The organism is Exiguobacterium sp. MMG028, assembly GCF_027947425.1.
GTDB lineage: Bacteria > Bacillota > Bacilli > Exiguobacteriales > Exiguobacteriaceae > Exiguobacterium > Exiguobacterium aestuarii_A.
This window is the reverse complement of sequence record NZ_JAQJIN010000001.1, coordinates 922,747-1,153,432: the sequence shown is the minus strand read 5'-3', so window position 1 is coordinate 1,153,432 and position 230,686 is coordinate 922,747. Positions and strand designations below refer to the sequence as shown.

At 48.4% G+C, this 230,686-nt stretch carries 235 protein-coding genes, 1 other RNA gene, 1 pseudogene, 1 riboswitch and 4 other annotated features (2 of these 242 running past the window's edge); of the genes and pseudogenes, 197 read left to right on the top strand and 40 right to left on the bottom strand.

Features of this window, described 5'->3' with window-relative positions; translation table 11 throughout:
• The 11 genes from PJK55_RS06070 to radC form a co-directional block, all read left to right on the top strand.
• On the top strand, window positions 1-867 hold the 3' portion of the coding sequence (locus tag PJK55_RS06070) for a G5 domain-containing protein (RefSeq protein ID WP_271305103.1). Its footprint begins 345 nt before the window's first position; the window shows 867 of its 1,212 coding nt (coding positions 346-1,212); its start codon lies beyond the left edge, outside the window; it ends in the stop codon at window positions 865-867.
• Window positions 864-1,148, top strand: a complete 285-nt coding sequence (locus PJK55_RS06065) for a hypothetical protein (protein WP_074032840.1) — start codon at window positions 864-866, stop codon at window positions 1,146-1,148. Before PJK55_RS06070 ends, PJK55_RS06065 begins: the two co-directional genes overlap by 4 nt.
• Before the next feature lie 31 nt (window positions 1,149-1,179).
• Window positions 1,180-2,820 carry a GspE/PulE family protein gene (locus PJK55_RS06060; RefSeq protein ID WP_442899494.1) on the top strand — a complete coding sequence of 547 codons (1,641 nt, stop codon included), beginning with the start codon at window positions 1,180-1,182 and terminating at the stop codon, window positions 2,818-2,820.
• Window positions 2,813-3,850, top strand: coding sequence for a type IV pilus twitching motility protein PilT (locus PJK55_RS06055; protein ID WP_271305101.1), 1,038 nt, complete (start codon window positions 2,813-2,815; stop codon window positions 3,848-3,850). Before PJK55_RS06060 ends, PJK55_RS06055 begins: the two co-directional genes overlap by 8 nt.
• A gap of 6 nt (window positions 3,851-3,856) precedes the next feature.
• Complete coding sequence (locus PJK55_RS06050; RefSeq protein ID WP_271305100.1) at window positions 3,857-5,074, top strand: type II secretion system F family protein; 1,218 nt, start codon at window positions 3,857-3,859, stop codon at window positions 5,072-5,074.
• 142 nt (window positions 5,075-5,216) lie between these two features.
• Window positions 5,217-5,723: a prepilin-type N-terminal cleavage/methylation domain-containing protein gene (locus tag PJK55_RS06045; RefSeq protein WP_271305099.1), complete on the top strand. Its 507-nt coding sequence runs from the start codon at window positions 5,217-5,219 to the stop codon at window positions 5,721-5,723.
• Between the two features lie 86 nt (window positions 5,724-5,809).
• On the top strand, window positions 5,810-6,562 hold the full coding sequence (locus PJK55_RS06040; protein ID WP_271305098.1) for a prepilin peptidase: 753 nt from the start codon (window positions 5,810-5,812) through the stop codon (window positions 6,560-6,562).
• A gap of 13 nt (window positions 6,563-6,575) precedes the next feature.
• Complete coding sequence (pilM, locus tag PJK55_RS06035) at window positions 6,576-8,141, top strand: pilus assembly protein PilM (RefSeq protein ID WP_271305097.1); 1,566 nt, start codon at window positions 6,576-6,578, stop codon at window positions 8,139-8,141.
• Window positions 8,138-8,845, top strand: a complete 708-nt coding sequence (locus PJK55_RS06030) for a hypothetical protein (protein WP_224860438.1) — start codon at window positions 8,138-8,140, stop codon at window positions 8,843-8,845. Before pilM ends, PJK55_RS06030 begins: the two co-directional genes overlap by 4 nt.
• 141 nt (window positions 8,846-8,986) lie before the next feature.
• Complete coding sequence (locus PJK55_RS06025) at window positions 8,987-9,571, top strand: Maf family protein (protein ID WP_271305096.1); 585 nt, start codon at window positions 8,987-8,989, stop codon at window positions 9,569-9,571.
• Window positions 9,572-9,594: 23 nt separating this feature from the next.
• The gene (radC, locus tag PJK55_RS06020) at window positions 9,595-10,224 is read left to right on the top strand and encodes a RadC family protein (protein ID WP_214695326.1); all 630 of its coding nucleotides are present in this window, start codon (window positions 9,595-9,597) and stop codon (window positions 10,222-10,224) included.
• A 173-nt stretch (window positions 10,225-10,397) separates the two neighbouring features.
• Here the strand turns inward: radC and PJK55_RS06015 are convergent, their stop codons facing one another.
• Window positions 10,398-10,931: a recombinase family protein gene (locus PJK55_RS06015; RefSeq protein WP_271305095.1), complete on the bottom strand. Its 534-nt coding sequence runs from the start codon at window positions 10,929-10,931 to the stop codon at window positions 10,398-10,400.
• A 175-nt stretch (window positions 10,932-11,106) separates the two neighbouring features.
• Here PJK55_RS06015 and PJK55_RS06010 point away from each other — a divergent pair, with 175 nt between their 5' ends.
• From PJK55_RS06010 to PJK55_RS05940, 15 genes are all read left to right on the top strand, one after another.
• Window positions 11,107-11,478: a hypothetical protein gene (locus tag PJK55_RS06010; RefSeq protein WP_271305094.1), complete on the top strand. Its 372-nt coding sequence runs from the start codon at window positions 11,107-11,109 to the stop codon at window positions 11,476-11,478.
• Complete coding sequence (locus tag PJK55_RS06005) at window positions 11,475-12,695, top strand: hypothetical protein (protein WP_271305093.1); 1,221 nt, start codon at window positions 11,475-11,477, stop codon at window positions 12,693-12,695. Before PJK55_RS06010 ends, PJK55_RS06005 begins: the two co-directional genes overlap by 4 nt.
• Before the next feature lie 164 nt (window positions 12,696-12,859).
• Entirely contained in the window at window positions 12,860-13,300 is a 441-nt protein-coding gene (locus tag PJK55_RS06000) for a hypothetical protein (protein ID WP_271305092.1), read from the top strand.
• Between the two features lie 198 nt (window positions 13,301-13,498).
• Entirely contained in the window at window positions 13,499-14,536 is a 1,038-nt protein-coding gene (locus PJK55_RS05995; RefSeq protein WP_214695333.1) for a rod shape-determining protein, read from the top strand.
• A gap of 13 nt (window positions 14,537-14,549) precedes the next feature.
• Window positions 14,550-15,440 (top strand): rod shape-determining protein MreC, encoded by an 891-nt coding sequence (mreC, locus tag PJK55_RS05990; RefSeq protein WP_214794306.1) that lies wholly within the window; start codon window positions 14,550-14,552, stop codon window positions 15,438-15,440.
• Window position 15,441: 1 nt separating this feature from the next.
• Window positions 15,442-15,936 (top strand): rod shape-determining protein MreD, encoded by a 495-nt coding sequence (mreD, locus tag PJK55_RS05985; protein ID WP_083600174.1) that lies wholly within the window; start codon window positions 15,442-15,444, stop codon window positions 15,934-15,936.
• Between the two features lie 5 nt (window positions 15,937-15,941).
• On the top strand, window positions 15,942-16,610 hold the full coding sequence (locus PJK55_RS05980) for a septum site-determining protein MinC (RefSeq protein ID WP_251126502.1): 669 nt from the start codon (window positions 15,942-15,944) through the stop codon (window positions 16,608-16,610).
• A 5-nt stretch (window positions 16,611-16,615) separates the two neighbouring features.
• Window positions 16,616-17,473: a septum site-determining protein MinD gene (gene minD, locus PJK55_RS05975; RefSeq protein WP_214789320.1), complete on the top strand. Its 858-nt coding sequence runs from the start codon at window positions 16,616-16,618 to the stop codon at window positions 17,471-17,473.
• A gap of 43 nt (window positions 17,474-17,516) precedes the next feature.
• The gene (locus tag PJK55_RS05970) at window positions 17,517-18,842 is read left to right on the top strand and encodes a ribonuclease E/G (RefSeq protein ID WP_271305091.1); all 1,326 of its coding nucleotides are present in this window, start codon (window positions 17,517-17,519) and stop codon (window positions 18,840-18,842) included.
• A 55-nt stretch (window positions 18,843-18,897) separates the two neighbouring features.
• Window positions 18,898-18,970, top strand: a sequence feature (ribosomal protein L21 leader region).
• 15 nt (window positions 18,971-18,985) lie between these two features.
• Entirely contained in the window at window positions 18,986-19,294 is a 309-nt protein-coding gene (rplU, locus tag PJK55_RS05965; RefSeq protein ID WP_015881153.1) for a 50S ribosomal protein L21, read from the top strand.
• A gap of 3 nt (window positions 19,295-19,297) precedes the next feature.
• The gene (locus tag PJK55_RS05960; RefSeq protein ID WP_015881154.1) at window positions 19,298-19,633 is read left to right on the top strand and encodes a ribosomal-processing cysteine protease Prp; all 336 of its coding nucleotides are present in this window, start codon (window positions 19,298-19,300) and stop codon (window positions 19,631-19,633) included.
• A gap of 12 nt (window positions 19,634-19,645) precedes the next feature.
• The gene (gene rpmA, locus PJK55_RS05955; protein WP_015881155.1) at window positions 19,646-19,927 is read left to right on the top strand and encodes a 50S ribosomal protein L27; all 282 of its coding nucleotides are present in this window, start codon (window positions 19,646-19,648) and stop codon (window positions 19,925-19,927) included.
• Between the two features lie 66 nt (window positions 19,928-19,993).
• Complete coding sequence (locus PJK55_RS05950; protein ID WP_214789314.1) at window positions 19,994-20,434, top strand: Spo0B domain-containing protein; 441 nt, start codon at window positions 19,994-19,996, stop codon at window positions 20,432-20,434.
• Window positions 20,435-21,724 carry a GTPase ObgE gene (gene obgE / locus PJK55_RS05945; protein WP_074035227.1) on the top strand — a complete coding sequence of 430 codons (1,290 nt, stop codon included), beginning with the start codon at window positions 20,435-20,437 and terminating at the stop codon, window positions 21,722-21,724.
• Window positions 21,725-21,767: 43 nt separating this feature from the next.
• Window positions 21,768-23,045 carry a hemolysin family protein gene (locus tag PJK55_RS05940; protein WP_214789311.1) on the top strand — a complete coding sequence of 426 codons (1,278 nt, stop codon included), beginning with the start codon at window positions 21,768-21,770 and terminating at the stop codon, window positions 23,043-23,045.
• 43 nt (window positions 23,046-23,088) lie between these two features.
• Here PJK55_RS05940 and PJK55_RS05935 read toward each other — a convergent pair whose 3' ends face one another.
• The 4 genes from PJK55_RS05935 to PJK55_RS05920 all read right to left on the bottom strand — a co-directional run bounded on the left by PJK55_RS05935 (window position 23,089) and on the right by PJK55_RS05920 (window position 26,315).
• Window positions 23,089-23,862 carry an NUDIX domain-containing protein gene (locus tag PJK55_RS05935; protein WP_214789309.1) on the bottom strand — a complete coding sequence of 258 codons (774 nt, stop codon included), beginning with the start codon at window positions 23,860-23,862 and terminating at the stop codon, window positions 23,089-23,091.
• A 119-nt stretch (window positions 23,863-23,981) separates the two neighbouring features.
• Complete coding sequence (locus tag PJK55_RS05930) at window positions 23,982-24,560, bottom strand: DedA family protein (protein WP_214789306.1); 579 nt, start codon at window positions 24,558-24,560, stop codon at window positions 23,982-23,984.
• 107 nt (window positions 24,561-24,667) lie between these two features.
• Window positions 24,668-25,207 (bottom strand): transcription repressor NadR, encoded by a 540-nt coding sequence (locus PJK55_RS05925; RefSeq protein ID WP_214789303.1) that lies wholly within the window; start codon window positions 25,205-25,207, stop codon window positions 24,668-24,670.
• Window positions 25,185-26,315, bottom strand: a complete 1,131-nt coding sequence (locus PJK55_RS05920; RefSeq protein WP_214789300.1) for a cysteine desulfurase family protein — start codon at window positions 26,313-26,315, stop codon at window positions 25,185-25,187. The genes PJK55_RS05925 and PJK55_RS05920 overlap by 23 nt, the downstream gene beginning before the upstream one ends.
• 95 nt (window positions 26,316-26,410) lie before the next feature.
• Here PJK55_RS05920 and PJK55_RS05915 point away from each other — a divergent pair, with 95 nt between their 5' ends.
• The 8 genes from PJK55_RS05915 to yajC all read left to right on the top strand — a co-directional run bounded on the left by PJK55_RS05915 (window position 26,411) and on the right by yajC (window position 33,969).
• Window positions 26,411-27,844, top strand: a complete 1,434-nt coding sequence (locus PJK55_RS05915; protein ID WP_271305090.1) for an L-aspartate oxidase — start codon at window positions 26,411-26,413, stop codon at window positions 27,842-27,844.
• A complete protein-coding gene (gene nadC, locus PJK55_RS05910; protein ID WP_271305089.1) occupies window positions 27,798-28,667 on the top strand; it encodes a carboxylating nicotinate-nucleotide diphosphorylase in 870 nt (289 codons plus the stop codon). Before PJK55_RS05915 ends, nadC begins: the two co-directional genes overlap by 47 nt.
• On the top strand, window positions 28,630-29,709 hold the full coding sequence (nadA, locus tag PJK55_RS05905; RefSeq protein ID WP_271305088.1) for a quinolinate synthase NadA: 1,080 nt from the start codon (window positions 28,630-28,632) through the stop codon (window positions 29,707-29,709). The genes nadC and nadA overlap by 38 nt, the downstream gene beginning before the upstream one ends.
• 93 nt (window positions 29,710-29,802) lie before the next feature.
• Window positions 29,803-30,390: a Holliday junction branch migration protein RuvA gene (ruvA, locus tag PJK55_RS05900; protein WP_015881166.1), complete on the top strand. Its 588-nt coding sequence runs from the start codon at window positions 29,803-29,805 to the stop codon at window positions 30,388-30,390.
• Between the two features lie 10 nt (window positions 30,391-30,400).
• Window positions 30,401-31,402, top strand: coding sequence for a Holliday junction branch migration DNA helicase RuvB (gene ruvB, locus PJK55_RS05895; protein WP_015881167.1), 1,002 nt, complete (start codon window positions 30,401-30,403; stop codon window positions 31,400-31,402).
• 3 nt (window positions 31,403-31,405) lie between these two features.
• Window positions 31,406-32,464, top strand: coding sequence for a tRNA preQ1(34) S-adenosylmethionine ribosyltransferase-isomerase QueA (queA, locus tag PJK55_RS05890; RefSeq protein ID WP_271305087.1), 1,059 nt, complete (start codon window positions 31,406-31,408; stop codon window positions 32,462-32,464).
• On the top strand, window positions 32,461-33,606 hold the full coding sequence (tgt, locus tag PJK55_RS05885) for a tRNA guanosine(34) transglycosylase Tgt (RefSeq protein ID WP_015881169.1): 1,146 nt from the start codon (window positions 32,461-32,463) through the stop codon (window positions 33,604-33,606). The genes queA and tgt overlap by 4 nt, the downstream gene beginning before the upstream one ends.
• 84 nt (window positions 33,607-33,690) lie before the next feature.
• Window positions 33,691-33,969, top strand: a complete 279-nt coding sequence (yajC, locus tag PJK55_RS05880; protein ID WP_031421435.1) for a preprotein translocase subunit YajC — start codon at window positions 33,691-33,693, stop codon at window positions 33,967-33,969.
• Between the two features lie 19 nt (window positions 33,970-33,988).
• On the opposite strand, the gene PJK55_RS05875 is transcribed toward yajC, so the two are convergent.
• Window positions 33,989-35,146, bottom strand: coding sequence for an NAD(P)-binding domain-containing protein (locus PJK55_RS05875; RefSeq protein WP_271305086.1), 1,158 nt, complete (start codon window positions 35,144-35,146; stop codon window positions 33,989-33,991).
• A 180-nt stretch (window positions 35,147-35,326) separates the two neighbouring features.
• On the opposite strand from PJK55_RS05875, the gene PJK55_RS05870 reads away from it, so the two are divergent.
• Window positions 35,327-37,099, top strand: coding sequence for a methyl-accepting chemotaxis protein (locus tag PJK55_RS05870; protein ID WP_271305085.1), 1,773 nt, complete (start codon window positions 35,327-35,329; stop codon window positions 37,097-37,099).
• 36 nt (window positions 37,100-37,135) lie between these two features.
• Here the strand turns inward: PJK55_RS05870 and zupT are convergent, their stop codons facing one another.
• A complete protein-coding gene (gene zupT, locus PJK55_RS05865; protein ID WP_271305084.1) occupies window positions 37,136-37,996 on the bottom strand; it encodes a zinc transporter ZupT in 861 nt (286 codons plus the stop codon).
• 211 nt (window positions 37,997-38,207) lie between these two features.
• On the opposite strand from zupT, the pseudogene secD reads away from it, so the two are divergent.
• The 8 genes and pseudogenes from secD (at window position 38,208) to PJK55_RS05825 (ending at window position 50,847) form a co-directional block, all read left to right on the top strand.
• Window positions 38,208-40,428: pseudogene (gene secD / locus PJK55_RS05860) on the top strand (protein translocase subunit SecD).
• A gap of 36 nt (window positions 40,429-40,464) precedes the next feature.
• Complete coding sequence (recJ, locus tag PJK55_RS05855) at window positions 40,465-42,822, top strand: single-stranded-DNA-specific exonuclease RecJ (RefSeq protein WP_251126504.1); 2,358 nt, start codon at window positions 40,465-40,467, stop codon at window positions 42,820-42,822.
• Between the two features lies 1 nt (window position 42,823).
• Window positions 42,824-43,342 (top strand): adenine phosphoribosyltransferase, encoded by a 519-nt coding sequence (locus tag PJK55_RS05850; protein ID WP_214702380.1) that lies wholly within the window; start codon window positions 42,824-42,826, stop codon window positions 43,340-43,342.
• Window positions 43,343-43,531: 189 nt separating this feature from the next.
• The gene (locus PJK55_RS05845) at window positions 43,532-45,721 is read left to right on the top strand and encodes a RelA/SpoT family protein (protein WP_271305083.1); all 2,190 of its coding nucleotides are present in this window, start codon (window positions 43,532-43,534) and stop codon (window positions 45,719-45,721) included.
• A 16-nt stretch (window positions 45,722-45,737) separates the two neighbouring features.
• Window positions 45,738-46,181, top strand: a complete 444-nt coding sequence (gene dtd / locus PJK55_RS05840; protein WP_031421442.1) for a D-aminoacyl-tRNA deacylase — start codon at window positions 45,738-45,740, stop codon at window positions 46,179-46,181.
• 38 nt (window positions 46,182-46,219) lie between these two features.
• Window positions 46,220-46,454: a binding site (T-box leader), on the top strand.
• 45 nt (window positions 46,455-46,499) lie between these two features.
• Entirely contained in the window at window positions 46,500-47,780 is a 1,281-nt protein-coding gene (gene hisS, locus PJK55_RS05835; protein WP_214794588.1) for a histidine--tRNA ligase, read from the top strand.
• The gene (gene aspS / locus PJK55_RS05830; RefSeq protein WP_271305082.1) at window positions 47,777-49,549 is read left to right on the top strand and encodes an aspartate--tRNA ligase; all 1,773 of its coding nucleotides are present in this window, start codon (window positions 47,777-47,779) and stop codon (window positions 49,547-49,549) included. Before hisS ends, aspS begins: the two co-directional genes overlap by 4 nt.
• A gap of 170 nt (window positions 49,550-49,719) precedes the next feature.
• Window positions 49,720-50,847: a hypothetical protein gene (locus tag PJK55_RS05825; protein WP_271305081.1), complete on the top strand. Its 1,128-nt coding sequence runs from the start codon at window positions 49,720-49,722 to the stop codon at window positions 50,845-50,847.
• A 114-nt stretch (window positions 50,848-50,961) separates the two neighbouring features.
• On the opposite strand, the gene PJK55_RS05820 is transcribed toward PJK55_RS05825, so the two are convergent.
• Both PJK55_RS05820 and PJK55_RS05815 read right to left on the bottom strand, forming a co-directional pair.
• Window positions 50,962-51,183, bottom strand: a complete 222-nt coding sequence (locus tag PJK55_RS05820) for a hypothetical protein (RefSeq protein ID WP_214794286.1) — start codon at window positions 51,181-51,183, stop codon at window positions 50,962-50,964.
• On the bottom strand, window positions 51,156-51,506 hold the full coding sequence (locus PJK55_RS05815) for an iron-sulfur cluster biosynthesis family protein (protein ID WP_214794284.1): 351 nt from the start codon (window positions 51,504-51,506) through the stop codon (window positions 51,156-51,158). The genes PJK55_RS05820 and PJK55_RS05815 overlap by 28 nt, the downstream gene beginning before the upstream one ends.
• Before the next feature lie 120 nt (window positions 51,507-51,626).
• Between PJK55_RS05815 and PJK55_RS05810 the strand changes: the two genes are divergently transcribed.
• Window positions 51,627-53,339: an ABC transporter ATP-binding protein gene (locus tag PJK55_RS05810; RefSeq protein WP_271305080.1), complete on the top strand. Its 1,713-nt coding sequence runs from the start codon at window positions 51,627-51,629 to the stop codon at window positions 53,337-53,339.
• Window positions 53,340-53,438: 99 nt separating this feature from the next.
• The gene (locus PJK55_RS05805; RefSeq protein ID WP_214789267.1) at window positions 53,439-54,479 is read left to right on the top strand and encodes an alcohol dehydrogenase family protein; all 1,041 of its coding nucleotides are present in this window, start codon (window positions 53,439-53,441) and stop codon (window positions 54,477-54,479) included.
• 25 nt (window positions 54,480-54,504) lie between these two features.
• Here the strand turns inward: PJK55_RS05805 and PJK55_RS05800 are convergent, their stop codons facing one another.
• Window positions 54,505-55,158: a YczE/YyaS/YitT family protein gene (locus tag PJK55_RS05800; protein ID WP_271305079.1), complete on the bottom strand. Its 654-nt coding sequence runs from the start codon at window positions 55,156-55,158 to the stop codon at window positions 54,505-54,507.
• 336 nt (window positions 55,159-55,494) lie between these two features.
• Here PJK55_RS05800 and PJK55_RS05795 point away from each other — a divergent pair, with 336 nt between their 5' ends.
• The 3 genes from PJK55_RS05795 (at window position 55,495) to PJK55_RS05785 (ending at window position 57,833) form a co-directional block, all read left to right on the top strand.
• The gene (locus PJK55_RS05795; RefSeq protein WP_271305078.1) at window positions 55,495-56,709 is read left to right on the top strand and encodes a DASH family cryptochrome; all 1,215 of its coding nucleotides are present in this window, start codon (window positions 55,495-55,497) and stop codon (window positions 56,707-56,709) included.
• Window positions 56,710-56,783: 74 nt separating this feature from the next.
• Window positions 56,784-56,970, top strand: a non-coding RNA gene (gene ssrS, locus PJK55_RS05790) — 6S RNA.
• A gap of 95 nt (window positions 56,971-57,065) precedes the next feature.
• On the top strand, window positions 57,066-57,833 hold the full coding sequence (locus PJK55_RS05785; RefSeq protein ID WP_214687847.1) for a tRNA threonylcarbamoyladenosine dehydratase: 768 nt from the start codon (window positions 57,066-57,068) through the stop codon (window positions 57,831-57,833).
• A 12-nt stretch (window positions 57,834-57,845) separates the two neighbouring features.
• Here PJK55_RS05785 and PJK55_RS05780 read toward each other — a convergent pair whose 3' ends face one another.
• The gene (locus tag PJK55_RS05780; RefSeq protein ID WP_271305077.1) at window positions 57,846-59,162 is read right to left on the bottom strand and encodes a replication-associated recombination protein A; all 1,317 of its coding nucleotides are present in this window, start codon (window positions 59,160-59,162) and stop codon (window positions 57,846-57,848) included.
• Between the two features lie 60 nt (window positions 59,163-59,222).
• Between PJK55_RS05780 and cymR the strand changes: the two genes are divergently transcribed.
• Genes cymR through PJK55_RS05760 form a run of 4 tightly spaced genes read left to right on the top strand, consistent with a single transcriptional unit; the run spans window position 59,223 to window position 62,577 of the window.
• Window positions 59,223-59,630, top strand: coding sequence for a cysteine metabolism transcriptional regulator CymR (gene cymR / locus PJK55_RS05775; protein ID WP_026826435.1), 408 nt, complete (start codon window positions 59,223-59,225; stop codon window positions 59,628-59,630).
• Between the two features lie 18 nt (window positions 59,631-59,648).
• Window positions 59,649-60,785 carry a cysteine desulfurase family protein gene (locus PJK55_RS05770; RefSeq protein ID WP_271305076.1) on the top strand — a complete coding sequence of 379 codons (1,137 nt, stop codon included), beginning with the start codon at window positions 59,649-59,651 and terminating at the stop codon, window positions 60,783-60,785.
• Window positions 60,786-61,907, top strand: coding sequence for a tRNA 2-thiouridine(34) synthase MnmA (mnmA, locus tag PJK55_RS05765; RefSeq protein WP_271305075.1), 1,122 nt, complete (start codon window positions 60,786-60,788; stop codon window positions 61,905-61,907).
• Entirely contained in the window at window positions 61,828-62,577 is a 750-nt protein-coding gene (locus PJK55_RS05760) for a tetratricopeptide repeat protein (protein ID WP_271305074.1), read from the top strand. Before mnmA ends, PJK55_RS05760 begins: the two co-directional genes overlap by 80 nt.
• A 58-nt stretch (window positions 62,578-62,635) precedes the next feature.
• Here the strand turns inward: PJK55_RS05760 and PJK55_RS05755 are convergent, their stop codons facing one another.
• Complete coding sequence (locus PJK55_RS05755) at window positions 62,636-63,184, bottom strand: VOC family protein (protein ID WP_271305073.1); 549 nt, start codon at window positions 63,182-63,184, stop codon at window positions 62,636-62,638.
• A gap of 115 nt (window positions 63,185-63,299) precedes the next feature.
• Here PJK55_RS05755 and PJK55_RS05750 point away from each other — a divergent pair, with 115 nt between their 5' ends.
• The 15 genes from PJK55_RS05750 to PJK55_RS05680 all read left to right on the top strand — a co-directional run bounded on the left by PJK55_RS05750 (window position 63,300) and on the right by PJK55_RS05680 (window position 79,850).
• Window positions 63,300-63,986, top strand: a complete 687-nt coding sequence (locus tag PJK55_RS05750; protein WP_271305072.1) for a hypothetical protein — start codon at window positions 63,300-63,302, stop codon at window positions 63,984-63,986.
• Window positions 63,987-64,056: 70 nt separating this feature from the next.
• On the top strand, window positions 64,057-66,264 hold the full coding sequence (gene recD2 / locus PJK55_RS05745) for an SF1B family DNA helicase RecD2 (RefSeq protein WP_271305071.1): 2,208 nt from the start codon (window positions 64,057-64,059) through the stop codon (window positions 66,262-66,264).
• 309 nt (window positions 66,265-66,573) lie between these two features.
• Window positions 66,574-69,216, top strand: coding sequence for an alanine--tRNA ligase (gene alaS, locus PJK55_RS05740; protein WP_271305070.1), 2,643 nt, complete (start codon window positions 66,574-66,576; stop codon window positions 69,214-69,216).
• 37 nt (window positions 69,217-69,253) lie between these two features.
• On the top strand, window positions 69,254-69,520 hold the full coding sequence (locus PJK55_RS05735) for an IreB family regulatory phosphoprotein (protein ID WP_015881196.1): 267 nt from the start codon (window positions 69,254-69,256) through the stop codon (window positions 69,518-69,520).
• Between the two features lies 1 nt (window position 69,521).
• Window positions 69,522-69,944 carry a Holliday junction resolvase RuvX gene (gene ruvX, locus PJK55_RS05730; protein ID WP_015881197.1) on the top strand — a complete coding sequence of 141 codons (423 nt, stop codon included), beginning with the start codon at window positions 69,522-69,524 and terminating at the stop codon, window positions 69,942-69,944.
• Between the two features lie 13 nt (window positions 69,945-69,957).
• Window positions 69,958-70,254: a DUF1292 domain-containing protein gene (locus tag PJK55_RS05725; RefSeq protein WP_078146594.1), complete on the top strand. Its 297-nt coding sequence runs from the start codon at window positions 69,958-69,960 to the stop codon at window positions 70,252-70,254.
• A 67-nt stretch (window positions 70,255-70,321) separates the two neighbouring features.
• Window positions 70,322-71,464, top strand: a complete 1,143-nt coding sequence (gene mltG, locus PJK55_RS05720; RefSeq protein WP_214695437.1) for an endolytic transglycosylase MltG — start codon at window positions 70,322-70,324, stop codon at window positions 71,462-71,464.
• 62 nt (window positions 71,465-71,526) lie between these two features.
• Window positions 71,527-72,168, top strand: coding sequence for an O-methyltransferase (locus PJK55_RS05715; RefSeq protein WP_214748553.1), 642 nt, complete (start codon window positions 71,527-71,529; stop codon window positions 72,166-72,168).
• 16 nt (window positions 72,169-72,184) lie between these two features.
• Window positions 72,185-72,820 (top strand): uridine kinase, encoded by a 636-nt coding sequence (udk, locus tag PJK55_RS05710; protein WP_074035132.1) that lies wholly within the window; start codon window positions 72,185-72,187, stop codon window positions 72,818-72,820.
• Window positions 72,821-72,886: 66 nt separating this feature from the next.
• A complete protein-coding gene (gene greA / locus PJK55_RS05705; RefSeq protein ID WP_074035127.1) occupies window positions 72,887-73,360 on the top strand; it encodes a transcription elongation factor GreA in 474 nt (157 codons plus the stop codon).
• Window positions 73,361-73,414: 54 nt separating this feature from the next.
• On the top strand, window positions 73,415-74,116 hold the full coding sequence (gene mtnN, locus PJK55_RS05700; RefSeq protein WP_214760592.1) for a 5'-methylthioadenosine/S-adenosylhomocysteine nucleosidase: 702 nt from the start codon (window positions 73,415-73,417) through the stop codon (window positions 74,114-74,116).
• A gap of 85 nt (window positions 74,117-74,201) precedes the next feature.
• The gene (locus tag PJK55_RS05695) at window positions 74,202-75,161 is read left to right on the top strand and encodes a beta-ketoacyl-ACP synthase III (protein ID WP_271305069.1); all 960 of its coding nucleotides are present in this window, start codon (window positions 74,202-74,204) and stop codon (window positions 75,159-75,161) included.
• Window positions 75,158-76,390, top strand: coding sequence for a beta-ketoacyl-ACP synthase II (fabF, locus tag PJK55_RS05690; protein WP_271305068.1), 1,233 nt, complete (start codon window positions 75,158-75,160; stop codon window positions 76,388-76,390). The genes PJK55_RS05695 and fabF overlap by 4 nt, the downstream gene beginning before the upstream one ends.
• A gap of 66 nt (window positions 76,391-76,456) precedes the next feature.
• Window positions 76,457-77,989, top strand: coding sequence for a peptide ABC transporter substrate-binding protein (locus tag PJK55_RS05685; RefSeq protein ID WP_271305067.1), 1,533 nt, complete (start codon window positions 76,457-76,459; stop codon window positions 77,987-77,989).
• 202 nt (window positions 77,990-78,191) lie between these two features.
• On the top strand, window positions 78,192-79,850 hold the full coding sequence (locus tag PJK55_RS05680) for a peptide ABC transporter substrate-binding protein (protein WP_271305066.1): 1,659 nt from the start codon (window positions 78,192-78,194) through the stop codon (window positions 79,848-79,850).
• A gap of 106 nt (window positions 79,851-79,956) precedes the next feature.
• Here the strand turns inward: PJK55_RS05680 and trpS are convergent, their stop codons facing one another.
• Window positions 79,957-80,958, bottom strand: a complete 1,002-nt coding sequence (trpS, locus tag PJK55_RS05675) for a tryptophan--tRNA ligase (RefSeq protein ID WP_214815784.1) — start codon at window positions 80,956-80,958, stop codon at window positions 79,957-79,959.
• Window positions 80,959-81,008: 50 nt separating this feature from the next.
• Window positions 81,009-81,215: a binding site (T-box leader), on the bottom strand.
• 42 nt (window positions 81,216-81,257) lie between these two features.
• Window positions 81,258-81,626 carry a DUF3899 domain-containing protein gene (locus PJK55_RS05670; RefSeq protein ID WP_271305065.1) on the bottom strand — a complete coding sequence of 123 codons (369 nt, stop codon included), beginning with the start codon at window positions 81,624-81,626 and terminating at the stop codon, window positions 81,258-81,260.
• A gap of 269 nt (window positions 81,627-81,895) precedes the next feature.
• Here PJK55_RS05670 and PJK55_RS05665 point away from each other — a divergent pair, with 269 nt between their 5' ends.
• The 5 genes from PJK55_RS05665 to PJK55_RS05645 all read left to right on the top strand — a co-directional run bounded on the left by PJK55_RS05665 (window position 81,896) and on the right by PJK55_RS05645 (window position 87,820).
• A complete protein-coding gene (locus PJK55_RS05665) occupies window positions 81,896-83,515 on the top strand; it encodes a peptide ABC transporter substrate-binding protein (RefSeq protein WP_271305064.1) in 1,620 nt (539 codons plus the stop codon).
• Window positions 83,516-83,821: 306 nt separating this feature from the next.
• The gene (opp3b, locus tag PJK55_RS05660) at window positions 83,822-84,748 is read left to right on the top strand and encodes an oligopeptide ABC transporter permease (protein ID WP_271305063.1); all 927 of its coding nucleotides are present in this window, start codon (window positions 83,822-83,824) and stop codon (window positions 84,746-84,748) included.
• Complete coding sequence (gene opp3C / locus PJK55_RS05655; protein WP_442899491.1) at window positions 84,748-85,773, top strand: oligopeptide ABC transporter permease; 1,026 nt, start codon at window positions 84,748-84,750, stop codon at window positions 85,771-85,773. The genes opp3b and opp3C overlap by 1 nt, the downstream gene beginning before the upstream one ends.
• 23 nt (window positions 85,774-85,796) lie before the next feature.
• The gene (locus PJK55_RS05650; RefSeq protein ID WP_015881213.1) at window positions 85,797-86,870 is read left to right on the top strand and encodes an ABC transporter ATP-binding protein; all 1,074 of its coding nucleotides are present in this window, start codon (window positions 85,797-85,799) and stop codon (window positions 86,868-86,870) included.
• The gene (locus PJK55_RS05645) at window positions 86,870-87,820 is read left to right on the top strand and encodes an ABC transporter ATP-binding protein (RefSeq protein ID WP_074035095.1); all 951 of its coding nucleotides are present in this window, start codon (window positions 86,870-86,872) and stop codon (window positions 87,818-87,820) included. Before PJK55_RS05650 ends, PJK55_RS05645 begins: the two co-directional genes overlap by 1 nt.
• Before the next feature lie 79 nt (window positions 87,821-87,899).
• On the opposite strand, the gene PJK55_RS05640 is transcribed toward PJK55_RS05645, so the two are convergent.
• Window positions 87,900-88,433, bottom strand: coding sequence for an HD domain-containing protein (locus tag PJK55_RS05640; RefSeq protein WP_271305062.1), 534 nt, complete (start codon window positions 88,431-88,433; stop codon window positions 87,900-87,902).
• Between the two features lie 221 nt (window positions 88,434-88,654).
• Here PJK55_RS05640 and PJK55_RS05635 point away from each other — a divergent pair, with 221 nt between their 5' ends.
• The 4 genes from PJK55_RS05635 (at window position 88,655) to PJK55_RS05620 (ending at window position 91,493) form a co-directional block, all read left to right on the top strand.
• Window positions 88,655-88,792 (top strand): hypothetical protein, encoded by a 138-nt coding sequence (locus tag PJK55_RS05635; protein ID WP_015881216.1) that lies wholly within the window; start codon window positions 88,655-88,657, stop codon window positions 88,790-88,792.
• Between the two features lie 177 nt (window positions 88,793-88,969).
• Window positions 88,970-89,368, top strand: coding sequence for a transcriptional regulator SpxA (spxA, locus tag PJK55_RS05630; protein WP_015881217.1), 399 nt, complete (start codon window positions 88,970-88,972; stop codon window positions 89,366-89,368).
• Window positions 89,369-89,539: 171 nt separating this feature from the next.
• Window positions 89,540-90,196 (top strand): adaptor protein MecA, encoded by a 657-nt coding sequence (gene mecA / locus PJK55_RS05625; RefSeq protein ID WP_214695474.1) that lies wholly within the window; start codon window positions 89,540-89,542, stop codon window positions 90,194-90,196.
• A gap of 64 nt (window positions 90,197-90,260) precedes the next feature.
• Window positions 90,261-91,493 carry a DUF2254 domain-containing protein gene (locus tag PJK55_RS05620; RefSeq protein ID WP_271305061.1) on the top strand — a complete coding sequence of 411 codons (1,233 nt, stop codon included), beginning with the start codon at window positions 90,261-90,263 and terminating at the stop codon, window positions 91,491-91,493.
• A gap of 38 nt (window positions 91,494-91,531) precedes the next feature.
• On the opposite strand, the gene PJK55_RS05615 is transcribed toward PJK55_RS05620, so the two are convergent.
• Entirely contained in the window at window positions 91,532-92,257 is a 726-nt protein-coding gene (locus PJK55_RS05615; protein WP_271305060.1) for an SDR family NAD(P)-dependent oxidoreductase, read from the bottom strand.
• A gap of 83 nt (window positions 92,258-92,340) precedes the next feature.
• On the opposite strand from PJK55_RS05615, the gene cls reads away from it, so the two are divergent.
• From cls to pepF, 3 genes are read left to right on the top strand one after another with little or no spacing between them, the layout of a single operon-like run.
• The gene (gene cls, locus PJK55_RS05610) at window positions 92,341-93,852 is read left to right on the top strand and encodes a cardiolipin synthase (RefSeq protein WP_271305059.1); all 1,512 of its coding nucleotides are present in this window, start codon (window positions 92,341-92,343) and stop codon (window positions 93,850-93,852) included.
• Window positions 93,853-93,864: 12 nt separating this feature from the next.
• A complete protein-coding gene (locus PJK55_RS05605) occupies window positions 93,865-94,959 on the top strand; it encodes a competence protein CoiA (RefSeq protein ID WP_271305058.1) in 1,095 nt (364 codons plus the stop codon).
• Window positions 94,944-96,746 (top strand): oligoendopeptidase F, encoded by a 1,803-nt coding sequence (gene pepF / locus PJK55_RS05600; RefSeq protein ID WP_214748422.1) that lies wholly within the window; start codon window positions 94,944-94,946, stop codon window positions 96,744-96,746. The genes PJK55_RS05605 and pepF overlap by 16 nt, the downstream gene beginning before the upstream one ends.
• Window positions 96,747-96,950: 204 nt before the next feature.
• On the opposite strand, the gene PJK55_RS05595 is transcribed toward pepF, so the two are convergent.
• Both PJK55_RS05595 and PJK55_RS05590 read right to left on the bottom strand, forming a co-directional pair.
• Window positions 96,951-97,724, bottom strand: coding sequence for a DsbA family protein (locus PJK55_RS05595; protein WP_224860527.1), 774 nt, complete (start codon window positions 97,722-97,724; stop codon window positions 96,951-96,953).
• 86 nt (window positions 97,725-97,810) lie between these two features.
• Entirely contained in the window at window positions 97,811-98,392 is a 582-nt protein-coding gene (locus PJK55_RS05590; RefSeq protein WP_271305057.1) for a CYTH domain-containing protein, read from the bottom strand.
• 109 nt (window positions 98,393-98,501) lie between these two features.
• Here PJK55_RS05590 and PJK55_RS05585 point away from each other — a divergent pair, with 109 nt between their 5' ends.
• The 3 genes from PJK55_RS05585 to PJK55_RS05575 are packed head-to-tail and all read left to right on the top strand — an operon-like array spanning window position 98,502 to window position 100,823.
• Window positions 98,502-99,146: a GTP pyrophosphokinase gene (locus tag PJK55_RS05585; RefSeq protein ID WP_271305056.1), complete on the top strand. Its 645-nt coding sequence runs from the start codon at window positions 98,502-98,504 to the stop codon at window positions 99,144-99,146.
• Window positions 99,147-99,158: 12 nt separating this feature from the next.
• On the top strand, window positions 99,159-99,956 hold the full coding sequence (locus PJK55_RS05580) for an NAD kinase (protein WP_214695497.1): 798 nt from the start codon (window positions 99,159-99,161) through the stop codon (window positions 99,954-99,956).
• A gap of 3 nt (window positions 99,957-99,959) precedes the next feature.
• A complete protein-coding gene (locus PJK55_RS05575) occupies window positions 99,960-100,823 on the top strand; it encodes an RluA family pseudouridine synthase (protein WP_271305055.1) in 864 nt (287 codons plus the stop codon).
• Window positions 100,824-100,864: 41 nt separating this feature from the next.
• On the opposite strand, the gene PJK55_RS05570 is transcribed toward PJK55_RS05575, so the two are convergent.
• Window positions 100,865-102,031 carry an FtsW/RodA/SpoVE family cell cycle protein gene (locus PJK55_RS05570; protein WP_271305054.1) on the bottom strand — a complete coding sequence of 389 codons (1,167 nt, stop codon included), beginning with the start codon at window positions 102,029-102,031 and terminating at the stop codon, window positions 100,865-100,867.
• 149 nt (window positions 102,032-102,180) lie between these two features.
• On the opposite strand from PJK55_RS05570, the gene fabI reads away from it, so the two are divergent.
• Together fabI and PJK55_RS05560 are read left to right on the top strand one after the other, a co-directional pair.
• On the top strand, window positions 102,181-102,954 hold the full coding sequence (gene fabI, locus PJK55_RS05565) for an enoyl-ACP reductase FabI (protein WP_214695521.1): 774 nt from the start codon (window positions 102,181-102,183) through the stop codon (window positions 102,952-102,954).
• An 83-nt stretch (window positions 102,955-103,037) separates the two neighbouring features.
• Window positions 103,038-103,226 carry a hypothetical protein gene (locus tag PJK55_RS05560; RefSeq protein WP_074035057.1) on the top strand — a complete coding sequence of 63 codons (189 nt, stop codon included), beginning with the start codon at window positions 103,038-103,040 and terminating at the stop codon, window positions 103,224-103,226.
• Window positions 103,227-103,228: 2 nt separating this feature from the next.
• On the opposite strand, the gene PJK55_RS05555 is transcribed toward PJK55_RS05560, so the two are convergent.
• The gene (locus PJK55_RS05555; protein ID WP_214695523.1) at window positions 103,229-103,738 is read right to left on the bottom strand and encodes a YjcG family protein; all 510 of its coding nucleotides are present in this window, start codon (window positions 103,736-103,738) and stop codon (window positions 103,229-103,231) included.
• 175 nt (window positions 103,739-103,913) lie between these two features.
• Between PJK55_RS05555 and PJK55_RS05550 the strand changes: the two genes are divergently transcribed.
• The 7 genes from PJK55_RS05550 (at window position 103,914) to PJK55_RS05520 (ending at window position 109,505) form a co-directional block, all read left to right on the top strand.
• On the top strand, window positions 103,914-104,459 hold the full coding sequence (locus PJK55_RS05550) for a phosphatidylglycerophosphatase A family protein (RefSeq protein ID WP_074035049.1): 546 nt from the start codon (window positions 103,914-103,916) through the stop codon (window positions 104,457-104,459).
• Entirely contained in the window at window positions 104,459-105,046 is a 588-nt protein-coding gene (locus tag PJK55_RS05545; protein ID WP_271305053.1) for a phosphatase PAP2 family protein, read from the top strand. Before PJK55_RS05550 ends, PJK55_RS05545 begins: the two co-directional genes overlap by 1 nt.
• Window positions 105,043-105,579 carry a hypothetical protein gene (locus PJK55_RS05540; protein ID WP_271305052.1) on the top strand — a complete coding sequence of 179 codons (537 nt, stop codon included), beginning with the start codon at window positions 105,043-105,045 and terminating at the stop codon, window positions 105,577-105,579. Before PJK55_RS05545 ends, PJK55_RS05540 begins: the two co-directional genes overlap by 4 nt.
• Window positions 105,572-105,763: a hypothetical protein gene (locus tag PJK55_RS05535; RefSeq protein ID WP_271305051.1), complete on the top strand. Its 192-nt coding sequence runs from the start codon at window positions 105,572-105,574 to the stop codon at window positions 105,761-105,763. The genes PJK55_RS05540 and PJK55_RS05535 overlap by 8 nt, the downstream gene beginning before the upstream one ends.
• Before the next feature lie 160 nt (window positions 105,764-105,923).
• Entirely contained in the window at window positions 105,924-107,948 is a 2,025-nt protein-coding gene (locus PJK55_RS05530; protein WP_271305050.1) for a BglG family transcription antiterminator, read from the top strand.
• Window positions 107,945-108,211, top strand: coding sequence for a PTS sugar transporter subunit IIB (locus PJK55_RS05525; protein WP_214739852.1), 267 nt, complete (start codon window positions 107,945-107,947; stop codon window positions 108,209-108,211). Before PJK55_RS05530 ends, PJK55_RS05525 begins: the two co-directional genes overlap by 4 nt.
• Window positions 108,212-108,242: 31 nt before the next feature.
• On the top strand, window positions 108,243-109,505 hold the full coding sequence (locus tag PJK55_RS05520) for a PTS ascorbate transporter subunit IIC (protein WP_214748392.1): 1,263 nt from the start codon (window positions 108,243-108,245) through the stop codon (window positions 109,503-109,505).
• 48 nt (window positions 109,506-109,553) lie between these two features.
• Here PJK55_RS05520 and PJK55_RS05515 read toward each other — a convergent pair whose 3' ends face one another.
• Both PJK55_RS05515 and PJK55_RS05510 read right to left on the bottom strand, forming a co-directional pair.
• Window positions 109,554-109,841 (bottom strand): hypothetical protein, encoded by a 288-nt coding sequence (locus tag PJK55_RS05515; protein ID WP_015881237.1) that lies wholly within the window; start codon window positions 109,839-109,841, stop codon window positions 109,554-109,556.
• 273 nt (window positions 109,842-110,114) lie between these two features.
• Window positions 110,115-110,846 carry a hypothetical protein gene (locus PJK55_RS05510; RefSeq protein ID WP_271305049.1) on the bottom strand — a complete coding sequence of 244 codons (732 nt, stop codon included), beginning with the start codon at window positions 110,844-110,846 and terminating at the stop codon, window positions 110,115-110,117.
• Window positions 110,847-110,995: 149 nt separating this feature from the next.
• On the opposite strand from PJK55_RS05510, the gene PJK55_RS05505 reads away from it, so the two are divergent.
• The 8 genes from PJK55_RS05505 (at window position 110,996) to nadE (ending at window position 116,580) form a co-directional block, all read left to right on the top strand.
• Window positions 110,996-111,571 (top strand): GNAT family N-acetyltransferase, encoded by a 576-nt coding sequence (locus PJK55_RS05505; RefSeq protein WP_214695532.1) that lies wholly within the window; start codon window positions 110,996-110,998, stop codon window positions 111,569-111,571.
• Window positions 111,568-112,287 carry an alpha/beta fold hydrolase gene (locus PJK55_RS05500; protein WP_271305048.1) on the top strand — a complete coding sequence of 240 codons (720 nt, stop codon included), beginning with the start codon at window positions 111,568-111,570 and terminating at the stop codon, window positions 112,285-112,287. Before PJK55_RS05505 ends, PJK55_RS05500 begins: the two co-directional genes overlap by 4 nt.
• A complete protein-coding gene (locus PJK55_RS05495; protein ID WP_271305047.1) occupies window positions 112,274-112,834 on the top strand; it encodes an NADPH-dependent FMN reductase in 561 nt (186 codons plus the stop codon). Before PJK55_RS05500 ends, PJK55_RS05495 begins: the two co-directional genes overlap by 14 nt.
• Before the next feature lie 68 nt (window positions 112,835-112,902).
• The gene (locus PJK55_RS05490) at window positions 112,903-113,142 is read left to right on the top strand and encodes a hypothetical protein (RefSeq protein WP_074035023.1); all 240 of its coding nucleotides are present in this window, start codon (window positions 112,903-112,905) and stop codon (window positions 113,140-113,142) included.
• Window positions 113,143-113,227: 85 nt separating this feature from the next.
• Window positions 113,228-114,319 carry a virulence factor gene (locus PJK55_RS05485; protein ID WP_271305046.1) on the top strand — a complete coding sequence of 364 codons (1,092 nt, stop codon included), beginning with the start codon at window positions 113,228-113,230 and terminating at the stop codon, window positions 114,317-114,319.
• A gap of 245 nt (window positions 114,320-114,564) precedes the next feature.
• The gene (locus PJK55_RS05480) at window positions 114,565-114,759 is read left to right on the top strand and encodes a hypothetical protein (protein WP_214695545.1); all 195 of its coding nucleotides are present in this window, start codon (window positions 114,565-114,567) and stop codon (window positions 114,757-114,759) included.
• A 99-nt stretch (window positions 114,760-114,858) separates the two neighbouring features.
• Window positions 114,859-115,653, top strand: coding sequence for a BsuPI-related putative proteinase inhibitor (locus PJK55_RS05475; RefSeq protein WP_271305045.1), 795 nt, complete (start codon window positions 114,859-114,861; stop codon window positions 115,651-115,653).
• Window positions 115,654-115,764: 111 nt separating this feature from the next.
• On the top strand, window positions 115,765-116,580 hold the full coding sequence (nadE, locus tag PJK55_RS05470) for an ammonia-dependent NAD(+) synthetase (protein ID WP_271305044.1): 816 nt from the start codon (window positions 115,765-115,767) through the stop codon (window positions 116,578-116,580).
• A 44-nt stretch (window positions 116,581-116,624) separates the two neighbouring features.
• On the opposite strand, the gene PJK55_RS05465 is transcribed toward nadE, so the two are convergent.
• On the bottom strand, window positions 116,625-117,011 hold the full coding sequence (locus PJK55_RS05465) for a disulfide bond formation protein B (RefSeq protein ID WP_271305043.1): 387 nt from the start codon (window positions 117,009-117,011) through the stop codon (window positions 116,625-116,627).
• A 108-nt stretch (window positions 117,012-117,119) separates the two neighbouring features.
• Here PJK55_RS05465 and PJK55_RS05460 point away from each other — a divergent pair, with 108 nt between their 5' ends.
• The 5 genes from PJK55_RS05460 (at window position 117,120) to PJK55_RS05440 (ending at window position 122,604) form a co-directional block, all read left to right on the top strand.
• The gene (locus tag PJK55_RS05460) at window positions 117,120-117,998 is read left to right on the top strand and encodes a LysR family transcriptional regulator (protein ID WP_214785219.1); all 879 of its coding nucleotides are present in this window, start codon (window positions 117,120-117,122) and stop codon (window positions 117,996-117,998) included.
• A complete protein-coding gene (locus PJK55_RS05455; RefSeq protein ID WP_074035009.1) occupies window positions 117,995-119,116 on the top strand; it encodes an N-acetyldiaminopimelate deacetylase in 1,122 nt (373 codons plus the stop codon). The genes PJK55_RS05460 and PJK55_RS05455 overlap by 4 nt, the downstream gene beginning before the upstream one ends.
• A 259-nt stretch (window positions 119,117-119,375) precedes the next feature.
• Complete coding sequence (locus PJK55_RS05450; RefSeq protein ID WP_271305042.1) at window positions 119,376-120,764, top strand: cytochrome ubiquinol oxidase subunit I; 1,389 nt, start codon at window positions 119,376-119,378, stop codon at window positions 120,762-120,764.
• A 14-nt stretch (window positions 120,765-120,778) separates the two neighbouring features.
• On the top strand, window positions 120,779-121,810 hold the full coding sequence (locus PJK55_RS05445) for a cytochrome d ubiquinol oxidase subunit II (protein WP_271305041.1): 1,032 nt from the start codon (window positions 120,779-120,781) through the stop codon (window positions 121,808-121,810).
• Window positions 121,811-121,941: 131 nt separating this feature from the next.
• The gene (locus tag PJK55_RS05440; RefSeq protein ID WP_074035000.1) at window positions 121,942-122,604 is read left to right on the top strand and encodes a potassium channel family protein; all 663 of its coding nucleotides are present in this window, start codon (window positions 121,942-121,944) and stop codon (window positions 122,602-122,604) included.
• 79 nt (window positions 122,605-122,683) lie between these two features.
• On the opposite strand, the gene PJK55_RS05435 is transcribed toward PJK55_RS05440, so the two are convergent.
• A complete protein-coding gene (locus PJK55_RS05435) occupies window positions 122,684-123,472 on the bottom strand; it encodes a Cof-type HAD-IIB family hydrolase (RefSeq protein ID WP_271305040.1) in 789 nt (262 codons plus the stop codon).
• 200 nt (window positions 123,473-123,672) lie between these two features.
• Between PJK55_RS05435 and rnjA the strand changes: the two genes are divergently transcribed.
• On the top strand, window positions 123,673-125,340 hold the full coding sequence (gene rnjA / locus PJK55_RS05430) for a ribonuclease J1 (RefSeq protein ID WP_015881254.1): 1,668 nt from the start codon (window positions 123,673-123,675) through the stop codon (window positions 125,338-125,340).
• A 60-nt stretch (window positions 125,341-125,400) separates the two neighbouring features.
• Entirely contained in the window at window positions 125,401-126,858 is a 1,458-nt protein-coding gene (locus PJK55_RS05425; protein WP_271305039.1) for a phospholipase D family protein, read from the top strand.
• A gap of 39 nt (window positions 126,859-126,897) precedes the next feature.
• On the opposite strand, the gene PJK55_RS05420 is transcribed toward PJK55_RS05425, so the two are convergent.
• Entirely contained in the window at window positions 126,898-128,523 is a 1,626-nt protein-coding gene (locus PJK55_RS05420; RefSeq protein ID WP_442899490.1) for an alpha/beta hydrolase, read from the bottom strand.
• Window position 128,524: 1 nt separating this feature from the next.
• Window positions 128,525-129,064: a peptide deformylase gene (def, locus tag PJK55_RS05415; RefSeq protein WP_214875346.1), complete on the bottom strand. Its 540-nt coding sequence runs from the start codon at window positions 129,062-129,064 to the stop codon at window positions 128,525-128,527.
• A gap of 331 nt (window positions 129,065-129,395) precedes the next feature.
• Between def and pdhA the strand changes: the two genes are divergently transcribed.
• From pdhA to lpdA, 4 genes are all read left to right on the top strand, one after another.
• Window positions 129,396-130,481 carry a pyruvate dehydrogenase (acetyl-transferring) E1 component subunit alpha gene (gene pdhA, locus PJK55_RS05410; RefSeq protein WP_015881258.1) on the top strand — a complete coding sequence of 362 codons (1,086 nt, stop codon included), beginning with the start codon at window positions 129,396-129,398 and terminating at the stop codon, window positions 130,479-130,481.
• 3 nt (window positions 130,482-130,484) lie between these two features.
• On the top strand, window positions 130,485-131,462 hold the full coding sequence (locus tag PJK55_RS05405) for an alpha-ketoacid dehydrogenase subunit beta (protein WP_074034993.1): 978 nt from the start codon (window positions 130,485-130,487) through the stop codon (window positions 131,460-131,462).
• A gap of 78 nt (window positions 131,463-131,540) precedes the next feature.
• Window positions 131,541-132,833: a dihydrolipoamide acetyltransferase family protein gene (locus PJK55_RS05400; protein ID WP_214819549.1), complete on the top strand. Its 1,293-nt coding sequence runs from the start codon at window positions 131,541-131,543 to the stop codon at window positions 132,831-132,833.
• Window positions 132,834-132,837: 4 nt separating this feature from the next.
• Window positions 132,838-134,250 (top strand): dihydrolipoyl dehydrogenase, encoded by a 1,413-nt coding sequence (lpdA, locus tag PJK55_RS05395; protein ID WP_074034989.1) that lies wholly within the window; start codon window positions 132,838-132,840, stop codon window positions 134,248-134,250.
• 20 nt (window positions 134,251-134,270) lie between these two features.
• Here lpdA and aac(6') read toward each other — a convergent pair whose 3' ends face one another.
• On the bottom strand, window positions 134,271-134,720 hold the full coding sequence (gene aac(6'), locus PJK55_RS05390; protein ID WP_271305037.1) for an aminoglycoside 6'-N-acetyltransferase: 450 nt from the start codon (window positions 134,718-134,720) through the stop codon (window positions 134,271-134,273).
• Window positions 134,721-134,795: 75 nt separating this feature from the next.
• On the opposite strand from aac(6'), the gene PJK55_RS05385 reads away from it, so the two are divergent.
• The gene (locus PJK55_RS05385) at window positions 134,796-135,101 is read left to right on the top strand and encodes a DUF3055 domain-containing protein (RefSeq protein ID WP_074034985.1); all 306 of its coding nucleotides are present in this window, start codon (window positions 134,796-134,798) and stop codon (window positions 135,099-135,101) included.
• 118 nt (window positions 135,102-135,219) lie between these two features.
• On the opposite strand, the gene PJK55_RS05380 is transcribed toward PJK55_RS05385, so the two are convergent.
• Window positions 135,220-136,701, bottom strand: a complete 1,482-nt coding sequence (locus tag PJK55_RS05380) for an aminotransferase class I/II-fold pyridoxal phosphate-dependent enzyme (RefSeq protein ID WP_214760628.1) — start codon at window positions 136,699-136,701, stop codon at window positions 135,220-135,222.
• 157 nt (window positions 136,702-136,858) lie between these two features.
• Between PJK55_RS05380 and PJK55_RS05375 the strand changes: the two genes are divergently transcribed.
• The 3 genes from PJK55_RS05375 (at window position 136,859) to PJK55_RS05365 (ending at window position 138,883) form a co-directional block, all read left to right on the top strand.
• Window positions 136,859-137,125: a UPF0223 family protein gene (locus PJK55_RS05375; protein ID WP_214748331.1), complete on the top strand. Its 267-nt coding sequence runs from the start codon at window positions 136,859-136,861 to the stop codon at window positions 137,123-137,125.
• Window positions 137,126-137,362: 237 nt separating this feature from the next.
• Entirely contained in the window at window positions 137,363-137,551 is a 189-nt protein-coding gene (locus PJK55_RS05370; protein ID WP_015881266.1) for a hypothetical protein, read from the top strand.
• Between the two features lie 78 nt (window positions 137,552-137,629).
• Window positions 137,630-138,883: an inositol monophosphatase family protein gene (locus PJK55_RS05365; protein ID WP_271305036.1), complete on the top strand. Its 1,254-nt coding sequence runs from the start codon at window positions 137,630-137,632 to the stop codon at window positions 138,881-138,883.
• A 61-nt stretch (window positions 138,884-138,944) separates the two neighbouring features.
• On the opposite strand, the gene PJK55_RS05360 is transcribed toward PJK55_RS05365, so the two are convergent.
• Window positions 138,945-139,121: a DUF5325 family protein gene (locus tag PJK55_RS05360; RefSeq protein ID WP_214748310.1), complete on the bottom strand. Its 177-nt coding sequence runs from the start codon at window positions 139,119-139,121 to the stop codon at window positions 138,945-138,947.
• Between the two features lie 163 nt (window positions 139,122-139,284).
• On the opposite strand from PJK55_RS05360, the gene typA reads away from it, so the two are divergent.
• Entirely contained in the window at window positions 139,285-141,129 is a 1,845-nt protein-coding gene (gene typA / locus PJK55_RS05355) for a translational GTPase TypA (RefSeq protein WP_074034963.1), read from the top strand.
• Between the two features lie 88 nt (window positions 141,130-141,217).
• Window positions 141,218-141,562 (top strand): YlaH-like family protein, encoded by a 345-nt coding sequence (locus PJK55_RS05350; protein WP_074034961.1) that lies wholly within the window; start codon window positions 141,218-141,220, stop codon window positions 141,560-141,562.
• Between the two features lie 36 nt (window positions 141,563-141,598).
• Here PJK55_RS05350 and PJK55_RS05345 read toward each other — a convergent pair whose 3' ends face one another.
• Window positions 141,599-141,799 (bottom strand): YlaI family protein, encoded by a 201-nt coding sequence (locus PJK55_RS05345; RefSeq protein WP_074034957.1) that lies wholly within the window; start codon window positions 141,797-141,799, stop codon window positions 141,599-141,601.
• Window positions 141,800-141,914: 115 nt separating this feature from the next.
• On the opposite strand from PJK55_RS05345, the gene PJK55_RS05340 reads away from it, so the two are divergent.
• A complete protein-coding gene (locus tag PJK55_RS05340; protein ID WP_271305035.1) occupies window positions 141,915-142,364 on the top strand; it encodes a hypothetical protein in 450 nt (149 codons plus the stop codon).
• 33 nt (window positions 142,365-142,397) lie between these two features.
• A complete protein-coding gene (locus tag PJK55_RS05335) occupies window positions 142,398-143,714 on the top strand; it encodes a PhoH family protein (RefSeq protein ID WP_214695586.1) in 1,317 nt (438 codons plus the stop codon).
• A 38-nt stretch (window positions 143,715-143,752) separates the two neighbouring features.
• Here PJK55_RS05335 and PJK55_RS05330 read toward each other — a convergent pair whose 3' ends face one another.
• Together PJK55_RS05330 and PJK55_RS05325 are read right to left on the bottom strand one after the other, a co-directional pair.
• Window positions 143,753-144,949 carry a multidrug efflux MFS transporter gene (locus tag PJK55_RS05330; RefSeq protein WP_214819565.1) on the bottom strand — a complete coding sequence of 399 codons (1,197 nt, stop codon included), beginning with the start codon at window positions 144,947-144,949 and terminating at the stop codon, window positions 143,753-143,755.
• A gap of 100 nt (window positions 144,950-145,049) precedes the next feature.
• Window positions 145,050-145,517, bottom strand: coding sequence for a hypothetical protein (locus PJK55_RS05325; RefSeq protein ID WP_224860578.1), 468 nt, complete (start codon window positions 145,515-145,517; stop codon window positions 145,050-145,052).
• Between the two features lie 172 nt (window positions 145,518-145,689).
• Between PJK55_RS05325 and PJK55_RS05320 the strand changes: the two genes are divergently transcribed.
• The 4 genes from PJK55_RS05320 to PJK55_RS05305 all read left to right on the top strand — a co-directional run bounded on the left by PJK55_RS05320 (window position 145,690) and on the right by PJK55_RS05305 (window position 152,166).
• The gene (locus tag PJK55_RS05320) at window positions 145,690-145,968 is read left to right on the top strand and encodes a YlaN family protein (RefSeq protein WP_015881276.1); all 279 of its coding nucleotides are present in this window, start codon (window positions 145,690-145,692) and stop codon (window positions 145,966-145,968) included.
• 86 nt (window positions 145,969-146,054) lie between these two features.
• Window positions 146,055-147,290, top strand: coding sequence for an FtsW/RodA/SpoVE family cell cycle protein (locus tag PJK55_RS05315; RefSeq protein ID WP_271305034.1), 1,236 nt, complete (start codon window positions 146,055-146,057; stop codon window positions 147,288-147,290).
• Between the two features lie 35 nt (window positions 147,291-147,325).
• A complete protein-coding gene (locus PJK55_RS05310) occupies window positions 147,326-150,760 on the top strand; it encodes a pyruvate carboxylase (RefSeq protein ID WP_271305033.1) in 3,435 nt (1,144 codons plus the stop codon).
• A gap of 53 nt (window positions 150,761-150,813) precedes the next feature.
• Entirely contained in the window at window positions 150,814-152,166 is a 1,353-nt protein-coding gene (locus tag PJK55_RS05305; protein ID WP_271305032.1) for a cryptochrome/photolyase family protein, read from the top strand.
• 32 nt (window positions 152,167-152,198) lie between these two features.
• Here PJK55_RS05305 and PJK55_RS05300 read toward each other — a convergent pair whose 3' ends face one another.
• A complete protein-coding gene (locus PJK55_RS05300; protein WP_271305031.1) occupies window positions 152,199-153,104 on the bottom strand; it encodes a COX15/CtaA family protein in 906 nt (301 codons plus the stop codon).
• Window positions 153,105-153,437: 333 nt separating this feature from the next.
• Here PJK55_RS05300 and cyoE point away from each other — a divergent pair, with 333 nt between their 5' ends.
• The 9 genes from cyoE (at window position 153,438) to PJK55_RS05255 (ending at window position 160,764) form a co-directional block, all read left to right on the top strand.
• Window positions 153,438-154,364 (top strand): heme o synthase, encoded by a 927-nt coding sequence (cyoE, locus tag PJK55_RS05295; protein ID WP_214783949.1) that lies wholly within the window; start codon window positions 153,438-153,440, stop codon window positions 154,362-154,364.
• Between the two features lie 58 nt (window positions 154,365-154,422).
• A complete protein-coding gene (coxB, locus tag PJK55_RS05290) occupies window positions 154,423-155,439 on the top strand; it encodes a cytochrome c oxidase subunit II (protein WP_442899489.1) in 1,017 nt (338 codons plus the stop codon).
• A 38-nt stretch (window positions 155,440-155,477) separates the two neighbouring features.
• Entirely contained in the window at window positions 155,478-157,346 is a 1,869-nt protein-coding gene (gene ctaD / locus PJK55_RS05285; RefSeq protein WP_214784093.1) for a cytochrome c oxidase subunit I, read from the top strand.
• A complete protein-coding gene (locus PJK55_RS05280) occupies window positions 157,347-157,973 on the top strand; it encodes a cytochrome (ubi)quinol oxidase subunit III (protein ID WP_015881284.1) in 627 nt (208 codons plus the stop codon).
• A gap of 1 nt (window position 157,974) precedes the next feature.
• Entirely contained in the window at window positions 157,975-158,304 is a 330-nt protein-coding gene (locus PJK55_RS05275; protein ID WP_214698117.1) for a cytochrome C oxidase subunit IV family protein, read from the top strand.
• A 134-nt stretch (window positions 158,305-158,438) separates the two neighbouring features.
• Window positions 158,439-159,362, top strand: a complete 924-nt coding sequence (locus tag PJK55_RS05270; protein WP_214691744.1) for a cytochrome c oxidase assembly protein — start codon at window positions 158,439-158,441, stop codon at window positions 159,360-159,362.
• 23 nt (window positions 159,363-159,385) lie between these two features.
• Window positions 159,386-159,847, top strand: a complete 462-nt coding sequence (locus tag PJK55_RS05265) for a DUF420 domain-containing protein (protein ID WP_214691745.1) — start codon at window positions 159,386-159,388, stop codon at window positions 159,845-159,847.
• Between the two features lie 21 nt (window positions 159,848-159,868).
• Window positions 159,869-160,483, top strand: a complete 615-nt coding sequence (locus PJK55_RS05260; RefSeq protein ID WP_271305030.1) for an SCO family protein — start codon at window positions 159,869-159,871, stop codon at window positions 160,481-160,483.
• 5 nt (window positions 160,484-160,488) lie between these two features.
• Window positions 160,489-160,764 (top strand): hypothetical protein, encoded by a 276-nt coding sequence (locus tag PJK55_RS05255; RefSeq protein WP_214691747.1) that lies wholly within the window; start codon window positions 160,489-160,491, stop codon window positions 160,762-160,764.
• 56 nt (window positions 160,765-160,820) lie between these two features.
• Here PJK55_RS05255 and PJK55_RS05250 read toward each other — a convergent pair whose 3' ends face one another.
• The 3 genes from PJK55_RS05250 to PJK55_RS05240 form a co-directional block, all read right to left on the bottom strand.
• Window positions 160,821-161,174, bottom strand: a complete 354-nt coding sequence (locus PJK55_RS05250) for a hypothetical protein (RefSeq protein WP_271305029.1) — start codon at window positions 161,172-161,174, stop codon at window positions 160,821-160,823.
• A 42-nt stretch (window positions 161,175-161,216) separates the two neighbouring features.
• Window positions 161,217-161,579: a YugN family protein gene (locus PJK55_RS05245; protein ID WP_015881291.1), complete on the bottom strand. Its 363-nt coding sequence runs from the start codon at window positions 161,577-161,579 to the stop codon at window positions 161,217-161,219.
• A 104-nt stretch (window positions 161,580-161,683) separates the two neighbouring features.
• Window positions 161,684-162,418, bottom strand: coding sequence for an ATP-grasp domain-containing protein (locus PJK55_RS05240; RefSeq protein ID WP_271305028.1), 735 nt, complete (start codon window positions 162,416-162,418; stop codon window positions 161,684-161,686).
• Window positions 162,419-162,571: 153 nt separating this feature from the next.
• Here PJK55_RS05240 and PJK55_RS05235 point away from each other — a divergent pair, with 153 nt between their 5' ends.
• Genes PJK55_RS05235 through PJK55_RS05215 form a run of 5 tightly spaced genes read left to right on the top strand, consistent with a single transcriptional unit; the run spans window position 162,572 to window position 165,367 of the window.
• Window positions 162,572-163,021, top strand: a complete 450-nt coding sequence (locus PJK55_RS05235; RefSeq protein WP_015881293.1) for a YlbF family regulator — start codon at window positions 162,572-162,574, stop codon at window positions 163,019-163,021.
• Window positions 162,975-163,259: a YlbG family protein gene (locus PJK55_RS05230; RefSeq protein WP_243834772.1), complete on the top strand. Its 285-nt coding sequence runs from the start codon at window positions 162,975-162,977 to the stop codon at window positions 163,257-163,259. The genes PJK55_RS05235 and PJK55_RS05230 overlap by 47 nt, the downstream gene beginning before the upstream one ends.
• A 52-nt stretch (window positions 163,260-163,311) precedes the next feature.
• Window positions 163,312-163,878, top strand: coding sequence for a 16S rRNA (guanine(966)-N(2))-methyltransferase RsmD (gene rsmD / locus PJK55_RS05225; protein ID WP_074034920.1), 567 nt, complete (start codon window positions 163,312-163,314; stop codon window positions 163,876-163,878).
• Window positions 163,879-163,883: 5 nt separating this feature from the next.
• Complete coding sequence (gene coaD / locus PJK55_RS05220) at window positions 163,884-164,378, top strand: pantetheine-phosphate adenylyltransferase (protein ID WP_214691751.1); 495 nt, start codon at window positions 163,884-163,886, stop codon at window positions 164,376-164,378.
• The gene (locus PJK55_RS05215; protein ID WP_271305027.1) at window positions 164,375-165,367 is read left to right on the top strand and encodes a SepM family pheromone-processing serine protease; all 993 of its coding nucleotides are present in this window, start codon (window positions 164,375-164,377) and stop codon (window positions 165,365-165,367) included. The genes coaD and PJK55_RS05215 overlap by 4 nt, the downstream gene beginning before the upstream one ends.
• Here the strand turns inward: PJK55_RS05215 and PJK55_RS05210 are convergent.
• On the bottom strand, window positions 165,346-166,476 hold the full coding sequence (locus PJK55_RS05210) for a tRNA(Met) cytidine acetate ligase (RefSeq protein WP_271305026.1): 1,131 nt from the start codon (window positions 166,474-166,476) through the stop codon (window positions 165,346-165,348). The two genes, PJK55_RS05215 and PJK55_RS05210, sit on opposite strands and share 22 nt — an antisense overlap.
• Before the next feature lie 156 nt (window positions 166,477-166,632).
• Here PJK55_RS05210 and PJK55_RS05205 point away from each other — a divergent pair, with 156 nt between their 5' ends.
• The 36 genes from PJK55_RS05205 to PJK55_RS05030 all read left to right on the top strand — a co-directional run bounded on the left by PJK55_RS05205 (window position 166,633) and on the right by PJK55_RS05030 (window position 203,609).
• Window positions 166,633-167,160: a YceD family protein gene (locus PJK55_RS05205; RefSeq protein ID WP_074034907.1), complete on the top strand. Its 528-nt coding sequence runs from the start codon at window positions 166,633-166,635 to the stop codon at window positions 167,158-167,160.
• A gap of 22 nt (window positions 167,161-167,182) precedes the next feature.
• Window positions 167,183-167,356 (top strand): 50S ribosomal protein L32, encoded by a 174-nt coding sequence (rpmF, locus tag PJK55_RS05200; RefSeq protein WP_015881300.1) that lies wholly within the window; start codon window positions 167,183-167,185, stop codon window positions 167,354-167,356.
• A 121-nt stretch (window positions 167,357-167,477) separates the two neighbouring features.
• On the top strand, window positions 167,478-168,317 hold the full coding sequence (locus PJK55_RS05195; protein ID WP_271305025.1) for a 2-dehydropantoate 2-reductase: 840 nt from the start codon (window positions 167,478-167,480) through the stop codon (window positions 168,315-168,317).
• Window positions 168,311-168,670: a DUF3397 domain-containing protein gene (locus PJK55_RS05190; RefSeq protein ID WP_214691755.1), complete on the top strand. Its 360-nt coding sequence runs from the start codon at window positions 168,311-168,313 to the stop codon at window positions 168,668-168,670. Before PJK55_RS05195 ends, PJK55_RS05190 begins: the two co-directional genes overlap by 7 nt.
• Window positions 168,671-168,694: 24 nt before the next feature.
• Window positions 168,695-170,251 carry a bacillithiol biosynthesis cysteine-adding enzyme BshC gene (bshC, locus tag PJK55_RS05185; protein WP_271305024.1) on the top strand — a complete coding sequence of 519 codons (1,557 nt, stop codon included), beginning with the start codon at window positions 168,695-168,697 and terminating at the stop codon, window positions 170,249-170,251.
• Between the two features lie 159 nt (window positions 170,252-170,410).
• Entirely contained in the window at window positions 170,411-171,343 is a 933-nt protein-coding gene (rsmH, locus tag PJK55_RS05180; RefSeq protein WP_214783915.1) for a 16S rRNA (cytosine(1402)-N(4))-methyltransferase RsmH, read from the top strand.
• A gap of 23 nt (window positions 171,344-171,366) precedes the next feature.
• On the top strand, window positions 171,367-171,729 hold the full coding sequence (gene ftsL / locus PJK55_RS05175; protein ID WP_214691757.1) for a cell division protein FtsL: 363 nt from the start codon (window positions 171,367-171,369) through the stop codon (window positions 171,727-171,729).
• Entirely contained in the window at window positions 171,729-173,876 is a 2,148-nt protein-coding gene (locus PJK55_RS05170; protein ID WP_271305023.1) for a penicillin-binding protein, read from the top strand. The genes ftsL and PJK55_RS05170 overlap by 1 nt, the downstream gene beginning before the upstream one ends.
• 57 nt (window positions 173,877-173,933) lie before the next feature.
• Window positions 173,934-175,238: a UDP-N-acetylmuramoyl-tripeptide--D-alanyl-D-alanine ligase gene (locus PJK55_RS05165; protein WP_271305022.1), complete on the top strand. Its 1,305-nt coding sequence runs from the start codon at window positions 173,934-173,936 to the stop codon at window positions 175,236-175,238.
• Between the two features lie 21 nt (window positions 175,239-175,259).
• Window positions 175,260-176,219, top strand: a complete 960-nt coding sequence (gene mraY, locus PJK55_RS05160; RefSeq protein WP_214745601.1) for a phospho-N-acetylmuramoyl-pentapeptide-transferase — start codon at window positions 175,260-175,262, stop codon at window positions 176,217-176,219.
• Between the two features lie 13 nt (window positions 176,220-176,232).
• Entirely contained in the window at window positions 176,233-177,570 is a 1,338-nt protein-coding gene (gene murD / locus PJK55_RS05155) for a UDP-N-acetylmuramoyl-L-alanine--D-glutamate ligase (protein ID WP_271305021.1), read from the top strand.
• Window positions 177,567-178,643, top strand: coding sequence for an undecaprenyldiphospho-muramoylpentapeptide beta-N-acetylglucosaminyltransferase (gene murG / locus PJK55_RS05150; protein WP_271305020.1), 1,077 nt, complete (start codon window positions 177,567-177,569; stop codon window positions 178,641-178,643). The genes murD and murG overlap by 4 nt, the downstream gene beginning before the upstream one ends.
• Window positions 178,644-178,657: 14 nt before the next feature.
• Window positions 178,658-179,428 carry a cell division protein FtsQ/DivIB gene (locus PJK55_RS05145; protein WP_271305019.1) on the top strand — a complete coding sequence of 257 codons (771 nt, stop codon included), beginning with the start codon at window positions 178,658-178,660 and terminating at the stop codon, window positions 179,426-179,428.
• A 228-nt stretch (window positions 179,429-179,656) separates the two neighbouring features.
• Entirely contained in the window at window positions 179,657-180,943 is a 1,287-nt protein-coding gene (gene ftsA, locus PJK55_RS05140) for a cell division protein FtsA (protein WP_214691764.1), read from the top strand.
• A 46-nt stretch (window positions 180,944-180,989) separates the two neighbouring features.
• Window positions 180,990-182,132 carry a cell division protein FtsZ gene (ftsZ, locus tag PJK55_RS05135; RefSeq protein ID WP_214691765.1) on the top strand — a complete coding sequence of 381 codons (1,143 nt, stop codon included), beginning with the start codon at window positions 180,990-180,992 and terminating at the stop codon, window positions 182,130-182,132.
• A gap of 53 nt (window positions 182,133-182,185) precedes the next feature.
• Window positions 182,186-182,947 carry a peptidoglycan editing factor PgeF gene (gene pgeF, locus PJK55_RS05130; RefSeq protein ID WP_271305018.1) on the top strand — a complete coding sequence of 254 codons (762 nt, stop codon included), beginning with the start codon at window positions 182,186-182,188 and terminating at the stop codon, window positions 182,945-182,947.
• Window positions 182,944-183,597, top strand: a complete 654-nt coding sequence (locus PJK55_RS05125) for a YggS family pyridoxal phosphate-dependent enzyme (RefSeq protein WP_271305017.1) — start codon at window positions 182,944-182,946, stop codon at window positions 183,595-183,597. Before pgeF ends, PJK55_RS05125 begins: the two co-directional genes overlap by 4 nt.
• Before the next feature lie 23 nt (window positions 183,598-183,620).
• The gene (locus PJK55_RS05120; RefSeq protein WP_214691768.1) at window positions 183,621-184,091 is read left to right on the top strand and encodes a cell division protein SepF; all 471 of its coding nucleotides are present in this window, start codon (window positions 183,621-183,623) and stop codon (window positions 184,089-184,091) included.
• 4 nt (window positions 184,092-184,095) lie between these two features.
• Entirely contained in the window at window positions 184,096-184,365 is a 270-nt protein-coding gene (locus PJK55_RS05115; protein WP_074034873.1) for a YggT family protein, read from the top strand.
• 3 nt (window positions 184,366-184,368) lie between these two features.
• Entirely contained in the window at window positions 184,369-185,139 is a 771-nt protein-coding gene (locus PJK55_RS05110) for a YlmH family RNA-binding protein (protein WP_271305016.1), read from the top strand.
• Between the two features lie 19 nt (window positions 185,140-185,158).
• Window positions 185,159-185,707, top strand: coding sequence for a DivIVA domain-containing protein (locus PJK55_RS05105; RefSeq protein ID WP_074034869.1), 549 nt, complete (start codon window positions 185,159-185,161; stop codon window positions 185,705-185,707).
• 3 nt (window positions 185,708-185,710) lie between these two features.
• Window positions 185,711-185,930: a binding site (T-box leader), on the top strand.
• Window positions 185,931-185,982: 52 nt separating this feature from the next.
• Window positions 185,983-188,709: an isoleucine--tRNA ligase gene (ileS, locus tag PJK55_RS05100; protein WP_271305015.1), complete on the top strand. Its 2,727-nt coding sequence runs from the start codon at window positions 185,983-185,985 to the stop codon at window positions 188,707-188,709.
• Between the two features lie 57 nt (window positions 188,710-188,766).
• The gene (lspA, locus tag PJK55_RS05095; protein WP_214875366.1) at window positions 188,767-189,240 is read left to right on the top strand and encodes a signal peptidase II; all 474 of its coding nucleotides are present in this window, start codon (window positions 188,767-188,769) and stop codon (window positions 189,238-189,240) included.
• Complete coding sequence (locus tag PJK55_RS05090) at window positions 189,240-190,151, top strand: RluA family pseudouridine synthase (RefSeq protein ID WP_271305014.1); 912 nt, start codon at window positions 189,240-189,242, stop codon at window positions 190,149-190,151. Before lspA ends, PJK55_RS05090 begins: the two co-directional genes overlap by 1 nt.
• A 200-nt stretch (window positions 190,152-190,351) precedes the next feature.
• The gene (gene pyrR / locus PJK55_RS05085; RefSeq protein ID WP_214745568.1) at window positions 190,352-190,885 is read left to right on the top strand and encodes a bifunctional pyr operon transcriptional regulator/uracil phosphoribosyltransferase PyrR; all 534 of its coding nucleotides are present in this window, start codon (window positions 190,352-190,354) and stop codon (window positions 190,883-190,885) included.
• Window positions 190,886-190,935: 50 nt separating this feature from the next.
• Window positions 190,936-192,240, top strand: coding sequence for a uracil-xanthine permease family protein (locus tag PJK55_RS05080; protein WP_214745565.1), 1,305 nt, complete (start codon window positions 190,936-190,938; stop codon window positions 192,238-192,240).
• A gap of 129 nt (window positions 192,241-192,369) precedes the next feature.
• Window positions 192,370-193,284 carry an aspartate carbamoyltransferase catalytic subunit gene (locus PJK55_RS05075; protein WP_083600163.1) on the top strand — a complete coding sequence of 305 codons (915 nt, stop codon included), beginning with the start codon at window positions 192,370-192,372 and terminating at the stop codon, window positions 193,282-193,284.
• Complete coding sequence (locus PJK55_RS05070) at window positions 193,281-194,561, top strand: dihydroorotase (RefSeq protein ID WP_271305013.1); 1,281 nt, start codon at window positions 193,281-193,283, stop codon at window positions 194,559-194,561. The genes PJK55_RS05075 and PJK55_RS05070 overlap by 4 nt, the downstream gene beginning before the upstream one ends.
• Window positions 194,539-195,621, top strand: coding sequence for a carbamoyl phosphate synthase small subunit (locus PJK55_RS05065; RefSeq protein WP_214691775.1), 1,083 nt, complete (start codon window positions 194,539-194,541; stop codon window positions 195,619-195,621). Before PJK55_RS05070 ends, PJK55_RS05065 begins: the two co-directional genes overlap by 23 nt.
• A gap of 1 nt (window position 195,622) precedes the next feature.
• The gene (gene carB / locus PJK55_RS05060; protein WP_271305012.1) at window positions 195,623-198,826 is read left to right on the top strand and encodes a carbamoyl-phosphate synthase large subunit; all 3,204 of its coding nucleotides are present in this window, start codon (window positions 195,623-195,625) and stop codon (window positions 198,824-198,826) included.
• Window positions 198,823-199,542: a dihydroorotate dehydrogenase electron transfer subunit gene (locus tag PJK55_RS05055; protein WP_271305011.1), complete on the top strand. Its 720-nt coding sequence runs from the start codon at window positions 198,823-198,825 to the stop codon at window positions 199,540-199,542. The genes carB and PJK55_RS05055 overlap by 4 nt, the downstream gene beginning before the upstream one ends.
• Window positions 199,539-200,465: a dihydroorotate dehydrogenase gene (locus PJK55_RS05050; RefSeq protein ID WP_271305010.1), complete on the top strand. Its 927-nt coding sequence runs from the start codon at window positions 199,539-199,541 to the stop codon at window positions 200,463-200,465. Before PJK55_RS05055 ends, PJK55_RS05050 begins: the two co-directional genes overlap by 4 nt.
• The gene (pyrF, locus tag PJK55_RS05045; RefSeq protein ID WP_271305009.1) at window positions 200,440-201,144 is read left to right on the top strand and encodes an orotidine-5'-phosphate decarboxylase; all 705 of its coding nucleotides are present in this window, start codon (window positions 200,440-200,442) and stop codon (window positions 201,142-201,144) included. Before PJK55_RS05050 ends, pyrF begins: the two co-directional genes overlap by 26 nt.
• A complete protein-coding gene (gene pyrE / locus PJK55_RS05040) occupies window positions 201,128-201,754 on the top strand; it encodes an orotate phosphoribosyltransferase (RefSeq protein WP_271305008.1) in 627 nt (208 codons plus the stop codon). The genes pyrF and pyrE overlap by 17 nt, the downstream gene beginning before the upstream one ends.
• An 89-nt stretch (window positions 201,755-201,843) precedes the next feature.
• The gene (locus PJK55_RS05035; RefSeq protein ID WP_214819628.1) at window positions 201,844-202,674 is read left to right on the top strand and encodes a hypothetical protein; all 831 of its coding nucleotides are present in this window, start codon (window positions 201,844-201,846) and stop codon (window positions 202,672-202,674) included.
• Window positions 202,671-203,609, top strand: a complete 939-nt coding sequence (locus tag PJK55_RS05030) for an FUSC family protein (RefSeq protein ID WP_214783850.1) — start codon at window positions 202,671-202,673, stop codon at window positions 203,607-203,609. The genes PJK55_RS05035 and PJK55_RS05030 overlap by 4 nt, the downstream gene beginning before the upstream one ends.
• Window positions 203,610-203,661: 52 nt before the next feature.
• Here the strand turns inward: PJK55_RS05030 and PJK55_RS05025 are convergent, their stop codons facing one another.
• The gene (locus PJK55_RS05025; RefSeq protein ID WP_271305007.1) at window positions 203,662-205,353 is read right to left on the bottom strand and encodes an Rqc2 family fibronectin-binding protein; all 1,692 of its coding nucleotides are present in this window, start codon (window positions 205,351-205,353) and stop codon (window positions 203,662-203,664) included.
• A gap of 131 nt (window positions 205,354-205,484) precedes the next feature.
• Between PJK55_RS05025 and gmk the strand changes: the two genes are divergently transcribed.
• From gmk to PJK55_RS04960, 13 genes are all read left to right on the top strand, one after another.
• The gene (gene gmk / locus PJK55_RS05020; protein WP_031421596.1) at window positions 205,485-206,132 is read left to right on the top strand and encodes a guanylate kinase; all 648 of its coding nucleotides are present in this window, start codon (window positions 205,485-205,487) and stop codon (window positions 206,130-206,132) included.
• Window positions 206,132-206,341, top strand: coding sequence for a DNA-directed RNA polymerase subunit omega (gene rpoZ / locus PJK55_RS05015; protein WP_015881337.1), 210 nt, complete (start codon window positions 206,132-206,134; stop codon window positions 206,339-206,341). The genes gmk and rpoZ overlap by 1 nt, the downstream gene beginning before the upstream one ends.
• A 58-nt stretch (window positions 206,342-206,399) precedes the next feature.
• Window positions 206,400-207,590 carry a bifunctional phosphopantothenoylcysteine decarboxylase/phosphopantothenate--cysteine ligase CoaBC gene (gene coaBC, locus PJK55_RS05010; RefSeq protein WP_271305006.1) on the top strand — a complete coding sequence of 397 codons (1,191 nt, stop codon included), beginning with the start codon at window positions 206,400-206,402 and terminating at the stop codon, window positions 207,588-207,590.
• Complete coding sequence (priA, locus tag PJK55_RS05005; RefSeq protein ID WP_271305005.1) at window positions 207,587-209,911, top strand: primosomal protein N'; 2,325 nt, start codon at window positions 207,587-207,589, stop codon at window positions 209,909-209,911. The genes coaBC and priA overlap by 4 nt, the downstream gene beginning before the upstream one ends.
• Window positions 209,912-209,922: 11 nt before the next feature.
• The gene (fmt, locus tag PJK55_RS05000; RefSeq protein WP_271305004.1) at window positions 209,923-211,323 is read left to right on the top strand and encodes a methionyl-tRNA formyltransferase; all 1,401 of its coding nucleotides are present in this window, start codon (window positions 209,923-209,925) and stop codon (window positions 211,321-211,323) included.
• Window positions 211,310-212,641, top strand: a complete 1,332-nt coding sequence (rsmB, locus tag PJK55_RS04995) for a 16S rRNA (cytosine(967)-C(5))-methyltransferase RsmB (RefSeq protein WP_271305003.1) — start codon at window positions 211,310-211,312, stop codon at window positions 212,639-212,641. The genes fmt and rsmB overlap by 14 nt, the downstream gene beginning before the upstream one ends.
• A 4-nt stretch (window positions 212,642-212,645) precedes the next feature.
• On the top strand, window positions 212,646-213,731 hold the full coding sequence (gene rlmN / locus PJK55_RS04990; RefSeq protein WP_271305002.1) for a 23S rRNA (adenine(2503)-C(2))-methyltransferase RlmN: 1,086 nt from the start codon (window positions 212,646-212,648) through the stop codon (window positions 213,729-213,731).
• A gap of 8 nt (window positions 213,732-213,739) precedes the next feature.
• The gene (locus PJK55_RS04985) at window positions 213,740-214,474 is read left to right on the top strand and encodes a Stp1/IreP family PP2C-type Ser/Thr phosphatase (RefSeq protein WP_214819640.1); all 735 of its coding nucleotides are present in this window, start codon (window positions 213,740-213,742) and stop codon (window positions 214,472-214,474) included.
• A 5-nt stretch (window positions 214,475-214,479) separates the two neighbouring features.
• Window positions 214,480-216,429: a Stk1 family PASTA domain-containing Ser/Thr kinase gene (pknB, locus tag PJK55_RS04980; protein ID WP_271305001.1), complete on the top strand. Its 1,950-nt coding sequence runs from the start codon at window positions 214,480-214,482 to the stop codon at window positions 216,427-216,429.
• 42 nt (window positions 216,430-216,471) lie between these two features.
• Window positions 216,472-217,359: a ribosome small subunit-dependent GTPase A gene (rsgA, locus tag PJK55_RS04975; RefSeq protein ID WP_271305271.1), complete on the top strand. Its 888-nt coding sequence runs from the start codon at window positions 216,472-216,474 to the stop codon at window positions 217,357-217,359.
• A gap of 3 nt (window positions 217,360-217,362) precedes the next feature.
• Window positions 217,363-218,019, top strand: coding sequence for a ribulose-phosphate 3-epimerase (gene rpe / locus PJK55_RS04970; RefSeq protein ID WP_271305000.1), 657 nt, complete (start codon window positions 217,363-217,365; stop codon window positions 218,017-218,019).
• A 20-nt stretch (window positions 218,020-218,039) separates the two neighbouring features.
• A riboswitch (TPP riboswitch) is annotated at window positions 218,040-218,140 on the top strand.
• A gap of 73 nt (window positions 218,141-218,213) precedes the next feature.
• Window positions 218,214-218,789, top strand: a complete 576-nt coding sequence (thiT, locus tag PJK55_RS04965; protein ID WP_271304999.1) for an energy-coupled thiamine transporter ThiT — start codon at window positions 218,214-218,216, stop codon at window positions 218,787-218,789.
• Window positions 218,786-219,373: a thiamine diphosphokinase gene (locus PJK55_RS04960; RefSeq protein WP_271304998.1), complete on the top strand. Its 588-nt coding sequence runs from the start codon at window positions 218,786-218,788 to the stop codon at window positions 219,371-219,373. Before thiT ends, PJK55_RS04960 begins: the two co-directional genes overlap by 4 nt.
• Before the next feature lie 57 nt (window positions 219,374-219,430).
• Here PJK55_RS04960 and rpmB read toward each other — a convergent pair whose 3' ends face one another.
• Window positions 219,431-219,619, bottom strand: a complete 189-nt coding sequence (rpmB, locus tag PJK55_RS04955) for a 50S ribosomal protein L28 (protein ID WP_015881349.1) — start codon at window positions 219,617-219,619, stop codon at window positions 219,431-219,433.
• A gap of 252 nt (window positions 219,620-219,871) precedes the next feature.
• Between rpmB and PJK55_RS04950 the strand changes: the two genes are divergently transcribed.
• From PJK55_RS04950 to rnc, 11 genes are all read left to right on the top strand, one after another.
• Window positions 219,872-220,234, top strand: coding sequence for an Asp23/Gls24 family envelope stress response protein (locus tag PJK55_RS04950; protein ID WP_015881350.1), 363 nt, complete (start codon window positions 219,872-219,874; stop codon window positions 220,232-220,234).
• Window positions 220,235-220,256: 22 nt separating this feature from the next.
• On the top strand, window positions 220,257-221,936 hold the full coding sequence (locus PJK55_RS04945) for a DAK2 domain-containing protein (RefSeq protein WP_214875409.1): 1,680 nt from the start codon (window positions 220,257-220,259) through the stop codon (window positions 221,934-221,936).
• A gap of 63 nt (window positions 221,937-221,999) precedes the next feature.
• Complete coding sequence (gene sdaAB / locus PJK55_RS04940) at window positions 222,000-222,662, top strand: L-serine ammonia-lyase, iron-sulfur-dependent subunit beta (protein WP_074034808.1); 663 nt, start codon at window positions 222,000-222,002, stop codon at window positions 222,660-222,662.
• A gap of 12 nt (window positions 222,663-222,674) precedes the next feature.
• Complete coding sequence (gene sdaAA / locus PJK55_RS04935; protein WP_271304997.1) at window positions 222,675-223,562, top strand: L-serine ammonia-lyase, iron-sulfur-dependent, subunit alpha; 888 nt, start codon at window positions 222,675-222,677, stop codon at window positions 223,560-223,562.
• Window positions 223,549-225,579, top strand: a complete 2,031-nt coding sequence (gene recG / locus PJK55_RS04930; RefSeq protein ID WP_271304996.1) for an ATP-dependent DNA helicase RecG — start codon at window positions 223,549-223,551, stop codon at window positions 225,577-225,579. The genes sdaAA and recG overlap by 14 nt, the downstream gene beginning before the upstream one ends.
• Window positions 225,580-225,664: 85 nt before the next feature.
• Window positions 225,665-226,234 (top strand): transcription factor FapR, encoded by a 570-nt coding sequence (gene fapR / locus PJK55_RS04925; protein ID WP_074034802.1) that lies wholly within the window; start codon window positions 225,665-225,667, stop codon window positions 226,232-226,234.
• A complete protein-coding gene (gene plsX / locus PJK55_RS04920) occupies window positions 226,231-227,220 on the top strand; it encodes a phosphate acyltransferase PlsX (RefSeq protein WP_271304995.1) in 990 nt (329 codons plus the stop codon). Before fapR ends, plsX begins: the two co-directional genes overlap by 4 nt.
• Window positions 227,221-227,238: 18 nt before the next feature.
• Window positions 227,239-228,159 (top strand): ACP S-malonyltransferase, encoded by a 921-nt coding sequence (fabD, locus tag PJK55_RS04915; RefSeq protein ID WP_271304994.1) that lies wholly within the window; start codon window positions 227,239-227,241, stop codon window positions 228,157-228,159.
• A complete protein-coding gene (gene fabG / locus PJK55_RS04910; RefSeq protein ID WP_271304993.1) occupies window positions 228,152-228,892 on the top strand; it encodes a 3-oxoacyl-[acyl-carrier-protein] reductase in 741 nt (246 codons plus the stop codon). The genes fabD and fabG overlap by 8 nt, the downstream gene beginning before the upstream one ends.
• Before the next feature lie 58 nt (window positions 228,893-228,950).
• On the top strand, window positions 228,951-229,190 hold the full coding sequence (acpP, locus tag PJK55_RS04905; RefSeq protein ID WP_074034794.1) for an acyl carrier protein: 240 nt from the start codon (window positions 228,951-228,953) through the stop codon (window positions 229,188-229,190).
• A gap of 123 nt (window positions 229,191-229,313) precedes the next feature.
• Complete coding sequence (rnc, locus tag PJK55_RS04900) at window positions 229,314-230,030, top strand: ribonuclease III (protein ID WP_214693956.1); 717 nt, start codon at window positions 229,314-229,316, stop codon at window positions 230,028-230,030.
• A gap of 41 nt (window positions 230,031-230,071) precedes the next feature.
• Here the strand turns inward: rnc and PJK55_RS04895 are convergent, their stop codons facing one another.
• A complete protein-coding gene (locus PJK55_RS04895) occupies window positions 230,072-230,266 on the bottom strand; it encodes a DUF1128 family protein (RefSeq protein ID WP_015881361.1) in 195 nt (64 codons plus the stop codon).
• Between the two features lie 114 nt (window positions 230,267-230,380).
• Between PJK55_RS04895 and smc the strand changes: the two genes are divergently transcribed.
• A protein-coding gene (gene smc / locus PJK55_RS04890; RefSeq protein WP_271304992.1) for a chromosome segregation protein SMC crosses the window boundary here: on the top strand, window positions 230,381-230,686 show its start. The gene runs 3,252 nt beyond the window's last position; only the first 306 of its 3,558 coding nucleotides appear in the window; the start codon lies at window positions 230,381-230,383; its stop codon lies beyond the right edge, outside the window.

Here is a 230,686-nt window from a genome sequence, read left to right as displayed (position 1 = left end):
TCAAAAGTCGAACCATATCTCGAAAGTCAACCTGTGACGATGACGATGATTGCCCCGGCATTGATGGAAGCGGCATCGATGCTTGAGTCAACGTTCGCATTGGAACAAGTCGCGGCAGAGAGTGAAGTCGTTGCTTCATTTACCGTGAGCCCGACTCCGGCGATGCAGTCCACGCTTGACCGAATGAACGGATTCGAGATGGCAGCAGGTGATATCTTTAGTCTCAAATCGTTCGGGGAAGACTTTGAGGCGCTCACGACGCTCGGCTCTTCGTTTTATCGCATGTTCGCTGCCACACCGTTCGCCATCCTTGAACGTGTGCCGCATGAGACGCTCCCGTCTGGTGTCGAACTCGGATATGACACGAAAGTGGACGCCCGTTCGAACTTTGCGGTGCAAAACCGTGAGAAGTCATCATACGCCATTCTCGTTATGAATGAAGGGAATGCGGTGACAGTCCAATTACTCGGGCAACCGTTTGAATCGGCTTACGAGGCGCGAGTGGAAGAAGTGACTTCGGTTCCTTATCAAAAAGTCGTCCGTTTCTCTTCGTCACTTCCGTCAGGCAGCTCATCGGTCACACAATCTGGACAATCTGGCCAGTCAGGTAAGTTGTACCGTGTCAAAGTGACGGAAGAAGGAGAAACGATGGAATTGCTCGGATTTGATTTTTATGCCCCGACACCGGAAATCGTTACGAAGAGCTCGGTCCCACCTCCGCCACCTGAACCGGTCGAACCGGTCATTCCAACATTCCCGGATGAAGAGGTGGAAGAAGACCCGACTTTTGACGATGAACTAAATGACGACTTTGAAGAACCGCCCGTATTTGAAGAAGACCCTGCAGATCAGGAGGCAGTCGGATGATTGGTTATATGATTTTACTTGGTTTTTGGGTATTGGCCACATTGACGTTATTCGCCTTGTCTGTCCCATCGATGAAGAAGCGTGAAACGAAATTACTCATCAGTGTCTGGACAGCACTTCTTTCAGCAGGAATTTACTACATGGTGACGGAGTCGTTGACGCAGGCATGGTGGGCGTGGTTCCTACTCGTTGTCATATTGATTGGTGGAGTGACGGCTAGTACTTTCGTCGAAGAGAGGGAAGTCGAGCAAGAGGAGGCTCCTCAAAGGATGGTGAAGTAACGTGAGACGAACGAAACGAAGACTCGGCGAGATGCTCATCGAGGCCGGACTCATTACGACGAGTCAGCTCGATGAAGCGCTCGAACAAAAACGCCCCGGTGAAAAACTGGGGGATACACTTATTCGGTTGAACCACATTACCGAAACGCAATTAATTCAGATGATTCATGAACAACTGCATGTGCCGATTATCGAGCTGTATGCTCAGGATATCAACGTGACGGTCACGAAGCTCGTGCCGAAAGCATTGGCACAAAAACATGACGTCATGCCATATCAATTGATTGGAAACACGCTTCATATTGCGACGGCCGATCCGCTCGATTTGATTGCGATCGATGATGTCCGTCTGCAGACTGGGATGAATATCGAGATTGGTATTTCGACACGTGAACAAATTCGGAAGACAATCAGTCGTTATTATGAGATGGATCATTCGCTCGTCGAGATTTTAAAAGAAGATGCACCGGAGATGAATCAACAAGAAACGATGAATCGGGACGATGCCCCGATCATTCGCCTCGTGAACCAAATCTTCTTGAGTGCAATCGATCAACGAGCATCAGATATTCATTTCGACCCACATGAGAAACAACTTCACGTCCGGTTCCGGATTGATGGAGATTTGCGTACGGAAACAATTTATCCGAAAAAGATACAGAGCGTGATGCTGACGCGCATTAAAGTCATGAGTAACCTCGACATCACGGAAAGTCGTCTTCCACAAGATGGACGGATCAAGTATACGTTACGCAATCGTGCGTATGACTTCCGTGTCTCGACGCTTCCAACGATGTATGGGGAGAAGATTGTTATTCGAGTGCTTGATTCGTCGCAAGGGCTGACAGATTTGACGAAGCTAGGGTTTGGGGAACGAAACGAGCAAGCATATCGTGAAATGCTCAAACGTCCGAACGGCATTATTCTCATCACCGGTCCGACCGGTTCAGGGAAGTCGTCGACTCTATATGCCTCACTAGTAGAGTTGAATGACGAGACGAAAAACATCATCACGGTAGAAGACCCGGTCGAGTATCAGCTCGATGGGATCAACCAAGTCCAGGTCAACTCGAAAGTCGGCTTGACGTTCGCATCTGGACTTCGCTCGATTTTACGACAAGACCCGAACATCGTCATGGTCGGGGAGATTCGAGACACGGAAACAGCGGAGATTGCCATTCGGGCCTCACTTACGGGACACCTCGTCCTATCGACACTACATACAAACTCGGCCATCAGTTCCATCACCCGTCTCGTCGATATGGGTGTCGAACCGTTCCTCGTCGCCGCTTCGACGACCGGACTTGTCGCGCAACGTCTCGTCCGACGCGTCTGCCGCGACTGTGGTCAGGCAGAACCGGTCTCAAAAAGTGAACAGCGTCTCTTCGAGGCAGAAGGCGTTCGTATTGATCAGGTTGTACGCGGGAAAGGGTGTTCATCTTGTAACTCGACAGGCTACCGAGGGCGTCTTGCCATTCATGAAGTGATTCCAATCAACGAAGGGTTACGACGGATGATCATGAACCAGGCGACCGAGTCCGAGATGGTGGAGTACGCGAAGTCACAAGGGGCGACCTTCTTACTGGCTGACGGATTAGAAAAAGTCGCAGCCGGGTTGACGACGACGGAAGAAATATTACGAACGGTCATTACGGAGAGTGCTTATGATTAATCAATCGATTGAAGTCATCTTGACGAATGCGGTCGAGCGACGCGCCTCAGATATTCATTTGACGGCGGGTTCGCCACCAATCATTCGGGTAGACGGGAGTCTCATCACGATGGGCGAGGAGAAAGTGCTACCCCATCATCTCGAAGCATTTTTAAAAGAAATTATGACGGATGATATGCGCGACCGTCTTGAACATGAGCGCGATCTCGACTTCTCGTTTGGGGTGCCACGTGTCTCGCGGTTCCGTGTCAACGCCTATTATCAACGGGGAACGATTGCGATTGCATTCCGTTCGATTTCCGGGGAAATCCCGACGCTGAATGAACTCAATCTGCCAACGGTTTTGAAGCGGTTGATTGAGAAGCCGCATGGTCTCATCCTCGTGACGGGACCGACCGGGTCTGGGAAATCGACGACACTTGCGGCCATGATTCACGAGATCAATCGGACGCAACGGAAGCGGATCATCACATTAGAAGATCCGATCGAGTATTTGCATTCCCACGACCAAAGCATCGTCGATCAGCGGGAAATCGGCTCAGACGTCATGAAGTTCGTGAGCGGTCTACGAGCGGCTTTGCGCCAAGACCCGGATGTCATTTTGCTCGGGGAGATGCGTGATTTAGAAACGATTTCGACGGCGATGACAGCAGCCGAGACGGGGCACCTCGTCATGGCGACGCTCCACACATCGAGTGCGATGTCGACCGTGAGCCGAATCATCGATGCGTTCCCGGCCGAGCAGCAAGATCAAATCCGGACGCAGCTCGCGAACGTTTTGCTCGGGGTCGTCAGTCAACGATTGTTTCCACGAATCGATGTGCCGAAAGGTCGTGTCGCCGCGATGGAAATCATGCTAGGGAACCCAGCGGTCGCCAACTTGATTCGAAACGAAAAAGAGTTCCAGCTTCCGACCGTCATCCAGACGAGTCGCCAGCATGGTATGCAGTCGATGGATGCCGCGATTGAACAGCTCGTACGGCAAGGGATCATCAATCCGAACGCCGTCCCGACAGAAGAGATGAGGTGATGAGTGATGGCGATATTTCAGTACGAAGGAAAGCTCCTGAACGGGAAGCGCAAGAAAGGTCGCATCACGGCCGTCTCGCTTCGGGAGGCAAAAGATAAGTTACGCCAAGAATCGATTCTCGTGACAGACTTGTCCGAACTCGAGTCGACCGGCTTAAACAAAGAGGTCAACATCCTACCGGAACGGGTCAAAATTGAACATCTAATCATGTACGTCAGACAGTTCGCGACGCTCATCAGAGCAGGGGTGCCGATTGTTCGTGCGACGTCCATCTTGCGGGTACAGACCGAATCGAAAGTCTTGAAGAAGACACTCAGTCAAGTCGAGGATGACTTGAAAGAAGGGATTGCCTATTCCGAGGCGATCAAAAAACATCCACGCGTCTTTTCGAACTTCTTCAGTTCGATGGCACTTGCCGGGGAGACGAGTGGGAACTTGGAGGAGGCGCTCGACCAGATCGGGCTCCAACTCCAGAAACAATATGATGTGAAGCGGAAAGTCATCTCCGCCTTGACGTATCCGTTGGTCGTCTCGATTGTCGCCATCGGCGTTGTCGCCTTCTTGATGGTGAACGTCGTTCCGACATTCGCGAGCATCTTCGGTCAACTCGGCGGTGAGCTTCCGCTCATCACGAGAATCGTTGTCGCCGTTTCAGACTTTATCGCGGCGTTCTGGTGGCTTTTACTCGCCATCGCTATACTCGGGGTGCTTGTATTTACGTGGATGTTGAAGCGAGACCGGGAACGATTTGTTATCGATCGATTACTGCTCAAGATGCCGATTTTCGGGACGATTGTGACGAAGTCGCAAATCGCGCTACTCACGCGAAGCTTGGCCGTTCTGTTACAGGCGGCTGTCCCGATTTTGACAGCCATCGAGATCACGGAACGCATCGTGTCGAACCGTGTCATCCGAAAAGGATTGACGGAAGCGCGAGAAATGATGGCGCAAGGGATCCCACTCCACGAACCGCTCATGCGCAACTCAAACTTTCCACCACTCATGACCCAAATGATTGCGGTCGGGGAAGAGAGTGGAGATTTAGATTCGATGTTGAACGAAGTCGCCGAGTTTTATGAGACGGAAGTCGAGACGACGACGGATCGACTCAAGTCGATTATCGAACCGCTTTTGATTGTCGTCTTAGCGAGTGTCGTCGGGGTGATTGTCATCTCGATCGTCGTTCCGATGTTCCAAATCTATGGCGATATTCAAAATCAGTAAACTTAATATGCAGAGTTTTGAAAATATACCTTTTCAATACTATATTTAGAAGGTATAGTAAAATTGTTCTACTTCTAGTTTAGGTATTTTGTAATACATCTAGCTTACATGCAGCACAACACACAAAAGGGGAGAATGAATCATGGTAGAGAAATTAAAAATGATTTGGCAAGATGCCAAACAGTTAAAAGATGAGCGTGGACTTACACTCGTCGAGTTGCTCGTCGTCGTTGTTATTTTAGGAATTATCGCAGCCATCGCGGTTGTTGCGATTGGTGGGATTATTGAGAACTCGAAGAAGGATGCAATGGTTGCAGATGCGAAGCAAATGGTGAGTGCGGCGAAGTTATATACGGCATCGAATCCTGTTAGTGCAGCAAAAACTATGAAATTTACTGATGCATCTACTGGAGATGTAGATGGGACTCAGTACGTAGATAATTTAAAAGATCCTTTTTCTGATGCAAATGCTACTTATACGTCTGCTGTTGTTACAATTTCACCGGCAGCTAATGGAAAGTATACTTACGCAGTTAACGTTGTAGGTACTAAATTTACTTTAAATGCTGCAAGTGAATCAGCAGTGAAAAAAGATAACTTATCAGCTACTTCTAGCACAGGAACGGGTGCCGAAGGCAAAGAAGAATAACATATCACTCCGGCTGGCGCTGGGCACTCGCTCAGCCTAGCCGGTTTTCTGTTTTTGGCATATACTGACAAAAGGAGGATCCTCCCTTGATTGAATTGATTGGATTCTTGTATAGCATCGTCCTCGGGGCGGTCATCACGTCGTTCACCAACGTCGTCGGGCTCCGCGTGCCACGTCAACAATCCATCGTGACGCCGCGGTCACATTGTCCGTCTTGCGGTCACGAATTGTCACCGTGGGAACTCATCCCGATTTTCGGCTATCTCGCTCTCAGCGGGAGATGCCGTGGGTGTGGCGAGCGGATCGCGCCGACGTATCCGATCTTTGAATTGCTCGGAGCCATCGGATATGGCTATAGCTTTACGGTTTACGGATTTAGTATGACGACGCTCCTCGCGTTCGCCTTCTTATCGACGTTGTTGGCCCTCGCAGTATCTGATTTATCGACGATGCTCGTGCCGAACGTTATCTTGCGGATTACCTCACCGATATTACTCGTCCTTACCTATGTGGCAGGGGCCACGTGGTGGTCACCGCTTGCTGGAGCACTTCTCGGATTTTCTCTTTTAGCGACTGTCTTTTTCGTCTCAAAAGGGGGACTCGGGGCAGGGGACGTCAAATTGTTTACTATGATTGGTCTCGTGCTCGGCCCTCGTGATGTCCTCGTCGCGTTGTTCTTGTCGAGCTTGATCGGAGCGGTTGTCGGAGTGGGCTTGATCGCCTCAAAGAAAATTGGACGAAAACAACCGATTCCGTTCGTGCCATCGATCGCGCTCGGGACGATGTTGACGTTTTGGTTTAGTGAAAGCTTTTTTGATTGGTATTTTGAGTTGATGTAGGGGGAAAACGATCATGAGTCGTGGGATAGAGAAAGGGACGGTCACCTATTTTTCGTTTGATGCACTCAGCATCCACGGTGCCGTCATCAAGCAAGGTGTGTTCAAGCGAAGCGCCTCGGTTCAGTTGGCGAAAGATGCATATGGCGAAGGGAAAATTCTCGACGAGACGGCATTCAGTCTCGCCTTCGACGAACTCTGTCGCAAATTAAAAGTCCGTCGCGGTATGATGTGTGCAGTCGCGTTGGATGAGACAGAAGTGTTGTCACGGAAAGTCGAGATTCCTTCTACGATTCCGAAGGATGAGATTCGTGGCTACTTATTCATGGAAATCGGTAGTTCCATCATCTTACCGTTCGACGACGTGTCGTTCGATTATGAAGTGTTAGGTGAAGACGGGGTCAAGACGGACGTCATGCTTCACGCCGTATCGATTGAGCTGACGAAGTCGCTCCGATCTTATATGAAAAAACGTGGGCTCGCTCTGAAGAAGATCACACCACGCTCGGTCGCGGTCGCAAACGGCGTCATGCGCTTGTCAGACATCGATTCGCTCCAGTCGACGCTTATCTGGCATGTCACGCCATTCTCGCATCAATTGTTGGTGTTAGAAGAAGGACAGATTCGCTTCATTCGTTCCATCGAGTCAGACCTTCCGTACCAAGTCGGGACGAAAGACGGCGTCGTGACGTATACATACAACGGAACGGATGAGATGAAAGCGAACCAGATGGATGACTGGTTGAACGAACTCGCCCGTTTCCTTGATTTCTATCGTTACTCGCTACGGACGGATGGTCGAGCGATTGACCACTTATACGTCTCGGGAACGGTTCCTGAAGTGGACGATCTTGTTCACATGATTCAATCCGAGTCCCTCGTCTCCGTCACACGGGTCGAACAACCGCTCGCGATTGCCCATGGGACACCGCTATCACATCAGATGCTTCCTTTACTTGGTATGGCGACCCTTCAACGTGACCAGGATACGAACTTTATCAACTCGACCGATGTGACGCTCCGTTGGCCAATCGTGACGGGACTCGTCGCACTTCTCCTCGGAGGAGGCGCGGCCGGTTATCTGTATTATGAGGTGGGGCAATTGGAAGCGGAACAAGCACGTATTGAAGAGGAACTCCAACTTGTCGAGATTTATCAAACCGAACAGGTGAACTCGAAAGCACAACAAGTGCTCTCGCTCGACCAGACCGTGACGGCGTTGACGGACATGGAGAAAGATGCGGTGCCGGCACTTCGGGCGCTGACCGAACAATTGCCTCCGACGGGTTACGTGTTGACGTATAACTACGCGGACGGATCGATTATGAGCGTGCGGACACAATTTGAGACGCTTGAAGATTTGAACGCCTTCCAACGTTCGCTTATGACCGATGAACGCTTCCTTGACGTGAAGCTTCTCGGCGTGACGACCGAATTGAAGTCGGCAGAAGAGGAAGAGGAAAATTCATTCGAAGAAGACCCGCTTCCACGCTACATCGGAGAGTTCACGTTCATGTTCCAAGACGTGGAGGAAGAATTGACTGAAGAAGAGGGAGCAGATGCGGAGGTGGTGAGTCAATGAAGCGTTCGACAATTTATGCGTTATTTGCGATTTGCCTCCTCGCAGCCATCGTAGCACCGGCTTACTTCGGTTATACGTACTTCATCAAACAAGGAGAAGTCGAGGCGCTTGAACGTGACCTCTCGCTCGAACGGACGAAGCTTGAACTGTTGCGTCAAGAAGGGAAAGCCGTTGACGTGGCAGACTCACAAACACTCCAGACACGCGTTCCGACAGCTCCTGCACTCGACACGGTCGTCGAGGCGCTGTCTCAGGCAAGCCTGCTGGCTGGCGTCGATGTGACAAGCATCGCCTTCGCGGACGGTTTAGTGGCCGAGTCAGAGGTACCAGAGACGGTCGAACCGTTCAATCCGGCCGACGTCAGTGAGACGAATGAACCGGCTGAACCGACGGACGTCGCACCGGTCAACGCCTCGACAATTCGTTCGACCGTGACCCTTCAGGCCGAAACGTATGATGCCCTCGTTTCGTTCTTGGAATCGATTGAGTCGATGAACCGTATCCATGTGTTGCGGACGATTCAATTCACAGGACCAGCCGAGACAGGACCAAATACGGTCGAAGAAGTACAGGCGCTTGATTTTACGGTCGAGCTGGATGCCTTCTATCGCCCGGACCTCGATCAACTCGTTCCAGATCGTTACATCCCGGAACCAGCTTTCGAACAGAAAGATATCCCGGTTTACGACTATACGACACCATGAATCGACACGTCCCTTCAGAAATTGAAGGGGCGTTTTTTTCGACCCGAGTGATTGTGTTTACGACGCGCGTTGCCTACAATCAACAGAGAAGTGTGAAACGGCAAGGAAGCCCGTTTTAGAAGAAGAGAAGGAGTCGATACAATGAATTCAACACAGAAGCGTGTCATTCTCGCCTCGATGTCACCACGACGTACGGAGCTACTGCGTAAAGCGGGAATCGAGCATGAGGTCATCCCATCGAACGTGACGGAAGGGACGGACGGCAAGGAGTCCCCGAGCGATTACGTCGCCCGTCTCGCGCGTGAGAAAGCGATGGATGTGGCACGGGATCATCGAGATGCTATCGTGATCGGCGCGGATACGGTCGTCGTCTTAGACGGCGTCATCTTGGAGAAGCCAGCGGACCGTGAGGATGCGAAACGGATGCTCGAACGCTTATCCGGCTCGACCCATGAAGTGCTCACAGGCGTGAGCATCATCGGTGCGACGCAGGACTTGTTCGTCACGACGACGCATGTGACATTCGATGTGATTCCGGAGAGTTGGATGGAAGATTACCTTGATTCCACAGAACCGTACGACAAGGCGGGAGCATACGGCATCCAAGGGTCGGGTGGTCTTTTCGTTGAGAAAATCGAAGGTGATTTTTATAACGTCGTCGGCTTGCCGATTCATCCGCTTGTCAAGACGCTCGACCGGCATGGGGTGACGCCTCGCTTCCTGTGAATGCCTTGAAAGTAGGTGAAGGAATGACCATGGTGATTGACCGTAGTGTAGAGACCGCCATCGCCAGATTGCTTCAAATCGGAGGGCGGGGACAGGACCCGATGGAGACGGCACGCCGTATCTCGGACGTGTATCCGACGTTACGGGCGCTGTCACAGGCGTCCGTCCATGACTTGTGCAAAATCGAAGGGATGACGAAGAAGAAGGCAGAGCAACTCCTGGCCGCATTCACGATTGGAATTCGATACGTCGAGGAACCGAAAGCGAGTATGCCGACGATTCGGTCGCCGCAAGATGCGTATGAGTTGTTGCGAGATGAGTTGCGGCTACTGAATCAGGAGCATTTCGTCTGTCTGTATCTCAACACGAAAAATCAACTAATCGCTCGAAAGACGCTCTTTGTCGGTGGGCTCAATTCGTCGATTGTGCATCCGCGTGACGTGTTCCGCGAAGCGCTAAAGTTATCGGCGGCGTGCTTTATTGCCGTGCACAATCATCCGAGCGGGGACGCGACGCCGAGTCGGGAAGACATCGAGGTGTCCGAACGATTGGTTGAAGCGGGTAACATCGTCGGCATCGCATGTCTCGATCATGTCATCATTGGGGAAGATCACTACGTTAGTATGAAGCAGCGGGGATATATGAATGGGTGAGAAGTGGAGAGCAGGCATCGTGATGTCTGCTTTTTAATTTTTATGGTCTAACAATTTGTTGTTTCCCGAAGATGATGTTTTGTAGTTGCGCAAAATTTGCTTTGGTCATAATTCTTTCATAAGCGACTTTATAAACTTCATCGTTCAATTTTATAGCCATCATAATTACCGCTTCAATCTCGCCTAGAATTTACTTCAAAGCGCTTTTGGTCGTTCTTTCTGAAACCGTAAGGAGCAGGAGCGGGCCATTCACTTTGTATTGCTTTTTCAATCTGGCCAAGTCGTACACGTTCGTCTGAGTTTGCAGATTCGCATTCCGCAATGGCAGCTACGATTGTGATGAACATACGGCACATAGCAGTCGAAGTGTTATAGACTTCTGTTGCTGAGCGGAATTGGCAATTGTGTTTCTCTAGGAAGTCTAAAATGCCATGTAAATCACGTACACTTCGAGTAAGTCGATTGAGTCGATAAACCAATAGCACACCGATTAACGCATCCTCGATGTCTTTCATCATTTTCTTTATTGCTGGTCGCACAGTAGATTGTCCAGAAATTCCTTCGTTCACATAAAACTTAATCGGTTCCCATCTCTGAGAGACACATAATGCCTTTAGCCTATTGCGTTGTCTAGAAATTGAATAGCCTTCAATTGCTTGTTTTTCCGTCGAAACTCTGATGTAAAGTCCCACACACTTTTGAATCATTTTTTATTTCTTCTCTAACAAATCTTATAAAACTTATATATATAGACAGTAATAATATCCAATATTATGAATTAAATAAAAAGTACAAAAATATACAACAAAATGTTTGGAAAAATGTAGTAATGACCGATAAAAATACTATAATTGGAATAAAACTGTTTTAGGAGGGTGTGCTATGTATAAGAGTTTAGAGGATATGCCTCCACAATGTCCTCCGGCAGATGTCATAGCTGGAGATAAAGAGCCAGTCTTTAGATTCATTGTGGGTGATTCATTAGATGAAATAGATTTTTTGAACCATGTCGAGAGGAATATTCAGTATCCTCCAGCAAAAAAATGTGAATCTTTAGCATTATCATTCATGACTGAAGAATCTGCTGTCAAACTAATGCAACAAAAATTCCCTAAGTTTCGAAAAATGAATGTAGCAAAAGGGAGAATAACTAAAGATTGTGGGGTACATAATATTCAACGACAGCATCTTAATCTATGGTTATTTAAAGACGTCGAAATGATGAACATATTTATCGAGGGGGAGGAAACGTGAAAATCACATATGACGATATTAACTCTTTTGAAATCGCGCATATATTCGAGTACTACGATTTTCCTCTATTCTTCATTTCGTCGTCTTCAAATAAATATTATTTAAATTATTACGTAGATGAACTAGATAGCGGAGAGCATAAGTGGATTTTTAGTGAGATTACCAATATGGAGAGATTAAATTTATTAAACCAGAGAATTTCAGTAATCACTATTTTAAATAAGTTAAAAGATTCTTTGAGGTTAAACTATTTATTTATTGACCCTACTAAAGATTCTACAGATATTCTTAAAATTGATAGAATTACCGAAACCAACTTTGATCAAGAGAGTTTCCCGTTAGAAGATTATTGGGTTGAATACGATCATCATCTACAAAAGGAATTGAAAAAATCTACAGAGATAGAACTAGATGCATCAAAGTTTAAAATTGTGTTGAAAGATGCCGCAAACAGTCATGACATTGCTCTTGATTTCTTTGTCGGTATTTTACAACAATTTAAAACAGCCTTTAATGATATAGCGAGTGACATTTATGAACGAACAACAGGGGTATCTAATGGAGCAAACATCGGATTGAAATTGGATTCTCTCCAACCTTCTTCTTTCGGTGTATATCTAAAATCTGAAGATGATTTATTTGGAACAAACAAGAAGGTATTAGGTCACTTTTTTGAAGTCATAGATATGATCGAGAACCAAAATGCAGAGGACATAATTGAGTTCATTGATCAAGAAGACTATTCACTTAGTACGTTAAAAAGCATTAATGACTTATTAAAAGAAATAAAAAACAATAAATACTCTATCTCATTTAAATCTAAAGCTGAAACTGATCAATCAGCTATAGAAGTTGGATTTGATCGTTCTTCGTATTCGAAAGTTGATGTAATTAATAACAAATTGTTAGATGTTACTTTAGAGAGAGAAGAAATTGATGTTGTAGGGGTGTTGAGAACAATCAATACGTCAACTAACTATTTTACGATTGACAGTCCTGAACAAGACTTCAAGGGGAGAATGTCAAAAGAACTTTTTAATAAAGTCAAAAACGATCTTAACAAATTCACAGTTCCATATGGAATAAATGCAAAACTGATTAAAGAAACTAGAACAGAGCTCGCTAATAAAACTAGCCGAGTGAAGTTCGTTCTCGAGTCTTATAGACAAACCGATGAAAAATTAGTAGAAAAAATAATTGAAGAGGATAAGTCATGAAATCTTTTCTAGATATACGTCCGATTAAACGAAGACAATCTCCACGTTTCCTTACAACAAATAATCTTGCATATATTAAAGAAACTATGATTAAGAAAAAGGGATATACAATTTCCTCCAATTGACTCTTGGACTTTGATAAGATATCAGGTGAGGTGTTCAACATGGAAAAAATCATTTGGTTGTTCATGCTTGGTATATCGCTCATCGTGAGCTACGTCCAACTAGACACGACCATCTTCTCGCTTGTCCTGTTCGTCCTATTTTTATTTGTGAGTACGGCGCTATTCCTTCGGTTCGACGAGGACCACTGGCTCGACCGTGTCTCACCAATCGTCGGTGTCGGGCTAGGTGTTCTATCGCTCATCGCCTATCTTGGTCTTGTTATGGTCTCTTTCAATGAACTTGATCAACTCGGCATCTGGACGGTGCTCGTCCGCTTACTTCTTATGTATGTTGGAATCTACATATTTGTCATGACGACATCGAGCTTTTTAGCCGGAGCGACGCGCGTGAAACCGTCCCGCTTCTTTCGACCGACTCTCATCTTTTCGGTCTTCTTTTACGGAGCGATGCTTCTACTCCCGCTTCAACCAGGTTTGTAACCGTTCTCTCTTAGGCAGACGCCTACTCGCGTCTGCTTTTTTTGATTTGCCTTTTTCCTCAAAAGAAGGCAAACTAGTAGACGGTGAGACAGGACTGAGATGCGGTTATTGTAAATAACCTGTAATCGAATGAACGTTTTCAAACATGATTTTTCCGTTATAATAAAAAATAGTGTAACGAAGAGAGGAGCAACACCTATGTTTCGTAGTTTTAACCGAGAAATCGGAATCGACCTTGGAACGGCTAACACGCTCGTTTACGTAAAGGGTCAAGGAATTGTTGTTCGTGAACCGTCCGTTGTGGCGTTCCGTACAGATACAGGTAGAATTGAGGCCGTTGGTAACCAGGCCAAAGATATGATTGGACGTACGCCAGGGAACGTCTCTGCTCGTCGTCCGATGAAAGACGGCGTTATCGCTGACTTTGAAACGACAGCAACGATGATTAAATACTTCATGGAGCAAGCTCAAAAATCAAAAGGCGGTTTGTTCTCATCGAAGACGAACGTCATGATTTGTGTACCAAGTGGTATCACGTCTGTTGAAAAACGTGCTGTCGAAGACGCTGCGAAACAAGCAGGCGCTCGTGAAGCATACACAATCGAAGAACCGTTCGCGGCAGCAATCGGCGCAGGTCTCCCGGTTTGGGAACCGACTGGCTCTATGGTCGTGGATATCGGTGGCGGTACGACCGAAGTCGCAGTGATCTCACTCGGCGGCATCGTGACAAGCCAATCGATTCGTGTCGGTGGTGACGAAATGGATGACGCCATTATTCGTTACATCAAAAACAAGTACAACCTCATGATTGGGGAACGTACGGCCGAGACGCTCAAAATGGAAGTCGGTTCGGCGCGCATCGACGCATCGAACGAGGCGGAGAAGATGGAAATCCGTGGTCGCGACCTCGTGACGGGACTTCCGAAACAAATCGAAGTGTCGTCTACAGAAGTATGCGAAGCACTCTCGGATACAGTCGAAGCCATCTTGGCAGGTGTCAAGCAGACGCTTGAACAAACACCACCAGAACTCGCTGCTGACGTAATGGACCGTGGAATCGTCTTGACAGGCGGCGGCGCGCTCCTCAAAAACTTGGACGACGTCATCTCAGACGAGACGCACATCCCGACACTCGTTGCGGATGAGCCACTCGACTGTGTAGCAGTCGGTACAGGAAAATCTCTTGAAATGATGGACGTCCTCCGTTCGAAATCAGGCATCTCGTCACGTCGATGAGAGGTGAGACACGATGAGCCGATTTGTACGCAATAAAAAGCTCATCATCACGCTAATTGTACTGATCTTGTTTTTCGTCATTTTAGGGGTTTCGATTCGAGGACGATCGGAATCAGCCTGGTACCAAGACGTCACGCGTGATGTGGTCGGCACGTTCCAGCGAGTGTTCGCGGTACCAATCGGATGGATGGACTCGACGGTCTCATCCATCTCGGACGTCCGCGACATCTACGAAGAGAACCGCCAACTAAAAGAACATTTGGCGAAGTACGCCGAGGTATCGGTTGAGGCAGATGACTTGCGCCGTGAGAATGAGGAGCTTCGAAAAATGGTCGAAGCGAAAGACAAGTCGTTACGCGACTTCGACCTCATTCCTGCGGAGGTCATCGGTCGGACACCGAACGATTGGCAACGCTACGTCACCATCAACGTCGGTTCTGAACGCGGCGTTGAGAAAGGCATGGCCGTGACCGCAGCGAGCGGAATGGTCGGCCGTGTCATTCAAACGAGTGCCTATACGTCACAAGTGCAACTGCTCAGCGACAACAACCGGACGAACAACGTCTCGGCTGTCGTCAAAGATGCGGACGGCAAAGCGACATATGGGACGATTGATGGGTTCGATACGGAGACGAACGAGTTGTTCTTCACGAAAGTATCGAATAGCGTCAAGTTGAAAGAAGGAGAAATCGTATCGACCTCTGGACTCGGGGGACGTTACCCGGCCGGACTCGTCATCGGAACGATCGAGTCGATCGAGACGGATGAATATGGCGTCTCGCAAGTCGCTCGAATCAAACCGGAGGCCGACTTCAATGAGTTCTCACAAATGTACGTGATTGATCGGACACTAGACGAACCGTTTCTAACGGGTCCCGAGGAAGGAGGAGCAGCGGGTGAGTAACATGAAAGTGTTCATCGCCCTGTTCCTCCTTTTTCTTATTGAAGGAACATGGGCATCGATTTTCTCGTGGCACTATGCCACGCCCTATCTCTTATTGACGTTGATTGGGCTGATGTTCGTCAGTCTGTATGGCAGATGGGAGACGGCGCTCGGGTTCGGTCTTGTATTCGGGCTGCTGTATGATATCGTCTATACCGACTTGCTTGGAATTTATGTATTTACTTTTTCACTCATTCCTCTCTTAGCCAGCTTCGTGTTAAAATATATAGGTGAGAACTTCTTCTCCGTCACCATCACCTTTACGTTCATGATTGTCGTATTCACAGTTGCGATATACGGGATCATGGCGGCGATTGGTGGGACGTTGATGACGATTCAAACACTATTGATTGAACAGATTCCAGGGACCGTGCTCGTCAATGCCATCGCCATCGTGATTCTTTATTATCCGATGATGCGGTATGTGACGATCCGACCTGTTGTGAAAAGAGGGTAGCCATGATGGAGCGTAAACGACACATTACGATTAAAGGACATCGCAACGGAATTGCCATCCACTTCAATCCGAAGAGTGGCATCGACGAGGTGCTTACGGACTTTGAAGCGACATTACAAGAAATGGAGCCGCCGTCCGGTAAGATTGCCCTGAAGTTGCACGCGGGTACTCGTTATCTTGACGAGGAGCTGACACGTCAAATTCGTGAGGTCGTCGCTCGTCATGGCGTTTTTTATATTGAAGACTTGTCGAGCGATGTCATGTTGACGGAAGAAGCGAAAGCAACGTACGGCAGAAAGACGTTCCACTACCATAGCGGGACGATTCGCAGTGGGCAGGTCCTCACGTTTGATGGTTCGGTGCTTGTGATCGGGGATATCAACCCTGGCTCAGAGGTCCGGGCGACAGGAAGTATTTATTGTTTAGGCACGATACGAGGAAATGTGCGTGCTGGTGTCGAAGGATGGGAAGAAGCGGTCATCACCGCGAGCCTACTCCATCCGAAGTTTTTGGCAATCGGCGAACACGTTCTCACGTCCGACGATGAAGAAGAACTTCCTGAGATTGAGATGGGTTGTGCGTACCAGACGAATGACGGGATCGAGATGACACGTCTCCGCCACGTCATGACCGGTCTGAAAGACGCATATGCAATGGAATTACAGAGAGGGTGAGTGGAATGGAGCAAGTAGTGGAGCCTGTACATACAGAAAAAGAAGTGAAAAACGGCAGAGCCATCGTCGTGACATCAGGAAAAGGGGGCGTCGGCAAGACGACGACGACCGCCAACATCGGGACGGGGCTCGCCTTGTCTGGACACTCGGTCTGTCTCGTCGATACCGATATCGGGTTGCGTAACCTCGATATCATTCTCGGACTCGACAACCGGAGCATCTATAACCTCGTCGACGTCATTACAGGACAATGTAAATTGAACCAGGCGCTCGTTCGCGACAAACGGTTCGAAGAGATGTACTTGCTTCCGGCCGCACAGTCAAAAGACAAGACGTCGGTCAATCCTGAGCAAGTGAAAGAGATTGTCGACCAATTGAAGACGGAATATGATTTCGTCTTGATTGACTGCCCTGCGGGGATCGAGCAAGGATTCATGAACGCGATCGCTGGGGCGGACGAGGCAATCGTCGTCACAACGCCAGAGAAGGCGGCCGTCCAAGACGCGGACCGCATCATCGGGATGCTCGAACAAGCGAATCACATCGAAGCGCCGAAACTGATTGTCAACCGGGTGAAAAATCATCTCGTCGAATCAGGCGATATGCTCGACATCGATGACATCATGCGCATCTTGTCGATCGACCTCCTTGGCGTCGTCATCGATGATGAGGAAGTCATTGCCGCTGCGAACCGTGGGGTACCGGTCACGATGAACCCGGACAACAATGCCGGACAAGCGTACCGCAACATCACGCGCCGCATCCTCGGTGAATCAGTCCCGCTCATGTCGATTCAGACGGAGACGGCACCGGTCGGCTTCTGGGCACGACTCATGATGAAATTTGGAATGAAAAAAGCGTAAAGGCAACGAAAGTTGCCTTTTTCTGTCGAAAGGAGAGGTGCACATGAAGTTAATCTACGAACGAACACCTTCCATCGAACGGGCGATGCTCGTAGACGGGGAACGTTTGCTCGAAGTCGAGGAACGCTTCGTCGACCAGTTGTCGGTCGGTACGATCGTCGAGGCTGCGATTGAACGGATTCATCCGTCACTCGGGGCGGCTTTTTTGACGGACGGGGAGACGACGTTCTTTTTACCGATTGCGGAGACGCTTCGCGCGCTCGCCTCGTATCCGGACGTGCCAGCGATCGGACAAGCGGCTGTCGTCGGGGAAAAACGACTCGTGCAAGTGACGAAAGAAGGCATCAACGGCAAGCATCATAAGGTGACAGAAAACATTCGGTTCGGTGGACGCTATCTCGTCTACTTCCCATACGGTCGTCGGAAGTTGTTCAGTCGAAAGCTCGACCTCGTCACGCAGGACCGCCTCTCGAAGTCGGTCGCCCTTTCAGAAGAGGAAGGGGTCCTATTTCGGACGGAGGCCGGCCAAGTGGCACCAGACGCCTTACAGGAAGAACTCGACTTGCTTCGTGATCGTGCGAAAACCGTGATTGAACAGCGCTACGGTCAAGACGAGCTACTATGTGAACATTTCGTACGCCGTCATGCGGTCGAATCAGTCCTTTTGAACGACAAGGAAGGACAGGCGCGCATTGAGCGACTCGACGTCCCTGTGAAACGTCATATCGGCAAAGGACGAATCCCGGAGGCGAAACGTCTCGATGGGATGATTGAAAAGCTCGAAAGTCGTGCCGTCTGGTTAGATGGTGGCGCGTTCGTCTTGATCGAACAAGTCGAGACGATGACCGTCATCGACGTCAACAGCGGGAAGAACGTCGCCGTCAAAGATAAAGGACGTGCGGCCGATACGATCAATGAAGCGGCACTCTATACGATTATGGAACAGTTGCGCTTACGTAATATCGGCGGGATGATCGTCATCGACTTCCTCCGTGGTTCGAAAGAAGGGCAGACCCGACTGCTCAAGAAAATGAAAGAACTCGGGGCACGCGACCCACGTCGTGTCGAAGTGTACGGATTCACACGGATGGGATTGTTTGAAATGTCGAGGGAGCGGACCGGACGCTCGATTCAAGACCGGATGACCTATGCGGGCAAGCCGTCGAAGCTAGCCGTTTTCTCGCAGTTTGAACGCGCGCTCCTCGATCTCAGCGGGCAATACGAGGCGGTCGTCCTCTCGCTACCGAAAAAGTGGCACGACGCTTCCTGGCTTGAATTTGACATCGACGTCCATCTCGTCGAAGGGGATCCGGAGTTTGTCTTTTACGGGACGTCTGCAGAATGTCAGAATTTCTTATCTCGCCGTTGACAATGAATAATTGAGAGTGGTATTATCTATAACGTTAGTTCGTTTGGAAGCACCCAAATGGCTACAACCGCACAGAACGGGTTTTAAAGGTATTTGCCCTGCCCAGGATGGCGAGTCTGAGTTTAACAAGGAGGTGCACGTATATGTACGCAATCATCAAAACTGGTGGTAAGCAAATCAAAGTTGAAGCAGGTCAAGAGATCTACATCGAAAAACTCGATGCTGATGTCGAAGGTACTGTAGAATTCGGTGAGGTTCTTTTCGTTGGTGGTGACGATGTTAAAGTCGGCGCTCCACTCGTAGAAGGCGCTAAAGTTGTCGGTACTGTGGTAAAACACGGCCGCGCTAAGAAGATCACTGTCTTCAAAATGAAAGCTAAGAAAAACTACCGTCGTAAGCAAGGTCACCGTCAGCCTTACACGAAAGTTCGCATCGAGAAAATCGAAGCGTAAGCTATGATTCGGGTCAAGGTAAGACGAGACGAGGCGAAGTCGATTCGCTCCGTCGAAGTGACTGGTCATGCCAATTTTGCAGAACCTGGTTCTGACTTGGTGTGCGCCGGTGTTTCAGCCATCATATTTGGTGCCTATAACGCCGTCGAAACGCTTGCGGGTCAATCGCTTCTTGTAGAAATGGCAGATCAAACAGAGGGTGGTTACTTTTATGTCGAGACGTATCCTGACTTATCACCGCAGGATATGGAACGCACCCAACTGTTATTAGAAGGGATGCTCGTGCAGTTAGACACGATCGCCCAAAGCTACGGTGAATATATCCAAATTGAACAATAGGAGGTGGACCTCATGTTACAATTGAACCTTCAGTTCTTCGCTTCGAAAAAGGGAGTTGGTTCGACTAAAAACGGTCGTGACTCAATTTCGAAACGTCTCGGTGCAAAACGCGCTGACGGACAAACAGTTTCAGCTGGATCAATCCTTTACCGCCAACGCGGTACAAAGATTCACCCAGGTGAAAACGTTGGCCGTGGTGGCGACGACACTTTGTTTGCGAAAGTTGACGGCGTAGTACGCTATGAGCGTCTTGGTCGCGACAAGAAACAAGTGAGCGTTTACCCAGTCGCGTAAGTTGAACGACGCAGAAGACTCTAGCCACTTTTTTGGTTAGAGTCTTTTTTTCTAGGAGAGGATCAAATGGATTCAGAACAGACACTCGAGCTCTTATCGACCGTCCGTCACGAATGGATGAATCGGCTTCAATTGATCTCGCTCTATGCGGCACTCGATCCGACTAAGCTAGAGGAACTTTACGAACGCTATCGGAAACAGGCCGACGAGGAGAGTGCGCTCGTTCGCCTGAACGTGCCACAGACGAGCCTTGTCGTGATTCAAGCGAATTGGGAAGGACGGATGACGTATACGATTTCGACCGACCAACTCGCCATCGATGATGCGCGAGTGGCAGAGATGCTTGTCCGATTGTTAGAAAACACGGACGGGCCGATTCATGTGACGTTCACGGACGGACTGATGGTTCGCGTCACGGGAGATGTCCCGGAAGACGTGCTCACGTCAGCCGATGTGTACGAACAGAACGTAGCGATGACTACGTTTCACATAAAGGAGGGGAAATAAATGTTTGTCGATCAGGTTAATATTTTTGTAAAAGCTGGAGACGGTGGGAAAGGAATGGTTGCCTTCCGCCGCGAAAAGTATGTCCCAGATGGTGGACCTGCAGGTGGTGACGGTGGTCACGGTGGAGACGTCGTCTTCGAAGTAGAAGAAGGATTGCGCACACTCGTTGATTTCCGTTATTCGAAGAAGTTTATCGCCCATGATGGCGAAAAAGGAATGTCAAAAGGGATGCACGGACGTAAAGCGAAGCCGCTCATCGTCAAAGTCCCACCTGGCACAATCGTATTCGACGCAGAGACGGATACGGTCATCGCCGACTTGACGGAGCACGGACAACAAGCGACGATCGCCAAAGGCGGACGTGGCGGACGCGGGAACTGTCGTTTCGCGACACCTGCCAACCCGGCTCCAGAAATCGCTGAGAACGGTGAACCAGGTCAAGAGCGTGAGTTGCGTCTTGAGTTGAAACTCCTCGCAGACGTCGGACTCGTCGGATTCCCGTCTGTCGGGAAATCAACGCTTCTGTCGGTCGTCTCTTCGGCACGTCCAAAAATCGGGGCGTACCACTTCACGACGATCACACCGAACCTCGGTGTCGTCAAGACAGCGGACGACCGCAGCTTCGTCATGGCCGACCTTCCAGGACTCATCGAAGGAGCAAGCCAAGGCGTTGGGCTCGGTCACCAATTCCTTCGTCATATCGAACGGACGAAAGTGATCGTTCACATGATCGATATGAGTGGGATGGAAGGACGCGATCCGTTCGAAGATTACACGACGATCAACCGTGAGCTCGAGTCGTATAACCTACGCCTCCTCGAGCGTCCACAAGTCGTCGTGGCGAACAAAATGGATATGCCGGACGCAGAGGAACATCTCGAAGAGTTCAAGAAGAAGGTAGGAGACGATGTCAAAGTCTTCCCGATCTCTGCTCTCGCACAAGATGGTCTTCGCAACTTGTTGATCGAAGTGGCGAACTTTGTCGATACGACACCTGAATTCCCACTCGATGAGCTTGAAGAGAAGACAGCGACGCCTCGTGTCGTGTATCGTTATGAGAAGGAAGAGAAAGGCTATCAGATTCACATCGATGAGTACGATCGCTTCGTGATCACGGGCCCTCGTATCGAGAAGCTCTTCAAGATGACGAACTTTGACCATGATGAGTCAATCAAGCGATTCGCTCGTCAAATGCGTCAGATGGGCGTCGATGATGATCTTCGTAAGCTTGGTGCCGAAGACGGCAGCGTCGTTGCGATTCTCGACTTCGAATTCGAGTTCGTGGAGTAAGAAAAAAATTATTTGTTAAGAAGAAACGGAGTGTGAAGCTAACGTGGACCCTGTGCCCTCGTCAAGTTTAATTCTATATGTAGTTCTCATCATGTTGTCAGCGTTTTTCTCATCAGCAGAAACGGCGCTTTCAAGTGTAAACCGTGTTCGGATGATTCGGATGGCAGAAGACGGCGACAAAGCCGCTAAACGCGTCCTCAGTCTCGTCGACCGCTTTGACGATACGCTCTCGACGATCCTCGTCGGGAACAACATCGTCAATATCGGTTCGGCGACGGTATCGACCGCCATCGCCACATCAATTTTCAGTGGCGGTACGGGTCTTCTCGTGTCGACGTTCGCGACGACGGTCATCATCTTAATCTTCGGTGAGATCTTACCGAAATCGCTCGCCAAAGAATTTGCGGAGAAGTATTCGCTTCTCATCAGCGGGATTCTCGTGTTCCTCGTCAAAGTCCTCAAACCGGTGACGATGATCTTCACTGGCTTGAAGAAGTTGACGCTTCGGATGATCGGGATGAAAGCCAAGGAGCCGTCAGTCACGGAAGAAGAGTTGAAAGTGCTCGTCGATATGGGAGAAGAAGAAGGTGTGCTTGGTGAGACGGAAGCTGAGCTCGTCCATAGCGCCTTCGCCTTCAACGATATTACCGTCGATGACGTCTTGACGCCGCGAATCGATATTTTGGCAGTCGACATCGACGATTCGCTCGATGAAATCAAAGACACGATTTTCAGTGGTGGACATTCACGTTTGCCGGTCTACAAAGACTCGATTGACAACGTCATCGGTGTCTTGTCAGAACGTGACTTCTTGCGTTCGATGATGAAGGATGAAGTGACGGATGTCCGTTCGCTCATTCGACCGCTCACGTATGTGTCACCGCAGACGAAATTGATTGAACTACTTCCGATTCTCCAACAGAAACAATCTCACATGGCTGTCGTCCTCGATGAATTTGGGGGCACGGCGGGTCTGATCACGTTAGAAGACATGCTCGAGGAGCTCGTCGGCGACATCTGGGATGAGCACGACGAATCTGTCGTCTATCTCAGACGTCTCCGTGAAGGCGTATACGAGTGTATGGCTGACATGAACGTCGATGAATTCGCCGAAGAGATGGGGATTGCGGAACCAGACGTCGATTCCAACACGATGGGCGGTTGGTTCGTAGAATTACTCGGCGACATCCCGGAGAAAGGTGCGCAAGTGACGTATCAAGACTTGACGTTCACCGTTCTCCACGTGGAAAAACGCCGTGTCCGGAAACTGTTAGTGGAGACTGGACAATCACAGCAAGAAGACATGCAAGAAGAAGCATAAAGAAAAGGGATGATTCGCCACGAGCGAATCATCCCTTTTTGTGTTAGACCGATTGGCGCTCGATGCGCTCAATCAATTCGTATGGACGTACTTTATAGATGGCGTATGGCATATAGACGGGATCAATCGCATCGAGGAAGCGCATCTGGAAGTGCTCCCGTTTGATATAGTCGCCGACATTATGAGCATCGACTTTGTGGAATCCGACTTCTTGCGTTTCTCCGGCTTGTGGTCGAAGTTCTCCAGACACATATTTCGCGCGGAACGTGACGCAGAGGACACGGGACGATACGTTTTGATAAATCCCGGTGATGCCTTCTACTTCGATTTTCACACCTGTCTCTTCGTCCACTTCACGGTGGATTGCGTCGACGAGCGATTCATGTTCTTCGACCTGTCCGCCCGGCATCTCGAACGAGTCGTTCCGATGCATGTTTTTGACAAGGAGGACCTCACCCGCTTCGTTCGTAATATACGCCGTCACACAAACGATGGCACGCGGCGGCGTATAGTGACCGGTCGGCATCATGAACTCTTCGCTTGACTTGATATACAAGTCTTTTCCGAGGCGGGCCCGTTTTTTCATGGCATCCCGTCTTAACGCGCTGCCGCGATAATCTCGCTCGACTTGCTCATAGTGTTCACGGTCCCGATATTCCCATAATGCCATGACCTCGGATTTGTCTTCGGTCACCCAGCGTCCGACGAGGCGAGCGCCATGGGACGCTTGAATCGGATAGATGTATGTATGGAAGAAGTCGGTGAATTCTTGCAGGCGTTCAGGTCGAATCGTATACGTTTTACGGCGATGGAACATGGTGATTCCTCCTTTTTCGTTGTGCGGTGTCCTGTATGTGTGACCGCGATTCGCTTACATAGTTCTTATTCGACAGATGTGAGCGTTTCCCTTTGCAACAAAAAAAGAATCAGCGCTGGTTACGCTGATCCTTTCACATGTTTTGGTTGCTGGCGAAGATGGCGGACGACGAGAACGATTCCGATGGCCAGTGCCAAGAAGGGCAGGATGTCGTCCATGAAATGACCGATCATGCGCCAGTTGTTGCCGAGCATCATCCCGACATGAATGAAGACGAATGACCAGACGGCGAAAATGAGTGTCGTCACCGACAAGAATTTTCGGAACGACAGGCGCATCACGCCCGCACTCACGGCGAACAGTTGGCGCCAGAAGAGACTGAGGCAGACAATCCATGCCCCGTATTTCTCAAACCAGCGCTCGGCACGAAGCTGCTTGTCTTGGCGAATCCGGAAATATCCATACAGCTTCAAGGCGACGGGACGTCCGCCGTATCGACCAATCCAGTAAAGACCAATCTGACTGAGCGTGAAAGAGAACCACGCCAGTAGGAATGTTAGGAAGAAGGACGCGTCATGTGAATCGACGAGAAAGCCACCATATGCGAGAACGAGTTCGTTCGGGATGAATTGAATGAAGATACCGATGGGAATGCTGAAAACACCGCATACGGCGAGCATGTGCTCGAGGACGTTCATGACGAATCCTCCTTTCGAGTTGATTTCAGGAAAGTTGTTCCATCCATCAGTATAACGGACATGACTGAAAAGAAAAAGAAGAGATGTCACATATTCGTGACGTCTCTTCAATCTAATTCAGATACGAGGATACCGAGCCGGTCGAGCTCTTTCACGGCGGCATCGATTGCTTCTTGATGATCGGCTTCAAGTGTATGGACGTGTAATCCTCCGGTCAGTTGAGAAAGCGGAGAGGCACCGTGCGCTTTGACCCGTTCGAGGAAGGCACGGACGTCACGTCGGCTCTTCACCATGAGTTGTCCGGTGATGGATCCGTAAACAGGGTGATCGATGATGACGTCTTTGATGGTGACCCCTTCATCGACGATAGCATTCATTTCTGCCTCCATCTCCTCTGCCGTATGGCGGCAAGCCACCTTTTTCGAATAAGTAGACGGGGTGAGGTCACCTTGCAAATAGACGTAACCACGAGCGGTCGCGACGATTTGGTGACCTTTTGCTTTTAAGAGCGACAAGTCTTGGACGATGACTTGGCGACTGACAGATACGTGCCTCGCCAGTTCAGATCCTGTGATCGGTTCATTGCTCGATTCGATCAATTGAAGTAAAGTGCGACGGCGTTCTTCACCGGCTAAACGTTTGTTCATGATGTTCGACTCTCCTTGCTAAAGTGACGATGGCATCGGCGAGGGCCGATGTGTCTTCGACGGTCGTTTGCGCGCCGAAGGAAATGCGGACGAGTCCGTGGCATGCGCTCGTCTCATATCCGAGTGCTTCAAGCATGCGGTTCGGTCCATTCTGACCGGCGCGGCATGCGGACCCGGCTGATACTTGGAACCCGAGATCGTCGAGCTCGGTCATCCACCATTGTCCATCGCGTTGATGAGATACGAAGGAGAAGATAGCGGGACTTTGTTCGTCAAACTCGAGCCAATGGACATACGCTGACGTCTTCTCTTTCAAGATAGCACGAAATGCCATGAAATTTCTCTGAAAACGTGTCAATTGCTCCTGACGTTCCCCGAGCGCTTTGACGAAGGCGCTGATTCCGGGAACATCGATCGTACCTGGGCGAATCCCATATTGATGATGACCTGGGTAGTAAGGTGGTGGAATCAAGCGTTCCATATAGAGGGCACCGATTCCTTTTGGCCCCCCAACCTTATGGGCACTGAATGAGTAAGCGTCGATTCCCTCTACGGAAATCGGGATTTTCCCAAGTGCCTGTACGCCGTCCACGTGAAAGAGGATCTTCTTATATTTGAGAAGACATTGGATATGGTGGAGCGGTAACACCCAACCTGTGTCGGAATTGACGTGCTGGAGAGTGACGAGTCCGATGTCACGGTCAAGTAAGTGCGTGAACGTATCCATATCAAACTTTCCGTCCTTCAGTTTCAACCGATGGACGATGACCCCTTCTCGTTCCCATTCTTCAAGTAAGAGGGCAACCGAATCGTGTTCGTGCCAGGACGTGATCACTTCTTTCCCCTTCATTCGTTTCCGCAAGCTCGTCAGTGCGATGTAGTTACTCTCCGAGCCACTCCCGGTGAATAATAATTTCCCTCGTAACATATCAAGCCCGAGCGCCTGTTTGATCAAACGTCGCGCCTCTGTCAAATAGTCTTCAGCCATATATCCATGTGCGTGGAGTGATGATGGGTTCCCATAAACGTTTTTGGCCATAGCCACGTAATGGTCTAATGCTGCATGTGTCATAGGATGTGTAGCGGCGTAGTCGAAGTAGCGGTTCATCATGGACTCCCCTTTTCTCATGTTGTCTTCTACACAAAATTATGCGAAACTAGTTTACAAGTCAACATTACATATGAAAAACAGGTGATATACAAGTGTCTTTACAGATAAAGAAAACCGACATTTTGATTATCGGAACAGGACTTGCTGCCGTCGCGACGGCGCTTCATGTGCCATCCTCGTTGTCTGTTCTCCTCGTCTCAAAGGGTGAGGTGGCGTCGACGAACTCTGATTTGGCACAAGGAGGCATTGCGAGCTCGTATCTAGAGGAGACGAGTGAGGCACATAAAGAAGACACGATGCTTGCTTCGAACAGGACATCGTGCTCAGAACGTGTCGACATTCTCGTAAAAGAAGGTCGTCGAGCGATTGAAGAGATGGAACGGTTCGGTGTCCGCTTCGATCGTGACGAAGACGGATATGCCCTCGGACGAGAAGGGGCACACCAGTTGCATCGCATCTTTCATGCCGGGGGTGACGAGACGGGTCGACATGTGATGCGACAGTTACGTCGGTCATTACCGGACAATGTCAGCATTCTGGAGCATGTTCTCGTCCATGACCTTGTGATGAAGGAAGGGCGTGTTGTCGGTGCGCTAGCCTTTCACCATGAGGAAATGCTTCAGATGGAGGCCGGTGCAGTCATTCTCGCGACAGGAGGAATCGGTGGTCTGATCGATTGGACCTCGAACGCCAAAACGGTGACCGGTGACGGGCTTGTCTTGGCGAACCGATGCGGGGCGAAGCTGACGCACTTACAACGAATCCAATTTCATCCCACATTGCTTGCTGCCGAGGAACCGCATCTCGTCACCGAAGCGCTCCGTGGTGCCGGTGCCAAGCTTGTCGATGCATCCGGAAACCATGTGATGGCGCACGAGCCGCTCGGAAGTCTCGCTCCTCGCGATGTGGTGGCGCGCGTCCTGACCGACCATGTCGGACCCGTCTTTCTCGATACGACAAAGGTGACGCGACTGCGTGACCGCTTCCCAAAACTCGTTGCGACGTGTGACAAGCTAGGAATCGACCTTCGACAAATCCCCGTTCGCCCAGGGCTTCATTTTCATATGGGTGGAATCGAAGTGGATGAATCGGGTCGAACGGACGTCGATGGCCTATACGCCGTCGGGGAAGTGGCGGATGCTGGTGTACATGGAACGAATCGGCTGGCATCGAACTCACTCTTGGAATGTTGGGTGTTCGGAAAACGTGTCGCCGAGGCGCTTCAGGTGAACGATGCATCCTTAGCGACGAGCGATGTGATGGTGTATGACATCTCACCTGAAACGTTTCAGGCGTTTCGTCATCAAATCGGTAAATGGTTGACGATTTCACCGAACTTGGATGAATTGAAATGTTTCTTACAAAATACCCAAACGTTGACCTTGACGAAACACGTGACAAGACAATTAAGTGAACAAACTTTACAACTCGATGCGGCGCGCCTTCTCGCGCAAAGCATCCTCGAAATGGAGAGGTACGATGAACACGATTTATCTACGCGAACAGCTGCGACAGTTTCTGATTGAGGATATCGGATATGGGGATTTGTCGAGTGAACTAATCGATGAACTAGACGAGTCAGTCGCGACCGTCATCGCGAAAGAGCATGGCGTTTTCTGCGGAAAACCGATCGTCCGTGAACTCGCAATCATGCAGCAACTCGACTTGGTGGATTGTCAAGAAGACGGAAGTCGAATTGCACCCGGCGATGTACTCATCGTCTTGAAAGGAAAGACTCGTGTCTTGTTAGAGACAGAACGCGTCCTGTTGAATGTGATTCAGCGGATGAGCGGGATTGCGACGATGACCCGGCAGTGCGTCGATGCGCTCGGTGACGACTCGATTCACGTCACGGATACACGCAAGACGACACCGGGACTTCGGATGCTTGAGAAATATGCGGTACGTGTCGGCGGGGGATATAACCATCGGCTCCGTCTCGACGATGCCGTCATGATCAAAGACAATCATATCGTCGCCCTTGGCGGTGTGGCAGAAGCCGTTCACGCGGCGCGCTCGAAAGTAGGGCATACGACGCCGATCGAGGTCGAGGTCGAATCGTTCGACCAACTCATCGAGGCGATTCAAGTGAATCCGGATATTGTGATGCTCGATAATCGGACACCGGATGAATTGCGAGAATGGGTCCGGCATATCCCGAACCACATCACAATCGAAGTATCCGGCGGCATCACGCTCGACACGATTGCCGACTATCGGGGGATTCGAATCGATGTCATCTCTCTCGGTCAATTGACCCATTCGGTGCGAGCGCTCGACTGTAGTATGAATTTACAAGGAGGAATGAAATATGCAACTACTCGGAACACTCCCATCGACGTACGCTAATCTGTCGGTGGAGGAAATGGAGACACGGATTCAGGCGGTCAAAGACCGACTCGGGACACGTCTCTTCTTACCGGCGCATCATTATCAAAAAGACGAGGTCGTCCAGTTCGCGGACGCGACAGGAGATTCGCTCCAGCTCGCACGGCTCGCGGAACAGATGAGCGAAGCGGAATTCATCGTCTTCTGTGGTGTGCATTTCATGGCAGAGACGGCAGACATGTTGACACGGGATGACCAAATTGTTGTTTTACCCGACATGCGCGCCGGCTGTTCGATGGCAGACATGGCCGATATCGATCAGACAGAGATTGCGTGGGAAGAACTGACGGAACGATTCGGGGATGGGATCATCCCAATCACATATGTCAATTCAACGGCGGCCATCAAAGCGTTCGTCGGGCGTCACGGCGGGGCGACCGTCACATCGTCCAATGCACATGAGATCGTCCGTTGGGCGCTTGAGGCAGGCGAACGCATCTTGTTCCTTCCAGATCAACACCTCGGACGGAATACGGCATACGATCTCGGGATCCCGCTCGAGGCGATGGCCTTATGGGATCCGCTCCGTGAAGAATTGGTCGCCGAGGGGGATGACGAGCAAGTGAAGGTCATCTTGTGGAAAGGACACTGCTCCGTTCACGAGAAGTTCACGGTGTCGCAAATTCAAGCATTCCGTGAGCGCGAACCGGATCGTCGTATCATCGTCCATCCGGAATGTACGTTTGACGTCGTCCAGGCATCGGATGAGGCCGGCTCGACGTCGTATATCATCGACAAGATTGATGCGAGTGCACCGGGAACGAAATGGGCGGTCGGGACCGAGATGAACCTCGTGAACCGGTTAGCGGCAACATACCCGCACCTCGATATCGTCTCGTTAAACCCGTTCATGTGTCCGTGTTTGACGATGAACCGAATCGACTTGCAACATCTGCTTTGGGCGCTCGAGTCGCTCGAGACAGATCCTGTCAACGTGATTCGTGTCGATGCTGATACGACAGAATGGTCAAAACGCGCACTTGAACGCATGCTCGCACGTTAATCGCTTCAGGACAGGCAAACGCCTGTCCTTTTTTCATATGGCTCGTTATGGTACAATAAATGCAGTTTTTCCGACCGAAAAGGAGAGTACACCGTGATTGAATTCGTAAAAGGACCCGTCGCCTATGTGTGTGCGGAATATATAACGTTAGATGTCTCGGGCGTCGGCTACAAAGTACATGTGCCTAACCCGTTTTTTTATCGCGAACAAGACGAACATGTAATCGTGTTTACGCATCATTACGTCCGTGAAGATCAACAGACGCTATACGGTTTCCGGTCACGCCGGGAACGGGAGCTTTTCAATAAACTCCTGAGTGTCAGCGGCATCGGACCAAAAGGGGCACTCGCCATCGTCGCCTCGGGTGATATCGACGCGTTGATCGATGCGATTGAAACCGAGAACGAGAAGTATTTGACCAAGTTCCCGGGAGTCGGGAAGAAGACGGCCAAACAGATGGCACTCGACTTGAAAGGAAAGCTATCCGAGCTTGCACCGGATTATGTGCCGAACGAAGGGTTGTTCGCGCAAGGTGCGTCTGAACTCGACGAGGCGTGTGAGGCGCTCGTCGCCCTCGGATATTCTGAACGAGAGATCGCGAAAGTCCGCAAAGCATTGAGCGGAGAGATCTTGACGACCGACGCGTACATAAAACGCGCGCTACAGCTGTTATTGAAATAAGGAGGAAGCTATGGACGAACGATTGTTGTCACAATCTCATCAGCAATATGAAGACTCTGAAGAGTGGAGCTTACGTCCGCAGCGCTTCGAGCAATATATCGGGCAAGAAAAGGCGAAAGGGAATTTGTCGGTCTTCATTCAGGCCGCCAAACTTCGCAGTGAGACGCTCGACCACGTCCTGTTATACGGACCCCCGGGACTCGGGAAGACGACGCTCGCGCAAATCATCGCCAACGAGATGGGTGTCGGGATCAAGACGACAGCCGGACCGGCGATTGAGCGACCAGGTGATTTGGCGGCAATTCTCTCGACTCTTGAGCCAGGTGACGTCTTGTTTATCGATGAGATCCACCGCTTGAGCCGGACGATTGAGGAGATTCTTTATCCGGCGATGGAAGACTATTGTCTCGACATCGTCTACGGACAAGGAGAGATGGCACGAAGCGTCCGCATCGACTTGCCACCGTTCACGCTCGTCGGGGCGACGACGCGTGCCGGGATGTTATCGGCGCCGCTTCGGGACCGTTTCGGGGTCACGTTGAAGCTCGAATATTATGAGACGCATGAACTCGCGGCAATCGTCAGTCGGACGGCCCAGCTGTTCCGCCTTTCGATTTCACCTGAAGCGAGCGGCGCGATTGCGAAGCGTTCGCGAGGGACGCCACGAATTGCAAACCGTCTCTTGCGTCGAGTCCGTGACTTCGCGCAGGTAGCCGGGACGAAAGAAATCGACCCTGTGCTCGCATCTGATGCGCTCGACCGTCTACACGTCGATGCGCTCGGGCTCGATGAAGTCGACCATCGCTTGCTTCGAGCTATGGTGGAGCGGTTCGGGGGTGGACCGGTCGGACTCGAGACGCTCGCCGCAACGATCGGTGAGGATGCTCAGACAATCGAGGACGTCTATGAGCCATATTTACTACAACAAGGGTTCTTGCAGCGTACGCCGCGAGGACGGATGATCACACAGTTTGCCAAGTCGCATTTTGGTTATGAAGAGGAAGAGGAGTAAGGTATGCAAGACATTCAATTGAACGTAAACGATTATGATTTTGAATTGCCAGAAGAGTTGATCGCGCAAGTTCCGTTGCTCGATCGGACGAGCTCACGTCTGCTCGTGTTGGACCGTGAGACAGGAGACATCGAGCATCGTCATTTCCGTGACGTGCTCGATTACTTGAACGAGGGGGATGCGCTCGTCGTCAACGATTCGCGCGTCTTACCGGCTCGTCTTTTCGGAGCGAAACAAGAAACAGGCGGGAAAGTCGAGTTACTCTTGTTGAAGCAGACGGAGGACGATGTGTGGGAAGCACTCGTCAAACCAGCGAAAAAAGTTCGCGTCGGTTCCATCGTCGAGTTCGGGGACGGACTTCTCCGCGCGGAATGTGTCGAAGAACTCCCGGAAGGGGGCCGTCGTTTCAAGTTTGACTACGACGGAATCTTCTACGAGATTTTAGACGAGCTCGGAACGATGCCGCTCCCACCATACATCCGCGAGCAACTTGACGACCAAGATCGTTATCAGACGGTCTATGCGCGTGAACGAGGTAGTGCAGCCGCTCCAACAGCGGGTCTTCATTTCACCGAAGAACTGCTCGAGGCAGCGAAGGCGAAAGGGGTTCGCTTGATCCCGCTCACGCTTCACGTCGGTCTCGGTACGTTCCGTCCGGTGACGGCTGATTCAATCGAAGAACATACGATGCATAGTGAATATTTCGAGTTGTCCGAGGCATCGGCAGCCGCGCTCCGAGATGTGCGGACGAAGGGCGGTCGCATCTTTGCGGTCGGTACGACGTCAACACGTACACTTGAAACGATTATGCGAGACCATGGAGACTTCGTCGAGTCATCGGGCTGGACGGACATCTTTATTTATCCTGGAGTCGAGTTGAAGGCGATCGATGGATTGATTACAAACTTCCATCTCCCTAAATCGACGCTCGTCATGCTCGTCTCGGCATTCGCGACGCGCGACATCATCTTACACGCTTATCGGACTGCGGTCGCAGAACGATACCGCTTCTTCAGCTTTGGAGACGCGATGCTCATCACGAGGAAGGAAGTAACAAAATGACAAAACATGCAGTCACATACGAACACATTCACACATGTAAACAGACGGGAGCGCGGCACGGAATCGTCCATACGCCGCACGGGTCGTTCGAGACACCGGTCTTTATGCCAGTAGGGACTCAAGCGAGCGTCAAGACGATGGCACCAGAGCAAGTCAAGGCGATGGGTGCGAACATTATCTTGTCGAACACGTACCATTTGTGGGTTCGCCCAGGACATGAGGTCATCAAACAAGCTGGTGGTCTTCATAAGTTCATGAACTGGGATGGCGCGATTCTCACGGACTCGGGCGGATTCCAAGTGTTCTCGCTTGCCGACCTTCGGAATATTCAAGAAGAAGGCGTCCATTTCCGTAACCACTTGAACGGCGACAAGTTGTTCTTGTCACCGGAGAAGGCGATGGAGATTCAAAACGCGCTCGGGTCGGATATCATGATGGCATTCGACGAGTGCCCGCCTTACCCGGCGACACATGAATACATGAAAAAATCGGTCGAGCGTACGAGTCGCTGGGCAGAACGTTGCCTTGAGGCACATGAACGTCCAGAAGACCAAGCCCTCTTCGGCATCATCCAAGGTGGCGAATATGAGGACCTTCGTCGTCAAAGCGCACAAGACCTCGTCTCACTTGATTTCCCAGGATATGCGGTCGGTGGACTCTCGGTCGGTGAACCGAAAGACGTCATGTATCGTGCCCTCGAGTTCACGACGCCGCTCATGCCGGAAAACAAACCGCGCTATTTGATGGGTGTCGGTTCACCGGATGCATTGATTGAAGGATCGATTCGTGGGATCGATATGTTCGACTGTGTCCTCCCGACACGGATTGCACGGAACGGGACGCTCATGACATCAAAAGGTCGCGTCACGATCAAGCAGGCGAAGTATAAGACAGACTTCGGTCCGATCGATGAGAAGTGTGACTGCAACACGTGTAAGAATTACTCGCGTGCGTATGTCCATCACTTGATTCGTGCGGACGAGATGTTTGGCCTTCACTTATGTACGACACATAACCTTCACTTCCTCGTGAAGTTGATGGAGCAGGTTCGTCAAGCGATTCGCGAAGACCGTTTGCTCGATTTCAAAGAAGAGTTCTTCGAAGAATACGGCTACAACAAGCCGAACGCGAAGAATTTCTAAGCAAACGTGTCGGACATTGTGTGACAATGCTTCAGTTTCACGGTATAATGAACCTGATATTGAAGGAAAGGGTGAATGTTACTCATGGAAACAATCGTTGCGTTATTACCAATGATCTTGATTTTCGTCGTATTTTACTTCTTGTTGATTCGTCCACAGACGAAACGCCAAAAAGAAGTACAAGCGATGCAAAACGCCCTCGAGCGTGGCGACAGCGTTGTCACAATCGGCGGTTTACACGGCGTCGTTCATCAAATCGAAGACACACATGTCGTTTTGAAATGCGATCAATCGCTTCTCCGTTTCAACCGAAGCGCAGTTGCGGAAGTCGTGAAAAAAGCGAATGCCTCATTTGAGGAATAAGTAAGTAAGCGTCTGACCATTATGGTCGGACGCTTTTTTGTGTGGATAGAAGTTGGGGGAGAATTCTTCGGGCGGCCTCTTGTCCACCGTAAACAGCTCTTGCGAATGGACCGATAATCAAATCCGCATAGGCACCTGTCAAGTAAAGTCCGGGTGTCCATTCAAGATGCTCGTTCAAGACAGGTGTCCCACATGGCGTGAGAGGAAGAGTGAGCTGATCGATTAGTGGCTGCAAGAAGGTTTCTTTCACAGGATGCGGTCGGATTCCTGTACAACAGACGACTTCTTGTCCGGCAAGTTGTTGACCGTTCACGAATAACGAACCACTGTCCCGCTCGACTTCTCCGATAATATGCGTCACGGCGTTCGTTTGAATAAGGCGTTTCACTTTTAAGACGAGATCGTTCGGAGCGGAACCCGGCTTTCGTTCACGGGCGATGAATGATCGCTTTGTCGTCCAGTCTTGTTTCAGGCGATGGAAGTCAACTAATCCTTTCGGTCCCATGAACTGCCGATCGGCGTCAAATTGACTCACTTCTAGTGGTCGTCTCGTTACGAGTGTCACGTGATGACCTTGATTGACACGTTTCACGACATAATGAAGTGCTGTGATGCCACCGCCGACGACAATCACTTCATCTGATTCGTCCGAAGGATCTTTCATGAAAACGTGTCGGCAACGTTCGTCTGCCCATTCGGGTAACACGACATTAGCGGATTGACCAATCGCGACAATGACCGAATCCGCGACGATGAGACGGCGGTCTGTTCGGACGTGATAGTGCGCTCCATCTTTTCGGAGCGTCATCACCCGTTCATTGCCGAGGAATCGCTCCTCGAGGCGATACGCGTTCCATGACGATTCGGCATGATCGTTGAACAGTTCGAGCGAAGGGCGACCGAACGTATCTTTGAAATGATTGGAACGATACGCATAACGAGATGCGAATTGCTTCAAGGCGTGCGGATTCGAAGAAACGTGGTGCACGCGAGTCGAACGAAGATGTGACATGGAAATGGAGGAGGTTTGCTGTTTCCAATTCGTAAGCGGGTCATTGTGTCGGTCGACAATCAGAACATCTTCTAAACGCCCACCTTGTTCCATATATGAGATGGCGAGTGTCATTCCATGAACACCTGCCCCAATAATTAATAATGATGTCTTCTCAACATTCATGTGAATACCTCTCAAAACGTAATTATTACGATTTAAAGTATACAAACATGACTTCTTTTTGTCAAAACGAAATCGAAGAAACATTCATCCACCTCATTTAGAAAAATCGATTTGCTTAATGAAAACGTTTGCATTAATGTCGAATTGAGAAGAAATTCGAGATGAAGGAGAACGAATGACATGGACGTGAAACGATTGGTACGACCGATGAAGAAGTGGAAAGGGTGGACGTGGAAGCGAAATAGCAACAAACAGAAGGGGCGTTCGTCTCTCAGAAGACGGATGTCGATTGCGCTGATTCCGACGATCATCGCTCTCGTTCTCGTCGGAGCGCTCGGGTCATACCAGTTGAGACAATCGACTGCTGCGTACGACCGAGTCCTGAACGAGGGGACAGAGGAGATGCTGTTAGCAGAAAATCTGTCGCTCGCGGTGACCGATGCAGAACGGTATTTAAATTACTATATGCTCGTCGCCAACCCGAAAACACTTATTAGTCTACAAAGTGTCCAGGAACAGCGTGACGAATTAATGTCAGCACTCAAGGCATCGTCTTCAGATGAAAAGGTCTTGTCTTGGTTAGGGGATTTAGAGAAGTTTAATGAACTGTTGGACCGTGAGATGACTCGTGCCATCGAACTTCGCCAACAACAAGATGAGATTGGCTACAAGACGGTACTGAATACGAGCGTGACCCCGACGACGGACCGTGTTCGGATGACGGTGACGGACCTTGTCGAATACAAAGGAGAACTCCTTGCGTCCGAGACGAAAGCCGTACAGGCCGAGGCGGAGAGTTCAATCCTTTGGATGCTTGTCATTAGCGTCGTTGGTGTCGTAATCGGAATTCTGTCCATGCTTGCCTTGCAACGCCTCTTCTTAAAACCGATCAATCGACTTGGTCGTCAAGCGCGAATCATGGCAGGCGGCGATTTGACAGGAGAGGATATTGAGGTCGCCTCGAACGATGAGCTCGGCGATCTTGTCACGGCATTCAACGAGATGAAACACAACCTCGTCGGATTGATTCGTCGAGTGGGTGAAGCCTCAGATAAAGTAACAGCCTATTCTGAAGAACTTTACGCGAGCACGGACCATGTCGCGACGACGACCCAAGGTGTCTCACGATTGTTCGAAGACATGAACGTGGCGGCCCAAGGATCGTCTAAACGAGCAGAGGAAGGGACGATTGGAGTGAATCAAGCGGTCGATGGATTGAATCAGATCGCGGCAGCCTCACAAGGGGTGAACGAACAGACGATTCATACACTTGAAGCGGCAAACGGTGGACTTGAGACCGTTCAATTAGCGGAGAAACGGATGCAGGAGATTCGTCGTGCCAATGAGCTGACACAACAGATGGTGACCCGTCTTTCAAACCAATCGCTTGAAATTGAAAAGATCACCCGTTCCATCACCGCCATCACGGAACAGACGAACTTGCTTGCCCTCAATGCGGCCATTGAGGCGGCACGCGCCGGTGAACATGGAAAAGGATTTGCAGTCGTCGCGGCTGAGGTACGTAAGCTCGCCGAAGAGTCGAAGCAATCTGCCATTCAAATTCAGACTGTGGTCCGGGATATCCAGCGTGATACGGAACAAGTCGAGACGGCGTTCGAAGAATCGAGCGTCCATGTCGAGAGTGGGGTATCCCAAATGGGGGAAGTCGCGTCAGCGTTCCGTGAGATCGTGTCGGTCATCGAAGAGACGTCACGTCAGATGAGTGAGATTGCAGCGGCGACGGAAGAAGTGAGTGCGAATACGACAGAAGTCGCTGTTTCGGTCGAGGATATGTCTACGAATGCGGTCTCGACGCAACGAAGTGTCGAAGAAGCGGGGGCCAATGTCGAGGAGCAACTCGCGGCCATCCAGGAAATCAACAGTATCGCCGAGACGATGAGTCACATGTCGTCCGAATTAAAAGATGTCGTCCATGTGTTTAAAACGAGATAATAAATGCCCTGACGCGAGGCGTCAGGGCATTGCTCATTACATTAATAGGATAAGACTCGTCGCCATGACGATCATCCCGGCGACCATTCCGTACATCGAATGATGGGCATGCCCATATTCACGGGCCGCAGGGAGCAACTCATCGAGCGAGATGAATACCATGATCCCGCCGACTGCTGCGAACAACAGACCGAAGACGGTGTCGCTCAAGAACGGCATGAGAATTAAAAATCCGATGGCAGCCCCAGCTGGCTCGGCGAGACCCGATAACATGGAGAGCTTGAACGCCTTCTTCCGTGAACCGGTCGCATAATAAATCGGGACGGAGACGGCGATCCCTTCTGGAATGTTATGCAGCGCGATGGCGATGGCGATGGCGACACCGACTGTCGGATCATCGAGCGCTGAGATGAACGTCGCGAGTCCTTCCGGGAAGTTGTGAATCCCGATGGCGAGTGCCATGAAGATTCCCATTTTCTTTAAGCGATTTTGTGTTTCCGGATGTTGAATCGCAGTTGTTTCATTTGTCGCTGTCGTCGCCAACTCTTGCGTGGACGGGTCGTTCTGCATCGATTCGACGAATTTGACCTCGTGTGGATTCTCCATTTTCGGAATGAACTTATCAATCATTCCAATTAAGAACATCCCTCCGAAGAACGCGAGGACGGTGTAAATCGTTCCGGTGTATTCCCCGTGTGCGCCGACGAGCTCCTCGAGCGCTTTCGGGAAAATCTCGATGAATGATACGTAAATCATGACGCCTCCGGAAAATCCGAGAGAGATGGACAAGAAGGCCGTGTTCGTCCGTTTCGCAAAGAATGCGATCATACTCCCGATTCCTGTCGCAAGACCTGCGAACAAGGTGAGGAGGAACGCAAAAATAATTGTGCTGTCCATGTGGTAAGACTCCTTTGATGTTGTGATGTTAGCTACATCATACATGAAGTTTTGCCCTTGTGCAACATTTAGTCTTATGCGCAAATTAAGGCGTCATTTCAGTAAAGAGACGTTACAATTTTAGGAAAATGATTGATAAATGTTTAGAAAATTTGTAATGTTAACGAGAGAAGTTATATCAAGAACAGTGGTTTAGAAAGGAAATAGTCGTATGTACAAAAAAGGCAATATTGCGATTTTTGCAATCATCATGATTGCGACAATCCTGCTCGCTGTGTTCTCGACACCTTGGGTCGTCAAGAACACGAACCTCGGACTCGACTTAAAAGGTGGATTCGAAGTTTTGTATGAAGTACAACCGCTCGAAGACGGCGACGTCATCGACGAGTCGGCGATGAATGCAACCGTTCGCGCCATCAACAACCGAATCAACGTCCTCGGGGTATCCGAACCGGACGTTCGAATCGAAGAGAACAACCGAATCCGTGTCCAGCTCGCTGGCGTGTCGAACCAAAACGAAGCGCGCGAAGTCATCTCGTCTACGGCGCAATTGACGTTCCGTGACGTGAACGACAACGTCTTGCTCGACGGGAAAGATTTGGCGCCACGTGGTGCGGCTCTTGGGTACGATCCTAACAGCGGGGAACCAGTTGTTGAGTTAACCTTACAATCGGCTGAAAAATTTGGTGAAGTAACTGCTGAAATCGCACAGCTTCCCGAACCTGAGAATCGCCTCGTCATTTGGCTCGATTATGAAGAAGGCGACACATACGAGGAAGAGATTCAAAAAGAGAACTCGAAGATTGTGTCAGATGCCCGAGTCACGAGTCAAATCTTGTCGGACAAAGCTATCATTTCAGGTGGAGATATTACAGCTGAGAGCGCAAAGCAACTCGCCGACATCTTGAACGCAGGGGCGCTCCCGGTAAAACTTGATGAAATCTACTCGACGTCGGTATCGGCTCAGTTCGGTCAAGACGCATTAGAAGAGACGGTATTTGCCGCTTCTATCGGGATTATTGCCGTATTCATCTTCATGTTGTTCTTCTATCGTCTACCAGGACTCGTGTCAATCATCACACTTGTTTTGTATATCAACTTGATCATGTTGTTCTTCAATGGGATTAACGCGGTCTTGACGCTCCCAGGGATTGCAGCACTTGTCCTCGGGGTCGGGATGGCGGTCGATGCGAACATCATTACGGCGGAACGAATCAAAGACGAACTGCGCTCCGGGAAGTCAGTCTTATCGGCGTTCCGTGCCGGTAACCGCCGGTCGCTCAGTACAATCATCGATGCCAACTTGACGACGCTCATCTCGGCTGCAGTCTTGTTCTATTTCGGACAAAGCTCGGTCAAAGGATTCGCCGTCATGCTCATGATTTCGATCGGGATGACGTTCATCTCGAACGTATTCATCTCACGTTATTTGATGCACCTCCTTGTCTCAAGTCGTCTGTTCGACAAACGTAAAGGATGGTTTGGTGTGAAGGAGAGTGAAATCCGTGAACTTTAAGCTTACTGAATGGAATTACGTCAAACATATGCGCACGATGTTCTTAGTCTCGACGGCAATCGTCGTTCTCGGAATCGGTCTCTTGTTCTTCCGAGGATTGAACCTTGGGATCGACTTCGCTTCAGGAACACGTGTCGAGGTATTAACAGAAGAGCGTGTCTCACAAGAAGAGTTTACGCAAGCGTTCAATGATGCAGGGATTGACCAAGAAATCTCGAGCGTCCAATATGCCGACGAAGGTCGTTTGGCTTATGTGACGTTCGTCGGACAACTAGGGCAAGAAGAAGTCGCGAGCGTCAAGACGGCGTTCACGGAGCAGTTCGGTAACGACCCGAATATCAGCACCGTGTCGGCTCAAGTCGGTCGTGACTTGGCGAAGAACGCCTTGTACGCGGTAGCCGTTGCTTCAATCGGGATCATCTTGTACATCACGGTCCGCTTCCAATTCTCTTATGCGGTCGCGACCGTGGTGGCGATGCTACACGATGCGTTCTTCATGATCGTCGCGTTCTCGCTCTTTGGGATTGAGGTCAACTTATACTTCATCGCAGCGATCCTGACAATCATCGGTTATTCCGTCAACGATACGATTGTTACGTTCGACCGCGTCAGGGAGAATATCACGTCGTATAAAAAAGAACGGAAGATTCGTTCGATGGACGTATATGAGTCAATCATCAATAAATCGATTCAAGAGACGATTGTCCGTTCGGTTAACACCGTCATCACGGTACTCGTGACGGCCATTGCCTTGTACGCGTTCGGTGCCGAATCGATTCGAAGCTTCTCGCTCGCATTGATCATCGGGCTCTTCATGGGGATGTACTCATCCATCTTCATCGCGTCATACTTGTGGTTGTTAATCAAACGTACGACCATCAACAAGAAAAAAGATACGCCGGTCACAGAGGCGTAACGAGTAGGTCTCCCTTCAAACGGGAGACCTTTTTAAATGTCAAGACGGCACATCTTTCACGCGGTCTGCTATAATCTACAATTGATTGGAGTGAAGGACATGTACCATTCGAAGAAACAGTGGCTCTACCCGGAAACGAACCCGGACGACGTCACACGTTTACAAAACGAATTAAATATATCAGCACAACTGGCGACGTTACTCGTTCAGCGAGGTCATCAGGACGTAGAAGCGGCCAAGGCATTCTTGTATGCCGAGGATGAACTCGTCTTTCATGACCCGTATTTATTCGAGCAGATGGAGAAAGTCGTAGCCCGCATCAAGCAAGCGGCGGACGAGGGTGAGATGGTACTCATCTATGGAGACTACGATGTCGATGGTGTCAGCGCATCTTCGGTCATGTGGCACGCTTTGACCGAGATTGGTGTCATGGCCGAATGCTACATCCCGAACCGCTTCACGGAAGGGTATGGACCGAACAAGGAAGCGTTCCAATGGGCAGCGAACGAAGGCTTCACTTTGGTGATCACAGTGGACTGTGGAATTTCAGGGATTGAAGAAGCGACGCTCTTAAAAGACCTCGGTGTCGATTTGATCATTACCGACCACCATGAGCCGAAAGAGACACTCCCGGACGCGTATGCGATCATCCATCCGCACATCGACCCGAGATATCCATACGATAAGCTCGCCGGTGCGGGGGTTGCGCTGAAGGTGGCACATGCCGTCTTAGGAAGAATGCCAGAGGAATTGCTAGATTTGGCCGTCCTCGGAACGATCGCTGACCTCGTCCCACTCGACGGCGAAAACCGATTGCTTGCAAAAAAAGGAATCGCGGCACTCGAAGCTTCGAAACGACCAGGCATTTTGGCGTTACGTGAAGTATGTGGGCTCGGCGATAGCGTATTAAATGAAGAATCGGTCGGTTTTGCGTTCGGTCCACGGATCAATGCGGCGGGCCGTCTCGATTCGGCGATGCCGGCGCTCCAAATGCTCCTTGCCGAACATGTCGAGGAAGCGCTCGAACTTGCGAAGCAACTCGATAAGCAAAATAAAGAGCGTCAAGATATCGTCAAAACGATTACCGCTGAAGCGAAGGAACTCGTCGAAGCGTCCATGACTGAAGACCGTGTACTCGTCGTCGCGAGCGAGAAGTGGAACCCGGGTGTGGTCGGAATCGTCGCCTCTCGTCTTGTCGAGGCGTACTATCGTCCGGTCATCCTCCTTTGCCACGACCCGGAAACAGGGAAGGCGAAAGGTTCAGGACGGTCGATTGACGGGTTTGACTTGTTTAAAGAACTCTCGAAGAATGAAGACATCTTACCGCACTTCGGGGGACACCCTGCAGCTGCAGGGATGACGCTTCAGTCCGAGAACGTCGCTGAATTGCGTGAACGGTTGAATCGTCAAGCAGAAGGGATTCCAGACGATGTATTCGTGCCACGGGTCAATGTCGATTTGAAACTGACGGTCAATGACGTCTCGCTCGATCTCATCTCCGAGATCGCGAAACTGGCACCGTTCGGCATGGGGAACCCGTCTCCACGGGTCGTCGTTGCGGATGCCAAACTGCGCGATATTCGTCAAATCGGACGTGACGCGACACATTTGAAAGTACAGCTCGCCGGAGACAAGCGTGAACTCGATGGTATCGGCTTCGGGTTCGGACACGTCGTCTCAGAAATCTCGCAGATGGCTCACATCTCGGTGATGGGCAGTCTTCAAGTGAACGAGTGGAACGGGATGCGAAAACCTCAGCTCATGATTCAAGATTTACGTGTCGATGACTTCCAGGTGTTCGATTACCGTGGGAAGAAAAAGTCGGTACAAGAGTTGAAAGATTTGCCGAAAGAACATACGTCGTTCTTGTCGTTCCAAGGAACAGCCGAAGATTATCCACTTCATGAAGGAGATGAACCACTCAATCGTTTCGTCGTCTTACTCGACCTACCTGACGATGAAGAGGTTCTTGCAGAAAAACTTCACGAAGGTGTCGAACGGATCTATTGCGCCTTCGGTCAAGGTGACTCGTTCTTCGAGCGTCTCCCGTCGCGTGAGGATTTCCGAACATATTACGTGCACATGGCGACATGTGAACGGAAAAATCTACGTGAAAACCTGATTCGTCTATCAAAAGAACGAAAATGGTCAAAAAATACGATTCAATTTATGCATCAAGTATTCTCTGAACTCGAATTTCTTGTTACAATGGAAGACGGACTGCCTGGAGTCAATCCAGAAGCACCGAAACGCGATTTGACCGAAGCGCCGTGCTATCAACGCCGGATTGGGCGCCAACAACTCGAAGAACGTTTCGTTTATGCGTCATTGGCAGAGCTCAAAGAGCGGTTACAATCGTTGCGATCGAACAAGATGCAGGAGGCATACACATAAAATGGATTTCAAACAGCATATTAAAGAAGTAGCAGATTATCCGAAAGAAGGAATCAGCTTCAAAGATATCACGTCACTTATGCAAGATGGCGAAGTCTACAAGAAATCAGTAGACGAGCTCGTCGCTTATGCACGTGAGCGTGGGGCAGAGTTGATTGCTGGACCAGAGGCGCGCGGATTTGTCGTCGGTTGCCCGGCAGCGTACGCACTCGAGCTCGGATTTGTACCAGTTCGTAAAGAAGGAAAGTTACCACGTGAGACAGTACGTGTATCATACGGTCTCGAGTACGGAACGGACATCTTAACGATGCACAAAGATTCAATCAAGCCGGGACAACAAGTCGTCATCTTGGATGACTTGCTCGCGACAGGTGGAACGATTGAAGCGACCATCAAAATGATTGAGCAGCTCGGTGGAGTTGTAGCAGGAATCGGGTTCTTGATTGAACTCGACGGACTCGGCGGACGTGAGCGTCTTGAAGGATATGACATCTTCTCACTCATCCGATACGAAGACTAATTTTTAAACGGGAAGCATATGCTTCCCGTTTTTGAATAGTTTTTGAGGAAAATAACCTACAACCTTTGACAGGTCGTCAGATTTTTTCGATAATGGTTATAAAAATTATAGAATCTTGAATATAAACTACTACCATGCTGCGACGAATCTGAGTCGATTGGAGCGGTAAGAAAAAGGGTGTCGAATGTTATGACCAAAAAACAAATCGTAAGTATTGAGGATCTTCTCGACGCGCTCGGGGAGTATATGGGTGACGACGATATTGCCGAAGTGAAACGCGCTTACGAATACGCAAAACTTCATCATACCGGTCAGTTCCGACGTTCGGGCGAGCCCTATATCCTCCATCCGGTCCAAGTGGCCGGCATTCTCGTTGATATCGGTTTAGATGCCACGACGATTATCGGAGCGCTCTTGCATGATGTCGTCGAAGATACGGATATTTCGTTACAGCAATTGACGGACGATTTTGGTCCGGACGTGGCCATGCTCGTCGACGGCGTCACGAAGCTTGGGAAAATCAAATATAAGTCGAAAAAAGAAGAACTCGCAGAGAACCATCGGAAGATGATTATCGCGATGGCGGAAGACGTGCGCGTCATCTTGATCAAGCTCGCGGACCGTCTCCACAACATGCGGACGCTTCAGCATATGCCGAAAGAAAAGCAAGTCCAAAAGGCAGAAGAGACGCTTGAAATCTTTGCGCCGCTCGCCCACCGCATGGGGATCTCGACGATCAAGTGGGAGCTCGAGGATATTTCGTTACGTTATATCAATCCGCAGCAATACTACAAGATCGTCTCGATGATGAAACAAAAACGAACGGAACGAGAAGCACTCGTCACCTCTGTCATCACGGAAGTGAACGGAGTCCTTGAAGAAGTGCATATCGATGCCGACGTAAACGGTCGACCGAAACATATCTATTCCATCTACAATAAGATGGTGAAGCATAAAAAAGAATTTAATGAAATTTACGATTTGATGGCGGTCCGCATTATCGTCGACTCGATTCGTGATTGTTATGCGGTACTTGGGATCATCCATACGCAATACAAGCCGATGCCAGGACGCTTCAAAGATTATATCGCCATGCCGAAACCGAACATGTATCAGTCGCTCCATACGACAGTGATCGGTCCGAAGGGTGAGCCGCTTGAAGTCCAGATTCGGACGAAAGATATGCATTTCATCGCCGAATTCGGGATTGCGGCACACTGGGCATATAAAGAAGGCAAAAACGTCTCGACGAACGGGTTCGACGAGAAGATTGCCCATCTTCGTGAGATTCTTGAGCTTCAAAAAGATACGACAGATGCCGAAGAGTTTATGGAGTCGCTTAAAGTCGACTTCTTTAGCGATATGCTCTACGTCTTTACACCGAAAGGGGACGTATTCGAGTTACCGAAAGGCTCTGTCCCGATCGACTATGCCTACCGGATCCATACGGAAATCGGTCATCGAATGACTGGTGCGAAAGTGAACGGTCGGATGGTGCCGCTCGACTATAAACTCGAGACAGGTGACATCATTGAAATCATCACGTCGAAGCACAGTTATGGACCGAGCAAGGACTGGTTGAAACTCGCTGTTTCGAGTCAGGCGAAGAACAAGATTCGCCAATGGTTCAAACGTCAACAGCGTGAAGAGAACGTCGAGAAAGGGAAAGATCTCGTCGAGGCGGAAATCAAGAAACTTGGTTTTGAACCGAAAGAAGTAATCGATGAGCCTGCACTCAGTATCGTCGTCGAGAAATTCAACTTCGGGAACGAGGAAGAGATGTATGCTGCGGTCGGCTACCAAGGCATCACTGCCGCACAAGTCGCACATAAGTTGACAGAGAAGCAGCGGAAAGAACCGAAACTCGAGCTGTCTGAAGCGATCAGCGAATTGAAAGTCAGTCAGACACCGAAGAAGAAAACGACGGAAGCGGGCGTGACGGTCAAAGGGATCGACAACATGCTCGTTCGAATGAGTCGTTGCTGTAACCCGGTACCGGGAGATGAGATCGTCGGATACATCACGCGTGGACGCGGCGTCTCGATTCACCGGAAAGACTGCTTGAACATCGTCAACGAACAACATCCCGAGCGTCTCCTCGACGTCGAATGGGAAGTCGGACAGGCGAAAGAGAAGAACTATAACGTCGATATCGAAATCACAGGATATGATCGTTCAGGTCTCTTGAACGACGTCCTTCAGGCGGTATCGGCGACGAATACGAATATCGTGGCCGTCAGCGGTCGTGGCGACCAAAACAAACAAGCCCGCATCTCGATGACGATCTCGATTCCGAACGTGAATCATTTGCAGAAAGTCGTCGAGCGCATCAAACAAATCTCAGACGTGTATTCGGTCAGCCGAGTCATGATGACGTGACGAAAGGAAGAGGAACGTGCGTGTATTATTGCAACGAGTGAAAGAAGCATCGGTCACAGTCGAGGAAGAAGTCGTTGGGGCAATCAACGCCGGATACTTGCTTCTCGTCGGCGTGACACATGAAGACACAGAAGAAGAAGTGAACTGGCTCGCCGACAAGGTGACCGGGCTTCGTGTCTTCGAAGACGATCAAGAAAAGATGAACTTATCGATTCAAGATGTATCCGGTCAAATCTTGTCGGTCTCTCAGTTCACATTGTATGGAGATACGATGAAAGGGCGACGACCTGCTTTCACAAAGGCAGCGAAACCGGACATGGCTGAAACGCTCTATGAAAAGTTTAACGAACGACTTCGGTCAAACGGACTCGTCGTCGAGACGGGACGCTTCGGGGCGATGATGGACGTCGCACTCGTCAATGACGGACCGGTCACACTCATGCTCGAAAAAAACGCTTGACAGATGCCGGCTTCATTCGGCATCATGAAGCATATAGTCAAACACCTACGATAAAGAAGAGTACGGTCAACCCACCAGCAAAGAGAGCGATGCCTTGGCTGAAAGCATCGACTGGATGATGACCCGAACGACACTTTGGAGGTGCTCCCTTGAAAACGAGTAGGGGGAGCCGTCTCATCGGGCGTTAACCGATTTCGAGTGGCAGAGTTTCAAGTAATGGCTCTGCAACGAGGGTGGTACCACGGGAAACTTACACAGGCTCTCGTCCCTTTGCGGACGAGGGCCTTTTTTGTATTTTTAAGGAGGGAAATAAGGATGATGAAAGCACCACGCGGTACACAAGACCTGCTTCCGGGCACGGTCGAGACGTGGCAATATGTCGAGGAAAAACTTCGCGACATGAGCGCCCGTTACAACTATAAAGAGATCCGCACACCAATCTTTGAAACAACGAACTTGTTCACACGCAGTGTCGGGGAAACGACGGACATCGTACAAAAAGAGATGTTCACGCTCGTGAAGAAAGGCAAAGACGAGTACACGCTTCGCCCAGAAGGAACAGCATCTGTCGTTCGTGCGTTCGTGACGAACAAACTGTTCGGGAATCCGGACCAACCGACGAAGCTCTATTACATGGGACCGATGTTCCGCTATGAGCGTCCGCAAAAAGGTCGTTTCCGTCAGCTTCACCAATACGGTGTCGAAGCGATCGGCAGTAGCGACCCGGCCGTTGACGCTGAGGTCATCAGTCTCGCCTACTCGATTTATAAGTCGTTTGGCCTTCAAAAAATCAAAGTCGTCGTCAACTCGCTTGGGGATGCGGAAAGCCGCAACGCCCACCGCGATGCGCTCATCCGTCACTTCGAGCCGGTGGCAGGCGAACTTTGCCAAGACTGCCAGTCACGCCTGTATAAGAATCCGCTTCGCATCTTGGATTGTAAAGTCGACCGCGATCACCCGTCGATGAAGACGGCACCGTCGATCCTTGAATATTTGAATGAAGAGTCGAAAGCCTATTTCGATCAAGTGCTCGCTCAACTCGACGCACTCGGTGTCGCCTATGAAGTCGACCCGACGCTCGTCCGTGGGCTCGATTACTACACGCACACGGCGTTTGAAATCATGTCCGAGGCAGAAGGATTCGGCGCCATCACGACACTTTGTGGCGGCGGACGCTACAACGGTCTCGTACAGGATATCGGCGGACCGGACATGCCAGGAATCGGTTTTGGAATCGGATTGGAGCGCCTCATCCTCGCATTAGAGAATGAAGGAGTCTTACCTGAACTTGAGACAGGACTTGATGTCTTCATCGTTGCGCAAGGTGAGAAAGAAGTAGAATTAACGGCGACACGTCTGTTACAACTCCTTCGCATGGAAGGGTTCAAGGCAGACCGTGATTACCAAGGACGCAAGTTCAAAGGACAATTCAAACAGGCGGATCGCCTGAAAGCCAAGTTCACAGTCATCTTAGGGGATGACGAAGTCGAACGCGGTGCAGCCGCCTTGAAAGATATGACGACTGGTGAACAAGTCGACGTGCCACTTTCGGCCGTCGCAGACAAAATTCGTGAACTATCGGAAGGAGCAGGACAATGATCGGACGCACACATATGAACGGCCGCGTGACAGAGTCACTCATCGGCCAAGAAGTACAATTAAAAGGATGGGTACAAAAACGACGTGACCTCGGAGGACTCATCTTCATCGACCTTCGTGACCGCACAGGAATCGTCCAAGTCGTCGTTCGCCCAGAAAACGAAGTAGTCCACAAGCTCGCGGAGACGATTCGTAGCGAGTTCGTTCTCGACGTGAAAGGGACGGTTCTCGAGCGCGAGAACAAGAACCCGAACATGCCGACAGGAAACATCGAAGTCATCGCTTCAGAAATCAACATCTTGAACGCAGCGAAGATGACACCAATCCCAATCGGTGACGAAGCAGAAAACGTCTCAGAAGACCTTCGCCTCAAGTACCGTTACCTCGACCTTCGTCGTCCGGCGCTTCAAGAGACGTTCCGTCTCCGCTCGAAGACATCGAACACGATCCGTAACTTCTTGACGGAGCAAGAGTTCCTCGAAGTCGAGACACCAATTTTGACGAAGTCGACACCAGAAGGCGCACGTGACTATCTCGTCCCGAGCCGTGTCCACGGTGGTGAGTTCTACGCACTTCCGCAATCGCCACAGCTCTTCAAACAGTTGCTCATGGTTGCAGGATTTGACCGTTACTTCCAAATCGCGCGCTGCTTCCGTGACGAAGACCTTCGTGCAGACCGTCAGCCTGAATTCACACAAGTCGACATCGAGACGAGCTTCATGGACATCGAAGACTTGATGGCGATGATGGAATCGATGATGGGCCAAGTGATGGAATCGACACTCGGTCGTACGGACACACCAGCGAAGTTTGAGCGCATGACTCATGAAGAAGCGATGCGTCGTTTCGGTTCAGATAAACCGGACACACGTTTCGGTCTCGAACTCATCGACGTGGCAGACGCTGTGAAAGGTGCCGGCTTCAAAGTATTCGACGCCGCACTCGAATCAAATGGACAAGTCAAAGCAATCAACGTCAAAGGTGAGGCGGACAACTTCTCGCGTAAAGACATCGACAAGCTTCAAGAGTTCACGGCAGTTTACGGTGCGAAAGGTCTCGCATGGCTCAAAGTGACGGCGGAAGGCTTGAACGGCCCGATTGCGAAGTTCTTTGACGAAACGTATGCACAGAAGTTAATCGAAGCAACGAATGCAGAAGCGGGTGACCTTCTCCTCTTCGTCGCATCGAAACCAACTGTCGTCGCAGACAGCCTTGGCGCACTCCGCGTCAAACTTGGTCACGACCTCGGTCTCATCGACGAGTCGAAGTTCAACTTCCTTTGGGTGACGGACTTCCCACTCGTGACGTTTGAAGAAGAAGACGGTCGTTTCTACGCGAACCACCATCCGTTCACGATGCCAAACCGCGAAGACCTTCACCTTCTCGAGACGGATCCGGCAAGTGTACGCGCGATTGCGTATGACCTCGTCTTGAACGGTTACGAGCTCGGTGGCGGTTCACAGCGTATTTATGAGCGTGACATCCAGGAGCGCATGTTCAAATTGCTCGGCTTCACACAAGAAGAAGCAGTTGAACAGTTCGGCTTCTTACTTGAAGCGTTCGAATACGGAACACCACCACACGCGGGGATCGCACTCGGTCTTGACCGTCTCGTCATGATTCTTGCAGGTCGTTCTAACCTTCGTGACACAATCGCCTTCCCGAAAACGGCTTCGGCAAGCGACTTGCTCACGCAAGCACCGAGCCCGGTCGCAGACGCACAACTTGAAGAGTTGTCGATTCGTACCGCAGTAAAAGAGAAAAAGTAATAAGGTTCAGACAGGATTCGTCGTTCTCGGCGAATCCTTTTTTATATTTTTCTGACAATTTTGTATGAGGGTATGATACGATTATGGAATAAAATGTATTTTTGAAAGTAGGGGAAATGTTGAAGCGAATCAATACGTTGACATTAGGGGTATGTCTAGGAGTTGCAACGATGTTATCTGGGTGTACGGATGACACAGAAGCTGTACCAGAAGTTGAAGAGGTTGTTCAAGAGATGGAGACGAATATAGAAACGACACCGGATGCACCAGCAACATCCGAACCGAAGGAAACATCGGAACCAGCCATTCGTTTACAAAGTGCGGGAGAGAGCGAATCGATTGGGGAAGTCGAATCGTATGACTTATCTCTATTCTTTGCAGATCAAGCACCGATGATCGCACCAGAGCACATCACGGACAATCAGATTGTCTATACGGAGTTGATTGAAGAAAGTAGCAGTCAAATTAATGTGTACGATACGGAACATCATACAAATGACAATATCTATACGTCCTCGAAAACGATAGGGAATCTAGTCGGGATTCAAGATGAAGTATTTTGGATTGAGTATGCACCAGCGGAAGGGTATGCATATGAATGGTCGCTTTTTAAGATGTCATTGAGCGAACTAAAGCCTGAGCAATTAGCTGAAGGTGTTAGTCGATTTGAGACACCAGTTCCATATGTAACCGCTTCTGAAGATGCTATCACGTGGGTCAATTATGAAGCGTCAGCATCGGATACGAAGACGACTGTCATGCAGTTCTCACCGATGTCAGATTCGATTCAAACGATTGAGGCATTCACGCTCCAAGAAGAGGGAAAGCGTGACGGGGAATATATTTTTGACTATCGCTCGGGTGAGGAAGCAATCATCCTACATAAAAGTATCTTTAACGAAGGGAACCTGACGAGCAGATTAATTACAACTGACGGGTCATTTGATGAAGAAGTCAGTGCACTGATTGATTTTGAACGAGGGAGCAAGTTTGTCTCACTTGGTATAGAAGGAAGAGTCGAATTTTTATCCACGACTCCGTCGCCTGTAAAATATACGTATAACGGTTCGCAGAAAAACATTACATTCGATGCGTTTCGTTATTTGCGTGACGATTACATTTTGTTCCGTGAAGGGATGAATCGATTGCTCATCGCAGATTTAAAAGAAGAGACCGTTTCGTATTTACCGAATGACGGTGGAACGTTATCCAAGCCAATTTTTAAAGATGGCAAAGTGGCATATGCTGAATTTGAAGGTGAGGGATTAGTTCGTTTCTATGTCATTGATGTAAAGTAATATAAAAAAAGAAATCGTTAGAACGATTTTTATGAAAGGAGGAGGTTCGCAGATGCGAACCTCCTTTTTTTTATATAAAAAAGGAAGATTCGTCTATGAAAGACGATATCTCCCTTAATTCTTTTTTTCATCCCGTTGCATATACTTCGCTGTACGCTGCAACGCAAACCCGAACGCAAAGAGCGAAGCGATAACTGCGGACATCGTGTAAACCGAATCGGTGAACGCCAGATAGATTCCGAACAGTCCGAGTCCGAAGCTTAGGAGGAACCATAGCCACAGAATCGGATGTTCTCGTAACGCCTGTTTCATCGGCTCGGAACGTTCAGCTGGCAACCCGTGCCGTCTGTGACGAGTAGATTCGAATTGAACACTTGTCCGTCACTCTTCAAGACGAGCGTGCGACGGTCTTCGAGGAAGTCGATTTTCATCTGTTCATCTAAAAATACTTTCGTCCAGTTTTTGATTAAGATTGGACCGAGGTTCGAGTCAATCTCGACGTCTTCTGGAGTCTTCTCCGTGACATATCTAATCTCAAAGATTCCGCTGTTTCCACAGCCACAACCTTCCGTTTCATAGAAGAGGTGCATCTGTCCTTCACGTTCGCCTTTCAATGACTCGATGCGTTCGAGCGCACGTTCTGTAATGTGTACATTCATGTGTATCACTCCTTAACTTCATTATACGCCGATTGAAAAAAGAATGAAAAAGGGATGCATCCTGTTTTCCACCTTTCGGAAAAAAGCGTACACTTAGAGTGTTGAGAAGGGGGAGACAGGATGATTTCACGTTTTTTTAGTTATTATCGACCACATAAAAAGTTATTCATGCTCGATTTTTCATTCGCGATTCTCGTCGGACTGCTTGAACTCGGGTTTCCGCTCGCCGTTCAATGGTTCATCGATGACTTATTGCCAGGTGGGGAATGGAACTGGATTATCATCGTCAGCATCGGTCTATTGATCCTATACATATTGGCCATGATGATGCAGTACGTTGTCAACTACTGGGGGCACAAGCTCGGGATTAACATCGAGACAGATATGCGGGAAGAGTTGTTCACGCATATTCATAAACAGTCGTTCCGATTCTTTGATAATCATAAGACCGGACATTTGATGAGTCGGGTCACGAACGACTTGTTCGATATCGGGGAAGTAGCGCACCACGGACCGGAAGACTTCTTTATCGCCATCATGACGTTACTCGGTGCGTTCGGGATCATGTTCTCGATCGACTCGGAACTCGCGCTCGTCACCGTTGTCGCTGTGCCGTTCCTGATTATCATGATCACATATGCGAATAAGAATATGAATAAGGCGTGGCAAAAAATGTACACGTACATCGGGGAAGTGAATGCGCGCGTCGAAGACAGCGTTTCTGGGGCACGTGTCGTCCAGTCATTTACGAATGAGGCGTTTGAAATCGGGCGTTTCCAAAAAGACAACAACTTCTATCGTGGCTCAAAAATTGAGGCGTATCGTGTCATGAGTACATCGCTCGCCGGAATTTACATCACGACGCGTTTGATGACACTACTCGTCCTCGTCTACGGGGCGTACTTAACGTATGAAGGGCAGTTGACATACGGACAGCTCGTCGGATTCATTTTGTATATGAACTTGCTCATCAAGCCGATTGAGAAGATTACGGCACTTTTGGAGATGTATCCGAAAGGGATGGCCGGGTTCAAACGATTCACCCAGTTGCTCGATGAAGAGCCAGACATCGAGAACCGTGCGGATGCCATCGAGGTCGAGACATTGAAAGGCGATATTACTTTTGACGACGTCTCCTTCGGTTATTCAGATTATCGCCAAGTGTTGACGGATATTGACTTGTCGATTGAGGCAGGAACGACCGTTGCCTTGGTCGGAACGAGTGGGGCAGGGAAGACGACCATCTGTTCACTCATCCCTCGCTTTTATGACGTGACAGAAGGTGCGATTTCGATTGACGGCATGGATATCCGTGACATGACGAAAGAGAGCCTACGTCGCCAAATCGGAATCGTTCAACAGGACGTCTTCTTATTTGCCGGTACGCTACGGGAGAATATCGCTTACGGGAAGCTTGACGCGACCGATGCAGAGATCATGCATGCAGTGGAGAAGGCGCATCTCGGCACACTTGTCGAGGAACTTGAACACGGTCTCGACACACAAATCGGTGAACGTGGACTGAAACTCTCTGGTGGACAGAAACAACGGATTGCCATCGCCCGCATGTTCTTGAAAAATCCGCCGATCTTGATTTTAGATGAGGCGACTTCGGCGCTCGACACGGAAACCGAGGCAATCATTCAAGATTCACTCAATGAACTGGCCGCGAATCGGACGACGCTCATCATCGCCCATCGCCTAGCGACGGTAAAAAATGCGGATCGCATTCTCGTCGTGACGGCAGAAGGAATTGTGGAAGATGGGACGCACGAAGAACTTAGCCAAAAAGGCGGAGTCTTCACGAACCTGTTACAACGCCAACAGCTCTAAACGGAAGGTCACCTCTAAAAGGTGGCCTTTCTGGCGTGATATGGGTGGTTCGTGGGTAAATACATATGGATGAACGAAAGAGAAGGAGGAAGATACACCATGAAAGCTGTACAAGTCGTAGGATATGGGGATGTCGATCAACTCCAAGTGGTTGATATCCCAAAACCGACACCGAAAACGGGAGAAGTACTGATTAAGGTGCGCGCCTGTGCCATCAACAATACAGAGATTTGGATGCGAGAAGGGGCGTACGGAACTGGAGAGAAGTCGGGTTGGCGTCCGGAGGGTGTCCAGTTCCCGCGTATTCCTGGTTCAGATATCACGGGAGAAGTTGTGGAGCTAGGGGACGGGGTCGACCAAGGGATGATGGGACGACACGTCGTCCTGTTTCCTTTCACCTCGAGCGGACCTGAACGGAAAGAACATTTATCGGACGATATGTCCTTTATCGGTTCAGAATATGACGGGGGTTATGCAGAATACGTGGCGTGGCCGGCCGAACTCTGTTTTGATATGCCACTCGATGATTTCGTCGAGAGTGCGGTCTTTTCCGTGAGCGGACTCACAGCGTGGCATATGAATGAGCAGTTACACATCCGTTCTGGTGAGACGATCGTCGTCACAGGTGCGAGTGGAGGTGTCGGCTCGCTCAACGTTCAGATTGCAGCGAACGTCTTCGGCGCGAAAGTATTCGCCATCGTCGGTGATTTGAAAAACGAGCAAGAATTGAAAGCGTTCGGGGCGACCGAAGTCTTTTCGTATCGTTCTGAGACGCTCGCCGATGACATCATCGCGGCAAACGGTGGACCGGTCGATGCCGTACTCGATGTCGTGGGGGATGCGCTATTTGATGTGTCTCTAAACATCTTGAAAAAAGGAGGGAAGTTCTGTATCTCTGGTTCGGCAGGAGGACAGACGACCCATCTCGATTTTCGGACACTGTATTTGAAACATATTGCGATGTACGGGTCTGTTCTCGGGACACGGCATGAGTTCGCGGAAATGTTGCGCTCGATTGCCGAAGGGAAGCTGAAACCGGTCATTGACCGGACGTTCCCGCTTGAAGAGGCACGTGAGGCACAGACGTATTTTAAACAATCGGGTAAGTTCGGAAAGATCGTCTTGATTCCGAACACATAAAAAGAGAGGGCAGCCCCTCTCTTTTTCATGCGAATTTTACTTTGAGACGATCGACGTAGGCGATGAACAGGCGGAACCGTTCTAGCCAAAACTGGAAGAACGGACCGATGAGGAAAATCGATAAGACGGTCCCGAAGAAGAGTGGTCCGCCGAGCATCCATCCGATGAGACAAGCGGTCAGTTCCATCCAGGTTCGCATGGCACGGACAGATGTGGCAAAACGGTCTGCTAAAGCAAGCGTCAATCCATCGCGTGGACCGGCACCGTACCCGACGGCGACATAGAGACCAGCGCCCATGCCCATCACAAATATGCCGAATGTGAGCCAAACGATATTTACAATCATCCCTTCGAAAACAGGGAGCCATTGCTCATTCAAGATCAAGTTCATGAACACCCCGACGAACACCGCGTTGACTAGAGTTCCGAACTGAGGACGGATGCGGTCGAGTATGTATTTAAATAGGACGAGTAAAAGACCGACACATAAAATCACAGTTCCGATTGAAATCGGAAGATGATGAGCGATTCCGATATGGAGGACGTCCCACGTGGAGACACCGAGGTTTGCGGTGATCATAATCGATGACCCGAGTGCGAGTAAGAACAACCCGGTCATGAAGAGAACCCATTTGAAGAGAATGCGTAAAAAGTGGATAGACCTTGCGTGCACGAACATCGCCTCGTTTCAATGAAATGATTGGTATATCTTAGCACAATCGATTTAAAAATATAAAAAAAACGTCTCAGCATATTGGCTGAGACGCATGACTTATTTCTTCGGCGATTTCTTTGCTTTGTTCTTTTTATAGTAATCGTAGACGAACGGTGCGACCGCCGTCGCGATTTTAATCAATGTTCCCATTTTGCCTTTCTTAGCCATAATGCTGCACCCCTTTCTCTTCTAGATGAATATATTCCACACAATTTGATTTTAAAAACATGTCTTTAGCACATTCCGTTTTCGTGAACCGAGCGTCAACCCATCATACTAAGGAGTGGAGGAGGTCTAGTTATGAAAACAATCATTTGGTACCAAAACGATTTACGCGTGGATGATCATTTGCCGCTCGAGGAAGCGCTGCGATATGACGACCCGATTGAAGGTCATTTTTTCATCAGCCCAAAACAGCTCGTTGAAAATCGCTTTAGCGTCATTCCGCTCGGGAACGAACGACTCCATTTCCTGAAGGAGTCGCTAGAAGACGTGGCAGGTTCGTTAGACGCACTCGGGATCCCATTCTTTGTTCATGTCGGTCATCCGCTCGAGACGCTCGACCCGAGCGACCGTCTCTTGTTTCAACGAGCCGTCGGGTACAATGAGCGTCGACGTGAAGAAGAAGTGATGAAAAAATGGAAGGGGGAGTACGAGACGTTCGGTGGATTCACGTTATTTGAAGAGGACGATATCCCGTTTGAGAAAATGCCCTTTTTATTCACTGAGTTCCGGAAAGCCGTCGAATATGATGTTCGTCCTCGCGAGCTCGTCTCTCGAAAGGCGACTGCCGCCACGCGCGACGTGACGTTCCCTTTCCCGTTTCAAGAAATCGAGAAAGACCCGAGGACTGCGTTTCCGTTCAAAGGTGGCGAATTGGCTGCGAAGCGCCGATTGAATGACTATCTGTCCGTGCCGATTCGAACGTATAAAGAGACGCGGAACGGTTTTGGCGTCGATGACTCGACGAAGCTATCTGCCTATTTGGCGAACGGATCGCTATCACCACGACGGGTGTTCTTTGAACTCGAGGCACATGAACGAACACATGGGGTGAACGAATCGACGTATTGGCTCTATTTTGAACTGCTGTGGCGGGAATTCTTTCAATGGGTCGCGCTTGAACAAGGGAAACGTTTGTTTCGGACGCAAGGGATCCGGTCGAAGCGAAAAGACTGGCGAGTCGATGCGGATGTCATTGAAAAATGGAGACGGGGAGAGACGGGTGTCGATTTCGTAGATGCATTCATGCGCGAACTGAATGCTACGGGATGGATGTCCAATCGGGGACGACAAATCGTTGCCAATTATTTCGCCAAAGAGTTAGAGCAAGACTGGCGTTACGGGGCTGCCTACTTTGAATCGAAACTGATTGATTACGATGTCGCAAGCAATTACGGCAACTGGGCGTACCAAGCGGGTGTCGGAAACGACTCACGAAATCGACGTTTCAACATCGAGCGTCAACAGTTCACGTACGATCCAGATGGTGCGTTTCGTAACAGGTGGTTGTGACCAAACTGTCACGAGAAGTCGGTGTTTCTCATTGACTTCTTTTTACAGAAGCGCTATAGTTAAATCAACAGATGGGATACCTGAGGTGTACGAGAGCCGCCTTCGTTATTTTGAGCCAACACTTTGAATACGGGAGACCGAACTGCTAACCAGATCAACTGCCTCATCACGTGCAGGAGGACTTGTGAAGGAAACGCTAGGTCACCCACCTGCATACGCAGGTTCAAAAGCAAGGCATCGTCACGGCACTCCGGGCCCCATCGATTTTTTTGTAAATACGTCGCGAGACGTCTTTTTTTTGAATATAATTCCGAGTAAAATAGTATGAGAAAATAGAATTAGTTGGAGGAAGAAATATGTTACACCAGTTTTCACGAAATGAATTGGCCATCGGCTCTGAAGGCCTTGATGCTCTAAAGAATAAAACGGTCGCGATTTTAGGTGTCGGCGGCGTCGGCTCGTTTGCGGCAGAGGCACTTGCGCGCAGTGGCGTCGGACGTATCGTCCTCGTCGACAAAGATGATATCGACATCACGAACGTCAACCGTCAAATCCACGCATTATTGTCGACAGTCGGTCAACCGAAAGTCGAAGCGATGGGGAAACGTCTCCTCGACATCAACCCGGACTTAGACCTCGTCCAATTGAAGATGTTCTATACAGAAGAGACGTATGAAGAGTTCTTCGCTCAAAACATCGACTACGTCATTGATGCGTCAGACACGATCATCTATAAGATTCATTTAATCGTGGAATGTAAACGTCGCGGCATCCCGGTCATCTCGAGCATGGGGATGGCGAATAAGATGGATCCGACACGCATCAAAGTCGTCGACATTAAAGATACGTCATATGACCCGATTGCGAAGATGGTCCGCACACGTCTGCGTAAAGAAAAAATCTATAAAGGCGTCCCAGTCGTCTTCTCAGACGAATCTCCAATCGTGACACGCGAAGATGTGAACGAGGTCGTCGGGAAAAAAGACGCTCCGATTCGGAAAGCGAAGATGCCACCGAGCTCGAACGCATTCGTCCCATCGGTTGCAGGACTTGTGGCTGCCGGTTACGTCATTAACGATTTGCTCGAAAAAGCGGGCGTCGAAATCAACCGCATCCAAAAATAAAACGACGCTGGCTCATTTCGAGTCGCGTCGTTTTTCCCAATAATCGAGCCGTTTTTGAACTTGTTGCTCGAATCCACGTGGCGTCGGTTTATAGTAGGTTGGTCGTTTTCGGGCTAAGTTTTCTGGCCAGTAGTTTTGAGGAACGAACCCATCTTTTTCATCGTGTGGGTATTTGTATCCGACCCCGTTTCCGAGTTCGCGAGCCCCTGGACTATGAGCGTCACGGAGATGTACGGGTACAGGTCCACCCTCGACTGTCCGGACGTGATGGAGTGCTTTGTCGATGGCGGTGATGACCGCATTTGATTTTGGTGCGGTCGCCAAATAGAGAACGGCTTCTGCAATCGGGATACGGGCTTCCGGGAAACCGATGTATTCGCTCGCTCGAGCCGCTGCATCCACGATGAGTAGCGCGTTCGGATCGCTCATTCCGATATCTTCGGCGGCATGGACGTAAAGACGACGCATGATGAAGCGTGGCGATTCGCCAGCCTCGATCATGACGGCTAACCAGTATAGCGCCGCATCGGGGTCCGACCCACGAATCGATTTGATAAACGCCGAGATGACGTCGTAATGTCGGTCACCCGTCTTATCGTATTTGATCGACTTCTGTTGAATCGACTCTTCCGCGACCTCGAGTGTGATGTGAATTTGTCCATCCACTTCTGGTGTTGTCAAGACGGCGAGTTCGAGTGCATTCAATAGGACACGGTAGTCACCATCTGCCATTTTGATATAATGGTCAGCGGCAGCTTCATCCATCTTCACCGGGTAATTTCCAAGCCCGCGTGAGTCGTGTAGTGCACGCTCGAGGACGGCTCGTAACTCTTCGGCACCTGGTGGCTCAAGCCGAAACACGGTCGCCCGTGACAAGAGGGCGGCGTTCACTTCAAAGCTTGGGTTTTCAGTCGTCGCTCCGATGAGGACGAGTTTTCCGGACTCAAGGGCAGGGAGGAGTGCATCCTGCTGAAGCTTGTTGAATCGATGGATCTCATCTAAAAAGAGAATCGTGCGCTCGTCCTCATAATCAAACCGGGACTCCGCTTCACGAATGACGTTCCGCAATTCATCAAGTTTGGCTGTGACGGCGTTCAATTGGACAAATGTCGCTTTCGTGTAATTCGAAATGACACGGGCGAGTGTCGTCTTCCCAGTGCCAGGCGGACCGTATAGGATAATCGTGCCGAGTCGGTCGGCTTCGATGGCACGGCGAAGTAGCTTGCCCTCACCGATGATATGGCGCTGTCCGATGACGTCATCTAACGTTTCGGGGCGCATGCGATTGGCGAGCGGTCCGCCATTCGATTGATGAAACAAATCAGGCATACGTAACCATTCCTTTCGACAAACGTTTGTTCGATTAGTATAACAGAAGGAGACTTGAAGATGAAAATATCTACAAAAGGCCGTTATGGCTTAACCATCATGATTGCGTTGGCGCGAGAAACTGACAACAAACCGCTTAGCTTAAAGAAGATTGCGGCACGCCATGAGTTGCCGGAGCATTATTTAGAGCAATTGATCGGTCCACTCCGCAATGGGGGACTCGTCAAGAGCGTACGCGGCGCGTACGGTGGCTATCAACTCGTCAAACCGGCGGAAGAAGTGACGGCGGGTGAAATCATTCGCTTACTCGAAGGACCGTTAGCCGTGGTCGAGGATTCTGAAGCAGATGATGCGGTGAAACGGAAACTTTGGGATAAAATCAAAGAAGCCATCGATACCGTCCTTGACGAAACGACACTCGCCGATCTTGCCGAGGAAGAGTCAGACGGCTATATGTTTTATATTTGAGAACGAGGTGACCCTTACATGAACTATTTTGATCACGCTGCGACGACACCGATGCGACCAGAAGTCCTCGAGGCGATGACCCCTTACTTTTTAGAGACATACGGCAACGCGTCGAGCATTCACGGGATTGGGCGTAACGCCCGAGCGGCGCTCGACTCGTCACGTCGCGTCCTCGCGAAATGGATCGGTGCGTCACCGAACGAGATCGTCTTTACGTCGGGTGGGACGGAGTCGGATAACTATGCCTTGTTCGGTGCGGCATATGCCCATCAGGAAAAAGGCAAACACATCATCACGACAAAAGTCGAGCATCATGCCGTTCTTCATGCGATGGAACAACTCGAGCGCGAGGGCTTCGACGTCACGTATCTCGATGTTGATGCGTCGGGAGCCGTCACTGTCGACGCCGTGCGCTCAGCCTTACGGGATGACACGATACTCGTATCGGTCATGTACGGCAATAACGAAGTCGGGACGCGCCAACCGATTCAAGAAATCGGTGAGTTGTTACAAGACCATCACGCCATTTTCCATACCGATGCGGTACAAGCCCTCGGGACAGAACTGATTGATGTAAAGGCGATTCATGTCGATTTATTGTCGGCGTCCGCACATAAAGTGAATGGACCAAAAGGTATCGGTTTTCTTTTCATGAAAACAGGTGTAAAATTAGCGTCACGTTCTTTTGGTGGACAACAAGAACGTAAACGTCGAGCCGGCACGGAAAATGTTCCGGGTGCCGTCGGATTCCAAAAAGCAGCTGAACTCGTCATGGTAGAGCGTGAGGACCGAGTGGCTCTCTATGAGTCGCTCGATTTGGCACTACGTCAGCGCCTTGACGAACTAGGCGTATCTTATGAGGTGAACGGATCAAATCGTTTACCTCACATCGTGAACTTATACCTTCCTGGAATTGACCTTGAACCCTTCCTCATCATGATGGATATGCGGGGCATGGCGATTTCAAGCGGAAGTGCCTGCACGGCAGGGTCGGTCGAACCTTCCCACGTATTGTCGGCGATGTACGGGGATTCAGAACGGACGCGTCAGTCTGTTCGAATCAGTTTTGGCCACGGCAACTCGGTCGAGGACGCGAAACGGCTCGCGGAGCGACTACAAGAAGTCGTCTCGACATTTATGAACGGAGTGAGATAGATGAATTTACGCACGAAAGCCCCTGAAGAGACGACGGTCGTCGTCGGGATGTCAGGTGGCGTCGATTCATCGGTGACGGCCCATGTATTGAAAGAACAAGGGTATAACGTCATCGGGATCTTTATGAAAAACTGGGACGACACGGACGAGAACGGTGTGTGTACGGCGACAGAGGATTATGAAGACGTCATCGCCGTCGCGAACCAAATCGGGATCCCATATTATGCGGTCAACTTTGAAAAAGAATATTGGGATCGCGTCTTTGAATATTTCTTAGCAGAATATCGTCTTGGTCGTACCCCGAACCCGGACGTCATGTGTAACAAAGAAATCAAATTCAAGGCGTTCCTGGACCATGCGCTTCGACTCGGTGCGGACTTTGTCGCAACCGGTCATTACGCCCAAGTGGAATACGTCGACGGCGAACACCGCTTGTTGCGCGGGAAAGACGACAACAAAGACCAAACGTATTTCTTGAACCAATTGTCTCAAGACCAGCTCGCACGGACGATGTTCCCGATCGGTCATATGGATAAGAAAGACGTGCGTGTCATTGCTGAAGAAGCAGGACTCGCGACAGCGAAGAAAAAAGATTCGACCGGAATCTGCTTTATCGGTGAGCGGAACTTCAAAGAGTTCTTGTCGGAATACCTTCCGTCACAGCCAGGTGAAATGCGGACGCTCGACGGTGTCGTCAAAGGACGTCATGACGGGTTGATGTATTATACACTCGGACAGCGTCACGGTCTCGGAATCGGTGGCGATGGGGACCCTTGGTTCGTCGTCGGGAAAGATGTCGAGAACAACGTCTTGTTCGTCGGACAAGGCTTCCATCACGACGCGCTCTATTCAGATGCGCTTCTCGCTTCGAAACTTTCGTGGACAGGGGCTGCTCCTACAGGAGAATTCCGGGCAACGGCGAAGTTCCGCTATCGTCAACAAGACGTGCCGGTCATGGTCGCTCCACTTGAGGGCGGTGAAGTACTCGTCAAGTTCGACGAGCCACAACGTGCCATCACTCCTGGACAAGCGGTCGTCTTCTATGACGGCGACATCTGTCTCGGTGGGGCAACGATTGACGAAGCGTACCGAAACGGAAAACGACTCGACTATATCGGATGAGGTGATTGATATGAACGCAAACGAACAAGGCATCCAAGCGATGCAGCAAGGTGAATTCGAACAGGCAGCCAAACATTTCAATGAGGCGATTGAAGCGAACCCGACAGACCCGACTGGTTTCGTCAACATGGGGACGTTGCTTCAGGCGATCAACGATTACGATCGTGCCGTCATCTTTTATGACAAAGCGATTGAACTCGATGGCTCGTTCGGTGCCGCACATTATGCGAAAGGTGCCCTTGCCTATGAACTCGAGCAATTGGAGACGGCAGAAGCGTCGCTTCGCCAAGCGCTCCTCTCGGGGATGGATGATGCCGATCTTCATTTCATGCTCGGCTTGACGTACAAAGCGATGGGTGACTTCGTTCGTGCGATGCCGCGCCTGCGTGAAGCGAAGAAACAATCGCCGGAAGACGTGGAAATCACGTTCCAATACGGACTTGCACTCGCACAAAGTGAACAGCTTGAAGAAGCGGTCGTCGCGTTAGAAGAGACGCTCGACCTCGATGCGAGCCATACGGATGCCCGTTACAACTTGGCAATCGCGTATGCGTTCTTGGGTGACCAGGAACGGACGTATGCCGAACTTCAACGCGTCTTGGAGATGCAACCGGATCATGAACTCGCACGTGATGCCATCGCGAAGATGGACGCACTGCTCGGGAACTGATCTCTTGGATAGGAAAGTGCCATCGCTCCATTGCGATGGCACTTTTTGGTGCTCGTGATTAAAGTTGTTTCGTCGTGATCTTGACGGGTTCCCCGGCGAATTCGCCGTATGCCTCGTCCATATTTTTCGTATACAGTTCGATGATGTTGTGGCTAGGGTCTTTGAAGTACGCCGAGCGTTCTTTCCCATTCTTTGTCTCATCCTCGTCCCACGTCCGTAGTTTTACAGGGACATCGGTCTCATTCAAGATCTCGAGTGCCTTTTCAAACGACTCCATCGGAACGAAGAACGCACAGTGGACATGGACCCCACCTTCATCATAGAGTGTGTCCCACTCGGTCACGTCCTGTTTTCGGTTCGCATCCTCTTCTTCTGTAAAGTTACGTTTCAACCAAAGTCCTAGCCGCGTATTCCCTCCGATGTAGAGCCACGTTGCCCAAGGCTCGTTCGCTTGTTCTTGCGATTCACTTGGCTCGGCATCGTCTCCGACCCATTGTTCGACGATCGGGAGACCTAATTTTTCATGCCAAAAGGATACGGCTTCTTCCATATCTGTCACTTCTAACACAAGTTCACATAATCCGCTGATTGGAATTCGTTTACCCATATATGACTCCTCCTTCACTATGTCATTCGAACAGTTCCCGCTTTCTTCAAATCAAAAACGCGACTAGCTGTCTCGAAGTCAGGGAATGACAATGGATAGAAGGAGGTCGAATGACTTGCGAAAATATAGCATGGTCAGTGTCATTTTATTTTTCATTATTGAGTATGTGTGGTTCACGCAATTATTTGAAACGGTGAATCAGCGACTTGCGGATGGGAAGTGGACGAACACGATTTTATATCAAGTGGTCGTCGAACCGCAGGGGCTTTTAACGCTGCTGCTCATTCTATTCGTGGCGCTCCTCATTGTCGGATGGATTGTTCATTATGTGTATGCGCAACAGAAGTCCTGGCAACTCACGTCTGAACATGTCGGGGTCGGCTGGTTCGTTCCATTGATTCTTGCGATTTTAGGTTTGTTGATTCCGAACGTATACGTTCAGGTCGGGATCTTACTCCTACAATTGACGTTCATCCCGCTCATCCCATTCATCGGGCAGACCGTCCCATTCTGGAAAGTCGTGACGAATTGGTTGATTCAATTGGGGGTCATCGGTCTCGTCTTATTTGGTGCTAGGGGGATGTTGGAGGATTCGATTCGGATCGAGAAGACAGAACTCTTCACGAGACTCGAGGCGTATGAGGCGTCGGGTGATTTAGACCGAATCCAGCGGTTGATTGAAGAAGTGGACCTCGAACAAGTCGAGCGCATCTTGGACAGGGTCGATCTCGAACAACTCATTCGCATTTTGGAAGTCGTCGACCTCGACCGAATCGAGCAAATCTTGAGTCTGTTCGACTAGGTCATTTGTTCAATCGATTCATCTCGGGCTATAATGAATGATGGAAAAATAGCTGGAGGTGTCGGATATGATGGCAGCACCTTACGAGTTGACTGGAAAAGTCATTCGAGTCCTGTTTCAATCAGAAGAAGAAGCGCACACCATTGCGCTCGTACGAATAAAAGAAAAGAATTTTGAGACGGACGAGACCGAGATGGTCATCGCTGGCGTCGGGGTCGGCATCGAAAAAGGGGAGACGTATAAGGCGCACGGTCGTCTCGTCGACCATCCCCGATTCGGAAAACAGATGAAGGCCGATTGGATTCGTCGCGTCGTTCCGATGACGAAACGGGCCGCCGTCCGCTTTTTGACGAACGGTTCCTTCCCCGGAATCGGACAAAAGACCGCCCAAAAGATCGCGGATACGCTCGGGGATGATTGCATCGACCAAATCGTGAAACATCCGAGTATTCTGTCAGAAGTCGATGGATTGAAAGAAAAGCAGGCGCGCGTGATCACGGAACGTCTGAACGTCTTATACGGGGTCGACCAACTGCTCTTGTTTCTCGCTCCGTTTGACGTGACACCGCGTCTCGCCTCAAAAATTCATAAAGAATATGAAGGACGGGCGATGGAAACGATTGAGAAGAATCCGTATGCGCTCATGTACGATGTACAAGGCATCGGATTCAAGACGGCGGATGCCATCGCCGCGCATTTCGGGATTCAAGGCATTCATCCTGAACGCATCGCGGCAGCGGTACTTTACGTCCTAGAACTCGAACAAGGGAACGGTCATCTCTATGTGACAGCGGAGCAACTCGAAGCGGAGATGCCTCGAATCATCGGGGCAGACCCAGGTGACGCGCTCGTCACTGCATTAGAGTCGCTTGCAAAAGAAGAGCGGGTCGTCATCGATGACGGGGTCGTCTATCATCCTCGGGTGTTCCGCGCTGAACGAAAGGCGGCAGAGGAATTGGCGCGTATCATGGCGACATCGACGACGGAAGACGTGGACATGACGACAATCTTTGACGCGGTCGGACGTGTCGAGGAGATGTTTTCGATTGAATATGCGACCCAACAGCGAGAAGCGATCGAGCTTGCGCTCAAATCGCCACTCATGGTGCTCACCGGTGGGCCGGGTACGGGGAAGACGACGGTTGTCCGTGGGATTATTCACGCACTCAGTGACGTCTTCGACTGGAAGTTAGAGCCTGTCCCGAACCAACCGTTCCCGTTCGTCTTGGCCGCACCGACGGGTCGGGCCGCAAAACGGCTCAGTGAATCGACGGGTCTTCCGGCATCAACGATTCACCGTCTGTTAAAGTTTGACGGAAGTTCGTTCCAAGTCGATGAGACGAACCCACTTGCGGGGAAAGTGCTCATCGTCGACGAGGCGTCGATGATTGATATCTTCTTGTTCAGAAGCTTACTCAAAGCGGTACCGAACGGCATGAAGATCTTGTTCGTCGGGGACCGCGACCAGCTCCCGTCAGTCGGACCAGGACAAGTGCTCGCCGATTTGATGGCGACAGACGGGATTCCGGTCGTCCGTCTCGACGTCGTCCACCGTCAAGCGTCGGAGTCGAGTATTTTACGGCTCGCCCATTCCTTGAACGCCAAAAAGATGCCAGAAGATTTATTGGCGGCGCTCCCGGACCGTCGCTTCTACACGGCGAACCAAGAGTCGGCGCTTCAAGCGATTTGTCAGATGGCAGGAGCGGCCCTCCGGAAAGGGTATTCACCATTTGATATCCAAGTGCTCGCTCCGACGTATCGAGGCGTGTGCGGAATCGATGGGCTGAACGAAGCGCTTCAACACGTGTTCAATCCAAAATCGAGTGCCCGTGAAGTGAAACATGGGACGCGTATTTACCGAAATGGCGATAAAGTACTACAACTCGTCAACAACGCCGAGGAGAACGTCTATAACGGGGACATCGGTGAGATCACGAATATCTTCTACGCGAAAGAGAACGTTGATAAAGTCGATAAAATTTATATCCGATTCGATCAGACGGAAGTCGAATATAACCGTAGTGAATGGGATCAGTTCACCCACGCCTACGCCATCACGATTCATAAGTCACAAGGGTCCGAGTTCCCAATCGTACTCATGCCGGTCTTCTTTAACGGCGGCTTCCGCTCATCGCGAAACTTGATTTATACGGCCGTGACACGGGCGAAGAAAAGCTTGCTGTTGTTCGGAGACGTACGGGCACTCGAGGCGGCAACACGTGAAGAAGAACCCGTACGACGGACAAAATTGGTCGAACGCTTAGGCGGGAAGTCTTGACGTCTTCATAAGCGCGTGTGATAATGACGAATAGACAACTGAAACGATACAGACGATGAAGGAAATGAGTACGTCGTCACCGCCTCTACAGAGACATCTTCCTAGGCTGCGAGAAGATGGGGGTCGGCCGACCGAAGCTATTCTGGAGTCCCCACTCAACCTGGGCGCCTCATCCACGTTAACGGATGTTCGAGGCACGGTGTTTACCGTGCGAACGAGGGTGGTACCACGAAGCGATGCTTTCGTCCCTTTCCACAGGGGCAGGCATCGCTTTTTTTCGTTTCGTTCAGAAATAAGGAGGAATTGTTCATGAAACCGCTCAAATCATTGACTGGCGCACAGATTCGCCAAATGTACTTAGATTTCTTCAAATCAAAAGGTCACAGCGTTGAGCCGAGTGCGTCGCTCGTACCGGTCGAAGATCCTACTCTTCTATGGATCAACTCTGGTGTCGCGACATTGAAGAAATACTTTGATGGACGTGTCATCCCTGCGAACCCACGAATCGTCAACGCACAAAAATCGATTCGTACGAACGATATCGAGAACGTCGGGAAGACAGCACGTCACCATACGTTCTTCGAAATGCTCGGGAACTTCTCGGTCGGAGAATACTTCCGTGAAGAAGCGATCACATGGGGTTGGGAACTCTTGACGAGTGACGAATGGTACGGTCTCGACCCAGATCGCCTCTCTGTCACGATTCACCCAGACGATGAAGAATCAAAACAAATCTGGTTGAACCTCGGCATGCCGGCTGATCGCATCATCCCACTTGAAGATAACTTCTGGGAAATCGGCGAAGGCCCATCTGGTCCGAACACCGAAATCTTCTTCGACCGTGGACCAGCGTTCGGAGACGACCCGACAGACCCTGAACTCTATCCAGGTGGAGAAAACGAGCGTTACCTTGAAATCTGGAACATCGTATTCAGCCAATATAACCATGACGGGCACGGGAACTATACAGAGCTTCCACGTAAAAACATTGATACAGGGATGGGACTCGAACGGATGGCGAGCGTCCTTCAAGACGTACCGACAAACTTCGATACCGACCTCTTCATGCCGATCATTCGTGAAACAGAAAAAATCAGTGGCGACGTATATCGTCAAGACAGCAGCAAAGACGTTGCTTTCAAGGTCATCGCTGACCACATCCGTACCGTATCGTTCGCAATCGGGGACGGTGCACTCCCGTCGAACGAAGGACGTGGATATGTCCTCCGTCGTCTTCTCCGTCGTGCGGTCCGCTATGCGAAGATGCTTGGCATCGAGCGTCCGTTCATGTATGAGCTCGTCGACGTTGTCGGTGACATCATGGTCGACTTCTATCCACAAGTGAACGAGAAGAAAGACTTCATCAAGAAAGTCATCAAGAACGAGGAAGAGCGTTTCCATGAAACGTTGAATGACGGACTTGCAATCTTGAATGAAGTCGCGAAAGCACAAAAAGCAGCAGGTTCAAACGTGATCAGCGGTCAAGACGCGTTCCGTCTCTACGACACGTACGGTTTCCCGCTCGAATTGACAATCGAATACGCTGAAGACCATCAGATGACGGTCGATGAGGACGGCTTCAAAGAAGCGATGAATGAACAACGTGAACGTGCACGTCAAGCGCGTGCTGACGTTGAATCGATGCAAATCCAGTCTGGCGTACTCGCGGACATCACGATGCCATCGACATTCCTCGGATACAACAACCTTGAGACGAACGCGAAAATCGTCAGCTTGATTCACGATGGGGAACTCGTTGACGTCGTCGCTGCAGGGGAAGAGGCACAAGTGATCCTCGATCAAACGCCATTCTACGCTGAGAGCGGCGGTCAAATCGGTGACAAAGGTCAAATCGTCGGCGAAGACTTCCTTCTTCGCGTAAAAGATGTGTCGAAAGCACCGAACGGCCAAAACTTGCACACGGTCACAGTCGAGTCAGGCGTCGCGAAAGCGGAAGTGGCAGTGACAGCGACGGTTGACCAAGATTCACGTCAAGCAATCGTGAAAAACCATACGGCGACGCACCTCCTTCATCGTGCCTTGAAAGACACGCTCGGCGAGCATGTCAACCAGGCTGGGTCACTCGTGACACCAGATCGTCTTCGTTTCGACTTCTCTCACTTCGGTCAAGTGACAGCTGAAGAGCTTCAATCGATTGAGCGTCAAGTGAACGAGAAGATTTGGGCATCGATCGGTGTCGACATCGAAGAAATGAATATCGCAGATGCGAAAGCAAAAGGTGCGATGGCACTCTTCGGTGAGAAGTACGGCGATGTCGTTCGCGTCGTATCGGCTGGGGACTACTCGGTTGAGCTTTGCGGTGGGATTCACGTATCCAACACGGCTGAAATCGGACTCTTTAAGATCTTGTCTGAATCAGGGATTGGCGCAGGAACGCGTCGAATCGAAGCGGTCACTGGGGCTGGCGCATACGAAGTGATGAACCAGCAAATCGAGACGCTTGAAGCGGCAGCGAAACTGTTGAAGACGAAACCTCTCGAGGTTCCAGCACGTGTTCAAGCGCTCCAAGCTGAAATCAAAGACGTGGAGCGTGCTTCAGAGTCGCTCAAAGCGAAACTTGCGAACATCGAAGCTTCTTCATTGACGGATGCAATCGAAACAATCGGTGACGTTCAATTGATTGCGAAGCGTGTCGATGGACAAGACATGGATGCTCTCCGTAGCATGGTCGACGACTTAAAAGGGAAACTCGGTTCTGCCGTGATTATCCTCGGGTCGGCGAATGGTGAGAAAGTTAACCTCGTCGCAGGTGTGACGAAAGACTTGAACGACCGTGGCTTCCATGCCGGAAAACTCATTAAAGAAGTCGCAACACGCTGTGGTGGCGGTGGTGGCGGTCGTCCAGACATGGCACAAGCAGGTGGCCGTGATGCAACAAAACTGGACGAAGCATTGAAGTTTGCTTCACATTACGTCCAATCACTGGCATAATAGAGTGTGAAGTGCAAACGGAAAGAGGTGGATTCTTGTGAGCCAAATGGATCGCACGATGCAATTCAATTTTCCAGAAGATGATCAACGTGCTAACACACGTGAGACGCTGATTACGGTATATCAAGCACTCGAGGAAAAAGGTTATCAACCGATCAATCAAATCGTGGGATACTTATTGTCAGGTGACCCCGCCTACATCCCACGTCATAATGATGCGCGAAACTTGATTCGCAAAATTGAGCGGGATGAACTTCTCGAAGAGTTGGTCAAATCGTATTTGAACGATCGTAGAGAGGATTAATATGAAGCGAGTCATGGGACTCGATGTCGGATCGAAGACAATTGGTGTCGCTGTGAGTGACCTGATGGGATGGACGGCACAAGGTGTGGAGACGGTCTATTGGACCGAACCCGACTTTGACGAAGCCGTCCGTCTCCTTCGTCCGTTTATCGAGCAGTACGATGTGAAAGAAGTCGTCGTCGGTCACCCAAAAAACATGAATGGGACAGTCGGTCCGCGCGGTGAGGCGTCAGAGGCGTTTGCCGAGGCGTTCACAGAACAGACAGGCTTACCTTGCGTGTTGGTGGATGAACGATTAACGACGATGCAAGCGGAACGGATGCTCATTTCAGCAGATGTCAGCCGCAAAAAGAGAAAAGCGGTCATCGACAAAATGGCGGCCGTGATGATTTTACAAAACTACCTGGACCGTTCCGGGAAATAAGGAGGAATCTCTCATGGCAGAAATCCGTCGTGAAGAAGAAATGTACCGTATTCCAGATGAAAATGGAGACGAGCATTTATTTGCAGAAATTTTCCGTATGACAAGCGACCGTTCGAAGAAAACATTCGTTGTACTCGAACCAGTCGGCGCTCCGGAAACAGAAGATGAAGACACAATCGAAGTATACGCATTTGAAATTGAAGAACTTGAAGATGGCGAATTCATCTTGAAGCTCGTCGAAGACGATGAAGACTTCGAAGAGGTCATGGAAGCATTCGATATCGTCAATGACGAAGTCGGTCTAGACTAAATAGGGGACGGGCGGCTAGGGATTTCCCTCGTCGCCTCTCTTTATAAAATGAACAGGGGAGAAATGCATGAATCATCCATCTATGTCAGATGAGAAACGTGCCCGCAACCGGATCGTTCGTCGCATCACGGTTGTCATCCTTGCCATCTTCCTTCTCGTCATCGCCACAGGCTCGGCACTCGCTTACGTCTTTGTGAAGCGCTCCGTCGAACCGATTGATCCGACATCGACGGAAACCGTTGAAGTCGAAGTCCCACTCGGTGCCGGTTCGGGATATATTGGTGAATTACTAGAAGAGAATGGGCTTGTAAGGAGTAGCACGATTTTCCGTTTCTATACACGCTTTAAAAACGAGTCATCGTTCCAAGCGGGGACATATACGTTGTCACCATCTCAATCAATCGATGAGTTGATTGAAACGTTGCAAACAGGTAAAGTCATTGTGGTTCCTGATATCAAGCTCGTCATTCCGGAAGGGTTCACAATCGACCAGGTCATCGCTCGACTTGCGAAAGAGGCCGATATTCCGAAAGAAGAGATTTCCGAACAATTGAGTGACCGTGAATATATCAGTTCGCTCGTGAACGAGCATGAGATGTTGACGGAGGAAGTATTGCAGGAAGGCATTTATCATCCGCTTGAAGGATACCTGTTCCCGGCAACATATGAATTCAACAAAGGGGTAACACTCACTGAAATCATCGATGAGATGCTACTCCCGACCGAAAGCATGTATCAAGAGTACAAAGGTCGTTTGGCCGATTCAGGACGTACCTTCCATGAGACGCTCGCGCTCGCATCGGTTGTCGAGAAAGAGGCTGTGTCGACGGAAGACCGGAAAGAGATTGCCGGTGTCTTTGAAAATCGCCTAAACGACGGCATGAAATTACAGTCTGACCCGACTGTCTGGTACGGTACAGGGGAGACGTCGATTTTCACTTCATTCGCAGACTTGGAGAACGATTCCTTATATAACACGTATCGTTATGAAGGGATTCCGATTGGTCCAATCGCGGCTGTCAGTCGTGACGCGTTTGAGGCGGTACTCAACCCGAACGACACAGAGAACATTTACTTCTATGCACGCCCTCCACGTGAAGGGTTCCCGAATGGGGAAGTCTTGTTCGAAGTCAATTATGAGGACCATCAACAAAACGTCAATACGTACCGTTCCGAATGGGAAGCGTTTGAAGAAGCGAACAGTAATTGATGGGACGACCGGAAGCGGATGCTTCCGGTCGTTTGAATGAAGAGAGTTAAGAGGTGGAACGAGTGGACCATGCATCCTATGAGGGATATGTAGAACAATTGATCAACGACCGCTCTCCGCTGTTGACGGAGATGGAGGCATTTGCGCGAGAACATCACGTTCCAATCATGGACCTGACGGGCTCTGAAGTGCTTCTCTCTTTGTTGGCGATGCAGCGACCGACCCGCATCCTTGAGGTGGGGACGGCAATTGGCTACAGTGCAATCCGTATGGCAGAGTTGTTACCAGATGCCGAAATCGTCACGATTGAACGAAATGCTCGTCGATTCGAAGAGGCGACTGGCTTTATCGGACGATCTGATGTTCGCGATCGTATCACATTGATTCACGGTGATGCCGTTGAATTGATTGGTTCGATTGAAGGTGAGTTCGATGCCGTGTTTATTGATGCGGCAAAAGGACAATATCAAAAATTTTTTGATGGGTATGGCGCTTTAGTACCAATTGGTGGTACGATTTACAGCGATAATTTGTTTTTACGAGGGGACGTCTTGCTCGAGGACGTGTCAGTACTTGACCGACGTCGACGCCGGCTTGTCCGTCTCGTGAAGCAGTTTACTGAGCAATTGATGGCACGGACCGATTATCATACTGCAATTTTGCCCCTTGGTGATGGCCTAGCAATCAGTCGTAAATTACGATGAGGAGGACTTAACTTTGATGCAACATAAACCCGTCATTATTGGCGTGGCCGGGGGTACCGGATCTGGAAAAACGACCGTGGCCCGAGCGCTCGTCGATGCGTTTAAAGGTCAATCGGTCGTCATGATTGAACAAGACGCGTATTATAAAGATCAATCTGAAATGACGATGGAGGAGCGGTACAAGACGAACTACGACCACCCCTTCGCCTTTGATAACGATTTGCTAATTGAACATATCCAACAATTGCAACAACATCAGGCTGTCGAGAAGCCGGTATATGACTACGCGGCTCATACGCGCTCTGATGAGACGATCTTGATCGAACCGGTCGATGTCGTCATCGTTGAGGGGATTTTAGCACTTGAAGATGCCCGTTTGCGTGAATTGATGGATATTAAGGTGTTCGTGGATACGGATGCTGACGTACGCATCCTGCGCCGCATGCAGCGGGATATCAATGAACGTGGACGTTCGATCGATTCGGTCGTGGCACAGTACACGAATGTCGTTCGTCCGATGCATTTGCAGTTCTGCGAGCCGACGAAGCGGTATGCGGACATCATCGTTCCTGAAGGCGGAGAAAACTTTGTCGCAATCGATTTACTCGTGACGAAGATCCGTTGGGTGCTCACTGAGCGTAATCGCGCGTGAGGAAATAAATCGTTTTCAATTTACCCTAGCTGTAATATACTAGGAGACAATGAAGGAGTGACAGAAATGGCTGAAAAACAACACTATATGACGTTAGACGGAAAAGCGAAGATCGAGAATGAATTAAACGAACTGAAGACGGTCCGCCGTAAAGAAGTCGTTGAAAATATTAAGATTGCTCGTGATTTCGGTGACTTATCGGAAAACGCGGAATATGACGCGGCGAAAGAAGAACAAGCGATGGTCGAAGGACGAATCGCACAATTAGAAGAAATGCTCCGCAACGCAGTCATCATTCAAGATGATGCAGGCGATAACTCGGTTGTCTCAATCGGGAAAACTGTAACGTTCTTCATCCAAGAAGATAACGAAGACGAGACATACACAATCGTCGGTGGTGCCGAGGCAGACCCGTTCACAGGGAAAATCTCGAACGAATCACCAATCGCGAAAGCGCTTCTTGGCCGTACGATCGGAGATGTGGTCACGGTTCAAACACCAGGTGGCGACATGATCGTCGAAATCAAAGAAATCAAATAAGTTGTTGAGCGACCTCCATCTTGGAAGTCGCTCTCTTTCTGAGGAGGAATCGGTATGAAAGTTGGAATCATCGGTGCGATGGAAGAAGAAGTGAATTTGCTTCGGAACGAACTAACTGAACGTAAAGATACAGAAATCGCAAGCTATCATTTTTATGAAGGGTATCTTGGAAACATGCAAGTCGTCATCTTGAAGTCAGGCATCGGGAAAGTCAATGCCGCCATCGGAACGACACTCTTGATTGATAAATTCAAGCCGGACGTCGTCATCAATACGGGTTCTGCCGGCGGATTTAAAAAAGGGATGAAAGTCGGTGACGTCGTCGTCTCAACGGAAGTACGTCACCACGATGTTGACGTGACAGCATTCGGCTATGAGTACGGACAAGTACCAGGGATGCCACCAGCGTATGAAGCCGATCCAAAGCTCGTCAGCGTCTGTAAAGATGTGATTGAAAACTTACCGGACGTGAACGTGCATCAAGGATTAATCGTAACAGGGGATTCGTTCATCAACGACTCAAAACGTGTAGCGGACATCCTTGGCCATTTCGATGGCGTCGCTGCCGTCGAGATGGAAGCTGCTCCAATCGCGCAAACGTGTTACCAGTTCGGTGTTCCGTTCGTTGTCACACGCTCGATTTCAGACAGCGCGGACGAAGAAGCGAACTTGTCGTTTGATGAATTTTTAGAGACGGCATCCATCAACTCTGCGAAGATGGTCATGGCTGTCACGAAACGCCTCGAACAAGCTTAATCAATTGATCATAAGGAGGATGCATTGACATCCTCTTTTTATTCCCTTATATTAGTACCAGATACTAAGAATAGGGGTCGACGATATGAATATTGGAATCATCGGCATCGGATCGTTCTTACCGGACAATCGGGTGACAAATATCGATTTAGAAAAACGAATGGATACGAGCGATGAGTGGATTCGTACGCGTACAGGCATCGAGGCACGACATTTAGCAGAAAGTGACGTATCAGTCTCGGATATGGCGACACATGCCGCAGAACGGGCGTTACAGAGCGCTGGGGTCAGCATCGATGAGATCGAGGCGATTGTCTGTGCGACGGCGACTGCGCCAGCCTTCCCGGCAACCGCGTGCGTGGTTCAGGCGAATCTTGGCGCGAAAGCTGCTGTGGCATTCGACGTCAGTGCAGCATGTAGCGGATTTATCTTCGCAATGGATACAGCGAAAAGCCTGATGGACTCGAAAGGCTTCAAGAAAACGCTTGTCATCGGAGCAGAGAAGATGGGAAGTTTGATTGACTGGGATGATCGGTCAACAGCTGTCCTATTCGGAGACGGAGCTGGAGCTGTCGTACTCGGGGAAGACGAGATCGCTTCAATCGACTCCATCGTACTTGGAAGTGACGGGACAGGTGGCAAGCACTTGTATGAAAACGATGAAGGAAAGATCGTCATGAACGGTCGCGAAGTGTTCAAGTTCGCCGTACGGAAAATGCCGGAGATCGTGCTCGAATCGTTAAACAAAGCCGACAAGTCGTTGAACGACCTCGACGTTCTTGTGCCGCACCAAGCGAATCGTCGAATCATCGATGCGGCGATGGAACGATTAGATTTAGAAGAAGAGAAAGTCGTCATGACCATTCAAGACCATGCGAACACATCGGCGGCATCCATTCCGCTCGCCTTAGCGGAAGCCGTCAAATCTGGTAAAATCCAAGATGGACAAACGGTCGTCATCGCAGGGTTTGGTGCCGGGCTCACATGGGGTGCAAGCTGTCTGACATGGAATCATGCAACAATTACGGAGGGGAATCATTCATGAAACGAGTAGTAGTGACAGGATTAGGAGTCGTATCACCGTTAGGAAACGACGTGTCGACAATGTGGGATCGTCTTTTAAAAGGGGATAACGCCATTGATACGTTGACAAAAATCGATATCAGTCAATATCCGGCGAAAGTCGGAGCGGAAGTGAAAGAGTGGAGTATCGAACACTTAGTCGAACCAAAAGAAGCACGCAAGATGGATTCGTTCATTCAATACTCACTGTTGGCGGCAGACGCAGCCCATAAAGACAGTGGGCTTGATGTCAAAGCCATCGCCGATGAAGTCGGTACGTGGATCGGGAGCGGAATCGGTGGCGTCGAGACAATCGACAAGCAGTCAGCCATCCTTCATGACCGTGGACCGCGTCGTGTAAGCCCGTTCTTCATTCCAATGATGATTCCGAACATGGCGAGCGGACAAGTGTCGATCTACCTCGGGGCTAAAGGACCGAGTAACTGTTCCGTGACAGCATGTGCATCAGGGACGAACTCAATCGGAGAAGCGTTCCGCGTCATTCAACGGGGAGATGCGATTGCCATGTTCGCCGGTGGAGCGGAAGCGCCGATCACACCACTCTCGTTCGCAGGCTTTTGTTCGAACAAAGCACTTTCAACGAATCCGGACCCGAATACAGCGTGCCGTCCATTTGACGAGAACCGCGACGGGTTTGTCATGGGTGAAGGCGCCGGTGTACTCGTATTAGAAGAGTATGAACATGCGAAGGCACGTGGAGCGAAAATGTATGCAGAAGTCGTCGGATACGGGATGAGTTCAGACGCCTATCACATCACTGCACCGTCACCAGAAGCAGAAGGCGGGTCAAAAGCGATGAGTGAGGCGATTCGCGATGCGGGAATCAAGCCGGAAGACGTTCAATACATCAACGCACACGGCACGAGCACACCGCTCAACGATATGCTTGAGACGAAAGCGATTCGTCGTGTGTTCGGGGAACACGCCGACAAACTCGCGGTCAACTCGTCGAAATCGATGATTGGTCATCTTCTCGGAGGAGCAGGTGGCGTCGAGGCAGTCATCACAGCCCTTTCGATTCATGAAGGGAAGATTCATCCGACGATCAACTGTGAATCACCTGCAGCAGATTGCGACCTTGATTATGTACGTGAAGGAAATCGGGAACTTGACATTCAGTATGCACTCAGTAACTCACTTGGCTTCGGGGGCCACAATGCGACACTCGCATTTGCGAAAGTGACGAACTGACGGTAGAAAAATCATTCAAAAAAGGTTAGGGTATAAGGGTTGGTCTAACAGAAAGGAGTGCAACGAATGAACAAGAAATCATTCATCGTGGCCGCCTTGTTAGGTTCAGTCCTTATCCTTTTTTTATTTATTTGGAACGAACAACGAGAGCAGTCACGTGAACTACTACCACTAGAAGAACAAACGATAACGATTAATGGGGAATCCCTTCCGACTCAACCGGACGTCATGCTCGCGATTGACCCGGCATCCCAAACCGTATTGTCACATCTATATGAAGGACTTTATCGGTTCGGCACAGATGGGGCGATTGAACCGGGACTCGTCGAGAAGTTAGAACGATCTGAAGACGGAACGGTCTATACGTTCACATTGAAAGAAAGTGTTACGACAGAAGGGAATGCAGTTACCTCGCAGACGTTCGTCGACCATTTCCGTAAACTCGTCGATGACGAGACGAACTCACCGTTCAGTTTTTTACTCGCGGATGTCCAATCTGCGAAAGAAATCGGGCTCGGGCAACAAGAACCGGATACGTTAGGCGTTCGAGCGATTGATGAGCGAACGCTCGAGATCACACTCATCCGTCCGATGGAAGGGTTCGAAGAAATTTTTGCAATGCCAGCGTTTTTGCCACAACCATCCGTGACCACATGGGATGAGTTAGAAACGAACGGTCCGTTTAAATTTAATAAAATGGATGATACGACTATCTCGTTACATAAAAACGAAACGTATCGTGAAGCCGACAACGTTACGCTTGAAACAATCACTATCCGAAGTGAAACAAATCTGACTGAGGCCTCTGGTATGCACCCAGTCCCTTATGATTTCGACACTTCTACGATTGATAAAGAAGTCATGGGCATTAAAGACGTTCCGCGAAGTGGCGTGTTTTATTTAAAACCGAACGTTGAAAAAGCACCATTCGATGATGTTGCGTTTCGACAAGCCCTCGCACTGACGCTTGAGCGGACGACACTTGAAGAATCGCTTGCACGAGCGGAACGAACGACGGAACGACTTCTCGTCATGGATGAGGAGGCTTCGGTTGCAGAGTTGGAAGGGGATGCCAACCAATTATTTGAAACCGTGAAAAAACGGTTAAAAACAGAAACAATCGAGATTGAATTGCTCAGCTTTGTCGATGAAGAAGCACGTGAAATTTCGACCAGATTAAAAGAGAATTTGGAACAATTGGACGGGTTGACCGTCAAGGTTGTAGAGCTTCCACTTGGAGATAAAGTTAGGAAAGAAGTCTCAGGAAATTATTCCTTTTCGTTATCAGGATGGCAACCGGACTACCCGATGCTATCTGCCTATTTGACGCAATTTGAGTCTAATGATGTGCTCAATTCAAGTCGATATGCAAATGAGTCGTACGATCAACTGATGGATCAGGCCCGTTCCACTGAGAGTTTGGACGAACGTAATATCATATTACGAAACGCGGAAGCGAAGCTGTTAGAAGAGGCGGTTGTTATGCCAATCTACCAAGCAGGACGTTCTTATCTGGTTGAAAAAGGATACGATCAAATCGGTTATCCGGTCATCGGTCCTTCATATGTCCTAACCTTTTCGAAAAAATATGAAAATTGAGCTAAAGGCCCGCCGCTCTAGGCGGGCTTTTTGACTATAGAGAAAATTTTTTAGAAAAATCAAAATAAACACTTTGCAAAATTATCAGAATATTGTATTATTGCATCAACGGGATTTTGGTAACAAATACTGTCAGAAGAAATGACTGAATTTTCTACCATCATTCACTTCGTTAAAACGAAAAAATCAGGGGGTCATCGCAATGAATAAGAAAAAAGGTTTTGCTTTAGCATCTTCGGTTACACTTCTATCAAGTGCTTTCCTAGCTGCATGTTCGACAGGGGATGAAGACACAGGGTCTTCAAACGGATCAGGTTCGGAAGGTTCTGCAGATGAAGCGCAAGTCCTCAACTTGCTCGATTCTTCAGATATTCCTTCACTTAACCCAACACTCGCAACGGACGCTGTATCGTTCAATGTCTTAAACAACGTTAACGAAGGTCTCTACCGCATGGACGAGAACGATGAGCCAACACCAGGTATCGCTGAAGACCACGACGTTTCAGAAGACGGAATGACGTACACGTTCAAAATCCGTGAAGGCGCGACTTGGTCAAACGGGGAGCCTGTCACAGCGAACGACTTCGAATACGCTTGGAAAGAAGTACTCAACCCAGATAACGCATCACAATATGCATACGTTATGTCAATCATCGAAGGCGCAGACGCGTACAACACAGGTGAAGGCGAGCGCGATGCTGTAGGCGTTAAAGCAATCGACGATCAAACACTTGAAGTTAAATTGACAGCACCAGCTGACTACTTCCTCGGATTGACAAGTTTCGGCGTATTCATGCCAAAACTCGAGTCATTCGATAAAGAGCAAGGCGAAAACTTCGGTACATCTGCAGAGACGACTCTCTACAACGGACCGTTCAAACTCGACAGCTGGGAGCGCGAGCAAGGCTGGAAAATGGTCAAGAACGAAGACTATTGGGATGCTGAAGCAGTTAAACTTGAAGAAATCAACGTTAAAGTCGTTAAAGAAGTTTCAACAGGTGTTAACTTGTATGAAAACGGTGACGTTGACCGTACAGGCTTGACTTCTGAGCTCGTTGCCCAGTACCAAGATAACGAAGACTTCTCAACAGTCGTTGAGCCAACACTCTTCTACCTCCAGTTCAACACTGCTGTGGAAGCGCTTGATAACCAAAAAATCCGTAACGCGATTGATAAAGCATACGATAAAGCTGCAATCTCAGAAACACTTCTCGCAAACGGTTCAATTCCTGCGAACTACCTCGTTCCGAAAGACTTCGTAACGGGTCCAGACGGAAAAGACTTCCGTGAAGCAAACGGCGACATCGGCGGATACAACGTGGAAGAAGCTCAAAAACTTTGGGAAGAAGGACTTTCTGAGCTCGGAACAGATACAGTTGAGCTTGAACTCCTTAACTACGACTCTGAGTCTGCGAAGCAAATCGGTGAGTTCATCAAAGGTGAACTTGAGAAGAACCTTCCAGGTATGACAGTTACAATCAAGCAACAACCGTTCAATAACAAACTTGACCTTGAGAACAAAGGAGAGTTCCAATTCACATTCGCTGGTTGGGGCCCTGACTATCAAGATCCAATGACGTTCGTTGACCTCTTCGTCACAGACGGACCATACAACCGTGGTAAGTGGTCGAACGACGAATTCGATAAGTTGATCGAATCTGCGAAATCGAGCACAGATGCTGAACAGCGTTGGGCTGACCTTCAAGCTGCAGAGAAAATCGTTCTTGAAGAGAACGCAATCTCACCAGTTTACCAACGTGGATCGGCTCGTCTCACGAAGCCATACGTTAAAGATATCGTTGAGCACGCATTCGGTGCAGACTACTCTTACAAGTGGGCTTCAATCGAAGGCAAAGAATAATTTCATTTCACACCTACAAGAGAGACAGGGACGCCTGTCTCTCTTTTTTATGCAATTATTTATACAAAAAAAGAACCCTCGCTTGGAGAGTTCTAACAAGACAAGCTTATTTTTTCACTTTGGCACGTTTACGACTGAGTCCCATCGCTTTTTCAATCTTCGCGAGATTTTTATTCGCGACGGCTTCAGCCTTCGCACGACCGGCATCGAGAATCTCATCGAGTTCTGGAGAATCGATCAGTTCGTGATAACGAGCTTGAATTGGTTCGAGCAAGGCGACGACTGCTTCTGCCACATCTTGTTTAAATGTACCGTAATTTGAATTCTCGTATTGCTTGACGAGGTCATCGATTGAGGTACCTGTCGAAAGTGAATAAATTTCTAACAAGTTTGAAATCCCTGGTTTGTTCTCACGATCAAACGAGATGACGCCACTTGAATCAGTCACGGCGCTCTTGATTTTCTTGCGGATGACATTCGGCTCGTCGAGCATTGAAATGTATCCTTTGGCGTTTGTGTCGGATTTTGACATTTTTTTCACGGGATTTGTGAGAGACATGATGCGTGCGCCTTCTTTTTGAATAAGTGGTTCAGGCATCGTGAACGTCTCGTAGTAACGTTTGTTGAACCGTTCCGCCAAATCACGAGTCAATTCGATATGTTGTTTTTGGTCATCTCCGACAGGAACGAGTTCCGTATTGTATAACAAAATGTCAGATGCCATAAGTGTTGGATAAACGAACAATCCGGCTCCAACATTCTCATTTCCTTGCGATTTATCTTTATACTGTGTCATCCGACCAAGCTCACCCATTCCCGCGATGCATGTTAACATCCATCCGAGTTGAGCGTGCGCCTTCACTTCAGATTGAACGAAGATTGTCGCTTTCTCTGGGTCGAGACCAGAAGCGAGATAAAGTGCCGCTAGTTTTCGTGTGTTGTTCATTAATTCGACACGGTCGAGTTGTACGGTGATGGAATGCAAATCAACGATACAATAATATGCATTGTTGTCATCCTGAAGATCGACGAATTGTTTCATCGCGCCTAAGTAGTTCCCGAGCGTCACGACGCCGGTCGGTTTAATTCCTGAAAAAATCGTTGCCATGTGTATACACCTCCGAAGAATATAAAAAACCGCAGCCACCCGCCCGAATAAATCGGGACGAATAACCGCGGTGCCACCCAAATTTGCATAAACTATGCCACTTGAACGCTGTAACGGGCGTGAATCGTCTCGCCATACTCAGGTTCAGGCGAGCCACTCCGAAGTCCATTCATTCAAGTCTTTTCATCTACTCGCAGCACCGTAGACTCTCTGAGGAAAAGGTGATTTGAATTACTTGTCTTCATCCAAGTGTTCTTATTCTGAATCTAGTTTAGCATAGGACGTCGCTTCCGAAAAGATTAAATCAACGCGACGAGAAACGAAAGAGCGATACTTCCCACACCGACAAACACCCAGTTCCAAGCCGATTGCTTACGAAGTTGTCGATCTTCAGGATCTTCTTCTTCATCCTCTTCATATTCCGCATCAATTTCTTTAAGTTTTGCACGTCGACTTCGCTTGAAACCGTACATGATGCCATCGAACAATCCTGTCGCGCTCATATGTGAAAACATCCCAATCGCAAAAGTGAGAATTCCGGAAACGAATAGACCGCCGCTCAAATGAAACAGGAAAGATTCGCTTCGGAAATATGAAAAAATGGACCAAACCGTATACAGGATTGTGACAATCCCCCAAACAATCAATATATTTCGAAACTTTTTCAACGATGTAATCTCCTTTCACGCCATAAAGGGAACGAGCAACCGTTCCGCGTTTCTTCTATGATACTAGGAAGGTAGGGCATAATGCGAGTATGAAATTCGAATGAGATGATAGCGTTTTATTATGTAGTTGACAGTTTGATTAAAAATTTCTTACAATAGCCCTAACGTTCTTTCGTCGAATACTTTATGAAATATTCAGAAAATTAAAGAAAAAGTAAGATGTTCATTCGACGAATGGCTAGCTTTTTAATACGAAAGGGGAAATCGCAATGAAGAAAAAATCGATTTTGCTCATGATGACGATCATCTTGGCACTCGGTTCAGTACTCGCGGCTTGTTCGACAGGCGGAGACTCTGATGGCGGCGGTTCTTCTTCAAACGGAGAAAAAGTTCTTCGTTTGACGGATACGTCAGACATTACAACAGCCGATCCGGCTCTTGCTACAGACGCGGTCGCATTCAACTTGATCGCCAACACAATGGAAGGTCTTTACCGTCTTGATAAAGATGGAAATGCCGTACCTGCTCTCGCTGAAGGCGAACCAGAAGTAAACGAAGATGAGACTGTTTACACATTCACGCTTCGTGACGCGGAATGGTCAAACGGAGAGCCAGTCACAGCCAACGATTTCGTGTATGCATGGCAACGTGCTGTCGACCCTGCAACAGGTTCACAGTATGCATACATCATGAACACAATTAAAAACGCTGAAGCGATCAACACAGGTGACACACCGAAAGAAGAGCTTGGCGTTAAAGCAATTGATGAGAAAACACTCGAAGTCACACTCGAGCGTCCAGACCCATCATTCCTTTCACTTACTTCATTCGGTACATTCACACCGATCAATGAAGCATTCGCAACAGAAAAAGGCGAAGATTTTGCAACGAACCCTGAAAACCTTCTCTACAACGGACCATTCACATGGTCAGAGTGGGATCGTGAACAAGGTTATGTCTTAACAAAGAACGACACGTACTGGGATAAAGACAACGTCGCGCTTGAAGCTGTTGATGTTCGCGTCGTTAAAGAAACATCTACAGTCGTAAACTTGTATGAAGCTGGTGATGTTGACTATGCAGGTCTTGCATCAGAACAAGTTGCTGCTTTCCAAGAAGATGAAGATTACAACACAGGTCTTCGTTCTGCCATCGGATATTTCAAATTCAACCACGAAGATGAAATCTTCTCTGATGTGAATGCACGTAAAGCTATCGCACGTGCGGTCGATCCAACTGGAATCATCGACCAACTCTTGAACAACGGTTCAATTGCAACAACATCATTCATTCCAAAAGACTTCATCAAATATGAAGACGGAACGGATTACACAGAGGGTGTTGAGTACTTCCAAACAAACGCTGACGAAGCTGCTTCACTTTGGGAAGAAGCAACAGGCGGAGAAGCGACAACAATCGAACTCCTCTCGTTCGACAGCGAAGTTTCAAAACAAATCTCTGAGTACATGAAAGGTCAAATTGAGTCGAACTTGCCGAACGTAACGGTTGAAATCGCTCAACAGCCTTTCAACAACAAACTTGAGCGTGAAGCAAACGGTGACTACCAAATGTCATTCGCACTTTGGGGACCTGACTACCAAGACCCACTTACGAACCTTGGTATCTTCACATCAGACAACGGACAAAACGACATCAACTATGCGTCATCTGAATATGATCAGTTGATTGACGCAGCGTCTGCTGAAACGAACATCGATGCACGTTATGACTTGTTTAAAGAAGCCGAGGCTCTCTTAATCGAACAAGACCAAGCGATCATGCCGATTTATCAAGCTGGTGTGGCGTACTTGATTCGTCCAAACATCGAAAACTTTAACCGTCAACTATTCGGTGCTGATTACCAGTACAAATACGTTGATATCAAGTAATGGGATGAGGGGGCATGCGAACCGCATGTCCCCGATTTTCTAAAAAATTCTACCGAAGTAAGAGAAAATACTGTTCAAATGTTTTGTTGGTAAAGTATAATGTAGTAACAGTGAAAATTCAGAATAATCTCTGAAAAGAATATTCTTTGTTTTCAGCCGCTGTGCTAAGAGCCTTGAGATGACGTATACGCTATTCTTTCAGAATATTCCTTTCATTTTGTGAATTTGAAAAATAGGTCATATGTCATAGTGAAGCTGTTGGTGCAAGTAGTAGAAAGAATTAGAAAAAACAGGGGGTTTTTATTCATGGGACGTTATATCCTACAACGGCTGACTTACGGCCTCATCACGTTCTTCTTGATTGCCACGTTCACGTTCTTCCTGATGGACCTGCTCCCAGGTTCACCGTATCAGAACCAGGAAAAACTGACAGAATCACAAATTCAATTATTGAATGACCGCTACGGACTCAACGATCCGCTTCCGGTCCGTTATGCGACGTACATCGGAAACATGCTCCAAGGTGACCTTGGCGTTTCATTCCGTACGGCGAACCGTCCAGTAACTGAATTGATTATGGAACGAATTGGTCCTTCGGCACAATTAGGGGTCCAGGCATTAGTTCTCGGAACTCTTGTAGGCGTATTGTTAGGTGTTGTTGCGGCGATTCGTCACAATACGGTCATTGACTATGGTTCAATGTTCGTATCGGTAATCGGGATTTCTGTCCCATCGTTCGTTTTTGCAGCCCTTCTTCAGTACTATGTCGGAGTTAAATTGCAGTTGCTCCCAGTCGCATTCTGGGAAACACCAGCTCATACGATTTTACCAACAATTTCGTTGTCACTCGGTGTCACGGCAGCGATTGCCCGTTTCGTCCGAACCGAGATGTTAGAGGTTACCGGACAAGACTACGTCACGCTTGCGAAAGCGAAAGGATTGACGGGTAACGCCATCGTGTGGAAACACATGGTTCGTAACGCAATGATTCCTGCCATCACAATCCTTGGACCAATGACAGCTGGACTCTTAACGGGTACATTCGTTATCGAGAAAATCTTCGCTGTTCCAGGACTTGGAGAATTGTTCGTCACGTCAATCACGTTGAACGACTACTCTGTCATCATGGGAACGACATTGTTCTTCTCAGGATTGTTCATTATTATCATTTTGCTTGTCGACTTGCTCTATGGGGTTGTTGACCCACGTATTCGTCTTGGGGGGAATAACTGATGATTGAAAACAAAAAGAATTACGAACAGTTCGACCAAGACATGTTCACACCTGTTGAGATGAATGAACAGCTTGGTGAACGAATCGCTGGGAAAAGTTTAAACTTCTGGCAAGATGCATGGATGCGCCTAAAGAAAAACAAAGCGGCCATCATCTCGCTATCAATTATTTTAATTCTCGTTGCACTTGCATTGTTCGGACCGATGTTGTCGGGTCGTGATGCCTACGAACAAAACATTTCACAAGCAAAACTTCCGCCAAAAGTCACAGGTCTTGAATGGGCTGGCTTTGATGGAATGGCGACACTCGGTGGTCGCGATATCGACTTCTACGAACAAAAGAACGTAGAAGAGAACTTCTGGTTCGGTACGGACTACCTCGGTCGTGATCTCTGGTCACGTATTTGGGAAGGGACACGTATTTCTCTCTTCATCGGTTTCGTTGCGGCCATCATCGATACAATTATCGGAGTGGCATATGGTGGGGTTTCCGCTTACTTTGGTGGGCGTACGGATAACATCATGCAACGTATTGTTGAGATCTTGACAGGTGTACCTAACTTGATCTTAATCATCTTGTTCATCTTGATCTTTGACCCTGGTGTATTCACCATCATCCTCGCCATGGCCATCACAGGTTGGATCGGGATGAGTCGACTCGTTCGTGGTCAGATTTTAAAACTCAAAAACCAAGAGTTTGTCTTGGCAGCTCGCACACTTGGTGCATCTAGTACGCGATTGATTTTCAAGCACTTGATTCCAAACACATTGGGTGCGATTATCATCACGCTCATGTTCACGATTCCATCTGCCATCTTCTTCGAGGCATTCCTCAGCTTTATCGGGATCGGGCTTCAACCGCCACAGGCATCACTTGGTACGTTGATCAACGATGGATACAAAGAACTACGGACATTCCCGTTCCTTCTTATTATCCCGTCGGTCATCATCGTCTTGCTCATGGTCAGCTTCAACTTGCTTGCCGACGGCTTGCGTGATGCGTTCGATCCGAAAATGCGTAAATAAAAAAGAAAGAGGGGGACTCGTGCATGGAAACGATTTTATCAGTCCGAGATTTAGAGGTCTCGTTCCACACATATGCAGGAACGGTTCAAGCCGTTCGTGGCGTATCGTTTGATTTGAAAAAAGGCGAGACGCTCGCCATCGTAGGAGAATCGGGTTCAGGTAAATCCGTTACTTCGAAGGCAATCATGCGTCTCATTCCGAACCCTCCAGGTGAAATCACGAACGGAGAAATCATGTTCGAAGGGAAAGACTTGGCGAAACTTTCGGAAAAAGAAATGCTTAAAATTCGTGGTCGCGATATCGCAATGATTTTCCAAGACCCGATGACATCACTTAACCCGACAATGACGATTTACAAACAAATCGCAGAAGGGTTGAAACAGCACCAAGGATTGACAGGTGAGGATGCGAAGAAACGTACTCTCGAATTGTTGACACTTGTAGGGATTCCAAACCCAGAAGCGCGTTTGAAACAGTACCCACACCAACTCTCTGGTGGGATGCGTCAGCGTATCGTTATCGCGATCGCACTCGCGTGTAACCCGAAAGTGTTGATTGCCGATGAACCGACAACAGCACTTGATGTTACGATTCAAGCGCAAATTCTTGAACTGTTAAAAGACATTCAGCAAAAAACAGGTACAGCGATTATCTTCATCACGCACGACCTTGGCGTTGTTGCGAACATGGCTGACCGTGTTGCTGTTATGTATGCAGGTCGTCTCGTTGAAAAAGGAACGGTCGATGAAATCTTCTACGAGCCACGTCACCCGTACACATGGGGACTTCTCGGTTCGATGCCGCGTCCGACAGATGACCGTAACGAAGCGTTACCTGCAATCCCGGGTACGCCTCCAAACTTGCTCGATCCTCCAAAAGGGGATGCATTCGCACCGCGTAACCCTTACGCGATGAAGATTGATTTTGAGAAAGAGCCACCGATGTTCCAGGTGAGTGATACACACTTTGCTTCAAGCTGGTTATTACACCCACAAGCACCAGCGGTCAATCCGCCACGTGCGATTCGTGAACTCGCTCTCAAGTATCGTCCGGACAGTGCGTTCGCTAAATCGTTTACGAAAGGTGGTGCTGAATAATGGAACGCGAGAAATTACTCGAAGTAAAAAACCTGAAGCAGCACTTTAAAATTGGCCGTGGCCGTGTCGTCAAAGCGGTCGACGGAATCTCGTTTGATATTTTCAAAGGTGAAGTGCTCGGACTCGTAGGTGAGTCTGGTTGTGGGAAGTCTACGACAGGGCGTACGATCATCGGTCTTTATGACGCGACTGACGGCGACGTTGTGTTCAAAGGCGAAAACGTCCACGGTAAAAAATCAAAAGCAGACAAGTTGAAATTCAACCGCGCCATGCAAATGATTTTCCAAGATCCATACGCATCGCTTAACCCGCGTATGACGGTTGCGGATATCATCGCAGAAGGGATTGATATTCACGGTCTTGCGAAGACGAAAGAAGATCGTATGAACCGTGTGTATGACCTTCTTGAAACGGTTGGTTTGACGAAAGAGCACGCGAGCCGTTACCCACACGAATTCTCGGGTGGACAACGTCAGCGTATCGGGATTGCCCGTGCCCTTGCGGTTGAGCCAGACTTCATCATCGCCGATGAGCCGATTTCTGCACTTGACGTTTCAATTCAAGCGCAGGTCGTCAACTTGATGAAAGAATTGCAACGCGATCGCGATTTGACGTATTTGTTCATCGCCCACGACTTGTCGATGGTTAAATACATCTCTGACCGTATCGGTGTTATGTATCAAGGTCACCTCGTAGAGCTTGCGACAGCAGATCGCCTTTATGAGAACCCGATTCATGCATATACGAAATCGCTTCTTTCAGCGATTCCGCTTCCGGATCCGGAGCATGAACGTACACGTAAACGGATCGTATACGAGTCAACTTCGAAAGGTCCAGTCGGACGTTCGGATGAAGATTCAAGTATCCCACCACTTCGCGAAGTCGAGCCAGGACACTACGTCTCACTCACAGACGAAGAGTACGAAGCATACAAAGCACAACTCGTTTAATACGAAAACCCTGACTTCTAAATGAAGTCAGGGTTTTTTAGCTCCAAAAAAATAGTCACCTAATGGAATAGGTGACGGGTTATCCGTTTGAAATGCGTGGTAAGTTTGAGAGACGTTCGACAATCGCGTCGATTTGACGGACACGAGCTAACGCATCTTCAATCTCCATGGTCTCATAATGGTGAAGACCACCGGGCTGCTCCACAAACGTATCTGCGTCGTGAACGAGCTGTTGAAGTGGTGTTCGTTGAATTCGGCTTGGTGGTAAATAGGAATCGGTATGCAAGAGAATCATAACGGAAACCTCTTTGGCACGGGCAGGGTCTTCCCCAAGACGAATGAGTAGTTTGTGTGCCCGTTCAGCACCTTTAATCGCATGAATATCATTCTGGCGATATAAGTCATAATTCCACTTGCCTTCTGTATACCATTCATAGTGACCGATATCATGAAGTAGCGCAGCTTTCGTTGCTAAATCTGTATCGAGACCACGTTTCGTTGCCATTTCGAGAGCGCGTTCACAAACGTCTACAGCATGCTTTAAACCTGATCGAGTTAAATATTTTTGGGTAACCGGATGTCCCATAATGGTTTCTAATGTGATTCGCATCATCGCTCTCCTCCTTAAATAGAAAAAGGTTATTTCTATAAACTATACAGGTTTTTTCTGATTAATGCAAACGATATCTATGTAAATAAATAATGAACTTGTAAGAATGATTCACATTTCACAAACAAATGTGCTATAATTTACTTGTAGATTAGTGCAAGTTCAAGATTTTCAGATTCGGTAATGCTCGGTCGGTTGCTTACGCTGTACGGGGGTGAGAGGCCATGAAAGAACGTGACAAAGTTCTACGAGAGAAAAAACGACTTTTGAAAGAAGTGTTGAAGAAAAAGTTGAAAGACTTGCAAGTCAAGCCAGGGAAAGAGACGGTATCTCAACCAGTGTCTCGAATCCCAGCATCTTGAGATGGGTCATTCAAGGTCGCATTCAACGAATGCGCCCTCTTTTCATATCTGAATGATAAAGAATATCATTGAAGTTTTAATAATTAAGAATTATTATAATTAAGTGGATGCAAATTTGGGTATACAAATAGAGTCACTTAAAAAGATGGACGCATACTCGATCAGGGAGGAAGAAAAATGGTCACACTTTATACGTCTCCAAGCTGTACATCTTGCCGAAAGGCACGGGCTTGGCTCGAAGAACACGATATCCCGTTTACAGAACGAAACATATTTTCAGAACCGCTCTCACTGAATGAGATTAAACAAATCTTACGTATGACAGAAGATGGAACGGATGAGATTATTTCGACCCGTTCTAAAGTCTTTTCTAAAATCGATGTATCCGTTGATGCGTTATCGCTTCAACAATTGTATGATTTGATTCAAGAATATCCGGGCTTACTACGCCGTCCGATTTTGATTGATGAAAAACGACTACAGGTCGGATACAACGAAGATGAGATTCGCCGATTCTTGCCACGGAAGGTTCGAACGTTCCAATTGCAAGAAGCACAGCGACTTGTGAATGAATGAGAGCATACTGTTTAAGCAGTGTGCTTTTTATTATCGATTATTTCCTATAAAATAAAGTTATAACCCGTCATCAAGATTGAACGATGTCAAAAAGGGTACAAAGATAAAAAGACAATTTCCCCTCTCCTCCTTATGTGAATTGGGAGCGAGGTGAGAAGGGAGTGGACAATCGTGAAAATTGAGCGCATCAATGACAATACCGTCAAATTTTTCATCACATATGTGGACATCGAAAAACGTGGCTTCGCACGTGATGAAATTTGGTACAACCGAGAACGTGGCGAGCAGCTGTTCTGGCAGATGATGGACGAGGCTCACGAACGTGAAGACATCTCGTTTGATGGTCCACTGTGGATTCAAGTCCAAGCTTTTGAAAAAGGTCTAGAAGTGACCGTGACAATTGCGAAAAATGTGATGGATACGGAAGACGATTCTGAACTCGGTTCGCTTCTTCGCTCAGCGATCGATGAAGCACGAGATCAACAATCGGTACTCGATCAATTGAGTGAGTTGGATGAGCTTGAAGCGGAAGCAGATGCTTGGGCGCCACTCGCAATGGAAACAGATGATTTCGAGGCAATCATTTCACTGAGTAAGCGTGCAGGTGACACGTTCAGTGATCTTGATTTGAAACTATATCATTATCAAGACCGTTACTATTTGTGGATTGATTTCCCGGATGAAATGGAGCCTGAAGACGAAGAGAATGCACTTAGTCTTTTAGCGGAATATTTAACATTTAGTACACAGACGCAACCGATGCTTGAGGAGTATGGTAAACTCATTCTCGATGGCGATGTCTTTGCGAAAGTGCGTCACTACTTCTAAATGATCAATCGCCTGTTCAGAAGGACAGGCGATTTTTTCAAATCAATGGTAAAGAGGTGTTGGTATGGTGAGACGAATTCGATTGTTTCTTGAGGATAGCGCGTGGTTCGTCCCGTTTATATATGGGGCAGGCGGAATCGTTTTAACAGTGTTAACTCAAGTATTTGGCGAATTTTTTCGAGATTTACTGCCGGAATTTATTTATTTAGACTTAGACTCAGCAGCGTCTGTCTTGTCTTCCACGTTTACGAGTCTTATGACGATGATGACGTTTAGCTTTTCGACAATCCTTGTCGTGTTAACAACGTATTCTTCACAGTTTTCTCCTCGGACAATTAATAACTTTTTAACGAATACAGCAGCTAAGCATACGCTTGGTCTCTTCATTATGACGACCGTGTATGGGATTTCGAACTTATTCCTCGTCCGAACGGCAGATGATGGTGTCGTATTATCTTCGGGGATTAGTGTGCTCTTAGTCATTATTTCAATCTATGCATTCGTCAAATTCATTCAGACCATCAGTGTCTCGATTCAGGCAGAACGCTTGTTATCCACGCTACATAAAGAAGCACTATCGGTAATCAGTGAGCAAAAAGACGCCATCGAGTCAGATGACGTGAATCTCGTATTACCACGCTCTGTTCATTCCTTTGAGGGTCAAGCGGTACGGGCGCCTCAGACGGGGTATATCCGCTTATTTTTAAGAGAGAAGCAGGGAGATCATGAAACGGACTTTGAATCGGTCGTAGCCGTAGGTGAATTTGTCGCTAAAGGGGATTTACTCGGATTTTGGAAAGACGAGGACACCCCAGACATCGAACTATTTGAGATCGGTGAAGTCCGGTCTTCGATGCAAGACCCGTCATTTGCGATTGAAAAGTTGAGTGAGATTGCGTTACGTGGAATCTCTCCAGGGATCAATGACCCGAATACGGCGATTCATGCGATTCACTACATCGGGGATATATTACGAGAGCTCTGCGAAATGCCGGATGGAGATTTTCTATACTCGAACGGGAAATCTGATTGGCATGTGAAGCGAAAGACGCTTGAAACGATTCTTTTTGAATCGTTATCGCCGATGCAGACTTACGCCAGTAAAGACATCTTTGTGATGGGGTCCGTGTTCGAGGCGATTCGAATGGCGCGTCTCCAGGCGCATGAGACGCTGGATTCGACGTTCGATGAGATGATCGATTACTTTGAAGATGTGATTGATTGGGAAAGTCTTCATTCGAAAGAACAAAACTATTTACGCAATAAAATAGGGCGAGCTAAAAAGATGACGACATGACAGGAGACCACCTTTTCGAAAGAAGAGGTGGTCTCTGTTCAAGAGAGCGTATATCCGCCATCGACCGTAATGGCTTGCCCGTTTATATAGGTTGAGGCATCGGTTAACAAAAACTCGACGACAGGCGCCACTTCTTCCGGTAGGGCGGCATGTCCCCGGAAATGATGGGTCATTGCCTCTTTGAATTTTGCTTCTCCACCGTATAGTTTATGACTGAGCGGTGTATCGATCGGACCGAAACAGACGGCGTTGAATCGAACTTTTCCTTTCATCCGATGTGCGAACGTTTTCGTCAAGGCAATGACGGCGGCCTTCGAGGCGGCATAATGAGCGAGCATAGGTGGGAATTTGACGTGTCCGACAATGGCGGCGTTATTGACGACACTCGCGCCTTGAGTAAGCAAAGGGATGGCGCGTTGTGTGACGGTGTTCAGTGCATAGAGATTGACGTCAAACACTTCGGTGTATGAATCTTGCGTCAAACGCTCAGGTGTACCGGGTCTACCAAACGTTGCGGCATTGTTGAAAAGACCATGTAACGTCACGCCTTGCTCCTTTAAGTGCACAAAGAGATGATCGATGTCTTCGGCTGAATGGAGGTCACATCTTATAAACGTGGCCAATCCGTTCGAGTCTGATTCAAGAGAAGCCCCCCGCATCTCATCACGACCGATTCCGATGACACGATGTCCACTCTCGGTTAACTGTAAGGCGACGGCGCGCCCAATTCCACTTGTTGCGCCTGTTATTAGAAAAGTCCCCATAATTCATTCGCTCCCCTCAAAAAATTGGCGTTACGATGTATAATTAATGATAATACATGACAGAAACGAGGTCAGGTTATAATATGTTGCGACGCATACAAGTACTCTTTTCCCTTATTTTGCTCGCAGGACTCATTGCGATATTATCTTATTACTGGAGCTCACAAGTGATCGGGCTCTTCTCGATTCTCGTCTTTTTGACGACGTTCAGTATTTTGCTTGTGATTTTACTTGAAAATCGCAACCCGCAACGCACGTTGATCTGGGCGATTGTCATGATTGGCTTTCCTGTCATTGGATTATTTGCGTACTTTGTGTTCGGTCAGAACTATCGTCGTAAGCGGATGTTTAAAGAGAAGGCGATGCTCGACGAAGAGACGTACTTGGCTTATCGGCAAAAAGCGATGACGCTGTCTCCGTCACTGATGTTTGCGCATGACGATTATGAAAAGTTGATGCATCTGACTTCTTCGTTGAATCAATTGCCTGTCTCTTCAAATACGTATACGCAGATTTTGACGAACGGTCGTGAAAAATTCTCAAAGTTATTGCCCGCTCTGAAAGGGGCGACACGGCATATTCATCTCGAGTATTACATTTTTCGGGAAGATCGTATTTCTCGGGAAATTCAGCGGATATTAATCGAGAAGGCCAAAAAAGGGGTCGAAGTTCGATTCTTATATGATGCCGTCGGTTCCATCCATACGAGCAGTACGTTTTTCGAGGAGATGAAGCAAGCCGGCGTCCAAGTGCAGGCGTTCTTCCCGGTCGTCCTTCCGCTCGTGTCGAGTAAGACGAACTATCGAAACCATCGGAAAATTGTCGTCATCGACGGGACAGAGGCGTTCACTGGAGGATTGAACGTAGGGGATGAATATTTAGGCGAACATTCTAAATTCGGTTTTTGGCGCGACACCCACTTGTATGTCAGGGGAGAAGGGGTATCCGAGTTACAGTTGATCTTTTTACAAGACTGGTATTACATGACGGGAGAACGACTGTTCACGCCATTCTATTTAGAACCGCTCGAAACGGTACGAAGCGCGAGCGGAGGTGTCCAAATCGTTGCCAGCGGACCTGATGAACCGTACGAGACGATGAAATCGATTTATTTCTCGTTGATCAATGCTGCGAAAAAGTCCGTCTATATTTCCTCCCCGTATCTGATTCCTGATGAGGACATTATGAGTGCTTTGAAGACAGCATCTCTATCGGGCATCGATGTTCGGATCGTCTTACCGAGCTATCCGGACCATAAAATCGTCTTTTATGCGAGTCGTTCTTATTATGAGGAGTTACTGTTGGCTGGGGTAAAGATTTATTTGTACGAAGAAGGATTCATGCATTCAAAAGTCATCGTCGTCGATGACGGACTTGCCACGATTGGGACTGCGAACATGGATTTTCGTAGCTTCCATTTGAACTTCGAAGTGAATGCTCTCCTGTACAACACGAATTCGGTCCATCAGTTGAAACAAGACTTATATCATGATTTCGAGGGGTCTCACGAACTTGTATTAGAAGATTTTGCGAAGCGCTCATTTTTTATAAAACTCGTAGAATCATTGGCCAGAATGTTTTCACCACTACTATAAGGGGGGAGCAAGATGCGGTTTGCGATCGGTCGAGAAGGGGGTATCGTTGATTCCTTTACTCTAAATCGAATGCAGGCGGAGCAGCTTGCTCCTTTTCGATGTCCGACGTGCCAGGAAATGTTGATTTTAAAGCAAGGGGCGAAACGTCGGCTACATTTCGCCCACATCCATACGTGTGGGAGAGCAGAATCCGTTACGCACCATCAGGATAAATGGGCAGTATGCCAATGGCTACAAGAAAGAGGGTATCCTGTCGACCAAGAAGTGACGATTGGAAATCGGCGGGCAGACATTCTCACGAACGTGGATGAGAACCCAACCGTGTTTGAGTTTCAGGCATCTCCATTGGTAGCGGAAGAGTATGTCGCACGAACAAATGATTATAAACGAGCAGGTTTGGATGTAATTTGGCTCGCGAGCGGTCTTGATTTAAAGATGAACCAATCGTTTCAACCGTGGATGCGCCTTGAACTATCTCGGCGACATCGGTTGATGACAGTGAAAAATGAACAGTTGGTTCGTTTCAATGGGTTTCCCATTTCAATCAAGTATGGAATCGGGAATTGGGAAGTCTCGTCCTCAGTGACCACTTCCCCTTATGAAGCTTATTATCGGTTCAATGCATTGGAATGGACGGAGATGATACGACGAAAGCGAATGTCACCGATCTACCCATCCCCAAAGAATCGACGTCTCATTTTAAATCGTCTGTATCCTTTGGGGGTGATCCCCGCCTTGTTACCGACTGCCTGCTATCTTCCCCTCACATCACTTTGGGGAATACACATTCATCCGATTGAGTTTCAAATCGTCCTCTATTTAAATCGCTATGAGTCACCGAATGATTCAGTGGAATGGAGCATTCAAAAGACGTGCCGCCAGTTCGGAGTGACACCGACAAGCGACTTTTCCCAGTCATTTCATGTACAATGGAAACAACTCTTGAATGCATGTCGTCTATCGTGTGATGTCACGACTTGGGTGCTTCCAACCACCTATGAAGATGCGAGACGTCACGATACACGATTGTTTCAAGGACTTCAGCGATTGATGTTACAATCGACGAACCAATCAGAAAAGGGAGTGAACGTATGTCAGAAGTATTGACACGACAACAAGTTCCAGTCGAAGAGACGTGGAACTTAGAGACGATTTACAGTAACGACCAAGCATGGGAAGCAGATTTTCAAGCATTGAAAGAACAGGTGCCGGCTTTGATCGGATTTAAAGGAAAACTCGGTGAATCGGCAGAAACGTTATACGAAGCGTTACAACTCCGTGATGAGCTTTCTCGTAAGTTACATAAGCTGTATACGTACGCGCACATGCGTTACGACGAAGATACGGCGAACAGTCATTATCAGGCATTGAATGACCGTGCAGGCTCACTCGCCTCGCAAATTTCAGCCCAACTCGCGTTCATGACACCAGAGCTTCTTTCAATCGATGAAGCTCAAATTGAAGCCTTTATGGAACAACACGAGTCACTTCGCGTGTATCGTCATGCGTTCGATGAGTTGGCGCAAGAACGTCCACACGTATTGACGGAAGCAGAAGAAGCAATCCTTGCGCAAGCTGGAGACGTGCTCGGACAATCGAGTTCGACGTTCGGTATGCTCAATAATGCGGATTTGAAATTCCCGAAAGTGAAGAACGAAAAAGGGGAAGAGGTCGAATTGACGCACGGACGTTACATCACGTTCCTCGAATCGAGTGATCGAAGTGTCCGCGAGAACGCCTTTAAAGCGATGTACGGGACATACGGGCAGTATTTGAACACGTTTGCCTCGACGCTTTCAGGAAGTGTGAAAAAAGACAACTTCTATGCAAGTGTCCGTAAGTTTGAGAGTGCGCGACAGGCAGCCCTTCACCACAATGCGATTCCAGAGTCTGTGTACGACGGTCTGGTCGAAGCGGTCAACGAGCGTCTGGATTTGCTACATCGATATGTCGCATTGCGGAAACGCGCGCTCGGATTGGATGAGTTGCACATGTATGATTTATACACACCACTCGTCAAAGATGTAGAGATGAAGGTGTCGTACGAGGAAGCGAAACAGTTGATGGTCGATGGTTTGGCACCACTTGGAGAAGAGTACGTTCAAATCGTGAAAGACGGTCTCGATTCACGTTGGGTCGACGTACGCGAGACACGCGGTAAACGGAGCGGGGCATATTCATCAGGAGCATACGATACACAACCGTTCATCCTTATGAACTGGCAGGACAACGTCAACAACTTGTTCACGCTCGCGCATGAGTTCGGTCACTCGGTGCATAGCCATTACACGCGAACGTCACAGCCGTATCCGTATGGTGACTATTCAATCTTTGTAGCAGAAGTCGCGTCGACGACAAACGAGGCGTTATTGAACGACCATTTATTGAAAACGCGGACGGCAAAAGAAGAACGTCTCTACTTGTTGAACAATCAACTCGAAACGTTCCGTGGGACGTTGTTCCGTCAAACGATGTTCGCTGAGTTTGAGCATATGATTCACAAGGCTGCCCAAGAAGGCGTATCGCTCACACCTGAATATTTGAATGAGACGTACTTAGAGTTGAACAAACGCTACTTCGGAGAAGAAATCGTCATCGATGAAGAGATTTCATATGAATGGGCGCGCATCCCGCACTTCTATTACAATTACTATGTCTATCAATATGCGACGGGTATCTCAGCATCGGCAGCGTTGTCGCAACAGATCATGGAAGAGGGAGAGCCGGCCGTACGTCGTTACATCGATAACTTCCTCAAGGCTGGGTCTAGCGACTATTCAATCGAGGTCTTGAAAGCGGCAGGTGTCGATATGACGACGAAAGAACCGGTCCTCAAAGCGCTTGATCAGTTCGAAGCAGTGCTCGATGAAATGGAATCATTATTGTTCTCGTGAACAATATGTGACAATGTGCACAAACTAGTTGTCAGATGAAGCGGGACTAGGTATATTATAAGTGTGAAATCAATCACAAACCCCTTTATTGACCGTAAACTTTCTCCCATCTTGTAGGCCTTCCCCGGGCCTCAAGGTACGACGGCTCTTGTCCCCGCTTGAGACGTCAAAAACCCCACGGCTCCCCGGCCGTGGGGTTCTTTTTTATTTCGTTTGCGCCCATGCTTCACCGCTACATCCCGGTACAGGACGGCAGCGTTGCTGCAAGGAGAGCTTCTTCAGTTCCCGTTCAATCACAGTTTTATCTAAGTCTAGAATATACGATAGTTCAGTAATCGTCGACGCGTCATAACGAGCCAACACTTTGGCTACATCCCAGTCGGTCGAACGGCTCGGAGCGTAACCGAGCAACTCGGTCATGACCGATTGATATACGTCGTACGGATAAACCCCTTCAATCTTCAATGCTTCATCGCGCGTCACGAACGTTAGGGCGGGCAATGACTCAATCTCCCAATCTTTCAGCACTTGATGATCGACTGCTAAAGCATTCAAGAGCTGGTTCGATTGAAGATCGGCTTCAAGTTCATCCAAATCCAGACCATACTCTTTGAAAGACCGTGCGATTTCCCATAAATCAATTGAGCTTAACTGTTTACCAGAGAATAAATCATTCACATGCAAATGACGTAAAAAACGCATCGCATGACGTTTCCCTTGTAATTCTAGCGCTTTGATCATTGTGAGAAGGCGAACTTCTTCCTGACATCCGCCAACACAGCTAGGAACGGTAGAGACCATTCGGAAACGAATCACATGTCCGTATTCAATCTCTAACTTTTTGATCAGTGTCATCACGTGAAAATTTTCAGGACTCGAGATGTCCATGAAATAGAATAACTCCAATGGCTTATACGTTACTTGAATAGGAGTTTCTTCCAGTGAACAGGATGACCCATTACATTGTTCAAGTTCCATTTGTGTCGCCTCCTCTCGGCAAAAAACTCATTTAACTTTGTAAACTCATTGTAGCAACGAAAAAAAAAGGTTGGCAATGTATCTGCTCAACCTTCAGACCGACTCATTTTTAATTCCATGAATCGAACAATTTTATTTTTGGCGGGACGGTACGGGAGACCGTGCTCTGCTAACAGTCGTTCGAATGCACGTTTGCCCGCTTCTTCATTTGTGACTTCAAATTCTATTTCATAGTCGGTCGTCTCCAAATAATGGCTTTCGTCTAAAACGAGAAGACCATCTTCCGTTTGATGTTCGGCTCGATTCGTCTCGAGGCGTCCGAGGTGTTCGAGTGCAGCATTCAGTTGAAATGGGGCGAGGGCTTGCTTCATTTGATCATCATGAATGATTCCATACTTGAATAAGTCTTCCGCTTCTTCTTCAGTGATTGAGGCATGCGTTTCAAGCAATCCGACTTCGTTCGGTTGTTTCAATGTCAATACCTGACCATGTTTCTTCTCACGAATACGAAGGGCAGCGCCTTGTTTCTTTAGCTGAAAGGTAGGCGTGTCGAAATAATCGTTCGCTTGCCAGCGGACTTGATCTTCTAGTTTGTAAGCTTGAATCAGTTTTTCATACTCATCTTTTGTCAACATCGATTTAAATTCAATTTCCACTTCTTGGGTCATAAATCATCGCTCCATTCTATGAACAATTGTTCGTTTATGATACCATACAAACGGATACATACGGAAAGGACGCGTTTTTTCCGGAAAAGAACGAAAGTGGTGACAGCGTATGCAATCAGTGAACTGGGATCAGTTTTTAGTACCGTATCAAATCGCGGTAGACGAATTGAAAGTAAAGTTAAAAGCCGTTCGTAAGCAATTCAAGTCGCAAAATGAGCATTCTCCGATTGAATTTGTCACAGGTCGTGTCAAACCGGTCGGGAGCATCCTTGAGAAAGCGAAGCGAAAGAATATCGCGGATCATGAACTGTCGACCGACATGCAAGATATTGCTGGATTACGAATCATGTGCCAGTTTGTCGATGATATCGTTCACGTCTTGGATTTGCTTCATCGTCGGACGGATTTTAAAATAGTGGAAGAACGCAATTATATTACGCATCAGAAAGATTCTGGCTACCGGTCGTATCATGTCATTATTGAATATCCGGTCCAGACGATTCATGGGGAGATTCCGACGCTTGTCGAAGTACAGATTCGTACTCTTGCGATGAACTTTTGGGCTACAATCGAGCATTCTTTAAATTATAAATATGATGGCGATATGCCTCTTGAAGTACAAGAACGATTGAGACGTGCGGCTGAGGCGGCATTTCTTCTTGATGCAGAGATGAGTCAACTCCGTGTCGAGATTCAAGACGCGCAGCAAGTGTTTCGGGATAAAGAGATGAATGTGAAAACAGACGAGGACTAGGGGGAAATCGATATGCAGTTTGCGATTGTATCGAGGGGAGATGCGCGATCAGCGGAAATCGCCCAGGAACTGACTGAAAAACTTGAAGCCGCTGGACATACGTTATCGGAAGAACCACGCATCGTCGTATCAGTCGGTGGGGACGGGACGATGTTACAAGCGTTCCATAAGTATATTGACCGCCTCGATGAAACGCTTCTCGTCGGCATCCATACCGGACACCTCGGATTTTATGCGGATTGGCAACCGGATGAATTGGATGAACTGACGGAAATGATTACGAGTGAGTCGTTCGAACCGGTCTCGTACCCGCTCGTCGAAGTGCTGATTGATTACGAGAACGGAAAGACCGATCGTCAATTGGCGATGAACGATTGTACGATTAAAAACTACAAGCGGACACTCGTCTGTGATTTGTCGATTCGCGATGATTATTTTGAAACGTTCCGTGGAGATGGGCTGTGTATCTCGACCCCGTCTGGTTCGACTGCCTATAACAAAGCACTCGGTGGTGCAATTGTCCATCCGTCGATTGAAGCAATCCAAGTGACGGAAATGGCTTCTATCAATAATCTGGTCTATCGGACGATCGGGGCGCCGCTCCTTTTGCCGAAACATCATCAAGTGAAAATCAAGCCGCATACGAAAACGGAATTCGAATTGGCGTTTGACCATCAAGAGGCTTTGTCTTGGTCAGATGTCGTGTCGATTCGTTGCGCGGTCGCAAAAGAAAAAGTGACGTTCGCCCGTTTCCGCCCATTTCCATTTTGGCGACGTGTACGCGAATCGTTCATTGAGGAAGGAAAGTAACGAATGCAAGGATTTATGATTCGTCGCGTTGTGGAGAAGGCTATTCCACTGCGCGACTTTTTAATGCAAGACCTCGGAATCTCTCGAAAGATGCTCACGCTCGTAAAGCATGAAGGGCAAATCGAGGTGAACGGGATCCATCGTACGGTTCGGCACGTTCTCGAACCAGGAGATGAAGTAGTGGTACGATTCCCACCTGAGTCTCCTTCGACAGATATGGTCATCTCGGATAGGCCGATTCACATTTTGTATGAGGATGAGACGGTACTGGCGGTCGATAAACCGGCAGGAATCGCGACGATTCCATCACGACTGCATCCGACCGACACACTCGCGAACGCCGTACTCGGTTACTATCGACAAATCGGTTTGACATCTGCGATTCATGTGATCAATCGACTCGATCGCGATACGAGCGGTGTCGTCTTGTTTGCGAAGTATGGATTCATTCACCATCGGTTTAGTGAACTCCAGAAAGCCAATGCGCTCACACGTTCTTATGTGGCACTTGTGGAAGGGGAAGTCTCTATCCAAACGATCGATGCACCGATTGGGCGTGCTGAGAATTCAATCATGGAACGAATCGTGACAGAAGACGGACAGCGAGCCGTCACACACATACTCGATTGTCGGCAGTTTGGTGGCGACTCATTGTTGACGATTCGACTCGAGACGGGACGTACCCATCAAATTCGCGTTCATTTGCGTCATATCGGTCATCCGCTGATTGGGGACTCGATGTATGGGGGAGCGGCTCGAATGTCACGTCACGCCCTTCACAGCGCCTCTGCACACTTTATTCATCCGATGACAGGGGAAGAAGTGATGATTGAAGCACCAATCCCGGAAGATTTTCGATATTTATGACAAAATCCCTTCAAGGCCTCAATAGCCTTGAAGGGATTTTTTCAATCGTCATCAAACATATAGGTTTTTGATTTAGAAGCGACGTTCATGACAAGACCGATGGCAATCATGTTCATGATAATCCCCGTTCCTCCATAACTGACGAATGGAAGGGTGAGTCCAGTGATTGGCAATACACCAATCGTCATCCCGATGTTTTGGAACACTTGGAACGTGAACATGGCAATAACGCCAGTGACGATGTAACTTCCAAACGCACTACTTGATTCAAGCGCAATATGAATCATGCGATAGAGGAATAAGAAGAAGACGATAATCACGAGCGCCGCGCCGATGAACCCGTAATGCTCGGCGATGACAGCGAAGATGAAGTCCGTCTGTGATTCCGGTAGATAGACGAGTCCTTGTCCATATCCGGCTCCGAACATTTGACCGGATCCAATCGCCTGCAATGATTTGATCAGCTGGAACGCCAAGTCGTCCGAATACTCATAAGGATAGATCCACGCCTGGAATCGGTTCAGGGCGTGACCTGGTACGAACGCCTGTAGCACTTCGAAATGAGAGAAGAACAAATACATGAAGGTTCCAATGGTCAGAGCAGCTGCGCTGAACAGACCGAGTAACCATTTCCAGCCGATACCGGAGACGATGATGATTGCGCCGAGCATCGTCATCAAGACGAGTCCAGTTCCTAAGTCCGGTTGCGTTACAATCAGACCGAGCGGTGGAATAGCGACTAACACCAATTTGACTAACAGCCACGTGTCGAGTTGAGACGAGCCGTATCGCTTGTTGTGGTCATATACAATCGTCGACATTGAAATGAGAAGGAACAACTTCATGAACTCTGCCGGTTGGAAACTGAATCCCGGTACGTTATACCATCCATACGCCCCGTTGATGTTCGGGACGAGTGTCGTGTCGCGGAGCGGAATGAGTCCGACGAGTAAAAGGAGACCGAATGCATATAAGTACCAATGGATTTTTCGGAGCTGCTCGTACTCGATTGTCATGATGGCAAACATCGCGAAAAAGCCGATGACGTATCGAATTCCCTGTTCGAGAGCGAAGTTGATATGTTGAAGTCGGGTCGGCAACATCGGTTGTGCCGTATAAATTGCACCGAGGCTGATGATCATTAATAGGAAGACGATGGTCAATAGCGTCGTGTCTATACTTTTAAAATATGATTGAATACGGTTCATAATGGAGTCGAGTCACCCTTTCTATACGTATTTTATCTTACCGCAACTTAAAAAAATCGCAATACGAAACGAGCCGGTTGACAAAACAGAAACCTTTCTGTAATCTGAGAACAGATATTATCACCAGGTACTAAAAAGGGGAGTTTATGATGTCAATTTTTCCAACGTTAACGAATAAAACTTATGTCGTCATGGGGATTGCCAACAAGCGTTCCATCGCATGGGCGATTGCCAAAACACTTGATGAAGCGGGAGCGAAGCTCGTATTAACGTATGCGGCAGAACGTTTCAAATCAAGTCTTGAATCACTTGCGAGCGAGTTGAAACAAGAAGCGATTTTGCTCGAGTGTGACGTAACAAATGACGAAGCGATTGAAACGACATTCCGTTCAATCCATGAACAAGCAGGGGAGATTCAAGGGATTGCCCACTCGATCGCGTTTGCGGATAAAGAAGCGCTTCGCGGCGAATTCTCGGAAATGACACGTGGACAATTCGCGCAGGCGTTAGACATCTCGGCGTACAGTTTGACGGCTGTCGTGAAAGCGGCGAAACCATATTTCGCATCAGATGCCTCAGTGATCACGTTGACATACCTCGGTGGGGAGCGCGTCGTTCCAAACTATAACTTGATGGGTGTCGCGAAAGCGGCGCTTGACTCAAGTGTCAAGTACTTGGCAAACGAGTACGGTCCGCACGGCGTTCGTGTCAATGCAATCTCGGCTGGTCCGATTCGTACCTTGTCGGCTAAAGGGGTAGGCGACTTCAACAGTATCCTCTCGGAGCTTGAACAAAAAGCGCCGTTACGTCGAAACGTCTCTGCAGAAGAAGTTGCGTCGACAGGACTCTTCCTTCTCTCGGGAATGGGAAGCGGCGTCACGGGTGAAGTGATTCACGTCGATAGCGGATACCATATTTTATAAGTTTGGGAAATGGCGCAGTGATGCGCCATTTTTGTATTATCTAGCGGTTGAATGGGGTAAGGACCTATGAAGGAGGTCAGATCATGGGTCCTTATCAGATTGATTTTACTGTCGTTCAGTACGTCAACCGCCAAGTCCAGCCTTCAGGTCGAGCCAGCATCGAACCAGTGACGCGCATCAAACGCGTCCAACGCATCCGACCTCGGCGAGAAGAATGGTTAGAAGAAGAGCAAGAAAAAAACCCCGGTCGTTTTGTCGACCGGAGCATATAAGATTAGCCTCGGAAACGGAACGTCTCATAGACGTTCCATGTTTCATTTTCGAGTTCGTACATGACAGCCATCCGAGTGATCGTTTCTTCGAAATGGACTTGCTCCATCCGCATCCGTTCGAGGACATCGAACAGTTCGGCATCGGTCAGATCTTGACCGATTGTGATATGTGGCAAGAATTCATATTTTGGTGCCTGACCGAGCACGTCTTCGTGAAGTCGCTGCTGCAGAGCAGAAAGTTCACGTGTCGGCAACACTTTCAAATACAGCACGTTGTTCGTCGGCGCAAAAGAGCGGACACCATCGACTTTTAATTGAATCGGTTTAGTCGAATCCGCGACTTGTTGCAAGTACTCCAGTACTTTTGGCAAGTCTTCTTCGGACACCTCCGTCCGTTCCTTGATGGTCACGTGAGGTGAAATCAACGCATATTTTGTGTCATACCGTTTTCGATAAGAGTTCGCAAAATCTTGCACTTGTTTAGACGGAAATAAGACTACCCCAATCTTCATTCCTCTTCCCCCTTTAATCGTTTAACCTACATGTTTATGATGACCGATTTAATGAGGGAAGTCAAAGCAGGGTTCGTCTTTTTTCGATTTTTCAGTATAATGGTTATATTAACTAGAGAGATGATGACTCTCTGAACGAAGGGATGTGAAGCGGGATTTTAATCCTGCGCCTATTATGAAACACGTACCACACTCACGAGATGTCCGTGAAGCAGCTCGTGCTCGCCTGCTCGAGCGCGGCGTCACGATTGAATCGATTGCCGAAATCGTTTATCAGATGCAGGCGCCTTACTCGCCGCATCTTTCGCTAAAAGATTGTAAGGATTCCGTCGAGGCGGTTCTCGAAAAACGTGAATTGCAACATGCCATTCTCGTCGGATCGGAGCTCGATATGTTGGCGGAGAAGGGACAACTGTCTGAACCGCTTTTGTCTATCATCGCATCTGACGAAGGCTTATTTGGAGTTGATGAAACGATCGCAATTGGTGCCGTGAACACATATGGTTCGATTGCCGTAACGACGTTCGGGTACTTAGACAAGGCAAAAATCGGCATTATCAAACAGCTCGATACGAAAATGGATGACGGACAAGTGCATACGTTCATGGACGACCTCGTCGGCGCGATTGCAGCGAACGCGTCTGGGCGATTGGCACACCGTCTTCGCGACATGGTCGACTTCGGTGAAGAAGAGATGCGTGAACGAAAAGGGTTGTATTGATGAAGTTGACACCGATGCAGGTGGTCATCACCGGGACGATTGCTTATGTGATCGTGTCGGTGTTTGTCGTTTTGGGAGCTGTCGGTCCCATGAATACGTTCGTATATGAGTTGTTACAACCGCTACCGGATCGTGTGTTTGCATACGTCACGGAGTTAGGGAGCGCGCAGGTCATTGTCGGGCTATCGATTTTAGGTTTATTGTTTTGGTTCTGGCGCGGTGATCGCGTCGAGGCATGGCGACTTGCGCTCGTAGGGATTGGGACGCTCCTTTTCACACAAGTGCTAAAGCTCGTCTATGGGATTGATCGCCCGCTTATTGATGCGTCCCTCGATGCGACAACGTATAGCTTTCCGAGCGGTCATGCATCTGGATCGCTTGCGTTATATGGATTGACGGCTTATGTGCTGTATCGAAAGGGGCAGTCAAAATTCGCCATCTTCGTACTGATCTGTCTCGTCCTTGCAGTATCGCTCAGTCGAGTCGTCTTGAACGTCCATTATTTTAGTGACGTGATTGGTGGCTGGCTCGTCGCGCTGACCATGATTGCCTTGTCTGAATGGTTTATAAGGAGGAAAACAGTTTGATCGTCGTTGTAGATGTAGAGAAGTGGTTATTTGTTCAAAAGAAAGAAGCGGATGAAGCGTCGGTGCCTACGATTTTGGTGGAAAAGAATATAGAAGGGGCCACATGGTTCACTTCGATGAAAATTTTGTTCCAACTGAAGAAATGGACGGGTCAACGCCAATTCGTTCCGTTGTTAGCTTATGATGAGGAAACGTATCGCTCGTATGAAGTTTTCCACGTTGATGCCGTCCCTCCGATGGCGTTACTTGACGGGGGACGAACGTTACTCGTGAATAATCAACGAGACGAGTCATACGATTTTGCCTTGCAGGGAAGTGGGCACGTCTCGGAGACGTCAATCTTATCGTTTGCGCTCGACTATCTTGAAAAGATGACGAATGAACGTGTCGTCTTTGCAGGAGAAGAGACAATTGATGGCGTTCCCGGCGTCCCGAACGAGTTATGGGATGCGACCGATCGATTGGATTCAGGACGCCGACTGTTCGAATGGATTCGAGAAGAAGACGCACGTAAGGAGAATGGACATGACTGATTGGGAAATGAAGTTCCAACAATTGCTTGATCAAGAAGTGGACGAAGTCCAGGTGCCCCGAGAAGATTTTTTGAACGCTCGTACGATTTTGATTCAGAAAGGCTGGCTCTTCCAAGTTGTGGGCGAAGCCAAGCATGGCGGAATCACAATTTATCGCCGTAATCCGGTTGCACCGACTTCTTAACAGAAAAAGAGATGAACGAATGGAAACGATTCGTTCATCTCTTTTCTTTGTGTTCATGTACAGACAGAAGTTTGTGGAAGTGTCTCCGAAAAGTCTGTCGTAACCGCTTACATTTTTAGGGTCGATTCGTTTTATACTACAGGTGTAGGAGGCCTCTACCATGCAATTGAATGAGAAAAGTAAACGAATATTAAATGTCATCCTGCATGAAAAGCAGATGACCATCGAAACGTTAACGATGATGCTCCCGTATTCTCGTCGGACAATCGAATATGAACTAGAGCGTATTCAGGAATGGCTTGATGGTTCTGGTCTATCCAATCTGAAGGTGGATGGGGCAAAAATTGAATTGACAGTGACAGAAGCATTGATTGAGCAAGTGGAACGTGCGGAATTAGTTTGGTCAGAAGAAGAACGTGAGCTTGTCATCACGCTCTATGCCATGACACAAGAAGAGTTTCTCTCAAGTTTTCACTTTCAACATTTGTTAGATGTGTCCAAATATACCGTTCAAGAAAGTTTAAATACGATCAAGAAAAAGGCTGCACAATTCGGTCTCGATTTCTCTTATACGAGAAAAGAAGGCTATCGGTTTAACGGTCATTTCCAAACGATCACGTTGTATGTGTATCGGACGATTGAACAATTACTCGATAAATCGACGTTCTCACAATTGCTCGACCTATGCTTTGACGATTGGCAAGAGGAGTTCAAAGAGCGAGTCCGTCAGATTGAGCAGTTTGAAACCCTCAAACAGTTTCAATTTGTGGAAAGTCATCGCGAAAAAATGGCCTATTTCCTTCTGATTGGTTCGAGATTATCGCCGGATACATTCGTTCGTGATGAGGACTCTTGGTTGGTAGAAAAAGTTGAACAGTCTGTAAGGACGCACTTTCAAGATGTGCCACAACTGTGGAATATGTTGATGATGCTCATCCAAAGTGGTCCGAAAGTGTCGGAAGAGATGGATGAAACGGTTCAGCAAAATCTTGCCGCTACGATGATTCAGGTGATCGAGCGATTCGAGGGATTGAGTTGTACACGTGTCATTGAACGGGAGGCATTATGTGAGAAGTTAGTGCTTCACGCCAAAGCGACACTTAAACGTGTTCATACGGAAGTCATGCCGCCAGAAGAGTTAGAAAGATATGTGTTGAAAGAACACCGGGTATTGAATGTGATTGTCGATCGTTCACTCGACCCAATCCGAAAGCAAATTCAGGCAGAACTTCCGAAAACGGAAGTCATGTATTTCACGTTGCATTTTGCAGCGCATCTTCATCAACAAGGGCAACATCTTGATGAGAAAATGAAGGCGATTGTCGTATGCCCGAGCGGGATTAGCGTGTCGCATATGCTCGACCATATTTTGAAGAATCAATTTCCGGACTTTGTATTTTTACCACCGATCTCACAACGTGACGTGTCAGAATTTGCTCCACTTGTCGATTTGATTTTCACAACGGTCCCCTTGCCGTTGGCCGTTCAACAACAGGCACATGTGACACTCGTTCCGACACTTCCGACAAGGCTCGAACAACTAGCTTTGAAGCGACAAATTCATCAGCGCTTTCTTTCGAATGGGGGACTCGCTCGATTAGATGTGTCCGACATTCTCGAAGTGGTGAAAAAATATGCGACGATCCATCAAGAATCGCAATTGAGAAAAGAATTAAATCATCTCATCCAAGATGAAACGACGACAGATGAATGGAAAGGGGGACAACCCGTGCTAAATCAACTCGTAACAAAAGATGAAATTCAAATTCGCGATCATGTGTCGAATTGGCAGGAGTCCATTCGTCTCGCGGCCGAACCACTTGTCCAAAACGGATCGATCGACACACGTTACGTTGAAACGATGATTGAGAACGTAGTAGAACATGGGCCATACATCGTTCTCATGCCTCAGATTGCCATCCCGCATGCGCGACCAGAAGATGGTGTGAATCAACTGGGGATGAGCGTCCTCAAACTAACAGAACCTGTCCTTTTTCCAGGGGATAAACCAGTCCGTGCATTCTTTGTGCTCGCGGCCATCGATCAGACCACTCATTTAAAAGCACTTGCACAGTTGACGGAGTTGCTAGGAAATGAACAAGACGTGTCTCTCGTATTAGAAGCAGACACGGTAGAGAAAATTGTAGAGATACTCAATCGATATTCAGAGGAGGAAGAAAAATGAAAAAGATTTTAGTAGTATGTGGGAACGGATTAGGGTCAAGTTTCATTATGGAGTTGAACGTGAAGAAAGCGCTCGAACAAATGGGGAAAGAGGCGGATGTTTCACATACGGACATTGCGACAGCGCGAACTGAGCCTGCCGACATTTACCTTGGGGCACAAGATATCATCGGCACGCTCGATGATGGGGCGAAAGAGATTGTTGCACTTGAGAATGTCATGAATATCGAGGAAATTAAATCAAAACTTGAAGGAAAAGTGTAACTAAAGAAGACATCGTAAAGGGGGAACGCTTATGCTTGACTTGATTATGCGAGATATACTGGGGACACCTGCCATACTGGTCGGTTTGTTCGCGCTCATCGGGCTCGTTCTACAGAAGAAAGACATAGCGTCCATCGTTTCTGGTACGCTGAAGACGATTATGGGGTTCGTCATTATTGGAGCGGGGGCCGGCGTCATCATTGCGGCTCTCGACATTTTCGGACAGATGTTCGACGAGGCGTTTAGTATCCGGGGAGTCATCCCGAACAACGAAGCGATTGTCGCAGTTGCACAAGACGCATTCGGTGTTGAAACAGCTATGATCATGGTCTTCGGGATGGTCATGAATATCGTGCTGGCTCGCATCACACCATTTAAATACATTTTCTTGACGGGTCATCATACGTTATTCATGGCGAGCTTACTTGCAGCCATTCTTTCCGTATCTGGCCTTGATGGTACGCTTTTGATTATCATTGGATCAGTATTGCTTGGACTTTGTATGGTCTTATTCCCAGCCCTTCTTCAACCGTTCGTTCGACAAATTACGGGATCGGATGATTTTGCGGTCGGACACTTCGGCTCACTCGGTTACTTTATATCTGGAACAATCGGAAAATATGCCGGAAATAAAGAGCATTCAACAGAGCAAATTCAAGTACCAAAGCAACTTGGCTTTCTACGAGACACATCCGTCGCTGTCTCGTTGACGATGACCTTATTATTTGTTGTCGTCGCCATCTTTGCGGGACCAGCATTTGTGGAAACGGAATTATCAGGTGGGTCGAACTATATCGTCTTCTCCATCATCCAAGCGATTACATTCGCTGCAGGGGTATATATCGTTCTTGCCGGTGTACGGATGTTGATTGCAGAAATCGTTCCGGCCTTCAAAGGGATTGCCGATAAAATGGTACCGAACGCAAAACCTGCGCTAGATTGCCCGACCGTCTTCCCATTTGCACCGAACGCGGTCATCATCGGATTTTTAGCGAGCTTTGCAGCTGGACTGTTCTCGATGTTCCTTTTACCTTTATTCGGTTTGGCTGTCATTGTACCGGGTCTGGTTCCACACTTCTTCACAGGAGCGACAGCAGGAGTATTCGGGAACGCTACCGGTGGACGTCGCGGAGCGATTCTTGGATCGATCGCCAACGGGGTATTAATCAGTTTCTTACCGGCTCTCCTCTTACCGCTTTTGGGGAATCTCGGGTTTGAAAGTACGACATTTGGAGATTCAGACTTTGCCCTTGTCGGTATTTTGGTTAGTTGGCTCGTTTCATTGTTCTCATAATATGAAAAATGAGGTCTTTCTCCCATCTGGAGACAAGACCTCATTTTTTTACGCGTTCGATGCGAGTTTAATTTTTTGTCGTTTCATCTTGTGGAGTAACCATGCATAGAGGACTTCACAAGAATTATGAGGAAGGGTCAGTTCCACGAGTGGGTGGGCATGACCAAATATAGTGAAGCGCGAATGGTCCTCGTCGAGCAGAGAGACTTGAATGTCAGTTGCATCCTGAAGTGAAATGCGTTGTTCCCCTGCGTGAGCATCTTTAAGTTTCAGCATTTTTCCATTCGTCGCAAACTTGGTGAACGAAGAGACTCCTTGTACTTTCAGTTGTTCCATTTCGTGTATCTATCCATCCGCGTGATGAATAGATTTTCACCTCGCTTTCTCTATATTGCCTTCCATTCCTCCAGAAGGTTATTCCTAGTATAACGCCTCGTCCGAAAAAGAAAAGTGTTAATTTAACAAAAAATTAAGACAATTTGTTATCAATTTTTAAGAATAGCGTTCATACCCGTTCACGAAGGGAATTGACTTGAAACAATCGGTCTGAAAATAACAAAAAAGAACCTCGTTTTCAGAGGTTCGATTGCATTTCTTACATCCATGACCTTATAACCGTTCAATGTGCCACGTGCGACGACGATACAATAGCTGACCTTTCAGCGCAATTGATTCCTTTTTAGCATCAAAGTCTTCTTCGAGGACGGACATGTCTTCATAGCGACCGGCCACATAAAAGGAAATCACGATTTGACGATTGAATAGACTTCGTTTCGTGTGATCAAAATCGATGATGAGCCCTTGAGGTGCCAAATCGAGCAATTCATCGATGACAGGGAGCGGAATCGGCACGAAGCTAATGTTTCGGATGTCTCGGTCCAATTTGCTTTGCAATATGTTTTGAACGAAACGATTGATCGTCGACCAATCACGGATGTAGAGACTGCTGTGACGGTCATTCGCTTCATTGAAGAACGCAATCTCATTATCAAGTGAATCCAGAAACGGTTTCTTAATCCCGCGCTCCATATGACTTAAAAATAGGATCTCTGCGATTTCGTGATCCGACAGCGTCTCAAGCGTATTGTAGTCTGGGAAATCAATTGCAGTGAATGTCGTTTGGTTATTTAAATACTTAGACGAGAATGAAGAGAGCTCATGCGCTTCGATATAGCGGAAACGCGACCTAGAAGATTGCCTCATTCCTTTAATATCGGTTCGACAAATGATCATCGGTCTCGTGACGGAAAGGGCCTCTGTAATGTCGGCCAATGTCACGCCATGTAGCGTAAAGCGCTGGACATCTCGGTCTTGTTTTAAATAAAAAAGTTGTTTTGACATATGGTATCCCCTCGGTTTAACATACTACATTCATAGTAGCAAAAACACATGATTTCCGCTATCTTGAGACGGTTCGAGAGGGTTGAGTTCGATACATTTGGGAAAATAGAAGTATACTTGAGGAAACGAATAGGAAAGGCGGGTTCCACATGTGGGGATTGAAACGTAGTTTTCCTGAGCTCGCTACGCCCCGGTTTATCCTGCGAGAGCTAGAACCGCGTGATGCTAGAGCACTTTATACCATCTTATCCACTGAAGAAGTGATGCGTTATTATGGGTCGGACCCGTTGCTTGCTGTTTATGAGGCGAAAAATGTCATCGCCTATTTTAAAGACCAGTTTCAACAAGGCAAAGCGATTCGCTGGGCCATCTGTGATCGATTGACAAACGAGTTGATCGGGACAATCGGTTTTCATAATTGGACACCCCAGTATTACCGGGCTGAAATCGGATTCGAAGTTTCTCCTCATTACTGGAGACAAGGGGTGGCTTTTGAAGCGGCGACTGCCGTCATCCAACATGGATTCGAAGAGTTCAAGTTTCACCGAATCTCCGCCTTGGTGGCACCAGGAAATGAAGGGTCGAATCGCCTCGTTCAAAAACTCGGATTTATAGAAGAAGGTCTCTTACATGATTATGCATACAGCCATGGTCGGTTCATGGATTTGACGATGTATCGGCTACTCAAAACAGAATGGGAAGAAAAGGAGCACTCAATGATATGAAAGCACTCGTATTGTTACATGGATTGTGCGGTTCGCCAACATATTTTGAACAGCTAGAACCGTTATTGAATGCCGAAGTTCATGCACTCACGCTTCCGGGTCATGCGGGAATGGAAGTCGGACCGGAAACGATGGACCAGTTCGCAGATTGGGTCATAGAAGAGATTCGACTTCGAAATCTTGAACAACCACTCGTTATCGGACATTCATTCGGAGGATATGTGACGACCAACCTTGTTCGTCGCTATGCTGGAGAATTATCCGGCTTTGGATTGATGCATTCGACCGCTGCCTCTGATTCAGAAGAAGCAAAGGAAAAACGGAACGGTGCAATCAACAAGGTCATTGAAGAAGGGGTAAAGCCGTTTATAGACGGGATGATCCCGAATGTCTTTTCGGAGGAGTCAAGTCCTGCACTCATCGAACAAGCAATCGAGATTGGATACGAGATGTCGGTTGAAGGGGTTGTAAACGCACAACGAGCAATTCGTGACCGTGAAGACGAAGTCGATACCGTTCAGGCGACTGAACTCCCTGGTTTATTCATATATGGGGAGAAAGATCCGAATATGGACGAGGCACGGGCATTTTTAGGTGCTGATAGTCATACGAAAGTGATTGTCCCATACAGTCACATGGGGATGATGGAAGGCCCTGAGGAAGAAGCGGAAATCGTGAATCAGTGGATTCAGGAGGTAGAGCATGGGAAAATATAAATTAATTGCGATGTCGGGGAGTCTTCGAAAGAAATCTTTTAATACCGCTCTTTTGCATTCGATTATTAAACTGGCTAAAGATGATTTTGATATTGAAGTCGTCTCCATCGAGCTCCCACTGTTCAACGACGATTTGATTGATCCGGATGAACCGGAAGTTGTTGCCTCTTTGAAACAGGCCGTCCGTGAAGCCGACGGATTGTTGGTTGTCACACCGGAATATAATCATAGCATCCCTGGTGTCTTAAAGAATGCAATCGACTGGTTATCTCTCGAACCGGGTACTCCGCTTCGAGATAAACCGGTCATGATTGGGGGTGCCTCACCAGGCATACTCGGAACGGCCAGATGTCAAATTCATCTCCGACAAGTATTTGCCACAAATCGTGCAAATGTTTTACCGGGAAATGAAATTTTCATTACGCATTGTAAGGAGAAGATTGACGATACGGGATTACACGATGAGAAATCGATTCATCAAATCAATAAAACATTATCGGAGTATCGTAAATGGATTGAATTTTGGAAGCGTAACGCAAAAAATTAACTTGAAGTCGCTCTTTTTGTTTGATAGAAAGGAATTGTGAAAACAAACACAAGAGGAGCGACACCAAAATGGAAACTTACATCGAACTGTACAATGGCGGCGAATTAGGTGATCGGGCGGTAATGAACGATGGAATGACGTTTGGACGGATGACGATTGTTGAATTGTTCTATCAATCCAATCATATTTTTGGTTACGTAAAAGAGAATGGTGAAAAACGTTTCTTCCTTGAACCGATTTCAGAGGACGACACGTTTACTGTGGATGGTACGACGTATTCACTCCAACAGTTTATCGCGTTGTTTTAAATAAAATAGATGGTTGACTCGAACGCAAGCGACTCGCTTGCGTTTTTTTGTCATTTTCGTCACGATTGAGAGTGAGGTGATGAGGATGAAACTAGTAGCAATTGAACCGACACCAAGTCCGAATAACTTGAAAATCATTGTGGATCCGCCGTTTGAAGGGAGAGGTACCACGTATGACAAAGCGAGTACCGATGCCCCAGCCATTATTCAAGAAATCGTTGGGCTGCGAGGCGTGAAATCCGTATATGCGGTATCTGATTTTCTCGCTGTCGAGCGTCATCCGAAACATGACTGGCATGACGTGATGAATGAAATCCGACGGGCATTCGGGGAACAAGTCGAGGAAGTCGAATCTGCACAGATGGATACAGACTATGAACCGGTCCATGTATCCGTTCAGTTCGTGCTCGATGTCCCGATGCAGTTGAAACTCGTCAAAGGTGACGAGGAAAAACGGATCGGGCTGTCGAAACGATTCGTCGACGCGGCTATGGAAGTTCAAGCACAAGTGAAGAATGTCATTCAAGACCGCCGTTGGGTGGAGCAAGCCCCACGCTACGGGGAATTGGATGAGGTCAGTGTCGTCGCTCAAGAAGAATTAGAAGCTGCGTATCCACAAGAACGTGTGGAACGCATCGTGGCTCGAGCGTTTGGGCGCGAAGCTGACTTTGAAGCAAATGCGAACCACTTGCAATCTGACAATTGGAAAGACCGGATGGCTTTCTTGGATGAATTGGACATCCAAGACGAGAATATGGTGTATTTCCGCCGTGCACTCGAAGATTCCGTGATGGCGATTCGCCGACAAGCAGTCGTCATGATCGGGATGTTTGAAGAACGTCGTGAGGAATATGTCACATATATCGAACAAGCTCTTGTGGACGCTTCTCCGATTGTGCGACGAACGGCTGGGGATACAGTATCAGATTGGGCGTTACCTCAATCTCAACCTTCGATGATTGAGGCGCTGAAAGACAAGAATAAACTCGTCCGTTGGCGTGCGGCTCGTTTCTTGTTTGATTGTGGAGACGAACGCGCAGTCTCGGCTTTGACGGTTGCTGAACAAGACCGCGAATTTGAAGTTTCGTTGCAGGCACGACTCGCAAAAGAACGCATCACAAGCGGAGAAACGGCTCTCGGAACAGTGTGGCAACAAATTTCAAACCGTACGAAGTGATGTTTCGTTCGACATGTGATGAATCAATTTCATTTACATTTTTAGGAAAGGAGAGGGGTCTGCAGGGCGGATTTCCTCTCTTTTTTGATATCTTACATGCACAATTCCCCATTTGACTAACATTTGATGTAAGCGTTTCGACAATAGGTAAAATGTCACTGTTCCCCTGTCGAACGATAGGACCTACATCTTGGTTTCATATTGGTACACTAGGTTTATCACAGATGAACAAAGGAGCCATACTTATGATGTTGTTTGCAGAAACGCCTGAACTTGTAGCTTATAAAGAAGTGGTAGGAGAGACGATGGTCGTCACGTTTGAATCGATGCATAGTGAGACGTTCTCCATTTCGGCTCAAGTCCGGTCTGATCTCGATATCGCTGATTCGTTGTTCATGACCGGTTGGCAACAGTACATGGAACAAGCTAAAGTTTCGTAAAAAAGGTAAATAATATAAGGAAAATCATTACAAACGTCTGCACTTTGTATACACTAGTGCTATAGACGTTTTTTTATTTTGTTGAGGAGAGTGGGATCCATGAAAAAAACTTGGTTACTCGCCGTCGTGACGGCAATCATACTAGTCGTAGCAGGATGTGGAAAAGAAGAGGCGAAACCGAGTCAAGTGAATAGCGATTCGTCTGAACCACCAGCTCCATTAACACTTGACACGGAAATGGCATATGACGCGTCAGCCAATACATTATCAGCAACTGTCAAGATGACAAACCCAAATGAAGAGGCGGCGAAGGTGACGTTCAATTCATCACAACGCTTCCAATTGATCATCAAACAAGGGGACGAAACCGTGTTTGACTATGGTAGCGAATATATGTTTACGGAATCGATTATCGAAGAGACGTGGGAAGCGGATGAACAAAAGATCTTCGATGAGGTATTCCCATTAGAATTGGCAGCTGGTGAATACTCGGTCGAAGTGATCGCACTCGGTCAAGTCGATGGAGCACCAGAAATCGCTGTGACTGATGAGACGTTCTTCACTGTTGAACGAGTAGCAGAAGAGCCAGAAGAGGACACAACTGAAACGCCAGAAGAAACACCTGCATCTGAACCGCAAACAGACGGTGCGTTCCGTGACGTGAAAATTGATTTGAATGATACGATGATTCAAGTCAGTGGCTTCACGGAAGAAGTAGAGTTTGAATGGTCTGTGTCAGACGGGCATAACTTGTATGCCCAAGGTGCGGCAGAAGTGACAGGTGGAAGCTTCACATTTGGCGTATTGCTCGATGAAGCACCAGCGGAAGGTCAAAAATTATTCCTTGAATTGACACCGATCGGTGGAGACGTCACGTCATTCCAAATTCAATAATCATGAGACGGAAACGAATGTTTCCGTCTTTCTTTTGTACGTCGCTAGTTGACGGGGTTTGTGAATTATCAGACAATAAAACGAAATGAGAGAATTATGGGAGGGTCATTCATGCAACAACATATTATCGAATCAACACATGTCAAACCGACCATCGATCCGCAGGCGGAAATTCGTCAACGAATCGATTTCTTGAAAGCGTATGTGAAACGTGCCGGTGCGAAAGGACTTGTCCTTGGAATTTCAGGTGGACAAGACTCTAGTTTGGCAGGGAAACTGTGTCAGCTCGCCATGGAAGAACTACGAGCGGAAGATGCGGGGGACTACACGTTTTATGCGGTAAGATTACCGTATGGCGAACAACATGATGAAGATGATGCCCAACTCGCGCTCGAGTTCATCCGTCCGGACAAGTCGCTCACCGTCAATATTAAACCTGCCGTCGACTCATCGGTAGAAGCGTTCCGACAAGCGACAGGTCTTGAGTTGAGTGACTTCCATAAAGGGAACACGAAAGCGCGTGAACGGATGAAGGCGCAATATGACATCGCGGCAACGTTTGGTGCACTTGTCGTCGGTACGGACCATGCAGCGGAATATGTGACGGGATTCTACACGAAACATGGAGACGGGGCGTGTGACCTCACACCGTTGACTGGTTTGAACAAACGTCAAGGGAAAGCGTTGCTTCATGAACTAGAGGCGCATGAACGAGTCATTTATAAAGTGCCGACAGCCGATCTTGAAGACGGTCGTCCTGGCCTGCCTGACGAAGTGGCGCTCGGCATGACATATGACCAATTAGATGATTATTTAGAAGGTAAATCCATCGACCCAGTGATTGCGGAGCGGATTGAGACGATTTTCAAACGTTCACGTCATAAGCATCATATGCCTGCTTCACTGTACGACGAGTGGTGGCAATGAGAAAAGGAGAAGCTGTCATGATGACGGCTTCTCCTTTGTACGTCTTACGCTTTTTTGAACGGAACGAATTGAATGATAATAATACATGTAAAGGCGATAAAACTGAGAAGTGGGATGGTAACAAAACCAAAGTAATTCACCCAGCGAATGAGACAGTCGTTCGTGCAGAAGGCTTCTCCGTTCGGAATACGTTCTAGGATGACGTGATAAAGACTGATACACCAGCCGGCGCCGGCCATAATTCCGACAAACAATCGATTCACATCGCGGGCGGTCAACATGATCGTCAAGTAGTAGATGGCAAGTGGATACATAAAGATGCGTTGGAACCAACACAATTTGCACGGTAAAAAGAGCATGACTTCAGAGAAGTAAAGGCTGCCAAGCGTCGCGACGGTCGCAACGATAAAGGCGAAATGATGGCGTTGCATCAGATTTCCTCCTAACAATCAAATTGATGAATAAACATGATATGATACATTGAAACAAATACTTATTCAGTATACAATCTTTCAAATGATAGAGAAACAGGTGACGTCATGCAAGTATCGGAAGTAGAAGTGTTGATTATCCTTGCAGAAGAATTGAATATGCGCAAAGCGGCGGAGCGATTATTCGTCTCTCAACCGGCGCTCAGTCAACGGCTCGTGACAATCGAACATCAATGGGGAAAAAAGATCTTCGTTCGTTCGACACGTGGTCTTGCCTTGACGCCAGACGGGGAGAAGATCATCGAGTTCGCCAAGAAAATGTACAGTGAAGAACAAGAGCTTCGCAGCGAGCTGACAGCAAATCCGGGAGAAGTATATGGCACGTTAAAGATTGCTGTCGCTTCCATCATGGGTCAGTATTGGCTCCCGAAAGTATTAAAGACGTTCGTGGAGCGATATCCGTCTGTCCGTGTCAAGTTAGTCACCGGATGGTCGAGTGAAATGATGCGTTACATGCTTGAAGAGAATTTTCATATCGGCATCATTCGAGGAAATCCGGATTGGCGCGGGGAACGCATGAAGCTGTTCTCTGACTCCTTACACTTGGTCGATTTAAAAATGACTGACCTGTCCCAACTAAAAAATAACGAACGGTCATTTATTCAATTTAAGAGCGACTCGACATATTACCAGGAAATATTAGAATGGTGGCAGGAACGATTTTCGAGCCCGCCGCTCACCACACTTGTCGTCGACCAGATTGAAACGTGTAAACAGATGGCGTTACATGGAATAGGCTTCGCCATTTTACCGGAGTCGACCATTAAAGATGTCAATGAAATGAATAAGATTCCGTTGACGTCCTCGAGTGGTGTCCCGCTTGTTCGGGACACGTGGATGCTGTCGACAGAATCGATGTTGGAATTGGCACAAGTACAAGCATTTTGGAACATTGTTGAAGAAGTTACGAAGGAGACTGAATCATGAATTGGGCAATCGAAGCAAGAAGACAACTGCATTTAATCCCGGAAGCTGGATATGAAGAATTCAAAACACAGGCGACTCTCGAACAACTGATCCGTTCGCTCGATTCTCCACGTGTTCATATCACGCACTGGCGGACGGGTCTTTTCGTACGTGTGGATGGTCTCGTCGGGGAGAAGACGATTGGGTATCGGGCCGACATGGATGGGTTGCCGATTACCGAGGAGACTGGGTTGGAGTTTGCATCGATTCATGAAGGTATGATGCATGCGTGCGGTCATGATGTTCATATGTCCATCGCACTCGGATTGATTAAACGGGCGGTCGAAGTCCCGTTCAACCACCATCTTGTCGTCTTCTTCCAACCAGCTGAAGAAGGGCCAGGCGGGGCGGAGCCGATGGCGAAATCCGAATTATTCTATCACTTCCGTCCGGACGCGCTATTTGGATTACATGTCGCGCCTGAATATCCGGTCGGGATGGTAGCTTCTAGACCAGGTGTATTATTCGCAAGCGCACGTGAACTCCATATTACGATTCATGGAAAGGGAGGGCACGGCGCATTCCCTCACGCAGGAATTGATGCCGTTATCGTCCAAGCCGCCCTCATCATGCAACTGCAAACCATCGTGTCACGGAACATTGATCCGATGGGAAGTGCGGTCGTCAGCATCGGGAAAGTCGCAGCGGGAACAAAAGAGAACATCATCGCCGATACAGCCAAGTTAGATGGAACGGTACGTGCGTTATCTGACAAGGAGATGGTTGTGCTCGAGAGCCGGATTCGTCAGATCATCGCCGGTGTCGAAATGACGTATAACGTTCAGATCGACCTTGAATTCGGCAATCGCTATCACGAGGTCGTCAACGATGAGCGCTATCTTTATCAGTTCGAAGAAGCGGTTGAAGAGGTTGGGTATTCGTATAAGACGTGTGTTCCTGCCATGACAGGGGAAGACTTTGGATATATGCTGAAACAAGTACCTGGATTCATGGTTTGGCTAGGTGTGAACGATATGGGGTCGGGTCTCCATCAATCGACACTCAACCCGGACGAACGAGCGATTGAAGTAGCCATCGAATTGTTTGACCACTATTTCCGCACAGTCATGATTCAATAACACGAAGCGGTCTCCGTTGAGACCGCTTTTAGTGTGCCCAAAAAAGAGTGAAGTGTGAGCAAAAAGGGAATCAAATATGAATGTAAAGCGACAATTCTGTGGCGATTGCTCAAATGTGAACATTTTGCAAACTCGAGCATTGAGACATTACAGCGCAATATAAAATCATTATGATGGAAGTATCGAAGGGTATTCATCTGTGATTGTCGTTTCATACATGGGTTCGAAGCGATAGAGAGAGATAGGAGGTAATCAATAGATGTTTCAAGATCCTGTCCTGATGAGCCGAGCATTGACGGCACTCACATTAGGTTTTCATGTGATTTTTGCCACACTCGGCGTCGGGGTTCCACTTTTAATCTTATTGGCAGAATTTTTAGGGATTCGTAAAAAAGACCCGAAATATACCCTTATGGCTCGTCGGTGGTCACGCGGTTATGTCGTGACCGTAGCGGTCGGGGTTGTAACGGGTACAGCAATCGGTCTACAGCTTTCGCTATTATGGCCAAACATGATGCGCGTTGCGGGTCAAACGATTGCACTTCCACTATTCATGGAGACGTTCGCTTTCTTCTTTGAAGCGATTTTCCTCGGAATTTACTTGTATACGTGGGATCGTTTTAAAAACCCGTGGCATCACATGCTTCTCGGGATTCCAGTCGCAGTCGGTGCATTGTTCTCAGGGTTCTTTATCACAACGGTAAACAGCTTTATGAACCAACCGGTAGGATTTGATATCGTTGACGGTCGTTTGGCGAACGTCAGTCCGCTTGAAGCGATGTTTAGTCCAGCTATGCCAACGAAGATGGCACACGTATTGACGTCTGCGATTCTAACGTCTGCGTTCATCTTAGCGGCGATTGCAGCTGTACAATTGTTACGTCAACGTCGTAATCAACTCGACAAGATGTCAATCGAATATCATAAAAAAGGTCTTCGCTTGACGATGACAGTCGCCTTGATTTTTGCGATTGCGACTGCACTCGTCGGAGACTTCTCAGGTAAGTATTTGGCACAATATCAGCCGGATAAATTAGCAGCAGCGGAATGGCATTTTGAAACCTCCTCCGAGGCGGAATTGATTCTCGGTGGTTGGTTAGAAGATGACGGTGAAGGCGGATATGAAGTCCGAGGCGCCTTGAAGATTCCTTATGCGCTTTCTATTCTTGCCGGTGGTGTTCCAAACTATGAGGTGACAGGTCTCAATGAATTTGCGAAAGAGGACCAGCCACCGCTCTTTGTTCACTACTTGTTTGATGCGATGGTCGGAATCGGGATGCTTCTAGCGCTCATCTCCTTCCTATTTGTATTAGGGCGCTATATTAAACGTTTGAACCAGTTCAGTAAACCGATGCTCTTTGCGATTGCAGCCGGTGGACCGCTTGCGATGGCAGCGATTGAATTCGGTTGGTTCTTCGCTGAATTTGGTCGTCAACCGTGGGCACTTTATGAGTTGATGCGTACGAGTGAAGCAGCTACGACGTCGGCGAATGTCGGCTGGATGCTTGTCGCTTTCGCGATCCTCTATGCGGTACTCGGAACAGTCACAGTGGTCGTTCTATCACGTCTGTTCAAAGAGAACCCAGTAGGGAAAGAACTAAAACAATCCGAACATCGTGGTGAAGCGATGTTTGCGGATGAAGTGTGATCGGAGGGTATGACATGCAAATTCAAGAGTTAGGGATTGCCGTCCTATGGACATTCTTGTACGGCTATCTCATCGTCGCATCGATTGACTTCGGTGCTGGCTTCTTCGCATTCTATAGCCGTTATACAAAACGGGATCACTTAGTGAACCGTCTCGTTAAACGGTATTTGTCACCGACGTGGGAAGTGACGAACGTGTTTTTCGTCTTCTTCTTCGTCGGGATTGTCGGATTCTTTCCGGATACAGCTTATTACTATGGGACGGCATTGCTCGTTCCGGCATCCGTCGTGTTGATTTTACTTGCGATTCGCGGTAGCTTTTACGCATTCGCGAACTACGGGTCAAAAGAAAGCACGTTGTATATGTTCCTTTACGGAGCCACAGGATTACTCATCCCGGCTTCGATGTCGACGGTGTTGACGGTCAGTCAAGGTGGGTTCATCACTGAGACGGAAAACGGCGTCATCTTTGACGGAGCGAAGTTGTTCACCAATTTCTATTCTTGGACTGTCGTCATCTTGGCGATTGTTTCGGTCCTCTATATTAGCGCGATGTTCCTCTTGTTCTATGCGGACAAGGCACGTGATCAAAATGCCGTCGAACTCGTCAGAAAATGGGCGCTCTTCTGGAGCGTTCCGACGATTATCGCTTCTGGGCTCGTCTTCTTCGGTTTGAAGTCTCAAGCTGCTTGGCACTATGAGAGCATTCTCGGAGGAAATTGGTGGTGGTTCGCAATGAGCTTCCTCTTCTTCGTGATTGCCGTCTCATTCGTCTATATGAAGCGAAACTACGGGATTGCTTTCTTGATGGTCATGGGACAATTCTTCATGGCATGGTTCGGCTACGGATATTCACACTTACCATATATCTTGTATCCGTACATCGATATTAATGGAAGTGTCGTCAACGAGTCGATGGCGGTGGCACTCGTCATTGTGTTCATCTTAGGGTTGCTCCTGCTCGTTCCGGCGCTCTACTTGTTGCTCCGTTTGTTCCTGTTTGACAACGATTATGTACGCGGGAAACGTTCGAGCGGAAAAGCGTGATTGAAAAGATGGGATTTCCTTCACACGGAGGAAATCCCATCTTGTTTTTTTATATAGAGTTTTCAAGTGGAATCAGTTACACTGAACGAAGAATCAAGAAGAGAACATGTGTAGGAAAGGGATGTAATATCATGACAGGTGAATTTGCAGTCATTGGATTAGGGCGGTTTGGTGGGTCAATCGTCCGTGAGTTGTCTTCAAACGGATATGACGTCCTCGCCATCGATTCAGATGAAGAACGCGTCAATGAGTTCATGGGTTTGGCCACTCATGCCGTGATCGCGGATACGACAGATGAAAACGTGTTGAAGAGTTTGGGGATTCGTAACTTTGAACACGTCATCGTTGCCATCGGTGAAAACATTCAAGCTTCGATTTTAACGACGTTGATCTTAAAAGAACTTGGCGTCCAAATCATCACTGTCAAAGCGACAAACGATTACCATGAAAAAGTTCTCCGTCGCATCGGCGCAGATAATATCGTTCACCCAGAACGCGACATGGGCGTTCGAATCGCAAACGGGTTGATGAGCCAGAGCATTTTGGATTATCTTGAATTATCAAATGAACATTCAATTGTTGAAATCAAAGCGTCAGATAAGTTGTCGAATAAATCACTTATCGATTTGGACTTCCGTGCGAAGTATGGGGTCAACATTGTCGCCATTCGTCGTGATGACGATGTCATCATTTCGCCGCAGGCAGATGAGATGATCTTATCGGAAGATATTTTGATTATCATCGGAAAAGATACTGATTTAGACAGACTTGAACGGACATTACGTTCGAAATAAAAAAAGACCTCTTGAGCGATACCGTGGTCGTTGAATCGATTGATCCAACTCGGCGGTTTGACGCAAGAGGTCTCTTTTTTTAGATTAATTTCATCGCTTTCAATCCATATTCGATGCCATCTTCAAGAATCGATTTCGTCACAAAGTCCGCAACGTCTTTCGCTTCAGAACGAGCATTTCCCATGGCAATCCCTGTCCCTACATATTGGAGCATGGCCAAGTCGTTCAAAGCGTCTCCAAACGCGTACGTATTCTCGAGTCGATAACCGTTCGCTTCGATAAAGTGACGAATGCCGTCGGCTTTACTTGCACCTTTATTGATGACGTCCATCGCATGTGGATGCCAGCGGATGAAGTCGAACTCATGATAGGCGTCGAGATAGTGATGCTCATCTTCAGGTGTACAGTAAAGGAGCGTCTGATAGACGTCTTCTTCTGCGTGGAAGTTTGGTTCGTAGCGCGGAATCGGCATGTCGAGTTCTCCGAGAGATTGCTTGACGATAGCGTCATCCGGTTTTGAAGCGCCGCCGCGATCTTGTCCCAGATAGACGAGGGTATGGTTGTTCGAAGTGGCATGAGTCGTCAAACGACCGAGTGCATCTTTAGATAGCGTGTTACGATATACGATTTCACCTTTATGCACGACGATTTGACCGTTGTAACAAACAAGGCTATCGATTCCGACTCGTTCCGGGATATCCGATAACATCGCTGGTCCTCGTCCCGTCGCGATAAACGTCTCAACTCCGTTTTCACGAAGCGCTTGAATCGCTGAAATCGTTGAAGGTGGAATATAGCTACCTTCATGCAAGAGTGTGCCGTCAATGTCGAAAAAAACAACTTTTTGATCTTCCATTTGATTCACCATTCTTTCTCTTTGTCTAAAAAATATGTTTTCCGATCCCACTAAAAGGATAACACGAAATAGGGAAACTACCACGAATATCACATCGTTAGTGAAATATTGCCATGATATGAGCTATAATGAAAAAAGAATCTTACGGACATATTCGAGAATCACTTATGTTTCACATAGATGTATTAATAATTGAAGTAAGGAGAGATTAAATGAAGTTTGTTAAGAACCACCAAACAGCCGTGTTCGCATTAGGCGGATTAGGAGAAATCGGGAAGAACACATACGTTGTTCAATTCCAAGATGAAATCATCGTCATCGATGCGGGAATCATGTTCCCAGAGGATGACTTGCTTGGGATTGACTATGTGATTCCGGATTACTCGTATTTGATTAAAAACAAGGACAAGGTAAAAGGGGTATTCATCACGCACGGTCACGAAGACCATATCGGAGGAATTCCATTCTTACTTAAGCAAGTTCAGTTACCGATTTACGCGACAAAACTTGCGCTTGGTTTGATTAAAGTAAAACTCGAGGAGCATGGATTGTTGCGTGAGGCGGAACTCCACGAAATCGATGAGGATTCACTCATCAAATTCCGTAAAACGAGCATTTCGTTCTTCCGTACGACGCACTCGATTCCGAACTCGCTCGGTGTTGTCGTCAAAACACCACAAGGGAACATCGTCCATACAGGTGACTTCAAGTTCGACTTCACACCAGTCGGTGAACCTGCCGATCTCGCCAAGATGGCGGAGATTGGAAAAGAAGGCGTGCTCTGTCTCTTGTCTGACTCGACAAATGCGGAAGTCGAAGGCTTCACAATGAGTGAGAGCGTCGTCGGGGGAACGATTAGCGAGACGTTCCGTAAAGCGGACGGCCGAATCATCTTCGCCACATTCGCATCGAACATTTATCGATTGCAACAAGTCGTCGATGCGTGTGCTGAGACAGGACGTCATCTCATGATTTTCGGTCGTTCGATGGAGAAAGTTATGACAATCGGGCAAGAACTCGGATTCATCAACGTTCCGAAAGGGATGATCATTGAAGCGAATCAAATGCGTCACTATGACCCGAACGAGATTGCCATTCTTTGTACCGGTTCACAAGGTGAACCGATGGCCGCGCTTAGTCGTATCGCGAACGGAACACACCGTCAAGTGTCGATCATCCCGGGAGATACGGTCATCTTCTCATCTTCTCCGATTCCGGGGAACGCCATCTCGGTCGGGAAGACGATTGACCAGCTGTATAAAGCAGGGGCTGACGTCGTGTACGGGAAGTTGACGAACATTCACACGTCTGGACACGGTTCGCAACAAGAACAGTTGTTGATGATTCGTCTCCTCAATCCGAAATTCTTTATGCCGATTCACGGGGAGTATCGCATGTTGAAGAAACATGCGGAGCTCGCTGAATCAGTCGGGATTCCAAAAGAGAATAGCTTCGTCATGGATAACGGAGAAGTGCTCGCTGTCGATTCTGAGTCGGCTGCGGTAACTGGTAAAATTTCTGCGAACGCCGTTTACATTGATGGGAATGGAATCGGCGATATCGGGAATATTGTATTAAGGGATCGTCGTATCCTTTCTGAAGATGGACTCGTCGTCGTTGTTATCAGTATCGATGGCAAGACACGTAAACTCGTTTCAGGACCGGATATCATCTCACGTGGGTTCGTCTATATGCGTGAATCAGGTAGCTTGATTCGTGACGGCGAACGTTTGTTGAAGAAAACCGTCGAGCAAGGATTGTCAAATAAACAGATGAAGTGGTCGGAGATGAAGCAACTCGTATCCGATACGCTCACACCATATTTGGCACAAAAGACGCGGAGACACCCGATGGTCCTGCCGATTATTATGGAAGTATGATTGAACGGGCTGTAGGTGACTACAGCCTGTTTTTTGAACCGCAAAGGAGGAGGGGAAATCATGGCTAAAGAAAAAGGGAAAAAAGGATGGTTCAAGTGGGGATTGGTCATCATCGCTGTCATTTTTCTCATCACACTTGTATATCATCAAGTGAAACCGTTACCGGAAGGAGTGTCACGACAATCTGAACCTTATCTCATTTCAGATGATCAAATCGATTTTCTTCATGATTTGACATATCAAGGGGAAGATACAGAGATTGTCGAGCAAGAAATTTTTAATGAAGTCGAACGAGCAATTCGGGAAGCTGAGGAATATATCGTCATGGACTTTTTCTTATTCAATCCATATTCCAATGAAGACCGACAATATCCGGATATCACATCGCGATTGTCATCAGCTCTTCTAGAGCAAATGGAGCGATACCCGGATTTGAAAGTCGTCTTTATTACAGACGATATCAATACGACGTATAACGGGCACGATTCCGACCACTTCGATGTGCTTGAAGAGGCGGGAGTCGAAGTCGTATACACGAATCTCGACGCACTTCGTGACCCGAACATTTTGTACTCCACGTTTTATCGGATGGCGATTCAATGGTTTGGGGATAGTCAGGACGGCTGGTTGCCGAATCCGATGGCCTCGTCGGCACCGGATATTACCGTCCGGGCGTATTTAAGATTACTGAATATTAAAGCGAACCACCGAAAAGTGATGGTGACAGAAAATGAAGGGTTTGTTCTATCGGCGAACCCGCATGATGCAAGTGGATATCACTCTAACGTCGGTGTCCATTTAAAAGGCCCTATTTTAAAAGAAATTGTGGAAGGGGAGCAAGCGGTCGCGACGTTCTCCAAAGGCGATGCGCGACGTTTCCCGGATGATGAGGCGTTGTCAACGATTGAGAGCGAACCGACCGAGGCGCCGATGGAGATTCGTTACGTCACGGAAGGGAAGATCCAGGAGTCAGTGCTCGATGCGATGAACGGGGCGACGGAAGGGGATACGATATGGATTGGTATGTTCTATTTGGCTGATCGAAATATCATTCAAGCGATTGAAGATGCCGCCGGTCGAGGCGTGACCGTGAATCTGATTCTCGACCCGAATACGAACGCGTTCGGTCGTTCAAAATCGGGATTGCCGAACTTACCTGTGACGGCAGAACTGAATACCGTCAATCCTGAACAAATCGAAATTCGTTGGTATGAGGTCGGCAAAGAACAATATCATCCAAAAATCCTCTATGTGGACGGGGAAGAGAAGACAGTCGTCCTAGGTTCTGGGAATTATACGACACGGAATATGAACGACTACAACCTCGAGGCGGATGTCGAAGTAAAAGGAGAAGAGGATACAGCTTTCTTTGACGAGGTAGACGATTATTTCAATCGCTTATGGAATAACGAGAATGGAACGTACACAGTGGCATATGACGAGATTCAAACCGACATCCCACTCGGGAAGTACGTGATGTATTGGCTTCAAAAAGTAACATGGACGATGACGTACTAAAAAACAGCTATCCTCAAATTGGGGATAGCTGTTTTGACGTTAGTTCGTCTCGATTGGATTAAACTCGTTCGTGTATTCGTATAAGAATTTCCCAGACTCTTTCAAGACGTCACTCTTACGGTGAAGCGAGAAGTGATCGTACGGTACGGTCTCTGTCTGAATGTTATTCGTATACTTTTCGAGTAACAGAGAACTTGACGGCTCAATCAGATTGAACTCGCCGCCTCGTCCAGAGAAGGATAGCACTTGTACGGATCGTGGCCATGTCTCAAGTTTTGACTGGAAAGCTTGTAGCCCGTCCGAGTTAGGTGATAAGTCACGGATGGCAGGGCTACCTGTGTTGATTCCAAAGTTACTAGCCGATAGGCCAAAGTTTGCGAGTCGAGTGCCGCCGAATGGACTATCAAACGTGACGAACTTATCGACGATGTATGTTTCCTGGTTCAAAATGTAGTTGGCAGCCGCAACGCCACCCATACTATGACCGAGGATATACATGCGATCGAATGAGCGGTTCCTCGTTTTCTTATACGTTTCAATGGCTGAATTTAACCATTTTGTTTGATTGTTCAAAGAAGCTTCTGCATCCTCGAACTCGATTCGAACGATTGGACGATTCGAGCTGTAGTCATAAATTTCGCAGTCGGTTTTTCCTTTGACGGTAACCGTACAAAGGGCACCGTCGGTTGCTTGGCCACTCTCTTCCATCGCTTGCGAGAAGCGGAGGAACGTTCGGTCAGTCCCGAGTAGACCATGCACCGCGAACGTAGGGATAAACTCGTTCGTCTGCGACGCTTGGCGAATCGCCTCGGTTTGTCGCTCATTCGCCAATTCTTGTCGGAATGTCCCGACAATCAATACGAGTGAAAGGGAGACAATCAATAACCCTAACAGGCGCGAACGAATCGATGTTTCCCTAGGGTTGCCGATGTTTTTTCGATATTTACGCCAAATGAAATACCCTAAAAGAATCGCTGCGACAAATACGATGATGGTGATCACCCATGCTTTAACGTTTGGCACATGGGCGACGAGTGTTAAATTATTCTGGCGTCCTCCGTACACTTGCCACTCGACATGCTTCATGGAGCGAAGGTCAAGGCCAGTCCCGTCTTCCACGAACACGCCGGTCGGAACGGTTAAATTAAAGCGGATATCGGCTTGCCGGATATATCGTTCAGCTAATTTCTTAGGTGAACCCGACAGTTCGACACCAGGTAAGTCAACCTGATCTAGTCGAAGATCGAGGTTCGTCTGCATCGTGTAAGAGTCGAACCAGATGCCTTCTCGTTGCTCGATATCGAATTGAATGTCAGGTGGGACGAGAATTCCGGCTGGACCGGTTTTCCATTCTTTTTTAATCTGTTGTAACTCATCCACATTGCGGAAGGTCTTCTTCAAGACCATTCCTTCATAATCATCGGCGCTCGAATAATCTTCAGTCTCGTACCCATTATCCTCGGCCTGCTCCTTCCACGTATCCCAGTCGAGCCTGAGATTGAGCAACTTCATCACTGGGTGGTCGCGGAAAGCATAAGTGGTTTCGAGTGAAACGGATTGATCGTAATGCACGGTCGCATCGTAATTAATGCGCACACATCCGCCGATTAAAAGAAATAAAAATGGGAATAGTAACAACAGTGCCCTTTTTCTCGAGCTAAACATGTTAGATCGGTTCGCCGTATGTGTCTAGCGGATTCGACGTATTGATTCGGTCATAGAATAAAATACCGTCCAAATGGTCGAGCTCGTGCTGACACACGATCGCGCGCATTCCCCGAAGACGAAGCTTAATTGGTTGTCCGTCTCGGTCAAACCCTTCTAATGTGATTCGACGAAAACGAGGTACATTTCCTTTGACCACGCGGTCGACCGACAAACATCCTTCCCCACCATTTAAAAATGTCTGTTCGACGGAGTGGCTTGTGATTTTAGGATTGAAAATCGAGAGTTTGAACGTTTCTTCCTCTTCTTGTAGCAAGACTGTGAAGAAACGACGGGTTACACCGAGTTGTGGCGCGGCGATTCCGACACCACCTCGTAACTCGTATTTTTCGCTCATCTCTGGGTCTTGACTATTGACGAGGAACGTCTCCATCTCGTCAAGTAGCGCCAAGTCCTCTTCGGTTGGCGGAATCGGTACTTCAATTGAACGTGTGCGGAGTCGTTCGTCTCCTTCGCGAATGACGTCTTTCATCGTTAACATGTGCAACTTCCTTTCTATAAAACATATATGATTGATTATATCATATTTAAAAGGAGAAGAATGTGGATGGTACAGAAGGTGAAACGAAAATGATACAGAGGCAAAATGAATGTCATATCCCTTGAATGTAAGCGTTTTATTTCAGTAAGCATATTTTTTGCGTTATTATAACAACCCGTTTTATACTAACTAGGAAACGGCAGGAGAGCATAACTTTCCTGAATTACGTTAATACAGATTGCTTTTTTGGACAGATACACGTAAGATTTGAGATAGTGTTTGATCACAAAAAAGACAATTGTCTCATAGTTGAAAGGATGAGGTGAAACGAATGAACAACGTTCAGGTACTTCAAAACGTGGAAGAAAACTTCCAAACGTTCCGTATTCTCGACGAGAAGGGTGAGGTCGTCAACCAAGACGCAATGCCTGACCTAACGGACGAGCAACTTCAGGAACTCATGCGCCGCATGGTCTATACTCGAATCTGGGACCAACGCGCCATCTCACTTAACCGTCAAGGACGCCTAGGATTCTACGCGCCAGTGGCAGGTCAAGAAGCGACGATGATCGGGACGCAATACGCGCTCGACAAAGAGGACTGGATCCTTCCAGGATACCGTGATATTCCACAACTCGTATTCCACGGACTTCCGCTTTATCAAGCGTTCTTGTTCTCACGTGGACACGTGGCAGGAAACCGCATCCCTGAAGGTGTCAACGTATTGATGCCGCAAATCATCATCGGTGCACAAATCATTCAAACTGCGGGTGTGGCTATGGGCCTCAAACGCAACGGCAACAAAAATGTCGCTATTACTTACACAGGTGACGGTGGCTCATCACAAGGTGACTTCTACGAAGGATTGAACTTTGCAGGTGCATTCAAATCACCAGCAATCTTCGTCGTTCAAAACAACCGCTTCGCTATTTCGACACCAGTTGAGAAGCAAACAGCAGCTAAAACGATCGCGCAAAAAGCTGTTGCAGCTGGAATCAACGGAATCCAAGTAGACGGAATGGACGTTCTTGCAGTGCTTGCAGCGACACAACAAGCTCGCGTTGACGCACTCGAAGGAACACCAACGCTCATCGAGTCACTCACTTACCGTTACGGACCACACACGCTCGCTGGGGATGACCCAACACGTTACCGTACAAAAGAACTCGACACAGAGTATCAAGAAAAAGATCCACTCGTACGTTTCCGTCTCTTCCTTGAGAACAAAAAACTCTGGAACGAAGACATGGAGAACGAAGTGATCGAGCAAGCGAAAGCTGATGTGAAAGAAGCAATCAGCCAAGCTGACAAAGAACCAAAACAAAAAGTTTCGGACTTCATCAACAACATGTTCGAAGAACTTCCTTCAAACTTGAAAGAACAGCTTGAAGAATATACTGCAAAGGAGTCGAAGTAAGTTATGGCTCAAATGACAATGATCCAAGCGATTACTGATGCGATGCGCGTTGAAATGAAACGCGACGAGAAAGTACTTCTCTTCGGAGAAGACGTTGGTAAAAACGGTGGGGTATTCCGTGCGACGGAAGGTCTCCAAGACGAGCTCGGCGAAGACCGTGTCTTCGACACGCCACTCGCTGAATCAGGGATTGGTGGTCTTGCAATCGGTCTAGGTCTTACTGGATTCCGTCCAATCATGGAAGTCCAGTTCTTCGGATTTGTATTCGAAGTGTTTGACTCAATCGCAGCTCAAATGGCACGTATGCGTTACCGTTCAGGCGGCGCTTACAGCCAACCAATCACAATCCGTTCACCATTCGGTGGTGGAGTTAAGACACCTGAGCTTCACGCGGATAGCCTTGAAGGTTTGATGGCTCAGACACCTGGTCTTAAAGTCGTTATTCCATCGACTCCTTACGATGCAAAAGGTTTGTTGATCGCGTCAATCCGTGACAACGACCCAGTTGTGTTCCTCGAGCACATGAAATTGTATCGTTCATTCCGTGGCGAAGTACCTGAAGGTGATTACACAATCGAACTCGGTAAAGCAGATGTGAAACGTGAAGGTACAGACGTTTCAATCATCACTTACGGTGCGATGGTGCATACTTCACTTAAAGCAGCGGAAGAACTCGAAAAAGAAAACATCAACGTTGAAGTCATCGACCTCATGACAGTGAGCCCGCTTGATATCGACACAATCGTAGAATCTGTTAAGAAAACAGGTCGTGCGATCGTCGTTCAAGAAGCACAACGTCAAGCAGGTATCGCAGCGAACGTTGTAACTGAAATTCAAGAACGCGCAATTCTTCACCTCGAAGCACCAGTTCTTCGAGTAACTGCACCAGACACAGTCTTTGCATTTGCACAAGGTGAAGACATGTGGTTACCAGACCATAAAGATGTCGTTGCAAAAGTTAAGGAAGTTGTGAACTTCTAAGATCGTGTCGAATAAACGATGAGGGAGAATGTTCTCCCTTGTCGTGTTTACATGATGAATTGATGGGAGGAAAAACCAGTGGCAGTATTTGAATTTAAATTACCAGATATCGGTGAAGGTATTCACGAAGGTGAAATCGTCAAGTGGTTCGTAAAAGCAGGGGATACGGTCAAAGAGGACGATGTTCTTTTAGAAGTACAAAACGACAAAGCAGTCGTTGAAATCCCAGCTCCAGTCGACGGTACAGTCAAAGAAGTTAAAGTTTCTGAAGGTACAGTTGCCGTAGTCGGCGACGTCCTCATTTCGTTTGACATCGAAGGCGACGCACCAGCAGGTGAAGAAGAAGAAGCACCTGAACAACCGAAAGCAGAAGAGAAGACAGAAGACGTGAAAGAAGATGTGAAAGAAGACGCGCCACGCGACGTTCAACTTCACAAATCTGAGCGTGTCATCGCAATGCCATCTGTCCGTAAATATGCACGTGAAAAAGGTGTCGACATCCGTGAAGTAAACGGTTCTGGCGACAACGGTCGCGTCTTGAAAGAAGACATTGATGCATTCGCGAACGGTGAAGCACCGTCTGCAGAAGCTACAACAGAGAAAACAGATTCTGTAGCACCAGCAGCAGCTGCGAAAACGGAAATCAAGCCTTACGAGTCAGCGACTCCAGAACTTGAAACACGTGAGAAAATCCGTGGAATCCGTAAAGCCATCTCGAAAGCTATGGTTAACTCGAAACACACTGCACCACACGTTACGCTCATGGACGAAGTCGACGTTACAAAACTCGTCGCACTCCGCAAAGACTTCAAACAAGTCGCGGCTGACCAAGGCGTGAAACTCACGTACTTGCCATTCGTCGTGAAAGCATTGACTGCTGCAGCGAAAGCATTCCCAACAATCAACGCTTCAATCGATGATGTGAACGAAGAAATCGTTTACAAAAACTATTACAACATCGGTATCGCAGCTGACACGGACAACGGACTCGTTGTACCAGTCGTAAAAGATGCAGACCGTAAATCAATCTATGCACTTGCTACAAACATTAACGAACTTGCAGGTAAAGCTCGTGAAGGTAAGCTCGCTGGGGAAGACATGAAAGGCGGATCGATTACAATCACAAACATCGGTTCTGCTGGTGGACAATGGTTCACACCTGTCATCAACCACCCAGAAGTTGCAATTCTCGGTATCGGCCGTATCGCTGAGAAAGCTGTCGTCAAGAACGGTGAAATCGTTGCTGCGCCAGTACTTGCACTTTCATTCAGCTTTGACCACCGCCTCATCGACGGTGCGACTGCACAGAACGCTCTTAACATGGTGAAACGCTTGCTCGAAGACCCAGCACTTCTAATGATGGAGGGATAAGAACATGGTAGTAGGAGAATTCGCACAAGAAACTGATTTGCTTGTCATCGGTGCCGGTCCTGGTGGATACGTTGCCGCAATCCGTGGCGCACAGCTCGGAATGAAAGTAACAATCGTTGAGAAAGGCAACTTCGGTGGTGTCTGCCTAAACGTCGGATGTATCCCATCGAAAGCGTTGATCACAGCTGGACACAACTTCCAACACGCTAAAGGACATGATTCAATGGGAATCTCGTCTGACAACGTGTCAGTGGACTTCACAAAAGTTCAAGACTGGAAACAGTCAGTTGTTAACAAATTGACTGGCGGTGTCAAAGGTCTCCTCAAAGGAAACAAGATTGAAATCGTTCAAGGTGAAGCTTTCTTCGCTTCTGAAGACACAGTTCGTGTCATCACAGAAGACAGCTCAACTCCTTACAAATTCAAAAAAGCGATCGTTGCGACTGGTTCTACACCAATCGAGATTCCATCGTTCAAATGGTCAAAACGCGTCCTTTCTTCAACTGGCGCATTGGCACTTCCTGAAGTACCGAAGAAACTCGTCGTCATCGGCGGTGGATATATCGGTATGGAGCTCGGTACTGCATACGCTAACTTCGATACAGAAGTAGTGGTTGTAGAAGGCGCTAGCGACATCTTGTCTGGTTTCGAACCACAAATGACGCAAATCGTTAAGAAGAAACTCAAACAAAAAGGGAACGTCACAATCCACACAAACGCACTTGCTAAAGGTGTCGAAGAAACGGAAGACGGCGTAACTGTTAAGTTTGAAGTAAATGGTGAAGAGCAATCTGTTGAAGCGGACTATGTCCTCGTCACAGTTGGTCGTCGTCCAAACACAGGCGACATCGGCCTTGAGAACGCGGACGTTAAAATCAGCGACCGTGGAATCATCGAAATCGATGACCAGTGTAAGACTTCGAACGAAAACATCTATGCAATCGGTGATATCGTTCCTGGACCACCACTTGCACACAAAGCATCTTACGAAGCGAAAATCGCGGCGGAAGCAGCAGCAGGTAAGCCAGCTTACCTCGACTACTCTGCAATCCCTGCAGTCGTCTTCACAGATCCTGAACTCGCAACGGTTGGTTACACAGAGCCACTCGCAAAAGAAGAAGGACTCGAAATCACAGTTTCGAAATTCCCATTCGCAGCGAACGGTCGTGCACTTGCACTTGACGAGCCAGACGGCTTCATGAAGCTTATCACTCGCAAAGAGGACGGTCTCTTGATCGGTGCTCAAATCGCGGGTACTGGCGCATCAGATATGATTGCTGAGCTTGGTCTCGCAATCGAAGCTGGTATGACTGCTGAAGATATCGCACTTACAATCCACGCTCACCCATCACTCGGTGAGATGGCAATGGAAGCTGCTGAAATCGCAATGGGTATGCCAATCCACGTCGTTAAATAAGTATGCTAGTAAAAACTCTCTCACGTTTCGTGAGAGAGTTTTTTGATATAGGTGACGACACGTTCAACTTCTTGGAATCCAATCTTCTCATGGAACTGTTGGCTGCTCTCGTTTTCAAGTTCGGTATCTGATGCCAGTTCGATACAACCATGACGTGCCGCGAACATTGAGGCAGCATCAATCAGACGGGCAGCGACACCTCTCTGACGCTCGGATTCAACGACATAGATTCCCTCCACGTAGGCTGTCGGAGACATGCTTGAACCTGGCACGTAGTCATGCCGGAAGCTGAGCTGGCAAAATCCAATCGTTTTTGTGTCAGAGGATGCGATGAAATAATGCATTTTTTTTGAAGCAAGACCGAGTTTGACTTCCATCCGCAATTCCTCAATCGGGGCGTCGGGCCATAGCTCATGCATCAATTGCGCGAGTGCTTCTTGGTTTGACGATTTGGCATACTCAATTTTCATGATGACTCTCTCCTTAGGTTTCATACTTGTAGTATAAAGGAAAATACTTGTGAAGAGAGAAGGGAGGGAATCCTGATGGCATTCGATGAGGAGTTATTATATACCGTATCCGAGACGAGTCGTGTACGTTTCACCGGGATTGAGACAGAAGCTGCCCGCTATGACTTTGGTTTCGTCTATACACACCAATTCATGGGCAAGGTATTAGTCGTCTGTATGCAAACCGGTCAATCGGCCCTTCTCGATCTACATGCTTTAGAAGAGCCCCGTCAATTGTATCCGATGCTCGGCATTAACTTGAATGATACAGAGCACGTCGCTGAATTTTTACGACTCTGCCTAGTTGAAAAAACAGAAGCATCTGAGGAAATTGACACTTGAAAAAATGTAAGCGTTTTCTTATAATAGGCAATAGGGGAAGCAATTCGATCATCTACAGCCACCTTTTCTGAGATGACATAAAAAATGAGCCGGTCACGATGACCGGCTCATTTTTTATTTAGCGAATCGCTTTTGTTTGTTGGATGACTTTAATCATTTGAAGAGACTCATCTTCAAGACCTTGAACCGGGAGACCGGCTTCGATGTTGGCCATGATGTATTCGAGTGTCGACGTTGTGATCAATTCACCTGGAATGATGATTGGAATCCCTGGTGGGTACACCATAATGAATTCCGCTGAAATGCGTCCGACGGCGTTCTCAAGAGGGATCGTCTCCGTCTCTTCATAAAACGCATCACGCGGGCTAAGAGCCAATGGCGGGATTTCAGGAAGCATGATTGAGAGTGAGTCATTCCCAGACTTCTGATAAACGGACACGACGTCACGCATCGCTTCAATCAATGCTTGAATCGTCGACTCATCGTCTGCTGACGTAACAATGAAGAGCACGTTCAATAGATCTGACATCTCGACTTCGATGCGGTGTTTCTCACGAAGGTACTTCTCGACTTCAAATCCTGTCACACCGAGCTCACGAACCGATACGAGCACTTTTGTCTCATCGAGTGCATAAGTCGATTCCGAATGGAGCTCCGCATGTCCGTAAACCGACAAGTTCGGCATTTGACCGATTGCTGTCCGTGCTGCTCGAGCAAGGTCAAGCGCACGTTCGTTCATCATATGACCTTTCGTCGCAAGTTGTCGACGCGCCGCATCAAGAGAAGCGAGGAGCAAGTATGATGTTGAAGTCGTTGTGATCATCGAAAGCATCGCATGTATCCGCTCTGGTGACACGAGACCTCGGCGTACGTTCAAGATGGAACTTCCTGTCATCGAGCCGCCAAGTTTATGCACGCTCGTTGCCGCCACGTCTGCTCCCGCTTGCATCGCCGAGAGTGGGAGTTCATCGTGAAACGGAAGATGGACACCGTGTGCCTCATCGACAAGTACGGGCACATCTTGTGCATGAGCGACGTCAACGATTCGCTCCAAATCACCCGCGACACCGAAATAAGTCGGGTTGATGACAAGTACGGCTTTTGTATCCGGATGAAGCTCGAGTGCACGTTCTACAGCACTTGCTGTAATCCCGTGCGCGATGCCGTACGTCTCATCGAATTCTGGGTGGATGAAGACCGGGTGTGCACCCGTCAAGACGAGCGCGGACATGACCGATTTGTGCACGTTACGTGGAACGATGATTTTCTCATTCGGTCCGACGACGCCCATGATCATCGCCATGATGGCACTCGACGTTCCTTGAACGGAGAAAAAGGTCTCATCAGCACGGAACGCCTCTGCCGCCAAGCGTTCCGCTTCAGCGATTGCCGCTTTTGGATGATGAAGGTCATCGAGTGGGGCAATGTTAATCAAATCAATTTTTAGGGCGTTTTCGCCAATAAAGTCACGAAACTCTGGGTCCATCCCTTTCCCGCTCTTGTGACCAGGAATATGGAACGCAATCGGATTTGAGTCGACATGTTCAAGCAACGTGTCAAATAGTGGCGTTTCGAGCTGAGTAGCACCTTTTAATTTCAATCGTAAATCCCCCTTGGAATCAGTTTATTTATTAGATGAATGATATCGTTAATTTATATGTTGATTTAAAAAAGAAGCAACAAAAAAACTATAGAGATTTCTGACGTAACTTGCAATAGTTTTTTTTGTTGATACAATGAGTGTCGAGGTGAACAATATGCAAATCAATTATCCGATTAATCCGGATTGGACGACCGATGAATTGATCGAGGTCGTCGAGTTTTATAATGTCGTCGCACAAGCGAACGAAGGTGGAGTCGAGCGTGAGGTTTTCCTAGACGCGTATCGAGCTTTCAAGCAAATCGTAACATCTAAGTCAGAAGAGAAACAACTGAACGCGGTTCACGATGAACAGACTGGATATTCTACGTATCGTACCGTTCAAGCAGCGATGAAGTCATCGAGCAAAATGATTAAACTGTAAGTCGGAGCATGCCCGTGCAAATTCAGGCATGCTTTTTTGTTATTTCTTCTTAAAAGTCGGGTACAGTTACCTAACACTTATTCAGGTTTAAGGGGATTGAAATTGGGAATATATCCATTAAGATAAAAAATTCAAAATAGTCAGACAATTCTCTTTCTTTTTCGAATTTTATCTGATATACTCAATTCAACTCACCAAACCGTAACTTGTAGCCCAACAAAAGGAGTGTGGCATCTTATGAAACAAGTGATTGAGGCATTCAAAAGAAAAGACGCAGAAAAACGGATTCCGGTGCTGCGCTTGGAGATTGATTATGAATTGGCAACCCTTTTCGATGCGATGGCGTCACAGGATGATGCTACAGTTCAGGCTAGCAAGCATCGGTTGGAGAAGTACCGCCAAGAATTATTGCGTCTCGAAGCCTAACCATTACACACACATTCAACCAGTATTCCGAGCGGATACTGGTTTTTGTTTGGTACAATACAGTTGAGGTGATCACAGATGATAGAATGGTTTGCAGTCGATTTAATCAAACAGGCGGGAGAGCTGATTCGTCGCGAGATTGATCAACATTATGAAGTGGAACGAAAGACCGGAAAAGGAGACTTGGTCACTGAAATTGACCGAGCGGTGGAACAGCTGATTGTCCGCCGTATCCAAAACCGATTCCCGGACCATCAAATCATGGGTGAAGAAGGAACGACGGATACGCCAGACACGTTATCAGGAACGGTATGGTTCGTCGATCCAATTGATGGGACGTTAAACTTTATTCATCAGAAGCGTATGTTTGCCATCTCGGTGGCCGTGATGGTCGATGGGGTCGTAGAGTACGGATTTGTCTATGACGTGATGGCGGATGAGATGTTCATGGCAAGAAGAGGGTATGGTGCGACATTGAACGGACGGACATTAACGAATCTACATGAACATCATGTACGAGATGCATTTTTAAGTATGAATGCGACGTGGGTCACTCCGAACCATCAAATTGCCCCGGAAATCCTTGCCCCGATTGTTCGGGATTCGATTGGGACACGGGCGCATGGCGCTGCCTCGCTTGAGCTTGCTTGGCTCGCCGCAGGACGAGTGGACGGATACATTACGATGCGCAATATGCCGTGGGATTATGCTGCAGGGAAATTGCTCGTCGAAGAAGTGGGTGGACGGGTCGTTTCCTTATATGGGGAACCGATTCGATACGATGGGAGAACATCTGTATTGGCAGGAAGCGAGACATTCGTCAATGACGTCATCAAACACTATGTCATCGCAAAATGGTTGACCCCCGAAGCGAAGCCGGATCTTCAAATCGTGGAACATGAATCGTATGAAGAAATTCGTGATTTACTCGTTTTAGCGAATCCGAATGAAGCGATGGTGCGAGAACAGTTTCAAACAGGACGAACGTTTAAAGCGTTACTCGGAGGAGAAATCGTCGGTGCCTATATGCTCGTATCGCACGGGGCAGGACGGGTCGAGCTTGTCAATATCGCGGTGAAGCCGGAGAGACAAAACCAAACGATTGGTCAGCGGATGCTACAAGACGCGGTAAAACGGGCGACGACACTTGGCGGTCAAGAACTCCTCGTTTGTACGGGGAATTCAAGCATCATGCAATTGCGTTTTTATCAACAAGCCGGATTCCGATTTGATTCTGTGGAACGTGATTATTTTATCCAACATGGATACGATCCGATCGAGGAGGATGGTTTGGTCTTACGTGACCGCATCTGTTTGACGCGTCCGATTTGAGTTATCAAATAAAAGCAAAGAGGGTTGCTCTGACGAAAGTCGGGCAACCCCCTTGTGTTTATTAAGATTGACGGTCGGAAAGAATGCGACGACGTAATTGAATACCAAAGAACGTCGCGACACCACTAAGTACGAGACTGCCTAAAATGATGGCGGCGCTTCCTTCGGCCACCCCAATGCCGATGCCGACAAATCCAGCGACGACGGCCATGGCAATCAATAGAAACATAAGCTGCATGGAGACTCCTCCTTATTTTCTCTTCTCCACCCCATTGTATGATAAAAAACGTCCAATGAAAACGTTCACAGTCGATTCCACTCGACAAAGGTACTGTGACGTGTGCTATACTCTTAAAGTTGAAGAAAAGCTGAAACTTTTTAAATAAGAGAGGAATAACTACATGAACGTAAGAACAAACCTTCGTAACGTAGCCATCATCGCTCACGTTGACCACGGTAAAACAACGTTAGTCGATGAATTATTGAAACAGTCTGGTACTTTCCGGACGAACGAGGCAGTCGCAGAACGCGCGATGGACTCAAACGATATCGAACGTGAGCGCGGAATCACAATTCTCGCGAAAAACACGGCAATCGATTACAAAGATACACGTATTAACATCGTAGATACGCCAGGTCACGCAGACTTTGGTGGGGAAGTTGAGCGAATCATGCGTATGGTTGATGGCGTTATCCTCGTCGTCGATGCGCGTGAAGGCTGTATGCCACAGACTCGCTTCGTATTGAAAAAAGCACTCGACCAAGGACTTCGTCCGATCGTCGTTGTTAACAAAATCGATAAGCCGATGGTTCGTCCACTCGACGTTGTCGATGAAGTCGTCGATCTCTTGATCGATCTTGGCGCAGATGAAGATCAACTTGAATTCCCTGTCGTCTACACATCGGCTGTCAGCGGTTCAAGTTCGTTCGATCCTGATCCAGCAAACCAAGAAGACACGATCACACACGTGCTCGATACAATTCTTGAAAACACACCAGCTCCAGTTGATAACTCAGATGAGCCACTTCAATTCCAAGTGACGATGCTCGACTACGATAACTACCTCGGTCGTATCGGTGTAGGTCGCGTCTTCCGTGGGAAAATCAAAGTCGGTGAGCAAGTATCGCTCTGTAAGACAGACGGTACAGTGAAGCAACTCCGTGTCACGAAATTGTTCGGTTACTTCGGCCTCAAGCGCGTTGAAATCGAAGAAGCTAAAGCAGGTGACTTGATTGCTATCGCCGGGATGGAAGACATCAACGTTGGTGAGACAGTTACGCCAGTCGGTAAAGAAGAGCCACTTCCGCTCCTTCGTATCGATGAGCCAACACTTCAAATGCGCTTCATGACGAACAACTCGCCGTTCGCAGGACGTGAAGGGGACTTCGTCACTGCACGTAAGATCGAAGAGCGTTTGATGAAACAACTTGAGACAGACGTATCGCTTCGTGTGGAAAACACGGATTCTCCTGACCAGTGGGTCGTATCAGGACGCGGTGAGCTTCACCTCGGTATCTTGATCGAGAACATGCGTCGTGAAGGCTACGAGCTTCAAGTGTCGAAGCCACAAGTTATCATCCGTGAAGACGAAAACGGTACGAAAGTTGAGCCGTTTGAGCGCGTGATCATCGACGTACCAGAAGAGTACACAGGTTCAGTCATGGAGTCGATCGGTCTCCGTAAAGGTGAGCTTGCTAACATGAACACGAACGATAACGGTCAGACACGTATGGAATTCATCGTTCCATCACGCGGTCTCATCGGATACCGTAACGAATTCTTGTCTGCTACACGCGGATACGGAATCTTGAACCACACGTTCGAAGAGTACCGTCCGTATATCGCAGCTGATATCGGTGGTCGTCGTAGTGGTGTTATGGTTTGTATCGAAAACGGGAAGTCAACGGCTTACTCAATCGGTGCACTCGAAGACCGTGGAACGATCTTCATCGAGCCAGGTACGGATGTATACGAAGGAATGATCATCGGTGAATGTAACCGTGACGTCGATCTTGCGATTAACGCTGTTAAAGGGAAGCAATTGACGAACATGCGTGCTTCAGCAAAAGATTCGACACAAGTCTTGAAACGTCCGCGCGTCTTCTCACTTGAAGAGTCGCTCACGTTCTTGAACGATGACGAGTACTGTGAAATCACACCGGAGTCAATCCGTCTTCGTAAGAAGATCTTGAACAAGAACGAACGCGAGAAAGCTGACAAGCGTCGTAAACTTGGTAAAGAATAAGTAGGTGAAAAAGGGAACGCTTCGGCGTTCCCTTTTGCATGGAATAGTGTAGAATGGATGTGTATGAAATAAAGGGGGACTCTTTGTCTTGAAAGCTTCTCAAACAATCGATATCACACAAATTGATGTTCCGTGGATTGCCTCGATGCTAGGTGTCGGTAGCGACCCGAACGATTTTTCGGTCGGATTCAACGCACTCGTTGTCACGGTCATCTTACTGACGATTCTCGTCTTTAAGCTTGGTTTTGCAAAACAATTGGCATGGTGGAAATCACTGATCGTCTATATTCTACTTGCACTTGGCGCAGGTACGATGGCGCTCGTCTTTTTCACGTGGCCGATTCCAGAAGTACTTGCTGTCATGGCCATCGTGTTGGCCATCTATCGCGGTCGTCTTTGGTGGAACCGTCGTCAGGATGCAGTCGAGTCATAAAAAATACGGGCGTCTCTTCGGAGGCGCCCGTTTTCATTACCAATTTCGCTTTTGTCGAAATGTAGGATATAACTTGAATTGTCCAGATGCGGCGCGTTCAGCCGTACGTTCGCTGATTCGCTCCTGACAGTCTTGACACATATACGTTTTAGCCGGCTTGTTGCGCAATCGTTTTGCTTCAAACGACCATGAGTCGATCGTCTCGACTTTATCGCAAAGAGAACATTTTACACGCATCTTTTCACCTTCCTCTATAGGATGAGTATAGCATGATTTCATTCGTTGAAAGCAGGGAATTGAATCGGTAAGGGAGAATGGTACAACCATACCCGGTTAAAAGGAGGGGAGTTGAATGGCGAGTAAGGCAACGTTTGAATTGACAGCCGCTCAACAGCGATTGTTGAATGACATGCCGTTAACATTTCTCGTCGGTTTTGATGAGGCAAAGCGTTGGCCGATCAGCCACGCCATCAGTTGGGTGCAAGCACTCGACAAGGACACGATGCGGTTCGCCTTAACCAAGAATTCGCATATTGTGACGATACTATCAACCGAAAAGACAGCGGGTCTCATCTTTATCGAAGATGGTCAGTCCTATCATGTTTTACTTTCATCCATCCGAGAATTTGAGCCAGCGTTAAAACCGAGCCTTCATCTTCGATTTTTTGAAGGACATGTCGAAGAAGTGAGAAATATCTCATTTTATGGTGCAGCATATGCTCAGCCCGAAATTACGAAAACGTATGATATCCGAGCGGCGGAAAAGTTAGACCGTGAAGTGAAAGAAAGTCTTCATTCTTGATTACCATCCTATAGTCGAGGGGCGGCAAAGTCTATGAAAAAAACGTATGTACTCGATACGAACGTACTCCTACATGATCCGCTATCCTTATTTCAATTTGAAGAACATGACGTGGTCATCCCGGCCATTGTCTTAGAAGAACTTGATGGTAAAAAACGAAACATGGATGAGGTCGGGCGGAACGCCCGTGAAACGTCGCGTGTTCTAGACCAACTCCGAACTTCGGGGAAACTTCATGACGGCGTCCCACTTGAAAACGGTGGACGTCTCTTTGTCGAGATTGGACACGAACACGAAGTCGATATTCCATTCGACGTGATGACGAACGATAACCGCATCCTACTCGTTGCCTTAAAATTAATGAAACAATACGAGCATGACACGAACCATAAAGTCGTCGTCGTCTCAAAAGATATACTGGTCCGTGTGAAGGCGGACGCAATCGGAATTGATGCAGAAGACTATCTGACCGACCACATCGTCGATACGACGAATTTGTATGCCGGCTATCGTGAAATCGAGGTCGATCAATCACTTATCGATGAATTTTATAAAGTACGCCAACTTCCGACATCCGCATTGACGAAACAAACGTTATATCCGAATTCGTTCGTCGTGTTAAAAAGTAACGTGTCGAAAGCGAGTGCGCTCGCGGTGGTCGACACGCTCCAACCGATTGTTCGTCCGCTAGCGCTCGACGCTGACCACATCTGGGGAATTCATCCACGAAACGTTCAGCAGCGGATGGCGCTCGACTTATTGTTGCGAGATGACATTCCGTTCGTCACGTTACTCGGAAAAGCGGGAACCGGAAAGACGCTCCTTGCCCTAGCGGCAGGACTCTCTCTCGTTGAGGACGAGCAACGATACAACAAGCTCGTCGTCGCCCGACCGGTCGTCCCGATGGGGAACGATATCGGCTACTTGCCAGGTGAGATGGAAGAAAAACTACGTCCATGGATGCAGCCGATCTATGATAATCTAGAATTTCTCTTCAGTGCCAATTCAAAAGATGAGCTAGGAAATATTCTAGCTGGTATGAAATCGATTCAACTCGAAGCGCTCACTTATATTCGAGGAAGAAGCATGCCCGACCAGTTCATCATCATCGACGAAGCTCAAAACTTAACGAAACATGAAATCAAGACGATTCTCACCCGTGTCGGGGAGAACTCGAAAATTGTTCTCGTCGGTGACCCGTACCAAATCGACCATCCGTATTTAGATGAATATTCGAATGGATTGACGTACGCGGTTGAACGATTCAAAGGACAAAATGTCTTCGGTCACGTCCAACTGGTAAAAGGGGAGCGTTCGTCTCTCGCCAGATTGGCGGCCGACTTATTATAAGCGAGATACACAAATAACGCCGAGCTAAGCGCTCGGCGTTATTTTGTATCGAGTTGTAGCGATTGGACGTTCGTCCGTTCTAAAAAGGCGTTTGAAATCATGATCAATCCTGTGACGATGAACAGTGCGGAAAATCCGAAGTGTGCCACGATTTGGGATCCAAATAGCGGTCCGAGTAGATTTCCCATGAACTGAGCTGACTGATTATAGGAAAAGATCCTTCCGGTTGCAGCGGTTGGTGTATGCTGTCGCAGCAACGACTGAACGGATGGCATCAATGCGGCGGTCGCAAATCCAATCCCGAAGCGTAACAGAATGAGTTGGGTCGTCGAGGTGACGAATGCTTGCGGGATTAAGAATAAACTGTAGAGGAGCAGTGCCCAAAATAAGATCCGTTCTGCCCCGTATCGGTCCGATAATCGTCCGAGGCGTTGCGCCGAAAAGAGAGCAGCGAGCCCAGGGGCAGATGCGACAATCCCTGCCATGAAGGCAAGTGCGGTCGTATGCGGATTTAATTCACGTACATATAACGTCAAGAGTGGTCCGATTGATTGTGTTGAGAACTGGATGAGGAACGTTGTCACAAACAATCCGACAATCAATTGCGGATGCCGCAGTGAGGCGAAAATGGACTTCACTGAAGCGAGTTCATCACGTTTCACTGGGACAAAGTCTTCTTTTACGAACCAGAGCGTGATGAGAAATGTAAGGAAGAGTGCACTTCCGGTAAAGAGAAAAACGGATCGAAGCCCAATCCAGTCTGCAAGTAGTCCGCCGATGAGCGGGCCGAGTAGACCACCGGTGATTCCACCGGTCGACAAGGTACCGAGCGCCCAGCCACTTTTCTCTTTTGGGGTTTGGGAAGCGACTAAGGTGATACCGGCTGAGATAAATCCAGAAACGGCACCCATGAGTAAACGCAACCCGACCAGTTGATACACGTCTTGCACAAAACTAATGAGAAACATCACGATGGCCATTCCGAGGCTTGCTCGGATAAGCATCAACTTTCTTCCTTTTTGGTCAGCCAGACGTCCCCACATCGGGGAAACGATGGCGGCCACGAGGAACGTCGCGCCGAACGCGATCGCCGACCAAGTGACGACATGGTCAGGGTCCTTTACCCCGAGTTGTTCAATAAACAACGGCAGGAAGGGGAGGACGAGACTCATTGAAGCGGCGGTCAAGAAGCTACCGATCCAAACAACTATTAAATTTCGTTTCCAAAGAGGCATCGTAAGCGTCACGACCTTTCTTATTCAATTTGTAGTCAATACACTACATATTACACTTTGTGAAGTAAAAAGTCCAAAAAATGAGAAGGAAAGTTCCTTCTCATTGATTACTCAGTACGGTTATGTGATTCACTTGGCGAATGACCTGATCTTCATATAATACATAGACCGGTCCGTCAGCGAGTACTTTCCCGTCTTTTGAAAATTGTAAGTACACGCGTGATGCTTCGCTAAGCGACAGCGTCAACACTGTTTCTCCGTAAAAACGGACGTGTGTGGCCAAATCAATTGGTTCGGCATTGTTCAAAAATGGTGCGAGCGGCATCGCGAACGAATCGCGCAAAGCTGCGTCCTTGTCTTGTCGAGACATCGGCTTATTGTGGTCGATTCTTGTTCCTTGTGATAGACCATCGTCCCATGCTTTCCCCATTTTCGCATAGTAGGCCTCACGGTCATTCTCAGTCACAGAGTCCAATTCTTCAATCTTTCGTTTGCGGTCGTCAAAAATCCATACGGTCGGGTCAATCGTCAAACTGTGACGAACCGCTCCATCTAGTGGAAAAATCATGCTTACATCCCCCTTTATACACATTACACGTTTCATTATAGCGCTCTTTCTCTTAAAATGGAAAAGAGGAAGAATGTCGCAATCATCCATACTGTACATTGAATTATGATGAAAGATAATGTACAGTTGAGTTATGACAAACAGTCTGTCATCGTACGGAGGAGGGGTCGTAGTGGCGACAAATTTGGCTGCAATCCAACGGGAGCAAGCGCTTCAGTTACTCGAGGCGGATGCTGAAAAAATCCGTTGTCTGATTGAAGTACAGTTAGAAAACCTAAAAATGCCGAAGTGCCCGCTTTATGAAGAGGTGCTTGATACACATATGTTTGGACTATCGCGCCAAATTGATTTTGCGGTTCGTCTTGGACTCATTTCAGACATTGAAGGTAAAGGACTGCTCGATTCATTGGAACAAAAGTTGTCTGCCTTGGCAGAAGCTTCAGAATTATGAACCTTATACTCAAACTGTGCAAGTGGCGCTGTTTGAGTATTTTTTTATAAAGGTTGTCGGATTGTTTTACATAAGGAAGTGAATACATGAAAACACGGTTTCGGTATTTTGATTTTGCGTTGTTTTTGTCAGTGCTCTTACTCGTCGGGATCAGCTCGATCATGATTTACAGTGCGAGTGTTTGGAATCGTGGGGACTATGCGAATAGCAGCTTGTTCTATCGCCAGCTCGTCTACGTAGGAATCGGGATCTTTGTCTACTTGATTGCGACGCTGTTCCGCTATGAGATGTTTCGGAAGAAAGGCATTCGTCTCAGTCTCTATGCGGTCTCTGTCATCTTGCTATTTGTTACATGGGCGATGCCACCATTGAACGGGGCACGGGCTTGGCTCATCATCGGCGGATTTACCATTCAACCGGTCGAGATTGCCAAATTCGTTCTCATCATACTGCTTGCGAACTATTACCACGAGCTATGGAATAATGAGTTAAAAGGACTACCGGGGCGTCTCGCTCGGGCTGCCGTCGTGAAAAAAGGATGGCGCGCTCAAATCGGTGCTTTCTTCTTAGTACCGGTTCTTTTTTACTTCTCGTTCTACGCCATCGCCATCAATGGACAGCCAGACATGGGGGGATTATTCGTCCTCGGTTCCATCATGTTGCTCATGTGGTTCGGAGTCGGGGCACCCCTTCGAATTTTAATTCCTGGGATTTTAGCCGGTGTCGGTGCTGTGTTCTTATTGTTCACGACAATCTTCTCAGAGAATCAACGAAGCCGGATTGAGGTCGTGTTCAACCCGTTCATGGACCCAGAAGGATACGGTCATCAGTTGCTCATGTCGATCATCTCAATCGTACATGGTGGATTGACGGGTGTCGGGCTCGGGAACAGTTTTCAAAAGTATGGGTATTTACCAGAACCTGAAACCGACTATATTATGTCGATCATTGCTGAAGAGTTAGGGTTCTTCGGTGTGCTGACGGTTTTGGTACTGCTCTTCTTCATCGCGTTTCGCGCGATTCATATTGCCAATCATGCAGATAGTCATTTTGCGATGTTCGTCTCGTTTGGGATTGCATCACAAATCATCATTCAAACAGCCATCAATATCGGTGCGATGTCTGGTTGGTTCCCAGGGACAGGGGTGACCTTGCCGCTGGTCAGTTATGGGGGAACATCGCTGATCATGATGATGGGTGTTCTCGGGGTACTTAGTAGTATCTCGATGCGTAACCGTCATCGAGAAGCGACACGACGAGAAGAAATTCGGGTGAAGTCCGAAGAGAACGTTCAACGTTCATCGCTTCATGTGGTCAGGTAAGAAACATTTAAATCAATTTAACGGGGGGATTTCATTTGAAACCAATTAAAAAGTTACTTGTTGCAAACCGTGGGGAGATTGCCATTCGCGTATTTCGAGCGGCAACTGAGTTAGGCATTCGGACTGTAGCCGTCTATTCGCAAGAAGATAGCGGTTCATTACATCGCTTTAAAGCCGATGAAGCCTACTTGGTAGGACTCGATAAGAAGCCGATTGATGCGTACCTCGATATCGAAGGTGTCATTCGCATCGCCAAGGAGTCAGGCAGTGACGCGATTCACCCGGGATATGGATTCCTTTCAGAAAACATTGACCTCGCACGACGTTGCCGTGAAGAGGGCATCATCTTTGTCGGACCACACGAGTCACACTTGCATGCGTTCGGGGACAAAGTTCGGGCGCGTCAGAGTGCGATTGCTGCAGGTCTTCCAGTCATCCCAGGCTCGAACGGTCCACTCACATCGTATGAAGATGCAGAGGCGTTTGCGAACGAACACGGCTTCCCACTCATGGTCAAAGCATCGATGGGTGGCGGAGGACGCGGGATGCGTGTTATCCGTACAGAAGCAGAAATGAAAGATTTGATTGAACGTGCAAAATCGGAAGCAAAACAAGCATTTGGTTCTGATGAAGTGTACATAGAGAAATTAGTCGAACGTCCGAAGCACATCGAGGTTCAAATTCTCGGAGATGAGCACGGTCACATCGTTCACTTGTTCGAGCGTGACTGTTCAGTGCAGCGCCGACATCAAAAGGTCGTCGAAGTGGCACCGTGTGTGACATTATCCGAAGAATCACGTCAAGCGATTTGTGATGCGGCGGTTCAACTTATGCGTCACGTCGGATACGTCAACGCCGGTACGGTTGAATTTTTAGTGACGGAAGACGAATCATTCTACTTCATCGAAGTAAACCCACGCGTCCAAGTTGAGCATACGATCACAGAGATGGTCACAGGGTTTGATATTGTCCAAACGCAATTGATGATTGCACAGGGAGAATCGCTTCACGGTGATATGATTCAAATGCCGAAGCAAGAGGACATTAAACTTCTCGGTTATGCGATTCAATCACGTGTTACGTCAGAAGACCCAGGGAACAACTTCATGCCGGATACTGGGAAAATCATGGCATACCGTTCTCCAGGTGGTTTTGGTGTCCGTCTTGACGGCGGAAACGCGTACGTCGGTGCAGAAATTTCACCGTACTACGATTCACTTCTCGTGAAACTGTCGACGCATGGTATGACATTCGAACAAGCCGCTTCGAAAATGGTCCGAAACTTGAACGAGTTCCGAATTCGTGGAATCAAGACGAACATCCCATTCTTGATTAACGTCATGAAGCATCCGAACTTTATCAATGGGGACTACAACACGTCATTCATCGATGAGACGCCAGAACTGTTCGTCTTCCCGAAACGAAAAGACCGTGGTACGAAGTTGTTGAACTATATCGGCGATGTGACAGTGAACGGATTCCCAGGAGTCGGTCTGAAAGACAAACCGATCAGCCGCTCGGTACGTATCCCGCAAGACCTACCGACAGAAGCAAAACCGGGAACGAAACAAATCTTGACGGAACTCGGTCCAGACGGCCTGGCTGACTGGATCAAACGTCAACCGGAACTGTTATTGACGGATACGACGATGCGAGATGCGCACCAGTCATTGCTCGCGACGCGCATGCGGACGCAAGACATTCTCAATATCGCAGAGCCGACAAGCAAACTGATGCCAGAATTGTTCTCAGTCGAAGCATGGGGTGGAGCGACGTTCGATGTCGCATACCGCTTCTTGTCCGAAGACCCATGGGTACGTCTCATGAAGCTTCGTGAGAAGATGCCGAACGTCTTGATTCAAATGTTGCTTCGCGGCGCGAACGCGGTCGGGTATAAAAACTATGCGGACAACGTCATTGAGAAGTTTGTGCATGAAGCGGCGTATGCAGGAGTCGACGTATTCCGAATCTTCGACAGTCTTAACAACCTAGAGTCGATTCAATTAGCAATCGATGCGACGTTACCGACAGGGAAAGTAGCGGAGGCAGCGATTTGTTATACAGGTGACTTGTATGACGGAAACCGTCCGAAATACCATCTTCCGTACTACATTGACCTTGCGAAAAAACTTGAGGCGAGTGGTGCCCATATTCTAGCCATTAAAGATATGGCCGGCTTATTGAAACCAGAATCAGCCTATGCGCTCGTCTCAGCATTGAAAGATGCGGTCGATTTGCCGATTCACTTGCATACACACGATGCTTCAGGGAACGGGATCTTCACTTACGCACGCGCGACGGATGCTGGTGTCGATATCGTCGACGTTGCCGCAAGCTCGATGTCAGGGATGACATCGCAACCTTCAGGTGGAAGTTTAGTCTACGCGCTCAACCACCACGAACGTCAACCGAAGATTGACCCGAAACAATACGAAGTGATCAGTGATTACTGGCAAGACGTGCGCCACAACTACGAACCGTTCGAAAGTGATATGCGCGCACCGCATCCGTCTGTATACGAACACGAGATGCCAGGTGGTCAATATTCGAACCTTCAGCAACAAGCGAAAGCAGTCGGGCTTGGAGACCGTTGGGGAGAAGTGAAGGCGATGTATGCCCGTGTCAACATGTTGTTCGGTGATATCGTCAAGGTCACCCCTTCTTCGAAAGTCGTCGGTGACATGGCGCTCTTTATGGTGCAGCACAACTTGACAGAAGTGGATGTGATGACGCGTGGCCATCAACTCGACTTCCCAGACTCGGTCGTCGAGATGATGCGCGGCGAGTTAGGTACACCTCCTGGCGGTTTCCCGAAAGATGTCCAACAAGTCATCTTAAAAGGGGAGGAGCCACTGAACGTTCGTCCTGGTAAACTGATCAAGCCATATGACTTTGAATCAGCACGCCAAGAGTTGTTCGAGAAGTTTGAGCGACCGGTCACAGACTTTGAGCTTCTTGCCCACGCGCTCTATCCAAAAGTATACGAAGACTATGTCAAACATACGACGACGTACGGTGACGTATCCGTCCTCGACACGTTGACGTTCTTCTACGGATTAAACGTCGGTGAGACGATTCAAGTGGAAATCGAGACAGGGAAGACGTTGATCATCAAGCTCGTACAAGTGAGTGCGGCAAACGAAGATGGCATTCGTCTCGTCTCTTATGAGATGAACGGCGTACCGCGTGAGATCGAGATTAAAGACGTGAACGTCAAATCCGCGACAACAAGCCGTCCGAAAGTGGACCGTTCGAACCCGAAACAAGTCGGTGCCTCGATGCCAGGCTCTGTTTTGAAAGTGTTGGTCGAACCAGGAAGTCGTGTTCATCGTGGAGAGCAGCTACTCGTTACGGAAGCGATGAAGATGGAAACGACGATTCAGGCAGCACAAGATGGCGAGATCAAAGCCATCCATATTAAAGAAGGCGACACAATACAAAGTGACGACTTGTTGATTGAATTTGTATAATCAAAAGAAGCATAGTTCGCTATGCTTCTTTTTTGTAGATGGGAGTGGGAATGATGAAACGAGTATGTTGGTTTCGATCGGATTTTAGATTGACCGATAATCATATGCTTCACCGGGCGCTGAACGATATGGAAGAGGGGGATGACCTCGCTTTCGTCTTTTGGCTAAACCCGAAATATTGTGACCCGTTCGAAGTCCGTCACGATTATTTCTTCTCGACGATGCGAACGTTTATGGATGATTTGGAAACAAAAGGGTTGGGGCTTCGAGTGCTCGTCGCGGAAACGGAGAAGGATTTCGTGGAACAGCTCGGGGAGATAGATGCTCTATATTTCAATGCGGAGTATGTAGAACCGTTCAAACAGCGAGACGACCGTGTCATCGAGGCACTTGGTGAAGACGTGAAAGTCGTACGACTCCTTGACCGGCATCTGTTTCATCCCGATGCGTTCAGTACGAAGAGTGGAGACCCGTATAAAGTGTTCACGCCGTTCAAAAAAGCGGCTTATGCTGAGCAACCGCCGAAACCGTACGATGTCGATATCGATCGGTTAACGGATTTCATCAGCTCGAAAAACGAGCAGCCGAAAGAACTGAAAGACTTGTTCAAACGCTGTGAGCGAGAGTGGAAAGGCTTAGGGGAGACCGAGGCGAAGAAACGGTTGACGCGTTTCGTCAATGATCGGATGGTCGATTATGATGAAAAACGTGACATCCCGAGTATTGCTGGGACGAGTCGATTATCCCCATACTTACGGACCGGTGTATTATCGATTCGCACGATCGCCGAGCAGGTGCTGGCTACAAAAAAATCTAAAGGACGCGACACGTATTACGACGAATTGTTGTGGCGTGAGTTTTATTATATGGTGATGGCGAAGTTCAAAGGGTTGAAAGATCAACCGTTCAATGACAAATACAAATCGCTCGAATGGGAAGATGATGAGGAACAGTTCGAAAAGTGGTGTAACGGGGAGACGGGTTATCCAATCGTCGATGCGGCGATGCGTCAATTGAACGAGACCGGATGGATGCACAACCGCCTACGCATGATTGTCGCATCTTTCTTGACGAAACACCTTCTTCTCGATTGGCGGAAAGGGGAAAGGTATTTTGAACGAAAGTTGATTGATTACGAGGCCTCTTCGAATATCGGGGGTTGGCAATGGGCCGCCTCGGTCGGGACGGACGCGGTTCCGTATTTCCGTATCTTCAATCCGACGACGCAATCTGAACGGTTCGACCCAGATGGGACGTTCATCCGGAAATATGTGCCAGAGCTAAAAGATGTGACAGACAAATCGATTCACTTTCCGGATCCGTCAGAGCGAGACAATTATGCGATGCCACTCGTCGATCATAAAGAAGCGCGAGAGCGTGCCCTCGAACGATTTAAAGAATTGTAAACAAAAAAGCGCCGCGGCGCTTTTTTGTTTACTTATCCGTTCATGTCTTTTAATTGTGAATCAATTTGTCGGTCCGTCGAACGGTACGCGTGGTAAGCGAGATAGGACAGGATGCCGAAGTAGCAAGTGATCAAGAATGCATGGAGGAGTGGCACGTACGTGGCGTGTCCACCGAGTACGATCCATGCGCCAGTCCCGACTTGAAGAAGAATGAAGAAAAGAGACGCCATCATGCCGCGTTCGATTAATCGATTCATCTCTTTTCGAGCAAGATAGAGGACATACAACGTGTACAAGACAAGTAGTCCAGCCATCACACGGTGACCCATTTGAACATAAGACTCAAATGTCCACACTTCTTGTTCACAAATCGGCCAACCGACACAAGCATATGTAGCACCGAGGTGACGGACATAGGCTCCTGTGTACACGACAACCATCGTGTAAATCGAAAGACCGTAAAGATGAGATCTCAACCGTTTGGATACGACTTTATGCTCTCGGTCACCCTCGAATAATAGAATCGTCAAAATGAGTAGCGATGCAAACGAGACGAGAGAAATTCCGAAGTGAAGGGCCAAGATGGCATCTGATTGTTGCCAAATAACCGCCCCTGCTCCGATAATCGATTGGATGAGCATAAAGATAAATGCGAGAAACGCAAAGATTTTCACATCGACACGATGTTTGACCGCGATGAACGTCCAAATGGCGAGTGCGATGATCAAGAGACCTTCGATTCCCGAGACGACGCGGTGACTGTACTCAATCATCGTCTCAACACTTGGATTGGTCGGAATCAACTTACCGTGACAGAGTGGCCAGTCAGTCCCACAACCATCCCCTGAGTCTGTCTTCGTCACGGTTCCACCCATGATGAGGACAAGCATCATTCCGAGGGTGACAAACCCTGAGAAAAACGCGAGTTTTTTATGCATGCAATACCACCTGCTTCTAATCAAAATCCGTTAAAAATGTACCTTGTTTATTTATATTTTTTTCGCCATACTTATTATACGGCTTTCCGTTCAAAAAACGAAATGGAAAAGCTTGCAATCGTTATCAAAAACGTTATTCTAATATTAGTAAGGCACATAAGGTGTGACAAATATCACACTATAGACACAAAAAACTCGCTATTTTACAAGCATAAAGGGCGTATTTTATAAAAAAATATGGTATCTTTGTAGAGAGTTAAGTGTATTTTGTTCATATTGTGTTTTTTCTGTGAAGAGAATGCGAGGATTTCGTGATTATGTGGGGGGGTCAGTATGACAAAAGTCAACCCAGGAATGACCGTAGATGTAGAATATACAGAGTCAACGTCATTCCGAGATTACGTCGCCTTAGCGAAAATGGGAATCGTTCGCGCCAACTTGATGTTGGTGTTTGCAGGTTTCTTCGTGGCAGCGACGTATCAGAGCGATACGCCAGTCCTTTATTTGTTTGAAGTTTGGCCACAGCTCTTATTAACGATGTTAGGAAGCGCACTCGTGATTTCGGGGAGTTGTTACCTAAACAACTTTGTGGACCGAGATATCGATTACTTAATGGATCGTACGGACAATCGACCGAGTGTAAACGGCAAGATTTCAGGGGAGAAGATTTTACTCCTCGGATTGACACAACTTGCGTTAGGAACTCTGTTATTGCTCCTTGTATCGTACGTCGCCGCTGTATTCGGTTTAATCGGGGCATTTTTTTATGTCGTGATTTATACGATGTGGCTGAAGCGTACGAGTACGCTCAATACGGTCGTCGGTAGTATTTCGGGAGCCGTTCCACCGCTCATCGGTTGGGCAGCACTTGATCCGAACTTGTATATTGATGCGTGGCTCATGTTTCTTGTCATGTTCTTATGGCAACCACCTCACTTCCTAGCGCTCGCTATGCGACGCACGGAAGAGTATCGAGCGGCAGGCATTCCGATGCTTCCGGTCGTGAACGGATTTGCCATCACAAAACGGCAGATCATCTGGTGGATTGCGACGCTGATTCCGGCATCGCTCTTATTTATGCACTATGGTCTTGTTTACTTGACAGTCGCAGCCGGTTTAGGGGGCTACTGGTTGTATCTCGGATTGAAAGGATTCAATGCCGAGGACGAAATTAAGTGGGCAAACAAAATGTTCTTCTATTCATTAATTTATTTAGTCGTGTGGATTATCGCGCTGATTTTGACAGCAGCAATGGCATAATCGCACTCACTATATAGAAAACCATTACACATCATTTTGGGAGAAAGTGGGGATTGTTGTGAAATCATTTAAGAAGCTTCTGTTTGGCATCGTCCCGATGATGATGTTCGCAGTCCTGTTGTCAGGTTGCGGTCAAGAGGGATTGTCTGCATTGAAGCCGATGGGAGAAGGGGCTGAGCTTCAGCTCCGCATCATTCTCATCAGTTTGGCGATCATGCTCTTCGTACTCATCATCGTATCGGTCATTTACGTGTACGTGCTCATGAAGTTCCGTCGGAAAGATGAATCGATTCCGAAGCAAGTTGAAGGTAGCAGTACACTTGAGATGATTTGGACAGTCGTTCCGATTATCCTTCTCATCATTCTCGCTGTTCCGACAATCACAACGACTGTCGAACTCGCGAAAGCGAAAGAAGCGAAAAAAGAAGAAGAAATCAACGTTACAGCAAACTTGTACTGGTGGGAATTTGAATATCCAGAAGCAGGTGTTGTGACAGGTCAAGAACTCGTCATCCCAGTTGGAAAACGAGTCGGCATCAACTTGACATCAAAAGATGTCATTCACTCATTCTGGGTACCGGCTTTATCTGGTAAAACAGATACGAACCCAGGACTTGATAACGAAATGTGGTTACATGCAAATGAACCAGGTACTTACTACGGGAAATGTGCAGAGCTTTGCGGTCCGTCACATGCCCTTATGGACTTTAAAGTCATCGCGCTCGAGCAAGAAGAATATGATCAATGGCTTGCTGACATGAAAGCCAAGCAAGACGAGAACGGTGAGAAACTCGTCGCAGACAATACGAACTTGACGACAGGTGAAGCTGTGTATGTCGAAAGCTGTTTGAGCTGTCACGGCGGCGGTAAAGTTGCACCAAGTTTAACGAACTTCGGCGATCGCGAGTGGCTCGCAGGTTACCTCGAAAACAACGAGGACAACTTGAAAGAGTGGATTCGTAACCCGCAAGATAAGAAACAAGGGGCTCTCATGCCAGGTTTCAATGAAGGTCAAATCAGCAACGAAGAATTAGACGCACTCGTTGACTTCTTGTATGAGCAGAAGATTGACTAACGGGAAAAGGGGGATTTCACGTGGCACAGACCACTGCAATGCAGCAATCGCGTAAATACAATGGCATCATGGATTGGATTACGACGGTTGACCACAAAAAAATCGGTATTTTGTATTTGTTCTCAGGAATCTTCTTCCTCCTTCTCGGTGGAATTGAAGCATTACTGATTCGTTGGCAACTTGTTAAACCAATGAACGATTTCGTCAGCGGTGAAACGTTTAACCAATTGATTACGATGCACGGGACGACGATGATCTTCCTAGCGGCGATGCCGATGCTATTCGGTTTCATGAACGCCGTCGTACCACTTCAAATCGGGGCACGCGACGTTGCGTTCCCATTCATTAACTCATTAGGTTTTTGGTTGTTCTTCTTCGGTGGAGTCATGCTTAACTTGAGCTGGTTCTTCGGAGCAGCACCGAACGCAGGGTGGACAGCTTACGCTCCACTTTCGACACAACCGGAAGCGACAGGGGTAGACTTCTACGCCCTCGGTCTTCAGATTTCAGGTTTCGGTTCATTGATGGCCGGGATTAACTTCCTCGTCACCATCTTGAACATGCGTGCGCCAGGTATGAAGCTCATGCGCATGCCGCTCTTCACATGGACGACTTTCGTTGCATCGGCATTGATCGTCTTCGCATTCCCGCCACTTACGGTCGGATTGTTCATGTTGATGTTCGAACGACTCTTCGGAGCCGCGTACTTTGACCCAGCAATGGGCGGGAACGTTGTCATCTGGGAACACCTTTTCTGGATCTTCGGTCACCCGGAAGTATACATTTTGATCTTACCGGCATTCGGTATTTTCTCGGAAATCATTCCAACATTTGCGCGTAAACGCCTCTTCGGTTACACGACGATGGTCTTTGCAACAATGCTCATCGGTTTCCTTGGATTCATGGTTTGGGTTCACCACATGTTCACAGTCGGTCTGGGTCCAGTTGCGAACTCGATCTTCGCTGTTGCGACGATGGCAATCGCTGTACCGACCGGTGTTAAAATCTTTAACTGGCTCTTCACACTGTGGGGCGGTCAAATTAAATTTAACGTGGCGATGCTTTACTCAGTCGCGTTCATTCCTTCATTCCTCGTTGGTGGGATGACAGGGGTTATGCTTTCAGTCGCACCAGCCGACTACCAGTACCACGACAGCTACTTCGTTGTCGCTCACTTCCACTACGTTATCGTAGGTGGGGTTGTATATGGTCTCTTCGCAGGTCTTTACTACTGGTTCCCACTCATGTTCGGAAAAGCCCTTTCTGAAAAGCTTGGATACTGGCAGTTCTGGTTGTTCTTTATCGGTTTCCACTTGACGTTCTTCCCGCAACATTTCCTCGGATTGTTCGGTATGCCACGTCGAGTCTTCACGTACCTCGGTGGTCAAGGTTGGGATACACTTAACACGCTCTCGACAGCCGGAGCATTCTTCATGGGTGTATCAACGATTATCTTGCTCATCGCTGTCGTGAAAGCCTTCTTGTCAAAAGAACGCGTCAAACCAGACCACTGGGGAGACGGGCGTACGCTTGAGTGGACACTTCCTGTTCCAACTCCAGAGTACAACTTTGCACAAACGCCACTCGTCAAAGGACTTGATACGTTCTGGCTCGAGAAAATGGCAGGTAACAAACGCGTGTCAGTCGCTGAGGAAGTTTCGGACATCCACATGCCGAACAACTCGCTCATTCCGTTCTTCATGTCACTCGGCCTCTTTATCGCAGGACTCGGTGCCATCTTCCAGATGGATAACACAGTCGTCGGTTGGTCATTGATTGGATTTGGATTAGCGATGACGTTCGTCTCGATGTTCCTACGTTCTTGGATTGACGATCACGGCTACTACATTCCGAAGTCACAAGTCGAAGCAGACTTGAAAGCGATTCGTGAGAAAGGAGAACAATAAATGGCACATGCAGTAGAAAAACACCCAGTGACCGGTATCCCGGCCAATCCAGAGAAAGCAACACTGGAAGGGAAAAATAAATATGTGGCCTTCTGGTTCTTCCTTGGTGGAGAGACAGTCCTCTTCGCCTCGCTCTTTGGAACGTACGTTGGTCTCTTGAACTCTGGTGCGCCAGAGGAGTTACGCTCGTATAACATTTTCGAAATGGAGCTCGTCTTCATCATGACGATGCTCCTCCTCACAAGTTCACTGACAAGTGTCCTTGCGATGATGAACATGAAAGCAAACAATCCAGGGCGTATGAAGCTTTGGTTGATTGTGACGCTCCTTCTTGGTGCAGGATTCCTTGGTGCTGAGATTTACGAGTTCATTCACTACTACCACATCGGTCACACGTTCACGTCGAGCGCATTCGGTTCAGCCTTCTACACGTTGGTCGGCTTCCACGGCGCGCACGTTACGTTCGGTCTCCTTTGGATCACGACACTCTTGATTCGCAACTGGAACCGTCCAATCGATGTGTACAACGCTCCGAAGTTTTATGTATCAAGTCTTTACTGGCACTTCATCGATGTTGTTTGGGTCTTCATCTTCTCAATCGTCTACCTCTTAGGGATGGTGAACTAATATGGAAAAACGAGCAATGAACGAATCGCACAAACAATTAGAGCTTGAAGTAAAAGCAGAATCGAAGCGCGAGTATCAACTTCAGTTGATCAGCTTCGCCATGATGATTTTACTCACGTTCGTGGCATTCGGTGCCGTCTATGCGGAACTGATGCCAGTCTGGGCAGCAGGTGGTTTCTTAATCATCTTGGCGGTCATTCAAGTCTTCCTACAGTTGTATATTTTCATGCATATGAATAACCGTGGGAACACATGGATCGTCGGCATGATGTGGTTAGGTATCTTCATCGCCATCATCACGGTCGCAGCACTACGCTTACTCATTTGGTAATTGTGACAAAGGATTGAACATCTGTGGAAACACGGATGATTCGGTCCTTTTTCCTTTACTTCAAAAATGAATGAATAGTAATCTTGAAGTGAACGGTTTCAAAGGTTAGGAAGAGAAAGAAAAGGGGTGAACGGATGCTCTGGAATACGTCGGAGCTGCTCAATCAATTTGATTGGCTCACGTTATGGAGTCCGCTGTTCGGATTGCTCATGGTCGGGATTTATGTGTTATACGCCGTCGTGACAGAGAGAATGGCGAAGCGAGGATATGCCTCGACCACGTTATTACAAAAGTTTAGTATGTTGTTTGCGATTGTCTTGTATTATATCGGTTTCGGAAGTCCAATCGATGTGTTGGCACATATCATTTTATCGGTGCATATGTTCCAAATGGTGCTCGTCTATATTTTGGCACCGGCACTCGTCGTTTATGGTCTACCGTACTGGGTGTTTGAAAAAGTACTTAGCTTTAAATTCATTGGGCCAACGTTTAAGTTTTTAACAAAGCCACTCATCGCGCTCATTTTATTCAACGCATTATTCTCGATTTATCACATGCCGGTCGTATTTGACTATGTCTTGACGAACTATGGCGTACACCGCATCTTCCACGGTGCATTAGTCGTCTTTAGTTTGACGATGTGGTACCCGGTCATCGTTCCGCTAGTGACGGACGAAGAGGAAGGCATGTCCGACTTAAAACGAATGGTGTATATTATCGCCAATGGAGTGTTGTTAACACCAGCCTGTGCGCTCATCATCTTCAGTCAAACGACGCTATATAACGCGTATACGGACCCGGAGACGTTCGCTAGGGTACTTGGATATTGTCTACCGAATGGGGACGTGTCGGGGATTAACTTAGAGGCGCTCATGGGAGCGACGAACAGTGCCCTCGAAGATCAACGATTCGGTGGCGTCTTGATGAAACTCGGTCAAGAGATCGTTTACGGCTTCTTCTTCGGCTGGACGTTCTTCGGTTGGGTACGCCGTACGAAATCTCTTGCGCTCGATGAAGGCATGTCTTTCACTCCGCAAGAAACAAACGAGAAAAATTAAACAGAACAAAAGGGGAAACATTGATGAACTATCTTGCCTTAATTAGTGTGTCATTCATTGTCATCAGTGCGATTCTTGTCGCCATCGGATGGGTGATTATCGCAAAAGACCGCAGCAACATCGAAAAACATAAGAAAGTGATGACGGCGGCCGCGATTGCAGCGACGACGTTCTTCATCCTTTACGTCTCACGTACCATCTTTGTCGGGAACACGGCATTCGGGGGACCAGATTCTGTCAAACCGTTCTATCTCGGCTTTATGATTTTCCATATCCTACTCGCGACTACAGGTGGCGTCCTCGGTTTGATCACCTTGTATCTCGGTTATAAAAACAAGATTGAGAAACACCGTAAAATCGGACCGAAAGCATCAGTGATTTGGTTCTTCACAGCGATCACAGGTGTGACGGTTTATATTCTTCTCTATGTGGCATATGACCCGGGTGAAACGACGAACGTATTCCGCGCGATAATCGGAGGATGATCCATAGAGAGGGAGAGTTGTATGAAACGGAATAGCTATATGACGGTCGGTTTGACCGTCCTGACGCTCGTTGTCATCGGAGTAGCCGTGTATTTTGTATTCTTCAACCAAGACGACTTGCCGGTCATCCAAGAGCCAACCCCGTTCACATTAACGAACGCATTGAATGAAGAAACATACAATTCCGATAATGGAAAAGTAAAAATTGTCACATTCTTTTATACGAACTGCCCTGATATTTGTCCGCTCACGCTACGTGATTTTATGAAGCTTGAGAAAGCGTTGAAGGCAGAGAATCTATACGGTTCAGACGTAGAGCTCGTCGCCATCACGGTCGACCCGAAAGTGGACACGGTCCCCGTACTCAAAAACTACGGGGAAGCGTTCCAGGCGGAGCCAAACGGATGGAAGATGTTGACGGGAGATCAGGTCGACATTGACCGAATCACACGACAGCTACAATTTTATTATTCGAAGGCGAACAGCGGGCTTGTGACGCATGCGACGACGATGTACGTCATCGACCGTCATCATGATGTTCGTGCCGTCGCTCAGATGGCGACAGCAGGGGATGAACCCGTTGATATCGAATCTATCATGGAGGACGTTAAAGTACTCGCGAATGAAAAGGAGTGATCACCATGAACGATACGATGGCTGTGATTGGGAATGACTATTCATACGGAGACGTGACGATCGCGGAACGGGCGATAGAGGATTTGATCGCATGTAGCGCCATTGAGTTCGGCTTAAAAGAAGTGAAAGTCGTGTCTCGATCGAAAGACCATTATGATTATCAAATCATTGCCTCTTTACCACTCGTCGAGGCGGAGCGATTGTATCGCTACGTTCGAGACCAATTTGATTTATTGCTCGGTCAGGTCGATGTGACGTTGACCATCATTGCGACCAACTAATATAAGCCCACAGAAGCGAATTTGCTTCTGTGGGCTTTGTTTTATCATCGTATTTTTTAGTGAGCTTGATAAAGGATTAATATCCTATTTTTTTGTGAATCATGAAAAAGTTCTGCGAAGAAGCAATATCCATTTTCAAAGTCATCTAAATCTGCTTCATTGGAAAGTACGATGTGTGTCCTGAATGACTCGTTCCATTGGGATCGGATATTGCTGATTGCTTGAGGCTCTAATAGATCTCTATCTTTCATTTGATAAGTTGAGATATAAAGAGTCTGTATTTGATTAGAAAAAATCATTTGTTCCAATTCACGAATTGAATCAGGAAGATGAATCATTTTTAACTGGATGCGTGATGCTTCGGTGCATAAGAGGTTACTCTCTTTTTCAAGATAGATTGAATTCTTCAAGGTTCTGAACCTCCGATATAGCCCAAAAAGAAACCCCTTTGCTTATGCAAGGGGTTTGACTTCTAGTGTTTCTGCGAGTGCTTTTAGGCGACGTTCGCAGTCGCGGACGATTTCTTCTGGGAAGACTTCATCGTATTCAACACCGTGTGGATAATAATGCTTCCCTAAAATCGGTGTGAGCATTTTAACTACAGCGTGACGATCTTCGATTTGACCTTCAATGGCGTATACAGGTAAGCGAAGATAGAATGTTTCGCCAGTCGATTGTTTCTCATATTTCATATCATACGTGGCACGCTCATAATCCCAAGCACCTTCACGGATGAAATGATGATGATCCATGATCGTCTCGAGCAAACCAAAACGGATTTCTTTTCCCTCGATGTGGAACTGCTCAAATTTCATCATAATCCCCCTTTTCGAATAAACCTCATATGTCATCATACCATATTCAAAAACGTTCTTGGAATAACGTGTGTTCAAATTGTGAAAAAAAGATGAACGATTGATCAGCTTAATGTTGATAAATATTCTTCGATTTTTTGAGGGAGTTTTACCCCGAGTGGGAGCAGTCCTTCCGAACCGAAAAAGACGTTGAATTCCAAAATATAGAATCCTTCTTCCGTCACAATAACGTCAAACGCTGCGTGGTTGATGTGCAACGTATTCGCAATCGATTGAACTTCTTTGACGACGTCTTCCGGAATGTCTTCGTACGAGAAGTTAGCTCCTTGGGCGACGTTATTCAAAAACGCCTCACTGACGCGCCAATACGCACCGACGACTTCTTCACCAATAATGATGACTCGTAAATCACGATCATTTGGGATGAACTCTTGGACATAGAACGTATCATGGTTCTCGACATACTCTAACCAGTCTTGGTCGTTCTTAATCAACCATACCCCTTGTCCCATAGAGGATTTGGCTTTTTTGGCAACGAACGGATAGTGGAACTCTTCCAACACGCGTTCAATCGTGTATGGATTTTTTCCGTAAATGAGCGTCTTCGGAATACGGTGAGGATACGTCGCTTTAAAGGCACGTGTCATTTCGATTTTGTCGTGCCCGAGATGATATGTCGCCGGAGATGGGAAAATGGCTTTGTTCATTCCGTAAATGATGGAGTTGACCATCCAGTACTCGGGGAACAAAACGAGGTCAGCTTCGCGTACTTTATCGAGTTGATCATAATAATATTCAGGCTTCGCATAATCCGTCTTGATTCCGGCTGATCGAATCATATTAAAAGAAACTTTTTTCATATACAGACGCACTGGGTACGTCTATTCACTTCCTTTCTACATTGAACGCCTTGCGGTCAACTTCAATTATAGTGTGGATTGCTTACATAGGGAAACAATTGTGGTAAAATCATGGCAGAAAGGGTGAGGGGTATGATAATCACTGAACAGACGATTGCCCTGCTCGATCAAACTGAAGAATTGACCGATTTGATTGAAGCAAGCGAATCGTTTCAAACATATATTCAAACGAAAGCGGCACGTCTCGCATCACAAGAAGCGAAGGAAATCGAGCGCGAGTTCCTAAAGATGAAAGAGGACTATGAGTACGTCCAGCGGTTCGGGAAGCACCATCCGGACCACGATCGTATCAAAAAAGAGATGCATCTCATCAAACGTCGTCTTGACGTTCAGCCGGAAATTGCTGCGTTCAAAAAAGCAGAACGAAGCTTGGATAAGTTGTTAGGGGAAGTGAGTGAACTATTAGCTCATTCAGTCTCTCCTAAAATCAAGGTCCCGACTGGTAATCCATTCTTTGACGAAGGTGGATGTTCCGGTGGTGGCAGTTGCGGAGGAGGCGGAAGTTGTGGATGCGCCGTCTAAGTTGAATGAACGGATCGGGTTCGTCGTATACGTGAATTCCTTGAAACAAGTGAAAGCGTTAAGACGTTATGCGAATCTGTACTTTGTCTCAAAACGAGAGAAGTATGCGTTTCTTTATACAGACCTCGAAGGTCATGAAGCTGTACTCGAACAAGTAAAGGCATTGCCGTTCGTGGAAGCGGTCGTTCGGAGCGAGCGTCCATTCATTTCCGAAACGTACGAGACAAAATCGAAATAAACAAAAAGATGAAGGTGGCATCACCTTCATCTTTTCTGCTGGAGGGAAAGACATGCGTGTCATATCTGGAGAACGAAAAGGGACCCGTTTAAAGGCGGTCCCAGGAACGGCTACGCGGCCGACAACAGATAAAGTAAAGGAATCGTTATTCAACATCATTGGACCCTATTTTTCTGGTGGGAAAGCGTTAGATCTCTATGCGGGCAGTGGTGGACTTGGCATCGAGGCGTTGTCGAGAGGGTGTGACGAAGCGGTGTTTGTCGACCGTCAACCGAAAGCCGTGCAAACGATTCAAGAAAACTTGCGGGCGACCCATTATGAAAACAAGGCGAACGTGTATCGCCAAGACGCCAAGGCGGTGCTCGAGCAACTTCGCGCACAGAAGGAACAGTTTAAGCTGATCTTTATGGATCCCCCGTATCATGCGGAAGAGCACGAGAATTTCTTACGACTGATTGATGAATCTGACATGTTGATTGATGTTGGCGTCATCGTCTGTGAACACGGGAGCGACGTGACATTGCCGGAACGTATCGGACGACTTGAACGAATTAAAGAACAGCGATACTCAGAGGTGATCACCATCAGCTTTTATGAGTATGCATCGATTGAGGAGTGAAACAAATGAAGCGGATTGCGATTTGCCCGGGGAGCTTTGACCCGATCACTAATGGACATTTAGACATTATCGAACGAGCGGCGGCCATCTTTGACGAAGTCATTGTCGCCGTCCTTGAAAATTCCAGCAAGGCCCCACTATTTGATGTGGAAGAACGATTAGCACTCATCCGAGAGGTGACGACACATCTTCCGAACGTGTCGGCTGACGCGTTCGGTGGACTTCTCGTCGAGTACGCTGCGGAGCGAGAAGCGGCAACGATTGTGCGTGGATTACGGGCCGTATCTGATTTTGAATATGAACTTCAAATCGCATCAATCAACAAGAAATTGAATGAGAACGTAGAAACATTATTCATGATGACGAACAGTCAATATTCATTCCTCAGTTCGTCCATCGTAAAAGAAGTAGCGAAATATGGCGCATCAGTCAGTGAACTCGTCCCAGAGCAAGTCGAAGTCGCGTTACGTAAAAAGTATCAAGTGAGTTCGGGACAATGAAATCACTAAAAATCGGGCTTGGTCTGCTCATCACTGTTCTTCTATTTCTCTTCGTTCCGCTCCCTTATTACATTTCTTCACCAGGTGCCGCAACGTCGATTGAAGAGTTCCTGACCGTCGAAGGTGGCGAAAAGGATGAAGGGGAACTGATGATGGTGACCATTTCACAACGGAGAGCGACACCGTTTTGGTTAGTGGAGAGTTGGGTCACACCGTTCACAGAAGCCAATTTATCTAGTCGTTATTTATACGATGGAGAAAGCGAGGCGGACTACGACAGACGTCAACAACTTTTGATGGACTCCTCTCAACAAGCGGCAATCCAATATGCTTATGAGCTCGCTGACGAAGAAGTGACGGTCGATTTTGAAGGAATTTACGTCTCTGCGCCGATTCCGGGCTCTCTCGCTGCCAACGTCTTAAAGCCGGGTGATGTCATTACGGCAATCAACGGCATGTCATTTGCGACACGTATGGACTTTTTAAATCGGGTGATGGAATCGGATGCCGGTGATGAAGTCGAGCTGACAATCGAGCGAGACGGGGAGGAGCGTGTCGTGCAGACGCTTATTCAACCGATTGACCAGAGTGGTGACCGCGTCGGGATTGGTATTTATGAGCCACTCCCTGTCCAGGAGATCACAGCAGACCCTAAAGTCGATGTCGCTTTGACAAATGTCGGGGGACCGTCCGCAGGATTGATGTTCACGTTAGAAATTTATGACCAGTTGACACCGGGCGATTTGGCGAATGGAAAGCGAATCGCTGGCACAGGAACCGTCGATGAGGAAGGAAATGTCGGACCAATCGGAGGCGCGTGGCAAAAGATTGTTGCAGCGGACGAGGAAGGGGCCGAAGTCTTTTTCGTCCCGGCCGGTTCAAATTATGAGGAAGCGCTTGAATCGCGTGACCGTCTCGACAGTGACATAGAAGTCGTCCCTGTCAAGAAGGTCGAAGATGCAATCCGTTATTTAGAAGAGATGAACTGAGGTCGCTGGCGGTGTTCGATCAATGTGTCGTTATGAAGCGGCAGTCGATACGCCTCAGTGACACGCGCTTCAAAATCGAGCCGTTCATCGTATTTACCGATGAGCGGCAATTCTTGTTTCACATCCCGTAATGCCACACGACCGATGTCATTAAACGCGAGCGGTCTCACGTAGGGAACATCATCAAAGCGAGTCGGTGCTTCTTCTTTTAACCAGTGCAGAAGAATGGACACGAACGCTCGTTGAATCGATGTGCGTGTATAGCGACGTGTCGAAACGGATGTGAGGGCATGTTCAAACGATGTTTCGAATCCGGCTCGTTTAAGGCGAGGTGCGAGGGACGTGTCGATGCCGACGAGCTCGCTCAACGTATGGAGCGGCAACGTGCGGAGTTTGTATTGTAAGACGTGCCAAAACAGTTCCCAATGCGTCATCGATTGCGACTGGAACATCGCTTCTGTCGATGCCGGAACGGCACGAACTTCACCCGTTTCTAGGTAATGGGCCCGGATGCCGGTGGCCGACATGACGTCTGTGAGTGAGGTGTCGTGATAATCTGCCCCGAGACGCTTCACCGTATGTAACTGAATCGTCTTTGCTGCTTTGGCGTAATGATACGCCAAAATATTGTTAGGGCGTGTCAAATCAAACGACGGATAGACGGTGCGGAAAGCCCGACTTGAAGCTTGCGCCGACGAATGACCCTCTTGTAGTGCTTGGTGGAGTGCCTCTTTATATAGAGGTGTCTCTTCGACATTTGACTGCGCTGCATGAAGAATGGCGTCGACATCTCCGCTTTCGCTTCCGAATGATAGCGTTTGGCATCGGAGTTGTTCGGCGATTGAGACGGCAGACATGGCGAAGCGATCCGCCCGTTGTACCCCATACTTGGTCGGTAGTTCGACGACGAGGTCGATTGCCCCGCTCTCGACGGCCGCTCTTGCCCGTTTCCACTTATCGAATGAGGCTGGTTCTCCTCGTTGAGTGAACTGGGCACTCATGATGGCAATCATGGCATCAGCCCCGGTTTCTTGACGTGCGGTTTGCGCTTGATAATAGTGTCCGTTGTGAAACGGATTGTACTCTGCGATAATGGCCGTCTTTTGCATGATTTACTCCTTTGCATTGTCGTATGGATTGGTGTAAGATGAGTAAGTACGCTTTGGCAAAGCGCCGTCGTCAACTGATTTTAGTGTAAAGAAAAAACATTGACAAAACAAGTTGGCCTATCTATAATTCATATTGTTGCAATTGAGGTGATTCGGATGAAATGGTCTATTGCACAGCTACTTAAGCTCCGAAACCAGGGTGACGGTTTTACGATCGATGAGATGGTAGAACTACCAGAGCTGACTCAGCTCCATCCGGATATCCGTTCGATTCGCCCGGTGCATGTGCACGGGGATGCATCGTTCACATCTAATCAAGTTACATTCAATCTGAAGATTCAAGGTGATCTGACGTTGCCAGATGCGCGAACGTTAGAAGACGTCACTTATGAATTTGATATTGAATCGCTCGAGCCTTTCTTTTTGGAGAATGGGCGTTATACGGAGCAATTCGATGACGTGAATTTGCCAGAAGGAAATACAATCAGTCTTGTACCGATTGTAAAAGAGCTCATCATGTTAGACGTCCCGATGCAAGTTTATGGGAACGAAACAGACAAAACTCAGGTTGAAGGGGAAGGCTGGACGCTCACTGACGAACAGCCGGATGCCCAACCAAAAATTGACCCGCGATTCGCGGGACTGGCCGACCTGTTCTCGAAAAAAGAGAACGAGGAAGGTTAACTTTTCAAGGAGGTGGACAACGATGGCAGTACCATTCCGTAGAACGTCGAAAACTCGCAAACGTCTTCGTCGTACTCACTTCAAACTCAACGTACCTGGTATGAACGAGTGCCCGAACTGTGGCGAAATGAAACTTTCACACCGTGTTTGCAAATCTTGCGGACATTACAACGGTAAAGAAGTAACAAGCAAATAATGCGAGAAGAAGTGATCTGATATCAGGTCACTTCTTTTTTTGTTTGTCATTTTTGGGTCATGGCGAGAAGATGTGGTAAACTTTTTGTGCGAAAATAGTTCTATTCAGGAGGAAAGCATGTATGAACTCCATCAAACGGATTGGCATCATCGGGAACGGGGCGGTCGGACTATTGATGGCATCCTTGCTCGCTGATGATTATGAGGTGACGGTATACGGACGAAGCGGATCACCTGAAAAGATTTTAATCTCTCGGACGGGTGTGACGAGTGGTTCAGCACATGTATCGCTACAATCTAGTGCCACATTAGAAGAAACTGACCAAGATCTCTTTTTTGTCACGACGAAAGCCCATCAAGTCGAACAGGCGACGGCACGACTCTCTGGAGCAGTTCCGGTCTTCATTTGCTCGAACGGAATTGCCCATCTAGATTATGCGAAACAACGTGGTTTTCATATAGGTGTCGTCGAACACGGGGTGACGAAACAGGGAAACACCATCGAACATCGTGGACTCGGCCGTATTCGAATCGGGAGCATGACAGGTCTCCTTCCAATCACACTTCAAGATAGTCCCCTTCAGGTCATCTGGGAAGAAGACATCGAACAAGTTGTGATCGAAAAGCTATTTGCGAATGCGATCATCAATCCCATCACAGCACTATGCCGTGTTACGAATGGTGCGCTCGCAAACGCGCCATATCGTGAGATTGCGCATTCCATCTACGAGGAACTAACGCCGCTATTTTCAAAGCGTGTCTCGTATGCTTATATCGAGTCGATCATCGAACGCACTGCCGAGAATCGTTCTTCTATGTTGCGTGATCTTGAAGAGGGACGACCGACAGAAGTGGATGCGATTCTAAAACCAGTGATTGAGAAAGCCGAACAAATGAAGATTTCACTTACAGTCATCCCACTGCTACATAAACTGATTATAGGAGCGAGCGCATCGTGTTAGTGTATATCGTTTCATTTCCACTCATCTTATGGTTTATGGTGTATATGATACTTAGAAAAATTATGCCGAAATCAATCAACTCATTCAAACTCGCCTGTGATGCCGGGGTCGTGCTCTGGTTCTATGCATGTGGCGTTTTACTGGAAGCCATCTTCGGGACGGAAGTGTTTCTTCTGTTGCTTGCGGCGTGTTGCGCCATCTTTCCGATCAATGCAATCTGGCAGCGGATTCGTTATGAGGAAGTGTTGTTCACAAAGATGTTCGTCCACGGCTGGCGTTTGCTCTTTTTACTCCTCGTCCCGACGCACGCGATTTTATTTGCGATTGGCGTGGCCCAAGAAATGATTCGTTGATTGATTGAAAGGAAGTTGTTATACGTGAAGGTAGAAGCATTTGATGCCCTATATGCACCCACATCCCCGATGATACAAATTGAACAAGGGTACGGGCGCTGGCTCGATTACCGAGGCATGGATGAAGTCGAGAAGCGTGCAACGGAGATTGCAGGACGTTCTTACGACCATCTCCCTGAACTCGTCCACATTTTAAAACAGCAGCAACGGCAGTTCGGGGAACTATCGGAACGTCTATCAGCGAATCTCGATTTGCTCGAACAGCGTGAAGCATATGTTATGGTGACCGGTCAACAAGTCGGCGTGTACGGAGGCCCTCTGTTCGCTGTATATAAATTGCTAGCGGTCATCAAACGAGCGAAAGAGGCGGAAGCGAAGCTCGGCAAACCGGTCCTTCCGATTTTCTGGATGGCGACGGAAGATCATGACTTCGCGGAAATCAATCATGTCTTCACGACCCAGACGTTTTCGAGAACGTTAAAAAAAGATGCACTATCCACGCTTCCGCTAGCAGGGAAAGCATCTGTAGGGGAGCTTGAGTTCGACCGAGTGAAACTTGAACTGGTACAAATGGCGCAACGGATGTTGTTGAACGAGACGGAGACACCTCATACATTACGTCTGTATCAGGAGTTGATTGAACTCATTCAAGGAAGTCATTCGTTCGCGCAATTCTTTGGTGGAATGATGCGCCGTTTCGTAGGGAACGACTTTTTGTTGTTTGACCCGCACGCGAGAGACATACGCGCACTTGAACGTCCAATGTTCCGTCGACTGATTGAGCAACATGACGCATTGCAACAAGCGCTCGAACATGCCTTTGAAGACGGCATGCCATCCGTCGAGTTAAATAAAGAGGCGGCGCATCTTTTTTACCATGACGGGACGCGTGAGCTGCTCACAAAAATCGACTCGGTATACACGACAAAACGTGGACATCGATTCACGGAGACCGAATTGCTCAATGAAATTGAGGCACACCCAGAACGCTTTTCAAACAACGTCGTCTCTCGACCGCTTATGCAAGACTATTTGTTTCCGACGCTTGGTTACGTCGCTGGTCCTGGAGAAATCGCCTACTGGCTGCAACTCCGTCCGTTATTCCACGAGATTGGATGGAAAATGCCGCTACTTTTACCACGCCTCGGCGGTTTAATCGTTTCGAGTAACGATGAAAAGAAATTACGACAAGAATGCGTCACACTTGAGGAATATATGAAACACCCACTGCCTGATCATCCGTTTGATGATGAGTCGTTCGAAGCGAAACTGTATGCGTATCGGACACTCACGGAGGCGGTCAGTCAAGAAGCACGTAGCCACGGCAGACGATTTGAGTCGAAGTCGAGGCACGTCCTCGAACGTTTGGCAGATGAGATGCGTGCCGAGGCGAAGCGTGATCAATATCGACTGAACGCGCGACGTATTCAGCTTTCGACTCGACTCTTCCCGATGAATGCACCTCAGGAGCGTATTTTATCGATGGTCCCGATGTTGAATCGTCATGGGTTGGATATTTTTGAGCGGATGAAGCACGCTTATGAGCAATCGGAAGCGGAGCAATGTTTGTTCAAGGTATGACCTTTTTTTGAACAGCTCTTGACATTTGTCAGGAGCTTTTTTTTGTTGTTACCTTTTTGTTTCCTCTTTTCGCTAAAAACCTGTACGGACCTTGACATTTTTATGATAAAGTAAGTGTAATAAAACAGTTGAAATATGTAGGTTGAGAGGGTTTTTTGAATGTTTGAGCATGAAACGGTTTTAAAAATGGAGTCCATTGAGGGATTGAACATCAAACCAGATGGGGTATATGTGGACTGTACGTTAGGTGGAGCGGGTCATAGTGAAGAAATCGCAAAGCGTCTAACGACGGGACAACTATATGCGTTCGACCAAGATGACGTCGCACTCGCGCATGCGAAAGAGCGATTGGCTCCTTATGAAGGCCGTGTGACGTTTATAAAGAGCAACTTCGTTCACTTGAAAGAGGAGCTCGCCGAACATGGCGTGACGAAAGTGGACGGCGTACTATTCGACCTAGGCGTTTCATCGCCACAGCTTGATGAGGCAGAACGTGGATTCAGTTACAACTACGACGCGCCGCTCGATATGAGAATGGATCGCTCGCGAGAGTTTTCAGCTTATCATGTTGTGAATGAATGGTCGTTTGGAGAACTTGCTCGTATTTTCTTTACATACGGGGAGGAAAAGTTTTCAAAACAAATCGCACGAAAGATTGAGCAAGCCCGTGCCGATAAACCGATCGAGACGACGTTTGAGCTTGTCGACTTGATTAAAGAAGCGATTCCTGCACCAGCAAGACGCAAAGGCGGTCATCCAGCGAAACGAACGTTCCAAGCGATTCGAATCGCCGTCAATGACGAGTTGAACGTATTCGACCGTGCCGTTCAAGATGCGATTGATTTACTCGCAGTGAACGGACGCATCTGTGTCATTACGTTCCATTCGTTAGAAGACCGAATTTGTAAACAAGTGTTTAAAGAACGGAGCCAACACCCGCCGTTACCACCAGGATTGCCGGTCATCCCGAAAGAGTTCGAACCAGAACTCAAGTTGATCACACGCAAACCGATCGTGGCGAGTGAAGGAGAACTCGAAGATAACCGACGTTCACGCTCGGCAAAACTGAGAGTGGCCGAAAAACAAAAATAATCACTTTGTAGGAGGGATACCTGATGCCAGAAGCTGCCCGTAAGGCGTTGCAGCCTCAAGTTACACCGAATCGAAATCCGATTCCGCAAGAACGACCAATACCTGCTCCAAAACGACGCACGTTGACCTTGTTTGAATCGATCCTGTATCCAGTGATGATTGGTTCAGTGGTCATGTTCGGTGGCATCACGGTGTCAAAGCACAACGAAGCGTATAACATTATGCGTGATACGGCAGCCGTCAACCAGCAGGTAAATGGGGTTGCAAAAGAAAACGAAGAACTAAAGTATGAAATCGCCCAACTAAGCTCGCCAGAACGAATTTACGCGATTGCCGAGAAACTCGGAATGAAATTCAATGAGAAGAACGTCAAGGTGATTGATTGATGAATTCTCTACAACAGAGTAAAAAAAGAGTGGCGTGGGTAGCGATTGTCTGCTTCACCCCGCTCTTTTTATTTTTTGTCGGATGGTTTCTTTACTTGTCTGTCACGCATACATATAAAGGCGAGAATATGTTGGCGTTCGCTGAAGAGCAGCGGTGGAAGGCAGTCAGTACGTTAGAAGCCGAACGAGGCGAAGTGTACGACCGTTTCGGTCAACCGATTGCCATCAACATTCCATCGTATCGACTTGTCGCCGTGTTAAAACTTGGTGGCGAGCGGGTCGAAGGGAAGACGCTCATGCCAAACGAGTTCGAAGAAGCTGCGAAACAACTCGCGACCGTGCTTCCGATGACAGAGGCCGACATCTTAAAGCGACTTGAGCAAAATGTCGACCGCGGCCAAATCGAGTTCGGGGTTCCGGGACGTGATTTGACCGTTGAACAAAAAGAAGAGATCGAAGCGTTCGAACTTTCGGGTATCACGTTCGTCGAAGAACCGAAGCGTTACTACCCGAATAAAGTATTCGCATCTTCGGTCATCGGCTATGCGCAAAAGATTGACCAAAACGGTCGGATTGAACTCGTCGGTGAACTTGGAATCGAAAAATCGCTCAACGACATTTTAAGTGAGTCGTACGGCTTGTACCGATTTGAGAAAGATTTGGCGGGGCGTGAACTCGTCTCGAGCGATGAACAATTAAAAATCGAGCCAGAAGACGGGGCTGATGTGCAACTGACGATTGATCATCGGATTCAACAGCTGCTCGAGACGAAAATGAATGAGTTGTATGAAGAGTATGAACCGAAAAATGCGACGGCCATCATCATGGATCCGAAAACAGGGGAAATCATCGCCTTATCGGACCGTCCATCTTTCGACCCGAATACGCGTGAGATTTCCTCATACAGTAACTTCTCGGTCTCGTCTCGCTTTGAGCCAGGGTCGACGATGAAAATTTTCACGTTGGCGGCTGCGATCAACGAGGGCGTATATAACCCGAACGAGTTGTACAAGTCAGGATCATACAAATATGGCAAGACGGTATTCAATGATTACAACATTACCGGATGGGGTACCATCCCTATGGTAGAAGGCGTCTGGCACTCGTCGAACGTCGCGTTCTCGATCTTAGCGAACGAACGACTCGGTCTCAGTCGCTATGAAGATTACTTTAAAGCGTTCAAGTTCGATCAACGGACGGGAATCGATTTACCTGGCGAGGTAAACAGTCAATTCGACTTCGAGAGTCCGATGAACGTCTTGATCACAGCTTGGGGACAATCGACCGCGGTGACGCCGATGCAAATCTTGCAGGCGACATCTGCGATTGCAACGGACGGCACCATGAAACAACCGCACGTCATTAAGAAGATTGTCAACAGCGAGACGGGCGAAACGATTCGGACGACGAACCCGAAAGAGGTCGGTCAACCGATCACTGCAGAGACTGCGAAAAAGACGCGTGAAGCACTTGACGGTGTCGTCAATAGCGATGTGGGAACAGGCCAATTGTATGCGTTAGATAACTATCAAGTGGTCGGGAAGACGGGTACTGCCCAAATCGCTGAGAACGGAAAGTATTTGAGCGGACAGTACATTCACTCATTCGTCGGGATGGCACCGGAAGACGATCCGGAACTCGTCATGTATATCGCGGTCGATCGTCCGAACAGTGACTCGTCGACAACGGGACCACGCATCATGGCACCACTCTTCAAAGATGTGATGGATGTCGCGTTACGTTACCGGAGTGTCGAGCCTGAAAAGCAAGAAAAAGCGGTTGAGGCCTCGACAAAGACGGTGATATCGTATATCGGTAAAAATCGTGAAGATGTCGTAAAAGAGGCGACTGACAGCTCATTCAATCCGATCGTCTTAGGTGACGGGGATGAAGTGACGGCTCAAAGTCCTGTAAAGGGACAATCTTATGTCGTCGGTGAGCGACTGTTGCTAAAAACGAGTAATTCGTTTACGATGCCAACATTAAAAGGGTGGTCGTTACGAGATGTAAAACGTTTAGCGACGCTTTATCAATTAAATTTAGAAATCGATGGTACCGGATTTGTCACATCGCAATCGATTGGCAAAGGGAAACCTGTCAAGACGGGTGCCTCCTTGAAAGTGAAATTGGAGACACCATCGAATTAACGCACGAGATGAAGAGGGCTGCGGCTCTCTTTTCCTATGTATGAGGAGGAAGTTTGAATGGAACAATTGACAGTTCAAAAATTAGCGTCTTGGTTTGGGATTGACGTGGAAGACGATCGTCTCGTCGAACGCGTCGCCACAGATTCGAGAGATGAGAATGGGGCAGGACTATTTGTCCCAATCGTCGGTGCACGTGTTGATGGTCATGACTACATCGAAGCAGCGATTGAGAAAGGAGCCATCGTCACGTTTTGGGAAGAAGGTCGCCCTCAACCGGACAATGTGTTCGTCATCCCCGTCAAATCGACGGTCGACGCCTTGCAAACGGCAGCGGCACGCTACTTAGAGGAAATCAATCCACTCGTGGTCGCGATTACCGGTTCAAACGGAAAAACGTCTACGAAAGATATGATTGCCGTCGTACTTGAAGAAAAATTCAAGACGCACAAGACAGCTGGAAACTTCAACTCGGACGTTGGTTTACCGCTCACCGTCCTTCGCATGCCGCGCGACACGGAAGTGGCCGTGTTGGAGATGGGCATGAACGGATTTGGTCAAATCGAGCAATTATCAAAACTAGCTAACCCGGACGTGGCATTTGTCACGAACATTGGGGAGTCACACGGTGAACAAGTCGGCGGACGCACAGGGATCGCGAAAGCGAAGCTTGAAATCAAGGCTGGTCTGAAACCGGACGGACGATTGATCGTCGATGCGGACGAACCACTTCTTGCCGGTCAAGGGTATCGCGTCGGATACGATGAGACGGCGGACGGGAAAATCGAAGTGATCGAGACGACGTTCGATGCATCCATCTTTAAATATAACGGTGACTTGTACGAGCTGAAGGTGCTCGGTGCCCATCAAATCCGAAACGCGGCTTATGCGATCGCGTGCGGTCTCGAGTTCGGACTCGATCATACGATGATTCAACGTGGTCTTGACCGCATCAAACTGACGACGATGCGAATGGAGAAGCAGATGTTCGGTGAAGCACATCTCATCAACGATGCATATAATGCGAGCCCGACATCGATGATTGCGGCGATTGAGACGATCAAATCACTCGAAGGGTTCAAAAAGCGCGTGCTCGTGCTTGGAGATATGTATGAACTTGGAACGGATGAACAAATGCAACATACACAAGTGGGGGCTGTCGTGACGTCTCCGGTGACGGATTGTATTCTCGTCGGCGAAAAAGCAAAATGGATTGCGGATGGGATTCAAGATACGCGCGTGAACGTCACGCTTGTCCCGAATGTTGAGGAAGCGAAGGCACTCCTTCATCGTTATCAACGACCGGATACTGTGGTATTGTTAAAGGCATCTCGAGGACTGGCGCTTGAGCGTCTCGTTCAATAAATAGAGTATTGAGGTAGCAACATGTTAATTAGTTTAATCGTCTTAATCAGTGCATTATTAAGTGTATTAATCGTCATGCCGCGAGCTATTCCGGCATTGCGTCAGTTAAAATTTGGACAAGAGATTCGTGATGAAGGTCCAGGCTGGCACCAGAAGAAATCGGGAACACCGACGATGGGCGGAATTGTGATCTTGCTCGCCATCTTAGTCGGCTTCATCGTATCTGTCATCTTCGGGGAAGCGGTCGCCGGATTCGGGACACTTCTATTCGTGACGATGGCGTTCGGGGTAATCGGCTTTTTGGATGACTATATTAAAGTCGTCAATAAACGAAACCTCGGGTTGACGTCACTTCAGAAGTTGATTGGTCAAATTGTCGTATCCGTTCTGTTCGCCTGGTTCCTATCACTTGGTGGAGAGCTTGATACGTCGATCTCGATTCCATTCACATCGATTTCATTTGAGACGGGTTGGTTCTATATCGCCATCGTCATCTTCTGGCTCGTCGGCTTCTCAAATGCCGTCAACTTGACGGACGGCCTTGACGGTCTCGTCTCGTTCTCGGCGATTCCGACATTCACGTTCTTTGGGATCTATGCGCTCGCACAAGATGAGCTTGGGATTGCATGGTTCGCATTCGCCGTCGTCGGCGCATTAATCGGGTTCCTCGTTTTCAATAAATATCCGGCGAAAATTTTCATGGGCGATACGGGTTCACTCGCATTAGGTGGAGCAGTTGCAGGGCTGGCGCTCATGTTGAAACTTGAGTTGCTCCTCGTCTTCGTCGGGATCATCTTTGTCATCGAGACATTGAGCGTCATCTTGCAAGTTCTTTCATTCAAAACGACAGGGAAGCGCATCTTCAAAATGAGCCCGATTCATCACCACTTCGAAATGGTCGGTTGGTCGGAATGGCGAATCGTTCTTACTTTCGGTGGAATCAGTTTAATTACAGCAGGTTTATCATTACTACTCATGTAAAAGGGTGAGACAGATGGAAAAGCAATGGCACGGTAAAAAAGTTCTCGTCCTCGGCGCCGCAAAGAGCGGAATCGCAGCGGCGACGTATCTGCATCATGCGGGAGCGGATGTGACGATCAATACGGGTAATATCCCTCCCGAAAACGAACAGGAAAAAATTCAGGCACTTGGGATTCAATCGGTATTTAATGAACATCCTCTCACTTTGTTGAATGAGACAGAGTTGATTGTCAAAAATCCAGGGATCCCGTATCACATTCCGTTGCTTCAAGAAGCGATGTCCCGTGAGATTCCAATCTACACGGAAGTCGAGCTCGCCTACATGGCAACCGAGGCAGAATTCGTCGCAATCACAGGCTCGAACGGAAAGACGACGACAACGACACTCGTCTATGAGTTACTCAAAGGCGGAGAGCGCCCGGTTCATCTCGCGGGAAACATCGGATTCCCGGCCATCGAGGTCGCGACAAACGCGAAAGCGGGCGAATTGATTGTCATTGAACTGTCGAGCTTTCAGTTGATGGGGGTTGAGTCCTTCCATCCGCGTTCGGCAGCGTTGCTGAATCTATCAGAAGCCCATCTCGATTATCACGGCGACTTCGACTCCTATGCAGATGCAAAAGGAAACTTGTTCCGTCAGATGACACGTGACGACCAAATCGTCGTCAAAGTGACAGACGCTGAAGTGATGAAACGTGTCCCGGCTCATCTTGAACCGAATACGTTCAGCTTTGAGCGAGGAGATGCTTCCGTTGTGGACGGTTGGGTCACGGTACGCGGAGAGCGAATCATTCGTGTGAATGAATTGGCATTAGGTGGTGCCCATAACGTCGAAAACGTACTAGCGGCTCTTCTGTTGGTCGAACCGTTTGCACTTCCAAAAGCACACGTCGAGCGTGTATTACGAAACTTTGGCGGTGTCGCACATCGAACTGAAAGTTTAGGTGATGTTCTCGGACGTGCCGTATACAATGATTCGAAGGCGACGAACAACGTCGCGGCGGAAGCGGCGCTACGAGGATTTGATGCTCCGATCGTGTGGCTTTGTGGAGGACTCGAACGTGGAGCGGACTTATCTTCGCTTGCGCCAGCTCTCTCAAACGTAAAAGCTGTCGTCGCGTATGGTGAGACGAAAGAGCGTTTTAAAGAGCTTGGAGAGTCCCAACAGATTCCATCTTTCACGGTCGAGACGTTAGCAGACGCCGTTCCCCTCGCGTTTGAACAATCTGAGACGGGAGATGTCATTCTTCTATCTCCAGCGTGTGCGAGTTGGGACCAATTCAAGACGTTTGAAGAACGAGGCGAACAGTTCGTCCATCTCGTTCGCGCATATGAGGAGGCGAACCGATGAAAGTCATGATTTCTGGTGGAGGTACCGGTGGTCATATTTATCCGGCCCTCGCATTGATTGAGACGTTACAAAAACGTCACCCGAATTTACAGGTACAATACGTCGGAACGGAGAATGGGTTAGAAGCCGATCTCGTTCCTCGAGCAGGTGTCCCGTTCAAATCGATTCAAATCGCTGGATTGAAACGGTCCCTCTCCCTCGAGAACTTAAAAACGGCGTACTGGTTCTTGAAAGCTGTTCGCTCTCTGAAAAAAGATATGGCAGCATTCAAACCGGATGTCGTCATCGGAACGGGCGGATTCGTCTCAGGACCGGTCGTCTATACGGCGCAACAACTCGGCATCCCGACCATTTTGCATGAACAAAACAGCATCCCAGGGTTAACGAATAAGTTTTTATCGAAAAAAGCGGATCGGGTCGCCCTTTCCTTTAAAGGGTCCGATGTTCACTTCCCTGGGGCAAACGTTCGCTTGATTGGAAACCCGCGTGGAAGTGAAGTGCTACAAACGAAAGTGGACGATGCAGCTGTACGAGAACAGTACAATCTGGATGAACGTCCAATCGTACTGATTTACGGAGGGAGCCGTGGCGCCGAAGCAATCAACCGTGCCGTCACTGAGGCCATCCCAGCGCTTTCAGACTTACCAATCAACGTGCTCTACGTCACAGGGAAAGTGCATTACGAATCTGTATCGAAAGAAGCCCCAACGTCTGAAAACGTACATGTTCATCCGTACGTCTATGACATGCCGGCCTTGCTCGCTTGTACGTCAATCGTCGTCTCGCGTGCGGGAGCTTCGACGATTTCCGAATTGACCGCCCTCGGCTTACCGAGCATATTGATTCCGAGCCCTTACGTGACAGCAGATCATCAGACGAAGAACGCCTCTGCCCTTGTTGAAAACGGTGCAGCGTTACTCGTGAAAGAGGAGTCGTTGACAGGGGAGACGCTCGTCGAAGCGATTCGCCAAGTGCTCGGCAAACAAGAAGAGATGGCGAACGCATCCCGTGCCCTCGGATTCCCGGATGCGTCGGATGCATTAGCCGACTTAGTAGAAGAAGTCATTCGATAAAGGAGTAGAATCCGATGGAACCAAGCCAACAAACGGTACGCAGTCTAGAAGACCGTATTCCGTACATGAAAAAGCAGCGACGGAAAAAAGCGAACCGTCGGATGTTCTCCGTGCTTTCCTTGTTTGGAATTCTCATCCTACTCGTGGTCTATATGCAAACTTCGATGTCGAACGTGAAAGAAGTGAACGTATCTGGGCTATACTGGCTTGATGAATCCTACGTGTTTCAAGACATGGAGCTCGACACATCGACAAAATTTGTCAGTCTATCACCGAGCAAGATGAGTGACCAAATGGAGAAGTTGCCGGGTGTCAAACGGGTAGACATGGACCGATCTTGGTATAACGTCGTTCACGTCAATGTGACAGAAGAGAAGATGATTGCTTATGCTCGTGCGGAGACGGGAGATGTCGTCGTGTTAGCAGACGGCTCTCTTCATCCGACAGGCACCATCACCGACCCTCAGAAGTTAAAAGATGGTCCACTGCTAAGAGAGTTCAATTCGGAAGAAGAACTCGAAAAGATTGCCAGTGAGTTGGAACAAGTCGATGACGCGACGCGAGCCCGTATGTCGGAAGTCATCTTGTCTAAACAAGAGGGAGAGCCGACACGTTACGAGATTTTTATGAATGATGGGAATACGCTTCTCACCCCGACGCTGAAGTTAAGCGAGACCGTTTCGAAATATGGAGAAATCTATGAAAACATTCCGAAAGGTCAGCAAGGAACAGTCGTCATGGATGGTGGTTTTTACTTTGTTCCATACAAGAAAACGAATGAATAATCAGTTATATTACAGCCCTTAGACACATAAGGGCTGTTTTTTTGTCTTTTGTAAACGAATTGATAACGCGAAACCGCTTAAATTGTAGGATTCTACCTTTTCTCACTATCTTATTTGTTGTAAACTTAGACGTGAGATATCTTGTCGAAACCAACAATTTTTTTGGATATCTGTCATATTTGTCATGTAATTTGTACAGGAAAATTATAGAGCGGAGGTGTTTCCCTTTTGGAAGCGAATGGTTATGTGGCCGCATTAGATATTGGAACGTCAGAGATTAAGCTCGTCGTCGGTGAATTGCTCGGCGGAACGCTTAATATTTTGGCAGAAGGGTGTGCACCGTCTGCAGGGGTGAAACGTGGTGCTGTCGTAGACATCGATAAAACAGTCCAAGCGATCAAACAGGCCGTTGAACACGCGGAGACATCGTTAGGTGATCAAATTCGATCTGTATACGTTGCCATCGAAGGGGAACATATCCAAATTGCCCCATGTCATGGAATCGCATCCGTGAAGCGGGAAGATCAGGAAATTACAGATGCAGACGTGATGGAAGTCATCAATTCAGCACAAGTGATGCGATTACCGGATGAGATGAGTGTCATCGACGTAATCCCATCATCATTCACAGTGGATCAACAAACGGGTGTCGTCGATCCTCGTGGAATGCTTGGTTATCGACTTGAAATGCATGGAAAAATGGTTACTGGATCGAAGACAATTTTACATAGTATTCGTCGTTCGATTGAACGTGCCGGATTACACCTCGAAGGATTTATTTTAGGGAACCTCGCGCTCGGCATGAGTGCAGCTTCTGTAGATGAAATCGACCTCGGCATTGGTCTTGTCGATGTCGGGCACGAAAAGACGACGGTCTCGGTATTTTATCGTGGAGATCTCGTTTACTCGTATATCCTTCCAGTCGGTGGAGACCATATGACAAGAGACTTGGTCTATAAGCTAAATTGCAAATATCAAGACGCCAAAGTGGCGAAAGAAGAATACGGTCTCGCACTCGAAGAAATGGCCGATGGAACAGAAGGTTTCTCCTACACGAACATCAATGGGGAAGTGGCGTTCGAACCACAGTCAGAAATTAGCTATGTTTTAGAGGCGAGAATAGAGGAAATGTTTACCCTTATGTTGAATAAGGTTCAAAAAGTAGGTGTTCCGATGCTGAATGGCGGATATCTACTTTGTGGTGGAGCTGCTGCTCTACCAGGTATTCAAGAGTTAGCGACTCGTGTCATGGGTCAAAAGACGAGATTATATCAACCGTCGTCGATTGGCGTCAGACATCCAAAATACGCGACAGCAGTCGGTGTTTTGAAATATGTCTTAATGAGTGATCATCACGTTTCAAAATCTCAACTCGAAAAACCGGAAGTTCGCTACGAAACGCTTCACAATAAGCAGGAACCGACCGATACTCATGTTGGAGAGAACGAATACGAGACCGATCAAGAGTCGAAAAAAGGTTTTAGTCGTTTGATGGAAAAATTATTTGGCGTTTAAGCTGACGTTGTAATACAACTTGGAAAATAAGTAGGGGGATACCTGAATGATGTACTTTGATGAGGCGATTGACGCCGTAGCAAAAATTAAAGTAATTGGAGTCGGAGGCGGCGGTTCAAACGCCGTTAACCGTATGATTGAACATGGGGTACAAGGAGTTGAGTTCATCGCTGTCAACACGGATGCTCAAGCCTTGAATATGTCGAAAGCCGATGTAAAACTTCAACTTGGTGCCAAATTGACACGTGGTCTCGGTGCTGGTGCGAATCCGGATATCGGTAAAAAAGCGGCAGAAGAAAGCCGCGAACAATTGATTGAAGCGCTTGATGGAGCGGATATGGTTTTCGTCACAGCTGGTATGGGCGGCGGAACAGGAACTGGTGCTGCACCGGTCATCGCTGAGATTTCAAAAGAAATCGGCGCGCTCACAGTCGGTGTCGTCACAAAACCATTCATGTTTGAAGGCCGGAAGCGCATGCAACACGCGCAACATGGGATTCAAGCGTTTAAAGAAAAAGTAGATACACTCATCGTCATTCCAAACGATAAGCTTCTTGAAATCGTGGAACGCAACACACCGATGATCGAAGCCTTCCGTGAAGCGGACAACGTCCTTCGTCAAGGTGTACAAGGGATCACTGACTTGATCGCCATCCCTGGTCTCATCAACCTTGACTTCGCTGACGTGAAGACGATCATGACAGAAAAAGGATCTGCACTCATGGGTGTAGGTGTTGCTACAGGTGAAAACCGTGCCGTTGAAGCAGCGAAGAAAGCAATCTCTTCACCACTTCTCGAATCTTCAATCGAAGGAGCGAAAGGTGTCTTGATGAACATTACAGGTGGGCTCAGCCTTAGCTTGTATGAAGTGACAGAAGCAGCTCAAATCGTTCAAAGTGCCGCAGATGAAGAAGTGAACTTGATCTTCGGTTCAGTCATCAACGAAAACTTGAACGATGAAATCATCGTCACCGTGATCGCAACTGAATTTGCTGAGGAAACACAAGGGGCGAACCCGTTCCTTCAGCAGCCGAAAAAACAGCCAGAGGTTGAGAACAAGGAACCCCAACCAAAAGCAAATGAAGCGGCTCAACAAGACGAAGGGAACTTCCATCGCCCAGTGTATGGAGGAGACGTCCCAGACGAGACGATCAACATCCCTGCGTTCGTGAGACAACGCCGTAACTAAACAGCAAGGGGTGCCGTGACTCGGCATCCCTTTTTCTAAAAAAGGAGAAACCGATGCAACTGTTACATACATGGGAAACCGAAACGAATCGCTATCATGCTTACGTGACGACACGGACGAACGGACACAATTCCGGAAACGTTGGTCTTCATGTCGGCGATGATATTGATGGAGTCATTCAAAATCGTCAATGGTTCTTTCGACAGGCGAATCTTTCGCTAGAAGACTCCGTTTGGGCCGACCAAGTGCACGGGATAACGGTCCAAAGCGTGGATTCAGCGGACAAGGGCAAAGGTGCATTTCGATATGACGAGGCGATTTCGCAAACAGACGGACTCATCACAAAAGAAGAAGCTTTGCCGCTCGCTCTCGTCTTTGCAGATTGCGTACCTCTCTTTTTCTGTGCGAAAGACAATGGAGTCATCGGTGTCGCTCATGCGGGTTGGAAAGGGACCGTCGGCAATATCGTCACGTCCATGATCCAAGCGTTTGAAGATCAAGGCATCGATGCGACAGAAGTGGACATGCTCGTCGGTCCAGCGATTGCTGGGAATGAATATGAGGTTGATCGTCGAGTGCTAGACGCAGTTCAATCCGTTTCGCCGACTGCCTATCAAAAAGCCGTTCGACAGGAGTCGGGCGACCACGCCTTGTTGTCACTCCAAGCCGTCAATGAAGTATTGGCAAACGAACATGACGCGTCCGTCATGCAATCGAATTTATCGACTGGCGCAAGTACCCCGTTTTTCTCGTATCGAGACGGAGAAACGAAACGTCGGTTTGCGGCAGTCATCGTCAAGGAGCGTAAATTGTGAGTATTTCAGATAACGTAAAACAAGTTCAATCTATCATGGAAGCCCACGTTCAAGATGTGGAGCCTACTTTGATTGCCGTCACGAAATCGGTAGGCGTAGACGTGGCCAATGCTCTCTACGCAGAAGGAATTCGTGACTTCGGTGAAAATCGTCCAGATTCCTTACTTGAAAAAGTGAACGGCATGCCAGAAGACGCAAAGTTTCACTTCATCGGCACGTTACAGACACGTAAGGTGAGACAAATCATCGATCACGTGGCAGCTATTCACTCATTGGACCGTTTATCACTCGCTGCAGAGATTGACAAACGAGCGAGCGAGACGATTGATTGTTTCGTTCAAGTGAATACGTCAGGAGAAGATTCAAAACATGGTCTTGAAATAGAGGAAGTTATGCCTTTCATCGAGAACTGTAAACAGTATCCTCATATTCGAATCATCGGGTTGATGACGATGGCACCGTTCACGGAAGAAGAGTCAGTCCTTCGTGAGACGTTCGGTCGTTTACGTCAATTACGTGATGAAGTGAACGCAAAAGGGTTTGAACACGCCCCTTGCACGGAGCTATCGATGGGGATGTCAAACGATTATCCAATCGCGATTGAAGAAGGCGCATCGTTTGTTCGTATTGGTACCGTACTTGTGCAATAATATATCTTAAGGAGGAATCCGTTATGTCAATCAAAAACAAAATGAAAGATTTCTTTGGACTCGAGGAAGATCCGAACAGCACATACGAAGAAGAAGAGTTTGCCGTCGCAAACACATCAGCAACTTCTTCAACTGAAACAGCGGTCGTGAGACAAGAGGATCGCCCAAAATCAGCAAATAATCTCGTGGCATTGAATACGAAGAAGAAAGAACGCTCGAAAGTCGTATTGGCTGAACCACGTGTATTCGCTGAAGCGCAAGATATTAGCGATCAATTGAAAGAAAACCGTGCTGTCATCGTCAATCTTCAACGCATGTCAAAAGAGCAATCACGTCAAGTCGTCAACTTCCTTTCCGGTGTCGTATATGCGCTAGAAGGATCGATGACTTCGATTGGACATAACACGATTCTGTGTACTCCGAACAATGTCGAATTGACTGGTTCAATCTCAAACTTGATTTCGGAGGATGAACTTCACAGTAAAGGGTGGTAACTGAATGGAAAACGTAATCCCTGCCTTAGGCAATACGTTAAGTACTTTGCTTGGTATTTATAGTTGGGTCCTGATCGGCTATATCTTATTATCATGGTTCCCGAACGCGCGTGAATCCATGTTCGGACAAATTTTATCATTTTTATGTGAACCATTTTTAGCGCCGTTCCGACGGATTATCCCACCAATCGGTGGCATGCTCGATATCTCTCCAATCGTCGCATTGTTCGTGCTTCGAATGGCACAAGCCGGTATCGCTGCCATTTTCGGGTGATGTATGAGCGTTTATGACCACTACCGACCAAGTGAACGGGCATTCGTTGAACAAGTGTTGGATTGGGTACAACAAGTCGAGAACAGCTACGTATTAAAGTTGACGGACTTTTTAGACCCTCGTGAACAGCAAATCGTCAAACAGCTTGTCGGTAAACAGCTCGTCATTTACGACGATGGCGGGTTTGAAGGAGCTGAACGACGTCGGCTGATTTTGGCGCCAGAGTATTATGAGCTAAATACCGATGATTTTGAAATCGAGATTCGTCGCATCGAATATCCGACAAAATTTGTTGATCTGACACATCGGCAAGTGACTGGAACTTTACTCAACGCAGGGTTGAAGCGTCAAAAATTTGGCGACGTCGTCCTTGAAGAGGAAATCGTCCAGTTTGCTACGACCCGCGAAGCCGTCGGGTTCATCGAAATGAACTTGGAGCGTGTCGGAAAAGCAAGAGTTCGCATTTCTTCTGTTGCGAAGGATGACATTCTCGTCGTTCCGAAAACAGAGTGGGTCGAAGGGTTCGGCATCGTGTCCTCGTTACGATTTGATACGGTTGTGAGCGAGGTACTCAACATATCTCGTCAGAAAGCTCAGGCGCTCGTGAAACACGGTGACTGCAAAGTGAATCATAAAGTCATTGAAGACCCGAGCTTCATCCTTGAACCCGATGATCTTTTATCCGTCCGTGGATACGGTCGTATTAAGATGATGGAGATCCTTGGTTCGACCAAACGTGAAAAGATTAAAATCCAGTATGGGACCATACGTTAAATTTTAGGAGGAAAGTCGAATGGCGTTGACACCGATTGATATTCATAATAAAGAATTCTCTTCCCGTTTTCGTGGGTACGACATCGATGAGGTCAATGAATTTTTAGATCAAATCATTAAAGAGTTTGAACTATTGATTCGTGAGAATCGACGGTATGAAGAACTTGTCAACGATATGCAAGCTCGCATTGACTACTTCTCCTCGATGGAAGATACATTGAACAAGTCGATCATCGTCGCGCAGGAAGCAGCGGAAGAAGTGAAGAACAACGCGCAAAAAGAAGCGAGTCTCATTCTGAAACAAGCGGAACGTGAAGCGTACGCTCGTGAAGAAGAAGCGGCCCGTAAAGAGCAACTTGCAGAACGCGAAGTCGTTCAAATGCTCAAAAAAGTCGAGTTGTATCGAACACGTTTCCGTGTCCTCGTCGACGCCCAAATGGAGCTCTTAAACAGCACCGAGTGGGAGACGATTGTCGGGGAGCCGCCTGTGCAGACGGTTCTTGACGATAGATCAGAACTTGCGTATAATGACCACGAAGTCACACAGAATGAAGAACAACATGGATAAATGATCAACACGTTGAGTAGGACGCGTCGATCGAGTCATACCTACGAAGCGACTTAGGGACGGTGAGAGCCTAAGAGAAAGACTCGAATCGGTATCCCCTATGAGTCGTCACGCTGAACCATAGTAAGCGTGACCGCCTGACCTCGTTATCGGTTACCGAGAGCGGTCTCACGAACGTGAGACTAGTAGGGTGGTACCGCGAGTCAACCAACTCGTCCCTATCAGGGATGGGTTGGTTTTTTTGTTTTCTAAAAAATGTTGATGGAGGAGTTTCGATGAACTACAAAGACACGCTATTAATGCCAAACACAGAATTCGCAATGCGTGGGAATTTGCCAAAACGCGAACCAGCGATGCAAACAGAATGGGAAGATATGGACCTTTACAACAAGGTACAAGAAAAAAATGCAGGGAAACCACAATACATCTTGCATGATGGTCCTCCATATGCGAACGGCGACATCCACATGGGACATGCGATGAACAAAGTACTAAAAGACATCATCGTCCGTTTCAAAGGGATGAACGGATACCAGTCTCCAATGATTCCAGGTTGGGATACGCACGGTCTTCCAATCGAGAACGCCCTTCAAAAAGCTGGCGTCAACCGTAAAGAGATGACGGTCGCTGAATTCCGCGAAAAGTGTGCAGAATATGCGATGGAACAAGTGAACTCACAACGTGAACAGTTCAAACGTCTCGGTCTTCTCGCAGACTTTGAAAATCCATATATCACGCTCCTTCCGGAATATGAGGCGGCACAAATCCGCTTGTTCGGGACGATGGCTGAAAAAGGATACATCTACAAAGGAAAGAAACCAGTCTACTGGTCGCCGTCTTCGGAGTCTGCACTCGCAGAAGCTGAAATCGAATATTACGATAAAAAATCACCAGCCATCTACGTGGCATTCCGCGTCGTAGACGGAAAAGACACATTGACGTCTGATGATCATTTCGTCATCTGGACGACGACGCCTTGGACAATCCCGGCGAACCTCGGGATCGCAGTCAGTGATGAGTTGACGTACACGAGCATCGAACACGAAGGAAAAGGCTATATCGTCGCAGAGACGCTCGTTGAAGAAGTGACGACTGCGCTCGGCTGGACTGATTACACTGTGAGCGGTTCATGGAACGGTCGCGACTTTGAATATATGACGGCTCAACATCCGTTGTATGACCGCACGTCACTCGTCATGCTCGGCGATCACGTCACAGCGGATGCGACTGGACTCGTCCACACGGCTCCAGGACACGGGGAAGATGATTATCGTGTCGGTCAGGCTTACGGCTTGGATGTCCTTTGCCCGGTCGATGACCGTGGTTACATGACGGCTGAGGCGCCTGGTTTTGAAGGGTTGTTCTATGAAGATGCGAACAAACAAATCGGGATGAAACTTGAAGAGAACGGCTACTTGCTCAACTTGAAGTTCATCAAACACTCGTACCCGCATGACTGGCGTACGAAAAAACCGGTCATCTTCCGTGCGACACCACAATGGTTCGCTTCAATCAAAGATTTCCGTGAAGACATGCTCCGTGAAATCGAAGAAGTGAATTGGGTTCCTGAATGGGGAATGACACGTCTTTACAACATGGTCCGTGACCGTGGGGACTGGGTCATCAGTCGTCAACGTGCATGGGGCGTGCCGATTCCAATCTTCTATGCAGAGGATGGAACGGAAATCATCACGAACGAGACAATCGACCACGTCGCAAACTTGTTCCGTGAGCACGGCTCGAACGTCTGGTACGAGCGCGAAGCGAAAGACCTTCTTCCTGAAGGATTCACGCATCCGAACAGCCCGAATGGCGAATTCCGTAAAGAACTCGACATCATGGACGTCTGGTTCGATTCAGGTTCTTCACACGCTGGTGTATTAGAAGAGCGTGAAAACCTACGTCGCCCGGCTGACCTCTATCTTGAAGGATCTGACCAATACCGCGGTTGGTTCAACTCGTCACTCTCTACAGCTGTTGCGACGACGGGCAAAGCGCCATACCGAAACGTCTTGAGTCACGGTTTCGTCCTTGACGGGGATGGACGTAAGATGTCGAAGTCGCTCGGTAACACGATTGCGCCAAACGACCTCGTGAAGCAATATGGTGCTGAAATCGTTCGTCTTTGGGTCGCGTCGGTCGACTATCAGTCTGACGTTCGCGCTTCACACGACAACTTTAAACAAGTGTCAGAAGTATATCGGAAGATGCGTAACACGATTCGTTTCCTTCTTGGAAACTTGAACGGATTTGATCCATCGATGCGTGTCGCATTCAACGACATGCCAGAGGCAGATCGCTTCATGGCAACGAAACTGAAACAGCTCCAAGCAAAAGTGGTCAAAGCGTATGACACGTTTGACTTCATGGCGGTGTATCATCTCGTTCATAACTTCTGCGTTAACGAGTTGTCATCGTTCTATCTCGACTTCACAAAAGATATCCTTTATATCGAGCGTGAAGACGATCTCCGCCGTCGTGCCGTTCAGACGGTCATGTACGATGCGGTCGTCCTTTTGACGAAGCTCTTGGCTCCAGTCCTTCCACACACTGCTGATGAGGCGTGGAAAGAGGTGCCTGGGAAGTCGGAAGCAAGCATCTTCTTGACAGATCTAGAAGAAGTGGATGCATTGACTGCTGATGAGCAAGCGTTGCTTGAGAAATGGTCGAAATTCCTCGTCTTCCGTGACGATGTCCTCAAAGCAATCGAAATCGCACGTGGCGAGAAATTGATCGGGAAACCGCTCGAGGCGAAATTGATTCTCGCACCGAAAGCAGAGACTGCGGCGTTATTGGAAACAATCGATAACGTCAGTCAGTTGCTTCAAGTATCACAAGTAGAATGGGCTGAGACGGCAGACGTCGATTATGCGACGACGAAAATCACAGTCAAGAAAGCAGATGGTGCCGCTTGTGCACGTTGTTGGACATACTCGACAGAGCTTGGACAAAACGAAGAGCATCCTGAGCTTTGCCCACGCTGTGCATCAGTAATCGGTTAAGACGAACCGGAGTGGCGTCCCCACTCCGGTTTCTTAACGGCTTGAAAGGAGACGCATATGAAACGATATTACGGATTGGCCGTCATCTTGATTCTGCTCGATCAACTCACCAAATGGGTGGTCGTTCAGACGATGACAATCGGTCAATCGATTGAAGTCATCCCGAACTTGTTATACTGGACCTCTTATCGCAATAAAGGAGCGGCTTGGGGGATGTTAGAAGGACAGATGGCGTTCTTCTTCGTCATCACGATTCTCGTCGTTGCTGGTCTTGTTTACTTCCTGCATAAAGAAGTGAACGGGTATCAGCTTCTCGGATACAGTGTTGGACTGCTGTTGGCCGGTGCAATCGGTAACTTTATCGATCGACTGTTCCGCGGTGAAGTCGTCGATTTTGTTGATACGTATCCGTTTGGTTACAACTTCCCGATTTTTAACGTGGCCGATATGGCCCTCACGTTTGGTGTCATCTTGATGGTCATCGGGATTTTATTTGAAGAAAAATTACACAAAGAAAGGGGACAATCGTAATGGAATTCTATACTTTTGTCGCCGATGAAAAGGCAAGGATTGACAAGTGGGTGAGCGACCGTGGAGAATGGTCACGCTCACAAGTACAAGAATGGATTAAAACCGGGGCGCTTCTCGTCAATGGCGGCGCCGTCAAACCAAACTATAAGCTCCAAGTGGGCGATGAAATCGAAGTGAACGTCCCGGAAGCGGTGGAACTCGAAGTGTTACCTGAACACATTCCGCTTGAAATCGTTTATGAAGATGAAGATATGATTGTCGTCAATAAAGCACGTGGGATGGTCGTTCACCCTGCTGCCGGTCACACGTCTGGAACGCTCGTCAATGCGCTTCTCGGACATTGTGATGACCTCTCAGGCATCAATGGCGTCAAGCGCCCTGGAATCGTGCATCGAATCGACAAAGACACGACAGGTCTCCTTATGGTCGCTAAAAATGACTTGGCTCATGAATCACTTGCGAGCCAGTTGAAAGACAAGACGATTAAACGTGAATATATTGCGCTCGTTCACGGCGAACTCGTTCACGAACTCGGGACAATCGAGGCACCGATTGGTCGCGATACGAATGATCGTCAGCGTATGACCGTGACGGACAAGAACGCGAAAGAAGCGGTGACGCATTTCCGCTTGCTCGAGCGCTACAAAGACTTCACGCTCGTAGAGTGTAAACTCGAGACAGGTCGTACACACCAAATCCGTGTGCACATGCGCTATATCGGGCATCCGCTCGCAGGTGACCCGAAATATGGACCACGTCGCACGATTGATTTGGGCGGTCAAGCCCTCCATGCGGCGACGCTCGGTTTCCACCATCCACGTACGAAAGAATGGATGGAATTTGAGGCACCCCTTCCAGAAGACTTTAAGGCAGAACTTGCAAAGTTAGATAAAATCGAGAAAACTCGTTGACTTCTGTCACGTTCCGATTTATAGTCTAGGAAGCATAACACCTTTAAACCCAGTCCAGAGAGGCTGTGAAAGGATTGTGACCGCGGTCACACTAACGTCAATTCAACCCGGCATCAGACTGCCGTTTTTGATGAAGACTCCCTTTCCAGTCGGACGAGGGAGTCTTCTTTTTTTGAATGAAGCATGAAAGGAGGAGTGACGTGAAACAGTCAGTCATTTTAGATGAATCAGCCATCCGTCGAGCGTTGACACGAATCGCTCATGAAATCATCGAGCGGAACAAAGGAATCGATGATGTCGTCCTCGTCGGGATCAAGACGAGAGGTGAGACGCTCGCTGACCGACTCGCGCGCCGAATCGAAGAGATTGAAGGCAAGCCGGTCGCACTCGGGAATCTCGACATCACGCTTTACCGGGATGACTTATCGAAGAAGTCGTTAGACCCAGAAGTGAAGGCAACAGAGTTGCCGCATGATATTAATGGTAAGACCGTCGTCCTCGTCGACGACGTCCTATATACCGGTCGAACAGTCCGTGCCGCAATGGACGCACTCGTCGACCATGGTCGCCCAGACTATATCCAACTCGCGGTCTTGATTGACCGAGGACATCGGGAGCTTCCGATTCGACCTGATTTCATCGGAAAGAACGTTCCGACATCGAAGTCCGAGCAAGTCGTCGTCCGACTCAGTGAAGTCGATACGGCAGATGAAGTGACAATCAATCAGCAATAATCTAAAAACCTTTAAGGTGGTCCAGAGAGGCCAGGAAGGAGAAATTCAATATGAAACAACCCGTTCTACACATCCACGAGCGTCCAGCTCACTTTCCACAATGGCTGTTATTCAGTCTTCAACACGTCTTCGCCATGTTCGGAGCGACGATTTTAGTCCCGATTTTAACAGGATTAAATACATCGGTCGCCCTCGTCGCTTCCGGAGTGGCCACGCTCTCATTCTTAGCGATTACGCGCTTCAAAGTCCCAACATATCTCGGTTCAAGTTTTGCCTACATCGCCCCAATCATCGCGGTCAGTCAGCAATGGGGTGTCGAAGCCGCGCTGTTCGGCGGAATCATTGCCGGTTCGGTATACGGTGTCGTCTCCTTGATCATCTATAAGACGGGCGTCAACTGGTTGCTCCGGTTGCTCCCACCGGTCGTCGTCGGTCCGGTCATCATGGTCATCGGCTTGTCGCTCGCGCCGGTCGCCATTGACATGTCCATGAATCAAGACGGAGCCTACAACGGAACGTTCATGACGATCGCACTCTTGACACTCGGAATCACGATGCTCGCCATGACAAAACTGAAAGGGGTATGGGGAGCGGTTCCAATCCTTTTCGGAATCGTCGGAGGATACGGGATTGCCGCAGCATTCGGAATCATCGACTACTCGCCGATTCAACAAGCGAGCTTGTTCCAACTCCCTGACTTCACGATGGTATTCGTCGACTACATGCCGATGTGGCAAGTCGGTGCACTCCTCGCCATCGTACCGGTCGCACTCGTCACGATGACGGAGCATATCGGCGATCAAATGGTCACATCTAAAATCATCGGACGAGAGACGATGAAAGATCCTGGCCTCCATCGCACGCTACTCGGTGACGGGGTAGGGAAAGCAGTCGCTTCCGCACTCGGTGGTCCACCATGTACGACTTACGGTGAAAACAACGGCGTCATGGCCATCACACGCGTATACAGTGTCTACGTCATCGCTGGAGCGGCGCTCATGGCCATCAGCTTCGGATTCCTCGGTCATATCGAGGCATTCATCTCAACGATTCCGAATCCAGTCAAAGGTGGCATCTCGATTCTCTTATTCGGGGTCATCGCGTCGAACGGACTACGGACGATGGTAGAGAGCAATGTCGATTTGGCAGAAAAACGCAACTTGATCATCTCATCGGTCATCCTCGTCATCGGGCTAGGTGGTGCGATGATTCAACTCGGCAGCTTCCCTGTACAAGGGATGGCGCTCGCGACGGTCGTCGGAATTCTCTTAAACGCCATCTTACCGAAAGAGGAAGTCGAGACGGTCGTGGAAGTCAGCACAACTGAAGAAACGAAACAAGCAAGTAACTTTTAATTCGATCCCGTGAGGTCGGCAAAGTGAAGGCTCGTTTATTTGGGTGTACCTTGCCCAAATGAAGGCGTCCCTTCACATCGGTGAAGAGACGCCTTTTCTCTTTGCCTCTAACAAAAGGAGGAGACGAACATGAATACGATGCAAACGAATGTCAAACCAGTCAAACACTTCGTCAGCTTAGATACACTCTCGCTCGATGAAATCATGGGCATGATTGAAGAGTCATTGCGCTATAAGCAAGGGGACCTACCCCCACTATTTGATGGGAAGACGGTCGCAAACCTGTTCTTTGAAAACTCGACGCGTACGAAAAACTCGTTTCAAATGGCCGAGCGCCACTTGAACATGCAAGAGATTCCGTTCGATGTGACAACGTCATCGGTCACGAAAGGAGAGACACTGTACGACACATGCAAGACGCTCGAAGCGATCGGAGTTGACGCACTCGTCATCCGACATCCAGAAGCGGGATACTACCATGAACTCGTTGAGAAGTTGAATATCCCGGTACTCAATGGGGGCGACGGGAGTGGCGAACACCCTTCCCAATCACTACTCGACCTCGTCACCATCTTTGAAGAGTTCAGAACGTTCCAAGGATTGAACGTTGCCATCTGTGGAGACCTCGTTCATAGTCGCGTCGCTCGATCGAATGCGAGTGTGTTGAAGCGTCTCGGGGCAAACGTCGTCGGATGCAGCCCAGCCTCATGGTGGGATGATTCAATGGGACTTGAACGTAAAGAGCTTGATGATGTGTTAGCAGAAAGTGATGTCATCATGCTGTTACGGGTTCAGCACGAGCGTCATATCATGGGAGACATTTTCTCGAAAGAGGAATATCACACACGATATGGACTGACGGTCGAGCGAGTCGAGCGGATGAAAGAAGGGGCCATCATCATGCATCCGGCACCGGTCAATCGGGATGTCGAGATTGCGGGCAGTCTGATCGAACATGAACGGTCACGCATCTTCCCGCAAATGAAGAACGGCGTCTATGCACGCATGAGCATCTTAAATCGAGCATTAGGAGGACAACAATGATACTTCAACACGCGACATGGTATGACAACGGTACAAAACGCACGACAAACATCCTCGTGAAAGACGGGAAAATCGAATCGCTCGATTATAACGGGTCGACAGCCGGGGAAGAAGTCATCGATGCGACAGACTACCTACTCGCACCAGGACTTGTCGATGTCCACGTCCACTTGCGTGAGCCGGGAGGCGAAGCGAAAGAGACGATCAAAACGGGAACGATGGCGGCAGCGGCGGGTGGATTCACGACAATCTGTTCGATGCCGAACACGCGACCGGTACCAGACGATCGCGTCACGATGGACGCGCTCCTTCAAAAGATTGAGCAAGATGCAATCGTCCGTGTCCTTCCATACGCTGCCATCACGAAGCGGCAGCTCGGTGAAGAACAGGTTGATATGGAATCTCTATCAGATGCATTCGCCTTCACCGATGACGGGGTCGGTGTTCAATCGGCGGCGATGATGCGACAAGCGATGCGTGAAGCGAAGCGATTGAACAAGGCGGTCGTCGCGCACTGTGAAGACAATACGCTAAAAGCGGGAGCGGTCCACGAAGGGAAGTTCAGTGAGGCACACGGGATTCAAGGGATTCCAAGTCTTGCAGAAAGTATCCATATTGCCCGAGATGTGCTGATCGCTGAAGAAACGGGCTGTCATTATCACGTGTGTCACGTCTCATCGCGGCAATCGGTCCGTGTCATCCGAGATGCGAAGCGGGCAGGTATTCAAGTGACGGCAGAAGTGACTCCTCACCACCTCGTCTTGAGCGAAGACGATATCCCAGGGCTCGATGCCAACTTCAAGATGAATCCTCCGCTCCGAAGCGAGGACGATCGACAGGCGCTTCTTGAAGGATTATTCGATGGAACGATTGACATGATTGCGACAGACCATGCCCCACATACGGCAGAGGAAAAAGCGCAAGGGATCGAGCGTGCACCGTTCGGGATTACCGGATTTGAGACGGCGTTCCCGCTTCTGTACACGACGTTCGTGAAGACGGGCATCATGAAAGAACATCAGTTAATCGACTGGATGACGAAGCGTCCGAGCGACGTATTTGGATTATCAAGAGGTGAACTGAAAGTTGGGGCGGATGCCGATTTTGTACTGATCGATACAGAAACGACGCGGATGGTGAATCCATCGACGTTCTATTCAAAAGGAAAGAACACACCGTTTACGGGGAAACAACTTGTCGGATGGCCGGTCATGACGATGGTCGGTGGCGAAATTGTATATAAGGGGCGATTTGATGAAACGAACATTATGGCTTGAGGATGGAATGAAATTTGTCGGTAAAGGATTCGGGGCACCAGCGGATACGATGGGGGAAGTCGTCTTCCAAACAGGTATGACCGGTTATCAAGAAATTTTGTCGGATCCGTCATATTGCGACCAGATGATTGTGCTGACGAACCCGTTGATCGGAAACTACGGTGTCAATCGTGAAGACTTCGAAACGACAGTTCCGATGGCAAAAGCATTGATTGTAAAAGAGGCTTGCGACACACCGTCGAACTTCCGTTCCACGGCGACGCTAGATGCAACGCTTACTCGCTTCGGCATCCCAGGGTTATCCGATATCGATACGCGCATGTTGACACGTCACTTACGGGCACAAGGTGTCATGCGAGGTGTCCTCGTTGATGGTGAGTTGACATGGGACGAAGTACAGTCTCGCTTTAACGAACTGTCTCCAAACGACCAAGTCGCACGCGTCTCGACGAAACGGACGTATGTAAGTACGGGTACGGGGCCACGGATTGCGTTGATCGACTTTGGGGCCAAACTTGGCATCATGCGCGAGTTGATGAAGCGGGACTGTGAAGTCATCGTCTTCCCACATGACACTACGGCAGAAGACGTGTTGCGGTACGAGCCAGATGGCATCATGTTGTCGAACGGACCGGGGGATCCGAAAGACGTCCCGACAGCGATTCCACTCATTCAACAACTCATGCCGACGACACCGATGTTCGGGATTTGTCTCGGTCATCAACTGATCGCGCTCGCGAACGGGGCGAACACATTCAAACTTCCGTTCGGACATCGTGGGGCGAACCATCCTGTCCTTGAGTTGGAGACAGGCGCCGTGACGATTACATCTCAAAACCATGGATACGCAGTAGAGGAGGCATCACTACTCGATACAGCGCTCATCGTGACGCATCGCGCGGTCAACGACGGAACGATTGAAGGAGTGAAACATCTGCATCATCCGACATTCTCGGTACAGTATCACCCGGAAGCAGCACCAGGACCATTTGACGCCAACGATTTATTTGACCGTTTCATGCAACTCGTTCAAGAAAACAAACAGAAAGTGGGAATTTGACATGCCAAAACGACCAGATATTCAGAAAATCCTTGTGATCGGATCAGGACCGATTGTGATCGGACAAGCAGCAGAATTTGATTATGCTGGTACACAGGCATGTCTTGCCTTGAAAGAAGAAGGCTACGAGGTCATTCTCGTCAACTCGAACCCGGCGACAATCATGACGGACCCGACGACAGCGGATCGCGTGTATATCGAACCACTCGAACCCGAATTCGTCGAGCGGATCATCCGCCAAGAACGCCCTGATGCGCTACTCGCGACACTCGGTGGCCAAACAGGATTGAACTTGGCGTTTGAACTCGATAAGCGGGGAGTATTACGCGATTGTGGGGTAGAATTACTCGGAACGAATCTAGCCGCTATCGTACAAGCTGAAGACCGTGAGCAGTTTCGTAACCTTATGTTCGAGCTCGGGCATGGCGTTCCTGAGAGTGAAATTGTCCATACGCTCGATTCTGCTTGGGGATTTGCAGAGCGAATTGGATATCCGATCATCATTCGACCTGCTTACACGCTCGGCGGGACCGGTGGAGGGATTGCCCATGACCGTGAATCGTTCGAGCAAATCGTCGAATCTGGTTTAAAGGCGAGTCCAGTGACACAAGTGTTGCTAGAGAAGTCGATTGCCGGGATGAAAGAAGTCGAATTTGAGGTCATGCGTGACTCGAGCGACCAAGCCATCATCGTCTGTGCGATGGAAAACTTTGACCCGGTCGGTGTCCATACAGGAGACTCAATCGTATTCGCACCGACTCAGACGTTGTCGGACCGCGATTATCAGATGCTTCGTAGCGTCTCGCTCGACATCATCCGGGCACTCGGGATCGAAGGAGGATGTAACATCCAGTTCGCACTCGACCCAGATAGCTTCACATACTACGTCATCGAAGTGAACCCACGCGTCTCGAGAAGCTCGGCGCTCGCATCAAAAGCGACAGGCTATCCGATCGCCAAACTCGCTGCAAAAGTCGCTGTCGGCTATAAGTTGTCAGAATTAAAAAACCCGGTCACCGAGACGAGCTACGCATCATTCGAGCCGGCACTTGATTATGTCGTTGCCAAAATCCCTCGTTTCGCTTTCGATAAGTTTGAGTCCGCGGATCGCCGCTTAGGCACACAAATGAAAGCGACGGGTGAAGTCATGGCCATCGGTCGAAACTTAGAAGAGGCGCTTTTAAAAGCCGTGCGCTCGCTCGAACTGGGGATGGAGGAATTATATCTCCCGCAACTTAAGGACTTGAGCACAGAACAGCTCGAGCACGGTCTCATTCACCCGACAGACGAGCGCTTGTTCATGGTATATGAAGCTCTTCGCCGCGGATACACGGTAGAAGCGCTTCATCAATTGACGAAGATTGATTGTTTCTACTTACACAAACTGAACCATATTTGGCAGACCGAGCAACAGCTCGCATCGGAGCCATTGACGTCAGATCGTTTACTCGACGTGAAGCGACTTGGCTTCAGTGACGTCGCCATCGCCCGAATCCTAGAGACAGACGTTGAGACGATTCGTTCGCAACGTCACGGATGGAACATCCGCCCTGTGTATAAGATGGTCGATACGTGTGCGGCGGAATTCGCATCGGAGACGCCATATTTCTACGGAACATATGAAGTGGAGAACGAAGCGGTGAAGACAGACCGTCCATCGATCCTCGTCCTCGGATCAGGCCCGATTCGAATCGGTCAAGGTGTCGAGTTCGACTATGCGACCGTTCATTCGATTCAGACGATTCGTGACGCCGGATATGAAGCCATCATCATCAACAACAACCCAGAGACGGTCTCGACAGACTTCTCCATCTCCGATCGTCTATACTTCGAGCCATTGACGACGGAAGATGTGTTAGAAGTCATCGATAACGAGAATCCGCTCGGCGTCATCGTTCAATTCGGTGGACAGACCGCCATCAACTTAGCGGCATCGCTCGAAGCGAACGGCGTGAAAATTCTTGGGACGTCATTAGAAGACATCGATCGCGCCGAAGACCGAAAGGCGTTCGAGGCAACCTTGTCAGCTGAACGATTGGCCCAACCACCAGGGAAGACAGCGACGGACGTCGAAGAGGCGGTTGCATGTGCGAATGAACTCGGTTACCCGGTACTCGTACGACCATCTTACGTACTCGGGGGACGGGCGATGGAGATTGTATATGAACAGTCAGAGCTCGAGCGTTACATGCGAAACGCCGTCATCGCCTCGAAAGATCGTCCGGTTCTCATCGACCGCTATTTAACGGGAATTGAGATTGAAGTCGACGCGATTTGTGACGGGACGGACGTCTATATCCCAGGCATCATGGAGCATATCGAACGTGCCGGCGTGCACTCTGGCGACTCAATCGCAGTATATCCGCCACAACGCCTCAGTGATGCGTTGAAGCAAAAAGTCGTCGACTACACGATCAAGTTAGCGAAAGCGTTCCGCATCAAAGGGCTTCTCAACATCCAGTTCGTCTATGCAGATGATTTGTACGTCATCGAAGTAAACCCGCGTGCGAGCCGAACGGTTCCGTTCATCTCAAAAGTGACAGGCTTACCGGTCGCACGAATTGCGACACAAACAATTCTCGGAACGAGCTTGAAAGAACTCGGTCTAGGAACTGGCATCCATCCCGAGTCAGACAGCATCTCTGTCAAAGTGCCGGTCTTCTCTTTCGCCAAATTAAAAGAAGTCGATCCGTCGCTTGGACCTGAGATGAAGTCGACAGGGGAAGTCATGGCAACAGACCGGACCCTTGAAAAGGCACTCTATAAAGGTCTTGTCGCAGCAGGAATGAACATCGCCTTAAAAGGAAACGTCCTCATGACAATCGCGGATCACGACAAGGATGAGGCGATTGCCTTAGCCAAACGATTTAACCGTCTCGGCTTCCGTCTCATGGCGACGAGTGGTACGGCAGATGGACTAGAAGCGGAGCAGATGCGCGTCCGTCGGGTCGGGAAGATTCAAGAATCAGGTGAGACGATGCTCAGCGTGATTGAGCGCGGCGAAGTCGACTTGATCATCAATACGACGAGTCGCGACGCACTCGTGACGAAAGACGGCTTCTTGATTCGCCGTACGGCCGCCGAGCAAGGCACAGTGTGCCTCACGTCGCTCGACACGGTCGAAGCGCTACTACAAGTCATTGAAAGCCTGTCGTTCCAAACGGTCAGCATTCCGGCATTCACGAAGTTCGGGGTGATGGTATGAGACGTGACGTAACCATCATCAGCAATCGCCAAATCGCAAAAGCGACGATGGAGATGAAAGTACGTTGTCCTGGGGTGGAAATCGCCCCTGGGACGTTCTTTCACATCAAGACGTCCGGTTTGTTACGTCGACCGTTGTCGGTGGCGAACGTTGAAGGAGAAGAAGTCACATTTTTATATAAGGTGATCGGAGAAGGGACTTCCGAGTTGGCAAGCAAGCGTGTTGGGGAGACGCTTGACGTCCTCGGACCACTCGGGAACGGGTTTCCGCTTGCACAACATGGGAAACGGATTGTCCTTGTCGGTGGTGGAATCGGGGTACCTCCCCTTTACTACGTCAGACGTCGTCTACATGAGATGGGGATTGAGACGATTGCGATTCTTGGGTTTGATTCAAAAGAGAGCGTCTTTTATGAAGAAGCATTTCAAGCGCTCGGGGAAACAATCATCACGACCGTTGACGGGAGCTACGGGGAACGCGGATTTGTAACAGGACCACTCGCACGCATCGATGCGGACGTGTTATTCAGCTGTGGTCCGGAACCGATGTTGAAGGCGGTCGCCGCTTCACCGATTCCGGAGCGATACGTCTCGATTGAAAATCGAATGGGTTGTGGCATTGGCGCTTGCTTTGCTTGCGTCTGCAAAGCACCGGAAGGCTATGTGAAAGTATGTAGCGATGGACCGGTATTCAATGCGGAAGAGGTGCTGTTATGAGATTACATGTCGAGTTACCAGGACTCCAGTTGAAAAATCCGATCATCCCGGCTTCTGGATGTTTCGGATTCGGGGAAGAGTTTGCCAAACTGTATGACCTCTCCATCTTAGGCGGCATCATGATCAAGGCAGCGACAAAAGAGTCACGATTCGGAAATGCGACGCCACGTGTCGCAGAGACGGCGCAAGGGATGCTCAATGCGATCGGCCTTCAAAATCCAGGGGTCGATGCAATCATCGAGGAGAAATTGCCGTTCCTCTCCACTTTCGATACAGAGATCATCGCCAACGTCGCCGGGTCGACGCCTGATGAATATGTGGAAGTCGCACGTCGCATCAGTGCGGACCCGACCATCAAAGCCATCGAGCTGAACATCTCATGTCCGAACGTGAAGTGTGGGGGCATGCAGTTCGGGACGGACCCTGTGATGGCTGCGGAATTGACGAGACTCGTCAAAGCGGCTTCAAGTAAGCCGGTCTATGTGAAACTGTCCCCGAACGTCACGTCGATCACTGACATGGCGCGTGCAGTCGAAGCGGCTGGGGCGGACGGTTTGACGATGATCAATACGCTCGTCGGGATGCGAATCGATATCCAGACCGGGCAACCGATCTTGGCGAACCGAATTGGCGGATTATCAGGTCCAGCCATTAAACCGGTGGCGGTCCGGATGGTATATGAAGTCGCGCAAGCGGTCGACATCCCAATCATCGCCATGGGCGGCGTTCGGACGGTCGACGATGTTCTCGAATTCATCTATGCGGGAGCGTCCGCCGTTGCGGTCGGTACCGCAAACTTTGAAAATCCATATGTTTGTCAAGAAATCATCGAGGGATTACCGGCACGACTCGATTCACTTGGAATCGATCATATACTGGACGTGAGGGGGAAAGCATATGCACAACTTGTATCTCGCCCTTGACGTGGAGACACGCGATGAGGCGTTTCATTTATTAAAACCGTTCCCGGACCGTCCTGCTGTCAAAGTGGGGATGGAACTGTTTTATCGGGAAGGTGGACGCTTTGTCGAAGAGTTGGTCGACCGCGGATATCCGGTCTTTCTCGATGTAAAAGTACATGACATTCCAGAGACGGCACGTCGCACGATGCGTCAAATCGGAAAGCTTGGAGTCGCGATGACGAACGTGCATACGCTAGGGGGTGAAAAGATGATGCGCTATGCATTGGATGGGCTTCGCCAAGGAAATGACACGACCCGTTTGATTGGTGTCACCCAACTGACATCCACGGACGAACAGATGATGCAGACGGAGCTCGGGATTCCGGGTCGACTTGATCAAGCTGTCATCCGTCAGGCATCGCTCGCTAAGCAGGCGGGACTTGATGGTGTCGTCGCATCCGTTCAGGAAGCGAAGATGATTCATCAGGAACTCGGTGACGCGTTTATGACGGTCACACCTGGGATTCGCCTCGGTCAAACCGATGACGACCAAGTACGTGTCGCGACGCCGCGTGAAGCGAGACTGGCCGGTGTTCATGCAATCGTCGTCGGTCGACCGATCACACGCGCAAATAATCCGTTAGCCATGTATGAACAATTTATGATGGAATGGGGACAATCATATGAAACAAATCGCTAAAGCATTATTACAAATTGAGGCTGTCACATTATCACCGACGGAGCCATATACATGGTCGAGTGGGTTGAGAAGCCCAATCTATTGTGACAACCGATTGACGCTCAGTTATCCGGACATCCGTAACATGATCATCGATGGATTGGTGGACGCAGTCGAATCAGCAGAAGTCGATGTCATTGCAGGAACAGCCACAGCCGGTATTCCTCACGGTGCTTTACTTGCCGACCGTCTCGGTCTTCCATTCATTTACGTCCGCTCGAGTGCGAAAGGACATGGGAAAGGGAATCAAATCGAAGGGAAACTCGATAGCGGGGCACGCGTGCTTGTCATCGAAGATCTGTTGTCGACAGGTATGTCGAGTATCGAGGCAGCCCATGCGATTCGTGAAGCGGGTGGTGAGGTTATTGGCATTCAAGCCATCTTCTCTTACGGATTGCCGATTTTAGAGAAGAATTTAGCGGATGCAAATCTCAGTGCCACTTCATTGACGACATTCCCTGAATTGGTCGAATTTGCGGAATCGACAGGGAACTTAACCAAATCAGAGATTCACTCTCTTCGCGAGTGGCAACAAGACCCTCGCGCCTGGAGTGACCTCGTCACGTCTTAAGAATCCACCTTCGGGCGGATTCTTTTTCAATTCGGCATATGTCATACTTCATGGTAAACTGATGAAAGTGAACTAAAAAGGAGAGGCATATGGCGTATTCAAGAAGCAAAGAAAAAACATGGAGCGCACGATTTCGGGCAATCCCAAAACATCGTAAAATCGCCTTCGGTCTCGTCTTGACGGTCATTCCAACGCTCTTTCTCGTGAATTTATTCGTATTCAGCCATTTGTTGGCGTTAGGGGACCAGTATGAAGATCGATACCAAATGAAGAAGTTACGACTTGAGACGTATCATGGGAATGTCGAGTTCGTGCGTAGTACAAATGAAAAAGTACAAATCGAAGTGGTGCAGACCAATTCGAAAGAACGACGGATCAAAGTCAAATCGGTCGGCGATACCATCTATGTCGTCGAGCGGTATGGGTGGTTCAGCTATTTCGGCAGTCGGGCCAGTGATGAACCGTCCCGCTATAAGCTTCGCGTTGCCTTACCGAGCTCGATGACCTCGGTTCATCTCGGAGCTGAACAAGTGACCGGGCAAGGGTTAAACGTGAAAACGATTGTGATGAATGCGAACGCCGTCAATTTGAAGCAAATTGATAGTGATCGTCTGCGAATTGAGACGAAGAGTGATACGACAATCGAATCCGCACGTCTCGTAACGGGAGATATCCGCTCCTATCGTCATGCGACCATCGCAGACGTCGTCGTGAACCAGGCGATGACGGTTCAAACGGAGGCGGGGACGCTTAGTTATGCGCCAAAACATGCGACAGGGCAAGTGAATGTAACGACGGCTGGGAAAATTTCTAGTAGCGACCGTTACGATGAAGTCGAACCAGGTGTCTATCAGTTGTCGACATCGAATCGACCTGTCGTTGAGTTGATTTCTGAGACAGGGAAGGTCGAACTGAAATGAATGGAAAACGCTACATCCCGAAAATCGGGCTTCGTACGTTAAAGACCGGGATTGCTGTATCGATCACCGTCGCGATCTCGTGGTATGTATTCGGAATTTATTCTGGAATGGGTGCGATTGCAGCCGTTGTGGCGATGCAACCGACCGTCAAGCGCTCGTCTAAAATCGTGTTCAGTCGTATTTTTGGAACGGTCGTTGGTCTCATGTGTGGGCTTTTTATTGTTTATTTGTTTGGCGTCAATCCCATCTCCATTGGTCTAGCGGTCATCGTGTCGCTCACGCTCAATACGACGTTCGATAAGACACACATGTCGACGTACGCGGCGTTCGCCATCGTCATGATGTTAGAAAACCCGACTTCGGATTTCTTCCATTATGCATGGACACGCTCGTTGTTGACGGCAGTCGGTGTATTCGTCTCACTCGGTGTGAACTATGCGTTCTTGCCACCGCGGTATGAAGATCGTTTGTTGAGCGAGGTCAGAAAGACCTCATCTTATTTGTTCCACCATTGGCGTGAACTCGTCGGTTCCCCGGCGGAACTATTAGAGACGCGTGCCCGCATCCTCGGTCATCAGGAGTTGCATATGATGCTTCAAGAGGATATGAAAGTGACGAACGTGAAATTAAAGTATATGACAATCAAGCAGTATCGCTTGCTCATTCATCTCGAAGACAAGCTCGTCTTATTGCTAGAAAGTCTAGCCGAGCATCGGGAAGCCTTCTTACTCATGAGTGAGGAAGAACGTCAGGCGTTCGAATCGGAGTTCTTATATTTGCTCGCGCACCATCATGATATTCTCTATACGTGTGATAAACCGTATTCGCTCTTTAGGTTGCCGCACGAAGATTTATCCGTTTCAGAAATTTTACACGGGCATTTGCTCGATTATCATGAACAGCTCGAAGCGTTTAAGCATGACCCGAAAGCGTGAATCAAGTTGTTTCCTTACTAAAAACCCGCCATCAGAACATGGCGGGTTTCGTTTATGACTGTTTCAGCGACTTCATCAATTGTTCATCTGGCGTCACGTAGACGGTCTGTTGATCCGTATAGATGACAAACCCGGGTTTGGCACCGCTTGGTTTTTTCACGTAGCGGGCGCGTGTATAGTCGACAGGCACGCCGCTCGATGCGCGTGCTTTCGAGAAGTAGGCAGCGACCGATGCGGCTTCAAGAAGCGTCGTCTCATCGGGTTCCGTGGAACGAATGATGACGTGAGAACCCGGAATGTCTTTGACGTGTAGCCAAATCTCGTCACGGCGTGCGAACTTGAACGTCAGATGGTCGTTTTGGGTATTATTCTTCCCGACAAAGAATTCAGTCCCCGTCGAAGACGTATACGCTTCAAGCGAAATCTTTGGATTCGCTTTTTTCTTTTGACGTTTTTGACGGATGTATCCTTCTTCGGCGAGCTCTTCCCGAATCTCGAGTAGGTCGGATGGAGAGGCGACATCGAGCTGGGCGGTGAGCGTCTCCAAATAGTCGATTTCCGCGTCGTTTAATTCGAGTTGTTTTTTCACTTCGACTTTAGCAACTTTTAATTTGTTGTACTTCTTATAATATTGTTGCGCATTCTCGTTCGGCGTTTTGAGCGGGTCGAGCGGAATCGAGATGGTTGCACCCTCTTCATCGTAGTAATCGACGACTTCAGCGACCCGCATCCCTTTTTCAAGTTGGAACAAGTACGTCGTCAACAACTCGCCAAACTTTTGTAACTCGTCCGCTCGTTCTGTCGCCTTTAAGTCCTCTAAGAGACGGCGGCGCTTCAACAAGTTCTTCTCGAGTTCGGATTTCAAGAGACGCTCCACATCGTGGGCTTGTTGTCTGACGCGGTCACGGTTCGCTTTCTCATAGAAGAAACGGTCGAGCACTTCTTTACTCGATGCATATGTTTCCTCGGATACGATTTCTCCTGCCGTCAGTACGATCGGGGCGAAACGTTCCTTTCCAGAAGCGAGTTGTTGGAACACATAAGGTCCTTCAAGCTGACGCAATACGTTCTCGAACGCTTGCTGAATCGATTCACGGTTCGGCATCTTCGAGAGGTGCACGACTTCTTGAGCGATTTGAGGGCTGACCCCAGCGAACGTGGCGACGATCTGTTTGTCCAATTTTCCGGCATTCCAGTCGATGCGCTTCAATCCTTCCGTCAAATCAGACAAAGGGTCGAACTTATGTTGTTCTGGCGGGAGGAGGTATTCACTACCCGGCATGATCGTTCGATACGTGTTTTGCGAAGGCGGGAGGTGTTTGATCGCATCTAAAATTTTCCCGTCTTCTGTTGTTAAGACGACGTTCGAGTGACGTCCCATCAACTCAATGTAGACTTTTTTCGATTCTTCATCACCGAGCTCGTTTCGAGAGCGGACGGAGATGACGATGACACGGTCACGGCCGATTTGTTCGACCGCCGTGATAAATCCGCCTTCTACATGTTTTCGTAGCATCATGCAGAACATCGGCGGTTCTTGCGGATTTTTAATCGGTGTATCCGTCAATTGAAGACGGGCATACATCGCGTTTGCTGATATGAGTAGTTGCGCGTTCTGTCGGTTCGAACGAATTTGGAGCATCAAATCGAGAGAATACGGTTGATGTACTTTGTTGATTCGTCCTCCGACGAGCGATTGTAATTCTTGTACGACACGATATGTCATTAATCCATCATAAGCCAATGATCTCATCACCTTTGTTCATTTTCTGTCTCTACGTTATCAGAAAAACAGAAAATATGGTACGATGGAGTAGGAAATCCGAACTTCTTCTTGCCGGGACAATTGATTGACTGCTATTATAATTAAATGTGATGTTAGAAGATGGAGGGCTTGCAGTGAATTTTAAAGAACGAGGATTATTAATCGTTTTGTCTGGACCGAGCGGTGTCGGAAAAGGGACCGTTTGTCGTGCTCTTCGCGAGGAAGAGGACAATAACCTTCAATATTCGGTGTCGGCGACGACTCGAAAGCCACGTGAAGGGGAAGTCGAAGGAGTCCATTACTTCTTCAAATCGAGAGAAGAGTTCGAACGCATGATCGAACAAAAAGAATTGCTCGAACACGCCGAGTTCGTCGGCAACTATTACGGGACGCCTGTAGAGTGGGTGCGTGAAACGCTCGAAAGCGGCCAAGATGTCATTCTTGAAATTGAGGTGCAAGGGGCGTTCCAAGTGAAGGAACTTCTCCCGGAAGCCGTCTTTTTATTCTTGGCACCACCAAGTCTTCAAGAACTTCGCAATCGTCTAATCGGACGAGGCACGGAGTCTGAAGAAGTCATCAAGCAGCGCCTGCTCGTCGCGCGTGAAGAAATCGAGTTGATGGACGCCTATGATTACGTCGTCACGAACGACGAGGTCGACAAAGCCATCGATCGAATTAAAGCGATCGTGACAGCTGAGCATTGTAAACGTGAACGTGTTGCGTCACTCTATAAAAAAGCCATGATGGAGGTCATTTAATGTTATACCCTTCGATTGATGCCTTACAACGTACTATCCCGTCAAAATATACGATCGTTACGGTCGCTGCGAAACGGGCGCGTCAGATTCAAGATGGAAAAGCACCGAAAGTCGCCGAGCCAAAATCATATAAGCCGGTCGGTCAAGCGTTAGAAGAACTATTTTCGGGTGATACGACAATCATCGTGAACGAAAAAAACAACGGATGAAGTGTGACCCAAGTCGTTTGCGACTTGGGTCTCATTGTCTATAAGGGGGAGTTTGGGAATGGTGAAGGATCGTACTATTTTGTTATGTGTGAGTGGTGGCATCGCCGCCTACAAGGCGTGTGCGCTCACATCGAAATTGGTTCAAGCCGGAGCGAATGTTCGCGTCGCGATGACGAAGTCGGCAGAACAATTCGTGGGTCAGGCGACCTTCCAGGCGCTCAGTCGAAATCCGGTCTATACCGATGTGTTTGAAGAGCATGATCCGACAAAGATTGCACATATCGATGTCGTCGACTCGAGTGACTTGATCGTCGTCGCTCCTGCGACGGCCAACACGATCGCGAAATTAGCGAACGGGATTGCAGATGACTTCATTACGACGTCGATCCTAGCGGCGAAGTGCCCGGTGATCGTCTCACCGGCAATGAATGTGAACATGCTCGAACATCCTGCCACACAGCGGAATATCGAGACGTTAAAATCATATGGCTATCAGTTGATCGAACCGGGTGTCGGTAATTTGGCATGTGGCTGGATTGGCGGGGGACGTCTGCCGGAACCAGAAGATTTGGTGCGCATCATCGAAAGCCAGTTCGTCCCGAAACTATACCTCGGAAAAGAAGTATTGATTACGGCTGGTCCGACGGTAGAACGCATCGACCCCGTCCGTTACTTATCAAATGACTCGTCAGGGAAAATGGGTGTGGCACTCGCAGAAGTGGCACGTGATATGGGTGCCCGTGTCACCCTCGTCCACGGTCCGCTTCAAGTCCCGGTACCAGACGGTGTGACGGCCATTCCCGTCAAATCGAGCGAAGAGATGTTGCAGGAAGTGACAAGTCGTTTCGATTCACTCGACCTCGTCGTGAAGTCAGCGGCAGTCGCGGATTATCGTCCAAAAACGGTCCATGCAGAGAAACATAAAAAAGTGCATGGTCCACTGACGATTGAACTCGAAGAAACGACAGACATTCTCAAGACACTCGGTGAACGAAAAACCCATCAAGTGTTAGTCGGCTTTGCTGCGGAGACGGAACGACTCGAAGAACATGCGGCAGTGAAACTGAAGAAAAAGAACGTCGATTTCCTCGTCGCAAACGATGTATCCGGTAGTGACGTCGGATTCGGTGCAGATGATAATGAGGCTGTCCTGTTCCATGCTGACGGGACAAAGCTCCAGCTTCCGAAACAGTCGAAGAAACAGTTGGCGTTCGAGTTGCTCACACACTTTAAGGAAGCGGTCCGATGATTGCCCATGTCCATGTTGATGCACCGGTGATTACGATTGATCGTCCGTTTGATTATGAAGTACCCGAACAGTTCGAATCCTTGATTGAACCGGGGATGCGTGTCTCCGTTCCATTCGGTTCACGCCGTCTTTTAGGAATCGTCGTTGGCACATCGGACGGGACGAGAGATGGATTGAAGCCGCTCGAAGCCTTATTAGATGAAGAATCCTCACTCACGGATGAGCTGCTCGACTTGTCCATCCATGTAAAGGAGACGACGCTATGCTTCCGTTCTTCTGCACTCCTTGCGATGCTACCAGCAGCGCTAAAAGTTAGTTACGACAAAGAAATTAAAGAGGGGCATGTGCCTGAAGGTGTTCGTCTCGGGACACATTTATCGGAATATCCGAAAGACATTCAATCGGTCATTCTCGGACTTGCTAAAAAAGGGGAGCTTACCCTCGCTCCCGTTCTAAAAGAAAAGAAAACAGTCAAAACAGACATCGTCGTCGAACTGCTCGATCCGACAGTCGTCTCGAAACGTGCGAAAAAGCAACTAGAGGCGATTCAAATGTTAGAAGAGACGCCACGTATGTATTGGTCGGCATTACGCCAAATCGGGTTGACTCGACCGCAACTTCAAAAGCTCGAAGATCTCGGTGCGGTACGGTTGACCGAAGTGGAATTGAATCGTGACCCGTACGCGACGATCGAGCAAGTACAGGAATCGGTGCAGTTAAACGATAGTCAGGCGAATGCGGTCCAGGCGATTCATGAGGCGGATGCAGGCGAGACGTTACTTGTACACGGTGTGACCGGTAGCGGAAAGACCGAAGTGTATTTAGAATCGATTGGACAAGTCATCGATGAAGGCAAGCAGGCCATCTTGCTCGTGCCGGAAATCAGTTTGACACCGATGATGGTAAAACGTTTTAAACGTCGCTTTGGTGAACGCGTCGCAGTCTTACACAGTGCTCTTTCTAAAGGGGAGAAGTATGATGAGTGGCGTAAAATCAAGCGGAAGGAAGTCGACGTCGTCGTCGGTGCTCGTTCGGCCATCTTTGCGCCGCTCGACCGTCTCGGTCTCATCATCTTGGATGAAGAGCATGAGACGACGTATAAACAAGAAGAGAACCCGCGCTATCATGCGCGTGATGTCGCCATTTGGCGGTCCCGCTATCATGGGTGTCCCGTCGTGTTGGGGAGTGCGACACCTTCGCTCGAATCCTACGCCCGAGCTCAAAAGGGTGTGTATCGTTACTTACACTTGAAAGAACGGTACGGTGGAGAAATGCCACCGGTCCACATTATCGATATGCGCCGTGAACTGGCAAAAGGCAATACGACGATGTTCTCTGAGGAATTGTTTAATGGAATCCTCGACCGGATCGAGAAAAAAGAGCAATGTGTCATTCTATTGAATCGCCGTGGGTTTACGACATTTGTCATGTGTCGGGACTGTGGAGAAGGAATGACCTGTCCGCATTGTGCGGTCAACTTAACGTATCATCAATATGGTGATCGATTGAAGTGTCATTATTGTGGCTACGAAGTCGGCATGCCGTCAACGTGTCCATCGTGCAATAGTAAGAAAATTAAACAGTTCGGATCAGGCACCCAGAAGATCGAGACGGAGTTGTTGAACCGGATTCCGGAGGCGCGCATCATCCGAATGGACCAAGATACGACGTCTCGGAAAGGATCACACGAACAATTGTTACGACGCTTCGAAGAAGGAGAGGCCGACATTTTACTCGGCACTCAAATGATTGCCAAAGGGCTCGACTTCCCAAACGTCACACTCGTCGGGGTACTCGCGGCAGATGCGACGCTCGGGATGCCTGATTTCCGTGCGACCGAGCGGACGTTCCAACTTGTTACCCAAGTGGCGGGGAGAGCCGGTCGTGGAAAACTTCCAGGTGAGGCGTTCGTTCAAACGTACAATCCGGACCATTATGTCATCGAGACAGCGAGTGAACACGACTATGAGACGTTCTTTGCCAAAGAGATGGGTCTTCGTCAAGTCGGGAACCATCCGCCTTACTGGTTTTTGACACTTGTCACGTTCTCAGCAGAAAATCCACTCGTCGCCAAGGCGGAGGCGGAACTGTTCGCATCAGACTTTTTACAGGCGCAAGTGGAGAATAGCCGCTTGAACGGTCCGATGCCTGCCCCGCTGTCAAAATTAAAGAATGCGTATCGTTATCAGGTGTTCATTAAAACGAAACAACCTGAAACGCTCTACGTGGAATTAGCTCGCCTTCAACAAGCAAGAGCGAAAGCGATTAGTAAGAAAGAATATCAAATGAGTATCGATGTGAACCCATACGTATTCATGTGAGGTGGAGAGACATGTATAAAGTAGTAGAAGTACCGAACGATATATTACGCGTAACATGCGAACCGGTAACGAAGTTCGATAAAAAATTGCGTCAAACGGTCGACCGATTGTTTGATACGATGTATGAGTATGATGGAGTCGGTGTTGCGGCACCACAGGTCAACTTGAATCAGCGACTCGCAGTCGTCCATACCGATGATGAGACGGGTCCTCTCGTCTTGATTAATCCTGAGATCATCGAGACGTCAGGACGTGAGGTCGGTCTTGAAGGATGTTTGAGCATCCCGGGCGAATTTGGATTCGTGGAACGCCATGAGTCGATTGTCGTCAAAAATCAGGACTTGAAAGGACGGACACATACCATTCAAGCGAGCGGCTTTTTCGCCCGTGCGATTCAACATGAGATGGATCATTTAGATGGCGTCTTATTCACAGACAAGCTAGCGGTTCCAAACTCTGGAAAAGACAAGCGAATCGTCTTCATGGGAACTCCGACATTTGCGGTATCTGTACTTGAGCGACTGCTCGAAGAAGGATACAATGTCGTAGGTGTCGTCTCGCAACCGGACAAACCGGTCGGACGAAAACGTGAACTGAAACCAACGCCTGTGAAAGAGTGTGCACTCCGTCACGGCATTCCTGTCTTGCAACCTGAGAAAGTTCGCACGGATTATGAAGAAATTTTAGCGTTACGTCCGGACCTCATCGTCACGGCAGCGTATGGTCAAATCGTGCCGACCGAATTACTCGAGGCACCGCCTCACGGAGCAATCAATGTCCATGCCTCGCTACTTCCGAAATATCGTGGAGGTGCCCCGATTCATCAAGCCATCATCGATGGTGAATCGGAAACAGGTGTGACAATCATGTATATGGTCGATAAATTGGACGCAGGTGACATGATTGCCAATACGATTGTTCCGATTGAAGAAATGGATACGGTCGGAACGTTATTTGATAAACTGGCTGTAGCAGGAAGCGATCTTCTCATCCGTACACTTCCAGCTTTCTTAGAAGGATGGATTGAAGCGGTCCCTCAAGATGAGCGGGATGTGACGTTTGCACCGAACATCAGCCGTGAGCGCGAACAAATCGACTGGGGTATGGGTGGGGAAGCCATCTATAATCACATTCGCGGGATGAATCCATTCCCGACTGCCTATTCGATTCTTGACGGCGAACGCGTGAAATTGTTCATGGGAGAGAAGACGACGGGTACAGGTCAACCTGGAGAAGTCGTTCGACTTGAAGAAGACGGATTCGTCGTGGCGACTGGGAACAGCGTTGCCATCAAAGTGACGGACTTACAACCAGCAGGGAAAAAACGAATGGATGGTGCGACCTTCATGCGTGGAGCTGGACAGAAGTTGCGTGTTGGTGACCGATTAGGAGGAACTCATGAACGTACGTGAAGCAGCGCTTGATACGCTGATAAAAATTGAACAAGGCGGCGCGTATTCAACGATTGCCGTCAATGATGCATTAAAACAAAAGAAAGTCGCTCCAAAAGATGTCGGCCTTTATACCGAACTCGTTTATGGGACACTCAGTCGGAAAGGAACGTTGGATTACATCTTAAACGATCGAATCCGTTCGCCGAAGAAGCTCGATAAGTTCGTCCTTCCGCTTCTTCGGATGAGTGTATATCAACTCTTTTACCTCGATAAGGTGCCAGATCGTGCCGTCTTACACGAAGCGGTCGAAATCGCGAAAAAACGGGGACACCATCTCGGAACGAGCAAATTCGTGAACGGGGTGTTACGTAACGTTCTCCGTGAAGGGTTCCCTGATTTTAGCGAGTTGACAGATGCGGAAAGAATCTCGATCGAACATAGTCATCCGAAATGGCTCGTTTCCGATTGGATTGACCTATATGGGGTGGAAACAGCAGAAGCCATCTGTCAATTGAACAATGAGCCGGCTCCTGTCACGGTTCGCGTCAACCGTAAACGAGCGTCTGTCGACGACATGATGAACCGGTTGGCCGACTTAGGTGTCTTGACGTCACGCTCTGAACTATCAAGCGACGGACTCGTCGTCGAATCGGGCAACGTCCATTCGACCCCGTTCATTGAGGAAGGCCTCTTATCGATTCAAGATGAGAGCTCGATGCTTGTCGCAGATGCCCTCGGTGTGTCGAAAGATGATCAGATTTTAGACGCATGTGCCGCCCCTGGTGGGAAAGCGATGCACACGGCAGAACGGATGGAGAACGGTTCGCTCACAGCACTCGATTTACATCCACATAAAGCGAAATTGATCGACCAGCAAGCCAAACGTCTTCACATCAATGGAGTGACCGCACTTGCCCTTGATGCTCGTCTGGCAGGTGAACGGTTTGAAAAAGAGAGCTTTGACCGTATTCTTCTGGATGTTCCTTGTTCGGGTCTTGGTGTCATTCGTCGGAAGCCAGATATCAAATGGACGAAAGACAAAGCCCAGTTAGAAAACTTACCGAAGATCCAACGACAAATCATTGATGCCGTATTGCCACTGCTCAAACCAGGTGGTACGCTTGTTTACTCGACATGTACGATTGATCCGTCCGAGAACGAGACGCAGGCTGACTATGTATTGTCAAAAGGATTGGTGTGGGACGAGACGCTAAAAGAACGTCTCCCGCAATCTGTTCGTCCGATCATGGAATCGGACCGTGCTGAATTAAAACTATTACCGACGACATTCGGGACCGACGGCTTCTATATCGCCGCATTTAAGAAAGAGGTATAAAACAATGAATCCAAAAGCAGTAGAAAAGAATCCACTTTTAGGCGCAAAACCGTCACTTTATTCGTTGACGTTCCCTGAACTTGAGGCGTGGGTCGTTGAAGCAGGAGAAAAATCATTCCGTGCGAAACAATTATATGATTGGATGTACGTTAAACGTGTCACGTCATTCGACGATATGACGAACGTTCCAAAGGCACTTCGTGACCAATTAGAAGAATCGTTCCAACTGACAACGTTGAAGGAATTGGTCAAACAAGAATCGCAAGACGGTACAATCAAATTCTTATTCGAACTTCAAGATGGCTATTCAATTGAAACCGTTCTTATGCGTCACGAGTACGGGAACTCCATTTGTGTCACGACACAAGTCGGTTGCCGGATTGGCTGTACGTTCTGTGCCTCAACACTCGGTGGGTTGAAACGTAACTTAGAAGCTGGCGAAATCACGGCACAAGTTCTTGACGTACAGCGTGCTCTAGACGTGACAGGCGAACGTGTTGACTCAATCGTCGTCATGGGAATCGGTGAACCGTTTGATAACTATGATGAGTTGATGCGTTTCTTACGCACGGTCAACCATGATAACGGCCTTAACATCGGTGCCCGTCATATCACGGTATCAACGAGCGGAATCGTTCCAAAAATTTATAAGTTTGCTGATGAAGGTATGCGCATCAACTTCGCCATCTCTCTTCATGCGGCTTCGACAGAACTACGTACACGTCTCATGCCGATCAACCGTGCGTTTGACTTGAACAAGTTGATGGATGCCGTCCGTTACTATACGGAGAAGAGCGGTCGTCGCATCACGTTCGAATACGGATTGTTTGGTGGCGTCAACGATACGGAAGACCATGCCCACGAATTGGCTGACTTGTTGAAAGGCATCAAATGTCACGTCAACTTGATCCCAGTCAACCACGTATTGGAACGCGACTACGTACGCACACCGAGAGCTCAGATCTTTGCCTTCGAAAAAGTGCTCAAAGACCGCAATGTGAACGTGACGATTCGTCGCGAACAAGGTTCGGATATCGATGCTGCTTGTGGGCAACTTCGAGCGAAGGAGCGCGAACAAGAAACGAGGTAATCAGAAAGATGGAATTAGCATTTCGAACAGATCGTGGACAAGTACGCACACAAAATGAAGATGCAGTTTTAATCTTAGGCGATGCCTTTTCAGGAATTGCGCTCGTTGCCGACGGAATGGGTGGACATGCAGCGGGAGAGGTCGCGAGTCAAATCGTGATTGAAGAGTTTCGGCGGGCTTTCCCGTCTCTCCCGTCGACCCCTGTCGACATCGAACAATGGTTCCGCCATCACATTCACTTGGCGAATGAACAAGTGTTGCAGTTTGCGAAACAGTCGAATCTCGTCATGATGGGAACGACTGTGGCGGCCGTTTGTTGGAACGGTGAGACGGTTGTCATCGTTCATATCGGCGATAGCCGTGTCTATGCCCTGCAAGCGAACGAATTACGACGTCTTACAGAAGACCATTCTTACGTCAACGTGCTCAAACAGCTCGGTGAATTGACGGAAGAAGAGATGCGCGTTCATCCGAAGCGAAATGTCATCACCCGAGCGATCGGTTCAAGCGAACAAGTCGAGCCTGACGTACAAGTGCTCGCTGACCCTGAGTTTGAAGTGATTTTAATTTGTACGGATGGATTGACGACACATCTGACCGATGGGGCGATTCAACACGTTTTACAACAAGCTGTATCGGCTGATCAAAAAGCAGATCAACTGATTGCGGAAGCCAACCAATTGGGAGGGAGCGACAACATTACGGTCGCCCTCGTTCAATTCACTGATAGAAAGAGAGGATGAATCCGATGCGAAGCGGAGAACGAATCAACGATCGTTATCGGATCGAACAACAAATCGGCAGCGGAGGCATGGCAAATGTCTACCGGGCTCATGACGAGATTTTAAACCGAACCGTCGCCATCAAGGTGTTGCGATCTGAATTCTCACATAACGAACAATTTATACGTCGGTTCGAGCGAGAAGCCCATGCGGCTACGAGTCTGAACCATCCGAATATCGTCGCAATCTACGACGTCGGCGATGAAGATGATTTATACTATATCGTCATGGAGCACGTCGATGGCGTGACGTTAAAACAATATTTGCAGGAAGAATACATATCTGTCGATGAGGCGTTGCGCATCATGGGACAGATTTGTGATGCGATTGACCACGCCCATGCGAACCGAATCATTCACCGGGATATCAAACCACAGAATATGATGATCGATCAGCATGGAAACGTGAAGGTGACCGATTTTGGGATTGCTGTGGCGATGTCGAATGCGACGTTGACGCATACGATGTCTGTCCTTGGCTCTGTCCATTACTTCTCACCTGAGCAAGCTCGTGGGAAATTTGCGGATGAAAAATCGGACATTTACTCGCTCGGTGCGGTCCTTTATGAATTGTTGACAGGTCGTGTACCGTTCATCGGCGAGACGCCGGTCGCTGTTGCGCTTCAACATTTGCAAGATGACCCGATTCGACCGATGGACTTAAATCCGAATATCCCACAAGCGCTTGAGAACTGTGTCATGCAAGCCTTGTCAAAATCACCTGGTGCTCGTCATGCATCGGTCGCAGCCTTTAAAAAAGATTGCATGACCGCGTTGAGCCGCGAACGAGCCAATGAACCGAGACGACTCTCGGCAAATCAAGACGAGTTCGACCAGACGCTCGTCATGGCACCGGTTATGCCGGAAGAAAAACAAGATGTTCCGGTTACACCAGCACCGGTCACGCCACCAAAAGAACAGGAACCAGAAGAGGTTCCTGTGAAAAAGAAGAAACGAAAATGGTGGATTTGGATTCTACTCATCGTTCTATTGATTGGTGGAAGCATTGCCGCTTACGTGGTCGCTGATGAGATGTCACGTTCGGTCGTGCCGGATGTCGTCGGTATGAGTATCGGGGATGCGACGACAGAACTTGAAGCTTCCGGGTTTGTCGTCGAAGTGACAGAGCGGGCGAGCGATGACATCGCGGAGGGTGAGGTCATTTCGCAAAATCCACAAGAAGGACGTAAACCGAAACGTGGAACGACCGTGACGATTGTCGTATCGGCCGGGAAAGAGACAGTCGAAATGCCGAATGTAGAAGGTCTTTCGCAAACTGCCGCCGAACGTATGCTGAAAGACTTGGCATTCAGCGACCTTGAAATCACAACAGAAGCTTCCGAAACGGTGAATAACGGAGATGTGATTTCCCAATCGGTTGACCCAGGTGAAGAGGTCGTTCCTTCAGAGGTGACGGTCACACTCGTCGTGTCGACAGGGAGCAATAAAGTGGAACTATCGAACCTTGCTGGGTATACGTTCGACGAAGCATCCATTTATGCTGAACAGAACAAACTGAAAATCGTAAAGCGGGATGAATTTTCGACAAGTGTTCCAAAAGGTCAGATCATCCGTCAACTTCCGACAGCCGGGACAGCAGTCGACCCGGGAACTGAGCTCACGGTCATCGTATCGGAAGGCGTTGAACCGACCGATATTTCAATTGAACGTGAAGTGGCTGTGGAAGTCGAACAGCCGGACAAAGACAAGAAACCGAAGACGGTAGAAGTCGTGATTCGTACGGTTGACGCACGCGGTGAGATTGAGGTGCTTCGTGATCAAATCACAGAGACGACAACGTATTCATATACGCTCGTCATTGCCCCTGACGAAGTCGGGACGGCGACGATTGAAGTCGATGGAGAGATTGTTCGAACAGATTCAGTCACATATGCACAAGCTGAAGAGGCACAATAAAGAGGTGACGGAGTCGTCACCTCTTTTTTAAAGGAGGTAGTCATAATGAAAGGAACAATCATTCGCCTTCAAGGCGGGTTTTACGATGTGATGACCGAGACGAATCAAGAGATTCGTTGTCGGGCTAGAGGGAACTTTCGAAAGCGCAACATCTCACCTGTCGTCGGCGACGATGTGGTGATTCAAGATCAAGAAGATGGAACCGGCTATATTTTAGAAGTGGAAGAGCGTCAAAACCACCTCGTTCGCCCGCCGATTGCAAATATCGATCAGGCGTTTCTCCTCTTTTCCGTAAAAGAACCGGCGTTTTCGTATCATTTGCTCGACCGTTTCCTCGTCCTCATTGAATCGAAACAGGTTCATCCGATCATCGTCTTGACGAAGATGGACTTGCTTGATGAACATGAAGTCGAGCCGATTCGGGAGGCGGTTGCACGCTATCGCGCCATCGGGTATGAGGTGATTGAGACATCGACGGAGCATGCGCGCGGAGTGGATCAAGTACGCGGGCTCTTCGAAGGGAAGACGAGTGTCTTCGCCGGTCAGACCGGTGTCGGAAAAAGTTCGTTACTCAACGCCGTCGCACCAGAGCTCGAGTTGGCGACAGGGAAAATCTCTAAATCACTCGGTCGAGGGAAGCATACGACGCGTCACGTGACGCTGATTCAATTAGCGGATGGGCTGGTTGCTGACACACCTGGATTTTCAAGCTTGGAGTTTCCGCAAGAACTTGAGGCGGACGAACTCAGATGGTGTTTTCCTGAGTTCGTGGAACGCCATGACGATTGTAAGTTCCGCGGATGTGCTCACCTCAATGAACCGGGATGTGCCATCAAACAAGGCGTTGAAAATGGTGAAATCGCTTCAACACGGTACGAGAATTATGTTACCTTTATGGAGGAGTTAAACGATCGAAAACGGAGGTATTGACAGATGATTAAAATTGCACCATCTATTTTAGCGGCCGACTTTGCCAATTTGGAGGCTGAAGTGAAAGCTGTTCAAGAAGCGGGAGCGGACTATATTCATTTTGACGTCATGGACGGGCAGTTCGTACCGAACATCTCGATTGGTCTACCCGTACTCGCAAGCTTGCGTAAAAAATCAGACATGGTCCTTGATGTGCATTTGATGATTGACCAACCGGAACGCTACGTCGAAGACTTTGTGAAGGCAGGAGCGGACATCGTCACCGTTCACGTGGAAGCGACAAACCATTTGCATCGCGTCTTGCAACAAATCAAAGCGGCAGGTGCAAAATGTGGAGTCGTCTTGAATCCACATACACCACTCTCGACGATTGAGCACGTGCTTGCGGACGTCGACATGGTATTGCTCATGACCGTCAACCCAGGGTTCGGGGGACAAGCCTTCATCGAATCGGTCGTACCGAAAATTTCAGCACTCAGTCAGCTCCGCCAAGACCGTCAGCTTGATTTTGAGATTGAAATCGATGGTGGTGTCAACGCGGAAACGGCAAAACATTGCATCGACGCAGGGGCTGATGTCCTTGTTGCGGGATCAGCCATCTATAATCAACCAGATTATAAAGCAGCCATCGATAGCATTCGTGGCGCATCTCGTGTATAATCGACGATAGAACAACAAGATAGAGTCGCAAGGGGTGTCACATGATGTGGCTGAGAGGCATACGCTAACCCTTTGAACCTGTTCCGTTCACACGGACGTAGGGATGTGGCGAAAATGCACGTTGCGAATCCAAGCAGCATGGCGTTTACGTCATGCTGCTTTTTGTCGTTCAACCAAATAAAGGAGGAAGAAAGATGAAATCACGTTTCAAATTACAAGCGCTCATTGAAATTTCATTGTTTGCAGCGCTCGGGCTCATTTTTGATTTGCTCATTCCATACCGTTTGCCACAAGGGGGATCCATCAGTTTAGCGATGCTCCCGATCTTTGTGATGGCATTCCGCCACGGACTAAAAGGTGGTCTCGCGACAGGTGCCCTCGTTGGGACACTCCAACTCTTGTTCGGTGCCTATATTTTCACGCCCGTACAATTCTTGCTCGACTATACGGTCGCTTATGGTCTCGTCGGAATGGCCGGCGTTTTCGCGGGGCGTGTGAAGCAAGCTGCGAGCAACGGGGCGACGAAGACGCTTGCCACATATTTAGTACTCGGGGCGCTCCTTGGTTCGATGTTACGATACGCGGCGCACGTCATCTCGGGAATTGTCTTCTTTGCTAAATATGCAGAAGGTCCGGTCGTCGCCTATTCACTCGGCTACAATGCTACGTATATGGCACCATCCTTTGTCATCTCAGCCATCGTGTTGGTGCTCCTCTTCACGACAGCACCACGTTTCACGCGTGTGGCGACACGGGATCTCCGTCAATGAATATATTGATTGTCGCGGCGAGTCCGGAACCCATTCCGGACTTACCGCGTGATGCCGATTTTGTCATCGGTGTCGATGGTGGATATCAAAGATTATTAGATGAAGGGATCATGCCAGACGTCGTGGTCGGGGATTTTGATTCGTTTAAAGGACTACCGCCTGAGGAGGCGCTACGCTATCCTTCGGAGAAAGACGTGACGGACTTAGAGATTGCACTAGCGTTCGCGAGAGAACGCGGGGCGACACGGATGGATGTATATGGTGGCTTAGGCGGACGCATCGATATGACGTTTGCGAACGTCGGCTTACTTGAAGCGTATCCGGAGATGGTTCTTCACGGAGAAGGTCAAACGGTTTATCTCGTGAGAACAGGTAGCGAGGTCATTATGAAGCGAGACGGGCACTATCTTTCCTTCATGCCTTGGAAGACGGCCACGATCTCGATTGAAGGTGTCAAATATCCACTCGACCATCATGAGGTCAAGAGTGGGGAGGCGTTGACGATTTCGAATGAATGGATCGAAGCGTCTGCCCGATTGACGGTCCATCAAGGAATGGTTCTCGTCATGATCATCAAAAAATAAGCAAAAAAAAATCCCATCGGCGAATGCCGCTGGGATTTATTCGTTCGTGTATAAGTATTATACGCGTTCAACGAGACCTGATTTAAGTGCGCGAGCTGAAACCCAAACGCGTTTCGGTTTACCGTCAACGAGAATACGAACTTTTTGTACGTTTACACCCCAAGTACGTTTTGTCTTGTTGAGTGCGTGCGAACGGTTGTTACCTGATTTAGGTGATTTACCTGTTACGTAGCATTTACGTGCCATGCGTTTCCCCTCCTTTTTTATGTGGGTTCGTCCTAATAGACACTCGTTTATATTAGCACGGCTTTTTTCCCGATGCAACTAGAAAATCGTACCATGACAAGAAAAAAACTTGACATTACTCTCAAGGATTTGAATAATGAATGAGGTTATCGCGTTAATTGACCGAGTTTCTGGAGCAGGTTCTTTTAATAACTAGGTACTTATTGTAGAATGTACATTAGGAATCATTCCGAATAAAGGAGGCTACTCCATATGGCAATTGAAATGAAGACAACATATGGCAATATTGACATCACAAGTGACGTCATCGCGACACTCGCAGGTGGTGCAGCGATGGAATGCTTCGGTGTGGTCGGCATGGCTTCACAAGCACAATTAAAAGACGGCATTGCTGAATTGTTAAAACGTGAAAATTACGCGCGTGGTGTCGTCGTACGTCAAGAAGACGAAGACGTACATATCGACATGCACATCATTGTAAGCTACGGAACGAAAGTATCTGAAGTTGCATACAACGTTCAGAGCCGAGTGAAGTATACGCTCGGAGAAACTTTAGGATTAAACGTTTCGTCGGTAAATATATTCGTTCAAGGCGTTCGTCTGACGAATGACTGACGAAAACGGAGGAGGATTTGGTGTGGGTTTAAAACGTTTAGATGGATTGGCGCTCTCAAACATGATCGCGAACGGAGCGGCCAACTTGAGCCAAAACGCAGATTATGTGGATTCGCTTAACGTCTTCCCGGTTCCAGACGGAGATACGGGAACGAACATGAACTTGACGATGACGTCGGGTGCGAAAGAAGTAGCAGCGATGAACTCATCAGATATCGCAGAGGTGTCATCGAAGTTTGCTCGTGGACTACTTATGGGAGCACGAGGAAACTCAGGCGTTATTTTAAGTCAGTTGTTCCGTGGATTCGGTAAAGCGGTTGAAGGCAAAGCGGAACTGACAACGGTTGATTTTGCAGAGGCGCTCAAGCGCGGTGTCGACACGGCATACAAGGCGGTTATGAAACCGGTTGAAGGAACGATTTTGACGGTTGCTCGTGAAGCGGCCGACGAAGCGCTTCTTGCGTCAGAGTCGACAAGTGATTTCACTGAATTTATGAAACGTGTCATCGTAGAAGCGAAAGCATCGTTAGACCGTACACCGGACTTGTTGCCGGTATTAAAAGAAGTCGGCGTCGTCGACTCAGGCGGTCAAGGTCTTCTCGTCATCTACGAAGGATTCCTTGCAAGCCTTGAAGGAAAAGAACTCGAGAAACCACATGCACCTGTCATGGATGCGTTGATCGAGGCAGAACATCATGCCCATGCTGCACAAGGATTCATGTCAACAGAAGACATTGAATTCGGCTACTGCACGGAAATCATGGTTCGTTTCCAAGACGATAAGTTAAAGGATGCGCCGTTCAATGAAGACGCATTCCGTAACGAATTGTCAGAACTAGGAGATTCTCTCCTTGTCGTCGCGGACGAAGAACTCTTAAAAGTTCACGTTCACGTCGAGACTCCAGGTGAGGTCATCACGAAAGGTCAGCGTTTCGGTGAACTCGTTGCAGTCAAAATCGAGAACATGCGTCAACAACACTCGACAATCCTTGAAGAAGAACACGGCGCAAATCAGCACGGTGTTCAACAGGCCGAGAAGCCAAAAGCACCATTTGCGATCGTAACGGTGGCAATGGGTGAAGGTGTCAGTGAATTGTTCCGTTCGCTTGGGGCGGCACATGTTATCGAAGGCGGTCAGACGATGAACCCATCGACAGAAGATATCGTCAAGGCGATTGAATCTGCACATGCGGAACATGTCTTTATCTTCCCGAACAACTCAAACATCATCATGGCTGCTGAGCAAGCGGCGTCTGTCGCACCATGCGGCGTCTCTGTCATCCCGACGAAGACGGTCCCACAAGGTCTTGCGGCTGCAATCGCCTTCAACCCAGAGGCGGATGTCGAGATGAACGAACAAGCGATGAAAGCGGCTGCCGCGACTGTGAAGTCTGGTCAAGTCACTTACGCTGTTCGTGATACGAGCATCGATGGCGTGGAAATCAAGAAAGACGAGCATATGGCGATTGCAGAGAAGAAAATTGTTTCTTCATCGACGTCAAGCCTCGAAGCGGCTAAGAAATTGGTCGATGCACTCGTCGAAGCAGACGATGAAATCATCACGATCTTAACAGGTGAAGGTTCATCTGAATCAGACGTGGAAGCGTTGACGTCATATATTGAATCTGTAAATGATGAGATTGAGATTGAAGTACACGACGGCAAACAACCGCTTTACTCTTATATTTTTAGTGTGGAATAAGCTGTTTCAAGTCCCTACCTTCTGTATAATGAAGGTAGGGATTTTTGAAAGGGGGAAAATGAAGTGAAATATCGTAGTGTGTTTGACATTATTGGTCCTGTCATGGTCGGGCCATCGAGTTCACATACAGCCGGTGCCGCACGCATCGGGCTGATGGCAGGGAAGTTATTTGGGCGAACGCCCCGCACCGCGCGCATCACGTTTTACGGATCGTTTGCGGACACGTATCGGGGTCACGGTACGGATGTCGCGATCGTCGGTGGGATTATGGGATTCGATACGTTTGACTTGCGAATCCCACAGGCGTTAGACATCGCCCGTGAAAAAGGGATCGAGGTCATCTTTGAGACGAGTGACTTGTTGACGGATCATCCGAATACAGCCCGTGTCTTACTCGAAGATGAGTTTGGGACATTTGAAATCGTCGGGATTTCAATCGGTGGGGGAACGATTGAGATTACGGAACTAAATGGGTTCCCGTTGAAATTGACAGGTGGGGGACCTGCGCTCGTCGTCTTGCATCATGACCGATTCGGCGCCATCGCTGCAGTGACCGGCGTCTTGGCGAATCATCAATTGAACATCGGGCATATGGAAGTGAGTCGCCACGAAAAAGGAATGCAAGCGTTGATGGCGATTGAGATTGATGAAACGATTCCTGCTGAAGTGATCGCAGAACTGGAACGGTTACCGCAAATCGAACGGATAGCTATTTTTGGGGAATAAGGAGAATGTGAGATGTTTAAATCAGTAAAAGAGTTAGTGACGATTGCCACAGAACGAGGCATCCCTATTTCTGAAGTCATGATCGAACAAGAGATGCACGTCAGACGCTCGAGTCGGGAGGACATCATCGGGATGATGGACCGAAACCTCGAGGTCATGGAAGAAGCGGTTGAACGCGCCCTTCAAGGTGTTACATCGGTGACAGGATTGACGGGGAACGATGCCGTACTCATGCAAGAGTATATCCAATCAGGTAAATCACTTGCTGGAGACCTCATTTTAGATGCCGTGTCAAAAGCAATCGGGACGAACGAAGTGAATGCGGCGATGGGACGGATTTGTGCGACACCGACTGCGGGGAGTGCAGGCGTCGTACCTGGAACGTTATTCGCTGTGAAAGACCGTCTCGAGATGGACCGCGATGCGATGATTCGTTACTTGTTCACGTCAGGTGCTTTCGGTTTTGTTGTGGCGAACAACGCCTCGATCTCGGGAGCGGCAGGTGGCTGCCAGGCAGAGGTCGGTTCAGCGACCGGAATGGCTGCAGCCGCCATCGTCGAAGCAGCCGGCGGGACACCGGACCAATCGGCGACGGCATTCGCGATCGCCCTTAAGAACATGCTCGGTCTCGTCTGTGACCCGGTGGCAGGACTCGTTGAAGTCCCATGTGTAAAACGAAACGCCATGGGTGGTGCCAATGCCATTGTCGCAGCGGACATGGCCCTCGCGGGAATCACATCACGCATTCCTTGTGACGAAGTCATTTCAGCGATGCATGAAGTCGGTCAAATGATGCCGACTGCATTGAAAGAGACGGCGAAAGGTGGACTGGCGAATACGCCGACGGCTCGTCGCCTCGAACGAAATATATTTGGAGCGAAAGAAGATGCAAAACAATGAACGACTGACGACTCTGAAAGGAGTCGGGCCGGAGATGGCCAAAAAACTAGAAGTGATGGGACTTGTTCGAATCGAGGACGTGCTAGAGCACGTCCCGTTTCGTTATGAGAATTATAATAGTGGGACCGTAACGACTGCCGTTCATGGTGACCTGGTCAAGTGGAGTGGGACGGTTCAAGCAGAACCACTCGTTCGCTACTATAGTAAAGGCAAGAATCGACTTCAGTTCAGATTATTGCTAGAAGAACGATATGCGGTCCAAGTGACGATGTTTAACCGTGCATTTTATAAAGAGAAGTTAGCAATCGGCGAGACCGTCACGGTCAAAGGGAAATGGGACATGAATCGGATGACGATCAGCGCGACCGACCTCGAATTTGGTGCTCCGTCAGGCGGACTTCAACCGATCTATTCATTACGAGCGGGACTGACGCAAAAGAACTTTAGTCGGATCGTCAAGTTAGCATTTGAACAAGTGAGCGAGCTTCCGGAGCGTGTACCGCCGTCCATACGGGCCAGGTATCGACTTGAGGATCGGATGGATATGCTACGTGGTATGCATTTTCCAGATAGCGTGGAAACGTATAAGCAGGCGAGACGGAGTTATGTTTATGAAGAATGTCTCATGTATCAATTGAAACTGCAGGCGTTTCGGAAAATGGAGCGGTCAGGAAACGGTCGGGCCCTTCAACTTGATAAACATCAACTGAACGAGTTCGTCAAACGACTCGCATTCCCGTTGACGGGAGCCCAAACACGGGTCATCCGTGAAATTGTATCCGATTTGGAGAAGCCAGAACGGATGAACCGATTGCTACAAGGGGATGTCGGGAGCGGGAAGACCGTCGTTGCCGCGATTGCCTTGTATGCGACCGTCATGGCTGGGTATCAAGGGGCATTGATGGTGCCGACCGAGATTTTAGCAGAACAACATGCGACATCTTTACAGGAATTGTTCGAACCGTTCGGTATCACGATTGCCCTCTTGACGAGCTCAGTGAAAGGGAAAGCGCGAGAAGCGCTACTATCGGCAATCCAATCAGGAGACGTCGACATCATCGTGGGAACACATGCCCTCATTCAAGGCCCCGTCGAGTTTTCGAACTTACATTTGGCGATCACGGACGAACAACATCGATTCGGTGTCGAACAACGAAAGAAACTTCGCGATAAAGCGGAATTTGCGGACGTCTTATATATGACCGCGACTCCGATTCCGAGGACACTTGCTATCAGCGCCTTCGGAGAGATGGACGTCTCGACAATCGATGAGATGCCGAAAGGCCGAAAACCAATTGAAACGTACTGGGCGAAGCAAGACCAAATTGACCGTGTCCATTCAATGGTCGACCGTGAACTGTCTCTCGGTCGTCAAGCATATGTGATCGCACCACTCATCGAGGAGTCAGATACGCTCGAGGTCGAAAGTGCGACAGCTTTGTATGAACTTTTGAAAGAACGGTTTCCGAACTATTCAGTAGGGCTGATGCACGGAAAGCTGTCGAGCGCAGAAAAGGACGACGTGATGAAGTCATTTGCTGACAATGCGACGCAAATTCTCGTATCGACGACAGTCGTCGAAGTCGGGGTGAACGTTCCGAACGCTTCACTCATCATCATCCATGACGCCGAGCGTTTCGGTCTCGCGCAATTACACCAGCTACGTGGCCGCGTCGGTCGTGGTGCCCATCAATCGTTCTGTATCCTCGTCGGGGACCCGAAGTCAGATGTCGGGAAAGTACGACTGAAAACGATGACAGAGACGAACGATGGATTCGTATTGGCAGAGAAAGATTTAGAGTTACGTGGTGCCGGTGATTTCTTTGGTACCGCGCAAAGCGGTCTTCCGAGCTTCCGGGCCGCAGATCCCGTTCTCGATTTGAAAGTGATGGAAGTGGCCATGCAAGATGCCGTGAAACTTCTCGGAAGCGACGCATTTTGGCATGACGCCCAATATGAAGGGTTACGTGGCTATTTGAAACAACTCGACCTTCTCGTTGGGGAAAGGTTAGAATAATACTTGAAAATGACGACTAAAGAATATATACTGCTATTAGTACCAGGTATTAAGTTCTTTAGTGATTAGTTTAGGAGGGAACTGAATGCGGGTACCTAAGAAAGAGCGGCAACGCTTGTTACAAGAAACGATTGAGCGCAACCCGTTCATCAAAGACGAAGAACTATCAAAACAGTTTTCCGTCAGCATCCAGACGATTCGGCTCGACCGGATGGAATTAAAAATTCCGGAAGTGAGGGAACGAATCAAACATGTGGCTTCCGAGCACCTCGATGAAGTCAAATCGCTTTCAATGAGCGAGGTCATCGGTGATATGATTGACTTGAAACTCGATGACTCTGCGATTTCTGTCCTCGATATAGAAAAAGAACACGTCTTTAGCCGCAATGAGATTGCACGTGGACACGTCCTGTTCGCGCAAGCCAACTCGTTAGCGGTGGCGCTCATCAATGATGAATTGGCGTTGACCACTAAAGCGGAGATCCGGTTTAGTCGCCAGGTTCATCTTGGAGAGCGAGTCGTTGCCAAGGCTCGTGTGATGAAGCTAAGAGGGGACGGGAGAACAGACGTCACGGTCGAAAGTTATGTCGGTGAGGAGCGCGTTTTTGAAGGCGACTTCACGATTTACCGACGTGGTGAGGAGGAACAAGCATGAAATTAGCAATTGATGCAATGGGTGGCGATCACGCACCGAAAGCAATCGTAGAAGGTGTGAAACGGTTCGTCGAACAATATCCGAATGAACCGATGGAACTCTTTTTAGTCGGTGACGAGGTGAAAATTGCCTCTTATGGATTTGACGATCCTCGTGTGACGGTCGTTCCAGCAAGTGAAATCATTACAGGTGAGGATGAGCCTGTTCGTGCGGTCCGCCGCAAAAAGGACAGCTCGCTCGTCGTAGCAGCAAACCTTGTTAAAGAGGGGAAAGCGGATGCTCTCGTGTCTGCCGGGAACACCGGCGCCTTGATGGCAGCTTCTCTCTTCGTCATCGGACGAATCCCAGGAATCGAGCGTCCGGCACTATCTCCGACGTTCCCTACATATACAGGTAGTGGTGTCGTCGTGCTGGATGTCGGAGCGAATCCGGATGCGAAAGCGGAACATCTTGTGGATTATGCAATCATGGGTTCACTGTATGCAGAACATGTCCGTGGCATCAATTCACCACGTGTCGCCCTTCTCAATATCGGGACGGAAGCCGGAAAAGGAAATGCGCTCACGAAAGAAGCATTCCCCCTCCTTGAACAGGCCCCTGTCCACTTTGTCGGGAATGTCGAAGCGCGGGAAGCGATGTCAGGGGACGTGGACGTCATCGTGACGGAAGGATTTGCCGGAAACATCTTGTTAAAAGGTGTAGAAGGCTCATCAGCGATGCTCATGAAGATGATGAAAGAACAATTCACGAGCAACCTTGTATCAAAACTTGCCGCTCTCATCTTAAAACCGAAATTAAGACGATTGAAAGAAACGCTTGATTATCGTGAACATGGGGGAGCCGGATTATTCGGGATCAATGCGCCTGTCATCAAGGCGCACGGATCGAGCGACGCACTTGCGATTGCGAGTGCGTTGAAACAAGCGAAGATCATGGTAGACCACGATGTCGTCGATAAAATCAAGCGTGCCAAAGCGATAGACTAAGCGAAAGCAGGTGAGGACATGGGGAAAGTAGCATGGGTGTTCCCAGGACAAGGCTCTCAAGCCGTCGGAATGGGACAGACCTTTTTAGACCAACCTGAAGCCCTTCAGGCAATCGGGCGTCGACTCGGATTTGACCTTCTTGAAGTCATGTCTGCCGGGTCGAAAGAAGACCTACAAGAAACAGAAGTCGCACAACCAGCAATCGTGGCACATGCCTCGTTGCTTGCACAAGCCTATGCATCAAACGGTGCGACACCAGATGTCGTCATCGGACATAGCGTAGGAGAATATGCGGCGCTCGTCTCAGCGGGGGTCATCGATTTAGAAGAGGCGACCGTGCTCGTTCGAGAACGTGGTAATTTGATGTCTTCTGTGAAAGACGGAACGATGGCGGCAGTCGTCGGAATGACCGATCTTCAAGAAGCACTTCATATCACTGAAAAAATTAGTGCGAGTGGGGACTTGGTTCAAATCGCTAACTTGAACTGCCCTGGTCAGTTTGTCATTTCCGGGCAGATCGATGCGGTCGAACAGGCGAGTGTAGAATTGAAGGCAGCCGGCGCGAAACGGGTATTACCGTTAAACGTCTCCGGTGCGTTCCACAGTTCATATATGATGCCGGTGGCGACACGTTTCCAAGGTGTCCTCGCCTCATCACCGTTCCAAGAAGCGTCTGTCGATTTCATTTCGAACGTGGATGCGGCTGTGCATCGTGATCCGGAACATCTAAAGGCGTTGTTGACGAAACAACTGTATTCGTCGGTTCGTTTTGAAGAATGTGTTCGAAAAGCGATTGCAGACGGGGTAGACACGTTCATCGAATTCGGTCCATCGTCACCACTTTCAGGGTTGATTAAACGAATCGATTCGAATGTATCGATTCAAAAGGCGACCACGTTGGAAGAAGTCGCCTCGTTAGGAGGAGAAGTTCGTGCATGATCAAGTAGCGATCGTGACTGGCGCGTCCCGTGGAATCGGTGCGGCCATCGCGAAACGTTTAGGGGAAGACGGCTTCCGTGTCGTCGTGAATTACTCGGGTAGTGAAGAAAAAGCAAACGCTGTCGTGGCATCCATCATTGAAGCAGGTGGCGAAGCTACGGCCGTGAAGGCAGACGTCTCAAACGCTGACGACGTTAAAGCACTCGTCAAGACGACGGTCGATACGTATGGACGCGTCGATTGTCTTGTGAACAACGCTGGCATCACACGTGACGGGTTACTCATGCGGATGAAAGAAGCGGACTTCAATGACGTCTTATCGACGAACTTGAAAGGCGCGTTCCTCACATCGCAAGCGGTCACACGTTCGTTGCTCAAATCAAAATCGGGGCGAATCATCAATATCGCCTCAGTCGTCGGAATCACTGGGAACGCCGGACAAGCAAACTATGCGGCTGCGAAAGCAGGGTTGATCGGGTTGACGAAATCAGTGGCACGCGAACTCGCAGGTCGTCATGTGACGGTCAATGCCGTTTGTCCTGGTTTTATCCAAACCGATATGACCGATGCCTTGACAGATGAACAGCGGAACGCTACACTCGAGCAAATTCCGTTTAATCGTTTCGGACAAGTCGAAGATGTGGCGAACCTCGTCTCATTCCTAGCATCTGAACAAGCCGCTTACGTGACGGGTCAGACGATTGCCGTCGATGGCGGCATGACGATGGCGTAAAAGAGAACTTTACCAATAGACAGACATTTAATATACTTACATTTGGAGGGATTTTATCATGACAAAAGAACAAATTTTAGTAGACGTACAAGAAGCAGTAGCAGAGAAGCTCGGGAAAGACATTTCTGAGATCACTGCAGAGAAATCGTTCAAGGACGACCTTGGCGCTGACTCGCTTGAAGTAATGGAAATGGTGATGGACCTCGAAGACAAATTCGACATCACGATTGAAGACGAAGACGCTGAGAAGCTCGCAACTGTTGGCGACGTAGTAGCGTACATCGAAACAAAAGTGTAATCAAGCCATCCCACCGCTCGGCTCCGAGCGGTGGGCTTGTGCTTATTCATGGAGGGAACTATGACAAAAGACAAACGACGGTTTGACCGTCAAGGGTCGGCGCAACGGCGCCGGCGTCAGGAAATGGAACGGGCACGCATCTTAGAATTATTCAAGTCATTAGAAGAACGTTTAGACGTTCAGTTTTCGAATCACGACTTGCTCATGCAGGCGTTCACACACTCTTCTTATGTGAATGAACAACGTGGATTACGAAAAGATAATGAACGCTTAGAATTTTTGGGGGATGCCGTGTTAGAATTGACCGTATCCCGCTTTCTATATGAGACTTATCCGGAGCGCTCCGAGGGGGAATTAACGAAATTACGGGCGGCGATCGTTTGCGAACCGTCACTCGTGAATTTTGCGGAGGCCTATGCTTTCTCTGACTTCATCTTGCTTGGAAAAGGTGAAGAGTTGACCGGTGGACGAAAACGTCCGGCACTACTTGCCGATGTCTTCGAATCCTATATCGGTGCTCTTTATTTAGACCAAGGGATTGAGGCAGTCGAACGATTCCTCGCCGAAGCGGTTTTTCCGAAAGTCTTAGCGGGTGTATTTGAAGAACAGACCGATTTCAAGAGCCAGTTGCAGGAGAGTGTGCAACGGGAAGGCTTAGGTCCGGTCACGTATGAAATCATCGAGGAGCGAGGACCGGCGCATAGCCGTGAATTCGTTGCCCATGCACGCCTCAGTGACGACATTGTCGGAGAAGGAGTCGGGCGCTCTAAAAAAGAAGCCGAGCAGTTGGCGGCTAAAGAAGCGCTCATCGCGTTCAATCGACGTTACGCTGATCTATAAACAAAAAGGAGTGGACCATTCACAATGGTTCCACTCCTTTTTCATGTCAATTGACCGAGTTCTTCGACAATCCCGTCGACTTCCGATAAAGAGAGGGAAGAACGTGTCATTACGTACTCGTAAATCTCTTTCACCGCTGATGGGTCAGCCGCATTATATTCTTCCGCCTTGATTGCACCGCGGTTAATAATGTTCATTTTGTCTAAAATCGCTTCAATCATCTGTTCATTCGTCATCTGTATTCCCCTTTCTACAGTTCTTTTAAGAATAGCATGATTCTGTCATTTTGACGAACTGTTAACTGTGGTAAAATATACAGATGAATGCTTACTGCGGATAGGATGGTCACGATGCACTTAAAACGAATCGAACTCGCTGGCTTTAAATCATTTGCCAAGCGAATTGAATTAGATTTCCGTCCCGGCGTCACGGCTGTAGTAGGGCCGAACGGAAGCGGAAAATCCAATATATCGGACGCTGTTCGCTGGGTACTTGGAGAACAGTCGGCCAAATCACTTCGCGGTGCCAAGATGGAAGACGTCATCTTTGCCGGAAGTGAAGGTGAGAATCACCGAAACGTCGCGGAGGTCACGCTCGTCCTCGATAATCGCGACGAACAGTTACGTCTCCCTTATGAAGAAGTGAGTGTGACCCGT

What these genes read in the sequence shown, in the direction of transcription:
- PJK55_RS06065 (WP_074032840.1), top strand. Translation starts at nt 864, where the DNA reads ATGATTGGTTATATGATTTTACTTGGTTTTTGGGTATTGGCCACATTG.
- PJK55_RS06060 (WP_442899494.1), top strand. Translation starts at nt 1,180, where the DNA reads ATGCTCATCGAGGCCGGACTCATTACGACGAGTCAGCTCGATGAAGCG.
- PJK55_RS06055 (WP_271305101.1), top strand. Translation starts at nt 2,813, where the DNA reads ATGATTAATCAATCGATTGAAGTCATCTTGACGAATGCGGTCGAGCGA.
- PJK55_RS06050 (WP_271305100.1), top strand. Translation starts at nt 3,857, where the DNA reads ATGGCGATATTTCAGTACGAAGGAAAGCTCCTGAACGGGAAGCGCAAG.
- PJK55_RS06045 (WP_271305099.1), top strand. Translation starts at nt 5,217, where the DNA reads ATGGTAGAGAAATTAAAAATGATTTGGCAAGATGCCAAACAGTTAAAA.
- pilM (WP_271305097.1), top strand. Translation starts at nt 6,576, where the DNA reads ATGAGTCGTGGGATAGAGAAAGGGACGGTCACCTATTTTTCGTTTGAT.
- PJK55_RS06030 (WP_224860438.1), top strand. Translation starts at nt 8,138, where the DNA reads ATGAAGCGTTCGACAATTTATGCGTTATTTGCGATTTGCCTCCTCGCA.
- PJK55_RS06025 (WP_271305096.1), top strand. Translation starts at nt 8,987, where the DNA reads ATGAATTCAACACAGAAGCGTGTCATTCTCGCCTCGATGTCACCACGA.
- radC (WP_214695326.1), top strand. Translation starts at nt 9,595, where the DNA reads ATGACCATGGTGATTGACCGTAGTGTAGAGACCGCCATCGCCAGATTG.
- PJK55_RS06015 (WP_271305095.1), bottom strand. Translation starts at nt 10,931, where the DNA reads ATGATTCAAAAGTGTGTGGGACTTTACATCAGAGTTTCGACGGAAAAA.
- PJK55_RS06010 (WP_271305094.1), top strand. Translation starts at nt 11,107, where the DNA reads ATGTATAAGAGTTTAGAGGATATGCCTCCACAATGTCCTCCGGCAGAT.
- PJK55_RS06000 (WP_271305092.1), top strand. Translation starts at nt 12,860, where the DNA reads ATGGAAAAAATCATTTGGTTGTTCATGCTTGGTATATCGCTCATCGTG.
- PJK55_RS05995 (WP_214695333.1), top strand. Translation starts at nt 13,499, where the DNA reads ATGTTTCGTAGTTTTAACCGAGAAATCGGAATCGACCTTGGAACGGCT.
- mreC (WP_214794306.1), top strand. Translation starts at nt 14,550, where the DNA reads ATGAGCCGATTTGTACGCAATAAAAAGCTCATCATCACGCTAATTGTA.
- mreD (WP_083600174.1), top strand. Translation starts at nt 15,442, where the DNA reads ATGAAAGTGTTCATCGCCCTGTTCCTCCTTTTTCTTATTGAAGGAACA.
- PJK55_RS05980 (WP_251126502.1), top strand. Translation starts at nt 15,942, where the DNA reads ATGGAGCGTAAACGACACATTACGATTAAAGGACATCGCAACGGAATT.
- minD (WP_214789320.1), top strand. Translation starts at nt 16,616, where the DNA reads ATGGAGCAAGTAGTGGAGCCTGTACATACAGAAAAAGAAGTGAAAAAC.
- PJK55_RS05970 (WP_271305091.1), top strand. Translation starts at nt 17,517, where the DNA reads ATGAAGTTAATCTACGAACGAACACCTTCCATCGAACGGGCGATGCTC.
- rplU (WP_015881153.1), top strand. Translation starts at nt 18,986, where the DNA reads ATGTACGCAATCATCAAAACTGGTGGTAAGCAAATCAAAGTTGAAGCA.
- PJK55_RS05960 (WP_015881154.1), top strand. Translation starts at nt 19,298, where the DNA reads ATGATTCGGGTCAAGGTAAGACGAGACGAGGCGAAGTCGATTCGCTCC.
- rpmA (WP_015881155.1), top strand. Translation starts at nt 19,646, where the DNA reads ATGTTACAATTGAACCTTCAGTTCTTCGCTTCGAAAAAGGGAGTTGGT.
- PJK55_RS05950 (WP_214789314.1), top strand. Translation starts at nt 19,994, where the DNA reads ATGGATTCAGAACAGACACTCGAGCTCTTATCGACCGTCCGTCACGAA.
- obgE (WP_074035227.1), top strand. Translation starts at nt 20,435, where the DNA reads ATGTTTGTCGATCAGGTTAATATTTTTGTAAAAGCTGGAGACGGTGGG.
- PJK55_RS05935 (WP_214789309.1), bottom strand. Translation starts at nt 23,862, where the DNA reads ATGTTCCATCGCCGTAAAACGTATACGATTCGACCTGAACGCCTGCAA.
- PJK55_RS05930 (WP_214789306.1), bottom strand. Translation starts at nt 24,560, where the DNA reads ATGAACGTCCTCGAGCACATGCTCGCCGTATGCGGTGTTTTCAGCATT.
- PJK55_RS05925 (WP_214789303.1), bottom strand. Translation starts at nt 25,207, where the DNA reads ATGAACAAACGTTTAGCCGGTGAAGAACGCCGTCGCACTTTACTTCAA.
- PJK55_RS05920 (WP_214789300.1), bottom strand. Translation starts at nt 26,315, where the DNA reads ATGAACCGCTACTTCGACTACGCCGCTACACATCCTATGACACATGCA.
- nadC (WP_271305089.1), top strand. Translation starts at nt 27,798, where the DNA reads ATGAACACGATTTATCTACGCGAACAGCTGCGACAGTTTCTGATTGAG.
- nadA (WP_271305088.1), top strand. Translation starts at nt 28,630, where the DNA reads ATGCAACTACTCGGAACACTCCCATCGACGTACGCTAATCTGTCGGTG.
- ruvB (WP_015881167.1), top strand. Translation starts at nt 30,401, where the DNA reads ATGGACGAACGATTGTTGTCACAATCTCATCAGCAATATGAAGACTCT.
- queA (WP_271305087.1), top strand. Translation starts at nt 31,406, where the DNA reads ATGCAAGACATTCAATTGAACGTAAACGATTATGATTTTGAATTGCCA.
- tgt (WP_015881169.1), top strand. Translation starts at nt 32,461, where the DNA reads ATGACAAAACATGCAGTCACATACGAACACATTCACACATGTAAACAG.
- yajC (WP_031421435.1), top strand. Translation starts at nt 33,691, where the DNA reads ATGGAAACAATCGTTGCGTTATTACCAATGATCTTGATTTTCGTCGTA.
- PJK55_RS05875 (WP_271305086.1), bottom strand. Translation starts at nt 35,146, where the DNA reads ATGAATGTTGAGAAGACATCATTATTAATTATTGGGGCAGGTGTTCAT.
- PJK55_RS05870 (WP_271305085.1), top strand. Translation starts at nt 35,327, where the DNA reads ATGGACGTGAAACGATTGGTACGACCGATGAAGAAGTGGAAAGGGTGG.
- zupT (WP_271305084.1), bottom strand. Translation starts at nt 37,996, where the DNA reads ATGGACAGCACAATTATTTTTGCGTTCCTCCTCACCTTGTTCGCAGGT.
- recJ (WP_251126504.1), top strand. Translation starts at nt 40,465, where the DNA reads ATGTCAAGACGGCACATCTTTCACGCGGTCTGCTATAATCTACAATTG.
- PJK55_RS05850 (WP_214702380.1), top strand. Translation starts at nt 42,824, where the DNA reads ATGGATTTCAAACAGCATATTAAAGAAGTAGCAGATTATCCGAAAGAA.
- PJK55_RS05845 (WP_271305083.1), top strand. Translation starts at nt 43,532, where the DNA reads ATGACCAAAAAACAAATCGTAAGTATTGAGGATCTTCTCGACGCGCTC.
- hisS (WP_214794588.1), top strand. Translation starts at nt 46,500, where the DNA reads ATGAAAGCACCACGCGGTACACAAGACCTGCTTCCGGGCACGGTCGAG.
- aspS (WP_271305082.1), top strand. Translation starts at nt 47,777, where the DNA reads ATGATCGGACGCACACATATGAACGGCCGCGTGACAGAGTCACTCATC.
- PJK55_RS05825 (WP_271305081.1), top strand. Translation starts at nt 49,720, where the DNA reads ATGTTATCTGGGTGTACGGATGACACAGAAGCTGTACCAGAAGTTGAA.
- PJK55_RS05815 (WP_214794284.1), bottom strand. Translation starts at nt 51,506, where the DNA reads ATGAATGTACACATTACAGAACGTGCGCTCGAACGCATCGAGTCATTG.
- PJK55_RS05810 (WP_271305080.1), top strand. Translation starts at nt 51,627, where the DNA reads ATGATTTCACGTTTTTTTAGTTATTATCGACCACATAAAAAGTTATTC.
- PJK55_RS05805 (WP_214789267.1), top strand. Translation starts at nt 53,439, where the DNA reads ATGAAAGCTGTACAAGTCGTAGGATATGGGGATGTCGATCAACTCCAA.
- PJK55_RS05800 (WP_271305079.1), bottom strand. Translation starts at nt 55,158, where the DNA reads ATGTTCGTGCACGCAAGGTCTATCCACTTTTTACGCATTCTCTTCAAA.
- PJK55_RS05795 (WP_271305078.1), top strand. Translation starts at nt 55,495, where the DNA reads ATGAAAACAATCATTTGGTACCAAAACGATTTACGCGTGGATGATCAT.
- PJK55_RS05785 (WP_214687847.1), top strand. Translation starts at nt 57,066, where the DNA reads ATGTTACACCAGTTTTCACGAAATGAATTGGCCATCGGCTCTGAAGGC.
- PJK55_RS05780 (WP_271305077.1), bottom strand. Translation starts at nt 59,162, where the DNA reads ATGCCTGATTTGTTTCATCAATCGAATGGCGGACCGCTCGCCAATCGC.
- cymR (WP_026826435.1), top strand. Translation starts at nt 59,223, where the DNA reads ATGAAAATATCTACAAAAGGCCGTTATGGCTTAACCATCATGATTGCG.
- PJK55_RS05770 (WP_271305076.1), top strand. Translation starts at nt 59,649, where the DNA reads ATGAACTATTTTGATCACGCTGCGACGACACCGATGCGACCAGAAGTC.
- mnmA (WP_271305075.1), top strand. Translation starts at nt 60,786, where the DNA reads ATGAATTTACGCACGAAAGCCCCTGAAGAGACGACGGTCGTCGTCGGG.
- PJK55_RS05760 (WP_271305074.1), top strand. Translation starts at nt 61,828, where the DNA reads ATGACGGCGACATCTGTCTCGGTGGGGCAACGATTGACGAAGCGTACC.
- PJK55_RS05755 (WP_271305073.1), bottom strand. Translation starts at nt 63,184, where the DNA reads ATGGGTAAACGAATTCCAATCAGCGGATTATGTGAACTTGTGTTAGAA.
- recD2 (WP_271305071.1), top strand. Translation starts at nt 64,057, where the DNA reads ATGGCAGCACCTTACGAGTTGACTGGAAAAGTCATTCGAGTCCTGTTT.
- alaS (WP_271305070.1), top strand. Translation starts at nt 66,574, where the DNA reads ATGAAACCGCTCAAATCATTGACTGGCGCACAGATTCGCCAAATGTAC.
- ruvX (WP_015881197.1), top strand. Translation starts at nt 69,522, where the DNA reads ATGAAGCGAGTCATGGGACTCGATGTCGGATCGAAGACAATTGGTGTC.
- PJK55_RS05725 (WP_078146594.1), top strand. Translation starts at nt 69,958, where the DNA reads ATGGCAGAAATCCGTCGTGAAGAAGAAATGTACCGTATTCCAGATGAA.
- mltG (WP_214695437.1), top strand. Translation starts at nt 70,322, where the DNA reads ATGAATCATCCATCTATGTCAGATGAGAAACGTGCCCGCAACCGGATC.
- udk (WP_074035132.1), top strand. Translation starts at nt 72,185, where the DNA reads ATGCAACATAAACCCGTCATTATTGGCGTGGCCGGGGGTACCGGATCT.
- greA (WP_074035127.1), top strand. Translation starts at nt 72,887, where the DNA reads ATGGCTGAAAAACAACACTATATGACGTTAGACGGAAAAGCGAAGATC.
- mtnN (WP_214760592.1), top strand. Translation starts at nt 73,415, where the DNA reads ATGAAAGTTGGAATCATCGGTGCGATGGAAGAAGAAGTGAATTTGCTT.
- PJK55_RS05695 (WP_271305069.1), top strand. Translation starts at nt 74,202, where the DNA reads ATGAATATTGGAATCATCGGCATCGGATCGTTCTTACCGGACAATCGG.
- fabF (WP_271305068.1), top strand. Translation starts at nt 75,158, where the DNA reads ATGAAACGAGTAGTAGTGACAGGATTAGGAGTCGTATCACCGTTAGGA.
- PJK55_RS05685 (WP_271305067.1), top strand. Translation starts at nt 76,457, where the DNA reads ATGAACAAGAAATCATTCATCGTGGCCGCCTTGTTAGGTTCAGTCCTT.
- PJK55_RS05680 (WP_271305066.1), top strand. Translation starts at nt 78,192, where the DNA reads ATGAATAAGAAAAAAGGTTTTGCTTTAGCATCTTCGGTTACACTTCTA.
- trpS (WP_214815784.1), bottom strand. Translation starts at nt 80,958, where the DNA reads ATGGCAACGATTTTTTCAGGAATTAAACCGACCGGCGTCGTGACGCTC.
- PJK55_RS05665 (WP_271305064.1), top strand. Translation starts at nt 81,896, where the DNA reads ATGAAGAAAAAATCGATTTTGCTCATGATGACGATCATCTTGGCACTC.
- opp3b (WP_271305063.1), top strand. Translation starts at nt 83,822, where the DNA reads ATGGGACGTTATATCCTACAACGGCTGACTTACGGCCTCATCACGTTC.
- opp3C (WP_442899491.1), top strand. Translation starts at nt 84,748, where the DNA reads ATGATTGAAAACAAAAAGAATTACGAACAGTTCGACCAAGACATGTTC.
- PJK55_RS05650 (WP_015881213.1), top strand. Translation starts at nt 85,797, where the DNA reads ATGGAAACGATTTTATCAGTCCGAGATTTAGAGGTCTCGTTCCACACA.
- PJK55_RS05645 (WP_074035095.1), top strand. Translation starts at nt 86,870, where the DNA reads ATGGAACGCGAGAAATTACTCGAAGTAAAAAACCTGAAGCAGCACTTT.
- PJK55_RS05640 (WP_271305062.1), bottom strand. Translation starts at nt 88,433, where the DNA reads ATGATGCGAATCACATTAGAAACCATTATGGGACATCCGGTTACCCAA.
- PJK55_RS05635 (WP_015881216.1), top strand. Translation starts at nt 88,655, where the DNA reads ATGAAAGAACGTGACAAAGTTCTACGAGAGAAAAAACGACTTTTGAAA.
- spxA (WP_015881217.1), top strand. Translation starts at nt 88,970, where the DNA reads ATGGTCACACTTTATACGTCTCCAAGCTGTACATCTTGCCGAAAGGCA.
- PJK55_RS05620 (WP_271305061.1), top strand. Translation starts at nt 90,261, where the DNA reads ATGGTGAGACGAATTCGATTGTTTCTTGAGGATAGCGCGTGGTTCGTC.
- PJK55_RS05615 (WP_271305060.1), bottom strand. Translation starts at nt 92,257, where the DNA reads ATGGGGACTTTTCTAATAACAGGCGCAACAAGTGGAATTGGGCGCGCC.
- cls (WP_271305059.1), top strand. Translation starts at nt 92,341, where the DNA reads ATGTTGCGACGCATACAAGTACTCTTTTCCCTTATTTTGCTCGCAGGA.
- PJK55_RS05605 (WP_271305058.1), top strand. Translation starts at nt 93,865, where the DNA reads ATGCGGTTTGCGATCGGTCGAGAAGGGGGTATCGTTGATTCCTTTACT.
- pepF (WP_214748422.1), top strand. Translation starts at nt 94,944, where the DNA reads ATGTCAGAAGTATTGACACGACAACAAGTTCCAGTCGAAGAGACGTGG.
- PJK55_RS05595 (WP_224860527.1), bottom strand. Translation starts at nt 97,724, where the DNA reads ATGGAACTTGAACAATGTAATGGGTCATCCTGTTCACTGGAAGAAACT.
- PJK55_RS05590 (WP_271305057.1), bottom strand. Translation starts at nt 98,392, where the DNA reads ATGACCCAAGAAGTGGAAATTGAATTTAAATCGATGTTGACAAAAGAT.
- PJK55_RS05585 (WP_271305056.1), top strand. Translation starts at nt 98,502, where the DNA reads ATGCAATCAGTGAACTGGGATCAGTTTTTAGTACCGTATCAAATCGCG.
- PJK55_RS05580 (WP_214695497.1), top strand. Translation starts at nt 99,159, where the DNA reads ATGCAGTTTGCGATTGTATCGAGGGGAGATGCGCGATCAGCGGAAATC.
- PJK55_RS05575 (WP_271305055.1), top strand. Translation starts at nt 99,960, where the DNA reads ATGCAAGGATTTATGATTCGTCGCGTTGTGGAGAAGGCTATTCCACTG.
- PJK55_RS05570 (WP_271305054.1), bottom strand. Translation starts at nt 102,031, where the DNA reads ATGAACCGTATTCAATCATATTTTAAAAGTATAGACACGACGCTATTG.
- fabI (WP_214695521.1), top strand. Translation starts at nt 102,181, where the DNA reads ATGTCAATTTTTCCAACGTTAACGAATAAAACTTATGTCGTCATGGGG.
- PJK55_RS05560 (WP_074035057.1), top strand. Translation starts at nt 103,038, where the DNA reads ATGGGTCCTTATCAGATTGATTTTACTGTCGTTCAGTACGTCAACCGC.
- PJK55_RS05555 (WP_214695523.1), bottom strand. Translation starts at nt 103,738, where the DNA reads ATGAAGATTGGGGTAGTCTTATTTCCGTCTAAACAAGTGCAAGATTTT.
- PJK55_RS05550 (WP_074035049.1), top strand. Translation starts at nt 103,914, where the DNA reads ATGAAACACGTACCACACTCACGAGATGTCCGTGAAGCAGCTCGTGCT.
- PJK55_RS05545 (WP_271305053.1), top strand. Translation starts at nt 104,459, where the DNA reads ATGAAGTTGACACCGATGCAGGTGGTCATCACCGGGACGATTGCTTAT.
- PJK55_RS05535 (WP_271305051.1), top strand. Translation starts at nt 105,572, where the DNA reads ATGACTGATTGGGAAATGAAGTTCCAACAATTGCTTGATCAAGAAGTG.
- PJK55_RS05530 (WP_271305050.1), top strand. Translation starts at nt 105,924, where the DNA reads ATGCAATTGAATGAGAAAAGTAAACGAATATTAAATGTCATCCTGCAT.
- PJK55_RS05525 (WP_214739852.1), top strand. Translation starts at nt 107,945, where the DNA reads ATGAAAAAGATTTTAGTAGTATGTGGGAACGGATTAGGGTCAAGTTTC.
- PJK55_RS05520 (WP_214748392.1), top strand. Translation starts at nt 108,243, where the DNA reads ATGCTTGACTTGATTATGCGAGATATACTGGGGACACCTGCCATACTG.
- PJK55_RS05515 (WP_015881237.1), bottom strand. Translation starts at nt 109,841, where the DNA reads ATGGAACAACTGAAAGTACAAGGAGTCTCTTCGTTCACCAAGTTTGCG.
- PJK55_RS05510 (WP_271305049.1), bottom strand. Translation starts at nt 110,846, where the DNA reads ATGTCAAAACAACTTTTTTATTTAAAACAAGACCGAGATGTCCAGCGC.
- PJK55_RS05505 (WP_214695532.1), top strand. Translation starts at nt 110,996, where the DNA reads ATGTGGGGATTGAAACGTAGTTTTCCTGAGCTCGCTACGCCCCGGTTT.
- PJK55_RS05500 (WP_271305048.1), top strand. Translation starts at nt 111,568, where the DNA reads ATGAAAGCACTCGTATTGTTACATGGATTGTGCGGTTCGCCAACATAT.
- PJK55_RS05495 (WP_271305047.1), top strand. Translation starts at nt 112,274, where the DNA reads ATGGGAAAATATAAATTAATTGCGATGTCGGGGAGTCTTCGAAAGAAA.
- PJK55_RS05490 (WP_074035023.1), top strand. Translation starts at nt 112,903, where the DNA reads ATGGAAACTTACATCGAACTGTACAATGGCGGCGAATTAGGTGATCGG.
- PJK55_RS05485 (WP_271305046.1), top strand. Translation starts at nt 113,228, where the DNA reads ATGAAACTAGTAGCAATTGAACCGACACCAAGTCCGAATAACTTGAAA.
- PJK55_RS05480 (WP_214695545.1), top strand. Translation starts at nt 114,565, where the DNA reads ATGATGTTGTTTGCAGAAACGCCTGAACTTGTAGCTTATAAAGAAGTG.
- PJK55_RS05475 (WP_271305045.1), top strand. Translation starts at nt 114,859, where the DNA reads ATGAAAAAAACTTGGTTACTCGCCGTCGTGACGGCAATCATACTAGTC.
- nadE (WP_271305044.1), top strand. Translation starts at nt 115,765, where the DNA reads ATGCAACAACATATTATCGAATCAACACATGTCAAACCGACCATCGAT.
- PJK55_RS05465 (WP_271305043.1), bottom strand. Translation starts at nt 117,011, where the DNA reads ATGCAACGCCATCATTTCGCCTTTATCGTTGCGACCGTCGCGACGCTT.
- PJK55_RS05460 (WP_214785219.1), top strand. Translation starts at nt 117,120, where the DNA reads ATGCAAGTATCGGAAGTAGAAGTGTTGATTATCCTTGCAGAAGAATTG.
- PJK55_RS05455 (WP_074035009.1), top strand. Translation starts at nt 117,995, where the DNA reads ATGAATTGGGCAATCGAAGCAAGAAGACAACTGCATTTAATCCCGGAA.
- PJK55_RS05450 (WP_271305042.1), top strand. Translation starts at nt 119,376, where the DNA reads ATGTTTCAAGATCCTGTCCTGATGAGCCGAGCATTGACGGCACTCACA.
- PJK55_RS05445 (WP_271305041.1), top strand. Translation starts at nt 120,779, where the DNA reads ATGCAAATTCAAGAGTTAGGGATTGCCGTCCTATGGACATTCTTGTAC.
- PJK55_RS05440 (WP_074035000.1), top strand. Translation starts at nt 121,942, where the DNA reads ATGACAGGTGAATTTGCAGTCATTGGATTAGGGCGGTTTGGTGGGTCA.
- PJK55_RS05435 (WP_271305040.1), bottom strand. Translation starts at nt 123,472, where the DNA reads ATGGTGAATCAAATGGAAGATCAAAAAGTTGTTTTTTTCGACATTGAC.
- rnjA (WP_015881254.1), top strand. Translation starts at nt 123,673, where the DNA reads ATGAAGTTTGTTAAGAACCACCAAACAGCCGTGTTCGCATTAGGCGGA.
- PJK55_RS05425 (WP_271305039.1), top strand. Translation starts at nt 125,401, where the DNA reads ATGGCTAAAGAAAAAGGGAAAAAAGGATGGTTCAAGTGGGGATTGGTC.
- PJK55_RS05420 (WP_442899490.1), bottom strand. Translation starts at nt 128,523, where the DNA reads ATGTTTAGCTCGAGAAAAAGGGCACTGTTGTTACTATTCCCATTTTTA.
- def (WP_214875346.1), bottom strand. Translation starts at nt 129,064, where the DNA reads ATGTTAACGATGAAAGACGTCATTCGCGAAGGAGACGAACGACTCCGC.
- pdhA (WP_015881258.1), top strand. Translation starts at nt 129,396, where the DNA reads ATGAACAACGTTCAGGTACTTCAAAACGTGGAAGAAAACTTCCAAACG.
- PJK55_RS05405 (WP_074034993.1), top strand. Translation starts at nt 130,485, where the DNA reads ATGGCTCAAATGACAATGATCCAAGCGATTACTGATGCGATGCGCGTT.
- lpdA (WP_074034989.1), top strand. Translation starts at nt 132,838, where the DNA reads ATGGTAGTAGGAGAATTCGCACAAGAAACTGATTTGCTTGTCATCGGT.
- PJK55_RS05385 (WP_074034985.1), top strand. Translation starts at nt 134,796, where the DNA reads ATGGCATTCGATGAGGAGTTATTATATACCGTATCCGAGACGAGTCGT.
- PJK55_RS05375 (WP_214748331.1), top strand. Translation starts at nt 136,859, where the DNA reads ATGCAAATCAATTATCCGATTAATCCGGATTGGACGACCGATGAATTG.
- PJK55_RS05370 (WP_015881266.1), top strand. Translation starts at nt 137,363, where the DNA reads ATGAAACAAGTGATTGAGGCATTCAAAAGAAAAGACGCAGAAAAACGG.
- PJK55_RS05365 (WP_271305036.1), top strand. Translation starts at nt 137,630, where the DNA reads ATGATAGAATGGTTTGCAGTCGATTTAATCAAACAGGCGGGAGAGCTG.
- PJK55_RS05360 (WP_214748310.1), bottom strand. Translation starts at nt 139,121, where the DNA reads ATGCAGCTTATGTTTCTATTGATTGCCATGGCCGTCGTCGCTGGATTT.
- typA (WP_074034963.1), top strand. Translation starts at nt 139,285, where the DNA reads ATGAACGTAAGAACAAACCTTCGTAACGTAGCCATCATCGCTCACGTT.
- PJK55_RS05345 (WP_074034957.1), bottom strand. Translation starts at nt 141,799, where the DNA reads ATGCGTGTAAAATGTTCTCTTTGCGATAAAGTCGAGACGATCGACTCA.
- PJK55_RS05340 (WP_271305035.1), top strand. Translation starts at nt 141,915, where the DNA reads ATGGCGAGTAAGGCAACGTTTGAATTGACAGCCGCTCAACAGCGATTG.
- PJK55_RS05335 (WP_214695586.1), top strand. Translation starts at nt 142,398, where the DNA reads ATGAAAAAAACGTATGTACTCGATACGAACGTACTCCTACATGATCCG.
- PJK55_RS05330 (WP_214819565.1), bottom strand. Translation starts at nt 144,949, where the DNA reads ATGCCTCTTTGGAAACGAAATTTAATAGTTGTTTGGATCGGTAGCTTC.
- PJK55_RS05325 (WP_224860578.1), bottom strand. Translation starts at nt 145,517, where the DNA reads ATGATTTTTCCACTAGATGGAGCGGTTCGTCACAGTTTGACGATTGAC.
- PJK55_RS05315 (WP_271305034.1), top strand. Translation starts at nt 146,055, where the DNA reads ATGAAAACACGGTTTCGGTATTTTGATTTTGCGTTGTTTTTGTCAGTG.
- PJK55_RS05305 (WP_271305032.1), top strand. Translation starts at nt 150,814, where the DNA reads ATGAAACGAGTATGTTGGTTTCGATCGGATTTTAGATTGACCGATAAT.
- PJK55_RS05300 (WP_271305031.1), bottom strand. Translation starts at nt 153,104, where the DNA reads ATGCATAAAAAACTCGCGTTTTTCTCAGGGTTTGTCACCCTCGGAATG.
- cyoE (WP_214783949.1), top strand. Translation starts at nt 153,438, where the DNA reads ATGACAAAAGTCAACCCAGGAATGACCGTAGATGTAGAATATACAGAG.
- ctaD (WP_214784093.1), top strand. Translation starts at nt 155,478, where the DNA reads ATGCAGCAATCGCGTAAATACAATGGCATCATGGATTGGATTACGACG.
- PJK55_RS05280 (WP_015881284.1), top strand. Translation starts at nt 157,347, where the DNA reads ATGGCACATGCAGTAGAAAAACACCCAGTGACCGGTATCCCGGCCAAT.
- PJK55_RS05275 (WP_214698117.1), top strand. Translation starts at nt 157,975, where the DNA reads ATGGAAAAACGAGCAATGAACGAATCGCACAAACAATTAGAGCTTGAA.
- PJK55_RS05270 (WP_214691744.1), top strand. Translation starts at nt 158,439, where the DNA reads ATGCTCTGGAATACGTCGGAGCTGCTCAATCAATTTGATTGGCTCACG.
- PJK55_RS05265 (WP_214691745.1), top strand. Translation starts at nt 159,386, where the DNA reads ATGAACTATCTTGCCTTAATTAGTGTGTCATTCATTGTCATCAGTGCG.
- PJK55_RS05260 (WP_271305030.1), top strand. Translation starts at nt 159,869, where the DNA reads ATGAAACGGAATAGCTATATGACGGTCGGTTTGACCGTCCTGACGCTC.
- PJK55_RS05255 (WP_214691747.1), top strand. Translation starts at nt 160,489, where the DNA reads ATGAACGATACGATGGCTGTGATTGGGAATGACTATTCATACGGAGAC.
- PJK55_RS05245 (WP_015881291.1), bottom strand. Translation starts at nt 161,579, where the DNA reads ATGAAATTTGAGCAGTTCCACATCGAGGGAAAAGAAATCCGTTTTGGT.
- PJK55_RS05240 (WP_271305028.1), bottom strand. Translation starts at nt 162,418, where the DNA reads ATGATTCGATCAGCCGGAATCAAGACGGATTATGCGAAGCCTGAATAT.
- PJK55_RS05235 (WP_015881293.1), top strand. Translation starts at nt 162,572, where the DNA reads ATGATAATCACTGAACAGACGATTGCCCTGCTCGATCAAACTGAAGAA.
- rsmD (WP_074034920.1), top strand. Translation starts at nt 163,312, where the DNA reads ATGCGTGTCATATCTGGAGAACGAAAAGGGACCCGTTTAAAGGCGGTC.
- coaD (WP_214691751.1), top strand. Translation starts at nt 163,884, where the DNA reads ATGAAGCGGATTGCGATTTGCCCGGGGAGCTTTGACCCGATCACTAAT.
- PJK55_RS05215 (WP_271305027.1), top strand. Translation starts at nt 164,375, where the DNA reads ATGAAATCACTAAAAATCGGGCTTGGTCTGCTCATCACTGTTCTTCTA.
- PJK55_RS05210 (WP_271305026.1), bottom strand. Translation starts at nt 166,476, where the DNA reads ATGCAAAAGACGGCCATTATCGCAGAGTACAATCCGTTTCACAACGGA.
- PJK55_RS05205 (WP_074034907.1), top strand. Translation starts at nt 166,633, where the DNA reads ATGAAATGGTCTATTGCACAGCTACTTAAGCTCCGAAACCAGGGTGAC.
- rpmF (WP_015881300.1), top strand. Translation starts at nt 167,183, where the DNA reads ATGGCAGTACCATTCCGTAGAACGTCGAAAACTCGCAAACGTCTTCGT.
- PJK55_RS05195 (WP_271305025.1), top strand. Translation starts at nt 167,478, where the DNA reads ATGAACTCCATCAAACGGATTGGCATCATCGGGAACGGGGCGGTCGGA.
- rsmH (WP_214783915.1), top strand. Translation starts at nt 170,411, where the DNA reads ATGTTTGAGCATGAAACGGTTTTAAAAATGGAGTCCATTGAGGGATTG.
- ftsL (WP_214691757.1), top strand. Translation starts at nt 171,367, where the DNA reads ATGCCAGAAGCTGCCCGTAAGGCGTTGCAGCCTCAAGTTACACCGAAT.
- PJK55_RS05170 (WP_271305023.1), top strand. Translation starts at nt 171,729, where the DNA reads ATGAATTCTCTACAACAGAGTAAAAAAAGAGTGGCGTGGGTAGCGATT.
- PJK55_RS05165 (WP_271305022.1), top strand. Translation starts at nt 173,934, where the DNA reads ATGGAACAATTGACAGTTCAAAAATTAGCGTCTTGGTTTGGGATTGAC.
- mraY (WP_214745601.1), top strand. Translation starts at nt 175,260, where the DNA reads ATGTTAATTAGTTTAATCGTCTTAATCAGTGCATTATTAAGTGTATTA.
- murD (WP_271305021.1), top strand. Translation starts at nt 176,233, where the DNA reads ATGGAAAAGCAATGGCACGGTAAAAAAGTTCTCGTCCTCGGCGCCGCA.
- murG (WP_271305020.1), top strand. Translation starts at nt 177,567, where the DNA reads ATGAAAGTCATGATTTCTGGTGGAGGTACCGGTGGTCATATTTATCCG.
- PJK55_RS05145 (WP_271305019.1), top strand. Translation starts at nt 178,658, where the DNA reads ATGGAACCAAGCCAACAAACGGTACGCAGTCTAGAAGACCGTATTCCG.
- ftsZ (WP_214691765.1), top strand. Translation starts at nt 180,990, where the DNA reads ATGATGTACTTTGATGAGGCGATTGACGCCGTAGCAAAAATTAAAGTA.
- pgeF (WP_271305018.1), top strand. Translation starts at nt 182,186, where the DNA reads ATGCAACTGTTACATACATGGGAAACCGAAACGAATCGCTATCATGCT.
- PJK55_RS05120 (WP_214691768.1), top strand. Translation starts at nt 183,621, where the DNA reads ATGTCAATCAAAAACAAAATGAAAGATTTCTTTGGACTCGAGGAAGAT.
- PJK55_RS05115 (WP_074034873.1), top strand. Translation starts at nt 184,096, where the DNA reads ATGGAAAACGTAATCCCTGCCTTAGGCAATACGTTAAGTACTTTGCTT.
- PJK55_RS05110 (WP_271305016.1), top strand. Translation starts at nt 184,369, where the DNA reads ATGAGCGTTTATGACCACTACCGACCAAGTGAACGGGCATTCGTTGAA.
- PJK55_RS05105 (WP_074034869.1), top strand. Translation starts at nt 185,159, where the DNA reads ATGGCGTTGACACCGATTGATATTCATAATAAAGAATTCTCTTCCCGT.
- ileS (WP_271305015.1), top strand. Translation starts at nt 185,983, where the DNA reads ATGAACTACAAAGACACGCTATTAATGCCAAACACAGAATTCGCAATG.
- lspA (WP_214875366.1), top strand. Translation starts at nt 188,767, where the DNA reads ATGAAACGATATTACGGATTGGCCGTCATCTTGATTCTGCTCGATCAA.
- PJK55_RS05090 (WP_271305014.1), top strand. Translation starts at nt 189,240, where the DNA reads ATGGAATTCTATACTTTTGTCGCCGATGAAAAGGCAAGGATTGACAAG.
- PJK55_RS05080 (WP_214745565.1), top strand. Translation starts at nt 190,936, where the DNA reads ATGAAACAACCCGTTCTACACATCCACGAGCGTCCAGCTCACTTTCCA.
- PJK55_RS05075 (WP_083600163.1), top strand. Translation starts at nt 192,370, where the DNA reads ATGAATACGATGCAAACGAATGTCAAACCAGTCAAACACTTCGTCAGC.
- PJK55_RS05070 (WP_271305013.1), top strand. Translation starts at nt 193,281, where the DNA reads ATGATACTTCAACACGCGACATGGTATGACAACGGTACAAAACGCACG.
- PJK55_RS05065 (WP_214691775.1), top strand. Translation starts at nt 194,539, where the DNA reads ATGAAACGAACATTATGGCTTGAGGATGGAATGAAATTTGTCGGTAAA.
- carB (WP_271305012.1), top strand. Translation starts at nt 195,623, where the DNA reads ATGCCAAAACGACCAGATATTCAGAAAATCCTTGTGATCGGATCAGGA.
- PJK55_RS05055 (WP_271305011.1), top strand. Translation starts at nt 198,823, where the DNA reads ATGAGACGTGACGTAACCATCATCAGCAATCGCCAAATCGCAAAAGCG.
- PJK55_RS05050 (WP_271305010.1), top strand. Translation starts at nt 199,539, where the DNA reads ATGAGATTACATGTCGAGTTACCAGGACTCCAGTTGAAAAATCCGATC.
- pyrF (WP_271305009.1), top strand. Translation starts at nt 200,440, where the DNA reads ATGCACAACTTGTATCTCGCCCTTGACGTGGAGACACGCGATGAGGCG.
- pyrE (WP_271305008.1), top strand. Translation starts at nt 201,128, where the DNA reads ATGAAACAAATCGCTAAAGCATTATTACAAATTGAGGCTGTCACATTA.
- PJK55_RS05035 (WP_214819628.1), top strand. Translation starts at nt 201,844, where the DNA reads ATGGCGTATTCAAGAAGCAAAGAAAAAACATGGAGCGCACGATTTCGG.
- PJK55_RS05030 (WP_214783850.1), top strand. Translation starts at nt 202,671, where the DNA reads ATGAATGGAAAACGCTACATCCCGAAAATCGGGCTTCGTACGTTAAAG.
- gmk (WP_031421596.1), top strand. Translation starts at nt 205,485, where the DNA reads ATGTTAGAAGATGGAGGGCTTGCAGTGAATTTTAAAGAACGAGGATTA.
- rpoZ (WP_015881337.1), top strand. Translation starts at nt 206,132, where the DNA reads ATGTTATACCCTTCGATTGATGCCTTACAACGTACTATCCCGTCAAAA.
- coaBC (WP_271305006.1), top strand. Translation starts at nt 206,400, where the DNA reads ATGGTGAAGGATCGTACTATTTTGTTATGTGTGAGTGGTGGCATCGCC.
- priA (WP_271305005.1), top strand. Translation starts at nt 207,587, where the DNA reads ATGATTGCCCATGTCCATGTTGATGCACCGGTGATTACGATTGATCGT.
- fmt (WP_271305004.1), top strand. Translation starts at nt 209,923, where the DNA reads ATGTATAAAGTAGTAGAAGTACCGAACGATATATTACGCGTAACATGC.
- rsmB (WP_271305003.1), top strand. Translation starts at nt 211,310, where the DNA reads ATGAACGTACGTGAAGCAGCGCTTGATACGCTGATAAAAATTGAACAA.
- rlmN (WP_271305002.1), top strand. Translation starts at nt 212,646, where the DNA reads ATGAATCCAAAAGCAGTAGAAAAGAATCCACTTTTAGGCGCAAAACCG.
- PJK55_RS04985 (WP_214819640.1), top strand. Translation starts at nt 213,740, where the DNA reads ATGGAATTAGCATTTCGAACAGATCGTGGACAAGTACGCACACAAAAT.
- pknB (WP_271305001.1), top strand. Translation starts at nt 214,480, where the DNA reads ATGCGAAGCGGAGAACGAATCAACGATCGTTATCGGATCGAACAACAA.
- rpe (WP_271305000.1), top strand. Translation starts at nt 217,363, where the DNA reads ATGATTAAAATTGCACCATCTATTTTAGCGGCCGACTTTGCCAATTTG.
- thiT (WP_271304999.1), top strand. Translation starts at nt 218,214, where the DNA reads ATGAAATCACGTTTCAAATTACAAGCGCTCATTGAAATTTCATTGTTT.
- PJK55_RS04960 (WP_271304998.1), top strand. Translation starts at nt 218,786, where the DNA reads ATGAATATATTGATTGTCGCGGCGAGTCCGGAACCCATTCCGGACTTA.
- rpmB (WP_015881349.1), bottom strand. Translation starts at nt 219,619, where the DNA reads ATGGCACGTAAATGCTACGTAACAGGTAAATCACCTAAATCAGGTAAC.
- PJK55_RS04950 (WP_015881350.1), top strand. Translation starts at nt 219,872, where the DNA reads ATGGCAATTGAAATGAAGACAACATATGGCAATATTGACATCACAAGT.
- sdaAA (WP_271304997.1), top strand. Translation starts at nt 222,675, where the DNA reads ATGTTTAAATCAGTAAAAGAGTTAGTGACGATTGCCACAGAACGAGGC.
- recG (WP_271304996.1), top strand. Translation starts at nt 223,549, where the DNA reads ATGCAAAACAATGAACGACTGACGACTCTGAAAGGAGTCGGGCCGGAG.
- fapR (WP_074034802.1), top strand. Translation starts at nt 225,665, where the DNA reads ATGCGGGTACCTAAGAAAGAGCGGCAACGCTTGTTACAAGAAACGATT.
- plsX (WP_271304995.1), top strand. Translation starts at nt 226,231, where the DNA reads ATGAAATTAGCAATTGATGCAATGGGTGGCGATCACGCACCGAAAGCA.
- fabD (WP_271304994.1), top strand. Translation starts at nt 227,239, where the DNA reads ATGGGGAAAGTAGCATGGGTGTTCCCAGGACAAGGCTCTCAAGCCGTC.
- acpP (WP_074034794.1), top strand. Translation starts at nt 228,951, where the DNA reads ATGACAAAAGAACAAATTTTAGTAGACGTACAAGAAGCAGTAGCAGAG.
- rnc (WP_214693956.1), top strand. Translation starts at nt 229,314, where the DNA reads ATGGAACGGGCACGCATCTTAGAATTATTCAAGTCATTAGAAGAACGT.
- PJK55_RS04895 (WP_015881361.1), bottom strand. Translation starts at nt 230,266, where the DNA reads ATGACGAATGAACAGATGATTGAAGCGATTTTAGACAAAATGAACATT.